The organism is Fodinicola feengrottensis, assembly GCF_039530045.1.
GTDB lineage: Bacteria > Actinomycetota > Actinomycetes > Mycobacteriales > HKI-0501 > Fodinicola > Fodinicola feengrottensis.
This window is the reverse complement of record NZ_BAAANY010000008.1, coordinates 1-162,110: the sequence shown is the minus strand read 5'-3', so window position 1 is coordinate 162,110 and position 162,110 is coordinate 1. Positions and strand designations below refer to the sequence as shown.

The 162,110-nt window shown below is 66.7% G+C and carries 141 protein-coding genes and 2 pseudogenes; 60 read left to right on the top strand and 83 right to left on the bottom strand.

Features of this window, described 5'->3' with window-relative positions; all coding sequences use genetic code 11:
* Positions 1–86 precede the first annotated feature (86 nt).
* The gene (locus tag ABD301_RS10465) at positions 87–989 is read left to right on the top strand and encodes an NAD-dependent protein deacetylase (protein WP_344309338.1); all 903 of its coding nucleotides are present in this window, start codon (positions 87–89) and stop codon (positions 987–989) included.
* On the opposite strand, the gene ABD301_RS10460 is transcribed toward ABD301_RS10465, so the two are convergent.
* Positions 946–1,575: an alpha/beta hydrolase family protein gene (locus ABD301_RS10460; protein WP_163572593.1), complete on the bottom strand. Its 630-nt coding sequence runs from the start codon at positions 1,573–1,575 to the stop codon at positions 946–948. The two genes, ABD301_RS10465 and ABD301_RS10460, sit on opposite strands and share 44 nt — an antisense overlap.
* 129 nt (positions 1,576–1,704) lie before the next feature.
* Between ABD301_RS10460 and ABD301_RS10455 the strand changes: the two genes are divergently transcribed.
* The 6 genes from ABD301_RS10455 to ABD301_RS10430 all read left to right on the top strand — a co-directional run bounded on the left by ABD301_RS10455 (position 1,705) and on the right by ABD301_RS10430 (position 10,053).
* Positions 1,705–2,088, top strand: coding sequence for an MmcQ/YjbR family DNA-binding protein (locus ABD301_RS10455; RefSeq protein ID WP_163572592.1), 384 nt, complete (start codon positions 1,705–1,707; stop codon positions 2,086–2,088).
* 65 nt (positions 2,089–2,153) lie between these two features.
* Positions 2,154–3,008 carry an NmrA family NAD(P)-binding protein gene (locus tag ABD301_RS10450; RefSeq protein WP_344309335.1) on the top strand — a complete coding sequence of 285 codons (855 nt, stop codon included), beginning with the start codon at positions 2,154–2,156 and terminating at the stop codon, positions 3,006–3,008.
* 67 nt (positions 3,009–3,075) lie between these two features.
* Complete coding sequence (locus ABD301_RS10445) at positions 3,076–6,453, top strand: S8 family serine peptidase (RefSeq protein WP_344309333.1); 3,378 nt, start codon at positions 3,076–3,078, stop codon at positions 6,451–6,453.
* Between the two features lie 136 nt (positions 6,454–6,589).
* Entirely contained in the window at positions 6,590–8,638 is a 2,049-nt protein-coding gene (locus ABD301_RS10440) for a phosphocholine-specific phospholipase C (protein WP_344309331.1), read from the top strand.
* Between the two features lie 26 nt (positions 8,639–8,664).
* A complete protein-coding gene (locus ABD301_RS10435) occupies positions 8,665–9,057 on the top strand; it encodes a TIGR03618 family F420-dependent PPOX class oxidoreductase (RefSeq protein WP_163572587.1) in 393 nt (130 codons plus the stop codon).
* Positions 9,058–9,093: 36 nt separating this feature from the next.
* A complete protein-coding gene (locus ABD301_RS10430; RefSeq protein ID WP_344309328.1) occupies positions 9,094–10,053 on the top strand; it encodes a DUF1152 domain-containing protein in 960 nt (319 codons plus the stop codon).
* A 173-nt stretch (positions 10,054–10,226) separates the two neighbouring features.
* On the opposite strand, the gene ABD301_RS10425 is transcribed toward ABD301_RS10430, so the two are convergent.
* The 6 genes from ABD301_RS10425 to ABD301_RS10400 form a co-directional block, all read right to left on the bottom strand.
* Positions 10,227–10,862, bottom strand: a complete 636-nt coding sequence (locus tag ABD301_RS10425) for a class I SAM-dependent methyltransferase (RefSeq protein WP_344309326.1) — start codon at positions 10,860–10,862, stop codon at positions 10,227–10,229.
* A complete protein-coding gene (locus tag ABD301_RS10420) occupies positions 10,859–11,980 on the bottom strand; it encodes an epoxide hydrolase family protein (protein ID WP_344309324.1) in 1,122 nt (373 codons plus the stop codon). The genes ABD301_RS10425 and ABD301_RS10420 overlap by 4 nt, the downstream gene beginning before the upstream one ends.
* A 73-nt stretch (positions 11,981–12,053) precedes the next feature.
* Positions 12,054–13,352 (bottom strand): pyridoxal-phosphate dependent enzyme, encoded by a 1,299-nt coding sequence (locus tag ABD301_RS10415; RefSeq protein ID WP_344309322.1) that lies wholly within the window; start codon positions 13,350–13,352, stop codon positions 12,054–12,056.
* The gene (locus tag ABD301_RS10410) at positions 13,325–14,722 is read right to left on the bottom strand and encodes a type III PLP-dependent enzyme domain-containing protein (RefSeq protein ID WP_344309320.1); all 1,398 of its coding nucleotides are present in this window, start codon (positions 14,720–14,722) and stop codon (positions 13,325–13,327) included. Before ABD301_RS10410 ends, ABD301_RS10415 begins: the two co-directional genes overlap by 28 nt.
* 4 nt (positions 14,723–14,726) lie before the next feature.
* Complete coding sequence (locus ABD301_RS10405; protein WP_163572584.1) at positions 14,727–15,950, bottom strand: heavy-metal-associated domain-containing protein; 1,224 nt, start codon at positions 15,948–15,950, stop codon at positions 14,727–14,729.
* 3 nt (positions 15,951–15,953) lie between these two features.
* Positions 15,954–17,141 (bottom strand): aminotransferase class V-fold PLP-dependent enzyme, encoded by a 1,188-nt coding sequence (locus ABD301_RS10400; RefSeq protein WP_344309317.1) that lies wholly within the window; start codon positions 17,139–17,141, stop codon positions 15,954–15,956.
* Between the two features lie 354 nt (positions 17,142–17,495).
* On the opposite strand from ABD301_RS10400, the gene ABD301_RS10395 reads away from it, so the two are divergent.
* Entirely contained in the window at positions 17,496–18,026 is a 531-nt protein-coding gene (locus tag ABD301_RS10395; RefSeq protein WP_163572583.1) for a hypothetical protein, read from the top strand.
* Here the strand turns inward: ABD301_RS10395 and ABD301_RS10390 are convergent.
* From ABD301_RS10390 to ABD301_RS10380, 3 genes are read right to left on the bottom strand one after another with little or no spacing between them, the layout of a single operon-like run.
* Positions 17,998–18,456 (bottom strand): SRPBCC family protein, encoded by a 459-nt coding sequence (locus ABD301_RS10390; protein ID WP_163572582.1) that lies wholly within the window; start codon positions 18,454–18,456, stop codon positions 17,998–18,000. The genes ABD301_RS10395 and ABD301_RS10390 overlap by 29 nt on opposite strands.
* Positions 18,457–18,477: 21 nt before the next feature.
* Positions 18,478–18,996, bottom strand: a complete 519-nt coding sequence (locus tag ABD301_RS10385; protein WP_163572581.1) for an SRPBCC family protein — start codon at positions 18,994–18,996, stop codon at positions 18,478–18,480.
* 47 nt (positions 18,997–19,043) lie between these two features.
* Positions 19,044–19,841: an FHA domain-containing protein gene (locus ABD301_RS10380; protein WP_344309314.1), complete on the bottom strand. Its 798-nt coding sequence runs from the start codon at positions 19,839–19,841 to the stop codon at positions 19,044–19,046.
* Positions 19,842–20,062: 221 nt separating this feature from the next.
* Between ABD301_RS10380 and ABD301_RS10375 the strand changes: the two genes are divergently transcribed.
* Entirely contained in the window at positions 20,063–20,965 is a 903-nt protein-coding gene (locus tag ABD301_RS10375) for a hypothetical protein (RefSeq protein ID WP_279582536.1), read from the top strand.
* A gap of 13 nt (positions 20,966–20,978) precedes the next feature.
* Here ABD301_RS10375 and ABD301_RS10370 read toward each other — a convergent pair whose 3' ends face one another.
* Together ABD301_RS10370 and ABD301_RS10365 are read right to left on the bottom strand one after the other, a co-directional pair.
* Positions 20,979–22,850: a serine/threonine-protein kinase gene (locus ABD301_RS10370; protein WP_344309311.1), complete on the bottom strand. Its 1,872-nt coding sequence runs from the start codon at positions 22,848–22,850 to the stop codon at positions 20,979–20,981.
* Between the two features lie 138 nt (positions 22,851–22,988).
* A complete protein-coding gene (locus ABD301_RS10365; RefSeq protein WP_344309309.1) occupies positions 22,989–26,552 on the bottom strand; it encodes a discoidin domain-containing protein in 3,564 nt (1,187 codons plus the stop codon).
* Positions 26,553–26,981: 429 nt separating this feature from the next.
* On the opposite strand from ABD301_RS10365, the gene ngcE reads away from it, so the two are divergent.
* Positions 26,982–28,409: an N-acetylglucosamine/diacetylchitobiose ABC transporter substrate-binding protein gene (ngcE, locus tag ABD301_RS10360; RefSeq protein ID WP_344309306.1), complete on the top strand. Its 1,428-nt coding sequence runs from the start codon at positions 26,982–26,984 to the stop codon at positions 28,407–28,409.
* Between the two features lie 2 nt (positions 28,410–28,411).
* Here the strand turns inward: ngcE and ABD301_RS10355 are convergent, their stop codons facing one another.
* Positions 28,412–29,086: a TetR/AcrR family transcriptional regulator gene (locus ABD301_RS10355; protein ID WP_344309304.1), complete on the bottom strand. Its 675-nt coding sequence runs from the start codon at positions 29,084–29,086 to the stop codon at positions 28,412–28,414.
* Between the two features lie 104 nt (positions 29,087–29,190).
* Between ABD301_RS10355 and ABD301_RS10350 the strand changes: the two genes are divergently transcribed.
* Positions 29,191–30,375 (top strand): serine hydrolase domain-containing protein, encoded by a 1,185-nt coding sequence (locus ABD301_RS10350; protein ID WP_344309302.1) that lies wholly within the window; start codon positions 29,191–29,193, stop codon positions 30,373–30,375.
* Entirely contained in the window at positions 30,372–31,532 is a 1,161-nt protein-coding gene (locus ABD301_RS10345) for a lactate 2-monooxygenase (RefSeq protein WP_163572573.1), read from the top strand. Before ABD301_RS10350 ends, ABD301_RS10345 begins: the two co-directional genes overlap by 4 nt.
* On the opposite strand, the gene ABD301_RS10340 is transcribed toward ABD301_RS10345, so the two are convergent.
* Together ABD301_RS10340 and ABD301_RS10335 are read right to left on the bottom strand one after the other, a co-directional pair.
* Complete coding sequence (locus tag ABD301_RS10340) at positions 31,507–32,742, bottom strand: RNA polymerase sigma factor (RefSeq protein WP_344310012.1); 1,236 nt, start codon at positions 32,740–32,742, stop codon at positions 31,507–31,509. The two genes, ABD301_RS10345 and ABD301_RS10340, sit on opposite strands and share 26 nt — an antisense overlap.
* Complete coding sequence (locus ABD301_RS10335) at positions 32,739–33,089, bottom strand: YciI family protein (protein WP_163572572.1); 351 nt, start codon at positions 33,087–33,089, stop codon at positions 32,739–32,741. Before ABD301_RS10335 ends, ABD301_RS10340 begins: the two co-directional genes overlap by 4 nt.
* Positions 33,090–33,284: 195 nt before the next feature.
* Here ABD301_RS10335 and ABD301_RS10330 point away from each other — a divergent pair, with 195 nt between their 5' ends.
* Entirely contained in the window at positions 33,285–33,470 is a 186-nt protein-coding gene (locus ABD301_RS10330; RefSeq protein ID WP_163572571.1) for a YegP family protein, read from the top strand.
* Positions 33,471–33,779: 309 nt separating this feature from the next.
* Here the strand turns inward: ABD301_RS10330 and ABD301_RS10325 are convergent, their stop codons facing one another.
* Entirely contained in the window at positions 33,780–34,271 is a 492-nt protein-coding gene (locus ABD301_RS10325; RefSeq protein WP_344309299.1) for a beta-class carbonic anhydrase, read from the bottom strand.
* A 225-nt stretch (positions 34,272–34,496) separates the two neighbouring features.
* Here ABD301_RS10325 and murJ point away from each other — a divergent pair, with 225 nt between their 5' ends.
* Complete coding sequence (gene murJ / locus ABD301_RS10320; RefSeq protein WP_344309297.1) at positions 34,497–36,431, top strand: murein biosynthesis integral membrane protein MurJ; 1,935 nt, start codon at positions 34,497–34,499, stop codon at positions 36,429–36,431.
* 33 nt (positions 36,432–36,464) lie between these two features.
* Here murJ and asnB read toward each other — a convergent pair whose 3' ends face one another.
* Positions 36,465–38,393, bottom strand: coding sequence for an asparagine synthase (glutamine-hydrolyzing) (asnB, locus tag ABD301_RS10315; RefSeq protein ID WP_344309295.1), 1,929 nt, complete (start codon positions 38,391–38,393; stop codon positions 36,465–36,467).
* Positions 38,394–38,500: 107 nt separating this feature from the next.
* Here asnB and ABD301_RS10310 point away from each other — a divergent pair, with 107 nt between their 5' ends.
* On the top strand, positions 38,501–39,160 hold the full coding sequence (locus ABD301_RS10310; RefSeq protein WP_344309294.1) for a response regulator transcription factor: 660 nt from the start codon (positions 38,501–38,503) through the stop codon (positions 39,158–39,160).
* Here ABD301_RS10310 and ABD301_RS10305 read toward each other — a convergent pair.
* Positions 39,139–40,524: a sensor histidine kinase gene (locus tag ABD301_RS10305; protein WP_344309292.1), complete on the bottom strand. Its 1,386-nt coding sequence runs from the start codon at positions 40,522–40,524 to the stop codon at positions 39,139–39,141. The two genes, ABD301_RS10310 and ABD301_RS10305, sit on opposite strands and share 22 nt — an antisense overlap.
* Positions 40,525–40,783: 259 nt before the next feature.
* On the opposite strand from ABD301_RS10305, the gene ABD301_RS10300 reads away from it, so the two are divergent.
* Positions 40,784–41,119: a hypothetical protein gene (locus ABD301_RS10300; protein WP_344309289.1), complete on the top strand. Its 336-nt coding sequence runs from the start codon at positions 40,784–40,786 to the stop codon at positions 41,117–41,119.
* Positions 41,120–41,171: 52 nt separating this feature from the next.
* On the opposite strand, the gene ABD301_RS10295 is transcribed toward ABD301_RS10300, so the two are convergent.
* Genes ABD301_RS10295 through ABD301_RS10285 form a run of 3 tightly spaced genes read right to left on the bottom strand, consistent with a single transcriptional unit; the run spans position 41,172 to position 43,815 of the window.
* The gene (locus ABD301_RS10295; protein WP_344309287.1) at positions 41,172–41,558 is read right to left on the bottom strand and encodes an MmcQ/YjbR family DNA-binding protein; all 387 of its coding nucleotides are present in this window, start codon (positions 41,556–41,558) and stop codon (positions 41,172–41,174) included.
* Between the two features lie 41 nt (positions 41,559–41,599).
* Positions 41,600–42,910, bottom strand: a complete 1,311-nt coding sequence (locus ABD301_RS10290) for a VWA domain-containing protein (RefSeq protein WP_344309285.1) — start codon at positions 42,908–42,910, stop codon at positions 41,600–41,602.
* A gap of 32 nt (positions 42,911–42,942) precedes the next feature.
* Entirely contained in the window at positions 42,943–43,815 is an 873-nt protein-coding gene (locus ABD301_RS10285) for a Gfo/Idh/MocA family protein (RefSeq protein WP_344309283.1), read from the bottom strand.
* A gap of 89 nt (positions 43,816–43,904) precedes the next feature.
* Between ABD301_RS10285 and ABD301_RS10280 the strand changes: the two genes are divergently transcribed.
* From ABD301_RS10280 to ABD301_RS10260, 5 genes are all read left to right on the top strand, one after another.
* Positions 43,905–44,366 carry a pyridoxamine 5'-phosphate oxidase family protein gene (locus ABD301_RS10280; protein WP_163573665.1) on the top strand — a complete coding sequence of 154 codons (462 nt, stop codon included), beginning with the start codon at positions 43,905–43,907 and terminating at the stop codon, positions 44,364–44,366.
* Between the two features lie 5 nt (positions 44,367–44,371).
* The gene (locus tag ABD301_RS10275) at positions 44,372–45,340 is read left to right on the top strand and encodes an NAD-dependent epimerase/dehydratase family protein (RefSeq protein WP_344309280.1); all 969 of its coding nucleotides are present in this window, start codon (positions 44,372–44,374) and stop codon (positions 45,338–45,340) included.
* 71 nt (positions 45,341–45,411) lie between these two features.
* Positions 45,412–46,149: a hypothetical protein gene (locus ABD301_RS10270; protein ID WP_344309278.1), complete on the top strand. Its 738-nt coding sequence runs from the start codon at positions 45,412–45,414 to the stop codon at positions 46,147–46,149.
* Positions 46,150–46,344: 195 nt separating this feature from the next.
* On the top strand, positions 46,345–47,586 hold the full coding sequence (locus tag ABD301_RS10265; protein ID WP_344309276.1) for an HNH endonuclease: 1,242 nt from the start codon (positions 46,345–46,347) through the stop codon (positions 47,584–47,586).
* A gap of 177 nt (positions 47,587–47,763) precedes the next feature.
* A complete protein-coding gene (locus tag ABD301_RS10260) occupies positions 47,764–48,687 on the top strand; it encodes an aminoglycoside phosphotransferase family protein (RefSeq protein WP_344309274.1) in 924 nt (307 codons plus the stop codon).
* On the opposite strand, the gene ABD301_RS10255 is transcribed toward ABD301_RS10260, so the two are convergent.
* The 9 genes from ABD301_RS10255 to ABD301_RS10215 all read right to left on the bottom strand — a co-directional run bounded on the left by ABD301_RS10255 (position 48,644) and on the right by ABD301_RS10215 (position 57,901).
* A complete protein-coding gene (locus tag ABD301_RS10255) occupies positions 48,644–49,963 on the bottom strand; it encodes an FAD-dependent oxidoreductase (protein WP_344309272.1) in 1,320 nt (439 codons plus the stop codon). The genes ABD301_RS10260 and ABD301_RS10255 overlap by 44 nt on opposite strands.
* 45 nt (positions 49,964–50,008) lie before the next feature.
* Positions 50,009–50,680: a DUF3995 domain-containing protein gene (locus ABD301_RS10250; RefSeq protein WP_344309270.1), complete on the bottom strand. Its 672-nt coding sequence runs from the start codon at positions 50,678–50,680 to the stop codon at positions 50,009–50,011.
* A gap of 247 nt (positions 50,681–50,927) precedes the next feature.
* Positions 50,928–51,161: a hypothetical protein gene (locus tag ABD301_RS10245; RefSeq protein WP_163573669.1), complete on the bottom strand. Its 234-nt coding sequence runs from the start codon at positions 51,159–51,161 to the stop codon at positions 50,928–50,930.
* Between the two features lie 67 nt (positions 51,162–51,228).
* Positions 51,229–51,681 (bottom strand): MaoC family dehydratase, encoded by a 453-nt coding sequence (locus ABD301_RS10240; protein ID WP_163573670.1) that lies wholly within the window; start codon positions 51,679–51,681, stop codon positions 51,229–51,231.
* Between the two features lie 56 nt (positions 51,682–51,737).
* Positions 51,738–52,937, bottom strand: coding sequence for a molybdopterin molybdotransferase MoeA (locus tag ABD301_RS10235; protein ID WP_344309267.1), 1,200 nt, complete (start codon positions 52,935–52,937; stop codon positions 51,738–51,740).
* Between the two features lie 13 nt (positions 52,938–52,950).
* A complete protein-coding gene (locus ABD301_RS10230; protein WP_344309265.1) occupies positions 52,951–55,890 on the bottom strand; it encodes a glycoside hydrolase family 2 TIM barrel-domain containing protein in 2,940 nt (979 codons plus the stop codon).
* A gap of 130 nt (positions 55,891–56,020) precedes the next feature.
* Positions 56,021–56,341, bottom strand: coding sequence for a hypothetical protein (locus tag ABD301_RS10225; protein WP_163573673.1), 321 nt, complete (start codon positions 56,339–56,341; stop codon positions 56,021–56,023).
* A gap of 377 nt (positions 56,342–56,718) precedes the next feature.
* Positions 56,719–57,180, bottom strand: coding sequence for a cytidine/deoxycytidylate deaminase family protein (locus ABD301_RS10220; RefSeq protein WP_344309263.1), 462 nt, complete (start codon positions 57,178–57,180; stop codon positions 56,719–56,721).
* A 16-nt stretch (positions 57,181–57,196) separates the two neighbouring features.
* A complete protein-coding gene (locus ABD301_RS10215; RefSeq protein ID WP_344309261.1) occupies positions 57,197–57,901 on the bottom strand; it encodes a RibD family protein in 705 nt (234 codons plus the stop codon).
* Between the two features lie 259 nt (positions 57,902–58,160).
* Between ABD301_RS10215 and ABD301_RS10210 the strand changes: the two genes are divergently transcribed.
* The 6 genes from ABD301_RS10210 to ABD301_RS10185 all read left to right on the top strand — a co-directional run bounded on the left by ABD301_RS10210 (position 58,161) and on the right by ABD301_RS10185 (position 65,032).
* Entirely contained in the window at positions 58,161–59,231 is a 1,071-nt protein-coding gene (locus ABD301_RS10210; RefSeq protein WP_279583282.1) for a FecCD family ABC transporter permease, read from the top strand.
* Entirely contained in the window at positions 59,228–60,283 is a 1,056-nt protein-coding gene (locus ABD301_RS10205) for a FecCD family ABC transporter permease (protein WP_344309258.1), read from the top strand. The genes ABD301_RS10210 and ABD301_RS10205 overlap by 4 nt, the downstream gene beginning before the upstream one ends.
* Positions 60,280–61,095, top strand: a complete 816-nt coding sequence (locus ABD301_RS10200) for an ABC transporter ATP-binding protein (RefSeq protein WP_344309256.1) — start codon at positions 60,280–60,282, stop codon at positions 61,093–61,095. The genes ABD301_RS10205 and ABD301_RS10200 overlap by 4 nt, the downstream gene beginning before the upstream one ends.
* A gap of 170 nt (positions 61,096–61,265) precedes the next feature.
* A complete protein-coding gene (locus ABD301_RS10195; RefSeq protein WP_344309254.1) occupies positions 61,266–61,931 on the top strand; it encodes a DedA family protein in 666 nt (221 codons plus the stop codon).
* A gap of 49 nt (positions 61,932–61,980) precedes the next feature.
* Positions 61,981–62,577, top strand: a complete 597-nt coding sequence (idi, locus tag ABD301_RS10190) for an isopentenyl-diphosphate Delta-isomerase (protein WP_344309252.1) — start codon at positions 61,981–61,983, stop codon at positions 62,575–62,577.
* A gap of 55 nt (positions 62,578–62,632) precedes the next feature.
* Positions 62,633–65,032: a TPR repeat domain-containing protein gene (locus ABD301_RS10185; protein WP_344309250.1), complete on the top strand. Its 2,400-nt coding sequence runs from the start codon at positions 62,633–62,635 to the stop codon at positions 65,030–65,032.
* Between the two features lie 45 nt (positions 65,033–65,077).
* On the opposite strand, the gene ABD301_RS10180 is transcribed toward ABD301_RS10185, so the two are convergent.
* The 3 genes from ABD301_RS10180 to ABD301_RS10170 form a co-directional block, all read right to left on the bottom strand.
* Positions 65,078–68,212: a TIM-barrel domain-containing protein gene (locus tag ABD301_RS10180; RefSeq protein ID WP_344309248.1), complete on the bottom strand. Its 3,135-nt coding sequence runs from the start codon at positions 68,210–68,212 to the stop codon at positions 65,078–65,080.
* Positions 68,213–68,398: 186 nt separating this feature from the next.
* Complete coding sequence (locus ABD301_RS10175; RefSeq protein ID WP_344309246.1) at positions 68,399–69,184, bottom strand: DeoR/GlpR family DNA-binding transcription regulator; 786 nt, start codon at positions 69,182–69,184, stop codon at positions 68,399–68,401.
* A 362-nt stretch (positions 69,185–69,546) separates the two neighbouring features.
* Positions 69,547–70,056: a winged helix-turn-helix transcriptional regulator gene (locus tag ABD301_RS10170; RefSeq protein ID WP_344309244.1), complete on the bottom strand. Its 510-nt coding sequence runs from the start codon at positions 70,054–70,056 to the stop codon at positions 69,547–69,549.
* Positions 70,057–70,134: 78 nt separating this feature from the next.
* On the opposite strand from ABD301_RS10170, the gene ABD301_RS10165 reads away from it, so the two are divergent.
* On the top strand, positions 70,135–70,899 hold the full coding sequence (locus tag ABD301_RS10165; protein ID WP_344309242.1) for a class I SAM-dependent methyltransferase: 765 nt from the start codon (positions 70,135–70,137) through the stop codon (positions 70,897–70,899).
* Between the two features lie 822 nt (positions 70,900–71,721).
* Here ABD301_RS10165 and ABD301_RS10160 read toward each other — a convergent pair.
* Positions 71,722–73,272 (bottom strand): alpha-amylase family glycosyl hydrolase, encoded by a 1,551-nt coding sequence (locus tag ABD301_RS10160; protein ID WP_344310010.1) that lies wholly within the window; start codon positions 73,270–73,272, stop codon positions 71,722–71,724.
* Positions 73,273–73,274: 2 nt separating this feature from the next.
* Positions 73,275–74,441, bottom strand: coding sequence for a CaiB/BaiF CoA transferase family protein (locus tag ABD301_RS10155; protein WP_344309240.1), 1,167 nt, complete (start codon positions 74,439–74,441; stop codon positions 73,275–73,277).
* 199 nt (positions 74,442–74,640) lie between these two features.
* Here ABD301_RS10155 and ABD301_RS10150 point away from each other — a divergent pair, with 199 nt between their 5' ends.
* The 3 genes from ABD301_RS10150 (at position 74,641) to ABD301_RS10140 (ending at position 79,528) form a co-directional block, all read left to right on the top strand.
* Positions 74,641–75,483 (top strand): lysozyme, encoded by an 843-nt coding sequence (locus ABD301_RS10150; protein WP_344309238.1) that lies wholly within the window; start codon positions 74,641–74,643, stop codon positions 75,481–75,483.
* A 155-nt stretch (positions 75,484–75,638) separates the two neighbouring features.
* Positions 75,639–79,349, top strand: a complete 3,711-nt coding sequence (locus tag ABD301_RS10145; RefSeq protein ID WP_344309236.1) for a multifunctional oxoglutarate decarboxylase/oxoglutarate dehydrogenase thiamine pyrophosphate-binding subunit/dihydrolipoyllysine-residue succinyltransferase subunit — start codon at positions 75,639–75,641, stop codon at positions 79,347–79,349.
* Positions 79,349–79,528, top strand: a complete 180-nt coding sequence (locus ABD301_RS10140; RefSeq protein WP_163572646.1) for a DUF6104 family protein — start codon at positions 79,349–79,351, stop codon at positions 79,526–79,528. Before ABD301_RS10145 ends, ABD301_RS10140 begins: the two co-directional genes overlap by 1 nt.
* 23 nt (positions 79,529–79,551) lie before the next feature.
* Here ABD301_RS10140 and ABD301_RS10135 read toward each other — a convergent pair whose 3' ends face one another.
* The 5 genes from ABD301_RS10135 to ABD301_RS10115 all read right to left on the bottom strand — a co-directional run bounded on the left by ABD301_RS10135 (position 79,552) and on the right by ABD301_RS10115 (position 82,842).
* Complete coding sequence (locus ABD301_RS10135) at positions 79,552–80,487, bottom strand: LLM class flavin-dependent oxidoreductase (RefSeq protein WP_344309233.1); 936 nt, start codon at positions 80,485–80,487, stop codon at positions 79,552–79,554.
* A 102-nt stretch (positions 80,488–80,589) separates the two neighbouring features.
* Complete coding sequence (locus ABD301_RS10130; protein WP_344309231.1) at positions 80,590–81,072, bottom strand: MarR family winged helix-turn-helix transcriptional regulator; 483 nt, start codon at positions 81,070–81,072, stop codon at positions 80,590–80,592.
* A 36-nt stretch (positions 81,073–81,108) separates the two neighbouring features.
* Entirely contained in the window at positions 81,109–82,113 is a 1,005-nt protein-coding gene (locus ABD301_RS10125; protein ID WP_344309229.1) for an HTTM domain-containing protein, read from the bottom strand.
* A complete protein-coding gene (locus tag ABD301_RS10120; protein WP_344309227.1) occupies positions 82,110–82,679 on the bottom strand; it encodes a hypothetical protein in 570 nt (189 codons plus the stop codon). Before ABD301_RS10120 ends, ABD301_RS10125 begins: the two co-directional genes overlap by 4 nt.
* Positions 82,680–82,701: 22 nt before the next feature.
* Positions 82,702–82,842 (bottom strand): hypothetical protein, encoded by a 141-nt coding sequence (locus tag ABD301_RS10115; RefSeq protein ID WP_163572642.1) that lies wholly within the window; start codon positions 82,840–82,842, stop codon positions 82,702–82,704.
* On the opposite strand from ABD301_RS10115, the gene ABD301_RS10110 reads away from it, so the two are divergent.
* The gene (locus tag ABD301_RS10110; RefSeq protein WP_163572641.1) at positions 82,841–83,518 is read left to right on the top strand and encodes a hypothetical protein; all 678 of its coding nucleotides are present in this window, start codon (positions 82,841–82,843) and stop codon (positions 83,516–83,518) included. The genes ABD301_RS10115 and ABD301_RS10110 overlap by 2 nt on opposite strands.
* A 234-nt stretch (positions 83,519–83,752) precedes the next feature.
* On the opposite strand, the gene ABD301_RS10105 is transcribed toward ABD301_RS10110, so the two are convergent.
* The 3 genes from ABD301_RS10105 to ABD301_RS10095 all read right to left on the bottom strand — a co-directional run bounded on the left by ABD301_RS10105 (position 83,753) and on the right by ABD301_RS10095 (position 87,022).
* Positions 83,753–84,724: a zinc-binding dehydrogenase gene (locus ABD301_RS10105; RefSeq protein ID WP_163572640.1), complete on the bottom strand. Its 972-nt coding sequence runs from the start codon at positions 84,722–84,724 to the stop codon at positions 83,753–83,755.
* A gap of 514 nt (positions 84,725–85,238) precedes the next feature.
* Positions 85,239–86,438: an NAD(P)-dependent malic enzyme gene (locus ABD301_RS10100; RefSeq protein WP_163572639.1), complete on the bottom strand. Its 1,200-nt coding sequence runs from the start codon at positions 86,436–86,438 to the stop codon at positions 85,239–85,241.
* A 272-nt stretch (positions 86,439–86,710) separates the two neighbouring features.
* Positions 86,711–87,022: a S24 family peptidase gene (locus tag ABD301_RS10095; protein WP_425551918.1), complete on the bottom strand. Its 312-nt coding sequence runs from the start codon at positions 87,020–87,022 to the stop codon at positions 86,711–86,713.
* 136 nt (positions 87,023–87,158) lie between these two features.
* On the opposite strand from ABD301_RS10095, the gene sodN reads away from it, so the two are divergent.
* The 4 genes from sodN (at position 87,159) to ABD301_RS10075 (ending at position 89,924) form a co-directional block, all read left to right on the top strand.
* Entirely contained in the window at positions 87,159–87,563 is a 405-nt protein-coding gene (sodN, locus tag ABD301_RS10090; RefSeq protein ID WP_163572638.1) for a superoxide dismutase, Ni, read from the top strand.
* 91 nt (positions 87,564–87,654) lie between these two features.
* A complete protein-coding gene (locus ABD301_RS10085; protein ID WP_279582593.1) occupies positions 87,655–88,230 on the top strand; it encodes a histidine phosphatase family protein in 576 nt (191 codons plus the stop codon).
* A 183-nt stretch (positions 88,231–88,413) separates the two neighbouring features.
* Positions 88,414–89,031: an ATP-binding protein gene (locus ABD301_RS10080; protein WP_425551917.1), complete on the top strand. Its 618-nt coding sequence runs from the start codon at positions 88,414–88,416 to the stop codon at positions 89,029–89,031.
* On the top strand, positions 89,028–89,924 hold the full coding sequence (locus ABD301_RS10075; RefSeq protein ID WP_344309220.1) for a SigB/SigF/SigG family RNA polymerase sigma factor: 897 nt from the start codon (positions 89,028–89,030) through the stop codon (positions 89,922–89,924). Before ABD301_RS10080 ends, ABD301_RS10075 begins: the two co-directional genes overlap by 4 nt.
* A 390-nt stretch (positions 89,925–90,314) precedes the next feature.
* Here the strand turns inward: ABD301_RS10075 and ABD301_RS10070 are convergent, their stop codons facing one another.
* Complete coding sequence (locus ABD301_RS10070) at positions 90,315–90,731, bottom strand: hypothetical protein (protein ID WP_163572636.1); 417 nt, start codon at positions 90,729–90,731, stop codon at positions 90,315–90,317.
* A 33-nt stretch (positions 90,732–90,764) separates the two neighbouring features.
* Here ABD301_RS10070 and ABD301_RS10065 point away from each other — a divergent pair, with 33 nt between their 5' ends.
* Both ABD301_RS10065 and ABD301_RS10060 read left to right on the top strand, forming a co-directional pair.
* Entirely contained in the window at positions 90,765–91,688 is a 924-nt protein-coding gene (locus tag ABD301_RS10065) for a diacylglycerol/lipid kinase family protein (protein ID WP_344309217.1), read from the top strand.
* Between the two features lie 392 nt (positions 91,689–92,080).
* The gene (locus tag ABD301_RS10060) at positions 92,081–92,332 is read left to right on the top strand and encodes a WhiB family transcriptional regulator (protein WP_163572635.1); all 252 of its coding nucleotides are present in this window, start codon (positions 92,081–92,083) and stop codon (positions 92,330–92,332) included.
* Positions 92,333–92,558: 226 nt separating this feature from the next.
* Here the strand turns inward: ABD301_RS10060 and ABD301_RS10055 are convergent, their stop codons facing one another.
* Both ABD301_RS10055 and ABD301_RS10050 read right to left on the bottom strand, forming a co-directional pair.
* A complete protein-coding gene (locus ABD301_RS10055) occupies positions 92,559–94,085 on the bottom strand; it encodes a sensor histidine kinase (RefSeq protein ID WP_163572634.1) in 1,527 nt (508 codons plus the stop codon).
* 12 nt (positions 94,086–94,097) lie between these two features.
* Positions 94,098–94,313, bottom strand: a complete 216-nt coding sequence (locus tag ABD301_RS10050; RefSeq protein ID WP_163572633.1) for a biotin/lipoyl-binding carrier protein — start codon at positions 94,311–94,313, stop codon at positions 94,098–94,100.
* 164 nt (positions 94,314–94,477) lie between these two features.
* Between ABD301_RS10050 and ABD301_RS42360 the strand changes: the two genes are divergently transcribed.
* The 3 genes from ABD301_RS42360 to ABD301_RS10040 all read left to right on the top strand — a co-directional run bounded on the left by ABD301_RS42360 (position 94,478) and on the right by ABD301_RS10040 (position 96,525).
* Positions 94,478–94,552 (top strand): 50S ribosomal protein bL37, encoded by a 75-nt coding sequence (locus ABD301_RS42360; RefSeq protein WP_425551929.1) that lies wholly within the window; start codon positions 94,478–94,480, stop codon positions 94,550–94,552.
* Between the two features lie 187 nt (positions 94,553–94,739).
* On the top strand, positions 94,740–95,243 hold the full coding sequence (locus ABD301_RS10045; RefSeq protein WP_344309213.1) for an RNA polymerase sigma factor: 504 nt from the start codon (positions 94,740–94,742) through the stop codon (positions 95,241–95,243).
* Complete coding sequence (locus tag ABD301_RS10040; protein ID WP_344309211.1) at positions 95,236–96,525, top strand: sialidase family protein; 1,290 nt, start codon at positions 95,236–95,238, stop codon at positions 96,523–96,525. The genes ABD301_RS10045 and ABD301_RS10040 overlap by 8 nt, the downstream gene beginning before the upstream one ends.
* A gap of 53 nt (positions 96,526–96,578) precedes the next feature.
* Here the strand turns inward: ABD301_RS10040 and rsrA are convergent, their stop codons facing one another.
* The 3 genes from rsrA to ABD301_RS10025 all read right to left on the bottom strand — a co-directional run bounded on the left by rsrA (position 96,579) and on the right by ABD301_RS10025 (position 98,549).
* Positions 96,579–96,938: a mycothiol system anti-sigma-R factor gene (rsrA, locus tag ABD301_RS10035; protein WP_344309209.1), complete on the bottom strand. Its 360-nt coding sequence runs from the start codon at positions 96,936–96,938 to the stop codon at positions 96,579–96,581.
* The gene (locus tag ABD301_RS10030) at positions 96,938–97,729 is read right to left on the bottom strand and encodes a sigma-70 family RNA polymerase sigma factor (protein ID WP_344309207.1); all 792 of its coding nucleotides are present in this window, start codon (positions 97,727–97,729) and stop codon (positions 96,938–96,940) included. Before ABD301_RS10030 ends, rsrA begins: the two co-directional genes overlap by 1 nt.
* 97 nt (positions 97,730–97,826) lie before the next feature.
* Positions 97,827–98,549, bottom strand: coding sequence for an SOS response-associated peptidase (locus ABD301_RS10025; RefSeq protein ID WP_344309205.1), 723 nt, complete (start codon positions 98,547–98,549; stop codon positions 97,827–97,829).
* A 93-nt stretch (positions 98,550–98,642) separates the two neighbouring features.
* On the opposite strand from ABD301_RS10025, the gene aroA reads away from it, so the two are divergent.
* A complete protein-coding gene (gene aroA / locus ABD301_RS10020) occupies positions 98,643–99,938 on the top strand; it encodes a 3-phosphoshikimate 1-carboxyvinyltransferase (RefSeq protein ID WP_163572630.1) in 1,296 nt (431 codons plus the stop codon).
* Positions 99,939–99,981: 43 nt separating this feature from the next.
* Positions 99,982–100,938 (top strand): ribosome small subunit-dependent GTPase A, encoded by a 957-nt coding sequence (gene rsgA, locus ABD301_RS10015; RefSeq protein ID WP_344309201.1) that lies wholly within the window; start codon positions 99,982–99,984, stop codon positions 100,936–100,938.
* A 478-nt stretch (positions 100,939–101,416) separates the two neighbouring features.
* Here rsgA and ABD301_RS10010 read toward each other — a convergent pair whose 3' ends face one another.
* From ABD301_RS10010 to ABD301_RS09995, 4 genes are read right to left on the bottom strand one after another with little or no spacing between them, the layout of a single operon-like run.
* Positions 101,417–101,992 (bottom strand): DUF2087 domain-containing protein, encoded by a 576-nt coding sequence (locus ABD301_RS10010; RefSeq protein WP_344309199.1) that lies wholly within the window; start codon positions 101,990–101,992, stop codon positions 101,417–101,419.
* Positions 101,992–102,528 carry an NUDIX hydrolase gene (locus tag ABD301_RS10005; RefSeq protein ID WP_344309198.1) on the bottom strand — a complete coding sequence of 179 codons (537 nt, stop codon included), beginning with the start codon at positions 102,526–102,528 and terminating at the stop codon, positions 101,992–101,994. Before ABD301_RS10005 ends, ABD301_RS10010 begins: the two co-directional genes overlap by 1 nt.
* A 31-nt stretch (positions 102,529–102,559) precedes the next feature.
* Entirely contained in the window at positions 102,560–103,696 is a 1,137-nt protein-coding gene (locus ABD301_RS10000) for an alpha/beta hydrolase (protein WP_344309196.1), read from the bottom strand.
* Positions 103,697–103,707: 11 nt separating this feature from the next.
* The gene (locus ABD301_RS09995) at positions 103,708–104,823 is read right to left on the bottom strand and encodes an alpha/beta hydrolase (protein ID WP_344309194.1); all 1,116 of its coding nucleotides are present in this window, start codon (positions 104,821–104,823) and stop codon (positions 103,708–103,710) included.
* 125 nt (positions 104,824–104,948) lie between these two features.
* Here ABD301_RS09995 and hisN point away from each other — a divergent pair, with 125 nt between their 5' ends.
* From hisN to ABD301_RS09975, 4 genes and pseudogenes are all read left to right on the top strand, one after another.
* Positions 104,949–105,770: a histidinol-phosphatase gene (gene hisN / locus ABD301_RS09990; RefSeq protein ID WP_163572625.1), complete on the top strand. Its 822-nt coding sequence runs from the start codon at positions 104,949–104,951 to the stop codon at positions 105,768–105,770.
* A gap of 75 nt (positions 105,771–105,845) precedes the next feature.
* Positions 105,846–106,811, top strand: a complete 966-nt coding sequence (locus ABD301_RS09985) for a hypothetical protein (protein ID WP_344309191.1) — start codon at positions 105,846–105,848, stop codon at positions 106,809–106,811.
* 274 nt (positions 106,812–107,085) lie between these two features.
* A pseudogene (locus tag ABD301_RS09980) lies at positions 107,086–107,484 on the top strand (nitroreductase family deazaflavin-dependent oxidoreductase); the annotation flags it as partial.
* Positions 107,464–107,895, top strand: coding sequence for a hemerythrin domain-containing protein (locus tag ABD301_RS09975; RefSeq protein ID WP_344310003.1), 432 nt, complete (start codon positions 107,464–107,466; stop codon positions 107,893–107,895). The pseudogene ABD301_RS09980 and the gene ABD301_RS09975, both read left to right, overlap by 21 nt.
* Positions 107,896–107,937: 42 nt before the next feature.
* On the opposite strand, the gene ABD301_RS09970 is transcribed toward ABD301_RS09975, so the two are convergent.
* The 5 genes from ABD301_RS09970 to ABD301_RS09950 all read right to left on the bottom strand — a co-directional run bounded on the left by ABD301_RS09970 (position 107,938) and on the right by ABD301_RS09950 (position 117,228).
* Complete coding sequence (locus ABD301_RS09970; protein ID WP_344309189.1) at positions 107,938–108,648, bottom strand: class I SAM-dependent methyltransferase; 711 nt, start codon at positions 108,646–108,648, stop codon at positions 107,938–107,940.
* 3 nt (positions 108,649–108,651) lie between these two features.
* Entirely contained in the window at positions 108,652–109,275 is a 624-nt protein-coding gene (gene rdgB / locus ABD301_RS09965; protein ID WP_163572623.1) for an RdgB/HAM1 family non-canonical purine NTP pyrophosphatase, read from the bottom strand.
* A complete protein-coding gene (gene rph / locus ABD301_RS09960) occupies positions 109,272–110,009 on the bottom strand; it encodes a ribonuclease PH (RefSeq protein WP_163572622.1) in 738 nt (245 codons plus the stop codon). The genes rdgB and rph overlap by 4 nt, the downstream gene beginning before the upstream one ends.
* 72 nt (positions 110,010–110,081) lie before the next feature.
* On the bottom strand, positions 110,082–113,582 hold the full coding sequence (locus tag ABD301_RS09955; RefSeq protein WP_344309185.1) for a DUF8189 domain-containing protein: 3,501 nt from the start codon (positions 113,580–113,582) through the stop codon (positions 110,082–110,084).
* Between the two features lie 142 nt (positions 113,583–113,724).
* Complete coding sequence (locus ABD301_RS09950; protein ID WP_344309183.1) at positions 113,725–117,228, bottom strand: DUF8189 domain-containing protein; 3,504 nt, start codon at positions 117,226–117,228, stop codon at positions 113,725–113,727.
* Positions 117,229–117,621: 393 nt separating this feature from the next.
* Between ABD301_RS09950 and ABD301_RS09945 the strand changes: the two genes are divergently transcribed.
* On the top strand, positions 117,622–118,740 hold the full coding sequence (locus ABD301_RS09945; RefSeq protein ID WP_344309181.1) for a hypothetical protein: 1,119 nt from the start codon (positions 117,622–117,624) through the stop codon (positions 118,738–118,740).
* Between the two features lie 470 nt (positions 118,741–119,210).
* Here the strand turns inward: ABD301_RS09945 and ABD301_RS09940 are convergent, their stop codons facing one another.
* The 5 genes from ABD301_RS09940 to ABD301_RS09920 form a co-directional block, all read right to left on the bottom strand.
* Positions 119,211–121,424, bottom strand: coding sequence for a dehydrogenase E1 component subunit alpha/beta (locus ABD301_RS09940; protein ID WP_425551915.1), 2,214 nt, complete (start codon positions 121,422–121,424; stop codon positions 119,211–119,213).
* A 70-nt stretch (positions 121,425–121,494) separates the two neighbouring features.
* A complete protein-coding gene (locus ABD301_RS09935) occupies positions 121,495–122,340 on the bottom strand; it encodes an SGNH/GDSL hydrolase family protein (protein WP_344309179.1) in 846 nt (281 codons plus the stop codon).
* Between the two features lie 43 nt (positions 122,341–122,383).
* Positions 122,384–123,571 carry a glycosyltransferase gene (locus tag ABD301_RS09930; RefSeq protein ID WP_279582567.1) on the bottom strand — a complete coding sequence of 396 codons (1,188 nt, stop codon included), beginning with the start codon at positions 123,569–123,571 and terminating at the stop codon, positions 122,384–122,386.
* On the bottom strand, positions 123,568–124,701 hold the full coding sequence (locus ABD301_RS09925; protein WP_344309175.1) for a glycosyltransferase family 4 protein: 1,134 nt from the start codon (positions 124,699–124,701) through the stop codon (positions 123,568–123,570). Before ABD301_RS09925 ends, ABD301_RS09930 begins: the two co-directional genes overlap by 4 nt.
* 241 nt (positions 124,702–124,942) lie before the next feature.
* Positions 124,943–125,428, bottom strand: a complete 486-nt coding sequence (locus ABD301_RS09920; protein ID WP_344309173.1) for a GNAT family N-acetyltransferase — start codon at positions 125,426–125,428, stop codon at positions 124,943–124,945.
* A 107-nt stretch (positions 125,429–125,535) separates the two neighbouring features.
* On the opposite strand from ABD301_RS09920, the gene ABD301_RS09915 reads away from it, so the two are divergent.
* Positions 125,536–125,991 carry a cupin domain-containing protein gene (locus tag ABD301_RS09915; RefSeq protein ID WP_344309171.1) on the top strand — a complete coding sequence of 152 codons (456 nt, stop codon included), beginning with the start codon at positions 125,536–125,538 and terminating at the stop codon, positions 125,989–125,991.
* On the opposite strand, the gene ABD301_RS09910 is transcribed toward ABD301_RS09915, so the two are convergent.
* Together ABD301_RS09910 and murI are read right to left on the bottom strand one after the other, a co-directional pair.
* The gene (locus ABD301_RS09910; protein WP_344309169.1) at positions 125,988–126,737 is read right to left on the bottom strand and encodes an MBL fold metallo-hydrolase; all 750 of its coding nucleotides are present in this window, start codon (positions 126,735–126,737) and stop codon (positions 125,988–125,990) included. The two genes, ABD301_RS09915 and ABD301_RS09910, sit on opposite strands and share 4 nt — an antisense overlap.
* Positions 126,734–127,558, bottom strand: coding sequence for a glutamate racemase (murI, locus tag ABD301_RS09905; protein WP_344309999.1), 825 nt, complete (start codon positions 127,556–127,558; stop codon positions 126,734–126,736). Before murI ends, ABD301_RS09910 begins: the two co-directional genes overlap by 4 nt.
* A 166-nt stretch (positions 127,559–127,724) precedes the next feature.
* Here murI and ABD301_RS09900 point away from each other — a divergent pair, with 166 nt between their 5' ends.
* The gene (locus ABD301_RS09900) at positions 127,725–128,297 is read left to right on the top strand and encodes a hypothetical protein (RefSeq protein ID WP_344309167.1); all 573 of its coding nucleotides are present in this window, start codon (positions 127,725–127,727) and stop codon (positions 128,295–128,297) included.
* Positions 128,298–128,680: 383 nt separating this feature from the next.
* Here ABD301_RS09900 and ABD301_RS09895 read toward each other — a convergent pair whose 3' ends face one another.
* From ABD301_RS09895 to clpS, 10 genes and pseudogenes are all read right to left on the bottom strand, one after another.
* On the bottom strand, positions 128,681–128,881 hold the full coding sequence (locus ABD301_RS09895; protein WP_163573770.1) for a hypothetical protein: 201 nt from the start codon (positions 128,879–128,881) through the stop codon (positions 128,681–128,683).
* The gene (locus ABD301_RS42740; protein WP_452124519.1) at positions 128,817–129,209 is read right to left on the bottom strand and encodes a DUF7919 family protein; all 393 of its coding nucleotides are present in this window, start codon (positions 129,207–129,209) and stop codon (positions 128,817–128,819) included. The genes ABD301_RS09895 and ABD301_RS42740 overlap by 65 nt, the downstream gene beginning before the upstream one ends.
* Positions 129,209–129,379 (bottom strand): annotated as a pseudogene (locus ABD301_RS42355) (putative adhesin); the annotation flags it as partial. The pseudogene ABD301_RS42355 and the gene ABD301_RS42740, both read right to left, overlap by 1 nt.
* A gap of 180 nt (positions 129,380–129,559) precedes the next feature.
* A complete protein-coding gene (locus tag ABD301_RS09890; protein ID WP_163573769.1) occupies positions 129,560–130,042 on the bottom strand; it encodes an SMI1/KNR4 family protein in 483 nt (160 codons plus the stop codon).
* 4 nt (positions 130,043–130,046) lie between these two features.
* Positions 130,047–140,276 carry a LamG-like jellyroll fold domain-containing protein gene (locus ABD301_RS09885; protein ID WP_344309164.1) on the bottom strand — a complete coding sequence of 3,410 codons (10,230 nt, stop codon included), beginning with the start codon at positions 140,274–140,276 and terminating at the stop codon, positions 130,047–130,049.
* Between the two features lie 504 nt (positions 140,277–140,780).
* Entirely contained in the window at positions 140,781–141,731 is a 951-nt protein-coding gene (locus ABD301_RS09880) for a PLP-dependent cysteine synthase family protein (RefSeq protein WP_344309162.1), read from the bottom strand.
* Positions 141,732–141,738: 7 nt separating this feature from the next.
* Complete coding sequence (locus tag ABD301_RS09875) at positions 141,739–142,014, bottom strand: MoaD/ThiS family protein (RefSeq protein WP_163573759.1); 276 nt, start codon at positions 142,012–142,014, stop codon at positions 141,739–141,741.
* Between the two features lie 48 nt (positions 142,015–142,062).
* On the bottom strand, positions 142,063–142,491 hold the full coding sequence (locus tag ABD301_RS09870; protein WP_344309160.1) for a M67 family metallopeptidase: 429 nt from the start codon (positions 142,489–142,491) through the stop codon (positions 142,063–142,065).
* Between the two features lie 60 nt (positions 142,492–142,551).
* Positions 142,552–143,124: a DUF2017 domain-containing protein gene (locus tag ABD301_RS09865; protein ID WP_344309158.1), complete on the bottom strand. Its 573-nt coding sequence runs from the start codon at positions 143,122–143,124 to the stop codon at positions 142,552–142,554.
* Entirely contained in the window at positions 143,121–143,492 is a 372-nt protein-coding gene (gene clpS, locus ABD301_RS09860) for an ATP-dependent Clp protease adapter ClpS (RefSeq protein ID WP_163573756.1), read from the bottom strand. Before clpS ends, ABD301_RS09865 begins: the two co-directional genes overlap by 4 nt.
* A gap of 256 nt (positions 143,493–143,748) precedes the next feature.
* Between clpS and ABD301_RS09855 the strand changes: the two genes are divergently transcribed.
* The 8 genes from ABD301_RS09855 to ABD301_RS09820 all read left to right on the top strand — a co-directional run bounded on the left by ABD301_RS09855 (position 143,749) and on the right by ABD301_RS09820 (position 150,071).
* The gene (locus tag ABD301_RS09855; protein ID WP_344309156.1) at positions 143,749–144,399 is read left to right on the top strand and encodes an ABC transporter permease; all 651 of its coding nucleotides are present in this window, start codon (positions 143,749–143,751) and stop codon (positions 144,397–144,399) included.
* The gene (locus ABD301_RS09850; protein WP_344309154.1) at positions 144,392–145,594 is read left to right on the top strand and encodes an ABC transporter ATP-binding protein; all 1,203 of its coding nucleotides are present in this window, start codon (positions 144,392–144,394) and stop codon (positions 145,592–145,594) included. Before ABD301_RS09855 ends, ABD301_RS09850 begins: the two co-directional genes overlap by 8 nt.
* Entirely contained in the window at positions 145,594–146,385 is a 792-nt protein-coding gene (locus ABD301_RS09845; protein WP_163573755.1) for an ABC transporter permease, read from the top strand. Before ABD301_RS09850 ends, ABD301_RS09845 begins: the two co-directional genes overlap by 1 nt.
* Before the next feature lies 1 nt (position 146,386).
* A complete protein-coding gene (locus ABD301_RS09840) occupies positions 146,387–147,415 on the top strand; it encodes a glycine betaine ABC transporter substrate-binding protein (RefSeq protein ID WP_344309152.1) in 1,029 nt (342 codons plus the stop codon).
* A gap of 86 nt (positions 147,416–147,501) precedes the next feature.
* Complete coding sequence (locus ABD301_RS09835; protein WP_344309150.1) at positions 147,502–147,978, top strand: 4-oxalocrotonate tautomerase; 477 nt, start codon at positions 147,502–147,504, stop codon at positions 147,976–147,978.
* Positions 147,979–147,995: 17 nt separating this feature from the next.
* Positions 147,996–148,133, top strand: a complete 138-nt coding sequence (locus ABD301_RS09830) for a hypothetical protein (RefSeq protein WP_344309148.1) — start codon at positions 147,996–147,998, stop codon at positions 148,131–148,133.
* A 61-nt stretch (positions 148,134–148,194) separates the two neighbouring features.
* Positions 148,195–149,484 (top strand): nicotinate phosphoribosyltransferase, encoded by a 1,290-nt coding sequence (locus ABD301_RS09825; RefSeq protein WP_344309146.1) that lies wholly within the window; start codon positions 148,195–148,197, stop codon positions 149,482–149,484.
* Positions 149,481–150,071 (top strand): isochorismatase family protein, encoded by a 591-nt coding sequence (locus ABD301_RS09820; protein ID WP_344309144.1) that lies wholly within the window; start codon positions 149,481–149,483, stop codon positions 150,069–150,071. The genes ABD301_RS09825 and ABD301_RS09820 overlap by 4 nt, the downstream gene beginning before the upstream one ends.
* A 78-nt stretch (positions 150,072–150,149) precedes the next feature.
* Here ABD301_RS09820 and ABD301_RS09815 read toward each other — a convergent pair whose 3' ends face one another.
* Together ABD301_RS09815 and ABD301_RS09810 are read right to left on the bottom strand one after the other, a co-directional pair.
* The gene (locus tag ABD301_RS09815) at positions 150,150–151,112 is read right to left on the bottom strand and encodes a quinone oxidoreductase family protein (RefSeq protein WP_344309142.1); all 963 of its coding nucleotides are present in this window, start codon (positions 151,110–151,112) and stop codon (positions 150,150–150,152) included.
* A gap of 38 nt (positions 151,113–151,150) precedes the next feature.
* Positions 151,151–151,840: a TetR/AcrR family transcriptional regulator gene (locus ABD301_RS09810; protein ID WP_344309140.1), complete on the bottom strand. Its 690-nt coding sequence runs from the start codon at positions 151,838–151,840 to the stop codon at positions 151,151–151,153.
* Between the two features lie 177 nt (positions 151,841–152,017).
* On the opposite strand from ABD301_RS09810, the gene ABD301_RS09805 reads away from it, so the two are divergent.
* On the top strand, positions 152,018–153,718 hold the full coding sequence (locus ABD301_RS09805; protein WP_344309138.1) for an MFS transporter: 1,701 nt from the start codon (positions 152,018–152,020) through the stop codon (positions 153,716–153,718).
* Between the two features lie 60 nt (positions 153,719–153,778).
* Here the strand turns inward: ABD301_RS09805 and ABD301_RS09800 are convergent, their stop codons facing one another.
* A complete protein-coding gene (locus ABD301_RS09800) occupies positions 153,779–154,177 on the bottom strand; it encodes a MerR family transcriptional regulator (protein WP_163573846.1) in 399 nt (132 codons plus the stop codon).
* Positions 154,178–154,210: 33 nt separating this feature from the next.
* The gene (locus ABD301_RS09795) at positions 154,211–155,641 is read right to left on the bottom strand and encodes an FAD-dependent monooxygenase (protein ID WP_163573847.1); all 1,431 of its coding nucleotides are present in this window, start codon (positions 155,639–155,641) and stop codon (positions 154,211–154,213) included.
* Positions 155,642–155,732: 91 nt separating this feature from the next.
* On the opposite strand from ABD301_RS09795, the gene ABD301_RS09790 reads away from it, so the two are divergent.
* Positions 155,733–156,452 carry a TetR/AcrR family transcriptional regulator gene (locus ABD301_RS09790; protein ID WP_344309135.1) on the top strand — a complete coding sequence of 240 codons (720 nt, stop codon included), beginning with the start codon at positions 155,733–155,735 and terminating at the stop codon, positions 156,450–156,452.
* Here ABD301_RS09790 and ABD301_RS09785 read toward each other — a convergent pair.
* From ABD301_RS09785 to ABD301_RS09770, 4 genes are all read right to left on the bottom strand, one after another.
* Entirely contained in the window at positions 156,438–157,178 is a 741-nt protein-coding gene (locus tag ABD301_RS09785; protein WP_163573849.1) for a peptidyl-tRNA hydrolase, read from the bottom strand. The genes ABD301_RS09790 and ABD301_RS09785 overlap by 15 nt on opposite strands.
* Positions 157,165–158,358, bottom strand: a complete 1,194-nt coding sequence (gene serB / locus ABD301_RS09780) for a phosphoserine phosphatase SerB (protein ID WP_344309132.1) — start codon at positions 158,356–158,358, stop codon at positions 157,165–157,167. Before serB ends, ABD301_RS09785 begins: the two co-directional genes overlap by 14 nt.
* Before the next feature lie 164 nt (positions 158,359–158,522).
* A complete protein-coding gene (gene ctaD, locus ABD301_RS09775) occupies positions 158,523–160,244 on the bottom strand; it encodes an aa3-type cytochrome oxidase subunit I (RefSeq protein WP_425551913.1) in 1,722 nt (573 codons plus the stop codon).
* A 97-nt stretch (positions 160,245–160,341) separates the two neighbouring features.
* Positions 160,342–161,631 (bottom strand): MFS transporter, encoded by a 1,290-nt coding sequence (locus ABD301_RS09770; protein WP_344309128.1) that lies wholly within the window; start codon positions 161,629–161,631, stop codon positions 160,342–160,344.
* Between the last annotated feature and the right edge of the window lie 479 nt (positions 161,632–162,110).

The window sequence follows — 162,110 nt, the reverse complement described above, 5'->3', positions numbered from 1 at the left end:
CCCCCCCCCCCCCCCGATTCAGGCCGAAGGTGACCAACGCCCTGGCAGCCTGCCCGTACGGCCGAATCGTACGTAAACTCCGTGGGGTGCGGACGCGACCGACGCTGACCTGGGCATCCACTGGCGAATCCTGGCCACGGACGACCAGCTTGGACGAGGTCTGCCGAGTGGTCGCCGGCGGCGAGGTCCTGGTGCTCAGTGGCGCGGGGCTGTCCACCGAGTCGGGAATCCCGGACTACCGGGGCGCGCAGGGCAGTCTGCGCCGGCACACCCCGATGACGTACGAGGATTTCGTCGCGAGCGCGGACGGCCGCCGGCGCTACTGGGCTCGCAGCCACGTCGGCTGGCGGACGATCACCCGCGCCGATCCCAACGACGGCCACCACGCGGTCGCCGCTTTGCGGGCAGGTGGCTATTTTTCCGGTGTCATCACCCAAAACGTGGACGGCCTGCACCAGGCCGCCGGCACCCCGGACGTGGTGGAGCTGCACGGCAGCCTGAATCGGGTCGTGTGCCTGGACTGCCGGCGGACCAGCCCGCGCGAAGACCTGGATAGCCGGTTGCGACAGGCAAATCCCACTTTCGACGCGACCACCAGCCGGATCAATCCGGACGGCGATGTGGAGCTGGACGACGCGGACGTACGACGATTTCAACTGGTCGACTGCGCGTCCTGCGGATCCGGACTGCTCAAGCCGGATGTGGTGTTTTTCGGGGAAAACGTGCCGCCTTCCCGAGTGCGAGAATGCTATCGGATGGTCGACGACTCCCGCGCGTTGCTCGTCCTGGGTTCGTCCTTGACGGTGATGTCTGGCCTGCGTTTTGTCCGGTACGCGGCCAAAGCCGGCAAGCCGGTGCTCATCGTGAACCGCGGCGAAACCCGCGGCGACCCGCATGCGACAGCGCGCGTCGACCTTGCGCTCGGGCCGGCGCTGACCGATCTCGTCAGCAGACTTTCCCTATCCAGCACAACACCGCATCGGAGATAGTCGCCAGCGCCTTTTCCTGGTTTCCCGGCACCGAAAACACGTGGTCGCCACCGGCCACCTCGACCAGCTCGACATTCGGTGGCACGGCTGGAAACTCGCGAACCGTGCCGAACGGATCCCGGCCGCCCTGGACCACCAACGTGGGCTGGCCGTTGCCCGTCAGCTCGGTGAGATTCCACATCTCGTTCGGTCGACCGTATGCGTGCAAGGGAAAGGCCAGCGCGAGGACCGCGTCGACGCCCGCTTCTTTGGCCGTACGACAGGCAACTCGCGAACCAGCGCTGCGCCCACCGGAAATCAACGGCAATCCTGGCTGGGCCACTTTCGGCAGCACCGCCAGCCAGGCGGCATCCAGGCTCGCGTTGTCCACTCCGCCCGGTCCGCCGGCCACCAGCCACGGCTGCTCCACCAAGGCGACCGTGCTGCCGTGCCGCGGCAGGACGGTCGCCAGCCACTGCAAATCGCGCGCGTCGATGCCGGTCGAGGCACCATGCCCGAGCATCACCACCGCTCGCGGCTCGTCGGCGGCGAACCACGTGATGCGGGCGTTTCCCGCCGGAGTCGGCACCAACTCGGTATTCCCCATGCCCGCCCCCTCCGCCGGCCTTTGCGTACCGTACCGAGGCTCTACCAGGAAAGACAGGCATTTGTCTGCCAGAATCCGTACGGACGAAAGGAGATCGGGCGCGGCCGACCGGACCGGCCCGGACTCACCGTGGCGACCTGGGATGACGTACGCAAGATCGCGCTGGCTTTGCCCGAGGCGACCGAAAAACCGAGCTACGACGCACTGCCGGCGTGGCGAGTCAAGGACAAACTGTTCGGATGGGAGCGTCCGCTGCGAAAGTCAGACCTCGCGGCGCTCGGCGACACCGCGCCGCAGGGCCCGATCCTGGGCGCGAGAGTGCCCGATCTGGGCGCCAAGGAAGCGCTGTTGGCCGACCGCCCGGACATTTATTTCACCATTCCGCATCTCACCGGCTACCCAGCGGTGCTCGTACGACTGGACCGGATCACGATCGACGAACTGACCGAGCTGCTCACCGAGGCCTGGCTCTGCCGCGCGCCCAAACGCCTGGCCCGCGAGTTCCTCGAGTAGACAAACGGGGCGCACGTTCCGTATCTTAAACGGGGTAACCGTTCCGTTTAGAACAGAGGCACGTCATGACGACCATCTTGATCACCGGCGGCACCGGCGGGACCGGGCGACCGCTGGCCGCGCTGCTGGCCGAGGCCGGGGCCCAGGTACGCACAGCGAGCCGGCATCGGCCGGACAGTTCCAGCGCTGAGCACGCGTTGTTGGACTGGGACGACCCGGGCACGTACGCCGAGGCGCTCAAGGGAGTCGACCGGCTGTATCTGCTGCCCCCGACGTTCGCCCCTGACTTCCACGCCCTGCTCACGCCCTTTCTTGCCGCGGCGAGCGCGGCCGGCGTCCAGCGGATCGTGCTGCTGGGAGCGGCCCAGGCCCCGCCAGCCCAGGCGGCGATCCGTACCAAACTGCAGGAGGCGATCGCCCGGGCCGTACCGGAATGGGCGGTCCTGCGGCCGACCTGGTTCATGCAGAACTTCATCAACGGCCATCCCTATTACGCCGGGCTGCACGAGCGTGGCGAGATCGTCACGGCCACCGGCTCCGGACGGATCGGATTCATCGACGTACGGGACATCGCAGCGGTCGCCGCGCACCTTCTCACGGCAGAGACAGCGGGCGAGACCGACTATTTGCTGACGGGCCCGCAAACGCATGACTACGACGAGGTCGCGGAAATGATCACCGCGGCTTCCGGCCGCCAGATCCGCCACGTCAAGCTCACCCCCCAGGAGCGGTACGAGCGGGCGATCGCCGCCGGTCTGCCCGAAGCCCACGCCCGCGGCGGAGTCTCCATTGACGCAATCGTCAGCGCCGGCAGCGACGACGTGGTCAGCGACGTGGTGCCGAAACTCACCGGTCGCCCGGCCCGGACTCTGCGGGCATTCGTCGACGAACACCGCGAGGTGTGGCGCGCCACGAAATAGTCAGCGAGCGCCAAACCGCTCGATAAGGTCGGCCCGGTAGGGTGCGCGGCGAGCGAGAGGGGCGCCCGTGGCCAGACCGAACAAGCTTGTGACCTGGATGATCGTCGCCGGTGCGGCGGTGGTGGCGGTGCCGGTGGTGGTCGCCGTCGTCTGGTCCACCAGCGGATCAACCGATCTGCCGCCCGTACCACAGGGTCACACGGTTCGCGTCAACGAGAAACTTCTCGGTCAGGCCAAGCCCAGCGCGGCCTGTCCACAAGGGACTCAGCAGGGTGCGGGAGGCTCCGGTCGTACGATTCTGACCATCGCCCGCATGAAGGGCACCTGCCTCGTCATTGACAGCGAGGTCGTCGCGACCGGCCAGGTCGACACGCGGCTCGGCGCCCTGCGCAAGACCGCGGATGTGGTGGCCGCGGACCGCAAACCCACCCTCGCGCCGCACCCGCGGCCCTGGTATTGCCACCTCCCCGCGGCGCCGTGCCAGTACGGCGAGCCCGATCAGGGCGACCAGTGGGCCGACAAGATGTTGAACGGTCCCGACGTAAGAAAACTGTGGCCGCAGGGCGCCGCGCCGGTCCAGGTGGGCGTTGTCGACACCGGAATCGACGACGCCAACACCGACCTGGAAAAAGTGGTGGCGCGGCCGTGGCCGACCACGATTTTCAAGGGAGACTACGACAACCACGGCACTCACGTGGCCGGCATCATCGCCGCGAAGGACGACAAGCAAGGCGTGGTCGGCCTAACGCCGAAGGCTCAGCTCATCGACGCGCAGTATTGGGGCGGCGACTCGACGCACGACCACGGAATTGCCGCTTCCATCGTGGCGGCGGTGAATCTTGGCGCCGACGTGATCAACATGTCACTCGGCGGGCCCGAGCCCAGCGACACCGACCTCGCCGCGGTGCTCTACGCGGAGCGGCAACAGGTCGTTTTGGTGGCCTCCGCTGGAAACTGCGGCAAGGCCGGCGGAGGTACGTTCGAGGGCAAACCGATCTGCCCACAGGCCAACCAAGTCGACTATCCGGCCGCCTATCCGAACGTGTTGTCAGTCGCGAATTTCGACAAGAAGCTCCGCCGGTCCAGCAGTTCGTCGGCCAACTGGACAGTCGATGTCGCCGCGCCCGGCGAGGAGATCTGGTCGACCTGCCTGACCCGGGAGGACGGCCCACGGGCCCGTTGCGAGAATTCGGGCACCTCCATGGCCGCGCCTTTCGTGGCCGCCACCGCGGCGCTGCTGCGAGCCCGCCACCCGCAGGCCAGCGCGGCCGCGATCCGGCGGGCGATCACCGAGTCCGCGGTGACTCCCAAGGATGTCCCGGAAGGTCAACGTACCGACGCGTTCGGGTGGGGGTTGCTCAAACCGACCGCCGCATCGTCCTTTTTGGACAGTCACCCGGACGTACCGGTGGACGACCCGCTGGCCCAGGTGGTGGCCGGTTATGTGACCCGTCCAGACGGCAACGGCGACGGCGCGATCGAGCTGGCCACCGCGGCCGGGCAACGCATTCCGGTGGGTACGACTGCGGAGCCCGCCACCGCCGTCACCGCTTTCAGCGCCGACGGGACGAATTTCGCGACTGCCAATGGCAAAACGCTCTCCATCGTTAAGACTGGCTCGTTCGCACCAGCGCAGGTCGACTGCGCTTGTACGGGTGCGGCCTTCACCGGGCAGGGGCAGGTGGTCACCGGAGACGCCCAGCAAAAACTCGGGTACTACGACTCGACCGGCAGCAGTGTGCGTACGGTCACACTGACCGGCGTCGACCCGAGAATGACCAAAATTCGAGTGGTCGCCGCGCACGACGACCGGGTCATCATCGCTGCCGCTCTCGAAACAATCCCTACCCAGCAAGAAAATCTCTACGTCGTGGACAAGTCCGGTGCGGCCGTGCGACTGGCCACCTCCACCGGGGCCGCGCCGTTCTCCCAGGTGGTGCTGGACCGCAGTGGTACGCGACTGGCGTTCGCACTTCAGAACGGTTGTTACCCAGCCGCGAAAATCGGTTTCGCCCAACTGCCCGAAAGCGGCTCGCCGTCGGTGCGGCTGATCGACTCGCCATCGGGCTCCGACGGTGGCGTCGCCACTTCGTTGGCTTTCGACAACGTGGCGCTGGTGGCCGGCTGGCGCGGCGGGCCGGATGCGTGCCCTAACGACAAAAACACGGCCCAGCCAGCGCTCTGGCGACTCGCCAACCCGGCAACCGGCCGGACCTGGACCAAGCAGGCGGACGGCCGAGGCATGGTCGCGAAGACCCAGTTCGGCGTAGATATCTACACCGAGCCGTATCCCGATCATCCCGAGACTTTCACTCTCAAACTGCAGGGTCTGCCCAGCTATTTCAACCAGCCGGCGCAGCTCGGGGACAACATCTGGTCGGTCACCCCGCGCCCGTTGGGCAGCCCGTTCGTCGCATCCTATCTCTCCACCGGGAAGGGCCAGCGAAACACCGAGGTTCGGCTGGCTCGCGAGGACGGCACTTCGGTGCCGGTGCAACAAATCGTCGGCCGGCCGTTGGACGACGACCCGTCGATGACCTTCAGTCCCGACGGAACCTGGTTCGCCTCCGCCGACGAGCATTCCCTCACCACCGTCAACACCCAGACCGGCGTGCAACGTACGGTCAGTTGTTCCTGTAAAGGCACCGCTTTCACCGCCAAGAACCTGGTGATGACACAGGTTGGCCCACTGATGACGATCGTGGTCGCCGGTTACGACCCGCAGACGCTGACGGTGAAAACCAGAATCCAAGGGCCCACGGACACGTACAAAATCGGCGGCGGTCGGGTGGTGGCGCAAGCCGGCGATCACACCATCGTCCAGAAGGGCAGAGGCGGCCAGAGCATGCTGGCTCTGGACCCACGCGGCTCGGCAATCGACCTGATTGACGCGGCCGGCCCGATGCTCGGACACGTCGCTGTGTCGGCCGACGGCAATTTCCTTGTGACGTCAGGTGTTGCTGACTGCCTCGATGGCGTCGGCCTGCGGGTCGTCGACCTGAAACGTACCTTCGCCACCGGCAAGGCGGCGTTGAAACAGCTGTACATGAACGCCGTTGTCAACGGCACCTGCCTCGCCACCTCGTTGCATTTCGAAGGCGATGTCCTGTATGGCGGCTGGATGGCGGTCACCGATGGCATTCGGGACAGTTGCTCGTACTCTGACGAGATCGAAGGTGTGGTTCCGTCCAGTTGGAAAAGGCAACTACAACCCTTCACCGACGACAAACCCCTGGACTTCGCCGGCTGGCAGTCGGTCTCATGTAGTCGGGTCGGCCAATGGGCACCCGCCGACGGTGGCGTGGTCTACCTGACCGCCGGTGAGCAGAAACCAACGCTCACCCGTGAGCCGATCGACTACAGCCTCTACCGGATCGCGCCGGGGTCCAGCAAACCCGTGCTGCTCGCGGGCCACATCGCCGCGGCGGAAGTACGGATGCGGTGACCGCGTCGGGCTAGCGAAGTATGGCCGGACTCGGCCACCTGTTCACCGACATCTCGTCTGCTGCTCATGGCATTGTCGAGTGGCTCGGTTTGACTGTGCTGGCCCGTTATCGTGCACGTACTCCGCGGAGGCCGCGATGGCTGAGATTAGTCGACGGACGTTCCTGGCCGGCGCCGGCGCTGCCGCACTCGCGGGAGTGGGATCGTCAACAGCGTTCGCAGCGCCGGCCGCCGCGGCCACCGGCACCATCGCGGATGTGAAACACATCGTCGTGCTGGTGCAGGAAAACCGCAGCTTCGACCACTATTTCGGAACCATGCGTGGCGTACGCGGCTTCGCCGACCGGAGCACGATCACCCTCGGCGGCGGATATTCGGTGTTCAACCAGCCACGTGGCAGCGGCCGGCAGTATCCGTTCCCGCTGCGCGGCTCGTCCAGCGACGCCGAGACGCTCGTCCAGTGCCAGGGCGACATCTCGCATGCGTGGTCCGATCAGCACGCCGCCTGGAATCTCGGCAAAATGGACAGCTGGATGTCGGCCAAGAACAAAATCGGCTGCCTCGGTTATCTGGACCGCGGTGACTTGCCGTTCCACTACGCGCTGGCCGACGCTTACACCATCTGCGACGCTTACCACTGTTCGGGACTGACCGCGACCGGCCCGAACCGTACTTTCCTGTTCAGCGGGATGATTGACGCCGCCGGTCAATACGGCAGCCCGGCGTACGACGGCGGCGACGAGTCTGGGCTGACCTGGCAGACCTACGCTGAAGCGCTGCAGAACGCCGGGATCAGTTGGCGAGTTTTCCAGAATGCCAAGGACAACTACGGCGACAACGCACTGGCCTATTTCAAGCAGTTCGCCGCCGCCAAAGCCGGATCTCCCCTTTACGACAACGGGATGAGCAGCGTACCGGCCACCACCGGAAAAACACCCGACGACATTCTCGGCGCGATCAAAGCCGCCGTCGTCGGTGGCACTCTCCCGCAGGTGTCGTGGGTGGTGACCGACCAAATCACGTCCGAACACCCCATTGGTCCACCAGTTAATGGCGAACGCTTTGTCAGCGGCCTCTTGCAGGCCCTCGCCGCCGACGCGAACACCTTCAACAGCACGGTCGTTTTCCTCAACTACGACGAAAACGACGGATTCTTCGACCACGTCCCGCCACCGTCGCCAGCTGCCGGCACCACCGGCGAGTTCGTCAACGGAACACCGGTCGGGCTCGGCTTCCGGGTGCCGATGATCGCCATCTCGCCGTGGACTCGCGGCGGCTGGGTCGATTCCGAGGTTTTCGACCACACCTCGGTCATCCGGTTCATGGAAACCTGGTCAGCGGCCGTCGGAAAACCGGCGAACTGCCAGGTCATCAGCGCCTGGCGGCGCTCGGTCTGCGGAAATCTGACCTCGGCTTTCGACTTCGCGAACCCTGTTTTCGGGCTGCCCTCGCTGCCCACGCCGGGCGCCGCGATCGCCGGCTCGACATGCACCTTCAAACCCAATCCGTCGCCGCAAAACAACGCGCTGCCGCCACAGGAGTCCGGCACCAAGCCGGCCAGAGCCCTGCCGTACCAGACAAATGCCTCGGTTTCCTCATGGACGTACGGCGCCAACAACCTCATCCAGGTGAACATCGCCCTCTCGAACGAGAGCCCGCTGGCCACCAAACCGGCCCATTTCGCCGTCTACGCCAACGCTTTCCGTACCGGCGGCCCGTGGCAATACACCGTGCCGGCGTACGATCCGGCCACCGGAGCGAACGGCTCGATCACCGACTTCTTCAACTGCGGCCCCAGTTTCGGCAATGGCTACTATGACTTCAGCGTGGTCGGACCGAACCGTTTCCTGCGCCAACTCCGCGGCAACGCCACCGGCGTCAGCAAAAACGTCGAGACGCGCTCCCGGATCGCGGTGACCGCCAGCACTGGAAAACTCGCCCTCTGGCTGGATTTCGTCAACGGCTCCACGTCGCCGACCACCTTCACCGCCACCTCGAACAACTATCGAGGGGACGGCCCCTGGACCTACACCGTGGGTGCCGGCCAGACCGTCAGCGACTATTTCAACGCGGTCGCCTTCACCAACGGCTGGTACGACTTCACCGTGACCGTCTCCACCGACATCACCTGGTCGCGCCGATTCGTCGGCCACATCGAAACGGGTGCCGCCAGCGTGACCGGATAAGGTGGAGTCAACCGAAAGGATCATGGATGGATCTCCCCGACGATCTGGTCGACCTACTGAAACGGCCGAGCCTGTGTTTCCTGGCTACGTCAATGCCCGACGGCTCACCGCAGCTCACCCAGACCTGGGTGGACACCGACGGCAAAAACATCATCATCAACACCGTGCAGGGGTTCCAGAAAACAAAGAACATCCAGCGCGACCCACGAGTGGCGTTGAACATCGCCGATGCCACCGAGCCGTTTCGCTATTACGCCGTTCGCGGGCGGGTGATCAGCAGCACCGCCGAAGGCGGAGCGGAGCACATCGAGGAACTCTCCCAGCGCTACACCGGCGGCCCGTACCAGTGGTACGGCGGCCGCGACCAAGTCCGGCTCATCCTCACGATCGAAGCGGACAGCATCAGCTCTGTCCCGTAAAAGTCGGCGGGTCGGTCGCTCCGCGCCTACCATCGAGTGGTGTTCTCCCTAACTGAACCGCCGCTGTTCACCCGACTGCGTGGAACAGACCGGGTCCTGATCGCCGGAGCCGGCGGCGGATTCGACGTCTATGCGGGACTTCCGCTGGCCGTTTCCCTTCGACAGTTGGGCAAGCAGGTCTTTCTCGCGAACCTGACGTTCAGCGATCTGAATCAGGTCGATCTCGACGACTGGCCGCACCCCGGAGTTGCCTCGATTCGTCCTGACACGGCTGGCAGCCCTGACTACTTTCCGGAGCGTGTGCTGGCGCGATGGCTCGCCTCCCGAGAGTTGCCGTCCACGGTGTACGCGTTCGAGCGCACCGGGGTGTGGCCGCTGCGATCTGCGTATCAGGCATTGGTGAAGCATCTTGCCGTCGACGCGATCGTCTTGGTGGATGGTGGCACCGACATTCTGATGCGCGGCGACGAAGCCGGGCTCGGCACCCCGGAAGAGGATATGACCAGCCTGGCTGCGGTAGCCGGCATCGACGAGGTCGAGCGGCTGGTGGTGTGTCTGGGATTCGGCATCGACGCGTACCACGGCGTCTGCCATGCGCAGGTGCTGGAAAATCTCGCCGCATTGGATCGCGACGGCAGCTACCTCGGCGCCTTCTCCATTCCCTCGCGCTCCGCCGAGGCTCAGGCCTATCTCGATGCGGTTGCTTACGCCCAGGCGATGACTCCACTGCGGCCTAGCATCGTCAACGGCCAGATAGCGGCGGCGCTCAGAGGCGAATTCGGCAATGTCGGTTTCACTGCCCGTACGTCCGGGAGCGAGCTGTTCGTCAATCCGTTGATGGGCCTGTATTTCGCGGTCGACCTTCTCGCCCTTGCTCACAACGTACGGTATATCGACCGCTTGGCAGATACCCGTACCATCATGGACGTGGCACTGGCAATCGAGGAGTATCGCGACCAGAGCGACCGTCGCCCGTGGCGCGCTATTCCCCACTAGTCCGACCGAATAGACGCGTCGTCGCCGAAGTACACCACAGCACCTACAACAAACCCGCCTTAATAGGCGGTTGGTGTTGATCATGGGAAATCCCGCACTTTCATAACGAAAAGTGCGGGATTGTCCCATGATCAACAACGAACATTCAGCCAGGAGTGGCTCGGCGCCGTGGACTAATTCAAGAACCGGAACAACGTTCCCGCGGCCGGCAATGGTTGCGGGACTCCGGCGAACTGGTTGACGCCGACAGCGAAAAGCACCTCCTCTGGCGCGGTGAAAGCGCGCTCCGCGAAACCCGCCGCGGCAAACCACTCACGGATTTGCGGTGTCAGGTCAGGATCTCGCCGCGTTCGGGTCCAGATCACGGTCGCGTCAGCGGCGCACAACTGCGGCAGCGCGGCGATGGTGCCCCGCACGTCCGCATCGCTGATGTTCCCGAACACGCCGGCCATCAAGACCAAGTCGGCGGGCACCGCGCCCGCGTACGACGCCAATTCTCCTGCATCCGCACACAAAGCCGCCACCGACAACCCGGCCCGCTCGGCACCCGCGGCGGCGATGTCGACGTTGCGCTGGTCGTACTCAATGAGCGTGACACGCACTCCGCTGGCGTCCGCACGCTGAGAAAGAACCCCGAGCAGGTCGTCCGCTTGCCCGGCGCACGCGCTCACCACCGTCAACGGCCGCTCCGGCCGCTCGTCCAGCCAGTCTTGCAAAAAGCCCCGAACGACCCGCAGCCGCTGAGACAGCGCTGAGTCAGGGTCCGCGTACGATCGGTGCCAATCAGTCCAGTCTTTCGTGCCAGTCATGACCCCATTTTGGCACGCAGCTGCCGGAAAAACTCGCGGATATCGGCCACCAGCACATCCGGCGCTTCGTGGGCAGCCCAGTGGCCGCCCTGCTCGTACGAGTGCCAGGACACGATGTTCTTGTGGTCACGCTCGGAAAACCGCCGCATCGAGTGGAAGTCGTCGGCGAACTGCGCCAGGCCGACCGGCACGGTGGTCGGCTCCGGTCGCGGCCCAGCGTCCAGCTGGGTCTGCTCGAAGTAGAGACGCATCGCCGAGCCCGCGGTGCCGGTCAGCCAGTAAATCATCACGTTGGTGAGGATGAAGTCCGCGTCCAGGGCGCGCTGGAGCTGACTTTTCCACGCCAGCAAGCCAGCCGGCGAGTCCGCGAGGGCGTGCGCGAGGGTCTGCGGTTGCTGCGACTGCAACATGTTGTACGCGCCCATAACCCGTTCGAAGGTCTCGTGGCCCTCCAGATACTCCAGATCCTGCTCTGAAAGTCCCACTCGGTCGGCTTCTGACAGCGGGAACGACCAGATCTGCTGGACGTGCACACCAACGACCTGCTCCGGCACCAGCCGGCCCAGCTCGACGGAAACCTGGGAGCCAATGTCATTACCCACCACGCCGTACGACGAGTAGCCCAGTCGGCGCATCAGTTCGGCCCACGCCGCCGCAATACGCCGACTGTGCCAGCCTCTTTCCTTGGTAGGGCCGGAAAATCCGTAGCCCGGCAGGGAAGGGATCACGAGATGGTACGAGGGGCCCTCAGTCGGATGAGTGAGCGGCTCGATGACATCGAGGTATTCCGCCGAGGTGCACGGCCAACCATGTGTGAGGATCAGCGGAAGGGCGTCCGGATCCGGCGATTTCACGTGCAGGAAATGGATGTTCTGGCTGTCGATCTCGGTGGTGAACTGCGGATAGCTGTTGAGCCGCGATTCCCAAGCCCGCCAGTCATAACCGGACCGCCAGTAGTCCAGCAACTCCTTCTGCCGCGCGACGGGCACGCCGTAGTCCCAACCGCCGTCGGCCAGTTCCTCCGTCCAGCGGGTACGGTCCAGCCGCTCCCGCAGGTCGTCGAGCTGCGCCTGCGGGATATCGATCTGGAACGGCCGCACGTCTTGGGTGTTCGTCACCGCGTTCTCCTGTCTGTGATCGAGCCCTATCACCAGAAGATCGGAGCCGCCATCGGGATTTCGACAGGCCCGGTCAGGCTCCCGGCTCCAGCTTCCTCCCGGCGTCCCGCCAGGCCACCACCCCGCCCGTCAGGCTGGCCGCGCGATGGCCCTGCTGGCTCAGAAAAGCGGCGACTCGCCGCGAATACTCACCGATCGGGCAGACGAAGACCACCTGCAGACCGGGCGGGAAAGGAACGCCGTCCGCGAGCATGTCGTCGAGCCGGTCGTCGCGGATGTTGACCGCTCCCGGAATGTGGCCGATTCGGTACGCCATGCTGCCGCGAGTGTCCACCAGCATCGCGTTTCCGCTGCCCAACAACTGTTCCAGCGCATCCACCCCGATCTCCGGAGCGACCACGTCGGGCGGAAGATCGCGGACCGACGGGCGGCGGGCCAGCCCGAAGATCTCCGGGCGGCGCTTGCGTACGTACGACAAATACCACTCCAGCCGGTCACAGACGATCAGCACCGCCTTTCGCCGCTCGGCTGAGGGCTCACCCCGAAGGTGTTCCACCGCGGCGAAGTACGTCGCGCCGCTGGTCGGCCCGGCCAGCACGCCATAGCGGCGAGCCAACTGCACGGCGCCATCCACCGCGTCGGCGGAGTCCACCGCGACGATCTTCTCGTAGAAACCACGGTCGAAAAGGCCCACGTCCCACAACTCGTTCGCGGACCGGATCCCGGGGATGAAGTCATATTTCGTGGACACCACACCGATTGTCTTCAGGGCCGGATTCTTTTCCCGCAAGTACGTGCCGATGCCGCGGGTGGAGCCGGTGGTGCCAAGACCACCAAACAGAAAGTCGACCGGGCCGATGTCGGCGAAAATCTCCGAGCCGGTGTCCCGGTAATGCGTTTCGACATTCTTTTCGTTCGTGTACTGGGATGCGTGATAGTACGCTCCGGGGCTCGCCGCCATGATCGACTCGATGGTGGAAAATACATCGTTGGGCACGGTCGGGTCCGGGCATTCGGACAGGCCCGGCAGCTCCTGCACCTTGCTGCCCAGCACGTCCAGCACGTCCCGGACCTCCGGCACCTTCACCCGGTTGGTGAGCACCTCCAAGGTGAGCCCGCGCATCCCCGCCAGCACTTGCAACGCTTTGGCCGTGTTGCCGCTGGAAGCCTCGATCAGCGTCAGGCCACGCTCGACGATGTCCGCGAGATCGTCCCGGATCATTCCCCAGGCCACCCGGTCTTTCACTGAGCCGAACGGGTTCAGGAACTCCAGCTTGGCATAGAGGTCCACATTGGACAGGCCGTGCACCCGCTTGTCGAGCAACAACAACGGGGTGTCGCCGATCAGTTCGGTGATGTCGGTGTAGAGCATTCGTCTCTCCCCGATTCCGCTTGGATCCTGAACTCCCCGTCGCTCTCGACCGCGGCGACCTTCGGTGTCCGCGGGTGCATCAGGCCCTCAGCGGCGGACAGGTCCATCTGGTACGCAGCGGTGTTAACGAAAACCACGAGGTCACCGGGTTTCGGCAGCCTCTCCAGCCAGGTTTTGTGCTCGTAGACCAGATCCCGCTCAAGGCAGAGATTTCCACCGAAATAGACCCCCACCGGCTGATCATCGTACGTACGTGGGTCGGCGCGATAGATGACAACGGGGTCGAGCATGACCTCCTGGTCAGCCGGGCAAATCCGGTCCCGGCTGACATCCAGGCTCACCAGTGTTTCTTCGTTCCCCACGGTTTTGGTGAATTCCACGCCGGTAACGGTGACGCCGGCCTGGTCCGCGAGCGCCTTCCCCGGCTCCAGCCAAAGCTCGATCATGTTTTCCAACAACACCTGCGCGACTGGCCGGCCGCCCTGCCCGGGCAGCGGGCTGTCCAGGATCTCGCGAAGTTGGTCCGTCCCGGTCGCGGTGTTCGCATACCGATGAAAGGTCGGCGTCCCGCGCAGGTCGCGGTAGCCGAAGGTGTTTCCCTCCCAGGAAAGCGATTCCGCCGTGCCGGCGAGGCCGGCTTTGAGTGCCTGGACATACCGATCGAAACCATCCGGGTCCGCCGCGAAGACCTGCCGGAAGCCGCCGCCAATGTCCAGCACCCGAGGGGAGAGCCCGCGGGCGTACGCGGACTCGAAAAGTCGGAGGCACGCATCGATCGCGGCCACCTTTTCCTTGAGATCGTTGGTGTCCAGGTGAAAGGAGAATCCTCGCAGGTCAAGAACCTCGCGATGGTCGAGAATCGTGTCCAGGAGCGCGGGCATGCCCGACTCCGCCGTCCCGAACCGGCTGGTACGCCCGCGAGACGGGCACAAGCGCAGCAGCACGGGCACGGCTTGGTGGGCGACCCGGGCCACCTCGGTCAGCTCCCAGTGATTGTCCACGTTCACGGTCGCGCCGGTACGGGTCAGCTCCCACAGGAAGGCGGCCCCTTTTGGCCCGGTGGCTTCGATCCGTTCGGAGTCGAATCCGGCGGCGACCGCGTGGTGCAGCTCCCCCACCGAAGCCACGTCGATTCCGATGCCGGCCTCGGCGGCGGCTCGTACGAACGAGGTCGACTGGTTGACCTTGTGCGCATAGAACAGCCTGCTGGCCACCGGATAACGAGCCAGCGTCTCCCGAAAGGACTCGACATTCTCCTTGAAAACCTGGGGAAAGACCACATTGGCGGGCGTGCCGAAGGACCCGAGCAGATCGCCGCGGGTGAGCAAGGACCGGACCGCAGGATGGATCCGGGGTGCGAGTTTGTGCACTTTCTCAGGCGCGTCCCGGTGGGATCACCGTGTAGCCGGAGTTCCTGATCGCGTCGAACGCCCGCTCCCGCTGGTCGGTGGCATGGAACCCAGCGGTGAACTTCTTCGTGACCAGGCTGGAATCCAGCACGACGATGTTCATCGACTCCAGCAGGCCGGTGATGGTGGAGATGCAGTGCTTGCAGTTCATGTCCGGGACGTGGAAAATCCGCTCCTGCGGATCGGTGATCAACTCCGTGGTCGCGTCCACCGCCAGCGCCACCAAGTCCACATTGGACAACTGGCGGACGAACTCGGCGACGAACCGCGGCAGCACGATCGGTAGGATGGCGACCTTCTCATCTCCCATCACGTGACTCATCGCGGCCAGGCACCGCGGTTGCTCGTGCTCGCCCATCAGCGCGTACTGCTTCGAGATTTCGTCCAAATCGTGGTAATACTTCTGGACCGCGTCGGCGACCGTAAGCCCCTCGACAGTGGTCGCCCGCCGCATCACCGTGTGGGCGGCCGCGATCGTCTGTTCCTTCATCTGCCGCAAGGTGGTCAACGACCGCGGTGAATAGCGCACTGTTCCGTTGGCTTGCGTCACGAAACTGACCGGGATCATCCCGCGCCGGTACGTGGACGCCTGCAGCTCCCAGTACCACTGGCTCGCCACCGCCTGGAAAATCCCCGAGTCGACCAACCCGTGAACGAAATCCTCCGGGGTCTCGTATGGCGTCTGGTCGGCGATCAGAGCGTGCTGGGTCAACGCTCGACCGGTCGCCTCGATCCCGACCCGGAAGATCTCCAGCGGTTCCTGGTCGGTCGTCGTCGCGGCGAGCACAGCCTCGTCGTCCTCGCCCACCTGTCCAGCCATCGCTGGGCTCGCGGCCAGCTCGCGCCACAGGTGCAGAACAGTTTCCCGGACAGCTATCGGCACGATGGGACCAAAACCCGACGGACCGTAATGGCCACTGTTCGGGATTCCCTCGCTGTCGTCCCAACTGATCCGGTGGGTGGCGCTGGTGACCTGCTCCGGCGAACACGGCCGCATGTACGCCTGAAGGTAACCCAACTGGGCAAAAGTCAGGTGACTGTCCGGCTCCGGCCGCAGCTCGACCTCGGCATACGCGATCCGCTGGCGGCCGGTTTCCCCGATGGGGGCGAAAAGGCCGGTCGCGGCCAACCCGGCCAGAATGCGCGAGGCCGCTTGCCGATCGTATTTCTCGTAGCCTAACCCGGACATCCTTCAGACCATCCCTTTGGCGACGCGCCCCAGGAAGTCGGCGAACCGCTCGACTTCGGCTTCGGTGTTGTAAAGATGCAGGCTCACCCGTACAGAGTCCTCGAAGTCCGCCCCTTCCGGTAGACAGTGGTTTCCGGTGCGTACGTAGAAATTCTCCGAGCTGAGAGCGAAACCGACATCGCTGGCGGAGATCTCCGGCAGCCGGAACGAGACAATCCCGTAGCCGGCCGCACATCTGCTCCAAGCCGGGCCTGGCGTAAACTCCAGCCGGGGCACTGTCCGCAGCCGCTCGACAACCAGCCGGGTCAACAGTCGGACATGCTCGGCGATGCGGTCAATGCCGACTTCCGCCACGAAGTCGATGGCCTTTCCCAACGACAGCACCGCTGGAATGTTCGGCGTGCCACCCTCCAACAAAGCCGGCAGCCCTGCGGTCGTACGGCCCGAACCGCCCGGCAGGAAAGGATCGAGTCTATCGTGCACGCGGCGGTGGCAGTAAAGCACTCCGGCTCCCGGTGACCCGAAGAGTTTGTGCGCGGAGAAGACCGCGAAATCCACCCCGAGCTGCTGTACGTCCACGTCCACGTGTCCCACACTTTGGCTGCAGTCAAGGCATCGCACGATCGACGGGTTCAGGTCATCGAGAGCGCTCAGTGATCCGAAGACGTGGTGGATGTGGGTGGCCACCACAATTCTGGTCCGATGAGTGACCTTTCCCAGCAGGTCCTCGACGTCGATCTCACCGGCGCCGGTCATCTCGTACGGCACCAGCCGCACCTGAACGCCGAGGCGGCGCAGGATCCGCTGCAAGTTCCGCCACGGCGCCACATTCGACGAATGATCGACCGGGTTGAAAAGAATCTCGTCACCGTCGCGCAGATTCGGCAGTCCCCAGGAAAGGGCGACCGCGTTCAGCCCCGCGGTGGCGCCGGACGTGAAGACGATCTCGTCCGGACCACTCGCCCCGACGAACCGGGCCACCTGTTCGCGTACCCGCTCGACCTCGCGGGTCACCCGCGTCGACCATGGATGGGTGCCGCGGCCAACGCTGCCGGTTTCCCGGGAAAGATAGGAAGAGACGGCGTCGATCACCCGGGCCGGTTTCATGGTGGTGGTGGCGCTGTCCAGATAGACCACGTCCGGTTGCCCGGTCAGGGCCGGGAACTGGTCCCGGATCCGCACCGGAATCACACGGCCCCTTTCCCAACAGTGGGGAAACGGCCAGCACCGGACGGAGGACCGTACGACGGCAGCGGTGGCGACTGGGCCAGTCTAATCGATCTTCGGGTCACGACAGCGGGAAACCTTTCGTACGGCAGCGTGTGGTGCCGACGCCGCCGTTGCCATCGGACTGGTGAGGCCGTGGCCTCCCAAGACCTATGTCGTCGGCCCACCCGGAAAAGTTCCCGGGAACCTGAAGACGACCACGAGGCTGCGTACGGCGGCGGGCGTAGGACGGCAGCCGGTGCCTACGCTCGAAGTGCTAGCGCCGAAGCCGCCTTCGGCCCGACGACTGACAGGGCGGATCGGCGGACCATCGGAGCTATGACAGCTGCGGTCCGCCTCTCGGTGCCAGTCCGGAAAACGGTGCTCCTGCTGCACATTCTGTCCGGCGTCGGCTGGATGGGCCTGGACATCGGCCTCTTTTCGATGGTCGTCACCGCGCTGACCACGTCAGACGGTCGGCTCGCGGCCAGCTGTTTCGTCGCCATCGGGGTCGTGGTGCCGGTCGGCGTTGGACTGCTGAGCCTGCTGATGGTCGGCTCCGGTGTCGCGCTCGGCCTCGGCACCCACTGGCGACTGCTGAAACACTGGTGGGTGCTGACAAAACTCGTGATTGGGCTGGCGATGACGGTGCTGGTTTTCGTGGCGCTTATCCCCGGTGTCGCCCAAGCGAGTCAGCTCGCCACTTTCGGGGCGACCGGCGATGTCGTACGGGCCAGCCTCGGTCAGGTGGGCACCAGCCTGCTCTTTCCGCCGGTCGTTTCCTTCTCGTTGCTGGCATTCTCCGCGGTCCTGTCGGTTTTCAAGCCGTGGGGCCGGATTGTCAGACTGGCTCCTCGACGACGGCCTTGATCCGCTCCAGGGTCGTACGCATGCCGTTCCGGTTGGTTTTGCCGCGCGTCCAGCCGAACATCGCCCAGTAAAGCCGCACCGCCGGGGTGTTGGTCATCTCGAAAGACTCGGTGACATCGGTGCCGTCATCGGCGGGCTGGAACTCGTACCGCCACGTGTTGATGGACCGGCCGGCGGCCTCCACCACGAAGGCGAACTCCCGGCCCGGTTCGCAGGCCACGATCCGGCACGTCGTCCAGTAGATCGGGCCGCGCCCGTTTCGCTTGACGTGTCCGCGAAACCGTACGCCCACCGCCGGCTCAGTGGCGCCACCGAGCCATTGCGCCTCGAAAGTCTCCGGGCTGAACCTGCCGGTGTTGGTGATGTCGCTGACCAGCTCCCAGACCTGCTCGGGAGAAGCCGCCATCCGTACGGTTACCGAGTCGCGCATGGCGACACCATAACCCCGCGATCACAGCCCGGGAATCGGCGCGCCCGAAGGCATCCCGCCGGCGACGTACGCCTCGTACAGCGGGTGCCACCGCTCGGCGGTGTCGGCGTGCGGGCCGCCGCCGGGCTCACCGTTGATCGCTTTGTCCAGCTCAGCAAGGCAAACGTGCCAACCGGCCGCGTTGCGGGCCGCCGTGTCGGTGTTTTCCAGTACGTCGATCAGCGTCAGCCAGCACCGTTGGTCACCGTCCGGCTCGATCTCGAACCGCAGCTCCGAAGCGCCCCAGGTGAAGGCCAGCCGGCGGGGCGGCTCGTACACCAGGATCTCGCCCTTGCGGTCCGGCACGTTCGGATCGTCACCGAAGGTGATCGTGCCGCCCTGCTGCGGCTCGATCGTCACCGCGGCCGGAAACCAGTGCTTCAACTCGCTCGGCTCGCTGATCGCCGCCCACACCTTCGCCGCCGGGTGCCGCAAGTTGCGGCGGAACCGCACCGCCGGCCGGCCCTCAACCTGGACGTACGTCCCATCTTCGGTTGCCATGACCCGAACATACCCAGTTGGTTATGTACGCGTCAAGCTATACACCGTCAGTCGAGGTCTTCCAGCAGGGCCAGGTCGCGCGGGACGAGCGTGGTGGAGAACATCAGCTCCTGGATCAGGTTGTGGTTGAGCGAGTTGCCCACCGGCTCGCCCACCTCCTCGCGGAGCAGGCCACTGACACCGGCCCGGGACAGCCGGTCGCGCACCGAGGCGACCAGATGTTCGACCTTGCGCGGCGTCCAGCCCTCGGTCGGTTGCAGCTCGGCCAGTTGCTCGTACGTCTGGCGCCATGCCAGCGGTTGCGGATACGGCTCGTGCGAGAGGTAGCGCTGGCCGAGCACGATCAGCGCGAGCCGCTCGTTGGCCTGCAGTCGCCAGGTTCGTGGCGGCTGGGTGTGGTCCTCATGCTTGGGAATCGGCTTCGCGCCGTCCGGTCCGGTGACGTAGAGTTCCAGCAAATGCTCGCGTTTGCGTGAGCCACGCAGGAAAATCGGGGTGTAGCCCTCGAGCAGCGGGATTTCTTCCTCACCCGGGAAAAGCAGCCGCTGATCGGCCAGCCGGATCGGCAGCTTGCCGAGATTTCCCACCCACCACTGGTCATCTCGGTGCGTGAGGGTGCCGTGCCGACGGCTCACCTTCGGGTCGTCCTCACCGAGGCAGACATGCACGTCCGTACGATTGCGGCCGAAGTAGATTTCCCGGCCACGTCGCGGCGGCACCGCGATGCCGCCGGTCAGCGCCAGCGCGAAGATCGTCCGCACCTTGGACCGCGGCACCCCCAAGGCCAGACTCTCGTGCGTCGCCGTCAGTGGTCGCGCCCCAGGCGTGACCAGTGTCTCCGTCATCTCCCGCCCTCCGATCGGCCGCCCGCACCCGGTGCGGACTCGCGAGCTTCCCAGACCGTAACCACCGCCCTCGGGACCCCTCCCCAACGAACATTCTCCCCCGATCCGCCGGGTATAGCGATCCTGATCGCACACTGCCGGAAAGCCTATTGGCCGCTGATCCACCGGCAGACCTAGCTTGGGGTCGCGCCATACCCGTCTCGTACGCCAGGAGATCCGAGTTGTTGCTTCGCATGGCGGCCGCGCTGGCCGCCCTCACTTTGGCCGTACCTTTGCCTTTTGGTGCGCCACACATCCTCACCCACCTCGATCTTGCCGCCGGCCAGCAGCCGGAGAACATTGCCGTCGAGTCCCCGTCGGCCGTCGATGTCACTTTCGGCTTCGCCGGCAAGGTGGCCCGCATCGACCGCTCCGGCGCCGTACGCGTCCTCGCTACGGTTCCGGTGCCGCCTAACGGCGATGTGCCGGGCTCGCACACGAAAATCTTCACCGGTGGCATCGTCATCGACCGGGGCGTCCGCTATTTCGCCGTTTCCACCGGCCTTGCCGCCGACACCGGGATCTATCGCTTCCGGGTGGGACAGCCGGCCGTACGCATGACTGCGTTGCCTTCCAGTGGTTTTTACAACGGGATGGCGTTGGACGCTGTCGGGCGACGGCTGTTGGTGGCCGATTCGGCTCACGGCACGATGTGGCAGGTGCCGCTGTCGGGTCGCGCGCCGTCGATTTGGTCGGCCAGCCCGCTACTCGCCCCCAAGGCTGGTTTCGGTGCCAACGGGGTGAAAATCCATGGCAACTCGGTGTGGGTGTCCAATTTGGACGCCGGCACGTTGGTACGCCTTCCGTTCGTCGGCGTTCCCCGCGTGGTGGTTTCCGGGCTGGGACCAGTGGACGATTTCGCTTTCACGCCCGACGGGCGTTTCGTGATTGCCGCTATTAACCAGGAAAACCGGGTCGTACAGGTCGATCCGTACGGGTCAGGTCAGGTGACCACGCTGTGGACGGCCGCCAATGGACTGTCCAATCCGACCGCGGTCGCGTTCTCCGGCGAGAGCGTGTTGGTGACCGATGCGGCCTACTTCACCCAGCAGGATCCCAATATCCTGACCGCGCGGTGGGGCTAGAGCCACCCGCGAATCAGACGGCGGGCAGTTTCCCGGCGACTGAGGTAGCGATCGTACGAGCGGGGGCGCAGAGCTCGCTGCCGTCGATGTTGTCGCGGTGCACCTTGATGTCGATGAGCTCGAAAATCGGGTCACCGGACCGGTCGGCGGCCGAGCGGTAGCTGAGTTGGGCCAGGCACATGTGGTCGTCGTCGTACTTGGGCTGCAGATATACCGTACGACCAGCGGTTTTGACTGGGGTGCCGGCGCTCGGCGCGCTGTTGTTCCGCTCGTAGGTCACCTCGACCGAGGTCGCGGTGTCCTTACTTTCCCAGACGCAGTCCCAGCCGCCGAAGCCATGGTTCGGGGTGCTGGTGGCCGCCGCGGGCAGCTGGGCCAGAGCCTGCTGGCCGACCAGCGAGCAGGCGTCCAGGCTAGCCAGCGAGGTGGCTGGCAGCGGTGCCGTACGCCGTGGCACCGCCTTCTGGGTGAGGATCCCGAGCGCGGTCCGAGTAGCCGCTTCGGCGATCGCGCAGAGGTTCGCCGGCCCGTCCTGGACGGCTTGCACTCGTACCAGATTGTGGTCGGCGAGCTGCAGGATCCGGTCGCATTCACCGTCCACGAGCGGCGATCTATAGACCGTGATCGGCCCGGTTTTGGTCGCCTGCGCGCCTTCTGGCGGGCTGGACTGCGGGAGATCCAGGATGACCTGCACGTCGATCGGGTCCGCCGCGCTGGTGTGCACGAGCACGTCACAGCGGTTGAAATTGGCGTCCGCGGCGGACAACTCGACGCGCCCGTACTTGGTGAAGTCGGATGTCTTGAGCAAGGCGCAGGGGTCAGCCGTACGCGGATCGCCGACCGTCGCGGGTTTTGCCGCCGCGGACCCGGACGGGCTGGGATCGCGGCCGGCGACCGGTTTGACCGGCAAGCTGTGGCGTCCGACCCCGGACACGAACACCGCCAGCAGGACGACCACCACCGCGACCGCCACTGCCGCGACGCCCACCATCCGGCTCCGCCGCCGGGTCAGCCAACTGGGCCACCACTCGGGCGTACGCTCCGGCAGCCCGTCCGGGCCGAGCAGCGCGGCCGGCACCGAGGGCAGCGCACTGCCGTTGGCCACCTCCGCCAGCGCTTGCGCGGCCTGCGCGGCGGTCGGCCGATCCGCCGGCTCGGGCGCGAGCATCGCCGATATCAGCGGGGTCAACGGACCGGCCCTGCGCGGCTCACCGATCTGCATCCTCGCCGCTTTTCGCAGCGTCTTAAGAGGATTCTGCTCCAGGCCGTAGATGGGCTCGTCCTCGATCGCGGCGAAAAGCGTGGCGCCGAGGGAAAACACGTCCGAGGCGGTGGTCGGGTCGTCGCCGTTGGCCACCTCGGCGCCCATGTACGCCGGCGTGCCGCCGACCTGGCCGCTGTTGGTGACTGTCGGATCTCCCCAGGAAACCCGGGAAATCCCGAAGTCCGCGAGCTTGGCACTGCCGTCCGGGGCGATCAGGATGTTGCCGGGTTTCACGTCCCGGTGCACCACCCCTTCGGCGTGTACGGCGGCCAGCGCGGAGGCCATCTGCGCGCCGAGCGCGGCCACCTGCCGAACGCCCTGGTTCGGCGACTTGGCGATGATCTTGTCCAGGCTGGCCGACCTGACGTATTCCATCACCAGCCACTGCACGTTGCCGTCCCGCACAGTGTCCAGCAGGCCGACGATGTTCGGGTGCCCGAGCCGGGTAGCGGCCTCCATCGCGCGTACGCCTCGGCCGGTGTCCGGTCCGGTGCCAGCGATCTTCAGGGCCACCAGGGTGCCCTCGGCCTGGTCGACGGCCAGCCACACCTCGCCCATGCCACCGGCGCCGATGACGCGCACCAAGCGGTAACGGCCGGCGATCAGCTGCCCCTCTTGCACGTCTCTCCCATCCCCTGACGGTCGCGGGCAGATCTTCCCACGAGGACGGGGCCTGTTGTCACGGTTTCTGCCGTTTCCGCGACAACGGGCCTGATCAGAGGGGTTTTAGCAGGTTGCTGCCAGCTGCCCAAACCGGGGTCAGGAGCCGTACGCCTCCAGTTCGTCGACGAAAATGTACTCGGCGAAACTGCCGTAGGTCTTGGTCGCGTCAAAGCGCAGGTAGCGGGCCGGGACCTGCGGCAACGCGGCCGCGAACCAGTGCGGACCGGCCGGGCCGCCGAGCGTCTTCTGCAGGGCGAAATTCGTCCCGTCCGTGCTGGTGGACACCTTCACGGTGTCCGGTTGGTAGTTGTGTACGCCGTCGTTGTAACGCCAGAACCGAGCCAACGACAGGGTTCTGGTGGTGCCGAGATCGACGGTCACCGTGACCGTTTTCGTGGTTCCCGACTGCATCTGATAGCCGTACGAGCGGTGGTCCGGATAGCCGCCGGCGATGAACCCGTCGGTGGAGTCGTTGGCATTGTCGGGATAGCCCGGGTCAGTGCCCGAGGACGCCTGATATACCTTGCCGCGCGCCAGATTCGTCGGCGCGAGCGCCTGGTTTCCGTACGCGGCGATCTCATCGACGAAGATGTAGTCGGCGTAAGTTCCGGTCTGTTTGGTCAGATCAAGGCGGATGTAGTTCGCCACGGTGTCCGGGAAAGCGATCTCGTACCACTGCCCGGTGCCCCACGCGGCGCTGCCCGCGTACTGGTACGAGCTGCCGTCCATGCTCGTGTAGACATCGACTTTGTCCGGGGCGTAGTTGTGGACTCCGTCGCTGAATTTGGCGAATTTAACAAGGTTGAGGTCTTTGGGCGCGGGTAATTCGACCGTCAGCGACACCGGTTGGTGGGCGACCGCGGACAGCTGATAGCCGTAGCCGATGCCATCCCCATATCCGCCGGCGATGACGCCGTCCGTCGACTCGGTATTGTTGGTGTCCGGGTAATGCGAGTCCGGATTCTCGGATTTTGTGTACGACGCTCCCTGCGCGACATTGACTTCCTGACCGGCCGGCGGCGGGTACGCCTCGATTTCGTCCACGAAAAGGTAATCCGAGACTGGGGCGTAGTGTTTGGTGAAAGTCACCCGGACATACCGCGCCTGGGTGGCCGGGAAAGTCAGGTCGTACCAGAGGGCGTCCTGCCCGTTGGCCTTTTGCACGCTGGCTTTCTGGGTGAAGTTCACCTTGTCCGTGCTGGTCGAGAGCACCAGGCTGTCCGGGTCGTAATGCTGCGCGTAGTTCTCGTAGCGGTGGATTTTCACGCTGCCCACCGACTTCACGGCCGCGAGGTCGACGGTCACTGTGACGGTCAACGGCGTGCTGCTATTCGGTACGACATACCCGTACGAGCGGTGGTCTGGGAAGACCGCGGCGAGGACACCATCGGTGGAGTCGGAATTCCCGTTATCCGGGTAGCTGCCGTCCGTCGCCGGTTTGTCGTACGTCTTGCCGCCGGCCAGGTTTTCCAGCGCCAGGAACGATCCACCGACCTGCAGGTCGGCGATCGAACAGCCGGCCGCCGGACAGTTGTCGCTGGACACCCTCAGGTAGCGCGCCTTCCCGTTGATGCCGACAAAAGTGTCGCCACCGGCGCCGCTGGACGTGGTGTAGGCGTCCGCCCATTTCGTTCCGTCGTACGAAAGCTGGATCTTGTACGCGGTCGGGAAGCTGGCGCCCCAGGTCATCCGGACACCGTCGATCTGCGCCTGCTTGGTCAGATCGACCTGCCACCACTGGGTCCCACCGGCCGCGGATTTCCAGCTGGTGGCCGGATCGGCGTCGATCGCGTTGGCTGGATCGAAACCGCTCGCCGAGCTGGCGGCGGAGAGGGTGCCGGTGGACGCCAGGTTGGTGCCGAAGGTGGGACCGCCGGCGGCGGCCGCGACCAGGGCATTGTGCATCCGGGTGACGAATCCGCTGTCCTGGCTGTAAAGCGTCGCGGTGGTGACGAGCGCGGTGGTGAATGCCTTGGCCAGTGCCGGCTTGGTCTGGCCAATGATCTTCAGCAGTTCCCAGTCCTCGATGCCATCGCGCAGCGACTCCTCGCGAATGGTCGCCTTGACGGTGTGGTGGTCCGGGTCCGGCTTGACGATCCAGCCGTCCCCTTTCTCGCTCTGCTGGGCCATCGTGAACTGCCAGTTGTTGTAGGCCCAGTGCAGATAGCCGGTGGCCCCCAGCTGGTAGCCGTACCACATCATTTCACGCTCGGCGTAGACCGGCTGGTCGATGAACCTGTTCAAATAGGAGCCGGTGGGGATGTTCGCGGTGTAGAGCCAGAACGGTTTGCCCACCGACGAATAGAAACCGCGGTTGGCGTCCGCGGTGATCAGGCTGGGGATGAGGAAACTCTCCTTGGCCGCTACCGCTTCCTCGGACGACTCGATGTTGTTGGCGTCCGAGATCCGGACCGCCGGCCAGATGGTGCGTACGGTCTGGACCGCGGCCGTGTATCGGGAGACCTGGGCGTCGGTGATCTCGTCGGCGATGTGCATCCAGAACATGCCGTCCCATTGTTTGGCATTGATGTGATCGCGCAGGGCCGGCAGGAACTGCGAGTCCCAGTTGCTGACGCCGGCGCCATCGGAGGGCGCGTACGTACGCACCGGATTGCCGGCCGAGTTTCGCGCGATGATCTCGGTCTTCGCGCTGCCATCACTGTAGATCCCGTAATACCACCAGAAACCCTCGAGCTGCTTGACCATGTGCCGGTCGATGAAGAACTGCACGATCTGGTCGAACCTCGTCCAGTTGAAATGGTACGTGCCGGCGGCGTCCAAAGTGGACCCGCCGTCCATCAGCGAGGTGACCAGCGGGATGGGCAGGTCGTTCTGCCGATACTGGGTCATCGAGACGGCGATGTTGTTCATCAGCGCCCACCAGTCGGTGGAATATCGCGCATAGCCGTAATACTGCTGGATGGTGTCCTGCGCGTTGGGATCACCGGTGTCGTCGCCCAGCGAGCCGAAAGCGCTCATCCACATGGAAAGCGTGAACGAGCTGTCGTTGGAATTCGGGATGGCGACGTTCTTCACGTCGACAGTGACCGGAACGCTGGTGTTCCCGGCATCGGTCACCACGGTCGCGGTGCCGGTGTAGACGCCGGCCGGCGTCGAGGTCGGCGCGAAGGCCCGGATCCAGATCGGCTGAGTGGTGTTCGCGGGCACGGTCAGGGTGGTGTTGTTCGACAGTGCGTCCGGGAAGTCACCGGGCGCGGGCCGGACCGGGTTGTCCAGCGGCCACGGCGGTGGCCAGTCGGTGGTGGTGTTGTGGTCCAGGTGCTCGAACTCGACGAACTGGTATTTCAGGTTGGCCGCGGCCAGCGTGTTCGCACCGCTGGTGAGGTCACCAAAGGCCACTTGCTGGATGGTGAACTGCTGGTTCTTGCGGATCACGACCTGCGCCGACTCGTACTCGTTCTTCGCCAGCACCAGCGAGATCGCCTTGCTGGCACCGGTTTTGGGCAGATCGTTCTGGAAGACGTTGACCGACGAGTTCTCCGTCCACACGCTCGTGACCGGATCGGCGGCAGCCGCGGCCGGACGGGCCGCCGGAACAGCGGCCGCGGACTGGGCGGTGAGACCGCTGGCGGCCAAAACAGTGGCCAGAACCGCGAGCGGGACCACGAAACGAGCCAGGACGCGGTGGGATCGGGACATTGGCAGTTTCCCTCCGGGGTGACGGGCCTTCGTTATAAGGGCGCGAGCGTACGGCTGCCAATGCGCTAAACCGCACTAACGCAAGTTCGGTACGGAATTCGACTGGACCAGTTGAGCGCTCCAGGGCCACCCAGAGCCACCGCGCTTGATCTGTCCGCGACCGACAGTGAGTTGCCCAAAGGTCTAAACCATCAGTCCAGCAGCGCATTCGCCCCCCGCGGCCAGCGGTGACCCGTTAGACCACTGGTCCTGTCCAGCGCACGCATCGTCGCAGAGCAGCGACGACCGCACGTTCACGGTTATGGACAACTGGTCTACCGGGAATTCTTCGCAAAGGCCATCGGGAACGGCGCTCGCACTTTCCGGATCGGGCAATCATACGGAAGCATCCGGGGCCACTGGGCGGAACCGTCGGAAAGGCGCTGTTGCATGAGGACGTACGACATCGGTGGAGTGACAGTGGACCGCCGCACGCTGATCCGGCTGGGCGGGGTCGCCGCGCTGGCCGCTGTCCCGGCCACTGGCCTGCTGTCCGGCTGCGCGTTCTCCGGCGGCGACGACGGCAACGGGTCCGCCGGCGCCGGCACTAGGAGCGCTAAAAACCCGCTCGGGGTGAAGGAGGACGCGCCGGTCGAGTTCTTCAACTTCGAAGGCGGCTATGGCAAGGACTGGCCGAAGATCGACACGACCCTCTATCGCGGCCGGTTTCCGCGGGCGAAGGTCACCATCAACGGCGGGCAGCAGCTGAAACAGCAGCTGCAGCCACGTTTTGTCGGCGGCAACCCGCCGGACCTGACCGCCACCAACGACCTCGACCTGCCAGCGCTGGTCCAACAGGGCCAGCTGATGCCGCTCGACCAGTTGCTGCAAGCACCTTCGTTCGACACGCCCGGCAAGACCGTGGCGCAGACGCTGCTGCCCGGGGTCACGACCTTCGGGACCCTCGACGGGAAGATCTACGCGCATCCGTACGTCGACGGGATGTCCGGGATCTGGTACAGCCAGCCGCTGCTGGACCAGCACGGCTGGCAGTATCCACACACGTGGGACGAGATGATGGCGCTGTGCGCCAAAATCAAGGCCGCCGGTATTGCCCCGTGGACGTACCAGGGCAAATATCCGGGCTACATCGTCAATCCGATGCTGAACATCGCGCTCAAGGCGGCCGGCATGGAGCTGGGCCGCACGATCGACAACCTCGCCCCGAACGCGTGGAAAGACCCAGCGCTGCTGGCCACCGCGACCCGTTTCCACGAGCTCGCGGCCAAGGGTTACCTGTTGGAAGGCACCACCGGCCTCACCCACACCCAGGCGCAAACCTATTGGGCGCAACGAAAAGCTGTCTTCATTCCGTGCGGTTCGTGGCTGGAGAACGAGCTGGGCGACATCGCGCCGAAAGACCTCGGGATGACCGTTAACTCACCGCCGAGTCTGTCCGCCAACGAAAAGATGCCGTTCGAGGCCGTACAGGTGAACGTCGGCGGCGACTTCGCCGTCCCGACCAAGGCGAAAAACCCGCTGGGCGGCATGGAACTGCTCCGGATCATGCTTTCCAAGCAGGCGTGCGCCGATTTCACCAAACGTACGAGCGAACTCGTGGTCGTCGACGGCTACGCCGACAACCTCAGCCTGTCGTCAGCCCTCAAGTCCCGGCGTGCGGCGGTCAAGCTGGCCGGCAGCAACCTGATTTCGCTTCCGCACTACCAAACGTGGTATCCGGCGATGTCCAAGGCCATCGAGGACGCCACTTCCGCGCTGATGGGCCTGCAAATCACCCCGGCGGACTGGGTCACCCGCTGCCAGCAGGCCGCCGACACCACCGCGAAGGACTCCACTATCCACAAGTTCCACGCCTGACATCAAGAACCAGCTGATCGGGCCACCAGCCCAATCAGCTGGTTCGTCAGTCCTTCCCTTACGCCGTTGGCAAACATCTCGTCCGCCGGCGGCGCCTTCAGCTCCGCCATCACCTGAGCGACCGCGTGGGTGGGCTTCGCGTACGGCCAGAGCCCAGCGACGGTCACCACCACCGCGCCGACAAACGTCGCAGCTGCCTGCTCACTCAGCTCTGGCACCTGCGCCCGTACGAGCGCGGCGAAGCGGGCGTTGTTGACCGCTGCCCGGCGCTTGAAGCCACGGGCAAAGTCGATCGAGATGTTGCGCTCCAACACCGCGGTCATCGTGCTGATCAGCTCGCACAGCAACGGGCACCCGACCGCCGCGTCCGCGATCGCCGACGCCAGCGCGATTTCCCGCTCGTACGCCCCAGGGCCGAAGCGGACCTGGGGCAGCGCGATTTCCAAGGCGTCCAGCCACTCTCGCTGGGTGCGGTCCAGGATCTCCAGGAAAATCGCTTCCCTGCTGTCGAAATAACGCAGCACGTTGGACTTGGCGAGGCCTACTCGCGCGCTCAGCTCACGCAGGCTGATGTCCGCGATCGGATGCTCGGTGAGCAGCTGCGCGGCCACGTCGAGAATGGCCGCCCGGCGCGCCTGAATCTGCTCCGGCCGGCGCGCCCGCTGGAAGTCCGTCACAGGTCCCAGATTATCAGACCACTGGGCTCTTGATAAGAGACCGCCGGCCCGCTAACGTCGGGTGGACCGGATTGCTCACCAGAGTGTCTGAAAGGACTTTCACTGTGACTGTACACGGAACTGTCCATAAAGGATTCGAAGCTGTCCGTGACGGTTTCACGCAAGGCCAGAAGGACGATGTCGGCGGCGCCCAGCTGGCCGTCTATCGAGGTGGGGAGCTGGTCGTCGACCTGTGGTCCGACCCGTCCCAGCCGGGCGATCGGCCGTTCGACGGTGACACTCTGCACGTACTGATGTCCTGCACCAAGGGCTTCACCGCCACGGTCGCCCACCTGCTCAGCGAGCGCGGCCTGCTCGACTTCCAGGCGCCGGTGGCGAAATACTGGCCGGAATTCGCGGCGAGCGGTAAGCGGGACGTCACCGTACGACAGCTGATGAACCACAGTGCCGGCCTTTTCGGCTTCACTCCGTCGGCTGGCATGGACGGACAAGGATTGCTGGACTGGGATCTGTGCACCAGCACATTGGCCGAAATGGCGCCCTTGTGGGAACCGGGCACGGCTTTCATGTATCACATGGTCACGTACGGATATCTGGTCGGTGAGGTTATCCGCCGCGTCGCTGGAAAAACCGTCGGTCGCGTCTTCGCCGACGAGATCGCCGGCCCGCTTGGCCTGGACATCTGGATTGGCCTGCCCGAGTCCGAGGAAGACCGGGTGGCGACCCATTTCAGCACCTTGCCGGTGGTCAGCCTCGACCAGCTCAGCGAGTTGATGCGCAGCGCGGGCGTCGACGTTGAGCACCCCATCGCCCGTACGCAGCTGAGCAATTTCACGTCTTTGGCCCAAGGGCTGGCCATCATCAACGAACGTGCCGGTCACGCCGCCGAAGTGCCGGCCGCCAACGGCATCGGCAATGCCCGCTCCATCGCCCGGCTTTACGCGGCCCACCTCGGCGAGGTCGACGGTTTCCGCGTCCTGCGGCCGGAAACCATCGAGGCCGCCCGCATTCCGCTGACCGACAACCTCTCCGCACCACCGCCGCTGGACGTTCTTCCCGCCGACTATCCGCTGCGCTTTGGCCTCGGTTACGAGTTGTCCCGTGCCGGCAACGTGATGCTCGGCGAAACCAGCTTCGGGCATGCCGGCGCCGGCGGCCGGCTCGCCTTTGCTGACGTGGCCAGTGGCATGTCGGTCGGCTACACCTGCACCAACATGGCCTGGGATGCACAGCGCGGCCCGGATGCCCGCTGGCTCCCCTGGATCAGCGCCCTCGGGAGCGTGGGATGACCGACCGGGCCGGTTTTCAGTACGAGATCTACGCAACCGGGCTGTTCAGCGGGGCGGTCCCCCAGCTGCCCACCGACTTGAGCCAACTGGAGGCGGCGGTCGCCGCCCATCTCGCTCCCGGCCCGTACGGATATGTCGCCGGCTCCGCGGGCGACGGCAAGACAGCCGCGGCGAACCGCCGCGCATTGGACCGGTACGAGATTGTCCCGCGAATGCTACGAGACGTCGGCAGCCGAGACCTTTCCACCGAACTTTTCGGGAAGAAGCTGTCCAGTCCACTGGCCCTCGCGCCCATCGGCGTACAGTCCATCGTCCATCCCGACGCCGAGACAGCCGCCGCGAAAGCCGCCGCCGCCCAACAGGTGCCATTCGTGCTTTCGTCAGCGTCCAGTACGCCCATGGAGCAGGTCGCCGAGGCAATGGGCGACGCGGAGCGATGGTTTCAGCTCTACTGGCCAAAAGATCCCGAGGTGACCAAAAGTTTCCTCAAGCGGGCCAAAGACTCGGGTTACCGCGTGCTCGTCGTCACCCTGGACACCTTCATCCTGGCCTGGCGCCCGCGCGACCTCGACCAAGCCTACTTGCCCTTCTTGCGTGGCGTGGGAACGGCGAACTATTTCAGCGACCCGGCTTTCCAAGCTGGGCTGGACAAACCCGTCGAGGAAGACCCGCAGGCAGCGGTCGGACATTTCATCCAGATGTTCAACGATCCCACCAAGACCTGGGAGAATCTGCCCTTCCTGCGGGAAAACTGGGATGGCCCCATCGTGCTGAAGGGCATCCAACATCCCGACGACGCCCGGCTCGCCGCCGACGCCGGCATGGACGGCATCGTCGTCTCCAACCACGGCGGCCGCCAGGTCAACGGCGCGATCGGTTCCGTCGACGCACTTCCCGGCATCGTCGACGCCGTCGGGGATCACCTGGAGATCCTCTTCGACAGCGGCATTCGTACCGGCGATGACATCGCCAAGGCCCTCGCACTGGGCGCCCGCGGAGTTCTGTTGGGCCGTCCGTACGTTTACGGACTCGCCCTGGACGGCCAAGTCGGCGTCGAACACGTCATCCGCTGCATCCTGGCCGAGTTCGAGCTGACCCTGGCCCTGTCCGGCCACTCGACCCCCAGTTCCCTCACCCGCTCCGACCTCCGGGGCTGAGGGTGACGAGTCGCCGGCGCAGGTGATCGGCCTGCGGTTCGTTCAGCTCCAACGCGAGCGCCCGCTCGTACGCGTCGGCGGCCTCGGTGCGGCGGTCGAGGCGACGCAGCAATTCGGCTCGGGTCGCATGCCACCACGGGTACGCCGCCAGGCCGCTGATTTCGTCCACAATGGACAGTCCGGCGGCCGGCCCGTCCCGCTCACTGATCGCCGCCGCGCGGTTCAACCGGACGACCGGCGTGTCATTTACGGACAGCAACACGTCATACCAGGAGACGACCGACTCCCAGCTGGTCTCGGCATAGCTTGGTGCGAGCGCGTGACAGGCGGCGATGGCGGCCTGCACGACATAGCTGTCGGGACGGTCCGGCGTACGCCGCAGCGCCACGCCGATCAGCTGCACGCCTTCCTTGATCGCGCCGGGATTCCAGCGCGACCGGTCCTGGTCGGGCAGCAGGATCAGGTCGCCGGACGGTCCGACCCGCGCGTCGCGGCGGGCGTTCTGCAGCAGCATCAAGGCCAGCAGCCCGAGGACCGTCGGCTCGTCGGGCATCAGCTCGGCCAGCAGCCGGCCGAGCCGGATCGCCTCGGCCGCCAGCTCGGTACGTACCAGCGCGGCACCTCCACCGGCCGCGTAGCCCTCGTTGAAGATCAGGTAGACGGTCGCCGCGACGCCGGACAGCCGGCTGGGCAGCTCGGCCGGCTCCGGCACCCGGTACGGGATGGCGGCCTGCCGGATCTTCTGCTTGGCCCGGGTCAGCCGCTTGGCCATCGTCGCCTCGGGCACCAGCAGGCCGCGGGCGACCTCGCCGGTGGACAGTCCGCCCAGCGTGCGCAGGGCAAGCGCGACCTGGGCCTCCAGCGACAGGGCCGGGTGGCAGCAGGTGAAGACCAGCCGCAGAAGATCGTCGTGGATAGTCTCCGCCGACTCGTCCTGCGGATCAGTCGTCCAGTCCATCGCCGCCGCCTCCTTGCCGGCGCGCCGGGCCTCTCGACGGATCACGTCGACGGCCCGGCGCTTGGCGGTCACCAGCAGCCACGCGCGCGGGTTGTCCGGCGTGCCATCGCGCGGCCAGGTCTCCAGCGCGCGAACGACCGCGTCCTGGGTGGCGTCCTGGGCGAGGTCGACGTTGCCGGTGACCCGGATCAGCGTCGCGAGTACGCGCGTACCCTCCTCGCGAACCAGCCGCGCGACGGCGTCCAATCTCAGGCCGGGAACTGGATGACTGGACGCACCTCGACGGCGCCGTCCCAGGCCGCCGGAAGGCCAGCGGACATCTTCACCGCCTCGTCCAGGTCGGCGCATTCCAGCAGGTAGAAGCCGGTCAGCGCCTCTTTGGTCTCGGCGTACGGCCCGTCGCTGGTGACCACGTCACCGCCTTTGCCGCCGGACACCCGGACAGTGGTCGCGGTAGCCGTCGGATAGAGCGCCTGTCCGCCCCGGATCACCGCGGCGGCGGACTTGGCGAAGTCCTCGTATCCCTGCAGATCGCCGGCTTGCTCAGGCGCCGTCCAGTCGACGTCACGGGTGTAGGTGAGTGCCACGTACAGAGGCATGTCGCTCCTTGGTAGGTCCGCCGCCGGCGCCGATCGCCGGCATTCAGATTAAGGACGAACGGCCTCCGCCGCGAAGGACATCTTGGATGGCTCAGTTTTCGACGCGCACCAAGCGCTTGGGGTCAAATCCTGCTACAGCGTGTCATGCGCGAGTACTGTCTTGCCGTCGGATCGCCTCACACCAAGGAGCTGGACATGGCGGGCAAATTCGAGATCTACGAGGACGCGGCGGGCAAGTTCCGGTTCCGGCTGAAGTCCAGCAACGGCCAGATCGTGGCCACCGGCGAGGCGTACGAGAGCCACGCCGCGGTCGTCAACGGCGTCGAAGCCGTCCAGCGGGCCGCCGACGGCGCGTCGGTGGACGACCAGACCAAGAAGTAGCGAACATCGCTGCTGGTCTTCAGGTGGGCTAGGTAGTGTCTGGTTATTCCGGGGGGATGAGAGTCGAGATCCAGAAGTTGGCTGCTGGTGCCGTGGGGAAGCCTTCATAGCAGCGCTATGGGGGCTTTCCCACGGTGCCTGCAGGCGGCTTCTGGGCTCGGCTATCGCCCGGCGGAATAACCAGACACTGCCTAGGCGCTGATCCTGTCGCGGGGCGTGCGTTCTTGCTGTTGGTCATGGGCGAATCCCGCACTTTGCTCGGGGAAAGTGCGGGATTTCCCATGATCAACGAGGTTGACAGAAAACGGCCTAAGAAACGACCTCGATAAGTTTCCCAGTGGCCACGTCGAAAACGAACCCTCGGACGCTCTCGGTGTGCGGGATAAACGGGCTGGCCTTGATGCGGGCGATGGACTGCTGTACGTCCTCGTCCAGGTCCGGGAACGCTTCCGCCGCCCAGGTCGGCTTGATGCCGGTTTCTTCCTGGATGGAGCGGCGGAAACCGTCGTCGGTGAAGGTGAGCATGCCGCAGTCGGTGTGGTGGATGAGGATGATCTCGGTGGTGCCCAGCAGCCGCTGGCTGATCGCGAGGGAGCGGATCTCGTCATCGGTGACGACGCCGCCGGCGTTGCGGATCACGTGGGCTTCGCCTTCGGCGAGCCCGAGGATGCCGTAGACGTTCAGACGGGCGTCCATGCAGGCCACCACCGCGACGCCCTTGGCTGGCGGCAGCGGCAGCGGGCCGGTGAAGCTCGCCGCGTAACGGGCGTTGTTCTCCAGATACTCATCCGTCACGGACATGATGTTTCTCCCGCCAGAGGGGTGGACAGCGACGACCGGAGCATGCGGCAAGGTATGCGCATGTGGTGATATCCCGGCCTTCCTCCTTGGTAGTGACGAAGTGTTTCCGGAAGGTTGCCACCGCCGGGCGAGGCATCGGGGGCTGGTGGCCGAACGGTACTATGAGCTGGGCGTACCCAAGCGGCAACTGGCGGAGAAGGTGTACGAAGTCGTAAGTCAGCTGGCGTGAGGCACAGTTCCCCGGACGACGCCGACGAGCCGACCCCAGGCCGTCAACCGGACGACACCGGTCGGTGGCGGCGTCGGCGCGGCAGCGGTCGAGCCGTCGGTACGGCCAAGGTCGGCGAGTCGGTCGGCGCCGTCTACGTGTCCTCATGGGTAAGGGCCGGCGAGAACGCCAGCGAGGCCGATGTCGGCGCCATCCCGGTGATCTCGATCGTGGAGATCCCGCAGCTGATGAGCGGCGGCCTCGACCAGACCGGCCTGCTCGACCTCGGTGGCCCGATCCCGGCGCTGGACGAACCGCAGGAGAAGGAAGATCGCGGCGCGGCCGGGGTGGCCAAGAACTCCGCGATCATGGCCCTGGGCACCATCGCGTCCAGGGCGACCGGCCTGCTCCGGCAGGTCATCATCACCGCCGCGGTCGGCTCGGCGGCGGTGTCCAATGCGTACACGTACGCGAACAACCTGCCGAACCAGGTGTACGAACTGCTGCTCGGTGGCGTGCTCGCCAGCGTGGTGGTGCCGTTGCTGGTCAAGGCGCAGAAAAACGACCCGGACAAGGGCGAGGCGTTCATCCAGCGGCTGCTGACGCTGACGATCGTGCTCTTCACCGCGATCACCGCGGTCGCCGTGGCGGCGGCGCCGCTGCTGACCGACATCGTCACTCCGGACAAATTCCGTGCGGTGCCGGGAAACGCGTCGCTGACGACCAGCCTCGCGGCGCTGATCCTGATCGAAATCCTGTTCTACGCCATCGCCGCCGTGCTCGGCGCGGTGCTGAACAGCCGCGGCAAATTCGCCGCACCGGCCTGGGTGCCCGTGCTCAACAACGTCGTGGTGATCGGCACCGCGGCGGTTTTCGCCGTCATGCACGGCGGCGGAGCCCTGACGATCTCGTCCCTCACGGTGCCGGAAATCGTCGTCCTGGGCGCCGGCACCTCGCTCGGCATCGCCGTGCAGGCGGTGGCGCTGTGGATTCCGATGCGCCGGCTCGGATTCCGCTGGAAATGGCGCTGGGACTGGCGCGGCACCGGCCTCGGCGAGACCCGGTCGATGGCCGGCTGGCTGATGTTGTACGTGGTGTTCAGCCAGATCGGGCTGACCATGATCCTGCGCGCCGCCGGCAGTGGCAGCGCGGATGTCGGCTCGACGGTCTACAACAACGCGTTCATTCTTTTCACGTTGCCGCACGGCCTGGTCGCGGTCAGCGTCATCACCGCGCTGCTGCCCAGAATGAGCCGCGCGGCGGTGGAGGGCCGGCTGGCGGACATCACCGACGACCTGTCACTGGGCACCCGACTGTCCTCCACCCTGCTGGTCCCGGCGACCGCGGTCGCGCTGTTTTTTGGCCCAGCGGTGGGCGTCCTGCTCTACGCGCACGGACACACCACGGTGGCGCAGGCCCAGCTGACCGGGCAGGTGTTCGCGATCGCCGCCATTGGCCTCGTCCCGTACGCGATCAGTCAGATCCAGACGTTCGTGCTCTACGCCATGCGGGACGCCAAAACCGCGGCGCTGATCAACATCCCGGTGGTGCTCGTACGAGTCGTCGGCGTGCTGGTGCTGCCGCTGTTCAACGTGGGCGGCTTTTTGTTGCAGGCACTCATGATCATCAGCACTTTGTCGTACGTGCTGGCGATGGTTCTCGGCGCGGTCATCCTGCGCCGCCGGCTCGGCCCGCTGCAGCTGCGCCGGACTTTTTCGGCGGTCGGCCGGATCGTGCTAGCCACCGCACCGGCGGCCGCGCTCGCGGTCGGCGTGCAGTGGCTGGTCAGCTCCGCGTTGCCGGCCACCATGCCGGAGTGGATCGCGGCCGGGATAGCACTGTTGCCAGCGCTGGCTGTCGGCGGCGCGGCCTACGTCGGATTCGCCTTTCTGTTGCGGGTACGGGAAATCCGCGAGGTGATCGCGCAGGTGCGCCGCCGAGTCGGCCGTTAGAGGGCTTTGGACGACGAAGTCGTCTTGAGCCCTCTAACTCGCCGCCAACAGGGCCGGCCGGATAGGTACGTCCACCTGCACCGGGTCGATGAACTCGCGCATCCACAGCTCCAGGTTGAAAAGCCGCCAGAACGCCATCGTGTCCACTGTGGACCGACCGCGGATGAACTGCCGGAAGGCCTGCTGGGTAGCGGCCTGGTCGAAGTACGGCCGGGAGCCGAACGAAGCCGACGAGAAGACCTCCAGCACCGGCCCGGTCATCTTCCGGAACCAGGCGTCCTCCGGAGTGGTGAAACCGATCTTCTTCCGGCGCCGGTTCACCACCGACGGCAGCAGCCCGGCGGTGGCCTCGCGGAGCGCCCGCTTGTTCCGGCCCGCGTGCACAATCGCGGTGTCATCGAGGCTCCACAGCGTCCGCAGCAGCTCGGTGGTCAGGAACGGCACCCGGCCCTCCAGCGAGAACCGCATGGTGTTGCGGTCTTCGTAGCGAAGCAGCGCCGGCAGGCTGTGCCGGAACAGGTCGTCCTCCAGCCGCACCTTCAGGTCGTCGGTGACGATGTCCATCCGCTCGTCGGCGTGCCGGCCGACGAAGTCGTGGGACAGCAGGTCGGTCACAGTACGGCCGGTCCGCATCAGCACCTTGTCGGCCACCTTCGTCCGCCCCAGCCCCCACAGCAGGCCGCTCACCGAGGCCAGCTCGGCCGCGGTGGCCGCGGTCCGGCCGGCCCGCCGCAGCTGCCGGGCGTGCACCAGGTAGTAGGGGATATAGCCGGCCATCATCTCGTCGGCGCCCTGCCCGTCCAGCATCACCGTGACGTGCTGGCTGGCCTCTTTCATCACGCAGTACTGCGCGTACGGGCCGGTGGAGATGACCGGTTCTTCCTGACTACGGACGAAATCCGGCAGGTCGACCAGGAAGTCGCGGACCGACGGCTCGATCTTGTGCACGCGTACGGACGGGAGGCTCGCGGCCACCGCGTCGACGTACCGCTCCTCGTCGTTGGTCTCGCCCGGGAACACCGCCGAGAACGTCTGCTGCTGATGGCCGATCGCGCTGGTCTCGCTGTCCTGCCCAGCCAGCAGCTCGCTGACCGTGGCGGCCACCGTCGACGAGTCGAGCCCACCGGACAGCGCGGTGCCGACCGGTACATCGCTGACCAGCCGACTGCGGATCGACGAGCGCAGCGCGTCGGCGAACCGCTGGCGCGCCGCGTCGTCGTACGGCCGCGGGGTCCGCGCCAGCGACCGGAGGTCGGCATAGAGGCTGGTGTACGTCCGCCGGCTGACCCGGCCGGCCGGGCTGATCACCGCCAACTCGCCCGGCATCAGCCGGCTGATGCCGGCGAAGAAGGTGCGCTGGGTGTCGTCGTGCACGCGGAACTGCAGGTAGCGGTAGACCGTCGTGTCGTCCGGCCGCGCCTGGATCAGGCCGGTGGCCAGGATCGGGCGGATCTCACTGCTGAAGAAGACCCGGCCAGCGCCGTCCTCAGCGAGATAGAGCGGCTTGATGCCGAACTGGTCGCGGACCAGCGTCATCTGTCCGGTCACGGTGTCCGCGATGGCGAGCGCGAACATGCCGTCGAACCGGTCGAAAGCCGCCTCGCCCCACTCGATCCAGGCGGCCAGCACGACTTCGGTGTCGCTGGCGCTGGAAAACGTGTGCCCGGCCGCCACCAGCTCGCCCCGCAACTCCCGGTAGTTATAGACCTCACCGTTGTACGCCAGCACGTACCGGCCATCTTGCGAGCGCATCGGCTGCGCGCCGCCGGCCCGGTCGATCACCGCGAGGCGGCGGTGCGTAAGGCCCAGGCCGGCCTGCACGAAAGTGCCATCCCCGTCCGGCCCGCGGTGCACCTGGGCCCGTGACATCCGCCCCAACAAAGCCATTCCGTGCGACGAATCCACCCCGATATATCCCGCTAATCCGCACATATATATCCAACTTCCCAGCTCAGCTGTCACCATTGACCTGCCGAGGAGACCTCTTGGAACCTGAACCTGCGCTGAACGTCTTCAGCGTGCGTTCAGCCAAGGCCAGCGACACTGGGGCCTCACGGGGAGGAGCGGGCGTGCGAGTGCTGGTCGTTGAGGACGAGGTCCGGTTGGCCGAGACGGTCCGTCGAGGCCTGGTCGCGGACGGTTTCGCCGTCGACGTCGAGCACGACGGGACAAGCGGGCTCTGGGCGGCGACCGAGGTCGCGTACGACGTGATCGTGCTCGACATCATGCTGCCCGGAATGAATGGCTACCGGGTGTGCCAGCAGCTGCGGGCCGCCGACGTGTGGACGCCGGTGCTGATGCTGACCGCCAAGGACGGCGAGTACGACCAGGCGGACGCCTTCGACCTCGGCGCCGACGACTACCTGACCAAGCCGTTCAGCTTTGTGGTGCTCACCGCACGGCTGCGAGCGCTCGTCCGTCGCGGCGGACCGGTCCGGCCGGTCCTGCTGACGGTCGGCGACCTCGTACTGGACCCGGCCCGCCGGCGGGTCGAGCGGGCTGGTGCGGAGGTCCAGCTGACCGCCCGCGAGTTCAGCGTGCTGGAGTTCCTGATGCGCAACCGCGGCGATGTGGTCACCAAGTCCGAGATCCTGGAGAAGGTCTGGGACGCCAACTTCGACGGAGACCCGAACATCGTCGAGGTCTACATCGGCTATCTGCGGCGAAAACTGGACCAGACCCGGATCGAGACCATCCGGGGCGCCGGCTACCGGCTCGCGGACGCCTGACCGTCCGCCTCCAACGGCAGGCGGACCTCCACGGCTGTGCCCCGCTCGGGGTTCAACATCTGGACGGTCCCGCCATGGGCGGCGACCACCTCTCGTACGATCGCGAGTCCCAGCCCGCTGCCGCCGTCCAGCCGCGTCCGGCTCTCGTCCAACCGTACGAACCGTTCGAAGACCTGGTCGCGGTCCTCCGCCGGGATGCCCGGCCCATCATCGCGAACCTGCAGATACGCGTTGCCTCCCAGCGACCAGAGGCGCAGCTCGACGGACGCGTCGGCATACCGCTCGGCGTTGTCGGTCAGGTTGCGCAGCACCTGGCCAAGCTGGTGCCGGTCGCCACGGACCCGGACCGCGGCGACCTGCGCGGTGACCCGTACCCGCGAGTTGGTGGCCAGCCGGCGACGCTCGGCGTCGACCAGGTCGTCGAGGTCGACGTCCTCGATGTCCAGCCGCAGGCCGCGCTCGTCCACCCTGGCCAACAGCAGCAGGGCGGAGGTTAGCCGATCCAGCCTCACGGTCTCGTCGTAGAGCATGTCGACCACCTCCGCGTCGGAGGCGCTACTCGTACGGCGGAGCAGCTCCAGGCCAGCCTGGACCGTGCTCAGCGGGCTGCGCAGCTCATGACTCGCGTCCGCGACGAACCGGCGTTGTCGACGCACCGACGACTCGAGCCGCTCCAGCATCTCGTTCATCGTCTCGGCGAGCTTGCCGACCTCGTCTCGGGCCGCCGGCACCGGCACCCGGGAATGCAGGTCACGCACGCTCATGACGGACACTCGGCGGCGGATCTGCTCCACCGGCCGCAGCGCTCCACCGACGAACCCGAAGGTCGCCGCACCCACCACCAGCAGCAACAACGGCCCACCAATGGACAGCAGGGTGACCAGGTCGCTGACCCCGTCGCTGACCGGCTGCAACGAGCTGCCGGCGAGAACGACGACCAGCCCGTCCGGGGTGGTGACCCCGATCGCCACGATCCGGAACTCCTCGTCCGAACCCGGCAGCGTTCGGTCCTCGCGGGCGATCTCACCGTCACCCGGCCGGAGGCGGGAGATCGGCGGCGCGGTGGCCAGCGAGTCGCTGCCGCCCAGGACCTTGTTCCTGGCGCCGACCACCTGAAGGATCGCGTCGTCTCCCGGGCCCGACTGGGCCGACAGGAAGCGGTCGTCGACGCCGTCCCGGGAGATCTCGCTCACCACGCTGTTCGCCAGCTGCACGGCAGCCGAGTCCGAGTTGTTGACCAGGGCATCTTGGTACGCGTACACGAAAGCGGTGGTGGCCAGCCCGTACGCGAAGGCGACCACGAGCGTCGCGGCGAGCGCCGACCGCACCCGTACGCCGACGTGCCGCATCACCCGCTCGATCACGCGCCATCCCTTCGCTGCCCTGACGGTAGCCGGTGCGGCAAGATCGTCCCCTTGCCGACGGATCCGCAGCGTACAGCCGTTCTCGCCCTGCACTGGCAGGTGAACGTGATCAAGCCGGAAGGCTTCTTCGGCGCCGCCGAGCTGCCTGCATAGCCAGTGATCCGACACGTCTAATATTGCTTTCAAAACCACTACAATTGCTATTCAACCAGCATCAAAAGGCTTGCTGGCAAGGCTCACGCAGGCCGACACTGCCCGCATGACAAAGAGACGTTTCCTGATTTTCGCCACCACACTGGCCGCGATCACAGCCGCGGCCGCCATCCCGGTTGGCGCACAGGCGCAGCCAGCGCTACGAGAGACCTGCCCGATGAAGGCCGGAAGTGCGGTTACCGCCGCGCCGGACCCGAACAGCAAGATCCTCGCCTGGATCGACACCGGCGAGCGCTTTGAGTTCGACGAGCGAGGCGGCGGCTACACATACGGCACCGCCGTACTGAGAGGTCCCCAGTACGTCTACGGATACGTGCCCACCGGAGACATCGCAAATGACGGTGAGAGTGTCGGTGCCGAGACCTGTCTTGCCATGAGCTGACCGGCCGTACCGGTGGGACCATGGCCGTTGAACCGCGGCTCAACGATGGTGGTCAAGCGTCGAAGGCCGCGATAGCCCGCTTGGTGGCGGCCATCCGCCAGGCCTGCTCCAGCAACGCGTCGACCTCGTCCCAGTCCGGCTTGCTGGCCGGGTCGAGGCCGACGCCGACCCAGCCGGACGGCCCCACGTAGGCCGGTACGAAGTAGCTGTCCGGGTCGCCGCCAACCAGCGCCTGCTGCTCGCCCAGCGGCGCCTTCACCCAGAGCGCGAGCCGGCCGTCGCCGTGGTGGTCGACCACGAACCAGGCAATCCGCTTGCCGCGCAACAAGTAGCCGGTGTGCCCGTTCCGGTCATCGGGCACCACGTCCGGCAGCCGCTCGATCAGGCCATTCAGCCTGGCTCGAGCGGCGGCCACGTCCTTCTCGCCCCACTCCGCCATAACGCCACGCTAGCGGACCCGCGTCCGATTGCACCTCCGGCTCAGCGCAGGATGCCGGCGGCCCGGGCGGCGCTCAGCCAGTCCGGGAACTCGCCCAGCAACAGCTCGTACAGCTCGGCGTCGGACACCTGATCGACATCGTCGAGGGCGAAGAAGCCGGCGTTGTCGACCACTCGGCCAGACATCTCGTCGAGCGTGTGCAACAGGCCGTAGTCCACCGCGGCCAGCTTGCCGAACGGTCCGAACGGCTCGGACCGGCCGATCCCGACGAACTGCCAGAACACCGGCTTGTGGGCGGCCTGGATCATCAAATCGGTGATCTCCCGGCGCTTGTGGAAACCGCCGTCGGTAAAGAACAGCACCAAAGTCGGCACCCGCGGGTCGGTCGCGCTGTTGAGCACCGCGTTGATGATCGGCAGCTCGTCGTTGACCATCCCGATCGAGTCGTAGTGCATCCCGCCGTGGGTGCCTTTGAGGTGCAGGAACTCCGCCGGCCAGGTCTCCAGGTCGGCGACCCGCAGGTCCGGCAGCCGCAGGAAGGTCTTGGCGTAGAGATATGCCTCCAGGGCGCCGTCGTCGTCCAGCTGGATGGCCACCGGCACCATTCGCTCGACCACTCGGTTGACGACTTTTTCCTGGTAGAGCTTGTACATCGAGCCGGTCTTGTCCATCACCAACACGACTCGCGCGCGTACGTCCGCGGCCCGCTTGGTCATCAGCACCTTGGCGACCTCGCGCTTGCGCAGGTCGAGTTTTTGCCGTTTCTCCAGCGAAAGCCGCTCCTCGCCGGGAACCGTACGCGGCTGCCCAGCCGCCGGGGGTGCTGCTTGTCGCGGTACGGCCGCCGCTGGAGCCGGCGTCTCGGCCACGTCGATGCCGTGTTCGCGCAGCACCGCGGCCAGGCCCGCGGCCCAGCCCTGCGAGACATTGCGGACCTTCCACGCACCGGCCCGCCGATAGATCTCCACCAGCAACGCGGCGCGCTCGGAAGAGAACCCGCTGGCCGCGGCCCGGACCGGCGCACCGCCGCCGGAAACGGTGACGCCGAGCGACGCGATGCTGGCCAGCGAACCCTGCACGGAGTCGTCCAGCGAGACCGCGACGGCCAGCACGGCCACGTCCGCCGGCACCCGCGAGAGGTCGACCTGGACGGTGTTTCCGTTCAGCCGTACGGCACCTTCCGGCGACTGCGGCTGGTTGAAGAAGACGAGATCGTTGTCCGTACGCACCCGACGCTGCTCGGTCAACTGCAGGACCATGAGGTCCACCGACCCCTGTTTGGCGCCTTCCACCCCCACCTGCAGGCTCGTCCCGGTCAGCGCCGTGTTCGCGCCCCTGTCCAGCTCGGCCATCGCCCGCGTCCCCCTTCGCCTGTCAACGCTTCCTAGAGACTACGGGTGGCTTGCTCGATAACTCGTTGAAGCATCAGCCCGCGATGCACGTCCAGGGGGCCAGAAGTGCCCTTTCGTACGGCTTGGGCAAACTCGGCCCGCAACAAGGACCAGCGATCCTTGGCATCGAGATCCGCCGCGTCGAAGGTCAGCACGCCGGAACCGCCGTACAGCTCCAGCCGGGTAACACCGCCGCGAACCCCGACAGATCCGGAAAAAGACGCCTGGCTGACCAGGCCGCTCTGATGCCGACAGGTGACCTCGACCCAGCGGTGCGGATCGCCGGCCGCGGTCACCGACTCGATCGGCCCCAGCGCCGCGTCCAGCAAGTCGAAAACGTGCGGCCCGAGGTCGAGCAGCACACCATCGACGAGTCGCCAGCCCACCGCGGCCTGCTGGCCCGGCCGCAAAAGTCCGTGCACGAACAGCGATCGCGCACCCAGCGCCGGGAATGTCTGCGCCTGGGCCAAGAAATCCCGGGTCACCTGCTGGTAGCGAAAACTCAGTACCACCTGCGACACGACGCCGGCCGCGTCCACCGCTTCGGTCAACGCGGCCGCCGACTCCAGGTCGCCGGCGATCGGTTTGTCCAGCAGCAGAGCCTTTCCAGCTCGCGCGGCCGTGATCGCCAGCTCGCACTGGACCGCCGGTGGCACCGCGAAAGCGACCGCGTCACACAAATCCAGCAGTTCCTGGTACGAGCCGGCGACCGCGCAGCCGTGCTCCCGCGCCAGCTCACGGGCGGCCTCCGGGCGCCGCGCCCACACCGCCGCCAACCTTGTTTCGGGCCCAGCCGCGAGCATCGGGGCGTGCGTTTCACTCGCCCACGGCCCCGCGCCGACCAGCCCCACCGACAACGCCTGCATCCCACCAACCTCCACTGTGGACAGGCGCATAGTTTAAGCGGTGTAGTCGCAGAAGACCTGCACGAGTTCACCGATCAGGAGGACCACCAATGTCACGCCGAGACGCGATCACCATGACCGAGGACGAGGTCACCGCCTTTCTCGAAGACCAGCGGACCATCGTGGTCGCCAGCGTCGGACCGAACCAACGCCCGCATCTGGTGCCACTTTGGTACGTGCCGGTTGGTCAGATCATCGAAACGTGGACGTACGGCAAAAGCCAGAAGGTCTATAACCTGCGCCGAGACGCACGGGCCACCGTCCTCGTCGAAACCGGTGACTCGTACGACCAACTGCGCGGTGTGTCGCTGGAATGCGATGTCGTCATCGACGACACTTTGCAGGAAGTGACCCGAATCGGCCGTACGATGGCCGAACGGTATTCCGGCGGCGCCCTCGACGAAGCCGGCGTCGCCGCGATCCAGAAGCAGGCTTCCAAACGCGTGCTGCTCCGCTTCGTACCGACCGCCGCCGTCAGCTGGGACCACCGCAAGCTCGGTGGTGTTTACTAGGGTATATGCGCATTCTCGTGCTCGGCGGCACCTCGTTCGTGGGCCGCGCGATCGTCGACAACGCCCTGCGCGGCGGAGCCGACGTGACCCTGTTCGGCCGCGGCAAAACCGGCGCCGACCTGTTCCCCGCCGCCGCCAGACTGATCGGTGACCGCGACACCGGCGACTATTCGGCTCTGCGCAAGGGAGATTGGGACGCCGTCGTCGATGTCAGCGGATATGTGCCGCGGCACGTCGGGCAGGCAATGGAAATGCTCGGCGACCGGGTCGGCCGGTATGTCTTCATTTCCAGCCATGCGGTCTACGTACGGGACAGCCTGGCTCCCGGCAACGACGAGAGCACGCCACGCCGATCGCCCGTACGCGACACCGAGGAACTCCTCGAAGAGACTTACGGGCCACTAAAAGTGGCCTGCGAGGATGACGTCACGGCCCGCTACGGCTCGCGTGCGACCATCGTTCGCCCCGGCAAGGTCGCCGGCCCGTACGACAGTATGAACACTTTCACGTACTGGACCCGCCGAGCCGTCCGCGGCGGCCGCGTCGCCGTTCCCGGCCACCCCGAGCAGCCGGTCCAGATCATCGATTCCCGCGACCTCGCCCAGTTCGTCGTCCGGCTGATCGCCGACGACCGCCCGGGCGCCTTCACCGCTGTCGGCCCAGCCGAACCCACCACCCTCGGTGGCCTCATCCACACCTGCGCGGAAGTGGCCGGCACCACGGTCGAACTCGTGCCCGTCACCCTTGCTCCCATGCCACCGATTTTCCCTTTGATCAAGCCGCGATCCGCCTGGAGTGGCCAGCAGCGCAGCGCCGCCAAGGCGCGCGCCGCCGGCCTACCCGCCACTTCGCTGGCCGTCACCGCCGCCGACGTGCTCAACTGGGACCGCGACCGCGGTGAGCCCCCGTTGGGCCGTGGCTTTTCCCCCGAAGAAGAGGAAAAGCTCCTCGCTTGTCAGGTGAGCGACGATTAACGGCTGAGGCCTGCCCTTATACGTGCCCCGAAGGTGTTGCCCAGTGGTTCGGTTCAGCGGATGCTGACCGCATGCGTACGAGGACATCGCACCTTCCCGAGGAGCAGCACGACGTTGCTGGGGACTCGCCGAGCCGCCGTACCGACCCGGCCGCGGCGATGCCGCCCCGGCTGGACAGCGACGCCGGCTCGCGGGAGCGGATGGCGATGGCCGTACAGCACAGCGCCGGAAACCAGGCCGCGGTCCAGCGGCTGGATGCGGGAGATGTCCTTGGCAGCGTCGGCGACATGGCCAAGGCGATCGCCACGAGAGGGCTCGAAGACGCCTTCGACTTCGTACTGAAGAAAAGCCTCGCGACCTCGACCGGGGGCTTGGCCCCCGACCCGGCTTGGGACCAGGACATCGACTTGTACGCGCTCTACAACCCGGTCGACGGCGCCAAGATCAATGCGGGTCGGGCTCGGCATCCGAGCTTCCATCAGGACGGCTACATCCTGACTATCCAGAGCGGCGCGGCCGCGATCACCCTGGACACCGACATCTTCGTCCGGTCCGGGTACTGGCAGGAGTCCACCTACGTCCACGAGCTGGTCCACGTGCCGCAGTACAGCGCTGGCCGGGCGGCCTTCGTCACCTCGTACTTCGGCCTGGCCGCGGCCGAGCTCGCCAAGCGTCTGGTGAGTGGCAAGCCGCTGGACCCGTTCACCGCCTCCCCGCAGGAAACCGAGGCATACGGCGTCGAGGACCGGTTCAAGGCCTGGGTGAAGCTGGGCAAGCCCACCACCCCGCCGCCGCCGGCCGCACCTTAAGTCGCAGCGGGTTTCGATCAGACCGGGCGGCAGATTCCCCCAGCGTCACCTCCACCACCAGCCTGAGCACCCATGAAGAATTGCTTAGGGCTTGAACGCGCGCGCTCCGCATTTTGCTGATGTGATTGAGAAAATCACTACGTTCCGATCGTACGAACTCGATCTTTTTGACGGTGATGGCGGTAGAATGGTGTCATGGCCGCTGGCGATGACGTCACAGATCCAGAGCTCTGGATGTGTAAACCCAGGCAGTTGGCCGATTTGCTGCGTGCAGCCGAGCAGGACATTCGGCGGCGGCAGGCGCGGGCATTGGACATTGTCGCGGCGATTCATCGGAACCGGGTCGGTAAGGCACTCGGGCACGACAACACCATGAGGCTACTGCAAGATAACCTCCTGTTGTCCCCGACCGAGGCTGGTCGTCGCCTGAAACGGGCATTGAACCTGTGCAGCAGCCAAGCCCTCACCGGCGAAACCCTCGCACCCAAACTTGGCCTTGTCAGCGAAGCCATGCGCAGAGGTGAACTCGCGGATTCCCACATCGACACGATCATGGGGATCGTGAACAAACTCCCCGCCAGGGTGAACATCGAAGAACGCGAAAACGCCGAAGCTTCCCTGGTGGAACACGCGAAACATCACCCCGCCCGCCGCCTCGTCGAACTTGGCCAACGCATCCACGACCACCTCGACCCCGACGGCCCAGCACCGTCCGAACAGGAAAACGAAAAACCGCGCCGCGAACTGTCCCTGCACACCGGGCGTGATGGGCGACTGAATTTCCGGGGCTCCTTCGACGGCGAAACGGGCACCCTGCTCACCGAAATCCTCAGCCCACTGGCCAAACCCCACCCCACCCAGGACGGCCACCGAGATGAGCGGTCCGTTTCCCAGCGCAACGGTGACGCGCTCGCCGAGGCGCTTAATCTTGTTGCGGACTCCGGGAAACTCCCCGTCCAAGGGCAGGAGCGGCCTCACCTCACTATTACCCTGGACTGGGAATTGCTTCGGGAACGTCTCGGTGTCGCGTACGCGCACACCGGCATCGCTATATCTCCAGAATCCGGCCGCAGGCTCGCCTGTGACGCGGAAATCACCCCGATGCTTCTGGGCAGGAACAGCGTACCGCTCAATGTTGCCCGCACCGAACGACTCATTCCCGCGCACCTACGAAAAGCACTCATAGCGCGAGACAAAGGCTGCGCCAAATGCGGTCGACCACCCCGCTGGTGCCGCGGCCATCACGTCACGCACTGGGCCGATGGTGGCGATACCTGCCTGGAAAATTGCGTGCTCCTGTGTGATGCCTGCCATCGACTGATCCATCATAGCGACTGGGAAGTACGCATCATCGACGGAATCGTCGAATTCATCCCACCCGCGTACCGAGACCCCGAACGAAGACCCATCCGCGGCATCAACCAACTCGCCGCATAAACAAACCACCCGGCCGCCGGGCACCACCACACCCGGCGGCCCACAACCTGCCCGGACGTGCTCATGCGCGGAGATCACGACGTCGTCGACCATACTGATGTCGCCAACCGCAGCTACCGCCTCCGGGGTAGGTCAGATTTCAATAGTAAGCGGCGTCGGTGGAGGTCGAAGAAGGCCGTGGAACCATCCCAAGTCCGGCGCGCGGTTGACGCCGCCGCGGCGACCGCCGCCGCGTTCGGTCTTGACGTCGACGATGCGGTCGTCGTGCACAATTCGGACCGCATCGCCGTGCGCCTGATTCCTTGCGATGTTCTTGCTCGCGTCGCACCGTCATCGTGGCAAGCGGGCATGGAGTTCGAAGCAGAGGTAGCCCGCCGTCTCGCCGAAACCGACAGCCCGATAGGCGAGCTGGAGTCCCGTGTGGAGCCGGGCGTCCATGTGCGTGGCGGGTTCGCTATCACGCTATGGACCTACTACGAGCCTGTCGCTGCCGACCGACGAGCCGCAGCGGCGCATGAGCAGCTCGGCATGTCCACCGCCCTCACGCCCGCGGATTACGCGCACGCACTCGTCCGCCTCCACGGCGGCTTGCGCCAAGCCGATCTGCCAACAGCACCACACATCACCGCACGAGTCGCTGGTTGGGCACACGAGCTTGGCGACCGAGAGCTGACTCCAGAACTTCGCGATCCCGACCGGGCACTAGTCAGCGACACACTCAGCCGCATGAGCGCGGGGGTTAGCGGTTTTGGTTCCGGCGAGCAGCTGTTGCACGGTGAGCCGCATCCGGGAAACGTGCTAAGCACCAAAAAAGGGCCACTGTTCATAGACCTCGAGACCTGCCAACGGGGGCCGGTCGAGTACGACCTCGCCTACGTCCCGGAAGACGTTGCAGAACAGTATCCGGGAGCCGACCAAGACCTCGTTCACCAGTTCCGCATCCTCATGTGGGCGGGCGTCACGACGATGCGCTGGAATCGAGACGACCAGTACCCCGGCCGGGACCACTGGCGAATCGAAGCGCTCCACCAGCTTCGAGCCGCACTGTCCTCGTCTGTTAGACCGGGCGGCAGATGCCTAACATTTCGGTGCGGTCGTTGATTTTGGAGCGCGTACGCCCCTGCGACTCACCTCGGGAGAGCTCGTGCGCGTCCAGCCGCAGCCAGTCATTCCACGTCACGTACGGCACGTGCCGGCTTTCCAGCAACGCGGTGACCGCGGCCGGGTCCGGCGAAGCGGCCGGTGGGAGAGACTCGGCGTCGGCGAGCAGACTTCGCACTGTCTCCACGGCATCGGCTTTGTTGTTGCCAATGACGCCGATCGGGCCGCGTTTCACCCAGCCGGCCACATAAAGTCCGGGCATGTCGATCACCCGGCCGGCGGTGTGCGGAACCGTCCCCGAAGCCGGATCGAACGGCAACCCGGGCAGCGGCTGCCCTTCATAGCCAATAGCGGCGAAAACCGACTGGACCTCGATTGTCTCGATCTCACCAAAATGCGCTGAGCCAGGCTGCGCTCGCTCGAAGCGGATCGCCGACACGTCGTCTGAACCTGCCACATCCTTGAGCTTGCGCCAAAAGAGCAGATGCAGCCGGCGAGAAGCGCCGGTCGGCGGCCGTTTCGACCACTCGGTGAAGAGGTTGACATTCGTCCTCACCTTGCGGTTGGTGTCGACCAGCTGCTGGCTCGGCTCGTCAAGGACCATGTCGTCCGGGTCGACGATCAGGTCGACGTCGACAAGCTCAGGCAGCTCGCGCAGCTCCGGCGCGGTGAACTTGGCATACGCCGGACCGCGCCGGCCGACCACGTACACATCGGTGACCTTGTTCGTACGCAACGCGGCCAGCACCGCGTCCGGCACGTCCGTGCTGGCCAGGTCGTCGGCATGGGTGACCAGCATCCGGGCCACGTCCAGCGCCACGTTGCCGGCGCCGATGACCGCGACCCGCTCGGACTCCAGCGGCCGGGCCGGCAGCGCGTCCGGATGGCCGTTGTACCAGGACACGAAATCGGCGGCCGGCTGACAGCCAGGCAGCTCCTCGCCGGCCACTCCCAGGTCCCGATGGCCGGGAATGCCCGTACTGAACAGCACGGCGTCATAAAGCCGCCGCATGTCGTCCAACGCGAGATCCTCGCCGACCCGTACGTTTCCGAAGAAGCGCAACTCCGGACGCTCCAGCACCAGCCGCAACTTCTCCGAAATGGACTGGATCTTCGGATGATCGGGCGCGACGCCATAGCGAACCAGGCCGTAAGGCGCGGGCAGCCGGTCATAAACGTCGACCGTCACCGGCAGGTCGGATCCGACCAGCGCGTCCGCCGCGTAGATCCCGGCGGGGCCGGCTCCCACGACCGCTACCCGGAGGGGACGATCCATCTGGTAAGCCATGCCTTACCTAACTTTCCGAGGACCAGTTTTTGGCTACACCTCTGCGATTTCCCACCCTAGTCGATCATCGCGCCGACGTAGACCTGCCCAGATCGCGACACCAAGGCCGACGCCCATGAGGGCCGGACCGTACCCAAGAAATGTCAGCGGGCTAAAGGTGTAGACGCCATAGAGGACCACCACCAAGCCGCCGAGAACCAGAATCGCGGACACCGCCCGCGCCAACCGCCCACCGGCGGGCTTGGGCTGGCCGCGGAACAGTCGTACGTGCTGGATCGCGGCGACGGCCAGGAAAATGCCCATAAAAAGGAACCACGGCTCGAAAACCAGCAGGTTCCACAGGTCGGCCCCACGCAGCAACGGGGTGTAGTCAGGCACCGCCATCACCCCGGTCAACCGGAGCACGACGACCACGGTGAAGGCGACGAAATGCAGGCTGCCGGCGACCGCGCCGATCCAGGCCGTCCCCAGCAGCCCCCAGCGCGGCAACAATCGGCCCCAGGGGCGTACAAGCGCGAAAGCCGTCAGCCCGGCGCCGAGCAGGACGACCGACGCGCCCCAGTTGGCGATCTGGAAGTCGGCGTTCGTACGAGCCAGCCCCAGGAAGGCCGCCGAGCCGCCGAACGCCCAGTAGATATGAATCGGGATGTACGCCAACGCCCAGACCAGCCCGGCGTACCCACTCCACCGTTTTGTCGAAGTCATGCCCTGAGCGTGCTCCTGGACCCGCTCCCAGCCATCCCCCATCCGCACTAACCGACGGGTTCCTCCTCTGCCTTTCGGCCGAGGTGCGCCTTCCACCAACAGCGCGCTATGCCCCCGCCACGGATGACATGCGTCATCGAAGAATGATGGTCAATCACATCTACCGTGCCTCGACGCTGCCAGCAGATACTGCCGAGGTGTGCCCGAGGGCTCGGGCGTACTGCGATCACGGAAAGGGTGTCTCTTGTCAATTCACCGTATAGCGGCTGCCGCGCTCATCGCCGGATCCGTTGTTCTCGGCAGCCTCGTCGCTGCCCAGCCCGCCGTCGCCGGGCCCCCGACCGGATGGTTCGACACTGGACGAAACTTCCGGACCGTAGGTGACTGCGCCCAGGCCGGCGATCTCGCTCAGGACGAGGAAATCACCAGCTGGCACTGTCCAGGAGGCGGCTCCAGTTGGGAACTTTGGCTGTATCGCCATGGATAAGTCGTAGGAATATCTGCCAACCGAGCGTCGGAGCGGTCCGCTCCGACGCTGGGTTGAAGGGTCAGACCAGAACGCGGGTGACGAACTCGGCCACGCAGACCGGCTTGGCGATGCCCTCGGCCTCCACGATCACCTCGGCGACGACCTGCACTCCGCCGGCGATGTCGTCCACGCTCGCCAACGTGACGGTGGCGCGCACTTTCGAGTCGACCGGCACCGGGCTCGGGAAGCGGACCTTGTTCAGCCCGTAGTTGATGCCCATCTTCACGTTTTCGACCGCGTACACCTCATGTACGAGCAGCGGCAGCATCGACAGGGTCAGGAAACCGTGCGCGATCGGACCGCCGAACGGACCTGCCTTCGCCTTCTCGATGTCCACGTGGATCCATTGATGGTCGCCGGTCGCGTCGGCGAACAAGTTGATCTGCTGCTGCCCGATCGGGTGCCAGTCCCCCGGCCCCAACTGCTCTCCCACCGCACCGCGCATCTCATCGATCGACCCGAAAGTCCGCACGCCAGTCTCCCCTCGTCGCCTCCCAGCACACTAGTGTCCTGCGTTCACCGCGACCACTAGATCAGCATGGCGTCGACCAGGTCGCCGGCTTTGTACGGGGTGTTTTCCGGTGGCAGGACCAACAGAGCGTTCGCGGCGGCGAGCGAGGCCAGCCGGGAGGAGCCCTGGTCGCCGGTGGCGGTGGCGGACCAACCGTCGGGTTCGCGGCGAATAATCGCTCTGACGTAGTCGGTCCGCTGCACGGGTTGCACGTCATGCGACAGCCGTACGAGCAGCCGCGGCCGCTCCGGCCAGGCGGCACCTTGCAGGGCGAGCAGCGTGGGGCGTACGAACAGCTCGAAACCGACCAGCGACGACACTGGATTACCCGGTAGGCCGAAAATCATCGCGCCGTCGCCGCCGGTCGCGAAGGTGATCGGCTTGCCGGGTCGCATGCTGACCTGCCGGAAATGCACCGTCGCGATCTCCGGCAGCAGCTGTTTCATCAAGTCCTTGCGGCCCATCGAAACACCGCCGGAGGTGATCAACACGTCCGAGTCAGCGAGCCGGTCGGTCAGGAAAGCGCGCTGCCGGTCGGCGTTGTCCGGCGCGAGGCCGGCATAACGTACGTCTGCGTTCAGACCGTTGAGCGCGGCCAGCAGGGCGAATCGGTTGGAGTCGCGGATCTGCCCGGGCCCGGGCCGCTCGCCCGGCTCGACCAGCTCGTCACCGGTCGACAGAATGCTCACCCGAGGCCGCCGGCCGACCAGCGCCGTGGTCCGGCCGGCGGCGGCGAGCAGGCCGATCGCGGCCGGCGTCAAGAGCGTGCCGGCGGCCGCGACCTCCTCGCCTTTGCGCAGGTCATGGCCGGGTTCGCGGATATTCTTGCGATCTCCAGGCGAGCCTTGCAAGCGTACGACGCCGCCGGTTTCTTCGGTGAGCTCGACCTTGACGACGGTGTCGGCGCCGGCCGGCAGCGGCGCGCCGGTGGTGATGTAGGCGGCTTCACCGGGACCGACCGTGAGCTCATCCATCTTGCCGGCGAACCGGTCGCCGACCAGCCGGCGGTCCACTTCACCGTCGGCGGCCCTCACGGCGTAACCGTCCATTGTGGACGCTGGGAACGGCGGCAGATCGTCCTCGCTGACCACCGACTCGGCCAGCACCCGGCCGGCCAACTCGGCCAGCGGCACCGATTCGGCCGGCAGCAAGGAAACCTTCGAGCGTACCAGCGCGGTCGCCGCGCCCGGCGAAATCAGCCGATCCAACTCGTCCATCGACGCTCGCCCTCTATCCTTCTTCGATTTCGACCGGCAGAGCGGAAAACGTGACCGCGAAAGTAGTGTCCACCGGCCGCAGCTGGTACGCGGGAAGCACGCCCGGACCGCATGCCGCGGTGCCCAGGCCATGCAGGGCCGCGTCGATGTTCACATGTACGTGGTCGCTGGCTACCAGATCCGTGGTGTGCCTGGCCGCGTCCAGATCCTCGGTCGTCCACCGCCGCGCGGCCACGTTCACCGTCGGCTGGCCACCGATCCGCAGCCCGAGCCCGTCCGCGTCGGTGAGCTGCGCCCATCGTACGCCCGAGCGGTTTCCGTTCTCCTGAGGGAAAACGTAGGGCGTCTGCCAGGCGTCCACAGTGGACTGATAACGACCCACTCGAACAGCCCGATCGCTGTCCGGATACGACTCTCCGGGACCCAGCCCGAAGAACTCCACACTGTCCACAGTGGACGGTACGCGCATCCGCAGCCCGATCCGCGGCACACTGTCCGGCCACTGTCCCCGCGGTTCCACCTGGACGGTGAGCGCGAGCCCGGTTTCGTTGGCCTGCCAGCGATAAGTCACGTACGCACCGAAGCCCAGCGCCGGCGGCGCGACCCGGGTGTGCACCACCAGCTCGGTCCGGCCGAGCTTCACGTCAATGGTCCGGTGCTGCAGCCGGTGCAGGCCATTGCCGCGCCACCAGCCCTCTTCCGGGTGCTCGCCGCCGCGGTCGTTGTCGGTTGGCGCGCGCCACAAGTCCAGCCGTGGCCCGGAAACCTCCAGCCCGCCGAGCCGGCGCAGCTCACCGCGGGCCGCGTCGAAAACACCTGGGCCAAAGACGATGTGGTCACTGCGCAGCTGCGGCCGCCGACCGGTCGGGGTCGGCTCGGGGTCGCGGCGACGGACCTGCACCTGCGTCCACGCCACCTCGTGGCCAGCGGCCGCCCACGGCTCGTCGGCGACCAGCACCGCCTGCACGGTCAGCCAGCTCTCCGCGTCCGTACGCGGCAGCTTCGGCAGCGCCACCTCATGGCGCTGGCCAGCACCGACCGGCGGCACCGCGAGCAGCCCGTCGGCCACCGGCTCACCCTCGGATTCCAGTGTCCAGCGGAAAATCAGGTGAGCGGTGGTCACGAAGTCGTAGTGGTTCTCGATCACCAGAGAGCCGTCGGCGCCGTTCATCACGACCGGCTCGATGACCTTCTTGAACTCCAGCAAGCCGGGCGACGGCGTACGGTTGGGGAAGACCAGCCCGTCGATAACGAAGTTGCCATCGTGGATGGGCTCACCGAAATCCCCGCCGTACGCGAAAAACTCCCGCCCGTCGGCGGTGTGCTGGCGGATGCCGTGGTCGAGCCATTCCCAGATGAAACCGCCCTGACACCGTGGATATCGCTCGAAAAGCTCCTGATATTCGGAAAGCCCGCCTGGCCCGTTGCCCATCGCGTGGCCGTATTCGCAGAGAATAAAGGGCATCGAGCGGCGCTTCGCGTCGGTGGCAGCGTCCACATTCGGGTGCTGCTCTTCCTCGCGCTTGCCGATCAGCTCCACTTCGGACGGCGAGGCATACATCCGGCTGTAAACGTCAACATATTCGCAGGCCGCGTCGCCCTCGTAGTGGATCGGCCGGCTGCTGTCCCGGTCGCGCGTCCAGTTCGCCATCGCGGCCAGGTTGGCGCCGGTGTGGCTTTCGTTTCCCAGTGACCACAACACGATGCTCGGGTGGTTCTTGTCGCGCTCGACCGTGCGGTGCATGCGGTCCAAATAAGCGGGGGCCCACACCGGGTCGTCGGACGGGTTCCTTTTCCAGTCCAGCAAATGGAAACCGTGGGTCTCCAGATCGCATTCGTCGATCACCCAGAAACCCAGCTCGTCACACAGATCGAGCATCGCCGGATGCGGCGGATAATGGCTCGTACGAATGGCGTTCACGTTGTGCCGCTTCATCAGCAGCAGGTCCTCGCGCATCGCCTCGGTCGGCACGGCCCGGCCGAAATCCGGGTGGTGCTCGTGCCGGTTCACGCCGCGGATCAGGATCGGCCGGCCGTTGACGGTGAGCTGGCCATCCACGATCGCGACCGTCCGAAATCCGATCCGGATCGGCACCCGTTCGTCGTCGGTCACCAGCTCACCGTCGTACAGACGCGGGGTCTCGGCCGTCCACGGCTCCACGTCATCAATGACGAAGACCTCGTCGGCCGGACGGTCGGTGATACCCAGCTCGTCGATGACGAGCCGCACCGGGCAGTCCGCCTGCACCTCGATCCGCAGCGTGCCCTGGCAGCTCAGGTGGTCGAAATCGGCGTGTACGAAGAAGTCCGTGATCGACGCCGGCGGCCGCCGGACCACCGCGACCGAGCGGAAGATGCCCGGCAGCCACCACATGTCCTGATCTTCGAGGTAGCTGCCCGCGGACCACTGGTGCACCTCGACGGCCAGCACGTTCTCGCCGACCTTCAGCGCCTCGCGTACGGAGAACTCGCTCGGCAGCCGGCTGCCCTTGATGACCCCGAGTTCGCGGCCATTCAGCCACACCCGGGCACATGAGTCGACGCCGTCGAACCGCAGCACCGCGTCGGTGTCCTGCCAGGTGTCCGGCACGTCGAAAACCCGCCGGAAACTGCCGGTGGGGTTGTCGGTCGGCACGTACGGCGGATCCACCGGAAACGGATAGACGACGTTCGTGTAAGCCGGGCGGCCGTGGCCGTGCATCGGCCAACTGGAGGGCACCGGCAGCAGGTCCCACCCGGCGTCGTCGTAGTCCGGCAGTTGGAAACCGGCCGGCGCCGCGCCGACCGTGGGCGCCAGATGGAAACGCCAGTCACCGTCTAACGGCAGGCGGGCCGCGGTAGAAGTGAAGGTGCACCTCGGCGGGAGCGCGCCATAACCCGGCGCCGGGTCTTCGAGGTAGCCGGTCGCACCCGCGGCCCTGCCGGCGGAAACATCGTCGGGAGTGGAGGTCACGATGTCATTTCTACCCGCTCCACCGGTTGCCCGGTGCGCGAGCGTCGGACCTGTCACACGATGGAATGACGTGCCTTGGTCATGACTGCCCCGCCGCCCGTACTTTCGGGCAGCACTGTCCGACCGCCAACTAGGGCGCGGTCGGCGCTTCCGGCACCGGCCACAGCGGCGGGAACGCCCGGTCGGCGGCCAGGTACTCCGGCACGTCCCGGCGAGCGCCACGCAACTGCGTCGCATACTCCCGGCGAGCCACATACTCGGCTTCGAACCGCTCGGTCACCTCGGCCGGCGTCGGCTCCAGCTTCTCCAGCACGCCGTGCACCATGCCGACGCTGCGCCACCAGTTGGCATATGCCTCCTGGAGGCGGTCAGCCATCAGCGGCGGATCCTCCGTCGAGCGGTGCACCCGCTCCACGCCTGGGACCAACCGTTGCTCGGTGTCCACACTCATGTCATCCCCCCGGTCCCTCTCATCACGTAGACCTCACCTACCCAAGCAGGGCCTACGCCCCCACAGCGCGATCCACTGTGACTGGCATCACACAGTCTCCCAGCGCCACCAGCATCCCGCACCCTGGCCGACACTCACTGTGCGCCCTCGCAGACCGCACCCCACCTGGGAAAAGTCTAGTCCCGATGGCACCCTCTAGGCATCCCATCACCGCCTACCGGGTGGGAAGCGGCCCCTAAGGGTAACTGCTGGTATCCGATACCGGCCCAGCTTCGGTCCGAATGGTTGCCTATTGGAGACTCAGGTCTCATTCTTTCCTGCTTTGTTAACGAACGCCGACGTGAGTTATGTGCCTTTTATTCGGCGGAAAAATTCGGTCAAGAAGGCATTAAATGGGCATTAATCAGCCTGACCGCGGCCGCCAGCTCGGGAATTTCCATCACATCCACCCCACCGGTACGGAGAATTTCGGCGCCGTCACAGTCAGTGAAAATTGCCGGCTCCCGCCAACCAAAAACGACTCGCCCGACTCCCGCCCGTAATATCAGCCGCGCGCATGAAACCGGCCTTGAGGCCCGTTGAGAGCATGGTTCCAGGGAGCTGTAGACGGTCGCCCCAGCCAGATCCACCCCCGGCAACTTCAGAAGAGCCACTTCTTCGGCGTGTACGACCGGATCGCCCTCCCGCGAATACCCAGTCGCCAACACGGTGTCGTCCGCGTCCACCACGTACGCCCCAACCGAGAACGCGGTCCGCGACGGAGGACAACTCTCGGACAGCTCAATCGCCGCCGCCAACCACCGATGATCCCGATCGCCGTCCACCGTCACGGCCCCCATCCTGCCAAAACAGGGATCAGCGGGGCGGTACGCGGTCCGTCATCCGGTAGCGCAGCAGCGCCACGTCGCCAATGGCGGCGACCCCGGCCAACCGCATGGTGTTCGTCGGCGTCCAGAAAAAGCTGCCAGAGCCGACGAACCGCGGCGCGTCCCGGTCGCCGACGAAGAACGGCGCCACCGCCAGCTGCAACTCGTCCACCAGCCCCGATGTGAGGAAGGTGGTCAGCACCGACTGGCCGCCCTCGACCATCACCCGCTGGATCCCACGGCCGGCGAGGTCGTCCAGCACCGCCTCAAGTTCCAGGGAAGCCCCCACTCCGACCACCGTCGCGCGGTCTCCGAGCCGTTCGCGTAATGCGGCCGCGACTCCGGACGGGCAATAGACCAGCGTCAAGGTGTCGTCGGCGAAGAAGTTGGCCGCCGGATCGAGGTCCCCACTGACGGTGAGCGTCACCTTGGCCGGCGACGCCGGCTGGCCGGCGGCCACCCGGTCGCGGCGGCGGGCCGGGGAACGTACGAGCAAGCGCGGGTTCTCGCGGCGGATGGTGTTGGCGCCGACCACGATCGCATCGCTCGCGGCGCGCTCGCCGTCGACCCGGTCGAAATCGGCGGCATTGGAGAGCAGCAGGCGCTCCGGCGTCGCGTCGTCGATGTAGCCGTCGACGGACATCGCGCAGCTCAGGAGCACGTACGGGCGATCCGTCCCATCGGTCACGGGCACCGCCCGGACCCGTCGAATTCCACCTCGAACACCCCGCCGCACGCTTTCCATGATCGCCAGCACTCACGCACCGTAGCCAACACAACGCGGAAATGCACTAGTCGAACAGGCTTGATCAAAAGTACGAACGGATGCCGCTCATCACAGATTTGACACCGGACCTGCCGGACCGGCCAGCTTTGTTAGCCTAACCTAAGCAAATGCGCGAGCCGCCCGCCTGCGCGTACGTGCCGACCGCGACCCCAGGAGGCGCCCCGCTGTGAGCAAGCTCGCGGTCGCTGCCCCGGCCGGCGACACCGTGGTCGGTCCGGAAGCGGCCGGCCGGCGCCACCGGAGCATCGGGATCAGGCTGACCGGCCTGCTCGTTGGCCTGACGGCGCTGGGGATCGTGGCGATCGCCAGCATCGCGATCGGCGCCCGCGCGATCCCGCTCGGCGTCACCCTGGACAGCCTCTTCGGCGGCCTGACCGGCCGAGACGCGGAAATCATTCGTACGCTCCGGATCCCGCGCACCCTGCTGGGCGCCGAGGTCGGCGTGGCGCTGGGCCTCGCCGGTGCGCTGATGCAGGCGCTGACCCGCAATCCGCTGGCCGACCCGGGCATTCTCGGCGTCACCGCCGGCGCTTCCGCCGCGGTGGTCACCGCAATCGCCTTTATCGGCATCGCGTCGTTGTCGGGTTACGTGTGGTTCGCACTGCTCGGCGCGGCGGCGGCCATGGTGCTGGTCTACACGCTGGCCAACCGGGGCCGCGGCGGCGCGACACCGGTTCGGCTGGCGCTGGCCGGTACGGCGATCACGTTCGCTCTCGGCGCGTACGTCTCCGGCGTCTCGCTGCTGGACACCACCACCTTTGACCAGTTCCGGTTCTGGGTGGTCGGCTCGCTCGGCGCGGCAACCTACGCCACGGTCTGGCAGGTGACACCGTTCCTGCTGGTCGGCGCGCTCTTGGCGCTTAGTCTCGTACGCCCACTGAACGCCATCGCGCTCGGCGAGGACACCTCCCGCGCACTCGGCGCGAAAGTGGAGCTGACCAGAGGCGTAGGAGTCGTGGCGATCACTCTTATGTGCGGCGCGGCGACCGCCGCTGTCGGGCCGATCGCGTTCGTCGGGTTGACCGTGCCGCACATCGCCCGCGCGATCACCGGCCCGGACCAGCGCTGGGTCCTGCCGTACTCGCTGGTCATCTCCCCGGCGCTGCTGCTGGCCGCGGACGTGGCCGGTCGCTGGCTGGGCAGCCCCGGCGAGCTGCAGGTGGGCATCGTGACACCGCTGATAGGCGCCCCGCTGTTCGTCTGGCTGGTACGCGGGCGCCGGGTGCCGCAGCTGTGACCGCCGCGCCCGAAGTCCTGCACCGGCGGACCGTACGTACGCGGCAGCTGTCGCTGCGGTTCCGGCCACGAACAGTCGTCGTCTGCGGTGCCCTGGTCGTCGCCCTGCTCACGTTGGTGGTGATCGCCACCGGGACCGGCGACTTCCCGATCTCACCGCTGGACGTCGTACGTACGCTCGTCGGCGCCGGCGACCACATCAACGACTTCATCGTCTTCGGCCTCCGGCTCCCCCGCGTGTTGGTCGGACTTATGTGCGGGATCGCGCTGGGGATGGCCGGCGGGATCTTCCAGAGCCTGTCCGGCAATCCCCTGGGCAGCCCGGACATCGTCGGCTTCACCAGCGGCTCGGCCACCGGCGCGCTGCTGATGATCCTGGTTTTCGGCGGCGGCCAGTTCGGCATCGCGATCGGCGCGGTGGTGTCAGGTGCGGTGACCACCGCGCTTGTCTACGCGCTGGCTTTCAAGCGTGGCGCGCAGGGCTACCGGCTGATCCTGGTCGGCATCGCCGTCGGCGCCGCTCTGTCGTCGGTCAACGCGTACTTGTTGACCAGGGCCGAGGTGAACGACGCCCAACAGGCCGCGGTGTGGCTGATCGGCAGCCTGAATGGACGCGGCTGGTCGCAGGTGTGGCCGCTGGCGGCCGCGCTGGTTGTGCTGATGCCGGTCACGCTGTGGCTGGGCCGCGGCCTGGACGTGCTGGAAATGGGCGACGACGCGGCACGGGCGCTGGGCGTACGGGTCGAGATGACCCGTGGGCTGCTGCTGCTCGTTGGCGTCGGGCTGACCGCGGCGGCGACCGCGGCGGCCGGCCCGATCGGCTTCGTGGCGCTGGCGGCTCCGCACCTGGCCCGCCGGCTGACCGGCGCGCCGGGCGCCGGGCTGCTCGCCGCCGGCCTGATGGGCGGCGCGTTGTTGCTGGTCAGCGACCTGGCAGCAGAGCGGCTCATCGCCGGCGTACAACTACCGGTCGGGGTGATGACCGGCGCGATTGGCGGGATCTATCTGATTTGGCTGCTGGCGAGCCAGTGGCGGGCAGGACGGGCATCATGAGCAATCGGCTGGCGGCGCAGGACCTCCGGCTCGCGTACGACACGCGAGTGGTCGTCGAGGACCTGTCGGTGACGATCCCGGACAGCTCGTTCACGGTGGTGGTCGGCCCGAACGCGTGCGGCAAGTCGACCCTGCTGCGGGCGCTGTCCCGGATGCTCAAACCCAAGACCGGTGCGGTCTATCTCGATGGCGCCGCCATTTCCTCGTACCGTACGAAAGAAGTGGCCCGTCGCCTCGGACTGTTACCGCAGACCTCGGTCGCGCCGGACGCCATCTCGGTGGCGGACCTGGTGGCCCGTGGCCGCTACCCGCACCAGAAGCTGCTGCGGCAGTGGTCGCCGGCCGACGAGTCGGCAGTCACCCGCGCGATGGCCGCGACCGGGGTGTCCGACCTGGTCGGGCGCTATGTCGACGAGCTCTCCGGCGGCCAGCGGCAGCGGGTCTGGCTGGCGATGATCCTGGCCCAGGAGACCTCGATCCTGCTGCTGGACGAGCCGACCACCTTCCTGGACATCGGCCACCAGATCGACATGCTGGACCTGTGCGCCGACCTGCACTCCGAGCATGGGTACACGCTGGTCGCGGTGCTGCACGACCTCAATCACGCCTGCCGGTACGCGACCCACCTGATCGTGATGGACGGCGGCCAGATCATCGCCTCCGGCCCGCCCGCCAAGGTGATGACCGCCGACCTCGTACGGGATGTCTTCGGGCTGGCCTGCCGGGTGATCGACGACCCGGAGACCGGCACCGCGCTGATCATCCCGGCCAGCCGCAAATCAGCCGGACAGGTCCGCGACCTCGCAGGGTGACCTGTGGCGTCATACGAAAGGGGGTGGTCACCCCCACAGGTCTCATCATCAAGGCTATTTCTGCGAGACCAAGGTCTTCTCTCAGGGTGAACCCCGTTGCCACCCGCTCCGCCGGCTGACAGCCTCGGGACAAGCGGTTAAAAGAAATCCCACGGGGAGGCACGTACACCATGCATGACATCGGGATGTGGCTGAGCCACGCTCCAGCTCTGCTCGTGTACGCGACTGTCGCGCTGCTGATCGGTCTGGAGAGCATGGGCATCCCGCTGCCCGGCGAGGCGACGCTGATCAGCGCCGCACTGCTCGCCGCGGCTGGCGTGGTGGACCCGTTCGCGGTGGCCGCCGCCGGCATCACCGGAGCGGTCGTGGGCGACTCGCTGGGCTACTACATCGGCCGGCGGGGTGGCCGGTCACTGCTGGCCCGGCTCGGCCGGCGCTTCCCGAAACACTTCGGTCCGGAGAAAATCGGGACGGCGGAACAGGTTTTCGCGCATTCAGCGGTGTGGGCGGTGTTCTTCGGCCGGTTCGTCGTGGTGCTGCGGGTCCTCGCCGGACCGCTCGCCGGCACCCTCCGGATGCCGTACAAACGCTTCCTCGCGGCCAACGTGGCCGGCGGGGTGGTGTGGGCCGGTGGGATGACCGCGCTGATGTACGGGCTCGGTTCGGCCGCCCGGATCTGGCTCGACCACTATTCGTGGGTGATCTTCGTGGGCGCGCTCGGCCTCGGGATGCTCATCACCGGCATCGCCGGGATGGTGGCCCGCCGCCGGCTGATGGCCGCCGCACCGGAGCCGGAGAGTCCACGGGAACTCGCTTCGGCCGGCCAGGCACGCTGATTCGCGTACCGTACGACCGGTGCACGAGTGCCGGCGGACGGAGTGACCGATGGAAAGCGTTGTTCTGCTTGACGAGCGCGGCGAGGCCATCGGGACCGCCGCCAAGGCGACCGTCCACCATGCCCGTACGCCGTTGCACCTCGCGTTTTCCTGCTATCTCTTCGACTCCGCCGGCCGGCTGCTGCTGACCCGCCGCGCGCTCACCAAAAAGACGTGGCCAGGCGTGTGGACGAACACCTGCTGCGGGCATCCGCTGCCGGGCGAGGCGGTCGCCGACGCGGTCCGCCGCCGGCTGACCGACGAGCTCGGGATCGCCCCGACCAGCCTCGACCTGATCCTGCCGAGGTTCCGCTACACGGCGACCATGGACGACGGCGTACGGGAAAACGAGATGTGCCCGGTTTTCCGTGCCACCACTGACAAACAACCGCACCCCGAACCGGCCGAGGTCGACTCGTACCGGTGGGTCGACTGGACCACCTTGCTATCCGGCGTTGCCGACGGCAGCCAGCCCATCTCGCCCTGGTGCACCGACCAACTTCGCGAACTCGCCGTGCTCGGCGCTGACCCGCTGGGCTGGCCGACGGGCTCGACGGCCGAGCTGCCGCCGGCGGCCTTGGCACGAAACGGGGATCTGCGCGGCTGAGGCCGAAACTACCGTCACCGGTGAGTTCGTTCCTCTCACCGGCACGGAGACAGCGATGGCCAGCACGCCAGACATTCCTGACACGCCAGCGGATCCCGGCACCATCGAGGCCGGCGCGAACCAGCTGCGTACCATCGCCGCCACCATCACCGGGCACGGTCAGGACGTGAACGCCGCCGTGAACACCGCGGCCCTGCAGTTCTCGGACGTCATCAGCGGGCCGATCAAGGACCTGGCCAGCAAGAACCTCGGCGCATTCCAGGCCGCGTACGCGAGTGCCGCTTATGGCGCGGACGTCACCCACAGTTGGTCTCAGGACGTACAAACTTTCAAGACCGAGCGCAACAAACTGTTCGCCAACTGGCAGTGGGACCAGAGCCATAACTTCGCGGTGCCGCAGCTGTTCGTACCCGGCAACGCCACCGCGGCGGAGGCGAAGAAGGTCACCGACGCGTACAACTCGCAACTGAGCGCGGCGCAGACCAATGCCGCGAATGACATCAGCCTGCGGGCGTACCAGTTGCTGAACTGGCTGCGCGACCAGGCCAACGGCTGGGCCGGCCGGATTCAGCGCGATCCGACGGACGCCGACCTGCTGGCGCTGGCCAAGGCCGGCGGCCTTTCCTGGGGCTCCTACATCGGCTTTGGCAAACAGTCCGATCCGAGCGTTCCGCCGCCGCTCAGCGCCGCGGACGGCCAGCACGCGGCCGACGTGATCAAGCGCGGCCCGAACGACCCGGAATACGCCAAGGCACTCGCCCTGCTCGGGTTGGTCGGCGGTTATGCGGTCTGGGCGCAGAAAAACGGCGAGCAACTCACCGCCGGCGAGCTGGCCTATCTGAAGGCGTTGTACGGAAATATCAGCCGCGACGATCTACTGAACGCCACCTTCGGGCAGAACAAGGCGCAGCTGGCCGCGTTGGGGAACGGCATTCTGGCGCTGTCCAACGAGAAACTCGGCGGCTCGTACGGTGACCTGCCGCAGTATTTGCGTGACCTGCTGGACAAACCCGCGGTCACCTCAAGGGTCGACTACATCGGCGATCAAATCACCAGCGTCTACGCCGTGCACGATCTCGCGAGTTTCGAAAAGCTGGGAGTCCTGCTGGGCAACGCCGACCACAACCTGGTCGGCGGCACCCAGTTCTCCCAGAACCTGACCAACCGGGTCGGCGAGATCGTCGACCTCGCGCAGCGCGTACACGACGCGCCGACCGGGAACCCGGTGTCCATCGAGGACGCCAACAACCACGGCGATCCGTTCAACGACCTGAAAAACTTCGGGAACGTGCAGAACGCGGCGCAGGCCCTGATCGGGGTGTCCACCCGCAACCACGAGGCCAACTACCACATCCTGTCCGGCGATCTCGGCGTCAGCACCCTCGCCGAGCTCACCCATTTCGACTGGCCGGACAAGGGAGTCGCCGCCGCTGGGCTGGTCAACTGGATCGCACAGGACGGCACGAACACCGATCACAGCAGCCCGGAATACCAACATGCCACCCAGGCTGCCCGGATTCTGGTGCAGGCCCTGGACAACACGACCACCGACAAGAACGGGTACGGCGACACACTGCCCAGCTCGTTCCAGAACTTCTACTCCGACTTCCACAAGAATTCGGCCTTCTCCTCCGGACTCGCCAATATCGCGAACACCTACCTCGACGACTTCGCCGAGGACGCACCAGGAGACCACCAAACCCGCATCGGGGTGGACGGATCGCTGTCCATCAACGATCCCGACCGGCAGCACTTTCTCGCCCTGGTCGGTGCCGATCCGAACGCGCTGAAGGCGCTGTCCATCAAGGCCGGCGAGTACGAGGCCGGCCTGCTGCAGGACGCACAGACCGGAAAACGGGACCCGAGCACGGTGCTGAGCCACGTCGCCAACCTCAACGGCGAGCTCGCGGCGGCGCCGGCGAACGTCGAGAAGATCGACAACTACCTGAAATATCAGCACGACTCAAAGGCGTACTCGGACACTCTTTACTACGTTGGGGTGGGAAAGGCGGTCGTACAGTTCGGCGGCGGCCTCATTCCCGGCGGCAACGGGGCTCCCGGGCTGTTGATCGGGCAGCTGGTGGATGCCTTCACACACCATGAGATCAAGGCACCGACGCTCAACGAGGCCGCCGCCTACCAGCCGCCCGACAGCCAGGGCGCCGGACACCTGCCGGCCGCGTACGACTACCTGAACGCGGCTCTTGCCACCGGGAAAATCACCCCCGACCAGCTGCCAGCACAGCTCGTCGACAACTCCGGCGCAAAACCGCACCTGGTCGGACTGGACCATTTCAACGACCCCAGCGTGGCCACCTCCTTGGAGGACCTGACTCGCAAACTCGGCGGTCAGGCGGCCACCGACTACATCCAGAACTACGACACCCAGTCGTGGATCGCCTACCAGCGTTCCCAGGGCAGCACTGGCGCCGCCATTCTGCAAGGCGAAAAATAGCCAGCGTCCAAGCCCACCATCGCCGATGGTGGGCTTGGACCGGCCTTACGAAGCGACCGCCGCCGCGAAAACGTGCAGGGCGGTGTTTGCCGGCAGGGTGATCGCGACAACCTGTTTGCCGGCCGTTGTCGGGATGGTGTTGGAGAAGACTTTGTACGGAACAGTCGGGTAAGCAGCGCCCGTTTGGGTGTTCTTCCCCATCACCGTGGCCACCGTGGTCGCGCCGTACTGCGTCGGATCGGCGCAACACCAGTTCGGGAAGCCGGTGTCGGCCTGGCTGGTCGAGCCATCCGCGTACCAAAGGGTGACGGTGCCCTTGGACGTGCCGGTGCCAGTGCCCACGAGCACGAGTTTTGATCCGGTGCCCTGCAAAGCGACCGTCTGGCCGGCACCGACGACGTTGTCGGCCGCGCCGGTTCCGGCGGCTGGCCACCTCATTTGGGCGCCGTTAGTGGTGAAAGTGGCATTCGGTGTCAGCCCGGCGTCGGCCAGTCCCTCGGCCCGGAAGCTGCTGCCACCGCCGTCGAGGTTGCCGGCGGTGACGTGAGCCGCGTCGGTGACGCCGACATTTGCGTACGCGGCGGCCAAAGACGCGTACGGCACCGTGACGGTCGCCGAGTCGACCACCCGGTGGCCGGCGACTCTGGCCTGGTAAGTCGCGGTGGCGGTGAGTTTGTAGTCCGCCGGCTTCAGGCTCGCGGCCGGCGTCAGTTTCACCGGCACGGTGACGGTCCTGCCCGGCATCACCAACGGCAACCGGCCGCCGACCGCAACCTGGAAACCTTCCGGCGCCTGTACGGAAACGGCGACATCACGGACCGGAAGTGGCGTGTTGTTGGTGAAACTCGCCGTCGCCGTGGTGGTGTGACCGGGAGCGACCAGCTGTGGCGCCGTCAGCGACACCGTCGCGTTGTTGTCGGCCGGGAAATACCCGCCGACCGCGCTGCTGCCAAAGAGGCGTACGTCCTGGGTGCTGCCCGCCGCGACCGGCGCGGTCTTCACTCGTACGACCCCGTTGACCTCGTCGTACCACCAGCCGGATGGCGCCGCGTCGAGCGCCACTTTGCTGCCGTACGAGCGCAGAATCGACGTGCCCGCCTGAACGAGTGCGGGCTTGGATCCACTGTGGACGGTCATGACGTATGTCCGGTTGGTCGGCTTGCCAGCGTACGAGCCGGTGCTCGCGCCGATCCGTACGGCCACGGTGCCCGGACCAGACTGCGGGGCGTCCACGGTGAAGGTCTGCGTTGAACGAGCTGTCGACCGCGTCACGCCGTCGTCCTCGGACAGCGTGAACTTCCCCTTTCCCTGCGGATAGACGTCGAGGTCAAGCTCGCTCTTGTTCCGTGTCTGCCACGAAGTAGTGCCTTCGGGCCACATCGGCACCACAGCCCCGGCTCGTACGAACAGCGGCAGCGTGTCCAGCGGCGCGTCGTAACCGTCCACTGTGGTCGGTCCGGTGTACGAACGGCCCGACCAGTAGTCGACCCAGGTGCCCTTGGGCAGATAGATGCCGTCGCGGGTGTTCGACTTCTGGTAGACCGGCGCGACCAGGAAATCGGTGCCGGACAGGAACTCGTACTTTGCCTTGTCTCCCCAGACATTCGGGTCGTTCGGGTATTCCAGCGCGAGCGGCCGGACCTGGCCGACACCAGTATCGTGCGCCTGGACCGAATAGCTGTACGTGTAAGGCAGTAGTCTTTCCTTGAGCAGCAGGTATTTCTTGTTGATCGACGTGTAGGGCTCGCCCTGCTGCCACGGCTGCTTGTCCGACGATGCCCAGCCGTCCATCGTCATCGCCACCGGCAGGAACGACTTCCACTGCAGGTCCCGGACGTACGTTTGCGGGCTGCCGCCGAAAATTCCGTCGATGTCACCGGTGTTGTAAGCGATGCCGGACGTGGTCGCGCCGGCATAGGTCGGGATCTGCCAGCGAATGTAGTCGTACGAGCCGGACTGGTCGCCGCTCCACAGCACCCCGCAGCGTTGCGCGCCAGCCCAGCTCACCGGCTGCCACACGAATCCGCGGGCGTCGCTGTTGTCTTCGATGCCCTTTTTCGCGGTGTCGCAGGCGTCCAGCGCGAACTGGTAGCCGTCACCCACCCAGGCCACGTCGAGTTTGCGCACCCGTACCCCGGCCTGCACCTCGGCGGCCTGGTTGGGCAGCCCGTTTTCGGTCCACAGCCCGAGTTGCATGTTGTCCTTGCGCAACCCGTCGCCGGTCTGGGACAGGTTTTCGTACCCGCAGCCATAACCGTCGTTGACCAGCATCCATCCGTTCGGCATGCCGTTGTCGGCGTAGCCCTTCGCCACAGTCAACGCGTCGAGAGTGTGCCGCTCGCCGCGGTTCGCGTTGTGCAGATAGCAGTCCGAGTCACCGGTCTCCAGACCGTAGATCGGAGGCAGGAAAGGCTTTCCGACCAGGTCGGTGTAGCCGGAAATGATGTCCTTGAGCCCGTCACCCACGACGTAGACCGCGTCGAACCGGCGCTCGTCGTGCGTGGTCTTGACGGGATCGGTGAAGGAGTAGCTGCCCGGCGCGAAAGTGTTGCGCAGCACGCCATAACCGGCCGTCGAAGCGTAGAACGGCTGCGAGTTCGGTGCCCCGCCGTCATTCCAGTTGTCGTCCGCGAAGATCTTGATCGTCTGGTCCCGGTGACTGAACCGCCCGTTTTGCTCGCCACCGCCGACAAACTGCTCGGATGCCGTCCGCATCAGCGTCTGGGTCGTGCTGGTGCCGGTCCAGGATAGCGGCGCCGACTCCGCCCAGATCCGCCTCTTGTTCGCGGCATCGTAAAGAGCGAACCGCAGCGGCTGTTTGTACGCACGCAAAGTCGCTTTCGGAGTGGAAATAGTCCAATATCCACCCTTGTCGGCCCGTACCGGCGTCACCGGTGCGCCGGTCCGCGGCAGGATGATCCGACTGCCGGCCGGATCGGCGAAGGTGCCGTCCGGCGCGAGCCAGATCCGCACCGCGGCGGCGGTCGGGAAACTCACCCGCACCGCCGCCGCGCCGGAAGTCAGCGTCACGGTCGAACCGTCCGCCGAGATCCCGGTCAGGTCGCCGAGCTGGCCGGCCGGCGGCGGCGCGGCGTAGGCCGGCATCGCCGGAATGCTGACCGTCAGGCCGAGCACGACCGCCGCCAACAGGGACCAGACCACTTGCGTGACTCTGCTCATTCACAGCACCTTTCGCGCATCAGTACGCAGGATGCTCTGTGTATAGCGCAGAATCTGATGGATGTCACCACCCACGACTTACGATCAGAAGCGAGAGCACAACACACAGTGGTGTTCGATGTCGAGATCGACCGAACCATCCCCACTTGGCCGAAATGTCACTGCACGGGGCCCGCGGGGTCGGGCTCAGACCGACAGCACCTCGACGCCGGCGGCTTCGAAGGCCCGTACCGTGGCCGGCTCCGCATCGGTGTCCGTGACCAGCGTGTGCACCCGCTCGGTCGGGCAGATCCGGGCGAAGGCGCGGCGGCCGAGCTTGGACCCGTCGGCAACCGCGACCACCCGCGCCGCCCGGTCCACCATCAGCCGGTTGATGCTCGCCTCACCCTCATGGTGGGCGAACGCGCCACTGTCCGGATCGAACGCGTCGACGCCCAGGAACAGCACATCGAGCGTCAGCTCGTTGAGCACCCAGGTCGCCAGCGGCCCACTCAGCTCGAACGACTGCGGCCGCGCCACCCCGCCGGTCACCACGATCTTGATATTGGGTCGTACGGCCAGCTCGTGCGCGATGTTGAGCGCATTCGTCACCACGGTCAGACCCGGCGCCTCGCCGCGGGTGCCCAGATCCGCCCGCATCGCCAGAGCGCGCGCGATGCTCGCCGTCGTCGTACCGCCGTTGAGGCCAACCGACATCCCCGGCTCGGCCAACGCGGCCGCCGCCGCACTGATCCGCTGCTTCTCCGGCGCGTTCCGCGCGGTCTTATAGCGCAGCGGCAGATCGTACGCGAGATCGTTCGCCACCGCGCCACCGCGCGTACGCGTCAACAACTGCTGCTCAGCCAGGTAGTCCAGATCCCGCCGAATCGTCGACGCGGACACGTCCAACTCCTCCGCGACATCCTCGACGACCAACTGCTCCCGCTGCCCGAGCATCCCCAGCAGAGTGGTCAGCCGCTCATGCCGCACCATTCTCCGCCACTTCCTCACTCAGTTTGATGCACTCTTACCCGCCGTTTCGAGCAGTATGATGCATCAACTCCGCGCCCTCGCACGCAACCCGCCGCGCCCCCGCAACGACATCCTCTGGCAAACAGGGTCAACGACCGAGCCAAGGTCGATCATTTCGATTCCCCGCGGGTACGTCGACTCCGCGTCCCTGTCCAAACGGAAGATCGCTGTCTCCAGACCAAAGTTGTTGTCATAGTCCCTGATCAGTTCGGGCGGCAGCCGACCTAAACCGAAACAATGCACCATCTGTGCGCGCGTCCGCCAGAGCGAGCAACGGCGACAGGCGCGACAAAGGTCGGCATGACCGGCGCGAGCTGGCTCGCCTAGTTATCGCTTCGGCGTGAGGTCATGAGCTGGCCGAGCATCCGCGTTCCAGGGCCCGAGCGGCCGCCAGGACCAGGAAGCTGCGTCGTGTTGTCCAGGGTGAGCGGCTCGCCGCAGTGTCCGCACCCGGTCACCGGGGTCGTGACGTGGGCGCAACCCAGGTGGCGGATCACCGCTGGCGGGCCGTCCTGGCCGGCATACCAGCGGTCTCCCCAGTTCATCAGGGCAAGCAGGACCGGATAGAGATCCTTGCCCTTCTCGGTCGGCAGGTAGTGCTCGCGCGGCGGGTGCTCCTGGTAGCGCTCGCGGACCAACACCTGTTCGGCGACCAGCCGGGCCAGCCGGGCGGCCAGCACCTTGCGGGAGATGCCCAGGTCGTACGCAAGGTCGTCGAAGCGGGTGAGACCAGCCAGCACATCGCGCATGATCAGCGCCGTCCAGGCGTCGCCGAACAGGTCGGTGGCCCGGGCGATCGAGCAGGCCACACCTGCCAGTGGTGTCCTCGTCATTTGGGCACTGTAACTGAAGTTCCCTCAGGGAACTTCGCTCTGATAGATTCCCTGAGGGAACTTGTCGAGGAGGGCACTATGGCACCGCTGATCGAGCTGGATTCGGCGTCCGTTGCGGCGATCGACGGGCGGCACGTCCGGGCGGTCGCCTTGCAGGGCGTACGCATGGAATACGTGGCAGGCGTGCTGGCGAGGACGGGGCAGTCCGCTGCGGGCGGCCGGGCGCTGGTGGTCGGCAGCGGGCGCGGTCTGGTGGCCGCCGGGCTGCGCGACCTCGGGTTCGACGTCCTGGCGGTCGATCCGTCCGACGCCGCGACGGCGATGGCGCGGCAGGCGTACGGCGAGGCGGGCATCACCCACCGGACGGCTCCGGCGGAGGATCTCGGCCTCACGGACGAGCGCTTCGACCTGGCGTACTACGCGGACACCTTCGAGATCACCTCGGAGCTGGGCCCGGTGCTCGACCAGGCGGCCCGGGCGCTTCGTCCGGGCGGCGTGCTCGTCTATGACACGGTCACCCGGACGCTGCTGTCCCGGCTGGTCTACCTCGGCGCGTTCCAGGCGGTGCCGATGACCCGGATCATGCCGCCCGGCCGGTACGCGGCGGCACGCCTGCGCAAGCCCGCCGAACTGATCGTGGCGCTGGAGCACCACGGCCTGCGCAATGCCGACATCTGCGAGTTCAAGCCGACGGACCCGCGAAGCCTACTGAGGGCGGTAATGGCGCGCCGACAAGGCAAGATCGGCGACGCCCAGATCCCATCGATCGTCGACTTCGAGCTGTCACCCGGCAGTCGGGTGCATGTGACCTACCTCGGGTTCGCCGTCGCCGATCAGCCCTGACCTGCGCACATCCGGAAAACGTCGCGGAGGAGGTCCTGCATGGTCTTCCAGTCCGCAATCAACTGGGCCGGGCGCGGGCGTCGCCTTCAGATCGAGGTCAACGTAGTCTCCCCATACCAAACAGAACACCGACCGCTCACTGGCTGCTTGGCTTGAAAGACCGCGCGTCGGCCAACGCCGGTACGGGACCCGCGTACAACCACGCTCCATGTCCCCAAGAGTTCGCAAACTCAAGCCGGCCCGAGCCGCCAGGGTCTTCCTGGGTCATTCCCGCGGCCCGCCTGAGCCGGGCATCTGGTCGCCAAATGTCACCGATGCCAGCGCAGTGCCGCTCACGGGAGCCCGCGATTCCCAGTACATTCCGGAACAAACAGCCGCGCGACCCCAACAGCGCGGCTGGAGGTTGAAAGGGCTGGTGATTGTTGCGGTTGTGAGAGTGGTTGGCTTGGGGCTCGGCCAGAGTATTGCGGTTGCGACGCGGGCAGACCGAAAATCGCATCGGGGGTAGGACTCTTGGCCGCCGGGACTTGTGTTTCCCGGCGGCCAAGAGAGCCTGCTTACTGGGTCTGGCGAAAAGTGTTCCGCAAGGTCTTCGTTCGGGTCGTAATATGCCGGTGGGATGAATTCGGGAAACCGTCCATCATTTGTGCGGACCAATCCCCGTGGTGGATCATCCAATAATTCTGCGAACCCAGCCGACAGTTTCGAGCCTCACATCCTGCCGGCAATGGATGCGGTCAGGGTACTGGTGGCCGCGACGACCCGTTACTCGCGCCTGCTGCAAGTAACGAGGCGTTGCGGACACCAGGTCAGACAACAAGCTCAGCGAGTCAGCCACACCGTCGTAGCGGCGGGAACAACGGCCGAGTGATCCGAGCCGCTGGCGGCGACGACTCTTCCCCAGTCGGACGGCAGTGGATATGGGTCGTCGCCGAAAACAGTGACACACACGCCCGTACCACGACGGAAAGCCAGCACATCCGAGCGCCCGGTCGACAGAAACTCCGGCACCTCACCAGCCTCAAAGGTCGACTTCCGGGACGCCAAAGCAGAACGGTAAATCGCCAGGGTCGAGTCTGCTTTGGTCTGGGTAGCGCAGGCGTACGAGCCGAACCAGTCGGGTTGTGGCATCCAGGTTGTTTTGGAGGTGGAGAACCCAAAAGCTGGCGGGTCGGCGGTCCAGGGCAGTGGTACGCGGCAGCCGTCGCGGCCGAGGTCAGCCCCACCCGTACGAATCCACTTGGGATCCTGGCGGGCTTCGTCGGGGAGGTCGAGGACTTCCGGGAGGCCGAGCTCCTCACCTTGGTAAAGGTAGGCGGTGCCCGGCAAAGCGAGCATCAGCAGCGCCGCCGCCCGGGCTCGGCGCAGGCCCAGCTCGCCGCCACCGTAACGGGTCGGCGTCCGTTGTACGTCGTGGTTGTTCAGCACCCAGGCCAAACTGCGGCCGGCGGTCAGTGGGCCGGCGGCTTTTTCGATGGACTGCTGGAAAGCGGTGGCATCCCAGGGTTGCAGCAGCAGGTTGAAGTAAAACGACTGGTGCAGCTCGTCGTCAGCGAGACTGGCGGTCAGGTCATCCATGTCGTCGGTCCAGATCTCGCCGACAAAACTGAGCTGCCGGCTGGCCTCGTACGAGTCCGAGATGGCCCGCCAGCGACGGTAGATGCCGTGCAGTTCGGGCTGCCCGTGGGTGTACGGGTTGACCCGCCGGTTTCCGGCGTGGTCAAGGAAATCCTGATGTTTGATCATCGAGTCCGGTACGTCGATCCGGAATCCGTCGATGCCCCGGTCGAACCAGAATCGCAGGACTCCATCGAACATTTCGGCGACCTCGGGGTTACGCCAGTTGAAGTCGGCCTGCGAGGAGTCGAAAAGATTCAGATACCACTGGCCGGGCTGGCCGTCCGCCTCGGTCACTCGGGTCCACGCGGGGCCACCGAAAGAGGACTCCCAGGTGTTGGGTGGCAGCTCACCTTTGCCTTCACGAAAGAGAAAGCGTGCCCGCTCGGGAGAGCCAGGTCCGGCCGCCAGCGCGGCGACGAACCATGGGTGGCTGGTCGAGCAGTGGTTCGGCACCAGGTCCATGAGTACGCGCAGGCCGGCTTTGTGAGCCTCATCAAGCAAAAGTGCGTGCGCGTCCAGATCGCCGTACGCCGGCTCGATGTTCACGTAGTCGCTCACGTCGTAGCCGTGGTCGTGCTGCGGCGAGGGATAGCACGGATTCAGCCACAATCCGTCCACCCCGAGGTCCACCAAATGGCTCAGCCTGGACCGCAGTCCGCCCAGGTCGCCGATGCCGTCGCCGTTGGAGTCCGCGAAGGAACGCAGATATACCTGATAGAGCACCGCATCCTGCCACCACTGCCGATTCGGCATGGTCACCGTTCCCCTTCGTCAGACATCCAGTTGTCAAACCAGTCCGCGTGTTCGTCGAGCCTTGGCGGTGGCAGCCGATACGCCACCGGCGTCGCCGACAGTCGCACTGGATTTGCCGGCTGGCGTACGACAGTGCCGTCTTCCCGAGCCAGTTCGACGATCGGCTCGCAGCCGAGCTTTTCCGCGTACGCGAAGGCTTCCGCCACGTCGTTGACCACGCCGGCCGGCAGCCCCGCGGCGCCCAGCAGCGACACCCATTCCGCGGCTGGGCGGCGGCCGAGCGCGGCTTCCAGCGCCGCGGTCAGCTCGGCGCGATGGGCCGTACGACCGCCGTTGCCGGCATAACGTACGTCGCGGCCCAGCTCCGGCGCGCCGATCACCTGACAGAGCTTGGAAAACTGGGCGTCGTTGCCAACCGCCACGGCAAGTGGGCGGTCGGCCGCGCGCAGGGTCTGGTAAGGCACGATGCTCGGGTGTTCGTTGCCCAACCGGCCCGGCAGCACACCGGCGTTGAGGAAACTGGAGGCCTGGTTCACCAACCCCGCGAGGACGGCGTTCATCAGGCTGACCTCGACCCGCTGCCCTTCGCCGGTCCGCTCCCGGGCCTGCAACGCGGCGAGGATGCCGACCTGCAGGTTGAGGCTCGCGAGCACGTCGACCACCGCCACGCCGACCTTCGTCGGTTCGCCATCCGGCCACCCGGTGATGCTCATAAGACCGCCGACCGCCTGCATCAGGAAGTCGTAGCCACCGAGGTCCGCACCAGCGCCGCGGCTGCCGAACCCAGTCACCGAGGCGTAGACGAGCCCAGGATTGTCCGTACGCAGCCGCTCGTAGCCCAGTCCGAGACGGTCGGCGACCCCCGGTCGGAAATTCTCGACCAGCACGTCCGCCCGCGACGCCAGCGCGACGGCCCGCTCCAGATCCGCCGGGTCGGTGAGGTCGAGGGCGACGCTGCGCTTGTTGCGGTTGGCGGTCAGGTAGTACGTGGCCTCGCCGTCCGCGGTCCAGGGCGGACCCCAACTCCGGGTGTCGTCACCGCCGCCGGGCCGCTCGACCTTCACCACCGTGGCGCCCAGATCGCCCAGCGCGGCGGTCGCCATCGGCCCGGCCAGAATGCGGGAGAAGTCGGCGACGACAACTCCATCCAAAGCGCCGCTGTGTCCCATTAGACCGACCCTATGCGATCAGCAAGCTGAATCGGTCGCCCGAAGTGTCGTTTTCTATCGTGGGATATCAGGAACAACCCGCAGAATGCCGTTCAGCAATGGTGGAAAAGACTTCCGAAAAGACAAAGCCCGATGCAAAGTGTTACCAGCGCCGCGGACGCGAATCCTGATATTTCGGGTAGTTGAGGGAGGCCCTGAAATGTTCGGTTCATCGTGCCCATCGTCGGCGCTCCAGGCCGGTCGGGTCCGCGGCTTGCGGACCGTAGCCGGCCTGGTCTTTGCCGCCGCGGGCCTACTTTTGGCAAGCGCGGCACCGGCAACTGCCGCGACTGGCATCAGCCATCCGGACGCCGACCACGCGGGCTCCGGTCTCGCCGGCACCGGCTCAGCCACCGTCATCCAGCCGCTTGCGGCATCCGTCAAGGGCATGGATGTCGCCTCGTACGAAGGAAACGTCAACTGGGCGACCGCGTGGAAGAACGGCGCGAAGTTCGCATACGCGAAGGCGACCGAGAGCACCACCTACACCAACCCGTATTTCGCGCAGCAGTACAACGGCTCGTTCACCGTCGGCATGATTCGCGGCGCGTACCACTTCGCGCTGCCGAACAAGTCCGGCGGCGCCGCCCAGGCCGACTACTTCGTCGCGCACGGCGGCGGCTGGTCGAAGGACGGCAAGACCCTGCCAGGCGCGGTCGACATGGAGTGGAACCCCTACTCCGGCGGCGACTGCTACGGCCTCAGCACAGCCAGCATGGTGTCGTGGATCAAGGCCTTCAGCAACGAATACCACGCCAAGACGACCCGCTATCCGGTCATCTACACGGCCACCGCCTGGTGGAGCGAGTGCACCGCCAACAAGGGCAACTTCTCCGCCACCAACCCGCTCTGGCTGGCCAACTACAACGGCTCGCCGGGCACCATGCCCTACCACTGGGGCACGTACACGATCTGGCAGTCCGCGGACCACGGCACCTTCCCCGGTGACCAGGACGTGTTCAACGGCGCGTACGACCGCCTGCAGGCCCTCGCCAACGGCTGACCGCCGATGTCCGCATGGCCCCCCTACCCACGCATGGGGGCCATGCGGACATCCCAGCGCGGCAAAGTGTGACAGAACAGCCAGTACGCGCGTACGGACAGGTTTCTCTCGGGGTTTACGCACCGCGTAGCCTTGACACAGCAGGCTCGTCGTGAGTGGAAGAAGGCGAAATAACGGCCGTGTCGACCGAAGGCAGTTCCGCGGACCCCTCCCTTACCTCGTTCGGACCGAACGAGTGGATCGTCGAGGAGATGTACGAGAAGTACCTCAGCGATCCCTCGACGGTGGACGAGGCCTGGCATGATTTCTTTGCCGACTACAAGCCCATCCGCGGTGACGCGGCCGGCGGATCGCCCAGCGCGCCGGCCAAGCCGGCGTCGCCGAACGGGCAGACCGCCACCAAGCCAGCGCCAACACCGGCCGTGACGCCGGCGCCGGCCAAGGCTGCCCCGGTGGCTCAGGCTGCGCCGAAACCGCAGGCCCCGCCGGTCCGTACGGACGACGTCGACCTGCAGCCGATGCGGGGCGTGGCGGCCAAGATCGTCGCCAACATGGACCTGTCGCTGACCATCCCGACGGCGACCAGCGTCCGGGCGGTGCCGGCCAAGATCATCGCCGACAACCGGATCGTGATCAACAACCACCTGGCCCGCGGCAGCGGCGGCAAGACCAGCTTCACCCACATCATCGGCTACGCGATGATCAAGGCGCTGGCCGACTACCCGCAGATGAACAACTCGTACGGCGTGGTCGACGGCAAGCCGACCCTGGTCGTGCCCAAGCACATCAACCTGGGCATCGCGATCGACCAGAAGAAGGCGGACGGCTCCCGCTCGTTGGTGGTCGCCGCCGTCAAGAACTGCGAGGAGATGGATTTCCGCGGTTTCTGGCAGGCATATGAGGACATCATCCGCAAGGCCCGCACCAACAAGCTGACCGCCGAGGACTTCGCCGGTACGACGATCAGCCTGACCAACCCGGGCGGCATCGGCACCGTGCACTCGGTCCCCCGGCTGATGAGCGGCCAGGGCACGATCATCGGCGTCGGCGCGATGGAGTATCCGGCCGAGTTCTCCGGAATGGCCGTGGAGGCACTGGCGGACCGGGCGATCTCCAAGATCATCACGCTCACCAGCACGTACGACCATCGGATCATCCAGGGCGCGGTGTCGGGCGAGTATCTGCGCCGGGTCCACCAGCTGCTCCTGGGCGAGGACGGCTTCTGGGACGAGATCTTCGCGAGCCTGCGGCTGCCGTACGAGCCGGTCCGCTGGGTCCGCGACATGGGCCACCGGCACGAGGGCGAGATCGACAAGAACGCCCGCGTGCTGGAGCTGATCCACTCGTACCGGGTGCGTGGCCACCTGATGGCCGACACCGACCCGCTGGAATACCACGTCCGCAAGCACCCTGACCTGGACATCCTGCAGCACGGGCTGACCCTGTGGGACCTGGACCGGGAGTTCCCGGTCGGCGGTTTCTCCGGCCAGCAGGTGATGAAGCTGCGGGACATCCTCGGGGTGCTGCGCAACTCGTACTGCCGCCGGGTCGGCGTGGAATACATGCACATCCAGGACCCGGAGGAGCGGCGCTGGATCCAGGAGCATGTCGAGGTTCACAACGACAAGCCGGACAACGAGAAGCAGAAGCACATCCTGGGCCGGCTGAACGCCGCCGAGGCCTTTGAGACCTTCCTGCAGACCAAGTTCGTCGGCCAGCGCCGGTTTTCCCTCGAAGGCGGCGAAAGTGTCATCGCGCTGCTGGACGAGGTGCTGCAGGCCGCCACCGAGGACGACATGGACGAGGTCGTCATCGGGATGGCGCACCGCGGTCGGCTGAACGTGCTCGCCAACATCATCGGCAAACCGTACGAGAAGATTTTCGGGGAGTTCGAAGGAAACATCGACCCCGGCTCGGCGCACGGCTCCGGTGACGTGAAATACCACCTGGGCGCGGAAGGCAAGTTCACCACGCCGGACGGGTCGAAGACCTCGAAGGTCTCGGTGGTCGCCAACCCGAGCCACCTGGAAACCGTCGACCCGGTGCTGGAGGGTGTCGTACGCGCCAAGCAGGACCTGATCGACAAACGGCTCGAGGGCTACACCGTGCTGCCCGTGCTGGTGCATGGCGACTCGGCTTTCGCCGGTCAAGGTGTGGTCGCCGAGACGCTGAACCTGTCCCAGCTGCGTGGCTACCGCACCGGTGGCACCGTGCACATCATCGTGAACAACCAGGTCGGTTTCACCACCGCACCGGAGTATTCGCGTTCTTCGTTCTACTGCACCGATGTCGCCCGGATGATCCAGGCGCCGATCTTCCACGTGAACGGCGACGACCCGGAGTCGGTCGTACGAGTGGCCAAACTCGCCTACGACTATCGCCAGGCTTTCAACAAAGACGTGGTGGTCGACCTGGTCTGCTATCGCCGGCGCGGGCACAACGAGGGCGACGACCCCTCGATGACCCAGCCGCTGATGTACGACATCATCGACGCCAAGCGCAGTGTCCGTAAGCTCTACACCGAGGCGCTGATCGGTCGCGGCGACATCTCGCTGGCCGACGCCGAGGCGGCACTGAAGGACTACGGCGAGCAGATGGAGCGGGTTTTCCGCGCCACCAAGGATTCCGCGCCGCCCAGCACCGACCAGTACCCCGAGCCGGTATCCAACCGGCCGGAACGGGTCAAGACCGCGACCACCGCGGAGGTCCTGCGGCAGATCGGCGAGGCGCACCTGAACCTGCCCGCCGGTTTCACTCCGCACAAGCGGATCGCGCAGTTGCTGGCCAAGCGGGCCGAGATGTCCCGCGACGGCAACATCGACTGGGCGTACGGCGAGCTGCTCGCTTTCGGTTCGTTGCTGCTGGAAGACGTGCCGGTACGGCTGGCCGGCCAGGACTCGCGCCGCGGCACCTTCGTCCAGCGGCATTCGGTGCTGGTGGATCGGTTGAACGGCAAGGAATTCACGCCGCTCACCAATCTCTCCGAGGACCAGGCCCGATTCTTCGTCTACGACTCACTGTTGAGCGAGTATGCGGCGATGGGCTTCGAGTACGGATATTCGGTCGCCAACAAGGACGCCCTGGTGCTGTGGGAAGCCCAGTTCGGTGACTTCGCCGACGGCGCCCAGTCGGTCCTGGACGAGTTCATCTCGTCCGGTGAGGCCAAGTGGGGCCAGACGTCCGGCGTCGTACTGCTGCTGCCGCACGGCCTCGAAGGCCAGGGCCCGGACCACAGCTCCGGTCGGATCGAGCGGTATTTGCAGCTCTGCGCCGAAGACAACATGACGATCGTGAACTGCACGACCCCGGCGAACTACTTCCACGCGCTGCGCCGGCAGGCGCTGACCACCCTGCACAAGCCGATGGTGGTCTTCACGCCCAAGTCGCTGCTGCGGCACAAGGCGGCGGTCAGCCAGGTCGCCGACTTCACCACCGGCACGTTCCAGCCGGTCATCGACGACGCCGGCGTGAACGGCAAGGCATTGCACCCGGGTTCGGTCAAGCGCGTACTTTTCTGCTCCGGCAAGGTTTATTACGACCTGGCCGCCGCTCGCGCCGAGCAGGACCTGACCGACACCGCGATCCTGCGGGTCGAGCAGCTGCACCCGCTGCCGATCGACGAGGTCCGGGCCGCGCTCGCGCACTACCCGAACGCCGTCGACCACGTGTGGGTGCAGGAGGAGCCGGCGAACCAGGGCGCTTGGTCGTTCATCGCGCTGAACCTGTTGGAGCACCTGGAAGGCGTACGTCTTCGCCGGGTGTCCCGCAAGTCCGCGGCCGCGCCGGCGTCCGGTTCCAGCAAGATCCACGCGAAGCAGCAGGCCGACCTGATCGCGGCGGCGCTCACCGGGAGCCAGTCCACCTGATGTATTTCACCGACAAGGGCATCGAGGAGCTCGACCAGCGGCGCGGCGAGGAAACCGTGTCGCTGGCCTGGCTCGCCGATCGCCTGCGCGACTTCGTCGACCTGAACCCGGAATTCGAGGTCCCGGTCGAGCGCCTCGCAACGTGGCTCGCCCGCCTCGACGACGAAGACGAGGACTGACCGGCTCTTACTCGCACGCACCGTTAGTTGCGGCCGTTTTCCGTTGCGATCGCTTCGCGTACGGCCGGGACGATCTCGGTGGCCCAGCGGCCGAGGGAGACGGCGTCCTGGGTGCCGCCACTGGGCGAGAAGAGGATGAAGCCCGAGGCGTCGTGGTCCAGCACGGCTCCGGTCAGTTCCTCGATCCACTGGCTGGTGGAGCCGCCGATCCAGCGGCCGTCGTGGTCGCGGGTGGCGGCCAGCGGCTGATCGGTGATGCGCCCTGGGAAGTTGAAGACGGTACGAACCTCGCGCGGGTCGCGGCCCGCAGCGGCGGCCGCTTCGTCGATGATCGGCCGCGAACTCCGGTATCGCTCGCTGAGCCAGTCCGCCGCGTGGCCGGGGAGCCAGCCGTCGGCCACCCGGCCGGTGGCGGCCAGGGATTTCGGGCCCACCGATCCGGTCCACGCGGGGAGCGCGGCCACCGGAGCAGGCTCGATCTGGTCCACCTGGTAGTGGTGGCCGTGGTAGGTGACCGGCGCGCCGCCACCGGAGAGCATCTTGACCAGGATGATCGCTTCCTCGAAGGCGCGCACAGCGTCGTCCGGCGACAGCCGAGGCACGCCCAGGTCGGCGATCCGGTCCCAGAGTCCACCCGCGCCCATGCCGAGCACGATGCGACCGCCGGAGAGCGCCGACAGCGACGTCACCGTACGCGCCAGCATGGGAGCGGGCCGGGTGGGCAGGTTGGTCACGTTTGCCAGGCCCGAAATGTGTTGCGTGCGACCAAGGATGAATCCGAGTGCGGCGTACGCGTCCAGGCGCTCACCGAGGTACGGATGGTCCGACAGCGAGACGAGGTCGAGCCCGTCACGGTCGGCCTGCCGAGCCATCCGCAGCAACTCCGGCCCGTCGTCGACGGTGCTGTGCGCACCGAAGCCAAAGACGACCTCTCGTACAGACAATGCCTTGCCTTCCATTTGACGTCACTCCCACGGGCAGAAAATTGAGTTCGTAGCGCGAACTATAATAGTTCGTACTACGAACTCAATCCGTTGTGTCGCGGGACACACCGTCAGGTCTCAGTGCTCGCGAGCGGCAGGTGCTCCTTCGTCCAGTTCCATGAAGACCATCGGAACCCTGTTGTCCAGCACGACGCGGCCAAGGAGGCCGGCGAGGGTGTCACGCTCGGCGTCGCTGAGTGCGGCCGGCAGCTTGTCGATCCGACGGCAGGTTTCGGCATAGAACTCTTCCGCGAGCCTGCTGCCTTTCCGGGTCAGCGCCACCCGCACCGCACGCGTGTCCTTCGGGTCCGACTCGCGCCGGACAAAGCCGTTGCGCTCGGTACGGTCCACCAGGCCCGTCAGGCTCGACTTGGCCAGCCCCAGCATCGAGCCCAGCTCGGTCATGCCATACGGCTGCGCCATCAGCACACACAGCAACTGCCCCTGCTGCGGGGTGAGGCCGTGCTCTCGACCCGACTCGGCATACACGGCATTCACCAGGAACGACGACCGCACCAGCGCGGCCACCATCCCGATCTGGCTCTCACCTTGCTTACTCACCCGGCCAGATTAACACCCTATAATTCGCGAGACGAACTATCTGGTGTTCGGGACGGACTCGGCGACCGGTTCCGCGACGGCCGCAGCGGCCGGCTCCGATGGCGGCGAGCGCCGTCGCAGTTTACGGCGGACGAAATCAGCCAGCCGGCCAGCCGATTCGGGCGAGAGGAAAGACAGGTAGAGCACGAAAACGGCGAAGGAGAAAAAGCCAACCGCGATGGTGACCAGAATGGAGATGTGCAGAATGACTCCGGCCGTCAGCACCCAGGGCCTGGCGCGCCGGCTCCACACGAAAAGGCCGAGGGACAGCTCGACCAACAGAGTGCCCCAGGCGGCCAGGTTCATCAGCGGGGCGTTCAGCGTCAGCCAGTCTGGCACGACGAAGTTCTGCAGGTCGACGATGCGCAGCGAATACGACACCGCCGTACCGGCGTTCCAGGTGTCGCCGCGGACTTTGTCCCACACGGTCGCCAAATAGACAATCGACAGCTGGATCTGGAAAAGCCGCAGCGCCCAGGGCGCTCTTTCCTGTGCGTTGAAGAAACTCCCGGTGGTACGACGCTGATCGAGCGACAGGGCGGCGCCGGACGGGGCCAGCAGGAGGAAAAGCGACTCGATCCGCATCATTCCGTCGCCGGCGTTGAAAATCCACGGCTGCCGGCGCTCGATCGACATGATCGCGATGAAAACGATGAGCGCGGCGAGCCGGCTGTGCCAGCCCAGCGTGAGCGCGGCGGCGGCGATCAGCAGCACCGCCCAGACCAGAATGACCGCGGTGTCGGTGTTGAAAACCGACAACACGCTCCAGGCGAGCGGGCCACCACGGTCCGGCTGGGCCAGCACGCCGTGCGGTCCCAGCAGTGGCCCCAGCTCAGGAAGAAGGGTCAGCGCCCACAAAAACGTGATGACTCCGAAGAAAATCCGGACCACGCCGAGTGGATACGCCGACTGCGGCCGGAACCAGAAGCCGACCCAGCCAGCCATCGCCGCCGAACCGGCATGACTCACCCGGTCGCGTACCGCCGCCACAAGCCCGCTCATTTCTGGTTGAACACCTCGTCATAAAGGACCAAGTCCTGCGCCGGGCCGATTTTGCCGCCACCGGGCGGCACCAGCGGGACCAACCGGGCGGTGATCTTCACCCTGGCCGGCGGGTCGGCGGCGGTGGTGAGCTGGCCGGCCACCCATTGGGCGAACGGCTTGCGGATGCTGTCCGTACGGGCCAGGTTCTCGTCGAGCTTTCGCCAGCGATAGACCCAGTAGTGCCGGATCACCGGGTCGGAGGCGGGTCGCCGCCAGGTCAGCTCCCGACCGCTCCTGGTCGTCACCGCGACCGTGAGATACGTCAGCTGGCGGGGCGGGTTCGGCGCGAAGACGCCCCAGTTCTGGTCGAGCCCGGCGACGTTGGCGACCGGTTGCAGATTGGCGACCACGATCGCCCGGATCGGCGAATCCGGCAGGTTCCAGACGATCCCGACCAGCACGACGAAGATGACCAGGGCGCTGATCACGCCCTGCCCCAGCGGAGTGCGTTCGGCCCGGGCCTGGAAGTCCTTGACCCAGGCCCGGGCCGCACTCGCTTTGTTCGTCGCGGCGGGATCAGGCATCAGCACCTGTGCCCCGCTGCCGTCACTTCTTGTTCGACCGCTTCACCAGCGAGACCGGCTTGATCAGCGACACCAGCGGACCCGTCATCGCCAGCTGCGGCCGGCGGCCGAGCAGCAGGAACAGGCCACCGAGGCCAAGGATCAGAGCGGACAGCCACAGCATGGAGGTTACCGGCGAGCCGGTGACCGGCAGCGTGCCCGATGCCGACTGCTGGTTGGTCGGCGCCTCGTTCTCGCTCGTGGTGCCGGCCGGGGTGCCACCGGTGGAGCTGGTGCCACTCGTACCCGTGGTGCCGGTCGTCGAGCCGTTGGTGGTGCTGGAGTTCGTCGTGCTGCTGTTCGTGGTGCTCGAGTTCGTCGTGCTCGAGTTGGTGGTGCTGCTGTTCGTCGTGCTGGAGTTCGTGGTGCTCGAGTTGGTGGTGCTGGTGTTCGTGGTGCTGTTGGTCGTGGTGCCCTGGTCAGTCGAGGACTGGTCAGTGCTCGTGTTCGTGGTCACCGGGGTGTCGGTGGTGCCGTTGGTGGTGCTCGAGTTGGTGGTGCTGGTGTTCGTCGACGAGCTGGTCTGGTCCGTGCCGGTGGACGACGAACTCGTACCGGACGTCGTGCCGGTGGACGACGAACTCGTACCGGACGTGCCGCCCTGGTCGGACGACCCCTGGTCGGTGCCGCTACCGACCGTCACCAGGCCGTCGACGATGCCGCTTTTCTCGTTGGCAACGGCAGGCGCGTTGGCGACCTGCACGTTCGACGTACCGGAGTCAGCCGCACCGGCTGGCGAGCCGGTGAACGCCACCGCCGCGAGCACCAGGCCGGACACCACCAAGCCAGCGCCGGCGTAGCGTCGACGATTCTTCCTGGAAATGGTCATAATGCGCATCTTGCCCCTTTCAGCGGGATGCAGAATAACAGGACAAGGCCCTACAACGCAGCGGTAACCACTCGGTCGGCTGCCGAGTGTCACCCCCGTGTCACGCGGTTTGTCGCGGCCATCGTGCCATAACAGGACCCGGACGCGCGGTCGGGTAGCTATGTTAAGCGGTCCAGATCACTCGAAATTCACGAATCCGCGCAGGTCAGCTCGTAGTTAATAGGATTTTTCCGAATACTTCGCCGGTCGCCAGCCGCTCGAACGCGGCCCGCCCGTCCGCGAGCGCGAAAGTCGAGTCGACGATCGGGCGTACGCCGGTGTCCACCAGCAACCGCAGCAGCGCCTCCAGCTCGTCCCGGGTGCCCATGGTCGAGCCAACCAGCGAAAGCTGCCGGAAGAAGACCTGCCGGAGGTCGACCTCGGTCAGGTGGCCGCTGGTCGAGCCGGCGATCACACACCGGCCGCCCGGTTTCAGGGACTTGATCGAGTGGCTCAGGGTGGCCTTCCCGACCGTCTCCACCACGAGGTCGACCCGCTCGGGGAGCCGGCCGCCGCTGTCCACCGCGGTCGCCCCGAGTGCCTCCGCGCGCGCCAGCTTGGCCTCGTCGCGGCTCGTCGCGTACACCGTCGCCCCGAGCGCCTTGGCCAGCGCGATCGCCGCCGACGCCACCCCACCGCCAGCACCCTGGACGAGGACGGCGCCGCCCGCGGGCAGCTGTCCGCGGGTGGTGAGCATCCGGTACGCCGTGAGCCAGGCCGTCGGCAGGCACGCGGCCTCGCTGAAACTCAACTCGGCGGGCTTGGCCACCAGGTTCCGCCGCGGCACCGCCACCTTTTCCGCGATCGTGCCCGGGTAGCGCTCGGACAGCAGGTTCCGCTTCGGGTCAAAAGTCTCGTCGCCCCCACCGGCATCCTTGTCGCCGATAACGGCATGTACGACAACCTCGTTGCCCTCCGGGTCCAGCCCGGCGGCGTCGCAGCCCAGGATCATCGGCAACTGCTCCTGGCTGAGCCCCACGCCCCGCAGCGACCAGAGATCGTGATGATTCAGGGCAGTCGCCCGTACGTCCACGACCACCCAGTCATCGGCCGGCGGCTTCGGATCGTCGATCTCGCCGACCTCCAGGCCGGACAACGGATTCTCGGCGTCAATTCGGGCAGCGTAGGCGGCAAGCATGGCTCAGGACCCTACGTGCACCCCGGTAACCCGGCAATCGCCGTACCAGAAACATCACAATCCCCGCCGACGACCAGGGCCCGGCAAAGTCGGATGTTCAGCGGTCGGTGCTCGGCCCGCCTTTCGGCGGCGAGTGACCGGGCGAAAACGTCGAGTTCACCGTGGACGGCGACGACGGTGTCGAAGCCCCAACACGCCGGGTGGGGCGCGAAACTGTCGTACCCGGGTGAAACTTTGAGCCCCCGCCCTTTCAGAAGGGTGGGGGGTGGGTGGCGGGTTTTCGTTACGTACGCAAACGCGCGCGTGTAAGCGCGCGCTCCGCACCTCTCAGCCGAGCAGCGCGTGTCCGATTGTGACTTTGTTGCCCAGTTACCCGTCGGTGGCGGGCAAGAAAGTCACAATCGGACATATCGACGGGATGTCCGACTGTCACAGCCCAGGGCATCTACGCAGCTCAGAGCCCTGCTGTTGTGACAACCGGATTCCGATTGCGACAACAGCAGGGGTGGCGGAGCTACGAGCGGGCGACGCCTTCGGAGCGGGCGGCCCGAGCGACCGCGGCGGCGACCGCCGGTGCGACCCGGTCGTCGAAGACGGACGGAATGATGTAGTCCGGGCGCAGGTCGTCGGCGACCAGGTTGGCGAGCGCGTCGGCGGCGGCGAGTTTCATTCCGGCGGTGATCCGGCAGGCCCGGCAGGCCAGCGCGCCGCGAAAGACGCCGGGGAAGGCCAGCACGTTGTTGATCTGGTTCGGGTAGTCGCTGCGGCCGGTCGCGACGACACTCGCATAACGGGCCGCCACCGTCGGCGGGATCTCCGGGTCCGGGTTGGCCATCGCGAAGATGAAGGCGCCCGAAGCCATCCGGGCCACGTCGGTCTCGGGCACGATGCCGCCGGACAGGCCGAGGAAAACGTCGGCGCCAACCAGCGCGTCGGCGAGCAGCCCGGTCAGGCCGTTCGGGTTGGTGTCCTCGGCCAGCGCCGCCTTCACCGGGTTCATGTCCGTACGGTCCGTGCTCAGGATCCCCTTGGAGTCGGTCACCACGATGTCGCGCGCGCCGGCGGACAGCAGGATCCGGGCCACCGCGATCCCGGCCGCGCCGGCTCCGGAAACCACGATCCGCAGGCTCTCCAGCGGCCGACTGGTGAGCCGGGACGCGCCACGCAGCGCGGCCAGCACCACGATCGCGGTGCCGTGCTGGTCGTCGTGGAAGACCGGGATGTCCAGCTCCGCGGTCAGCCGCTCCTCGATGTCAAAGCATCGCGGCGCGCTGATGTCCTCCAGGTTGATTCCGCCGAAGGACGGCGCGACCGCCTTCACGGCCGCGACGATCTCGTCCGGATCACTCGTACCCAGGCATAGCGGCACCGCGTCGACACCACCGAACCGCTTGAACAGCACGGCTTTGCCTTCCATCACCGGCATCGCGGCCTTGGGCCCGATGTCGCCCAGGCCCAGCACCGCGGTGCCGTCGGTGACCACGGCGACCGCGCGGGTGGCCCAGGTGTACGAGTCGTAGAGCTCTGGATCGGCGGCGATCGCCCGGCAGACCTGGGCGACACCTGGGGTGTACGCCATCGAGAGGTCGTCGCGGTCGACCAGCGGCGCGGTCAGTGTGACGGCCATCTTGCCGCCGCGGTGCAGCGCGAAAATCGGGTCGTCGTCCAGGCTGGCCGCGTCGGCCAGCGGTTCGGTGAGTGGCTCGGCCACCATCGGAACTCCTCGGGGGTCTGCTGCTTGCAGGACAGGACACGCCGCGACAGCCGTCTGGGGTTACCTGGTGCGGGAGGCGCATGCGATGGCGATGCGCGGCGGTTGGGCTTGCGGCGGGGCGATCGGCGCAGTACGGCGCCATCTCCACCTGCTGCCCGGGGGTCACCCGAGGTGCTGTGTCCAGTCTCGCACAGCGACCCGCTCGTACGGTCCACGGAACCGAACCAGGTGCGCGATTTCACACCGCCCGCCCCACCATCACACCGCGACCGTTAGCGGGGTGACGGGCGGAGCCGGCCGAGCGTACGAAAGGGCAGATATCGCAGCAACACCCGGCCGTCGACGACAGCCGGTCCATGGCGCCGGGAGTCGTCGGTGACGAACTCGTTGTCGGATTCCAGCCACCAGCGGTCGCCGACGGCTCGTACGGCTCGTTTCACCACCAGGCCGGGCACCTCGTCGAAGCGGCCGATCACCACGTCGCCGACCCGGATTCGGCCGCCACGACGTACTACCACCGCATCGCCGTTCCGCAGCGTAGGGACCATCGACGGCCCTTTAATGCGAATTAATTGCAATAACAAATGAGATGCTCCTACGAGGAATTTTCCTTAATCCTTCCGGGTCTGCGTCTGCATTCAGACCGGAGTAGGGTCGTTTTGAAGAACCTATTGCAGCATTTCCGCTGCCTACTCGTGAGCCTTTACTGGAGGGCTAGTAATGCGGTTGTCCCGCTGGTTTACCCCGAGCACGACGGCATCGGCGCACTGCGACCTGCCCTGTGGCGTCTACGACCCGGCGCAGGCCCGGATCGAGGCCGAGTCGATCAAGGCGATCATCGCCAAGGTCGAGGGCAACGACGACCCGGACTTCCGGACTCGCGCCATCGTGATCAAGGAGCAGCGCTCCGAGCTCGTCAAGCACCACCTGTGGGTGCTCTGGACGGACTACTTCAAGGCGCCACACTTCGAGAAGTATCCGCAGCTGCACACCCTGTTCAACGAGGCCACCAAGCTGGCCGGCGCGACCGGCACCAAGGGTGCCCTTGACGCCAAGGTGGCCGACCAACTGCTGGAGAAGATCGACCAGATCGCCGAGATCTTCGCCGAGACCAAGAAGGCCTGACCGGCCGTAAGACCCGCACCCGATCCACCACCCGGTGGGTCGGGTGCACCGTTTTCGGGGGTAGGTTCCGCAGGTGAGCCAGAGTGAGCAGGTGCTGCTGATCCGGCACGGCCAGACCGAATGGGCCGCCGCCGGCCGGCACACCGGGCGTACGGATGTGCCGCTGACCGCCGTCGGCGAACAGCAGGCCAAGGCGCTGCGCCCGCTGCTCGCAGAGCTGCTGGGCGACACCACTGCGTCCATCGTGCTGTCCAGCCCGATGGAGCGGGCCCGCCGCACGGCCGAGCTGGCCGGCCTGTCGGTCACCGGGGTCGATCCGGACCTCGCGGAGATGGATTACGGCGCGTACGAGGGCATGACGACCCCGGAGATCTCCCGTACGGTCCCCGGCTTCACGGTCTGGACTCATCCGCTGCCGGGCGGGGAAACTCCCGCCCAGGTCGGCGAGCGGGCCGATGCGGTGCTGTCCCGCGTCGGGGCGGCCGGCGGCACTGCCGTACTGGTCGCGCACGGCCACCTGCTGCGCGTTCTGGGCGCTCGGTGGGTCGGGCTGGACCCGACCGGTGGCGGCCTGTTGGCGCTGGGCACCGCGGCGGTCTGCGTACTGGGCCGGGAGCATGGTCGACCGGTTTTGCGACACTGGAACCTTCAGGCGACGAACGGGTGAGGACGTGGCCATGAAGACAGCACCGATCTGGCGGGTCGCGCCCGGCTATCTGGTCAGCGATTTGACCACTCTTATCACACCCTGTGGCTTTTGCAGGAGTATGGCCGAGAAGCTGACGGACGGCAGTGTGACCACTACGCTCTCCGCTGTGATGCCGCCACCTTCCGACCCGACGTGCGGCCGGTGAGCCAGATGCCCAGTGGTCACACTGTGGACACGCCGGCCGACGACCCGACGACCGGACCGTCCTGGGACCGTGCGAGCGTGGCACCTGGCTACGGCGGCATCCCAGCGCAGAAAGGCGGACCTGGCGGCGTGTCGGCTCCCGACAATCCCACCAGCGGCGACTCCACCGCGGGGCAAGAGCGTGCGAACGGGCTGCCGGCTGGCGACGACCCGATCGGCAGGAACGCCCCGGAGACCGGCGGCACCGACACAGTGGCGCTCCGGCTGCCCGCCTCAGGCGCGTATCTGTCGGTCCTGCGGACCGCCACCGCCGGCCTCGCGGCCCGGCTCGACTTCACCCTCGACGACATCGAGGACCTGCGCATCGCCGTCGACGAGGCCTGCGCGATGTTGCTGCCCGAAGCCCGGCCCGGCAGCGATCTCGTGTGCATCTTCGAGCTGTCCGCCGAGGCGATTGGCGTGCAGGTCTCGGTGGCGAGCACGGCGGCGCGTACGCCCAGCCGCGACACCTTCGCCTGGATGGTGCTTTCCGCGCTGGCCGGCGACGTCGACTCGACGCTGGCCGACGGCCAGCTCGGCATCCGGCTGCTCAAGCGCCGGCAGGACCGCAGATGACCTCACCGGTGCCTCGGACCACCTCGCCGACCGACACCCGCCGGCCAATCGCCGGTGGCGGCACTGTCATGGGCGGCACTGTCGCCGGCGCGCCGTCGGCGGTGCCGCCGCGGCCCCGCCGCGCGGAGTCGAGAGTCTCCGGTTCGGCCGAGGACACCGCCACGCTTTTCGCCGCGCTGCTGAGCACCGCCGCCGGTTCCGCCGAGCACCGCCGAGTACGTGACGAACTCGTCCATCGGCACATGCCGCTCGTCCACTTCCTCACCCGCCGCTTCCGGCACCGCGGCGAGTCGCCAGCCGACCTCGTACAGGTCGCCACCATCGGCCTCATCAAGGCGATCGACCGGTTCGACCCGACCCGTGGCCTCGAATTCGCCACCTTCGGCACTCCGACGATCATCGGCGAGCTCAAGCGGCATTTCCGAGACCGCGCGTCGGCCATCCGAGTGCCCCGCCGCCTGCAGGAACAGCAGGCCGCCATAGCCCGCGCGAGCACCGAGCTCTTCCAGCAGCTCGGCCGCTCCCCCACGGTCGCCGAGCTGTCCGCGGCCACCGGCCTGACCGAGGAACAGGCGCTCGACTGCCTGGAATGCTCCCACGCGTATTCGACCGTCTCCCTCGACGCCGTCACCACCTCCCCGTCCCCCGACAGCGCCGCGATGCTGGAAGCGCTGCGAACAACCGACGAGGCACTGGAGGAAGTCGAGCGCCGCGAGGCCCTTCGCCCCCTCCTGGACCAACTGCCCGAACGCGAGCGCCGAATCGTCATCCTGCGCTTCTTCCGCGGCATGACCCAGTCCGAAATCGCCGCCGAGATCGGCATTTCCCAAATGCACGTGTCCCGCCTGCTGACCAGCACCCTCAGCCGCCTCCGCGCCGGCCTCGCCGACTAATTTCCGCTGTTTCCACCCCAAAAACGTCACTCTCGCGGTGGACTGGGGCTGCATTTTCGTCGAGTGCGGGACTTTATCCCGCAGTCGACGTCGAGTGTGGGGTTTTGTCCCGCACTCGACGTCAGGCCCGACGCAACAAGACGCGGCCAAAAAGACGGGTGCGGCGCAAAACTGTCGTACCCACCCCGAAAAATCACCCCCACCCAGTGACGGGTGGGGGGCGGGTTTGAGGACCGATGTTCAACTAAAAAATTCAGGTCTACCTCTCAACCCACCCCCCGCCCGTTCAAAGGGAGGGGGAAAGAAAAACAGAAACGTACGACAATTTTGCGCCCCACCCGGCGTGTCGGGTATGGACTCGTACGTGTCACAAAGTCGAAGGATCGGAAACTACTTGATCCCGAGGGCCCTCGTCGTCGACGGAAGGACGAGCAGCACGATCGCGACGACGCACACCGCGAGCACGATCGCTCCGGCCGCAACCAGTCCGCCCTTGGCCATGAAATAACCGATCGCGAGGGCGAGCAGGTGCATCGCGACCGACGGGTTGCGGGCGCCGGCCCGGCGGTTGAGTAGGAGCCAGCCGAGCCAACCGAAGAGGCCGGCGATCGCGAGCAGCAGTGCATCCTCGGCGATCGCGCCGGTGAAGGTCTGGGCCACCTGGGTGAACGTGTTGACGATCTGGACGACGGCGAGGACCGCGACAGCGACGGCCTCCAGCCAGAGCAGACATATCACGGCGAGAAGCGTTGCGGGCAGGCCCTTGAAAGTGACCCGTCCCACCTGCCCGTTTTCCGGTTCGACCACGGCGTCAAGCCTACCGGCGGGTAAAATTGGCGTGTGCGCGCGCTGCTGGTGACAAATCCAGGTGCGACGTCCACGACGTCTGGCACCCGGGACGTGCTGATCCACGCGCTGCGCTCCGAGGTCGACCTGGAGGTGGCCACCACCCATCGCCGCGGGCATGCCGCGGAGCTGGCCCGGCAGGCCCGGTTGGACGGCGTCGAGGTGATCGTCGCGCTCGGTGGCGACGGTACGGTCAACGAGCTGGTCAACGGGATGCTCGCGGACGGCGTCTCGGACAAGGTGCCAGCGCTCGCGGTGGTGCCCGGCGGGTCGGCGAACGTCTTCGCGCGCGCGCTCGGCCTGCCGAACGACGCGATCGAAGCCACCTCGGTGCTGTTGGAGGCACTGCGCGAGCGACGGACCCGGTCGATCGGACTGGGCAAGGCGAACGACCGATGGTTCACGTTCTGCGCCGGCCTCGGGTTGGACGCGGAGATCATTCGCCGAGTCGAGCGGGCCCGGGTACGCGGCCGGACCGCGACCGTCGCCCTGTACGTCCGATCAACGTTCGCGCAGTACCTGAGCGGCACCGACCGCTCCGAGCCGATGATCCGACTGCGCCGGCCGGGTGGCACCGTCGTCGACGGGCTCTCGATGGTCGTCGTCCAGAACACCGTGCCGTGGACGTATTTCGGCCGTCACCCGGTGACTTTCACCGACACCGCGTCCTTCGACGCCGGCCTCGACCTGTTCGCTATGCGTGGCCTGCATCCCAGCGAAACCGCGGTGGCGGCCGCGCAACTGCTGCTTATGCACCGTAAACCCGGTGGTCGGGCCACCTATCGGCTGCGCGATCAGGAGAGTTTCATGGTGATCTCACGTAGACCCCTGGCGTTGCAGCTGGACGGCGACTATGTTGGCGAGTCCGACGAGGTCACGTTCGAGTCCCATCCGAACGCGGTGCGCGTCGTTCTGTAGGACAGCTTGGTAAGACAGCACTATCACGGCGCCACCCGAGTCTGAGTGGTCCGGCACCATCAGCAGCACCCAGCAGCAGGCTTTGGCGTGCACATGCGGCGCCAGAGATTGTGTGCGAACGTACGAAGACCGGTTGCCCGAAAGTCTGATGACCGAGTGCAACCAATGCATGACAAAGTCTGGCGTAATGGGCGGTTGCCCTGGTATGACTACTGGGCAAGCACCCGTGAATTCGGTCACGAGCCGAATTGGGAGCGTCAAGGCCCTTGACATCGCCAGGCTTCGTGAAAGCATTCACAAGCAAGGCGGTCTTCCCGTAGCACTACCCGGATGGACAGGCGCACGGCCACGTGCGTTTCATACGCCCAACAATGACGTTGAGGAGAGCTGGCATGGACTGGCGCCACCGCGCCCTCTGCCGTGACGAGGACCCTGAGCTTTTCTTCCCGATTGGCACCAGTGGTCCAGCGTTGCTGCAGGTCGAAGAAGCAAAATCAGTGTGTCGTCGCTGCCCCGTGACCGAGATGTGCCTGGAATGGGCACTGGAGTCCGGCCAAGACGCAGGTGTCTGGGGCGGCATGAGCGAAGACGAACGGCGAGCGCTCAAGCGCCGCGGTGCACGTCCGCGTGTCCACACCGCCTGATCGACTACCAAAGACCGCGCTTTCATCGCACGACTTCGAACGACCCGGGCCACCGTCGGTCCGGGTCGTTCGCTATGTCGGCCAGCGAACAGCCGATGTGTCTCGCGCATTTACGCTATGCCTTTTCCCGATTCTGACTACGCTGCGTGATCTAGAGCAGATTCTCATCTGCCCGCAGTGTGGCAGCCGGGTACGACAGTTCCGCCGCCGGGCACGGACTAGGGACCTAGGAGACTTCGACCTCAGCGTGGCCGGAGGTCTTGGCGCCACGGCTCGTCAGCGGCACGACCACGACGGCCTCGGTGCCGCCACCGTGCCGGGGCCGCAGGTCGATGGACCCGCCCAGCTCGCTAGTCACCAACGTACGAACGATCTGGAGACCAAGGCGGGTCGAAGCCTGCAGGCTGAAGCCGTCAGGCAGGCCCTGGCCGGAGTCGGCGACCTCGACTCGCAGAGTGTCCCGGTCCCGCTGGGCCATCAGCGTCACGGCACCGGACTGGCCGGGCAGGTAAGCGTGCTCCAGGGCGTTCTGCAGCAGCTCGGTGACCACCATCGCGAGCGGGGTCGCCACCGGCGACGGCAGGACCCCGAAGATGCCCTCTTTGCGCAGGTGGACGACCGTCTCGGTGCCAGCCACCTCGCCGACCATCGAGGAGATCTTGCTGACGATGCTGTCGAAGTCGACGGTCTCGTCCAGCGACAGCGACAAAGTCTCGTGTACGAGGGCGATCGAGGACACCCGTCGTACTGATTCCTGCAGCGCCGACTTGGCCTCCTGCGAGGTGACCCGCCGGGACTGCAGTCGCAGCAGCGCGGCGACCGTCTGCAGGTTGTTCTTCACCCGGTGGTGGATCTCCCGGATGGTCGCGTCCTTGGTGAGCAGTGCCCGGTCCCGCCGGCGCACCTCGGTGACCTCGCAGGCCAGCACCAGCGCGCCGATGTTCTCGCCGTCCGGCCGCAGCGGCAGCGCGCGCAGCAGGATGACCGCACTGCGGGCCTCGACCTCGATCCGGTCCGGCGAAGCGCCGGCCAGCGCCGCGCTGATCCGCTCGTTCGCCTCCGCGCCCTCCAGCGGGTCGTCGGCAAGATCGCTGGTCAGCGGCCCCAGCTCCATGCCCTGCAGGTCGCCGGAGAACCCCAGCCTGCGGTACGCGGACTGAGCGTTCGGACTCGCGTAGTCGACCCGGCCGTCCGGCGCAACCCGGATGACGCCGTCGCCGGCCCGCGGCATGGACGTGTCGTCGGCCAGTACGGGCTGGCGGGGCGGGAACGAGCCGGCGGCGACCATCCGGCACAGGTCGTCGGCACTGCGCAAATACGCCAGCTCGAGCTGGCTGGGCGCCCGGGTGGCGGCCAGGTTGGTGTCCCGGCCCAGGACGGCGACGACCTTCTCACCGTTGCGTACCGGAATGGCCTCGTGCCGGGCCGGGATGTCGTCGATCCACTCCGGATCGCCTTCCCGCCAGATCCGGCCGGCGGTGGCCGCGGCCACCAGGTGTGCGGACGCCTCGACCGACAACAGCCGGCCGACCTGGTCGTGCAGATACGCGGTGGGGCCGGTGGTCGGGCGGATGTGCGCGACGCACAGGTACGCCGGCTCCAGATACGCGTCCGTGGTCGACACCCACAACAACAGGTCAGCGAAGGACAGGTCGGCGAGCAGCTGCCAGTCAGCGGCCAGCCGGTGCAGGTGCTCGATGTCGTCCTCGGTCAGCGTGGAATGCTGCTGGACGAGCTCGCGGAGTGTCGACACGGGCGTCCCGGACTAGGCGAGTACGGCGATCAGGTCGCCGCCCTGCACCACGTCACCCTCGCCTACCGAAATCGACGAGACGGTGCCACCGACCTCGGCAAGCACCGGGATCTCCATTTTCATCGACTCCAGGATCACCACGGTGTCGCCTTCGCCGAGCGCGTCACCCTGGGCGGCCACGACCTTGAGCACGTTGGCCACCATCTCGGCCCGAATCTCTTCAGCCACCGGCGTACTCCCGTCCGCGTCCAGCCACCTCTTGCGTGCATCCAATCATGGCGCTGTGGGTCGCCAACGAGCTACACGCCGCGCGGCCGCATCAGGCGGCGGTGTAGGGGCGGTCAGCGGCTCGTGGGATTCTTGACGTTGACAGTTGCAGGAGGGAGGACACCATGGCGAAAAAGGCGCGTAAGAAGAGGGCCCGCAAGAACAAGAAGGCGAACCACGGCCGCAGGCCCAACGCCTGACCTCCCGCACCATCTCGAAGGCCACCTCCCGTACGGGACGGTGGCCTTCTTCGTTCCCGGCCGCAACCTTTTCGCAAAGCTGGGTCTCTGTCCTTCCAGCAAACCCACGCACGGGGAGGGTGGATGAATGGAGGCGACACTTGCCGAAGGGGCAGGCGCTCCAATCCGGCCAGGAGAGACTGACCCAGTGGACGAGCGACTCGCCGGGCGAGCGGTGGTGGAGGAGCTCTACCGGGTTGCCTACCCGCGGTTGGTCCGCAGCGTGTACGCACTGACCGGCCAGCTCAGCGAGGCGCAGGATGTGGTGCACGACGCCTTCACCATTGCGATGTCCCGGCCGCACCGGCTCGGGTCGGTAGACGACCCGGAGGCGTGGGTACGTACGGTGGCGCTGAACCTCGCCAAACGTCGCTACCGAAGACGCGTCTGGATGGACCGCTTCCTACGCCGCGACCGGCCAGTCAGCACGGTCGAGGGCCCAAACCCCGAGCGGCTCACGGTGGTGGCCGCGATGCGCCAACTCTCGCCCGCATACCGGGAAACACTCGGTCTCTACTACCTGGCCGACCTGTCCGTGGACGAGATCGGCAAAACGCTCGGCGTACCCGCCGGCACCATCAAGGCTCGGCTGTCCCGCGGCCGGGCCGCGCTCGCCGACATTCTGGGTGAGAAGGAGGAAACCGATGCCTGACATTGACTTTGCCGAAGTACGCGACGAAATCGACAGCCAACTGAGCCCACCGCTGCCCATCGCGGACATCACCCATCGCGCTCACCGGCGTAATCGAGCCAGAGCCGCGGTTACCGTGCTGACTGTGGGCGTCGCAGTGGCCGCCGTCACCGTCGGCGCCATCCAGCTCACCGCCGACCGCGAGCGGTCGCCAGTTGTTCCGCCGGCCGGAGTGACGGACCCGACGCCGCCGTCTGGGAAAGCCGGTCCGATCACGCCGCCGGTACGCAGTAGCACGTTCCCGGCGGGTTCCCAGGCCACCTTCACCGCCGCGGTCAACCAGAAAATCAGCTATGCCATCACGAGACTTCCGGGCATCGCGGTGACATTCGCCTGGTCCCGGACCGTGGATGGCGGACTGACCTGGGTCAGCCACGACCTGCCGACGCTCGCGCAGCCGGTCGGAACCCCGTTCACGAGCGGTCCCCAGGTACTCGACCTGACCACAGTGATCGCCGGACAGCTGATCAGCCACGACGGCGGCACCAGCTGGACGCGGCGACCCGCCAGTGGCGTCGCGGTGAGCGTCCTGCCGGCTGGCTGGGTGCTGTCCGCGCCGGGTGTCGACGGACCGATCGTCGCTATCGACCCAGCGGACGGTGCATCGCACACCTTCACGGGTGCGCCGAAAAACTGCTCGCGGCCGTACTCGGGAGAACCGACCGACGGTTCGATCTGGCTGGGCTGCCCGGGCGGCCTGGTGGTCAGCCACAATCGCGGCGCGAGCTGGAAGGCGTTCCACGTACTGCCCGCGGACGCGAACAAGGGCACCACCTTCACCGGCCTCACGGGCGATCAGCCGATCGTCTGGGTGGACAGCGCCGACGGCCAGCGCGGCTACGCCATCGCTGACGGCGGCGCGCCAGGGGCCCGTCAACAGACCATCTTCCGTACCGACAACGGCGGGACGAGCTGGCAGAAAATCCGTGTCGTGCAGGGCAATGTGCCGACCATGGACGGGGGGCTGACCGGGCTCTCGGTGCTGCCCGACGGCTCGTTCCTCAACGGTGGCGTGACCGCGAACATTAAGCCGCTGGTGCGCTCATCCGACGACGGCGCGACCTACCAGCCACTCGCCCCAGTGTTCCCGACCGAGGACCCGGTGCGTACGCCACTGGGGACCTTCGTCAGCTTCCACTGGGAAGACGTCGGCAGCCCGAAGAACATCTACGTAGTCTCCGACGACGGCATCCACTGGTCGCCGATTCCGGTGCCGACCGGGGTCAAGCCACCGCAGTTCTGATCCCAGAAAACGGAAAACCCGTGTTGGTCCCTTCGGATCAGCACGGGTTTTCGTTATTCGGCGCGGTATTCGCGTACTTCGGCCTCGATGACGACCTCGCGGAGTTTGAGCTTGAGCCGGATCCGCAGGCTTTCCGGCGCCCGGTCGCCACCGCAGCAGCGGGACACCAACGCCTTCACCTCCTGCTCGATGCCGAACTCGCGCAGGCACGGCGAACAGTCGTCGATGTGCTGGCGGATCTTGGCCCGCGACACGTCGTCGGTTTCCGCGTCGAGGTAGAGATAAACGTCCTCCAGCACCGAACGGCACTCGGGCTTTATCCCGTTAAACGAGCTGTCCTCGCCGCAGAAACTGTCGATCTTGCGGGCCAAACTCTCCGCCGCGACGCGTTTGTCCGGATCTTCGCTGGACATCACGACGCCTCCCCTGACGTGACCGGGTCAGGGGCGCCCTGGATGCCACGGTCGACCGCATATTGCTCAAGCATCCGCCGCAGGTTTCGCCGGCCGCGGTGCAGCCGCGACATCACGGTCCCGATCGGGGTGTCCATGATGTCGGCGATCTCCTTGTACGAGAACCCTTCGACATCGGCCAGGTAGACCGCGAGCCGGAACTCCTCGGGCAGCGCCTGCAGCGCTTCCTTCACATCGGAGTCCGGCAGGTGGTCCAGCGCCTCGGTCTCGGCCGAGCGCAGGCCGCTGGAACTGTGCGCCTCCGCGGCCGCCAGCTGCCAGTCCTCGATCTGCTCGGTCGGGGACTGCTGGGGCTGCCGCTGGCGCTTGCGGTACGAGTTGATGAACGTGTTCGTCAGGATCCGGTAGAGCCAGGCCTTGAGGTTCGTACCCTCCTGGAACTGGTGGAAGGCCGCGAAGGCTTTCACGTACGCCTCCTGAACCAGGTCCTCCGCGTCGGCCGGGTTACGGGTCATCCGCATCGCGGCCGCGTAGAGCTGGTCCAGGAACGGCAGGGCGTCCCGCTCGAAGCGGGCATTGCGCTCCGTCGCGGTTTCTTCGCTTACCAATGCATCTCCGGGCTGTCGAACAGCATGTCCCGCCGAGGATACGCTGCCGCGCCGCGCTCTGCCCGGACCGGTCGCCGCGCCCGGCGGGCCATCCACCGGCCACCGGACGGTACGCCGGAGCAGGTCGGAATCCACCGCCGCCGGGACTGTCTCGACCGTCACGAGCTCTGGGGCTGCCATCATGCGCGTACGTCCTCCTAGTGCCGTCCGTACAGGGCCCTTATCGACCCGCACAGCCACTAGAACGCATCGGCTGGCACTGATCTTCCCGCGTCCCTGGTCACATGCCCAGGGTGAGCTGCTCCGGCTCCTCAGGCGTCTCGTCGCGCAGCTCCGGAAAGTTGTTGCGGACGTTGCCGACCGCGGCCGACACCGGCCGAATCTCGATGGCCTCAAGGAACTTGGCCGGCGGTGGTGTGAGCAGCTCCGGATCGGCCGCTGCGCTGGCCAGCCAGTCGGACCAACGGTCGGGCGTGAGGATCAACGGCATCCGGTCGTGCACACCGGCGAGTTCGCCGAGCGCGTCGGTGGTCACCACGCTGCAGCTGAGCACCCGATCGTCGCCGCTCCCCCAGACCTCCCACAGGCCCGCGAAGGCGAGCACCGACCCGTCCGCGGGAGTCATGTAATAAGCCTGCTTGCCAGTCTGGTGGTCGCGCGGCTTCCACTCGTACCAACCGTCCGCCGGCACCAGCGCCCGGCGGCGGGCATACGCCGTACGAAAGGCTGGCTTGGACGTCAGTGAGTCAGCGCGCGCGTTGATGAACTTGGCGCCGGTCTTCAGATCCTTGGCCCACCCAGGCACCAGTCCCCACCGGACCACGTCCAGCACCCGCCGCGGATTTTCCTTGTCGCGATGGGAAACCCGCACGATCGGCACGCCGTCGGTAGGCGCCACATTGTACGAGACCCCGAACCGCTCGCGCGCCATCTCGGCCAGTGCCGCGTCGAACAAGGTGCTCAGCTCGTCCGCCGACCGCGTCGTCGCGTACCTGCCGCACATCTCTTCTCCCCTTCAGCGCCCGTCCAGTCCCACCTTAGGCGCGTGGGACAGCCGAAGCGGTGAGCGCGGCCTGGCGCGGAGACTGGCAGACTGATGGCCGTGACGACGAGCGTGATCACTGATCCCTGGCCAGCCCCGACTGCGAGCGGACCGGTCGACGCGGACGTGCGGCTGCCGGGCTCCAAGTCCGCGACCAACCGCGCGCTGCTACTGGCCGCCCTGTCGGAGCGGCCAGCGGTCGTCAGCGGCCCGATGCGGGCCCGCGACTCGGCCTTGATGGTCGGCGGGCTTCGTACGCTCGGCGTCGAGATCGACGACTCCGACGCGCAGGCCTGGCGGGTGACCGGCGGTGCCGTCACCGGCGGTGGGCGGATCGATGTCGGGCTCGCCGGCACGGTGATGCGCTTCCTGCCGCCGGTCGCGGCACTGGGCACCGGACCAACCAGGTTCTTCGGCGACAAGGGTGTCGAAAAGCGGCCGATGGGCATGCTGATCGACGGACTGCGCCAGCTCGGCATCGAGGTCGACGACGGGTGCCTGGGCGCCCTGCCGCTGACCGTCACCGGGCGGGGAGCGGTCACCGGCCGTGAGGTCTCTATAGACGCCAGCGACTCAAGCCAGTTCCTGTCCGCGCTGCTGCTCGCCGCGCCGCGCTTCGCCAACGGCCTCGTGCTGCGGCACACCGGCGAGATCCTGCCGTCGGCGCCGCACCTCGCGATGACCGTACAAATGCTGCGCGCGGCCGGTGCGCAGGTCGACGACAGCCAGCCGAACACCTGGGAGGTCGCACCCGGCCCGCTGACCGCCGGCAGCATCGGCATCGAGCCGGACCTCTCCAACGCCGCGCCGTTCCTGGCCGCCGCGCTGGTGACCGGCGGGACCGTACGAGTGCCGGCCTGGCCGCTGGAGTCAACGCAGCCGGGCGCTGAGCTGCCGGCGCTGCTGACAGCGATGGGTGCGACGGTGACGCTGAACGCGAACGGCCTCGCGGTAACCGGCGGACGACTCCGTGGCATCGACGCCGACCTGCGGGACGTCAGCGAGCTGACGCCGGCCATCGCCGCACTCGCGGCGCTCGCCGACGGGCCGTCGACCCTGCGTGGGGTCGCCCACATCCGCGGCCACGAAACCGACCGGCTGGCCGCGTTGCGTACCGAGATCAACGCTCTGGGCGGCGACGTGAAAGAAACCGCCGACGGGCTCGTCATCAACCCGAAGCCGCTGCATGGCGGGGTTTTCAGTACGTACGCCGATCACCGGATGGCGACCGCCGCCGCGGTGCTGGGCCTGGCCGTGGAAGGCGTCCTCATCGAGAACGTCGCCACCACTTCCAAGACGCTTCCCGAATTCACCGGGCTGTGGACAGCGATGCTCGGCGGCGGCAGCTGACCGGGCCGGCGTCATGACCAGTCATAGCCGCGGGGCACGGGACATGGACGAGGACGACGTCCGGACCCGCCCAGGCCGCTCCTCCCGCCCGCGTACGCGCACCCGCCCCGCCCACGCCGACGCCGCGTCCGGGCTGGTCATCGGGGTCGACCGGGGCCGCTACACGTTGCGGGTGGACGACGTGACCGTCACCGCGATGCGGGCCCGCGAGCTTGGCCGCAAGTCGGTGGTGGTCGGCGACCAGGTGGCTGTGGTCGGCGACGTCTCCGGCGGCCCCGACGCGCTGGCCCGGATCGTACGCATCCAGGAGCGGTCGTCGGTGCTGCGTCGTACGGCCGACGACGACGACCCGTACGAGCGGGTGGTGGTCGCCAACGCCGACCAGTTGGTGATCGTCACCGCGCTGGCTGACCCGCCGCCGCGGACCGGCTTCATCAACCGTTGCCTGGTTGCCGCGTACGACTCCGGCATCGAACCACTGCTCTGCCTCACCAAGGCCGACCTCGCGACGCCCGAGGAGATCATCGAGACGTACGCCGATCTCGAGCTGCCGGTGGTCACCTGCCGCCGCGACGAGCCACCCGATCCGCTGGCAGCCCGGCTGGCGAACCGGATGAGCGTGCTGATCGGGCACTCCGGCGTCGGCAAGTCGACCCTGGTCAACGCCTTGGTGCCAGGGACGAACCGAGCCATCGGCGTGGTCAGCGGCATCGGCAAGGGCCGGCACACGTCCACCTCGGCGGTCGCCCTGGCGCTGCCCGGCGGCGGCTGGGTCATCGACACCCCCGGCATCCGCTCCTTCGGCCTCGCGCACGTATCGCCCAGCAGCCTGCTCGCCTCCTTCACCGACCTCGTCCCCGGCGCAGACGACTGCCCGCCCAGCTGCGCCCACCTGTCCGCCGCCGACGGCTGCGCCCTCGACGCGTACGTCGCCGCCGGCCACGCCCAACCCCGCCGCCTCGCCTCGTACCGACGCTTGCTGGAGTCGCGCTCCGACTAGGGCGTGTCTCCTAATTCCAGGTGGATGAGGGTCGAGATCCAAGCGTCGGCTGCCGGTGCCGGGCGGTCACCTTCATACCGTTGTTGTATGGGGGTGATCGCCCGGTGCCGGCAGCCGACGCTTGGGCTCGGCCCTCGCCGCCTGGGGTTAGGAGACACGCCCTAGACCCGCGGCTGCCTGCTCGGCGGCACCGAGTGGCACCGAGTGGCACCGAAAAGGCGCCGCTCGGCGAGCAAGGTGAACCCAGACCAGGGTGCGGCGCGAAACTGTCGTACCCCTCCGGCAGATTTGCCCCCACCCAGTGACGGGTGGGGGGTGGGTTCGAGGACCAATGTCCAACTAAATCAAGGTCCACCTCTCGACCCACCCCCCGCCCGTTCAAAGGGAGGGGGAAAGAAAAACAGACACCTACGACAATTTCGCGCCGCACCCGGCGTGTTGCCGGCGGGACGCGCCGGGTGGATCTACGCGCTGAACGTCAGACCGGGTGGTGGCCGCCGATGCGCCAGTACTGGCCGGCTTCGCGGGCCAGCAGAGACTCGTCGACGAGGTAGCGGCGCAGGGCCGCGTAGTCGGGGTACCACGCGCGCAGGATCGCGTTGACTTCGCGTTCGGGATAGCGCACACCCGGTTCGAAGGCCAGCGCGATGTGTTCCAGGACGGCGAGGCGCTTGGCGCGGGCGGCCGGCATGGTGGTGAGGCGACCGTTGGTGATGAAGGTACGCAGGGCGCCGGCGACGGCTGGGTCGGTGGCGCCGAAGTCTTCGGTTTCGGCTGGTTCGGTGGCGTCCTGGGCAAGTTGGCGCAGTGCGGCGACCGTCAAGTCACCGTCCACAGTGGACAGTAAGCCGCCCGCGACCAGTTGGCCGACGGCTTTGGCGGCGTCTTTGGCGCTCAGGTCGGCGGCCTCGGCGACGTCGGCGATGCGGGCTGCACCGAGCGCGACCGCGGCCAGCGCGCGCAGCCGGGCCGGTTCGGCGAGCAGCCGGACAACCGCGACCGGGGTGAGCACCGGACGGTCGGATTCCGGCTCGGGGAAAGGGAAGAAGGCCATCACGACTCCGGGAAGGCGAGGTGGTGGAGCAGGGCGGTCAGCGCCAGGCCGTTGGTGACCCGGCCGGCGCGGACGTGCCCGGCGAGATCGGCGGCCGGCACCCACTCGACCCGGTCCGACTCGTACGCGTCGACCGGCTCACCGACGTAGTCGGCGCCATCGGCGCGCAGCACATGGAAAGTCTGCCGGGCGGTGCCGTTCAAGGGGTGGTACGCGATCAGCTCGCGCAACGGGCCGGGCCGCCAGCCGGTCTCCTCCAGGGTCTCCCGGGCGCCGGCCTGCGCGGGCGTCTCGCCCTCCTCCATCCGACCGGCCGGGATCTCCCACCCCTGCGAGTCGGTGGTGAACCGGTGCCGCCACAGCAGCAGGACAGCGCCGTCCTTCGGGCGTACGACCAGCACTCCAACCGCCGGATACGGATAGACCACGACGTGGTGGTCGATCTGCCGACCGTCCGGCAGCCGGATGTCGGCGATCGCCACATCCAGCCAGCCGCCGGCATAAACCGTCCGCTCGTTCCGCACCTGCCATCGCACGGTCCCCGACCCTATCCGACCGCAAGCGCGGCTACGCGAGGGTACGGGCGAACCAGTCCCACATCTTGGGCTCAACCACCACCCAGGCCGCGTCCACATGGCCGCCGCTGGGCGACATCTCCAGCGTCACGCCGTCCGGCCGGGCCACCGCCTTGGCGAAGGTCGCGGCCGCCGTCTGGTCCTCCACACTGTCCACTGTGGAAAAGACATAAAAGTCCAGCGGCAGGTGCTTGCGATGCAAGATCGTCCACTGTGGACTGTTGTCCAGCCGGGCCTGCGCGTTGCCTTTGTAGAGATCACCGGTGGTGTTGTCGGTGACAGCGGTGAAATACCCGGAGAGGCTGGCGGCCGCGGAGAACCGCTGCGGATAGTTCAACGCCAGGTTCGCCGCACAGAACCCGCCGGTCGACACGCCGGCCACACCCCAACCGCGGCGGTCCGTACGCACCCGAAACTGTGCCGCCAGCGCGTCCGGCACATCCTCCGCGAGATAGGTGGCGGCCTGCGCGCCACCGACCGCGTTGACACATTCGCTGTCCTTGGGCGGCGCCGGATTCTGTTGCGGCATCACCGCGATCATCGCCGGCGCGCGGCCGGTCCTGATCTCCTCGTCGAGGTATTTCTTCACGTCCAACGAGACCGGCCAGGTGTACGGGGTGCCCGGATAGCCAGCCAGCAACTCGACCACCGGGAACTTGCGTTTCTGCTCGCTCTTGTTGGCGTACGAGCCCGGCACATAGACCCATGCCTGGAAGTTGTAGCCGGTCCGCTTGCCGTGCAACGTCACCTGGATGACCTGGCTTTTGGTGGCGTCGTTGCGATCGACCAAAGACGTGAAGAGTCGCGACCCAAGGCCGGTGACCTCCCGCTGGATCGGGTTCGGTGCCTTGCCGTTCGGCCCGCTCTGCACCGGTCGGTTGAACACCTCGCGCGCTTCCTCGTGGGCCGGCGGGATCCCGAGAAGGTCATTCCAGGTCGTGTAGAAACCCTGGTCGGCGTTGACATATCCGGCCAGGACGAGCAGAAAAAGCACCTGCGCGGTGAAAACCACCGTCAGCCGGCGACCCAGCTGCCAGCGCTTCCACTTCCAGGTGAGAAAGGCGAAAACCGTTATTCCAACCGTCAGCACCGCAAGCAGGCCGACAAAGGTTATGTCGTTGGGCTCCATTGTTTTTAACCTCAGGTTTTCAACTGACTTCCCAGCCACTGCCAGGCACGGATTGACGCGGACCGCCAGACGCCATCGTTATGTCCCCCGGTCGGCTGCAGCACGACGGCCAGGCCGTCCGGCGGCTTGACCGCGGCGATGAAATTCTTGGTAGACGGATAGGAACTCGGATCGTCCTCGATGGCGAAGAGGTAGAAACTCATCGGCGGCCGGTTGTGCAGCTGCACTGTGTGCGTCGGGCTGTTCGCCTCCCGCAGCTCTGTCGACCCGCCATACAGGTCACCGGTGGTGTCGTCGATGAGCGCGTCGAAGTAACCTCCGATGCTCACCACCGACGCGTATTCGGTCGGGTGTCGCAACGCCAGGTTGGCCGCACAGAACCCGCCGGTCGAAACGCCCATGGTGGCCCAGCCGGTCCGGTCCGTGGCCGTACGCAGCGCGGCCTTCAGGTAGTCCGGCACGTCCTGGGTGAGGAAGGTGTCGACCTGGTCGCCGCCGGCCGCGTTCACGCATTCGCTGTCCCGCGGCGGCGACGGATACTGCAACGCCACCTCCGCGATCACCGGCTGCATCTTGTGTTGGTTGATCAAAGTGTCCAATGTCGACTGCAACTGCATGCCGACCGTCCAGGTCTGCAACGAACCCGGATATCCGGAGAACAGCTGCACCACCGGGAATCTTTTGTTGGCATTGGCTTTGTCGAAATAGGCCGCCGGCACGTATGTCGTCATGGGCAGCGTAATGCCGCTCTTTGAACCGCTGACATACGTGTCTTCCACCACGCTGTGGCCGCCGGCACCACCGAGTTTGGCGATTTTCGCACTGAAGGTGGCCGGTGCGCTCAACTGACTGTTGGGCGGTTTCGGCACCGGTTTGCCGCGCGAGGCAACCGTCCCGCCAGGCGGTCCGGACGTACTCGAAAGGCCCAACAGATCCGACCAGGAAGTAAAGAAATACTCCTGCCGATTGATCCACGCGGCCGCGAACGCAACCAGCAGCACCTGGGAGAGCAGCAGGCCGATAATGCGTCTGGGCATCTTGAATCGCCACCGGTCCCACGTGATCACTGTCACGGCGGTAAAGCCGACGAAAAGCAACGCCAGTACGGCCAGCAATGAGCGCGACAACAACCCCACGGTGGGTTAACCCCCGGTCTCCATGACTCTTTTCAGGCATACCTGTGTTCTGAGACGCTTAACCGACCTCTTAGGTTCCATCAAGATCGTCCTTATCTAACCTGTACGGTGCGCTCATGGCGACTTACACCGACGATCTGGCGTTGGCTCACGTGCTGGCCGACACCGCTGACTCCATCTCGTTGGGCCGGTTCAAGGCACTGGATCTGCGGGTGGACAGCAAGCCGGACATGACGCCGGTCAGCGACGCCGACACCGCCGTCGAGAAGGCGATCGAGTCGACTCTCGCTCGTACTCGCCCGCGCGATGGCCTGCTCGGCGAGGAGTTCGGCGAGCGCAGCGGCCCGGCCGGCAACGGCCAGCGGCGCTGGGTGGTCGACCCGATCGACGGGACCGCCAACTACGTCCGCGGGGTGCCGGTGTGGGCCACCCTGATCGCGCTGCTGGACGGCAACGAGCCGGTGGTCGGGCTGGTGTCCGCGCCGGCGATGCGACAGCGCTGGTGGGCCGCTCGCGGCGGCGGCGCGTACACCGGCCGGCAGCGCTCCTCGGCGACCGCCATAAAGACCTCGGCGGTGACCAACCTCTCCGACGCCTCGCTGTCCTACTCGAGCATCAGTGACTGGTACGACGCCGACCGCGGCGACGCCTTCATGGGCCTCACCCGCGAGGTGTGGCGTACGCGTGCGTACGGCGACTTCTACTCGTACGTCCTGCTGGCCGAGGGCGCCCTGGACGTGGCCATCGAGCCGGAGGTGTCGCTCTGGGACCTGGCCGCGCTGGTCCCGATCATCACCGAGGCCGGTGGCCGGTTCACCGACCTGTCCGGGCAGCCCGGGCCGCATGGCGGCAGCGCGGTGGCCACCAACGGCCACCTGCACACCGAGGTGTTGGCCCAGCTGACGCCCAGTCAGGCGAGGTCTGCCCCACCAGCGTGAAAAATGTCGGTGAACCTGGGGTGCGGTACAGGGGCGCCCCGAGCGAGGTTGCCGCACCGTAAGTAGTCTCTGGTGGTGTCTGTGGGGTGGGTGTTTCTGGCGCTGTCCGTAGTGTTCTACGGGTTCGCCAATTTCCTGCAGGCGATCGCCGCGACCAGCGAGCGCGGGACGACCCGGTTCGGCGTAAGGACGCTGTTCCGGCTGGCCACCCATCGGACGTACGTCGCCGGCATCCTGGCGCAGTTTCTGGGCTTCGTGTGTGCGTTCTTCGCGCGTGCGGACCTGCCGCTGTTCCTGGTCCAGTCGGCGGCCGCGGGTGGGCTGGGGCTGACCACGCTGCTCGGCGTACTGATCCTCAAGTGGCGGCTGCCCACCATCGAGCTGGTGCTGCTGGGCATGCTGGCCTTCGGACTGCTGGCGCTGATCCTGTCCGCCGAACAGTCCCCGTCCGAGCCGCTGAACCTGTTCGAGGTGGTGTTGCTGGCCGGTACGGCCATCGGGATCGCCCTGATGGGCCGGTTGGCGTCCCGGCAACGCGGGTCCGAGGGCGCGGTGGCGCTGGGCAGCCTCGCCGGGCTGGGGTTCAGCGCCGCCGCGATCGCGTCCCGGCCGCTGGCCGGACACGACTCGGTACTCGCCTTCGTCTCCGATCCGCTGCTCTACATCGTGATCGTCAACTCGATCATCGGCCAGGTGCTGTTGGCCGCGGCGATGCAGCGCGGCAGTACGACCGCCGCGGTCGCGTCGATGGAAGCGGCCACCGCCGTGCCGGCGGCGTTTTTCGGCGTGGTGCTGTTGGGCGACAAGATCGCGCCGGGCCGGACCTGGCTGGCGGTCCTGGGCTTCGTCGTGAGCCTCGCCGCGGTGCTGCTGATGACCCGCTTCTCCAGCGAACAACACGGCGGCGCGCCGGGCGACTATCCGCTGCAGCTGCGACCTCGAAAGAAAGCCGCGCAGATCAAGAACGGCCGCTGGGTCGCGCCGCCGCGCCGGCAGAACGCGCGTCGCGGCCGTGCGTACAAAAAACGGCGGGTGCTCTAGCGTTGGCGCATTTCGTCGGTTAATGTCGTCGCCGTGACTACCGGGTCGGCCATGGGCCACAAGCGAGTGAGGTTCCCGGTCGCGGCGTGAGCGCCCGGCGGGCCAGAGGCCCGCCTTTCCCTTTGGTTCTCCCCTTTTTTAAGGGTCTGACGACCGTACCCCCATTTTTCGTCGGCGACATCCGTCCGGCTCCTGGCCCGCGACATTTTCTTGCTGCCCCATGGCAGTTCTTTGTCATGCTCCTTTTTTGCCAACCCTGAGAAGAAAGTAGTGAATTCCCATCGATTTCAACCAGCAGATCATCGACGAGTTCCGCGCCAATGAAGGAAAAGTCGGCGGCTATTTCGAAGGAGCCCGGTTGCTCCTGCTGACCACCACCGGGGCGCGGTCCGGCGCCAAGCGTACGACCCCGCTGGTCTACCTCCCGGACGGCGGCGAGCGGATCCTGGTCATCGGCTCCGCCGGTGGTGCGCCGCGCCACCCGGCCTGGTTCCACAACCTGGTCGCGCACCCCCGCGCGACCGTCGAGAACGGCGTTTTCACGTACCAGGCGGCGGCCACGGTGCTGGAAGGCGCCGAGCGGGACCAGATCTTCACCCGGGCGGCGCAGGCCAATCCGGGCTGGGCCGACTACCAGGCCAAGACGAGCAGGGTGATCCCGGTGATCGCGCTGAAGCCGGTCAGCGCCGGCCCGCCGAACACCACCCTGAAGGGCATCCACGACGCCTTCCGCCGGGAACTTTCGTTGGTACGCCAGGAGATCGCCGACTCCGGCCCGACCATCGGCGCACAGCTGCGAGTGAACTGCCTGACCGTCTGCCAGGGCCTGCACCTGCACCACGCCGGCGAGGAGGCGGGGATTTTCCCGCAGTTGGTACGGCGCTTCCCCGAGGTGGAACCGGCGATCGACCGGCTGCGGGTCGAGCACGAGAAGGTCGCGGCCCTGGTCGACGAACTGCGAGCCGCCATTGCCTCGGACCGTACGGACCGGCCGGCGGTACTGGCCGAGGTGGACCGGCTGATCGACGAGCTGGAACGCCACCTGACGTACGAAGAAGAGCAGCTGATGCCGCTGCTCGGCTAAAAGTCGGCACTGGACGCTCGCGCGGGCGTCCAGTGCCGGAACTCAGCGGGCTCGGGCCACCGCGAAGACCGACTGGCCGAACGGCGGCCGGATCTTGGACTCGATGCGCCGCTCGACCGGGATGTAGACCTTGTCGTACAAGGTCAGCATCGGGCTTTCCTGCGGGCGCCGGTTGAGCAGTTTCACCGCGCCGTACCAGGCGAACAGGCCCAGCGCGTTGATGTACTGGCAGCGCTCGATCTCCAGGCCGGCGGACGTGAGCGCCTCCGCCATGCTGGCCTTGGTGTAGCGACGCTGGTGGCCGATCTCCAGGTCGAACTTGCTCATCGCGAACTCGAACGCCGGCACCACCAGCACCACCGCGCCGCCGGGCCGCAGCAGGCCGGAGAAGGCCTTCAGCGCGTCGATCTGGTCGGGGATGTGCTCCAACACGTTGTACGCGACGACGGCCGAGTAGTCGGCGGTCTCGTCGATCGGCACGGCCAGCTCGCGCACGCTCACCCGCGGGTCGTTCTCGAACCGCTCGTACAACCCCGCGAGGCGGGCTGGGTCGGCTTCGCTGGCGGTGAGCTTGACGCCCATGTCGGCCCAGTCGGAGGCGTAGTAGCCCATCCCGGAGCCGATCTCCAGCAGGTTGTCGCCGAAATACGGCATCCCCAACGAGCAGAGCCAGCGCCGGTAGTTCACCGCGGCGCGGAGGTCCTCAAGGACGTCCGACTGCAGCTCGGTGTCGCCAACTACCTTGTTGCTCATCAGTCAGTGTGCTCCCGTCGAAGTCGCTAACGCCTTTGTCAGCGGGCCGGCGAGCGCGCGAAGCGCGCGTCCCCGATGGCTCAGCTGGTCCTTCTCCGCCGCTGGCATCTCGGCGGTGGTCCGGCTGTGCCCGGTCGGAACGAAAATGGGGTCGTACCCGAAACCGTTGTCACCTCTTGGTTCGGTGGTCAGCGTACCGTCCACCCTGCCTACCACGACGTCCTCAACCCCATCTGGTGTGACCAACGCCGCAGCGCAGACGAAGGCGGCGCCGCGCCGCAGCGCCGGCACGTCGTTGATCTGGGCCAGCAGCAACGCGAGGTTGGCCGCGTCGTCGCCGTGGCCGCCGGACCACCGCGCGGACAGCACACCGGGCATCCCGTTCAGCGCGTCGACCGCGATCCCGGAGTCGTCGGCGACCGTCAGCAAGCCGGTGTGCCGGGCCCCTTCACGGGCCTTGAGCAGCGCGTTGTCCTCGAAGGTCTGGCCCGTCTCGGGGACCTCCTGGTACGCCGGCACGTCCGCCAGCGACAACAGCTGCACGTCACCGAGGTCGATGGTCACCAGGATCCGGTGCAGCTCGTCGAGCTTCTTGAGATTGCGGGTCGCGACCAGCAGCTGGCTCACCCGCGGGCCTCACGCTGCATCCGGGCCAGCTCCGCGGTGCCGGCGACCGCGAGGTCCAGCAGCGCGTCCAGCCGGGCCCGATCGAAGACGCCGTGCTCGGCGGTGCCCTGGACCTCGACGAAGTCGCCGGTGCCCGTACAGATGACGTTCATGTCGACCTCGGCATCGACGTCCTCTTCGTAGCAGAGGTCGAGCATCGGCACGCCGGCGATGACGCCGACGCTGACCGCGGCCACTGAATGGGGCAGCGTGGCGGCCGGGTCCTTGGCCAGCGCGCCACGCTTGGCCAGCCAGTCAACAGCGTCGGCGAGTGCCACATACGCACCGCTGATGGCGGCCGTACGAGTGCCGCCGTCGGCCTGCAGCACGTCACAGTCGAGCTGGATGGTGTTCTCGCCGAGCGCCTTCAGGTCAATCGCGGCCCGCAGGCTGCGCCCGATCAGCCGGCTGATCTCGTGCGTACGACCGCCGACGCGGCCCTTCACGCTCTCCCGGTCGCCGCGGGTGTGGGTGGCGCGTGGCAGCATCGCGTATTCGGCCGTCACCCAGCCGAGGCCGCTGCCCTTGCGCCAGCGTGGCACGCCTTCGGTCACGCTGGCCGCACACAGCACCCGGGTACGCCCGTACTCGACGAGCACCGACCCCTCGGCGTGGTCGAGCCAGTTTCTGGTGAAAGTCACCGGGCGGAGTTGATCGGCGCGCCGTCCATCCGGACGACCAGCGGCGGGCGTCATGTCACGGGAGCCTAGATGATGCCAATCTTCCCCCTTGTCCGGCCCGCCGCCGTCCCATTCCCGCCGTCACCCTCAGAGGCCGGTGCCGGTACGGGTGAGGTGCCAGGGGCCGGTGCCGGGTTGGTCCTGCCAGCCGACGGTGGCGCTGCCGTCGCCGGCCGGGGCGGTGAAAACCAGCCTGCCGATATCGTCCTGGGAGACCGCGACCGGGCCGGTGACCTGCGCGTACGTGTGCGAGGCGTCGCGGATCAGGGTGGCGTGCCATGGGCCGCTGTCGGGAGCGTTCTGCCAACCGTGCAGGACGCGGCCGTCGGACGTACGAACGAAGTACGTGAGCAGGGCGCAGGCGTCCAGCGAGATGGCTGGGTCGCCGACGACGGTGGCGGTGACGTGGGTGCCGTCGTCGTCCGTGTCGGTGACCGGCATCAGGGTCGTCCACTGCCACGGGCCGGCACCCACGTTTGTCTGCCAGCCGTGCGAGAGCCGGCCGGCTGGGTCACGGGCGACGAAGACGAGCCGACCCCACGAGGTTTGCCCGATCGCCGGCCGGCCAGCCACCGGCACCGGGTCACCGGTGTCGTTCTGCCGGATGATCGTGGTGTGCCACTGGGTGGCGCCGGGGCTGTCCTGCCAGCCATGCAGCAGCTGGTTGCCGGTCGTCTGTACGAAGAAGCAGAGCTTGCCGCCGACATCCAGGCCGACCGCTGGATCGCCCGTCGCCGTCGCGACGTTTCCGCTGCTCACATCGGTGAGGGTGGCGGTGTGCCAGCTGTCCGAGGTGGGCGAATCGAGCCAGCCAACCACCAGCGTGTTCTGTGGCGTACGAGCAAGGAAGGTCAGTTTGCCGGCGGCGTCGACCGCGGCGGCCGGCGGGCCGGCGAGGATGACCGACGGCGCGGCCGGGCTCTGCCAACCTCCCGATTGCCGCCGCCAGGTCAGCGCGCCCGCGGTGGTCCGGCCGAGCACGCTCATCCGGCCCGACACGTCCACCACGGACGCGACCGGGCCAGCGACCGGCCCGGCCACCATCGTTTGCTGCCAGGTCGCGGGATCCGCACCCCGCTGGCCAATGGCAATCGCACCATTGGCCGCCGCCAGCGCGTACGTGAGTACGCCGCTGTCGTCCTGCCGTACGGACGTGCCCGGGCTTTCCAGCACCATGCTCGTCGACTCGAACCGCAGGTTGTCCACGTACACCGAAACGTCCGAGCTCTGCTGGTTCGTGTAGATCTGGAACGACGTGAGCCCGGACAGGTCGAACCCGCCCTGGTCAGGGTGGGTGAGGTCGTTGGGCAGGTGCCACAGCCGAAACCGGACCGTCTGCATTTGGCGCGGCGCAAGATAAACCGGGTGCTTGTCGTCGGCCGTAACAGAATTGTAGAACTTGCCGTTCACCACCAGGACATGGTCGGAGTCGTTGTACGCCTCGAAAGCGAACGTGTCGTATGTGGTCCAGTTGTTGCGGCCGATGTCGGCCGCGTAGAAGTAGACGCCCGGGGACTGCGACCCGGCCTGGAAGGTGATCTGCAGAGACGAGCCGCCGGTCGCCGGGTGCGCGGTCGAGCGGGCCACGCTCGCGCCGACCGTCCGCAGCCGAGTGACGTTCTGGTCGGTCTCGAAACTGTTGATGCGCAACGGATGCGGCAGGCCGATCGGGCCCACTTGTACGGACCTGGTCAAGGTGTCGGCGCCGACCGTCACCACGACTTTCTGGTAGCCGGCGGGCAACGGCAGGATCGTCCGGTGAATGTCGGCCTTGGTCGTACGCTCCGCCGGGGTGCTCGCCGCGCCAGCAATCGTCACGGCCGTGCCTGACCCCACATAGACGGTGACCGGCACGTGGAAGGCTCTTGCCTTGCCCAGCACCACAACCGCGGGCACGCCGTTCACCAGCCGGTCGACCTGAGCGCCGACTTCGCTGCGAACGGTCTCAAAAAGAGCCGGATCGTCGCGATAGTTGTCGATCCAGGTGTAAAGCACGTCAAAATACGGCTTGAGAAGATCGCGAACGGCGATCCGGTCGGCCACCCCGAGGGTGGTCGCGATCGCCATGCTGCGCTGCTCGAAAAGATGGAGTTGTTCGCGGTCCTGCAGACCACCTTCGATGGCGTGCACTCTGATGGACCCGACCGGCCCGGGCAGCCCGACCGATTTTCCTGGATACAACAGGAAACCGTCGCCAGCCGCGTGGATATCCGGGATCGAGTACGGATCAGCGTACGGATCGCGCGGGTGATAGACCGGGTCGACATAGCTGCCGAACGCCGTGGTCGACCAATAAAGCAGGCCGGTGTAGCCGAGGGCGTGTTGCATCCACGGCAGCAACCTCGACCCGACCAGGCTGTCGTCGATCATCAAACCCGGCCACGGCCAGGTGTCGCCAACGCAGACGTACGACCAGACCGTGTCGCCGCGGGCTCGCAACGTGTCGACGGCCCGCGGCTCGTCCAGCATCGGGACGAGGTGCTGCTCGAAACACCAGGCGGCGTTGGCGTCGACAAGTTTCTGCGACGGTGGGAAAGTCAGCGTCATGACGGTCGGGACCTCGGGCGCGAGTTGGTGCAGCTGCCCGTACGCACGCAGCAGGTTGTTCAGCTCCAGATCACTACCCGGCTCGTCACCGACGTAGAAATATGCCTTGCCGAGCAAGCCGTTCTGCCGCAGACCGGCGATCACCTTGCTGAGTTTTGCGGTGTCAAAAGTGATCCCGCTGGGGTCCTTCTGGGAGCCGCTGACATAGGTCGGGATCCGGAAGGCGCTCACCCGCTGGTCGCCGAGATAGCCGGGTGCGGCGGCCAGGAACTGGTCCGGATCCGGATCGGGTCCGGCGCCTGGGGTGTAGTTCGGGCCGGGGCCGGGATCGCCGATCAGCGGAATCTCGTCCGCCACGATCCGGTGGTCGCGCTGGTACGCGTAATAGGCGTCCATTCTTGTGTTGAAGTCGGGCGTTCCCCACGCGACCCCTTCGGCGAACGCGGCTTGCTTGTACCAGTTGTCGAAGGCGGTGGCCGTGGTCGGCGCGGTCGGGATGGCGAAACCCCACACTGTCAACGAAATCGGTACGGTGATGCCGCCACTCAGCGTGATGGTGCCCGCGTACGCACCGGCCGGCTGGCCCGCCGGCACGCTGACGGTGACGAGCAGGGCGCTGTTGACGCCGGGCGTGACCGTGATGGTGGTCGCCGGCACCACCGCGTCTGGATACCAGCCGGCCGAAAAGCGCGAGTTCTGCGCGGTGGTGACCTGCACGTACCGTTGCTGGAAGAAATGGATCGCGGACGACGCCAGGGTGCCGTTCGGCCCGGTCAGGTCGGACGCGGTGGCGGTCACCGAGCTGAGACCGTTCGAGGTCAGCACGATCTGGCCGAACTGCCGCTCGTTGCCAGCCGACGTGAGCGTGAGCCGGGCCGGCGGATTGGCTGGGGTCGCCCGATCGCGCCTGACCTTGTCGGCGTTGGCTGGCACCCACACAGTGACCGTCGCGGCCGCGAAGGCGGCCGGCCCCGCCACAAAAGGCGCACCCGAGGCGGCCGCCGCCGCGACCAGGAATCCCCGCCGGCTGATACCCGTCATCCCGAACCCCATTCCACAGTTGACAAATGTCAGATTTCCCAGCAGTGGCAACGAAAGTGAGCGGGCGGCAGCGTACCCACGGGGCGCTGCGGATCGCAATGCCTTCGATCGAAACCGCGGGAATCGACATTCGCCAGTGGGTTCAGGGTCGGCGGTGCGGGACCCGCAAACCCGATCCGGAGGACGTGAGGTGCCACGGCCGGGAGGCCGGCACGTCCTGCGAACCGATGACGGCCGCGCCGTTCGTGCCAGGACCGGCGAACACCAGGCAGCCGATCTCGTCCTGCGAAACCGTTACGTCGTCGGCGATCGTCGCGTACGCACCCGAGGCATCGCGTATGAGCGTGGCGTGCCACGGGCCGTTGTCCGGGCTGTCCTGCCAGCCGTGCAGGACGCGATTGTCGGACGTACGCACGAAATACGTGAGCCGGCCGCTGGCGTCCAGCGAGCAGACCGGCTGGCCGGCGACGGTCACCGTCACGTGGTTGCCGTCGTCGTCCGTGTCAGTCGTGGGCTGCAATGTGGTCCACTGCCACGGACCCTGCCCGGGCACGCTCTGCCAGCCGTGGGAAAGCCGGCCACTGGGGTCGCGGGCGACGAAAACCAGCCGTCCCGGCGATCCCTGTCCCATTCCCGGCCGGCCAGCGATCAGCACCGGAGCACCGGTACCGTTCTGCAGGATGACCGCGGTGTGCCAGGTCGACGACCCAGGTGTGTCCTGCCAGCCGTGCAACAGCTGGTTTCCGCTTGTCTGGACCAAAAAGCACAGCTTGCCGCTGATATCCAGGCCCACCGCAGGGTCGCCGAGCGCGGTCGCGTCGGGCCCTGTCGCGATCTGCCAGCGGTCCGAGACGGGACTGTCCAGCCAACCGGTGACCAGCGCGTTTTCCGTCGTACGGGCCAAAAATGTCAATCGGCCATGCGCGTCGATCGCGGCCGCGGGCGGCCCGGCCAGTCGTACGCTCGGCACCGCCTTGCTTTCCCAGCCAGTGGCCGTCGACCGCCGCCAGACCAGCGCGCCGGAGCCACTGCGCCCGAGCAGGTTCATCCGCCCCCGCAGGTCCAGCACGGACGCGACCTGGCCCGCGACCGGGCCCGGCGCGGACAACCGTGACCAGGTCCCACCGACCCGCCGGCCGTAGGCGATCGAGCCGTCAACCGCCGGCAGCGCGTACGTGAGAGTTCCACTGTCGTCGAGCCGCATCGCCGTCCCCGGGTTTTCCAGCACCACGCTGTTGGACTCGAATCTCAGGTCGTCGATATAGACCGACACCGCTGTCTGGCGTTTGGTGGTGTAGATCTGAAACGAGGTGAGGGTGGAGAGGTCGAAGTCGCCCTGCGTCGGGTCGTAGATATTGGCTGGTACGTGCCAAAGCTTGAACCGGACGGTCTGGCGCTGCCGCGGCGCGAGGTAGACGACGTGGTTGTCGTCAGCGGCGACGGGGTTGTAGAACTTGCCGTTGAGCGCGACAACCTTGTCGGAGTCGTTGTACGCCTCGAAAGCGACCTCGCGGAACTTCGTCCAGTCGTTGCGACCAACATGCTCGATACCACGGAAATAGACACCCGGATAGTCAACGCCGGTCGGGAAAGTGATCTGCAGGCATGACTTCCCGGTGACCGGATGCGCGGTGGACCGGGCGACGGTCGCGCCCGAGGCCTGCAGGCGGGCTACGTCCCGGTCGGTCTCGAAAGTGTTGATCCGGACCGGATGCGGCAGCCCGACCGGGCCGACCTGGACGGACCTGGTGAGGGTGTCCGCGCCGGCGGTGACGATGATTTTCTGGTAGCCAGCCGGCAGCGGGAGCAGTGCGGAGTGAATGTCGGCTTTCGCGGTCCGCTCGGTGACCCCGCACGACTTGCCGGCGATCGTCACCGGCACGCCCGTACGAACGTAGACGGTCACCGGCACGTGGTAGGCGCGCGGCTTGCCGACCACGACGACCGCCGGCTCACCGTTGAGCAGCCGGTCGACCTGGATTCCGACCTCGGTGCGGATGTTCCCGAACAGCACCGGGTCGTCCTGATAGCGGTCCAGCCACTGGTAAAGCACGTCGAAATACGGTTTGAGCAGGTCGCCGACGGCGATCCGGTCGGCTACCCCGAGCTGGATGGCGATCGCCATGCTGCGTTGCTCGAACAGCACAAGGTGCTCGCGGTCCTGCATGCCGGCCTCGACCGCGTGCATCCGCAGCGACCCGACCGGCCCGGCCACTCCGACCGGCTTGCCCGGGTAGAGCATGAACCCGTCGCCGGCGCTGGAGTCATCCGCGTACGGGATGGCGTACACGTCCCGGGGTGTGTAGTTGGTTCCGTCCCAGGTGCCGAAGGCCGTCGTCGACCAGTAGAGCAGGCCGGTGTAGCCCTGGGAGTGCTGAAACCAGGGCACCAGCTGGGAACCGACCAGCGAGTCGTCGATCATCACGCCCGGGTACGGCCAGGTGTCACCGATGCAGATGTACGTCCAGAGCAGGTCGCCACGGGCCTTGAGGGTGTCGACCGCGCGCGGCTCGTCCAGCATCGGAACCGTGTGCTGTTCGAAAACCCAGGCGTTGTTCTCGTCGATCAGCGACTGCCGCGGGCGGTGCGTCAGGGTCATGATCGTGGGCACCTCGGGCGCGACCTGATGCAGGGTTTTGTAAGCGCCGACAAGGACGTCCTCGGCCTGGTCGGAACCCGGTTCGTCGCCGAGATAGAAAAAGGCCTTCGGCAACAGGCCCTGCTGACGAAGGTAGCCGGTCACTTTGGCGAGCTTGCCGGTGTCGATGGTGATGGTGCTGTTCTGGTCGCCGCTCGCGTACGTCGGCAGCTGGAACGACGTGACCCGCGGGTCCTTCACATAATCGGCGATCTGCGCGATGTAGGCGTCCGGCTCTGCATCAGGTCCGGGTCCCGGGTGGTAGCCCGGCCCGGGGCCGGGGTCGCCGATCAGCGGTGGGTGGTTCGGCATCACGCGGTGGTCGATCTGGTAGGCGTAGTACGCGTCCATCCGGGTCTTGAACTCGGGAGTCCCCCACCGCACGCCTTCGGCGAGCGCGGCCTGCTGATACCACGGCCAGAACGCGGCGGTGCTGGTCGGCGTGACCGGGCTCGCGAATCCCCACACGGTCAGTGCCACCGGGACGGTGACTGGGGCGTCGCCGCCACTGAGGGTGATCGAGCCGGTGTACGCGCCCGCCGGCTGGTCGGCCGGGATTCGTACGGTCACCAGGAAAGCCGCGTTGACGTCCGGGCCGGTCAGCACCGAGGTCGCCGGCACCAGGGCGTCTGGATACCAGCCGGTCGGGTATTTGTCGTTCTGCTTGGTGGGCACGTTTACGTACCGTTGTTGGAAAAACGAGACCGCAGTCGCCGGCATTCTGGCGCCGCCGGGCCCGCTGAGATCGGTGGCCGCCGCGGTCACCGTCGCCGCCGCGCTGGTACGCACCACGACCTGCCCGAACTGGCGCTCGTTGCGAGCCGAGCTGAGGACCAACTGGGCCGCGGGATGGGCTGGCACAGCACGGTCTCGCCGGATCTTGTCGGCGGCGGACGGCACCCAGACAGTCGCCGTCGAGGCCGCGAACGCGGCCGCGCCGCCCCACACCGGAGCCGTCGCCGCCGCTGCCGTGGCGACCAGAAAACCCCGCCGGCTGATACCTGCCATCACGCAACCCCAATCCTTGTGCATGACAAATGTGATTTCGCACTTTTGGAAGCAAACTCGGGAGCGGGCGGCAGCTTAACCACGGCTTCGGCGCGGCCGCAACGGTTTCCCGGCGATGCCAGCGAATGAATTTTCAGCATTCCGCTGTCGTTGGGCACGCCCCAAAATCCGGACCCTTTAGTCACGTTATGCGTTATTTACTCTATAAATGGCTCTTCGAATGATTTGACAGGAATTTGGACCAGTCCTGCGCGAAACTGTCGGCCCCATCCGGCAGCGTCGATTTCGGGGGCAGCTCGACCCGGAAACGGACATTTCCGGCACATCCTGGATTCATGCCATATCCGGCGGCCGGCGTGCCGCCGCGATGATCATCTGTCGTACGGTCACGCCGTGATGACGAAGGCGAGCGGCCCACAGGCGGGGCCGTACCAGCTGCTCAAAAGGCTCGGCGACGGCGAGCTCGGCGGGGTGTTCCTGGCCGCGGACAGCGCCGGCCGGCACGCGATCGTGGCGCAGCTGATCAAGGGCGCGGCCGAAGCGGACCAGCAGCGTTTCGCCGAGGCGGTACGGGCGTTGGCCCTCGGCGAGGCGGATGGCGCTGGAGTGCTGGGTGCCGAACCCAAGGCCAAGCGGCCGTGGGTGGCTACCGCGCTGGGCAACCCGACCGGCGCTGAAACACTGTTCGCGGCCTTCGACCCGACGCTCAAGATCCGCCGGCCGGTGCCACGGTCCGCCGCCGATCTGGTGCCGCCGGACCCCTTCGCCGGCATTCCAGCGACCGGCGACACTGCCCGGTCGCGGGCGCTGATGCCGATAGTGGTGACAGTCGCCATTGTCTTGACGCTGTGCCTCGGGCTGGGCACCGCGGCCGCGGTGCTGGCCGGCCGGTCGACGACCGCGAAGCCGAACGCGTCGAACTGGACCCCGATGGACCACCCGATGCCAGTCACCACGCCGAGCACCCAGCCCACCACCCCCACCCCATCGGCGCCCTCGGTGTCACCAGCGCCCGAACCGCCGACCAGGGGCAGCTGGCCGGCCGCGTGGAAGAAATTCAGCGGTACCGACAAAACTCGCGTCATCGACCTGCAAGGACTGCCGCTTTCCTTTCGAGTGCCCGAATCCTGGGGCTGTCTGGTGTTGTCCAGCAGCGCCACCTCGACCGTGGTTTCCTGCATCGACGACGAATACCCGAACAGCCAGGGCCCGCGGGTGCGGCTCACCTTCCGGTCCTGCCCGAATTCCTGCTCGGCCACCCAGCAGCGCCAGCAGCGCGCTGACATTGAGACCTTCGGTCAACGCTGGATCACCGCCGACGCGCAATCCACTTACGCGGAAGCGAAAAACGTCACCACGACGATCGGCAGCGGCCGGTACGTGCTGGTCATCAGCCGGTTCTTCCACAGCAGGTCCGGCGCCGCGCTGGACCGCCAACTGATCGTCACCGGGTCCAGCGGCTCCGACCGGGTCGGTCAGGTACAGCAGGTCGTCAACGAGATCCGCGGCTGAGTTGTTGGCTGAGTTTCTGGCCGCAGTTCCTGCGGCGGCGCATCCGGTTCACGTCGCCAGGGCGCCCAAAAAAGCGGGCTGTGCCTCTGGCCGCAGTGCCTGCGGCGGCGCATCCGGTTCACGTCGCCAGGGCGCCCAAAAAACGGGCACCCCACCGCCGCGAACCTGGGCGGCCTCCGGCCGCCGCGCGTGCGTGGCTGGGCGTGCGGGCGTGCGGGCGTGCGGGCGTGCGGGCGTGCGGGCGAGCGGGCGAGCAGGCGAGCGGCGGCGATCGCCGAGTGTGCGGGCGGGCGTGCGGGCGTGCGGGCGAGCGGGCGGCGGCGATCGCCGAGCGGGCGCGATCGCCGAGTGTCGTACTTTGTCCCGCACTCGGCGTCGAGTGCGGGATAAAGTGCCGCGATCGACGACCTGCCAAAGCTGGTGGCGGGGGTGTCCCAGGGTGGTAGGTACGGGCAGCGGCGGGCTTGGGGTCAGACCAGCCGGCGCGCTGCCGAATAGATGGTTTCTTCTGACAGCAGCACAAGATTCGCGGCGGCGCCGAGCGGGATGAAACTGTCCTCGCTAGCGACCCGGGCGAGTTTCCCGCCGAATCCGGCATCGACCAGCGCGGTCACCACGCCCTCCGAGACACCGCCGGTCCGCCGGGTCTCGTCCACCACCAAGACCTTGCCGGTGGCCTGCGCGGCGGCGACCAGATCGCCTACCGGCAGCGGTGACAGCCAGCGCAAATCCAGCACCCGTACGGAAATTCCGTCCTGCGCGAGCCTGGCCGCCACCCGCAGGCTCATCGGCACGCCATTCCCGAATGTCACCAGCGTCAGATCCGAGCCGTCGCCGTACGTACGAGCGGAGCCCAGTGGCACGTGCGTGTCGGCCCACCGGGAAGGCGGCTCGTACGGCGCCATCCACTGCCCATCGCCCTCTTCGTGGAGGTCGCGGGTGTGGTAAAGCGCGATGGGCTCAAGGAAAACGCTGACCGTGCCGTCGACAGTGGCCGCGGCCGCGCACGTACGCAACATCGCGGCGGCGTCGTCCGCGCGGGACGGCGAGGCGATCACCAACCCGGGAATGTCCCGCAGCGCGCCAACAGCGTTGTCGTTGTGGAAATGGCCGCCGAAACCCTTCTGATAGCCGTAGCCGGCGATGCGTACGACCATCGGGTTTCGGTACTGCCCGGCGGAAAAGAACTGCAAGGTTGCCGCCTCGCCGCGGAGCTGGTCGGCGGCGTTGTGCACATACGCGAGATACTGGATTTCCGGAATGGCGACCAGGCCGGAAATGCCGGCACCCAGCGCCAGCCCCAGAATCGACTGCTCGTCCAGCAAGGTGTCGAAAACCCGCGCCGAGCCGAATTGTTTCTGCAGACCCCTGGTCACCCCGTAGACGCCGCCCTTGCGGGCCACGTCCTCACCGAAGACGAGCGTGTTGGCGCGAGCGGCCAGGACATCGGCCAGCGAACGGTTAATCGCCTGGGCGAGCGTCAGCGGACCCTCGTTTTCGGGGAGGTTCTGGGAAAAGACCCGGTCCCGGTCGGCCGTTGACTTCGCCACCTCGGCGGCTACCCAGTTCGGCCGGCGGGGTGCCAGCGCGGCGATCACGGCGGCCGCCGAGGTGAGCTTGGGCCGGGTCACCGCATCGTCGGCGATCTCTCTTACGCGTGCCCGCATCTGGTCGTAGCGTTGGACAATCTCGTCCGGGGTGAGAATGCCGGCCTCGGAAAGCGTACGAGCGGTGCAAAGCAGCGGGTCTCGATCCAGGTCCGCGGCCACCTCGGCCGGTGTCCGATAGCCGGACTCCACATCGGACCCGGCGTGACCCATCAGCCGAACCGTGGACAGGTGCAGGAAAACCGGCGAGCGGCGACTGCGTACCCACTCGACCGCCTCAGTGGCGGCGGTGTACGCGGCGACCACGTCGAGGCCGTCGGCGGCGATGTATCGCACGCCAGGGCGAGCCGCGTTCGCGGCCTCCACCCAGCCCGACGGCGTACGCACGCTGATGCCGATCCCGTTGTCCTCGCAGACCATCAACAACGGCACCGGCATGCCCTGGTGGCGGGTGTACGCGATCGCGTTCAGCGCGCCGACCGTGGTGGAGTGGTTGGAGGACGCGTCGCCGATGCTGCAAACCGTGATGGCGTCTCGCGGCCAGGTCGACGGCGCGGCCAGCTTGCGGGCCCGCTCGATGGCCAGCGCCACCCCGAGCGCCCGCGGCGGATGCGAGCCGATCGTCGAGGTCTGCGGGATGACCGCCAGCTCGGCATTGCCGAACACCTTGTGCCGGCCGCCGGCGATCGGCTCGTCGGCGGCCGCGACGATGCCCAGCAGCACGTCCCGGATGCCGGCGTCCAGGCCTCGTACCTGCTGCGACCGGGCCAGGTAGAAACCGCCCGACCGGTAGTGCAGCAGCGCCGGATCGGTCGGCCGCAAAGCCGCCGCGACCCCCGCGTTGCCCTCGTGCCCGGACGAGCCGATCGAATAGAACCCGTTGCGGCTCGCGCCGAGCTCGCGGGCCACCAGGTCCAGGTGCCGGCTGGCCAGCTGCGCGTCGAACAGCCCGAGCACCTCGTCGCCGGTCAGCGCGCTGCCGTCCCGCACCGGCGCGGCCCGGTCACTGGCCGGCTTGGCCGGGAACGAACGCGCGACGAGGAGAAAATGCTCATCCACCGGATGCGGCTGGCTCACCGTACGAACGTATCAACCCGCGCCACCCCGCCCGGCCGCGTCATCGCCTGGATCACACCGCAAGCCCGGATCAGAGGGCGACCTGGACCGGTTCGACCTCGGCGAGAGCGGCGGGGGTGGGCGGGGTGACCCGCCATTCGGTACGCAGGACGGGCGCCGGGCGCGGCGGCTGCTCCAGCGGGCGGCGGCGCAGGTCGGCCCAGATCTCGGCGGCGGCGAGGCCGACCAGCTGCGGCACCAGGTCGTGGCTGCGGGCGGCCACCCACGCGGTGCCGCGAGTGGCCAGCCACCACAGCTGGCCGCGCCGGGTGACCTGCGCGCCGCCGGAGCGATCGACGGTCAGCCGGCCCGGGAGGTGGAAGCCGAGGGCGGTGAGCGCGGCCGCGTACTCGACCGCGATGTGCCGGTGGCCCACCTCGGACGGATGCAGCCGGTCGACGCTCCACAGTGGACGCTCGTACGTCCGCGGATCGCCGGCGAGGTCGACGTGAACCGTGCCATAGCGGCGCGAGATGTCGTCGACGGCGGTGTTCACCTCGGCGATTCGGCGGGCCAGCGGGCGGGCCAGCGCGGCCGGCAACGACAGCATCCGGCCCGGGTCGGGCATCCGGGCGGTGAGCACGGTCGCGCCGGCCGCGGTCAGGCCGGCGACCGTACGCTCCAGATGGGTCGCGCACACGTCGGCCCGAAAGTTGCCGCGCAACGTGTCGTTCACGCCGACCAGCACCGACGCGATGTGCGGCCGCTGCACGAGGGCCTTCTCCAGCTGCCCGCCACTCACGTCGGCGGCGGTCGCGCCGTTGACCGCCACGTTGATGAAGACCGCGTCCATGGCCAGCGCGAGCAGGCTCGCCCAGCCGCGCCATCCCCCGCCGGGCAACGGGTCGCCCAGCCCCACCGTGGTGCTGTCCCCCAAGGCGACGAACCTTAGAGGGCGTCTAAGAGACATCACTTCCCCCTCACGAAACTTCGACATCGATCGACAACCCATGCGTACGCAACATCGCCTGCACCGACGTCGACCAGCTGAAACGCTCGGCCTGGCGGCGGGCGGCCAGCCGCCGGGCCGCCGGTGGCAGCGCGGCGATCTGCAGCAGCCCGTCGGCGAAGGCCTCGCCGTCCGCGACCACGTCGTGCTGTCCCCGTACGACCACCCCGGCGTCGCCGACCACCTCACCGAGCGCGCCGTCCCCGGGCGCGACCACCGGCGTACCGCAGGCGAGCGCCTCCAGGGCGGCGAGACCGAAGGTCTCGACCGGCCCCGGCGCGATCAGTACGTCCGCGGTGGCCAGCAGGCGGGCCAGCTCGGCGCGGTCGTGGCCGAAGCCGGCGAACCGGATCGGCAGCCCTTGCGCGGCCGCCTCCAGGGAGCCGCGCAGAGGTCCGTCGCCAGCCACCACGGCCGCCGCCCGTACGCCCCGAGCCAGCAGCGCCTCGATCGCGTGGATGACCCGGTGCGGCAGCTTCTCGGTGTGCAGCCGGGTGCACTGCACCACCAGCAGCTCACCTGGGCTGGCCAGCCGGCCGCGCAGCGCCGCGTCGTACCGGCTCGAGTGGAACAGCTCCAGGTCCACGCCCAGCGGCACCCGGCGCAGATTGGTGACGCCGAGCCGGGTGAACTCGGCGCTGGCCCAGTCGGTGGTGATGACGACGGTGTCGTACGCCTGCGCCATCCGCCGGTTCAGCGCGTCGGCGACCGGGATCGCCCGGCCGCTCGCCGCCGGCAACCACGTGTCGGCATAGAGCCTGAGCAGCGAATCCAGCCGCTCGTGGGAGACGACCACGGAGCCGACGCCGCGGGCCCGCGCCCAGCTCGCGACCCATCGCAGGGTCGTACGGTCGTGCACCTCGACGCGGTCCGGGCGCAGCTCACCGAGCCAGCGCCGGACGTGCCGGCGGGACACGATCGCCCGGTAGCCGCCGGTCCCGGGGATCACCGGCGACGGCACGGTGATCACCCGGCCGTAGTCGGTCTCGGTGTCGCTGGCGGTGCCCGCCGGCACGATCAGGACCGGGTGGTGGCCGGCCGCCCGGTAGCCGCGGCCCCACTCGCGCAGCGCGGTCCGCAGGCCGCCGGACACCGGTCCGACGAAGTTGGCCAGCCGGACGATTCGCGCCGGGCCGGCACCGTTGTCGTCCGCGATCACGCGGCTCGCACTTCCGGCCCGGCGTGGCGTACTGCGAGGTAGTGCTGCACCAAGGCCGCGTTAACCGACGACCAGGTCCGGTGCAGCACCGACGCGCGGGTGCCGGCGGCGAACCGGGCGAGCCTGGTCCGGTCGGCGACCAGCGCACTCACCGCGGTGACCAGCTCGGCCGGGTCATCGGGGCGTACGAGCAGGCCGGTCTGGCCGTCTTTGACCAGGTCGAGCGGGCCACCGGCGGCTGGCGCGACGGCCGGCACGCCAGCGGCGAGAGCCTCCTGGACGGACTGGCAGAAGGTCTCGTTCGCGCCGGTGTGGACAAAGAGGTCCAGGCTCGCGTACGCGGCCGACAGGTCGGCGCCACGCAACTCGCCACGGAACGTCGCCTGCGGCATCCGGTGCTCCAGCGCCTTGCGGGCCGGACCGTCGCCGACGATCACCACCCGTACGCCGGGCAGCAGGGTGACGGGCTCCAGCAGCTCAAGGTGCTTCTCGGCGGCCAGCCGACCGACGTACCCGACCAGCAGCTCACCGCCGGGAGCCAGCTCCCGCCGCAGCGCCTGACTGCGGTGCTCAGGCGAGAAGCGATCGCCGTCCACCCCGCGCGGCCACAGGTGTACGCGCGGCACGCCGTGGTTCTGGAGGTCCTGGACGGCGGGACGGGAGGGCGCGAGCGTACGCCCGGCGGCACAGTGCACCCGGCGCAGCCATCGCCAGGCCGCCGCCCGGCCGACCCCGAGCCGATAGAAACCGGCGAACCCGGCCACATCGGTCTGGTAGATCGCCACCGACGGCAGCCCGAGCCGCTCGGCCACGAACGCGCCGTGCGCGCCGAGCGCGAACGGCGACGCCAGATGCACGACATCGGCACGGTGTGCGATCAGCGCGTTCTCGAGTCTGCGGCTGGGCAGCCCGATCCGGAAGGACGGGTAGCCGGGCATTGGCACGGACGGGACCCGGACAACCTCGCACTGGTCGTCATGGGCGTACGACCCGGCTTCGGCGGCCGGCTCCGGCGCCACCACCATCGGCTGGTGGCCCTGCCGGTTCAGGTACTCGACCACCCGTTGCACCGAGTGCGAGACACCATTGGCATCGGGGAGATAGGACTCGGTCACGATCGCCACTCGCATACGTCCACGGTGACGGCGAATGTCGCAAATCCGGCCACGTCCGTATGTCGCGTCTGGGACACGTTGTTGAACGCTTGGAAATCAATGACGCTCAGTCACCGTACGGATGTCGTACAAGCAGCCGCCCGGCGAACAACTCCGCCAGCCCAACTCTGCCAGCCCAAACCGGCCAGCCCAAACAGCCAGCTCAAAACTGTCGGTCCCCCGGCGGATCCTCGGATTCGGGGGCGGCTCATTCTGGTCAGGTGTCGTTTCGATTCCATCGGTAGAACCGGAGCTTCTCGTTCTCCTCGACCAACCGCATCCCAACGGCCTCCATGACCCGCTGGGAGCCGAGGTTGTCGTGCGTGGTGTCGCCTTCGACGGCGGTGACGCCGTGGGCCGCGGCGAAACGCAGCAGCTCCCGAAGCGCCTCAGTCGCGTATCCCATCCCTCGTACCGACGGGATCAGGCCATAGCCGATGGTGACGACGCCCCGCTCATCGGCGGCACCGTGAAAGCCCAGGCCGCCGATCGCCTGCCCGTCCTCGCGGCGGCGGATCTCGTACGTGCCGAAGGGCCGCGGATCGCCGATTTCCTCGCAGGTGGTCAGGTATCGCAGCGCGGCGTTGCGCTCACCGTCGGCCGGATATCCCGGCGCCCAGCGCGCGTCGGCGTCCGGCATCTGCGCCAGCACCTGCTGCGCCTCATCGATCGTCATCGGATGCAGCACGAGTCGTGTTGTCACAAGGTCTTCCACGTTTGTCTGGATAGCACGCCCCCCTCGATTCGGCGACGGCATTTTCGGTTGGTAGACCTTTGTTCTGATGGCGTACAAAGACCTGGAGGGTCACGATGGCTGAGCGTACGAAGGCATTGCTGCGGCCGGCGGGAACCGGGGAGACCATCCCCGGGCCCGGCGTGCAGATGCTGTTCAAGGTGACCGGCGCGGACACGAACGGGACGTTGGCGTTCCAGGAGTTCCGGCTGGCGCCGGGCGGGCCGGCCGTACGGCCGCACATCCACTGGGAGCACGACGAATACTTCTACGTCGTCGAGGGCGAGCTGACCGTACACACCGGCGACCGCGAGACGGCGGTCGGACCCGGCGGGTTGCTGGCTGCCGTACGCGGCTCGGTGCACGGCTTTCGCAACGCGTCGGACGCGCCGGTTAAGGCGCTCTGCGTGTTCTCGCCGGCCGGGTACGAGAACTATTTCCGCGAGGTGCATGAGGCGATCGCGTCCGGCGAGGCGATGACTGACGAGCGGATGGCCGCGCTGCGGTCGAACTACGCGTCGGAGACCGTCTAGATCTCGTACACAGAACCGCAGCGCACAACGTCGAGAGAGCCGGCGAAGGACGCGCGGGCCTCGGCATATGTACGAGTGCTGTCGTTCCAGGCCACCAAGTGGGTGAGCAGCAGCCGGTCGACACCGGCGGCGGTGGCGTGTTCGGCGGCTTGGCGACCGGACAGGTGCAGGTCCGGAGTGTTGTCCGGCTCGTCCAGGAAGGCCGCCTCGCACAGCAGCGTGTCAGCGCCCGCCGCCAACTCCACCAGCGCCTCGCAGGGACCGGTGTCGGCGGAGTACGCGAGGGCGTGGCCGGCGTGCGAGATCCGCAGCCCGTACGTCTCGACCGGGTGGTTCATAAGAGCGGTCGTCACCTCGAAGGGGCCGATCTTCCCGGTCCCCGGCGTGAGCGTGTGGTAGTCGAAGACCCCGCTGCTGGCGGTCTGGTCACCCCACGCGGATCCGAGCCGCTCCTGGGTGCCGGCCGGGCCGTAGACGGGCAGCGGCTCCAGCGCCGGCGAGCCGTGCCGGCGGGCGTACTTGCGGACCACCATGTACGGGCAGAGGTCGCTCCAGTGGTCCGGGTGCAGATGGCTGACGATGACGGCGTCCACGTCGAAGAGGCCGTGTAGCCGCTGCAGGTTCGTCAGCGCGCCGTTGCCCAGGTCGACCAGCAACGAGAAGCCGTCGGCCTGCAGCAGATAGGAGGAGCACGGCGAGTCCGGGCCGGGATAGCTGCCCGCGCAACCGAGCACGGTCAGCTTCACCGGGCCACCTCCGCCGGGGCCGCGGCCAGCTGGCCGACCGAGCCGATCGCCGGACCGAGGAAGCGCCGGCTGACCCGATGGAAGAGCTCCACGTCCCCGGTGGCCAGGAACTGGTGCCGGGGCGGCGGCGCGTCCTCGGACCTCAGCAGGTCCTGCTGCGTGAGCACCCGGTAGAGGTCCTTCGCGGTCTCCTCGGCACTGGACACCAGCGTGACGCCTTCGCCCATCACCAGACCGACGACGCCGGCGAGCAGCGGGTAGTGCGTACACCCGAGGACCAGCGTGTCGACCTCCGCGCGCTGCAGAGGCTCCAAATACGACTGGGCCATCCCGAGGATTTGCCGGCCACTGGTCACCCCCCGCTCGACGAAGTCGACGAAGGCCGGGCAGGGCGCGCTGGTCAAGGTGACGTTGGGCGCGGCGCCGAAGAGGTCCTGATACGCACCACTGGCGACTGTCACCCGGGTCGCGATCAAACCGACCCGGCCGGTGCGAGTGGCCGCGACGGCTCGGCGTACGGCAGGAAGCACAACCTCGACGACCGGCACGTCATAACGCTCGCGGGCGTCCGCCAGACAGGCCGCGCTCGCCGAGTTGCAGGCGATCACCAGCGCCTTGACGCCACTGGACACCAACGCGTCCATCGCCGCCAACGCGTACGCGCGGACCTCGGCGATCGGGCGCGGGCCGTACGGACCGTGGGCGGTGTCGCCGACGTACGTGATCTGCTCATGCGGCAGCTGGTCGAGGACCGCGCGGGCCACCGTCAGACCGCCGACACCGGAGTCGAACACTCCGATCGGCCGGTCCGCGGCCGGCACCGGTAATTGCTGGGAAGAGGCAAAATCCGCCACCCGGCGAGCGTACGCGACCCGTACCTGTCCACTGCCATCCCTCGTGACGACCGTCATGTGATCTGGCGGTCACACTCCGCGCGACGTGGGTGGCAAAGTGGTGTTTAAGTCGGACAAGGGCACAATGGATGCTATGACGTACCTGCCGACCGAAACATCCGCATCTGTCACCGCTGGCCAGAAGCCGGCCCGGGCGGCCACCGGATCTGTCGGAACGACTACCCGGCCGGACAGATCCCAAACGTCCCGGCCGAATCTGACCAAGCCTGGCGCCACCAAGCCGGACTTGAAGAAGAAGGACAAACTGGCGGTCGAGGAACCGGTCGCGACCGCCGACCATGCCGAGTCATTTGCCGCTCCCGCGGCCGGGACCGCCCGCGTTGAGCCCGTACGCACCGAGCCGCTCGCGGACAGCGCCGACGATGCACCCGAGCCGGGCCGGCTGTTCGGTGTGACGGTGTGGGGGCTGGGGTTGACCGTGATCGGCCTGATCGTCGCCGGCTGCGTGGCGATGATGGCCCTCACCGCTGCCACCGGCACCAACCTCGGCGCCGCGCTGACCATGGTCCCGATCTGCGGCCTGCTCGGCCTAGGCCTGGTGATCGCGTCCCTGGGCACCATCACCCGCGGCCGGGTGCCGTACATCCTGCTCGGCTGCGCGACCGTAGTCCTGCTCATCTTCTTCGGCGTCGTCATCGCCACCTGACCGCCACGCCACCAGTTTCGGCCGCCCTCCAGGTGAACCGCGCCCCGACTGGTCAACATCGGCGATGGCGAGGTCGACGAAGACTCGCGGCACGGCATAGGTTCAGCCTGCGCGGCACCGACTGGTGCCGAACGACAGGCTGGCCGCGCCGCCGACTCGATGCCGCGCTTCTCACTCCGAGCAACTGCCCGTCGTGAACGTGCTTCTCTTTCTTGTCCTAGATAGTGCCGCCCGACCGAGGTGGATGTGATCCCCGCTGACACGCTGGCTGGCGACGTCACGATTTCAAGTGCATCGACTCAAGAAAAGCATTTGAGGTGACCTGCGCAAAGGCCCTTGAGACGCGGCTCGACATGAACGTCTCCCATTGCTTTCACTTGCCATCAAATCAATATATAGAGATCCCGTCCGGATGCCTTGGACTGCAAGGGGTGCCCGCTAAGGCCAGCAGTGGCATAAGAAGTCGCGTAGTCCAGCACTCCTTTCCCGAAAATCCCAGCGGCATATTTGTGTTCATTTTCAGCGTTCCATGCTCCAGCCATGCGGCCCAGCCTGCGCTCGATGTGGTCGATCAGAATTGCCACCTATCCGTCCTGCACCTCTGAATACATACACAACGTCACCGTTGGGACTTGGAATGCGTATCTCACTCATACCCAAGTAGACCTCGACTCTATCCATGCCCTCAACGGGTTGAATGCAGATCGGGGACTCTTCGTCGCAAAAATCGCAGTAATGCACGCCTCGCATGACATTAATCCGATCAGCGACTCTTCTTACCAATTGATCGCGTACCTCAATTTCCACATCACCAGTCTCGAAGGCGATATCACTGCCCAGCCAACCGATGTTCACCAAATTACCATCCGACGGCCGGTAGACATAAGCAGACAGATCCGGGTATTCAGACATCATCGCCTCACTACAGCGCACGCCGCCAAATGGCACACACCCATGTTCGGTTTGAGCAGATCTTTCAGTGTAGTCCGCGACTCTACCGTCGTCGATGCACCCATAATTGCCAAGTCCTTTGGGGCCTTAAGGGAACAGTTCGGGAGCGTATCGCCAGCGACGAGCGTGCGGACTGGTTTACGTCGCCGATCCCGACAACACGGTACCGGTCGGCGCGAACTCGCCGACCGCGTCGAGGTGGTTGGTCAGAAATGAGCCCACAAAGCGACAAGGGCATTTTCACACTGCGTTGCGTCAAGCCTTGACGCAACGTTCAGAACGCAGCGATCGGGACAGTTCAGATGTGGATCTTACGTGTCGTCAGTGCGAAATCGCTCACAGGAAGTCAATTTGTCAAGGAAATCCGCAAAGGATTTAGCGATCTGACGTGGAACTCGATCCTCATCGATATACGCGACTGTTGGTTCACCCTCGGAGCCACAGACGGAATAATCAAGCATTACCGCGTCATGACCACCTGATGGCATATCGCAAAGCACAACTCCAATTCTTGGATATTCCCATTCTTTAATCATCACATCCGAGAGTGAGTCGATTCCTCGCCTGCCGCCCAGGCCAAAGATCCCCTCGATCTCGATGTGGTCGGGTGTCCATGAATTCGGGAAGCTGACCTCTATGCACCTTTTCCGGACTGACCCACCGTTCCGCTCAGACAGCAACTCGACATAGCTACCTGGGAGACGGACTTGCAGTTGCTGTTCAACGGCGCTTACCAACTCATCTGTGAGTTCGGGTCCCGTATAATATTCACTATCAGTGAATATCTCAGACAATTTTCTACCTCCTGGTCGAGAACCCACCTGTGTGGCCAGTCAGTCTATGCACATCCCGGTCAATGAGTTGCATAAGGCCGGGCTCTTGGTGATGGTGCCACGTGTAACCCTCTGGAGTCGACGCCAGGCCTGCTGCTCTATTTGCTCTTGCGAAGTCGGTTGGCCTGTTACCCGAAAGTTCAATCTGAACATCTGGAACATCTGGGTGCCGCCAATCCGAAAAGTCGGGGAATCCATTCTCATCAAAGGGGACGCCCGTTACTGGATGGTCGCTATTCGCCAGAGCTCCATTCCGAACCTTTGGTGCCCCGCCATTTGCACAGTCGCAACCCTCGGGATGGCCGGTAACTGAGCCATTGCAGTTATGCACCAACACGGTCTCTACCGACTGACCGGCAGCAAGGACGTAGTAGGTGTGGAGGGTGGGGATGGTCAGGTCGTAGGTGACGGCGTTGCCGTGGCGGGTGTGGATGGCGAGGATGACGGCGGTGTGGCCGTCGTTGGTTTGGAGGTGGTCGCCTTCGTGGAGTTGGGCGGCGTCGATGAAGGCGGCTTTGGTGGTGTCGTAGAAGGGGTGGTGGGCGGTGGTGGTGATGGTGCCCATCGACACTGCGCGGCCGGTATGGTCGAGGGTGGCGATGGTGAGGTCGACGAAGTCGTGGTCGGTGGTGGTGACGATGACCCGCCCGACCTGATGCGCTTGGGTCTTGGTGTCGCCGGGGACGGCGTCGGCGATCTTGTCGCCCGTCTTGATCTGGGAGATCGGTTTGCTGGATCCGTCGGCTAGCAGCACGCGGGTGTTACCGGTGAAGCTGTGCCGTCCGGCGCAGGCTGCTGGTTCGTCTTCGTCGCGACCGGCCGTGGGGGGTTCGGGTTCTTCGGTGGTGCCGCGGTTGGGGCGGACGGGGCCACCGGTGGTTTTCGCGCCACGTGGGGTCCCGCCCAGGGCACCGGCGACGGCGCCGGCTTCGGCGCCGTCCAGGGCGGCTTTACCGGCTCCGGACCAAGAGCAGCCACCAGCTGCGCCGGAGCAGGTCAGACCATAGGTGATAGCGCCGGTCGCGCCGCCGCCGGCTGCTCCGACAATGGCACCGGCTGCGTGGCCGGCCGCACCAGAGGCGAACTTGGAGATCGCCTCAGGGAGCGCTTCTTTGATGACAGTGGAGGCGAGCTTGCCACCGAGGCCGCCGAGAAACCCACCGAGCGCACCACTGACACCACCGATAAGCGCGGCTTGCCCAAACGCCGAACCAGAACAAGCACTTTTGCCGTCCTGCAAGCAATGTACGCCCTGTTCCACCAGCCCGCCGACGGCGCCGGCGGCGGCACCGCAGATGGCGGCACCGGCGACCGCGCCGGCCCCGAAACTGATCGCACCTAGTGCTGTTTCGCAGCCGGCGAACACGACAGTTGAGGCGACAACGGAGGCGATGGTGGCGGCGTGTTTGACGATGAACTTGCCAACCGACCGGCCGGCCGATGCGACGGCGGCGCCGACTTTTTTCGCGCCAGCGACGATGTTGTGGTACGCGGCTGCGGCGACGCGTTTGACCTTGGCGGCCAGGGTGTACGCGGCTCTGATGACCTGTTGACCGAAGCGTTTGGCGGCGTGCCAGGTGTCTTTGACGAAATGGACGGCTTTTCGGATGAGGTGGATGCCGTTGTGCACCAGGGGCCGGATGATGTGGGTGTACACGTGGTTCACGATGGGAGCGACGTAATGGTTGTAGACGTGCGCGACGGCGTGTACGACATTGCTCGCGGCGTGCGCGACGTTGTGGGCGGCGTTGCTGACCGCGTGCCCATAGCAGCCCCAGTCGAACAACCCGCAGGTTCCGTCGGGGTCCTGGTCGCCGAGCGGACTGTCTCCGACGTACGCGAATGGGTTAGCTGACACCGATGTCGGCACCGGGTTGTTGGCGGCGGCGTCTTTGGATTGGAATTCGCCGGTGGCGGGGTCGTACCAGCGCGACCCCATGTTGACCTTCCCGGTGTCAGGGTCGGTCCACCCTGACTGGAACCCGAGGTTGCCGACTTTCCCCGCGGTGGCGGTGGTATTCCCGAGCGGGTCGTACGTCGTGGTCCCCGACAGTGTGGCGCCGGTGGAGGTGAACTGGCCGACGACGTCGTCGTGCGCGTCGGTCCATGCCAACACCCCGCCCGTGCCACCGCTGGTTCCGGTCGCGAGCAGACCTCCGTCGGGGCCGCGGGAGTAGGTGTTGCTGCCGTCGCTGGCCAGGTCGTTGCTGGTGCCACTGAACGAGAACGCGCGCTGGGTGCCGGTCGCGCTGGTCGTCGCTGAGGACACGACCCGCCCGAGCGCGTCGGAGACGTACGTCTTGGTGGCGTTGGTGGTGCCGGCGATCGTCCCGGTGACGGTTTGCTGCTGTCCGTACGCGTCGTAGGCGTAGCCGGTGGTGCTGGCGCTGTTGGTTTGTTTGGTCAGGGTGCCGCGGGCGGTGTAGGTATAGCTGTTGGTCCCGTCGCTGGTGAGTTCATCGCGGGCGTCGTAGGTGTAGACGTTCGCGCCGACCCGAGTCCGGTTGCCGGACGCGTCGTAGCCATATGGGACGGTTTTCGTGCCGTCGTTCCATGACGTGAGCCGGTCGGCGTAGTCGTAGGTGTAGGTGTTCGCGGCGGATCCGGCGCCGAGTCCGGTGGTGGTTTTGCTGGTGAGGTTGTCGTTAGCGTCGTACCCGTAACCGATAGACGCGACCGTGGTCCCACCCGAGGTTTTCAGGGTGTCGCTGGTGAGGCGGTGTTGGTGGTCGTATCCGTACGTCCGGGCGTTGCCGTTGGTGCCGTAGGTGAGGGTGGTCGGCATCGAGAGCTGGTTGTAGCCGACGCTGATCTGCGTGCTGGTGATCGGATCGGTGGCGGTGGCGAGCCGGTCGGCGGTGTCGTACGCATAGGTGGCGGTCCCGGCGGCATCGGTCCGCGACGCGAGCAGCCCATCTGCGGTGTAGCCGAAGGAACTGGAGGCCGCGGACCCGGAGGCTGTGAGTAGCTGGCCGCGGTCGTTGTACGTGAACGATTCGTCGGTGGCCGGGATCTGCGGGCCGGTCGGTCCGGTGTCACCGGCGGCGGCCGTGGATGCCTTGGTGATCCGCCCATCCGGGTCGTAGGAGAACGATCGGTCGGCGGTCGGGGCGTCCGCGCCGCTACCGGACTGGGACAGAAGTTCGCCGGCCTTGTCGTACGTGTCCGCGAACGTCACGCCGCCAGGTTTCGTGGTGCCTGCTGGGTGCCCGTCGGCGTCGTACGTCGTAGTGGTCGTCCGGTCGGCGGCCGCGGTGTAGGTGGCGGTGCCGGGTTCGATGCTTGATTCGGGCAGGTTCCAGCTGTTGAACGTGGTGATCCACGAATTTGCTCGGCCGTCGGTGAAACGGGTCCGGTGCCCGGCCGCGTCGTACCCGAAAGTGGTGGTGATCGAAGTGGAGTCGTCGACCGGCTGCTGTTCCTGGGTGACCAGACCGGAGGCGTCGCGGGTCAAGGTGGAGGTGTGGTTGCGGGCGTCCGTGGAGGTGAGCTGGCGACCGGCGGGGTCGTAGGTCGCCGAGGTCTTGGCCAACACCGTGGTTCCGTCGGTGTCCAACTGGGTCGCGGTCAGCGGGTCGCCGAGATGGTCGTACGTGGTGGCGGTGGCGGTGCCGTCGGCGAGCGTGGTTTTCGCGACGTGGCCCTGCAGGTTGTAGGCGGAGACGGTTGTCGTCCCGGCTGGGTCAGTGACCGAGGTCTGCTCACCGGCCGCGTCGTAGCCGTAGGAGGTGGTGGCGCCGGCGGGTGTGGTGGTGGAGGTCAGGTATGCACCGGCCGGGTTGGCTTGCGAGGCCGCGTACGAGTTGGTCGTCGTGTACGACGCTGCTGCCGGATACCGCTCCAGGACCGTGGAGGTGAGGGGGCGGCCCATCCAGTCATAGGTCGCTTGGGTCGTCGCACCGTTGGGGGTGGCACTCTGCAACAGGTGCCCGGCCGGGTCGTAGCTGTTGCGGGTGATGCCACCGCGTGGGTCGGTGACCGAGGCGGTGTCGTTGAGTTGGTCGTACGTGTAGGCGACGGTGTTGCCGAGCGGATCAGTGACTGACGTCGTGTCGCCGGTGTCGTCGTACGCCCACCTCGTCACCGGGATGGTCGGCGAGCTCGCCCCGGGCGGGATGTACGCGGGTTGGGTGACGGAGGTTTTCTGTCCGGCGGCGTCGTACGCGGTAGTGGTGACGTTGCCGTTCGGGTCCTCGGTTTCGGTCGGCGCGCTGGCTGTGTCGTAGCCGATCGTGGTGATCGGATGCACCGACTGCGCCGCTGCGCCGCTGGTTTCGGCGTTCACCGCCGGCCCGGTGGTGACGGCCAGTTGCCCGTCTTCGTCGTACGCGTAGGTGGTGACCGCGTTCGCCGGGTTGGTCATCGAGGTCGGCAGGCCGCGCTTGTCCAGCGTCCACGACGTTTTCGACGACCGGCCCGCGTTGTCGGACACGGTTTTGCTGGTGACATGCCCAAGCGGGTCGTAAGTGGCCGCAGTGGTGTTGGTCGCGCCGGTGCCGTCGCTGATGATTGACGAGGTCGGGTGGTCGTCGCCGTCGTAGGCGATGGTGGTGGTGCGGTTGACGCCGGCAACGGTGCTGGCGGTGACCCGGTCGCCCGCGTCCACGGTGTTCTGGAACCAGGACGCCTGGTTGTTGCTGTCCTGTTCGGTGAGGTTCCCGTCGGCGTCGTAGCCGTTGACCTGTTGCCAGAACACGGTGGTGTCGGCTTGGTCGATACGCCCGACGGCGTTGAGCAGGCCGTTGTCGTAGTAGACGTAGTAGGTCCAGTTGCCGTTGGAGTCCTGCAGGTAGGTCAGTTTCCCGGTGACGTCGTAGACCCGGTGCGAGATCACCAGGTCCTTCTTCGGCGACGGACTGTTCGGGTCACCGGTGTAGTCCTTGAGGATCTGGTCGAGCGGTCGTCCTTCCGCGTCGTACGTGTACGCGGTCGTTTGCCCGGACGGATCTGTTTCGCTGGTCCGCCGCCCATAACCGTCGTAGCTGTAGCTGGTGATCTTCCCGAGCGGGTCGGTGCTGGTGGCGGCCAGGCCGTGGTCGTCGTACGTCACCGACGTGGTCCGCGGTGCGTCACCGCCGGTCACATCCGCGGTGGTCTGCGACAGCAACTGCCCGTCCGGCGCGTACGACGTGCTGATGTTCGCGGTGTGAACCGCGCCGGTGATCCGGTTGGTGACCCCAGGATCGGCCTCCGACGTGACTTGCCCGGCTTTGTTGTACGTGTAGCTGGTGATCAGCCCGTTCGGGAAGGTGTCCGAGTTTTCCTTCTGAGTCAGCGTCTGCCCGACACCGTCATAGGTGTACGAGGTGACCGCGCCTGCCGGGTCGGTCACCGACGCGATATCCCCATTGTGGAAATACGACACCGTGGTGGTCGCGCCGCTGGGCGACACGGTTTTGTACGGCAGCCCGACCGGCGCGAATCCGGTGTCGGCGGCCTTGACGGTGGTGCCGTCGGTATACGCGATCGTCGTGGTTCGGCCATTCGGATAGCCTGCGACCGCGGGTGTGGTGACAGCGGTCTGGTTTCCGGCGGCGTCATAGCCATACGTCGAGCGGTATGCCGGGTCCGTCGCACTGGCGGATCGGGCGTCGCTGGTGCTGGCCAGCACATCGTTTTTGGGGCTGGGTGTCAGCGAGGTGCTGGTGTCATCGGGCAGATACGTCTTGTAGCTGGTGGAGCAGACCTGGGTGTGCTGGTTCTGGCAGGTGGTCTGCGAGACCTCGTTGCCACGCACGTCGTGGCCGACGACCGTCGTACGGCCGTACCCGTCGCCGATGGCGTGCACGAACCCGCCGGTGTCGTACCCGTAGGAGGTCAATGCGCCGGTCGCGTCGTTGTCCGAGATCTCCCGCATCCCGTTGTTCACGTCGTACCGGTGGGTCAGCGTCGCCCCGCCCGGGTCGGTGATCGTGACCCCCTTGATCGGCGACAGACCACCATCAGCGTTTCGCATCGCCGTGTAATGCGCGGCGACCTCCTGCGCCGAGAGTTGGTTGGTGTAAAACGAAAACTCGCCAATCGACCCAGGGAACCAGCCGAGGTCGTTGGTGGGTTTGTTCGCCCAACCCGCCACCGGCCCCGCGCCCAGATATCCGTATGAGTAACCCGGGCTCTGCGCCTCCAACGCCGCGGTCGTGGTGGCGACCGCCTGACCGTCCAGATACAGGACCTGCCCACTGGCCGAGGCCGCCAGCACCGCCTGGTGCCACCGGCCGTCGTTCACCGTCTGCGCGCTGCCCGGCACGCTGGACAGGTGCGTGGTGTCCCAGATTTTACCGTGCAACTTCCCATCGGAGCCGACATACAGCACCGGGTCGTACTGACCGGCCGAGCCGGTCATGGTCGACAGGTCCTGCTGCTGCATGCTGAACAACACCCCGCCGGTGGTGTTCGCCTTGGGGACCTGGAACCACACCTCCGCCGACGCGGGTTTGCCGTTCACCACGTCACCCGGCGGCAGTTGCACATAGGACGGCGAGGAATTCGACCCGGCGAACGAGGCCGCCGGGTAATCCGGTGTCGGGCCAGCCGCACCCAGCGTCACATTGTGATACATACCCACACCGCTGTCGACCTCGTCGATCGCCTGCGTCGACCCGGCGCCCTCGGCCAGCATGAAATAGCTCTCCGGCGCCGACCCCGACACCGCCGACCGGTACACCAGCACCGACCCCGACACCGTCGCCGGGTTGACCGTCCACATCCCGCCCTTGTCATCGGTGACCGTCTTGACGGTGGTCGACACCGGGTCGTACGCGACCTGCGCATCGACTTTCCCCGACGGGCGGGTGATTTTCGTCAGCAACCCGACCGGTGTGGTCCCCGCCCTGTACAGCGACGTGGCGGTCTGGGCGGTGAGCTGGCTGGTGTAAAAGCCGACATCGGCGATCGAACCGTTGAAGTAGTACGCCGAACGACTGGTGTCACCCGAATGCGGTTCGTCCGGGTACGGCGCGGCCAGGTATCCGGCGCCGATGTGCCCGTACTGCAAAGCCAACGGCTTGTACCCGCCACCGGAATCCGCACTCGGGCCGCCGGTCGTTCCGACCTGCGCCCCGTCCAGCCACATCGCCTGTCCGGTCAACGACCCGGACAACACCACATGATGCCAATTCCCGTCGGTCACCGTCCCAGTCGTGGTGATCGGCGCGTTCGTCGCGCTCTTCCACAACAGACCGTACAGTTTCCCGCTCGCGCCAACATACAGCGCCGGAACGAACCCGCCCTTGGTCGCCTGATTGTCGGCCGTCTTATCCGAATAAGAAAACAACACGCCCAGTGGCGTGGATGTCTTGAACCACAACGACACCGATGCCGCCGGGTTGGTAGCCATGTGCAAGTTGGGCAGCTGCACGAACGACGACGTGCCGTTGAACGACGCCGCCGGCGCCGAACCGCCGGCCAGCGGACCGGCCGCGCCGAGCGTCACGTTGTGGTAAGTACCGTTGTCGTTGCCCTCGTTGGCCAGGTTGACACTCGCAGCGGTCGTGGCACCGGTGGATTCGGCCAGCGGCCAGAAAGATTCCGCGCCGGTATCCACGGTTTGGTTGTGATATTGCGAACCGGTCGTGTACCCGTACGTGGTGCAAGTGCCGGGGACGTCGATTGGCGCGCACATCTGCGTCAACTCGTCGCCGGTGTAGCCGTACGTCCACGTCAACACCGTCGACGAATCACCAGGAGTCCTCGGGTCAGTGGCCACCGTCGCCACATGCGGGTAGGTCGCACCGGACGGTGTCGCCCAAGTCAGATGCAATGCGCGGCCCGACGCGCCCGATGTCGCGGTGACAATATGCCCGCTAGACCAGGCATAGGTGATGGCCCGGCCGTTGGCATCAGCCACCGACGTGATTCCGTACGCCCCCGCGCCCAGTGGCTGCGTGAACGTGTAGGTGGTGTCGTCCTTATCGATCAGTTTGTACCCACCGCCAGTGACCGCGGCGAACGTCGCGAACCGACCCGACGGCGGCGTGAACGACCCGTCCGCGTTCTTCCCGAAACCGACCGTCGACCCACCCGGATAAGTCACCGCGACACTGGTCACCGCACCAGCGGGGGTGTACTGCTCAGCGGCCTGGGCGTCGAAGACACTCGACCAGCTTTCCCCGAAACCACCGGTCATTCTCGGGTCGCGCGAATTGTAGTCACGATCCACCTGCAACGACGGACCAACCGTCGTCACATTCGCATCCGTCTCCGAGGTCGTGTAATTGCCGTTGTCCGCCGAAAAACCCCGCCCGTCCGGATTCTGCGACAACGACGAGGTCACCAGCGGCTGCGGCACCTGTACGGTCAACGCCTGCCAAATTCCAGGCGGTGAGTATTTCGCCCCGTCGTAGTTCTGCACCTGCCAGTAATACGTCTGACCCCACACCAGTTTCCCAGCGGGAATGGCGTAGCTGTTGGCGGTCTGCAGACCGGAGTCGGCGATCTTCGTGTTCGCGGTGTTGTAGACCTGGAACTGGAACTTCTGCGCCGCGGTGATGTTCGGATCCAGGTCCCCGGTCGCGGCCAGCGTCGGAGTCAGCGAGTTCACCGCCGACCCGTTCCGAGGGAACCAGTTGTAAACCTGTGGTGTCAGCGTGCCGGTGTAGTTGATCTCCATGTACGGCGGGAAATCGGAGTTCGCGGAGTCGAACTGCTTCCAATGAAAGGTGTCCGACTCGATGCCGTACAACGACAAGCCATATGTGCCGCCGTTCTGCGCCCAGTTCGTCAGCACGCCGACCGACACCGGGAGAGTGACCCAATCACCCACCGTACGATCAGCGGCGGTGTTCTTACACGCGTTCGGGACATTCGGTGTCCCGCCGCCGACCGACCCGCCCACCGTCGGCCCCGGATACGTCGTCGTCTTGGTCAGATCAAACGGCTGATAGACCGCCGCGACCTCCACCTTCTCCGCCGTACACGTCGAAGCCCAGGTGTCGAAAAGATGCAGGTTCACCGACGAAAACGTGACCCCCGAACCCTCCAGACCAGAATTCGGGAACTGCAGAAACGACCGCGCCTTATGCGCCTGAGCGTCCGGCACCACACCACCGTCGTACGCGCCGATCTTGACCGTGGGCTCACTGGAATGGTCCACCTCGGGAACATTCGTTCCCACATACGTCGTCGCCGCATCCAGGTTCGCGGTCGGGTCCACCGTCACCGGGAACACCCGCGCCGGATCCCGCAACCAGTGCTCGTCCAACCCGACCTGAATCGCCTGGCCACCGCCGCTGGTCGTGACAAGTGTGGTGGTCAGGGCGTACGTCGTGGCACCCTCACCAGAGCGCGGGTCAATCTTCGCGTCAGACGCGAACCCGGCCGGAATCCGAGCCACCGTCTTGCCGGTCTTGTCGACCAGCTCGATCGTCCCGTTCGGCGCCGGCTGCCGCGCGGTCACGCCCGTCAACCGCAACGGAAACACCCAACCCGCGGCGGCCTGCTCCGACCGCAGAACCACCGACTCCTTCACACCCGTCGCCGTCGGCTCCACCCGAAGGTCCGTACTCGGCAACACGCCCGGGTACGTCGCCGTCTGCCCAGACACCGACGGCGCCACCGGCGCTGCGCCCGCGAGCCCGTACGAGAACACCCGGCCGCGGTCCAACGCCCCGTCCAGGCCCAGTCGCACCAGGGCGGGGTCGGCCGCTGAACCAGCCACATCCAACGCCAGCGAGTTCGCCTTCTCCCGCCAACGCCCATCACCCGTACGCGCCAACGACACATCGATGTGCTGCCAAGCACCAGTGGCGTCGCGATAGTTCACCGGCCGCTGATACACCCGCCGCGCGTACGAACCATCCGGATTCTGAAAGAAATCCGTCGTCGCCGACGACCGAGTCGCCACCCGAACCGCGGGCTTCGCCGCCCGGCCACCCGCGGCCTCAGCCGGAATGCTGCCGCTCTTTCCCTGCGGAACCGGCTTCAGCGGCGACGAATACGCCGGCAACTCACCAACGCCCTTCCCCGGCGCCCGCCCAGCCGCCTTACCCCCACCAGCAGGCACCGGCGCGGCCGGAGCCTTCGGCGGCGCACCACCCGCCCGACCCACCTTCTGCACCGGCACACCGGTCCACGTCACATCCGGACCGCCGGTCAACGCTGACCACAAACCCGACCACAGCCCGGGCCACGACGACCCCGATGGCAAAGGAATCACCGGCCCAGCCAACGCAGTCGCCGGATCAAACGAAAAGGTCACCAGAAAAGTCAGAACAAGACCCAGAACGCCACGACGCAACCAGCGTCCGTTTCTCCGCCCCACCCCGCGCGTCGCTCGTCCTATTCCGGACGTACGGCGATGAGAAGAAGTTAATCTGGGCACGAAAAAACCACGCGCGCGAGCAGCCATCGGTCCAACCCCGTTCCCCGTGCGATGCCAACCAGAACCGGATACCAGAAAATGGAGCCATCGACTACTCCGACAAACGCAGTCGGCCGACGAATCGTGAACGACCCACCACCAAGTCGTCAAGTACCCAGGAAAAATCGCACCAGACAACAAAAACGACTAAGACATAAAACACCCAAAACAGGCGAGCAGTCGCCATCGCCCTTTGACTCAAAATTTACCTATTGCAGGGTGGGTGTGTTTCATGGGTTCGCGAGTTGGACCCCTGACACGCCGACGTCGACACGCGTCTGCTCGCCTCGATGACCCCTTGAGGACATCCGGCGCCCGTGGTGGACCGTGCAGACAAGCCGGTCAGGCCCAGAGTTGCCCCTCGAGGGCCGTCTCAGCCTCCGCGATGGTGCCTGCGTACGCACCGGTGGACAGGTATTTCCAGCCGGCGTCCGCGACCACCAGCGCGATGTCGGCCTTCTGGCCGTCCTTCGCCGCCTGGTAGCCGATCGACAGGGCCGCGTGCAGCACGCAGCCGGTCGAGATGCCGGCGAAGATGCCTTCGACCTCGATCAACTGACGCGTACGCAGCAACGCGTCGCGCCCGCCGACCGAGAACCGCCGGTTGAGTACGGACGCGTCATAAAGCTCCGGTACGAAACCCTCGTCGACATTCCGCAATCCGTAAACAGCCTCGCCGTAGCGGGGCTCGGCGGCGATGATCTGTACGTCCGGCAGCTTCTCGCGCAGGAACCGGCCGGTCCCCATCAGCGTCCCGGTGGTGCCCAGCCCCGCCACGAAATGCGTCAGGCTGGGCAGGTCCCGCAGCAGCTCAGGGCCGGTCGTCTCGTAGTGAGCGCGCGCGTTCGCGGAGTTGCCGTACTGGTAGAGCATGACCCAGTCCGGGTGCTCGGCGGCGATTTCCTTCGCCATCGCGACCGCCTGGTTGGAACCGCCCGCGGCCGGCGACGCGATGATCTCGGCGCCGTACATGGTGAGTAGCTGGCGCCGCTCGACCGAGGTGTTCTCCGGCATCACGCACACCAGCCGGTAGCCCTTCAGCCGCGCCACCATGGCCAGCGCGATCCCGGTGTTGCCGCTGGTGGGCTCCAGGATGGTGGCGCCCGGCCGGAGCCGGCCGTCCCGCTCGGCCGCCTCGATCATGAACAGCGCGGCGCGGTCCTTGATCGAGCCGGTCGGGTTCCGGTCCTCCAGTTTCGCCCACAGCCGTACGTCCGGGCTCGGCGACAGCCGAGGCAACCCCACCAGCGGGGTGTCCCCGAGTGCGGCGATCAACGACTCATAACGAGCCATCGCCGGATCAGCCTCCGGCGACGGCCGGCAGCACGGTGACCGAGGCGCCGTCGGCGAGCTTGGTCTCCAGCGAGCCGGTGAACCGCACGTCCTCGTCGTTCACGTACACGTTGACGAACCGGTGCAGCGAGCCGTCCTCGGTGATCAGTCGGCCGCGCAGCCCCGGGTGCTGCTTGTCCAAGTCGTTCAACAGCTCGTCAAGCGTGTCGCCGGCGCCGCTGACGGTCTTCGCGCCGCCGGTGTACGTGCGCAGGATGGTCGGGATGCGTACCTCGATGGCCATGCCGGTCGGTCTCCTTGGTTCGTACGTCGTTTACAGCGGCAACAACACTCAGGTGCCCGATGATTCCGCCGGGTCCACGATCTGGACCGGCTCCTCGGTCACCACACCCTCCAGGATCCGGTACGAGCGGAATTCCACCGACTCCGGCTCCCGGGTGCTGACCAGCACATAGTGGGCATGGGGCTCGGACGCGTACGAGATATCGGTGCGCGACGGGTAGGCCTCGGTGGCGGTGTGCGAGTGATAGATCACCACCGGCTCCTCGTCCCGGTCGTCCATCTCTCGCCAGACCTTCAACTGCTCGGCCGCGTCGAACCGGTAGAAGGTCGGCGACCGCTCGGCGTTGGCCATCGGCACCACTCGGACCGCCGCGTCGCTGCCGGCCGGGCCGGTGACCAGCCCACATGCCTCATCGGGGTGGTCTCGGCGGGCGTGCGCGACGAGCGCGTCGTACACCTGCTGCGAAAGCTTGAGCACAACAGCAGAGGCTACAGGCCCGGGCGGCTACCGCGGCTGTGGTGCACGCAACGTCGTCGCTCAGAGATCACCCATGAGTGCGGTGATCAGGCTCTCCGACAACAAGCCGGCGTAGCTGTAGATTGCCGCCGTACCGGCCTCCGAGTCGTCTTCGGACAACAGCGCGCGCTGCAGCTTCTGGTCCGACGTCTCGTCGTCATCGATGTCCAGTCGTACGGCCAGCACCAGCCGCAGGTCGGTGAGGGCCCGCAACCATCCGTCCGCCTCCTGCACCGACAGCGACACGTCGCCGCCGTCCGCCGGCAGGCCGTCGTGCAGCATCCGCATCCGCTCGACCTTGCCGGACCGAAGGCTGTCCTCGGTGAGCCGGCGGGCCCGCGCCGAGGCGGCCGGGTCGTCGACGTACGCGTCCGGCAGCAGCCGGTGCAGCGCCGGGTCCTGCGGCGGCGGAGTGTCCTGCTCGCCGAGAGCGGCCAACTGCTCCAGCGGGTCCGGAATCCCGTTCGCCGCCGGGTTGTCCGGATCGGCCCCGAGCAGCACCAGCATCTGCTCGGCGGCGTGCCGGAAGACGCCGGCCTCCGGATAGCCGAAAGTGGCCACGATCCGCTCACCGGACCGGTGAAACTCGCTCATTGGTCCTTCGTCAACGTCGCCCAGAGGCCGTACGAGTGCAGCTTGGCCACGTCCACTTCCATCTCGTCGTGGCTGCCACGGGACACCACGGCCCGGCCCTTCTGGTGCACGTCGAGCATCAACCGGGTCGCTTTCTGTTTGGAATAGCCGAAAACCGTCTGGAAAACGTACGTCACATACGGCATCAGGTTAACCGGATCGTTCCACACAATGGTCAGCCACGGCAGGTCGGGCTCGGTGGTGGCGTCCGTCCAGGCGCTGGTGTCAGCCTGCGGTTCGGCGGTCGCCGCGCCGCCCGGGGCGCTGGCGACCACCACCGGTGGACCTGTCGGGGCGACCGGGACGTGGGCGGACGGCGTTTCGGGCATCACCTCCATGGTGCCATCAACCGGTCCGGCCCGCGGCCCGGGTCAGTACGCCACCCGAAATACCCCTGTTACGCACAGTTAGGGAATATTTAACGCTCCACTCGACGGGACAACTCGTGATGTTGCCGTTATGGTGCGACGAACCGACCGAAACCGCGGTGATCAGTGTGCGTGCGGTGACAGAGCGCATCGCCGACTCCGCCGTCCTGAACGGTAGGAGTGGCGAAATGTACTTGCTGGCAAAGAGAAGTCCGCGGTGAACGACTTCTGGGCGTACTTACAGTCGCGGTCCCAGCAGCTCATCTTTGACACGACCATGCACGCCAGTACGGTCGCGCAGAGCCTGTTGCTGGGCATCATCATCGCGGTCGCGCTCGGGATTTTGGTCTATCGAAGCAAATGGCTGACCGCGCTCGCGGTGGGGGTGACCAGCACTATCCTGACGGTGCCGTCGTTCGCGCTGCTGGGTCTGCTGATCCCGTTCCTGGGACTGGGCGTCCCGCCGACCATCACCGCGCTCGTCCTTTACGCGCTGCTGCCGATCATCCGGAACACCGTGGTGGGTCTGCGCGGGGTGGATCCGGCGATGATCGAAGCGGCGCAAGGGATCGGGATGCCGCGCTGGCGGATCCTGCTGATGGTCGAGTTACCGCTCGCCTGGCCCGGCATCCTCGCCGGTATCCGGGTCAGCACCCAGATGATCATGGGCATCGCGGCCATCGCGGCGTACGCGGCCGGTCCCGGCCTGGGGAACCAGATCTTCGGCGGACTGTCCCGGATCGGCGCCACCAACGCCGTCAGCGAGGCCGTCGCCGGCACCCTCGGGGTCGTCATCTTGGCCATCATGTTCGACATCGTGCTGATTGTCATCGGCCGTTTCACCACCTCAAGGGGAATCCGTGCCTGAGTCCACCACAACGTCCACTGTGGACGATTCGGTCGCCGGCCGGTCCGTCAGCGGCGCGCCGATCGAGCTGGCCCATGTCACCAAGCGGTACGCCGGCCAGCAAGCGCCGGCGGTCGACGACTTTTCCATGCATATCAACGCCGGCGAGATCGTCGTCTTCGTCGGGCCGTCCGGCTGCGGCAAAACCACCACGATGAAGATGATCAACCGGCTGATCGAACCGTCCGCCGGCAGGATCATGCTCGGCGACCAGGACGTCACCAAGCTGGAGCCGGCGCAGCTGCGCCGCCGCATCGGGTACGCGATCCAGCAGGTCGGCCTGTTCCCGCACATGACCATCGCGCAGAACATCGGCCAGGTGCCGGCGATGCTGAAGTGGGACCGGCAGCGGATTCGGGCCAGAGTGGACGAAATGCTGGAGTTGACCGGCCTGGATCCGGACGCCTACCGCGGCCGCTTCCCGAGGCAGTTGTCCGGCGGCCAGCAGCAGCGGGTCGGGGTGGCCCGGGCGCTCGCCGCCGACCCGCCGGTGCTGCTGATGGACGAGCCTTTCGGCGCGGTGGACCCGATCACCCGCGGCAACCTGCAGGACGAGCTGCTGAACCTGCAGAGCCAGTTGGGAAAAACGATTGTCTTCGTCACGCATGACTTCGACGAGGCCATCAAACTCGGCGACCGGATCGCGGTGTTGGGCAACCAGTCCAAAATCCTGCAATATGACACACCTGAGGCGATCCTGGCCGCGCCGGCCGACGACACGGTGGCCGGTTTTGTGGGCAGTGGCGCGACTATTCGCCAGCTGGGCCTCAAGCGCGTACACCACCTGCAGCTGGGGAAGGTCGCCACCGCGCCGCTGGGCGTCGACGCGGAGGCGGCACGTCAGACGTTGGGCGGCGGAAAACATTTGCTGTTGCTGGACAAACGGAACCGGCCAGTGGAGTGGCTCAGCGCCCGGGCGCTGGCCAAAGCCACCGGCAGTGTCCAGCATGGAGACCACCTGGTCGGAGACACGGTCACCCGGCGGTCGACGCTGGTGGACGCTTTGGACGCGATCCTGACCGAAGGCGGCGGTTACGCGGCGGTGACGGGCGAGCGCGGCGAGTACGTCGGCACCGTACAGATGGAACAGATCATGGCCACCATCACCGAAATCCGCGAGGCGCAGGACACCACGCCGACCGGGAGCGCCGGCTGATGGCCGACCTCACCTCCGCGCCAGCCGCCGAAGTCGCCCGCGGCGAGCAGCCGCGGGTGGACAGCCGGCTGCGGCTTTTCGTTACTCCGGTGGTGCTTCTGGCCATCACCGGCCTCTACCTGGAGGTGGTCTTCAGCAGCCATCTCGACTCGATCGAGGCCCGGCAGATCACCGCGTCGAACCTGATCACCCTGACCTGGCAACACGTCGTGCTCACCGCGGTGTCCGCGCTGCTGGTGGTGGTTGTCGCCATTCCGCTGGGCATTCTGGTGACCCGCCGGTCGGTACGGTTCCTGGCCGCGCCGGTCACCCTGCTGGCCAACCTCGGTCAGGCTATTCCGGTGATCGGCCTGCTGGTGCTGCTGGCCGTGCTGTTCGTCAAGGCGAACTTCTTCGGCTTCTGGCTGACCGTCACGGTTTGCGTCGTCTACGGCGTGCTTCCGGTGCTGCGCAACACGATCACCGGCGTGCGGAGCATCGACCCGGCGCTGATCGAGTCCGCTCGCGGCATCGGCATGACGCCGTGGCGGGTGCTCACCCGGGTAGAACTTCCGTTGGCTGTCCCGTACATTCTCGCCGGCCTGCGGACCACGTTGGTGCTCATCGTCGGGGTGGCCACCCTCGGCACCTTCGTGGACGCCGGCGGCCTCGGCGACCTGATCAACACCGGCATCAAGCTCGAACGCACGGTGATTCTGTTCACCGGCGGCATCCTCGCGGTGATGCTGGCCCTGCTGATCGACTGGGTCGGTGGCCTGATCGAACGGGCACTGACCCCGAAAGGACTTTAGAATGCGGAAAATTCCCGCCCGCCGAACGCACCGGCTACGCGTGCTCGCAGCACCCGTGGCCGTCGTGATGGCGGCGGGAATCGCGCTTTCGGGCTGTGGCCTGCAAACCGGTTCCGCGTACGTGCAGAAAGTCCAGCCAGCGTCGATAGAACCAATCCCGGCGCTGAAGGGTGTGAACCTCGCGGTCGGCTCCAAGGACTTCGACGAACAGATCATTCTCGGTTACATCGCCATCATCGCTTTGAAAGCAGCCGGCGCGGACATCACTGACCGGACGAACATCAAGGGCTCGGACAGCCAGCGGCAGGCGCTGCTCGCCGGCGGTACCGATGTGGAATGGGAATACACCGGCACCGCCTGGATCTCGTACTTGAAGAACACCAAGCCGATCGTCGACCCGCACCACCAGTTCGTCGCCGTCCAGCAGGCGGACGCCAAGAACGGCATCACCTGGGTGGACCCGGCGCCGATGAACAACACCTACGCATTCGCGGTCACGCCGCAAAACCAGAAGAAATACAACCTGCACATGATCTCGGACGTCAAGCGGCTGGCTCAGACCAACCCGAAGGCGGCCACCTTCTGTCTGGAGACCGAGTTCACCAGCCGGGACGACGGCATGCCCGGCGTGGAGAAGGCGTACGGATTCACCCTGCCCAAGCAGAACTTCCAGACCATGGACACCGGCCTGGTCTACACCCGTACCCAAGAGGGATCGTGCACCTTCGGTGAGGTTTTCACCACGGACGGCCGGATCAAGGGCCTGGGGCTGAAAACCCTCGAAGACGACAAGCACTTCTTCCCGAACTACAACGCAGCCCTGTCCGTACGCACCGAAATCATGAACAAATATCCGCAGATCGCGCAGTTGTTCGCGCCGATCGCCGCCAAACTCACCACCGAGGAGATCGGCGCCCTCAACACCAAGGTCACCGTCGACGGCGACGACGCGTCGCAGGTCGCGTTGAACTGGATGGCCAAAAACGGGTTCGTCCGCAGCCCGGACGCGAAGACCAACGGCCAAGCCTGATCTGGGCCGGCCCGATCTGAGTTGACATTTCCAAGTCAGCAGGGTTTCCTCGATGGCGATCACCCAGCCAGGAGGTTGCCATGCCGATGCTCGATGTCCATATCCCCGCCGACGCGCTGTCCCCTGAAGCCGAGAAGGCGCTGCTCAGCAGGCTGACCGATATCCTGATCGGCTGGGAGGGATTCGACCCCGCGGACCCCGCGATGCGGGCGGTGTCCTGGGCGTTCGTGCACCGGCCGGCGGCCGTCTTCGTGGCCGGCGCGCTGGCCGACGCGCCCCGCTACAAGGTGGTGGCGACCGTCCCGGAGGGCCAGCTCGATGAGCGGCGGCGCGCCGGAGTCGTCGCGGACGTGACGGAGGCCGTACTCGACGCGGAGGAAGGCGCGTGGCCACGCGACAAGGGCCGGGTGTGGGTGTTCCCGACCGAGATCCCGGACGGCTACTGGGGCGGGAACGGGCGGGTCACCCGCCTCGCCGACATCCTGCGGCGCGTCACCGACCCCGACATGGCCCGCACGCTCGCCACCGAACGCATCGCCGCGAGCCGCGCCGACCGCGCCTGACGGGAGGAGTCCCGGGCGTGGATCGCTACGGTCCCCATGCGCGTACGAACCGTCGCCGCGCGGAGAGCACCGAGGTGCATGACAACGGCGGGCTCGTGACCGAAGGCTCCGGTTCCGGCGGCGGCACCTCGAACTACAGCGGCGGCCTCGACTGACGAGCATGCCGCTGGCCACACGAGCGGCGGGAACCGGCCATCGCTAGTTATTCTGTGCGGCGTGACTTCAGCGCTCCTGACGGACCAGTACGAGCTGACGATGGTGGCGGCGGCGCTGGCCGACGGCACCGCAGACCGCGACTGCGTTTTCGAGGTGTTCGCCCGCCGATTGCCCGAAAGCCGCCGATTCGGGGTGGTCGCCGGCACCGGGCGGTTCCTGGAGGAGCTGGCCCGGTTCCGGTTCGGCGAGCCGGAGCTGGCGTTCCTCGCCGAGCGCGCCATCGTGTCCGACCAGACGCTGGAATGGCTCGCCAACTACCGCTTCAGCGGCGACATTGACGGCTATCCGGAGGGCGAGCTCTACTTCCCGGGCTCCCCCATCCTGACCATCCGCGGCACCTTCGGCGAGGCGGTGCTGTTGGAGACGCTGGCGCTGTCGGTGTTCAACCACGACTCGGCGATCGCGTCGGCGGCGGCCCGGATGGTGAACGCGGCCAGTGACCGCGCGCTGATCGAGATGGGCTCCCGGCGGACGGCCGAACAGTCCGCGGTCGCGTCCGCGCGGGCCGCCTACCTGGCCGGGTTCAGCGCGACCAGCAACCTGGAGGCCGGCCGCCGCTACGGCATCCCCACCACCGGCACCGCCGCGCACGCGTTCACCCTGCTGCATGACAAAGAGGCGGACGCTTTCGCCGCACAGATCAAAACTCTCGGCGTCGGTACGACCCTGCTGGTCGACACGTACGACATCAGTGCCGGTGTGAAAATCGCCATCGAGGTGGCCGGACCGGACCTCGGCGCGGTCCGGATCGACTCCGGCGACCTCGGCGTGCTCGCCATGCAGACCCGCCGGCAGCTGGACGAGCTGGGCGCCACGAAAACCAAGATCGTGCTGTCCGGCGACCTCGACGAGTTCGCGATCGCCGCACTCGGCGCCGCTCCGGTGGACGCGTACGGCGCCGGCACCTCGGTCGTCACCGGATCGGGCGCGCCGACCGCCGGGATGGTTTACAAAGTGGTGGAGGTGGACGGAAAACCGGTGGCCAAACGCAGCGAGGGCAAACCTTCCCGTGGTGGCGCGAAAACCGCGCTGCGCCGGCACAAACCCAGCGGCACCGCCATCGAGGAAGTGGTGATCGCGGACGCCGTCGACCTGGAGCCGGGCCCGGGCGAGCGGCTGCTGCAGGTGCCATTGGTGCGCGGCGGGGAACCGGTCGGCGACCAGCCTGACCTCACCGCGGCTCGCCGGATGCTCCGGGAGCGGATGGTCACGTTGCCTTGGGACGGCCTCAAACTGTCCAGGGGCGAGCCGGCTATCCCGACGATTTTCCTGGAAGGGTCAAAAAAATGACGCAGCCGTACGGCCCTGAGGTGGCCTTGATCGTGGTCGACGTGCAGAACGACTTCGCCGACCCGACCGGCGGGCTCTACGTGGTGGGCGGCGAGCAGGTGGTCCAGGTGGTGAATGCCGAAATCGCCACCGCGCGAGCCGCCGGCGCGCCGGTTTTCTATACCCAGGACTGGCATCCGCCGGTTACCCCGCATTTCGCCAAGGACGGCGGTGTCTGGCCGGTGCACTGCGTCGCCGGCACCTGGGGCGCCGACCTGCGCCCGGACCTGACGGTTTCCGGCCCGATAGTGCGAAAAGGTGTCAATGGCGAGGACGGCTACTCCGGCTTTTCGGTCCGCGACCCCAGTTCCGGTGACGTGCGGGCGACCGAGCTGGGAAATCTCTTGAAAGACGCGTCTGTACGGCACGTGGTCGTCACCGGCCTGGCCGGCGACGTCTGCGTGAAAGCGACCGCGTTGGACGCCCAGGAGCTGGGTTTTTCGGTCACCGTACCGTTGGCCGCCACCCGCTTCGTCAATCTTCAGGAAGGTGACGACGAGCGCGCGATCGCGCAGCTGCGAGCCGCCGGCGTCGACGTGACAGCGTAATCGACTCGCTCTGGAAGCCGGCGCGATGTTCGCGTACGTGCCGCGTATCCAGACCAACGCTCGGAAAATCGCCGCCAGCTAGCTGGCCGGCAGGTCCGGTCGCAGCACGATCTTCCCCAGGTTCTGCCGGTTTTCCACCATCCGGTGCGCGTCGGCGGCGCGTTCCAGCGGCAACCGGGTGGATATCACCGGCCGGAGCGCTCCGGATGCGCGCAGCGACCAGAGATTCCGGAGGTTCTCGTCGTACTCCTGCCGCCGCTGCTGGAAATACGGCGCCATCGAAAAACCGATGACGGTCTGCGCGTACATCCGCAGCTCGTTGACGTTCGCGATGGCGCCGTCGCCGTTGTACGACACCAAACGACCGAAGGGTGCCAGCACGTCGAGGCACAGCTGCTGCGCCTCACCACCGACGCCGTCGAGGACGACATCCACCGGCCTTTCGGCTATCAGCCTCAAATCTTCGTACGTGATGACCCGATCGGCGCCCAACCCGAGCAGGAACTCGCGCTTTTCCGCCGAGCTGACCACCGCGATCACCGTCCCGGCGCCGGCCACCCGGGCGAGCTGGATCGCGAGATGCCCAACGCCACCAGCCGCCGCGGTCACCAGTACGGTCTCGCCGTCCCGAACCCCGGCGCAGCGCACCACACCGCTCGCAACCTGCCCACTGCGGACGAGCAACAACGCGTCGTCCAAGTCGACTTCGTCCGGGACCGCGGTCAAAAATCCCATCGGCACCAGAGCGAAATCAGCGTACGCACCGACAATCGTGATGCCGGTGACGCGCTGCCCCTCGCACCAACCGGTCACTCCGGCACCAACCGCGGCGATCCGGCCGGCGACCTCGCCGCCGGGCGCGGCCGGCAGCGGTACGCCGCCGCCATTCCCGTCGCCGCGGACCAGCCGGACCACCGGCAGGGTGATGCCGACGGTCTCGACCTCGACCAGCACCTCACCGAAACCAGGCAGCGGCTTGGGTGTTTCGTCCACCACCAGCACGTCCGGGTCACCGTACGAGTGAAACCTGACCGTACGCATCCGATGCCTTTCGCCGGGGGAACTCCTCCAGCTCCACCCTAAGGCGTACCTTTTGTCCAGGCCTTCGCGGCCAGTAGAGCCAGGTGCAGCGCGACGAGCGAGTCCTCCAGCTCGGCCAGCGCGTCGAATCGTCCACTGTGGACGGTCGCGCGGACAAGTTCAGTAGTGGCCCCGACAGCGGCCAGATATGCGTGCTCGGGCACTTGCGGACAGGACGGATCCACGGCCCGCGCACGCTGGTGCCAGGCCCGGTTGAGATGCGCGAAGCGGTGCCGCGAGGCGTCGATGCGGTCCCGCGCCACCCTGCCCGCGCCGGGCATCTCGACGTAGAAAACCTGCGCGAAAGCCGGTTCGGCGATGAGAAACTCCAGCAATGCCCGGCAGGCCACCCGCATGGCCTGTTCCGGACTTACGTCGTCCGCCAGCCCATGGGTCGCGGCCACGATATGGCCGATCATCAACCGGCCACCCTCCTGGGTGGCCTCCAGGAAACAGTCCTCTTTGTCGCTGAAATGAGCATAAAAAGCAGCTCGGGACACCTTTGCATTTCGCACTACATCGGCGATTGTCGCGGCGGCATAACCGTTTTCGGCCACCACCGCCACAATCGCGCGAATAATCCGCTCGCGTTGCGCGGCCCGCACGCGAGCGGCCGGCAACCGAGACCTGCCACGCGGCAGGCCGGGCTCACCTTCGTGCGTACGGGCCAATGACCCCTCTTGCCTCATGGCCCCCTCGCTTCTAGAGTACGAGCGCGTACCTGTGATGCGCGACACTCGGCAGTCTCCACGTGATCAACCCCGTACCGCAAGTAAAAACAGGAGGTGCCAGCTCCCTCACCAGGCTCCGGCCGCGGCGGCGGCCGTCCAGGGTTCGTATCTCGGCGAATCGAAGGAGGCGGTCTGATGACCGCAGTCGTCTCGGGCACCGCGGGGGATGTCAGCGGCGGGTGGACCCGCGGGCTCTGGCACCGACAGCTCGACCACTATCCCAGCACCGGCAAGCGCATGCTCTATCTGAGCATTGTGGTTATCGCGACCGTCGTCCTTTATTACGAACTTTATGTCGGCGGCGCCGTCGCGCCCGCGATCATCGCTCACTATCACATGTCATTTCCTTACTATGTCTACATTTCCGTGTTCGGCAACCTGATAGGGGCGTTCGCCTCGATCGTGGCCGGACTGGCCGATCGCTGGGGGCGGGCGAACCTGGTCGCGTACGGCCTCGCGGTGACCGGGGTCCTCATCCTCTTCGCGCTTCCCAACGCTCCCGACAAACTCACGTACGGCATCGTGTTCGCGGTGGTCTCGTTCGTTGAGGGCATTGTCCTGGTGGCCACGCCCGCCCTCGTACGCGACTTCTCGCCGCAGCTCGGCAGGGCTTCCGCGATGGGCTTCTGGACGCTCGGACCGGTGGTCGGCAGCCTGGTCCTGTCGGAAGTTTCCAGCAACACCATCGGTTTCCTGCCGGACTGGCAGTCGCAGTTCATCATCTGCGGCATTGCCGGGCTGGTCGTCTTCGTGGTCGCGCTCTTCGGACTCCGGGAGCTCTCACCCCGACTGCGCGACCAACTGATGGTCAGTCTGCGCGACCGGCAACTGGTCGAGGCGAAGGCAAAAGGCATCGACATCAACCAGAGTCTGCGCAATCCGTGGCGACAGATGTTGCACCTGGACATCATCGGCTCGGCCTTCGCGATCGCGGTGTTCCTGATCATCTACTACACAGCGGTCGGATTCTTCACGATTTACTTCACCACGCTGTTCGGCTACAGCCTGGCCGAGGCCAACGGACTGGGAAACTGGTTCTGGGCTTTCGACGCGCTGGCCCTGATCGTGGTCGGCATCGTCTCGGACCTGACCAAGGTCCGAAAACCGTTCATGATCTTCGGTGCGATCGGCTCGGTCGTGATGACGATCGTTTTCGCCGACCGGGTGCACCATCCGGAGACCAGCTACTACACGTTCGTCTGGATCATCAGCATCATGGCCGTTTTCCTGGCCATCGCGTACGCGCCGTGGATGGCGAGCTTCACCGAGACGGTGGAACGCCGTAACCCGGCGCTGACCGCGACTGGGCTGGCGGTCTGGGGCTGGATCGTCCGCATCGTCGTCGCCGTCAGCATCGCCGCCATTCCTTTCGTGATCAGCTCGATGACACCGCTCGTGCAGTACGGCGCTCAGGTGCAGGAGCTGAGCACGAAATACGCACCGCAGCTGGCCACTCTCAAAGCCATTGACCCGGCCACTTTGGCCGCACTGAGCGCAAATCCGCAGGACACCGCCGCGGCTACCAAGGCGGTTGGCGAAATCGCCACCGCCCAGCACGTGGATGCCGCCACCGCGGTCGGAAAACTGCAGGCAGTGGCCGCCGTTCCCAAGGCCGACCTGACTTTCCTGCAGACGTACGGACCTCAGGTGGCCGGCGCGGCCGCCACCACCCGTGGCCAATGGCAGAACTGGTGGTGGGTCTGCGTCGGCGGCGAGATCGTCTTCATCCCGCTGATCTTCGTGATGGCCGGCCGGTGGAGCCCGCGCCGCGCCCGAGAAGACGCCGCCGCGCACCAAAAACAGGTCGAAGAGGAACTCGCCCTCCTCAAATCCTGACCCACCGACTTTGTCCGCACCGCCCCGCTGCTTGCGCCTCTCGCAAGCAGCGGGGCGTTACTATGCGGAGTCCTGCTCTACCTGCGCCAGGAGACCCAGCCGCTGTTCAACGTTTAGATAGTTCTCGACTTTGTAGTCGATGATTTTCAGGCAGGCCTGCAGGTCGGCTATCCGCGCACGTACGTCCGCCTGGTGTTGCTGCAGGATCTGCCGGCGGCGGGCGGAGGTGCCCACGCCGCCGCGCCGCAAAGTGGCGTATTCCACCATCAGCCGGATCGGCATCCCGGTGATCCGCAGCCTGGTCAGGAAGCTCAGCCAGGCCATGTCCGCGTCCGAGTACGTCCGCCGGCCCCCGGAGTCGCGGGCCGGCGGATCCACCAGCCCGATGCGCTCGTAGTAGCGGAGCGTGTCAGCGGACAGTCCGCTCTGATGTGCCGCTTGGGCGATGGAATAGCTCACCACTAGACCGTAGGAGTTGGAGTGCGCTCCAAGTCAAGCCCGAACGCGAGATGAGTCCACCGACCACGCACGCAACGCGACATCCAGCGTGTCGTACGCGTCTCCAGGACCCGCCGCCCAAGCGACCACGCCATCGGGCCGGACCAGCAGCGCGACCAGGTCGTCGCGCCCGGTGGACTGGACCTCGACGGCGCCCGGCACCGCGCCAGCGGGCGCGAGCAGCACCGCATCGCCGTCGCGGGTCAGCTCCGACAACCGCGCGTCCGCACCGTTGACCAGCGTCAACGCCAGATCCGGGCAGGGCCGGCCGGCGAGCGGGTGGTCACACTCGTACGGCAGCTCGTGCTGGACGTCCAGCCCAGACATCATCAGCCCGAAATGCCGATTGACCTCGGGAATGTCCATAAGATCCGCGACGATGTCACGCAGCGCGTCGGTGTGCGGGCCTGGCCGGAGCAGCGCCGACTGCGCCCGGGTGTTGTGCAGCACGTCCGCGCCGACCGGGTGGCGCTCCCGGTGGTACGAGTCGAGCAGCCCCTCCGGGGCGGTGCCGGCGACCGTGGCGGCGAGCTTCCAACCCAGGTTGACCGCGTCCATAAGGCCGAGATTCAGGCCTTGGCCACCGCTGGGCGAGTGGACGTGAGCCGCGTCGCCGGCCAGCAGCACCCGACCCAGCCGGTACGCCGTCACCTGCCGCGCCTGGTCGGTGAAGCGGAGGCCATCCTGCACGTCCGTGATCGTCACGTCGACGCCTGACACCCGCTTGACGCTGGCCTGCATCTCATCAACGGTGATCGGGCCGTCCCAGCGGTCCGGGTCCGCGAAGTCGAAGGTGGCCACCATCCCGTGGCCGTAGAACAGCGTGCCGCCCTCAACCCGGCCGGGCGGCGGCAGCTCACTCACATCCTCGATGTGCGCGGGCACCCGGCGGACCGTCATCAGCGGTGCGGTGCCGGGAAAGTCGAAGCCAGCCAGCTTGCGGACCGAGCCGCGGCCGCCGTCGCAGCCCACCACGTACGCGGCCCGGATCTCGCGATCGCCGGCACGCACAGTGACCCCGTCCTCATCCTGTTCTAGACCAGTCACGGCGTGCTCGTACCAGACTGGCACGCCCATTCCGACGGCATGCTCCAGCAGGATCTTTTCCAGCTCCACCTGCCAAATCAGGGTGGACTTTCGCTCCAGCGCATCGATCTTGAAAATCGACGCGAAATGGGCCTTCTCGCTGCCGTGATCGCGGGCCTTGTCCGCACGCCCGGCCTCGTCGTGCCGCGCGATCAGCTCGCCCAACCCACGCCGCTGCAACGCCTCGGTCGCGAGTGGGCCGATGCCACGGGCCCGCGGTTCGCCGGACGGGCGGGCCAGCCGCTCCAGCACGACCGGGTTCGCCCCGGCCAGCTTCAGCTCGGCGGCCAGCATCAGGCCAACCGGACCTGCTCCAACAACAACTACATCTATGGTCATGATCGTCTCCAAACCAGGGAACACTGTACTCAGTAAGGCCACGCTAGCAAACTGAGTACACTGTTCGCAATTAGCCTTCTGGAGGTGGTCGGTGGTCATCTGGATGCGGCCGGAGCGGGCGTCTCGCGGACCGAGGCCAGCCCACAGTCGTACCGAGATCGCACTGGCCTGCGTACGAGTGGCGGACGCGGAGGGCATCGACGCGGTGTCGATGCGGCGGGTCGCCGCCGAACTGGGCACCGGTACGACCTCGCTCTATAGATACGTGTCGTCGAAGGACGATCTCTATGACGTGATGGTCGATGCCGTCCTTGGCGAGGAGCAGCTACCCATTCCGACGGGCTACTGGGTGGAGGATCTTCGCCAGCTCGCATCCTGGAAACGGGCGCGGTTTGTGAGGCATCCGTGGATGGCGACGGTGTCCGGCCGACCGGCCGTCGGGCCGTGCGGGCTGGTCGTTCAGGAGCGTTCGCTGCGGGCGGTCGACGGGCTCCAGCTGCCGATCGACGAGATGTACATCATCGCCGAGGCCCTCGACGCGTACGTACAGGGCTTCGCGATGCGGGAGGTCGCCGAGCAGTGGGCCATCCAGCGGTCCGGGCTCGATGCCGAGGCCTGGATGGACGCGCATGCGGCGTACGCCCAAGCGGTTATGGCGAGCGGAGACTTTCCGCTGATCAGCCGCATGTGGCTGGACGCCTCGGAGCCACATGCCGCGGATCGCGCTGAGCGCGGTTTCCAGCACGGCCTCGACCGGCTGCTGGAAGGCTTCGGGGCCAGCATCCGGCGGTCGCACTCACCAGGTGGCTAGCACCGTGATCGTGCCCGGCTCGACCTCGGTGAAACCCGCGTCGCGTACGGCCACCGCGTCCTTCCTGGTGACCAGCTCGGCCCATTCTGGCTTCGTGGCGGCTCGTACCAACACCGGGAAGTCGGCGTCGGCCCAGGCCGCCAGCCGGTCGCGGTCGGAGTAAGCGGCGAGCAGCATCGACGCGTGCCCGACCTGCGCCATCGCCTTGCCGGTCGTCATCGTCGCTTCCGGCGTCAACCACAGCGTCGGCGTTGTTACGTTCGGAATCCGATTGTCACGGTCGGCGGCATCGGGGTCGGTCAGCTCGATGCCGGCGACCTGCAACCGGGACAGCTCCTTCGGCAGCTCGGTGACCAGGGACGGCGGGAAGGCGCGCACCTGCGCCGTACCAACCCGCACTGTCACCCCGGGCAGCCCTTCGGCCACCCGCCAGTGGATGCCACGAGCCCGCCGGACGACCTTGCGGATCCGGTCGGTCATCCAGGCATGCACCTCGTCATGCCACTCACCGCCCTCAGCCGAGCGCGGATCGGCGAGTAACACGACCACCGCCCGCGCCGCCGCCGTCAGCGCGTCAGTGTGCGCAGGAGGGTCGGCTTTTTCCACTCGTACGACCAATTGCTGCGCTCTTACGTCCGTTTCCGGCTCGATCTCGCCGGCCATCAGCCGCTTGTGGCGCTCGACCATCGGCTCCAGCAGGGCGGTCAGTTGGTCAACTGCCGGCATCGGCCTCTTCCACCTCGTCGCGGCTGATCCCCAGGAAGAACAGGATGGCGTCCAGATATGGCTGGTTGAGGGACGTGTCAGCGACCGCACGCAAGGCCGGTTTAGCGTTAAAGGCGATGCCCAGCCCAGCCGCGCTGATCATGTCGATATCGTTGGCGCCGTCGCCGACCGCCACCGTCTGGCTCATCGGAATGCCCGCCTTTTCGGCGAAATTCCGCAGCGCGGTCGCTTTTCCGGGCCGGTCGACGATCTCCCCGACCACCTCGCCGGTGAGCCGGCCGTCCACGATCTCCAGGGTGTTCGCGGCCGAGAAGTCGAGCCCGAGATCTGCCACCAGCTGGTCGGTGACCTGGGTGAAGCCGCCGGAGACGACTCCGCACAAATAACCCATGCGTTTGAGCGTACGTACCAAAGTGCGGGCTCCGGGGGTGAGTTGAAGATCGTGGCGTACCGCATCGATGACGCTCGCGTCCAAACCCTTCAGCTCAGCGACCCGCGCCTTCAGGGAAGCGCCGAAATCGAGCTCGCCGCGCATCGCCTGCTCGGTGACTTTCGCGACCTCTTCGCGACGGCCCGCGTACTCGGCCAGCATCTCGATCACCTCGCCGGTGATCAACGTCGAATCGACGTCAAACACCACCAGCCTGGTCGCCCGGCGGGCCAACCCGGCCGGCTCGACAGCGAGGTCCGTACCGGTCGCCTTCGCCGACTCGGCCAGTGCCGCCCGCAGGTGGGGGCCGTCCACTCCGGAGACAATGAGTTCCAGACTGGTCACCGGATATTTCGACAGCCGAGTGATCCGGTCGATGTTGCCACCGAGCTCAGCGATCCGCGCGGCCGCCCCGGCCATCGCGGGCGCGGTCAGCGGTCGCCCCAACAGGATCACGTGCTGGCGCCTCGGCTGCTCGACGCTCGGCGTCGCCGGGCCACCAATCAGCACCTCCGCGGTCAACCCGAGCCGACCACAGGTCTTGTGCAGATGCCCCGCCAGCGCGCCGGCATCGCCGTGCACCGCCAGCGACACTCCCAGAACCAGCTTGCCGCGCAGCACCACCTGCTCAACGTCCCGAACCTCGACGCGCTCGCTCTCGTACGCGGTCAACGCCTCGAAAAGGGTCGCCGTCACCCCCGGCCGGTCCGCGCCGGTGACCGTACACACCACCCGGATCGGTTCAGCCACGTGGTGAGCCTAGCTCGCCCTCGCCGCCACGTGTGGTCCCGCCCGGTCCCGTCCCGTCAGTCCCGCACTCGACGTCGACTGCGGGGGGGTGGCAGGAATGGGGGGAACAAAAAAAACTCGCCGGCGGCCTGGGAGGGCCAGCCGGCGAGTTTTGAAGAGAGGAGCTACTTCGAGGAAGTAGTGACTTCCTTTTTCGGGGCGGGGGGTGCGACTGGTCGGGCGCCGGGGGCGTAGTCGGGGAATTTCAGGTCAAAAGCGGGACGCTCGGACCGGATCCGCGGCAGCTGGGTGAAGTTGTGCCGAGGGGGCGGGCAGCTGGTGGCCCATTCGAGCGAGCCGCCGTAGCCCCAGGGGTCGTCGACCGTGACGACGCGGCCGAGTTTGTACGACTTCCAGGCGTTCCAGGCGAACGGCAGCGTCGAGGCACCCAGGATGAAGGCGCCGATCGTCGAAACGGTGTTCAGGGTGGTGAACCCGTCGGACGCGAGGTAGTCCGCGTACCGGCGGGGCATGCCCTCGGCGCCGAGCCAGTGCTGCACCAGGAAGGTGGTGTGGAAACCGATGAAAGTCAGCCAGAAATGCAGCTTCCCGAGCCGCTCGTCCATCATTCGGCCGGTCATTTTCGGGAACCAGTAGTAAATCCCGGCATAGACGGCGAAGACGATGGTGCCGAAGAGCACGTAGTGGAAGTGCGCGACGACGAAATACGAGTCGGAGACGTGGAAGTCGATCGGCGGGGATGCCAGCAGTACGCCGGAAAGCCCACCAAACAGGAACGTCACCAGGAAGCCGATCGCAAAAAGCATCGACGTGGTGAACGTGATCGACCCGCGCCACATGGTGCCGATCCAGTTGAAGAACTTGATGCCGGTCGGTACGGCGATCAGGAACGACAGGAAACTGAAGAAGGGCAGCAGCACCGCGCCGGTGGCGAACATGTGGTGCGCCCACACCGTCAGCGACAGGGCACCAATCGCGAGGGTCGCACCCACCAGTGGCTTGTAGCCGAAGACCGGCTTGCGGCTGAAGGTCGGAATGACCTCGGTAATGATGCCGAAGAATGGTAAAGCGACGATATAGACCTCTGGATGGCCGAAGAACCAGAACAGGTGCTGCCAGAGCAGCGCACCGCCGTTGTCCGCGTCGAAGACCCGCGCGCCCAGGTGCCGGTCGGCGGTCAGCGCCGCCAGCATGGCGGCCAGCACCGGGAAGACCATCAGTGCGAGCAGCGCGGTGACCAGGATGTTCCAGGTGAAGATCGGCATCCGGAACATCGTCATGCCGGGCGCCCGGAGCGTCATGATCGTGGTGACCATGTTGACCGAGCCCAGGATCGTACCCAGACCGGAGATCATCAGACCGATGATCCACATGTCGGCGCCGGCGCCGGGCGAGTTGATCGCCGAGTTCAGTGGCGCGTACGCGAACCAGCCGAAGTCGGCGGCCCCGCCCGGGGTGATGAAGCCGAGCACCACGATCGTGCCGCCGAAGGCGAACAGCCAGAACGAGAAGGCGTTCAGCCGCGGGAACGCCACGTCCGGCGCGCCGATCTGTAGCGGCACGATGTAGTTGGCGAACGCGAACACCATCGGCGTCGCGAACAGCAGCAGCATGATCGTGCCGTGCATGGTGAACAGCTGGTTGTACTGCTCGTTGGTGAGGAACTGCAGCCCCGGCCGGGCCAGCTCGGCCCGCATCAGCAGGGCCAGCACACCGCCGATCCCGAAGAAGATGAACGACGTGATGAGGTAGAGCAGGCCGATCGTCTTGGCGTCGGTGGTCCGGATCAGGCTGAGCAGCACGCTGCCCTTCACGGACTGCCGAACCGGCCACGGCCGGGTGACGATGGGCGTCGGCTCAACCTGCTTGTCGGCCGTGGACACCAAACCCCTCCAGCATGTCGGCGAGCGAGCGAGAGGTCTCCACCCCTCCGCAGGGAGAATAGTCCTCGACAGTCTGTAGAGCACTCCCGGGGGAGGTCCCTCAAGCTGCGACGACGACGGTACGCGGACGACGCTGGATGGCGAGCACGATGATCGCCGCGAGGACGCTCAACATGCCGGCGACGTACCAAACCAGGTCGTAGTTCCCGAGCGCGTCTCGTACGACGCCGGCCGTCACTGACGCGATGCCGGCACCCACCTGGTGCGATGCCAGCACCCAAGCGAAAACGACCGGTCCGTCGGCGCCGAAGAAACGGCGGCACAGCGCCACCGTCGGCGGCACGGTAGCGACCCAGTCCAGGCCGTAGAACACGATGAAGATGACCATGTCGGGACGCAGGGTGGCGGCGAACAGGCTGGGCAGCACGAGCAGCGACAGGCCGCGGCCGGTGTAGTAGACGATCAGCAGCAGCCGGGAGTCGAAACGGTCGGTCAGCCAGCCGGACAGGACCGTACCGACGATGTCGAAGACGCCGACCATGGCGAGCAGGCCCGCGGACGTCGTCTCGACCATGCCATGGTCGTGCGCGGCCGGGATGAAGTGGATCTGCACGAGCCCGTTGGTGGTCGCCCCGCAAATCGCGAAACTCGCGGCCAGCAACCAGAAAACCGGCTTGCGGGCGGCCCGGCCCAGGGCCGTGACGGCCCGCATCGCCCCGCCGCCGACGACCTGGGCGACCTTGGCCGGGGCCTCGGTGGCCCCGTACGGCAGCACGCCGATGTCTTCGGGACGGTCGCGCAGCCGCCACCAGACCAGCGGCGCGGCCAGCAGCGCGATCGCCGCGACGACCAGCGCCGCGCTGCGCCAACCGGACGTGGAGATCAGCGTCGACAGCAGCGGCAGGAAGACCAACTGGCCGGTGGCACCGGCCGCGGTGAGGATGCCGATGATCAGGCCGCGGCGGGCCACGAACCAGCGGTCGGTGACCAGCGCGGCGAATCCGAGCGCCATCGAGCCGGTGCCGAGCCCGACCAGGACTCCCCAGCACAGGATCAGCTGCCAGGGCGCGGTCATGAAGACGGTCGCACCACTGCCGACCGCGACGGTCGCGAGCGCTGCCGCCACCACCTTGCGCGGGCCGAAGCGCTCCATAAGGGCGGTCGCGAAAGGGGATGTCAGGCCGTACAAGACCAGGTTGACCGACACCGCCGCCGAAATAGTGCCGACCGACCAGCCGAACTCCTGGTGCAACGGCGTCAGCATGACACCGGGCGTAGACCGGAAGCCGGCCGCGCCGATCACCGCCAGAAACGCGACCGCCGCCACAAACCAGGCGGGATGCAGACGGGTACGCCGCTGTCGGGGCACGCGGGTGGGAGTCGAGGTCACCCGCCCATGATCCGGAGTTCGCGCGCCGCCCACGAGTGGCCCGCAAGCCACTTCCCGCAAGAATCCGGCCATGATCTGGTGGGTACGAACGAGAGGGTGACCTGGGTCATGCCGCTACTTGAGTGAGGCTTGGTCGACGACTGGGACTGCGGGGGGGTGCCGGCCCTGTTTAAGGGCGGTGTGTGCTGGGGGCCTGGTTAAAAAGCGGTGTGGGCTGGGGTGGTGGGCGCCCTGCTTAAAAGCGGTGTGGGCTGGTGGGCGCCCTGGTTAAAGCGGTGAGTGCCGGTGGGCGCGCTGGTTAAAAGCGGTGTGTGCCGGGGAGAGATGGGCGGCCTGGTTAAAAGCGGTGTGGGCTGGGGAGATGGGCGCCCTGGTTAAAAGCGGTGTGGGCTGGGGAGATGGGCGCCCTGGTTAAAAGCTGATGGCGCTAGCTGAAATTCCCCACTTTTGCTAGATCATTTTCCCCAGTTGGGTGTCGT

Excerpts from the sequence above, each read along its gene's own strand:
- rsgA (WP_344309201.1), top strand. The coding sequence starts at position 99,982 with ATGGACGAGGACGACGTCCGGACCCGCCCAGGCCGCTCCTCCCGCCCG.
- ABD301_RS10295 (WP_344309287.1), bottom strand. The coding sequence starts at position 41,558 with ATGGCGGAGTGGGGCGAGAAGGACGTGGCCGCCGCTCGAGCCAGGCTG.
- ABD301_RS10290 (WP_344309285.1), bottom strand. The coding sequence starts at position 42,910 with ATGGCCGAGCTGGACAGGGGCGCGAACACGGCGCTGACCGGGACGAGC.
- ABD301_RS10265 (WP_344309276.1), top strand. The coding sequence starts at position 46,345 with ATGGCCGCTGGCGATGACGTCACAGATCCAGAGCTCTGGATGTGTAAA.
- ABD301_RS10300 (WP_344309289.1), top strand. The coding sequence starts at position 40,784 with ATGACAAAGAGACGTTTCCTGATTTTCGCCACCACACTGGCCGCGATC.
- ABD301_RS10415 (WP_344309322.1), bottom strand. The coding sequence starts at position 13,352 with ATGCTCTACACCGACATCACCGAACTGATCGGCGACACCCCGTTGTTG.
- ABD301_RS10270 (WP_344309278.1), top strand. The coding sequence starts at position 45,412 with ATGCGTACGAGGACATCGCACCTTCCCGAGGAGCAGCACGACGTTGCT.
- ABD301_RS10195 (WP_344309254.1), top strand. The coding sequence starts at position 61,266 with ATGCATGACATCGGGATGTGGCTGAGCCACGCTCCAGCTCTGCTCGTG.
- ABD301_RS10330 (WP_163572571.1), top strand. The coding sequence starts at position 33,285 with ATGGCGGGCAAATTCGAGATCTACGAGGACGCGGCGGGCAAGTTCCGG.
- ABD301_RS09875 (WP_163573759.1), bottom strand. The coding sequence starts at position 142,014 with ATGGCCATCGAGGTACGCATCCCGACCATCCTGCGCACGTACACCGGC.
- ABD301_RS10120 (WP_344309227.1), bottom strand. The coding sequence starts at position 82,679 with ATGCCTGATCCCGCCGCGACGAACAAAGCGAGTGCGGCCCGGGCCTGG.
- ABD301_RS10390 (WP_163572582.1), bottom strand. The coding sequence starts at position 18,456 with ATGCGCGACTCGGTAACCGTACGGATGGCGGCTTCTCCCGAGCAGGTC.
- ABD301_RS10325 (WP_344309299.1), bottom strand. The coding sequence starts at position 34,271 with ATGTCCGTGACGGATGAGTATCTGGAGAACAACGCCCGTTACGCGGCG.
- ABD301_RS09795 (WP_163573847.1), bottom strand. The coding sequence starts at position 155,641 with ATGACCATAGATGTAGTTGTTGTTGGAGCAGGTCCGGTTGGCCTGATG.
- aroA (WP_163572630.1), top strand. The coding sequence starts at position 98,643 with ATGGCCGTGACGACGAGCGTGATCACTGATCCCTGGCCAGCCCCGACT.
- ABD301_RS10335 (WP_163572572.1), bottom strand. The coding sequence starts at position 33,089 with ATGCCTCTGTACGTGGCACTCACCTACACCCGTGACGTCGACTGGACG.
- ABD301_RS10245 (WP_163573669.1), bottom strand. The coding sequence starts at position 51,161 with ATGGCGATACAGCCAAAGTTCCCAACTGGAGCCGCCTCCTGGACAGTG.
- rph (WP_163572622.1), bottom strand. The coding sequence starts at position 110,009 with ATGACGCCCGCCGCTGGTCGTCCGGATGGACGGCGCGCCGATCAACTC.
- sodN (WP_163572638.1), top strand. The coding sequence starts at position 87,159 with ATGCGGTTGTCCCGCTGGTTTACCCCGAGCACGACGGCATCGGCGCAC.
- ABD301_RS09950 (WP_344309183.1), bottom strand. The coding sequence starts at position 117,228 with ATGGCAGGTATCAGCCGGCGGGGTTTTCTGGTCGCCACGGCAGCGGCG.
- ABD301_RS10165 (WP_344309242.1), top strand. The coding sequence starts at position 70,135 with ATGGCACCGCTGATCGAGCTGGATTCGGCGTCCGTTGCGGCGATCGAC.
- ABD301_RS10435 (WP_163572587.1), top strand. The coding sequence starts at position 8,665 with ATGGATCTCCCCGACGATCTGGTCGACCTACTGAAACGGCCGAGCCTG.
- ABD301_RS10175 (WP_344309246.1), bottom strand. The coding sequence starts at position 69,184 with ATGGTGCGGCATGAGCGGCTGACCACTCTGCTGGGGATGCTCGGGCAG.
- ABD301_RS09925 (WP_344309175.1), bottom strand. The coding sequence starts at position 124,701 with ATGCGAGTGGCGATCGTGACCGAGTCCTATCTCCCCGATGCCAATGGT.
- ABD301_RS09865 (WP_344309158.1), bottom strand. The coding sequence starts at position 143,124 with ATGAGCGAGTTTCACCGGTCCGGTGAGCGGATCGTGGCCACTTTCGGC.
- ABD301_RS10405 (WP_163572584.1), bottom strand. The coding sequence starts at position 15,950 with ATGTCCGGGTTAGGCTACGAGAAATACGATCGGCAAGCGGCCTCGCGC.
- ABD301_RS10365 (WP_344309309.1), bottom strand. The coding sequence starts at position 26,552 with ATGTCCCGATCCCACCGCGTCCTGGCTCGTTTCGTGGTCCCGCTCGCG.
- ABD301_RS10170 (WP_344309244.1), bottom strand. The coding sequence starts at position 70,056 with ATGACGAGGACACCACTGGCAGGTGTGGCCTGCTCGATCGCCCGGGCC.
- ABD301_RS10250 (WP_344309270.1), bottom strand. The coding sequence starts at position 50,680 with ATGACTTCGACAAAACGGTGGAGTGGGTACGCCGGGCTGGTCTGGGCG.
- ABD301_RS10185 (WP_344309250.1), top strand. The coding sequence starts at position 62,633 with ATGGCCAGCACGCCAGACATTCCTGACACGCCAGCGGATCCCGGCACC.
- ABD301_RS10460 (WP_163572593.1), bottom strand. The coding sequence starts at position 1,575 with ATGGGGAATACCGAGTTGGTGCCGACTCCGGCGGGAAACGCCCGCATC.
- ABD301_RS10200 (WP_344309256.1), top strand. The coding sequence starts at position 60,280 with ATGAGCAATCGGCTGGCGGCGCAGGACCTCCGGCTCGCGTACGACACG.
- ABD301_RS10285 (WP_344309283.1), bottom strand. The coding sequence starts at position 43,815 with ATGCAGGCGTTGTCGGTGGGGCTGGTCGGCGCGGGGCCGTGGGCGAGT.
- ABD301_RS10060 (WP_163572635.1), top strand. The coding sequence starts at position 92,081 with ATGGACTGGCGCCACCGCGCCCTCTGCCGTGACGAGGACCCTGAGCTT.
- ABD301_RS09840 (WP_344309152.1), top strand. The coding sequence starts at position 146,387 with ATGCGGAAAATTCCCGCCCGCCGAACGCACCGGCTACGCGTGCTCGCA.
- ABD301_RS10425 (WP_344309326.1), bottom strand. The coding sequence starts at position 10,862 with ATGACTGGCACGAAAGACTGGACTGATTGGCACCGATCGTACGCGGAC.
- ABD301_RS09835 (WP_344309150.1), top strand. The coding sequence starts at position 147,502 with ATGCTCGATGTCCATATCCCCGCCGACGCGCTGTCCCCTGAAGCCGAG.
- rsrA (WP_344309209.1), bottom strand. The coding sequence starts at position 96,938 with ATGTCCAGCGAAGATCCGGACAAACGCGTCGCGGCGGAGAGTTTGGCC.
- ABD301_RS09900 (WP_344309167.1), top strand. The coding sequence starts at position 127,725 with ATGACGTACCTGCCGACCGAAACATCCGCATCTGTCACCGCTGGCCAG.
- ABD301_RS09970 (WP_344309189.1), bottom strand. The coding sequence starts at position 108,648 with ATGAGCAACAAGGTAGTTGGCGACACCGAGCTGCAGTCGGACGTCCTT.
- ABD301_RS09805 (WP_344309138.1), top strand. The coding sequence starts at position 152,018 with ATGACCGCAGTCGTCTCGGGCACCGCGGGGGATGTCAGCGGCGGGTGG.
- ABD301_RS09815 (WP_344309142.1), bottom strand. The coding sequence starts at position 151,112 with ATGCGTACGGTCAGGTTTCACTCGTACGGTGACCCGGACGTGCTGGTG.
- idi (WP_344309252.1), top strand. The coding sequence starts at position 61,981 with ATGGAAAGCGTTGTTCTGCTTGACGAGCGCGGCGAGGCCATCGGGACC.
- ABD301_RS10235 (WP_344309267.1), bottom strand. The coding sequence starts at position 52,937 with ATGGACGAGTTGGATCGGCTGATTTCGCCGGGCGCGGCGACCGCGCTG.
- ABD301_RS09955 (WP_344309185.1), bottom strand. The coding sequence starts at position 113,582 with ATGACGGGTATCAGCCGGCGGGGATTCCTGGTCGCGGCGGCGGCCGCC.
- ABD301_RS10140 (WP_163572646.1), top strand. The coding sequence starts at position 79,349 with ATGTATTTCACCGACAAGGGCATCGAGGAGCTCGACCAGCGGCGCGGC.
- ABD301_RS10225 (WP_163573673.1), bottom strand. The coding sequence starts at position 56,341 with ATGAGTGTGGACACCGAGCAACGGTTGGTCCCAGGCGTGGAGCGGGTG.
- ABD301_RS42740 (WP_452124519.1), bottom strand. The coding sequence starts at position 129,209 with ATGTCTGAATACCCGGATCTGTCTGCTTATGTCTACCGGCCGTCGGAT.
- ABD301_RS10380 (WP_344309314.1), bottom strand. The coding sequence starts at position 19,841 with ATGACGGAGACACTGGTCACGCCTGGGGCGCGACCACTGACGGCGACG.
- ABD301_RS10220 (WP_344309263.1), bottom strand. The coding sequence starts at position 57,180 with ATGGGGGCCGTGACGGTGGACGGCGATCGGGATCATCGGTGGTTGGCG.
- ABD301_RS10040 (WP_344309211.1), top strand. The coding sequence starts at position 95,236 with ATGCCTGACATTGACTTTGCCGAAGTACGCGACGAAATCGACAGCCAA.
- ABD301_RS10105 (WP_163572640.1), bottom strand. The coding sequence starts at position 84,724 with ATGCTTGCCGCCTACGCTGCCCGAATTGACGCCGAGAATCCGTTGTCC.
- ABD301_RS10255 (WP_344309272.1), bottom strand. The coding sequence starts at position 49,963 with ATGGATCGTCCCCTCCGGGTAGCGGTCGTGGGAGCCGGCCCCGCCGGG.
- ABD301_RS10275 (WP_344309280.1), top strand. The coding sequence starts at position 44,372 with ATGCGCATTCTCGTGCTCGGCGGCACCTCGTTCGTGGGCCGCGCGATC.
- ABD301_RS10345 (WP_163572573.1), top strand. The coding sequence starts at position 30,372 with ATGACCGACCGGGCCGGTTTTCAGTACGAGATCTACGCAACCGGGCTG.
- ABD301_RS09845 (WP_163573755.1), top strand. The coding sequence starts at position 145,594 with ATGGCCGACCTCACCTCCGCGCCAGCCGCCGAAGTCGCCCGCGGCGAG.
- ABD301_RS09915 (WP_344309171.1), top strand. The coding sequence starts at position 125,536 with ATGGCTGAGCGTACGAAGGCATTGCTGCGGCCGGCGGGAACCGGGGAG.
- ABD301_RS10135 (WP_344309233.1), bottom strand. The coding sequence starts at position 80,487 with ATGGAAGGCAAGGCATTGTCTGTACGAGAGGTCGTCTTTGGCTTCGGT.
- ABD301_RS10180 (WP_344309248.1), bottom strand. The coding sequence starts at position 68,212 with ATGAGCAGAGTCACGCAAGTGGTCTGGTCCCTGTTGGCGGCGGTCGTG.
- ABD301_RS10150 (WP_344309238.1), top strand. The coding sequence starts at position 74,641 with ATGTTCGGTTCATCGTGCCCATCGTCGGCGCTCCAGGCCGGTCGGGTC.
- ABD301_RS10450 (WP_344309335.1), top strand. The coding sequence starts at position 2,154 with ATGACGACCATCTTGATCACCGGCGGCACCGGCGGGACCGGGCGACCG.
- ABD301_RS09785 (WP_163573849.1), bottom strand. The coding sequence starts at position 157,178 with ATGCCGGCAGTTGACCAACTGACCGCCCTGCTGGAGCCGATGGTCGAG.
- ABD301_RS10280 (WP_163573665.1), top strand. The coding sequence starts at position 43,905 with ATGTCACGCCGAGACGCGATCACCATGACCGAGGACGAGGTCACCGCC.
- clpS (WP_163573756.1), bottom strand. The coding sequence starts at position 143,492 with ATGCCCGAAACGCCGTCCGCCCACGTCCCGGTCGCCCCGACAGGTCCA.
- ABD301_RS09820 (WP_344309144.1), top strand. The coding sequence starts at position 149,481 with ATGACGCAGCCGTACGGCCCTGAGGTGGCCTTGATCGTGGTCGACGTG.
- ABD301_RS10100 (WP_163572639.1), bottom strand. The coding sequence starts at position 86,438 with ATGGTGGCCGAGCCACTCACCGAACCGCTGGCCGACGCGGCCAGCCTG.
- ABD301_RS10030 (WP_344309207.1), bottom strand. The coding sequence starts at position 97,729 with ATGATGGCAGCCCCAGAGCTCGTGACGGTCGAGACAGTCCCGGCGGCG.
- ABD301_RS10125 (WP_344309229.1), bottom strand. The coding sequence starts at position 82,113 with ATGAGCGGGCTTGTGGCGGCGGTACGCGACCGGGTGAGTCATGCCGGT.
- ABD301_RS09810 (WP_344309140.1), bottom strand. The coding sequence starts at position 151,840 with ATGAGGCAAGAGGGGTCATTGGCCCGTACGCACGAAGGTGAGCCCGGC.
- ngcE (WP_344309306.1), top strand. The coding sequence starts at position 26,982 with ATGAGGACGTACGACATCGGTGGAGTGACAGTGGACCGCCGCACGCTG.
- ABD301_RS10385 (WP_163572581.1), bottom strand. The coding sequence starts at position 18,996 with ATGGCAACCGAAGATGGGACGTACGTCCAGGTTGAGGGCCGGCCGGCG.
- ABD301_RS10115 (WP_163572642.1), bottom strand. The coding sequence starts at position 82,842 with ATGCTGTGGCTGTCCGCTCTGATCCTTGGCCTCGGTGGCCTGTTCCTG.
- ABD301_RS10000 (WP_344309196.1), bottom strand. The coding sequence starts at position 103,696 with ATGGAGCCCAACGACATAACCTTTGTCGGCCTGCTTGCGGTGCTGACG.
- ABD301_RS10025 (WP_344309205.1), bottom strand. The coding sequence starts at position 98,549 with ATGTGCGGCAGGTACGCGACGACGCGGTCGGCGGACGAGCTGAGCACC.
- ABD301_RS10395 (WP_163572583.1), top strand. The coding sequence starts at position 17,496 with ATGACAGCTGCGGTCCGCCTCTCGGTGCCAGTCCGGAAAACGGTGCTC.
- ABD301_RS10160 (WP_344310010.1), bottom strand. The coding sequence starts at position 73,272 with ATGCCGAATCGGCAGTGGTGGCAGGATGCGGTGCTCTATCAGGTATAT.
- hisN (WP_163572625.1), top strand. The coding sequence starts at position 104,949 with ATGGCGACTTACACCGACGATCTGGCGTTGGCTCACGTGCTGGCCGAC.
- ABD301_RS10010 (WP_344309199.1), bottom strand. The coding sequence starts at position 101,992 with ATGGCCTTCTTCCCTTTCCCCGAGCCGGAATCCGACCGTCCGGTGCTC.
- ABD301_RS10110 (WP_163572641.1), top strand. The coding sequence starts at position 82,841 with ATGGAGGTTACCGGCGAGCCGGTGACCGGCAGCGTGCCCGATGCCGAC.
- ABD301_RS10440 (WP_344309331.1), top strand. The coding sequence starts at position 6,590 with ATGGCTGAGATTAGTCGACGGACGTTCCTGGCCGGCGCCGGCGCTGCC.
- ABD301_RS09880 (WP_344309162.1), bottom strand. The coding sequence starts at position 141,731 with ATGGCTCGTTATGAGTCGTTGATCGCCGCACTCGGGGACACCCCGCTG.
- ABD301_RS10155 (WP_344309240.1), bottom strand. The coding sequence starts at position 74,441 with ATGGGACACAGCGGCGCTTTGGATGGAGTTGTCGTCGCCGACTTCTCC.
- ABD301_RS10075 (WP_344309220.1), top strand. The coding sequence starts at position 89,028 with ATGACCTCACCGGTGCCTCGGACCACCTCGCCGACCGACACCCGCCGG.